Consider the following 230,686-nt stretch of genomic DNA (forward strand, 5'->3'; position numbering starts at 1 on the left):
CCAGGAAGCTGCTGCCTTGCCGCCGGGAATGCGCGACCATGTTCGTTGGCGCAACTATGCGATAGATGCGCAACACGCTGCGTGCGATGGCTTACATTAAGCCGTCTCCGCGAAATGGAAGCGGCCAACCTGCGTTACGCTCTGTTCGCGATCGGCAATCGCGACGTGCGAATCGGCATCGAAATCGCCGCCACGTCCCCGGCCGGGCATGCAAACGTCAATCCGTCATTGCCAATTTTTGACAATCGATTCCGGAAGCGACGTCGCCATGAAGAACGGATCGATTGCCGTGGATTTGAATGCCATCAAGGAGCGTCACGACGATGTGAAGAGCGAATCGGGCTCGCGACCGCCGGCCCGAATTCGATCCGGATACCGTATCAAATGAACGGCCGCCGAAGCGTTGCGGCGACGACTGCGCCGGGTAGTCGTTGTTTCGCAATTTGCAGGCAAGCAGCCCGATACGCCGACATCGACGTGACGACCCGAATTTCCTGATTCAACGATGCTGGATAAAAAAATGAACAACGATCGACCGTTCGATGCCGTGACGCCGGATCACCATCGCACTGCCATGCGCCGCGTGTGCACGGCCCTCTCCTTCGCGACCGTCGCGATGCTTTCCGCCTGCACGTTGGTGCCGGGGCAGCACATGAGCTCGACCGCGTTGCCGGTCACGACCGCCGACAACGGCGACGTGACCAGCGACATGCAGGTGCCGGTCAAGCAGATCGACCTGACGCAGATCGAGCGGATCCGGGCCGAACAGAAAAGCGCGCCCGCCACGTCCCTCCCGGCGAACTTGTTCGCGAAGCCGGACATCTACCGGATCGGCGCCGGCGACGTGCTGCAGATCACGGTATGGGATCACCCGGAATTCGCCACGGCCGCGGGGCAACCGGTGCAGAACACGAAGGCTGCCGACGCCGCGCCCGGTTTCGTCGTCGACAACAACGGCAACGTGCAGTTTCCGTACGTCCCGCGCCCGATCCGCGCGGTCGGGAAAACCGCCGCACAGATTCAGCGCGAGGTCACGACCGAACTCAGCAAGGTATTCGTCAAGCCGCAGGTCACCGTTCGCGTGGCGTCGTTCCGCGCCACGCAGGTCTATATCGACGGCGAGGTGCGCAACCCGGGCGCACAGGCGATCAACGACATTCCGATGACGCTGATCGAAGCCGTCAGTCGCGCGGGCGGCTTTGCGCCGACCGCGGATCAAAGCCGCGTCACGATCACCCGCAATGGCACGATCTATCCGCTGAACGTCGCGCGGATGATGAAGACGGGGAAGAATCCGGCCGACATCATGCTGAAGCCCGGCGACATGCTGCATGTCGGCGCGCGCGACGACAATCCCGTGTACGTGATGGGCGAAGTGGTCAGGCCGCAAGCCGTTGCACCGCTGCGCGATGGTTCGCTCACGCTGAGCGAGGCGCTCACGCAGGCCGGCCAGCTCAACCAGCAGACCTCGAATGCGAAGCAGGTGTTCGTGCTGCGCAAGGACGCGGACAGCGCGCCCGTCATCTATCACCTCGACATGGAGTCGCCGGTTTCGATGCTGCTCGCGAACCAGTTCCCGCTGGCGTCGAAGGACATCGTCTATGTCGACAACACCGGGCTCGTCCGCGCGAGCCGCGTGCTGAACCTGCTGTTGCCGGCGATCAGCGCGGGCTTGACCGGCGCACTCGTCACCAAGTAACGCTCCACATGCCGGCCGAGTCGCGCGGGTCTCCGCGCACCCGGCCCGGTTCGATGCGCACGCAACGAGCCGCACCGCCTTCATCGGCGCAATCCCCGCGCAAACGCCCGTCCGCAGGTACTTCTTACTCCGCACTGCCGCCGCAATCGGGAACGATGACCGTCTTTTCATCGCGTCTCGCGGCCGTGTCGAATAAAGATCGTACGTATCGGTAGAAACACCGATGCTGTAGTCAAACTACATTCATACCATTAGTCGCTGCAGAGAATCGCTACATCCGATTCGGCAGCGTCGGGCGGCCTGTGCGTCGCCGCCCGCGTTGACCGGTCGAGCCCAACCGGCCGTAACGATTCCCCGCCTGGCCTGGCATGCCGACGCGCAACCACCCTGCATCGCCAGCCGAATACGTCCGGTGCGAATCCACCGGACGTGCGCAGCTCCAGACATCATTCGAACAACCGGCAATACGATCATGGAGAGCAACATGCGGGACACACTCTGGCCGGCCGTCGTGCTGGCAGCGACCCTCTGCACCAATGCCTACGCAAGCAACGCCGATTTCAACTCGCAGGGCGACGCCACCGATGCGTTCGCGTCGGCCGCCGCGCAACAGCGCGCCGACCGGCTCGTGCGCAAGATGACGCTCGACGAGAAACTGCAGTTCATTCATTCGCAATACGAAATGTCCAAGGTGCCGGGCGGTGGCGCCGGCTACATCCAGGGCGTGCCGCGGCTCGGTATTCCCGATCTCAACATGGTCGACTCGGCGACCGGTTCCGGCAGCACGTCGCAGGCCAGCACGACGTTCCCCGCGACGATCGCCGTCGCCGCGAGCTGGGATCGCCGCCTGTCGTACGACTACGGCAAGCAGGTCGCGATCCAGTTGCGCGCGCAAGGGTTCGGCATGGGCCTCGGCGGCGGCACCAATCTCGCACGCGAGCCGCGTGGCGGCCGCCTGTTCGAGTATCTCGGCGAGGATCCGCTGCTCGCCGGCGACCTGCTCGCCGAACGCACGCTCGCCACGCAACGGCAGAAAGTCATCGCGACCATCAAGCACTACGCCGGCAACGAACAGGAGCACGGCCGGATGGGCGGCAATACGCAGATCGACGAACGCACGCTGCGCGAGCTGTACCTGCTGCCGTTCGAGATCGCCGCGAAGCGCGGGCGGCCCGGCAGCGTGATGTGCAGCTACAACCGCCTGAACGGCGCGTATGCGTGCGAGAACAACCATCTGCTGAACGACGTGCTGAAGAACGAATGGGGCTTCCAGGGCCAGGTGCAGTCCGACTGGGGCGCCACGCACAGCACCGCCGCGGCGATCAACGCGGGGCTCGACGAGGAAGAGGACGTCGGGACGACCGTGTACCTGACACCGACGGCCGTCAAGCAGGCGATTGCGAACGGCTCGGTATCGACTTCGCGCCTCGACGACATGGTGCGCCGCAAGCTCGCCGTGATGATCCGCGTCGGCGTGATGGACGATCCGGCCAAGGGCGGCAGCACGATCGATTTCGCGGCCGCGAACGGGTTCGCGCAGGCGGCCTCCGAGCAGTCGATCGTACTGCTGAAGAACGACGCCAACCAGTTGCCGCTGGCCGCGTCCGCACTGTCGCGTATCGCCGTGATCGGCGGCCATGCGGATGCGGCCGTACTGTCCGGCGGCGGCTCCGGCAACACGCGCGACCCGGTGTCGGGTTCGTTCGCGGGCTGCGGCGGCCTGACGTTCGGATCGTCGACGGGGTGCAGCTGGTGGCGCAATCCTTGGCTGAAGGTCGATGTGCCGATCGTCGCGGCGATCCGCGCGCTCGCGCCGGCGGCGCAGGTCACGTATGCGGGCAACAGCGACCAGCAGTCGCCGTTCCGCGCGTACACGCAGCAGGAGATCGACCAGGCCGCGGCGCTCGCGGGCCGCTCGGATGTCGCGATCGTCGTGGTCGCGCAGCCTGCCGGCGAGGATTTCGGCGACCTGCAGAGCCTGAGCCTCGCGAACCCGTCGAACCAGGATGCGCTCGTCGAAGCCGTCGCACGCGCGAATCCGCATACGATCGTCGTCGTCCAGAGCGGCAATCCGGTGCTGATGCCGTGGAAGGACCAGGTGTCCGCGATCGTCGAGGCGTGGTATCCGGGCGAAGCCGGCGGCAAGGCGATCGCCAACGTGCTGTTCGGTGCCGTCAATCCGTCCGGCAAGCTGCCCGTCACGTTCCCGGCGCGCGATCAGGATTCGCCGACCTGGGGGCAAAACGGCGCGTTCGACACCGATCCCGTCTACGCGGAGAAGCTGAACATGGGCTATCGCTGGTATGACGCGCGCAACATCAAGCCGATGTTCGAATTCGGCTACGGGCTGTCGTATACGCACTTCGCGTATTCGGGGCTGTCGGTGTCGCGGCAATGGGACGGCTCGCTGAGCGTTGCGTTCACCGTGCGCAACGACGGGCGTGTCGCCGGCGCGGAAACGCCGCAGGTCTATCTCGGCGTGCCGTACAAGGACGAGCCGCCGAAGCGGCTGGTCGGCTGGGAGAAGATCCGGCTGAATCCGGGCGAGGCGCGGCATGTGCGCGTCACCGTGTCGCCGCGGATGCAGAGCGTGTGGGATACGTCGCGCAACGGCTGGCGGTTCGTGTCGGGCGGGACGGTGTATGTCGGGGCGTCGTCGCGCGATATCCGGTTGCAGGGTAACTGAGCGTGACGTGAAACGGCCGGAGGCGCCGCACGTATCGGGTGCGGCACCTCCGGCCCTCTGATGGCACGACGGCCGCATCGCATCTCGTGCCATCGGCTTGTGCTGCTGCGTCAGCGGGCTTGCCCGCCCGCTGACGACCTTTACCGCAACATCAGCGCGAACACCGTCGTCAGCACGGCGATCGCCGCTATCGCCGCTGTTATGCCCGCCAGATGCGCGGCAACCGCCAGGCCGGCGGGCAATCGCGTCGATGGTGCACCGCCCGCGCTGCCGGACCATCGGCAGCGCGCCGCCGGCCGGACCCGCGCGCGCGACGCGAGCCCGGCCATCACGCGCCGCTCCCTTCCAGCGTGTCGAGCAACGGCCTGGCCAGATGCATGACCTGATACACGGTGCCCGCGCCACTGTCGTCCGGCTCGTGTTCCGATACGCGTATCCGCGTCAGCCGCCAGCGTTGCGGATCGAGGCTGACGGCCGCCGCGACCACGCCCTGCCGTGCGGCCGCTTCACGATTGCGCGCGACCTCCGTTGCAAGCGTCGCGTCGAGATCGGCATCCGCCGGAATATCCACGGTTTCCAGACGGGCGAAACGCGCCGTCGCCGCGCTGCCCTTGCGCGCATCGAGCGCGACCTGCACGTCGATCGGCGCGCGTCCGAAGCTGTCCGTCACGACCCGATAGCGGCCGTCCGTCACGAACTCCACAAACGCGCGGTCGTTGCGCCACAGGTAGAACGACGCATAGCCGTTTTCCGTCGCGCCGTAGCGGCCGGCCTCGCGCAGCAGGAACCCCTTGAACAGCAGCTCCGGCGTGTCGTCCCACAGCTTGCCGCGCTCGCGGACGCGATTGCGGACGATGTCGAGGTCGTAGTCCGCCGGCAGGCGGTGCACGTAGTACGCGGTCAGCATGGTCGACTCCTGGCGAAAGAAACGGGGAGATTTCGGACGGCTTGAAAACAGCGTAGAAGACCTTGAATCATTTGAAAAGACGATGGCAGAATATTTCAATGATTCAATTCTGAAATGGATGAGTGCGCGATGAAAACGCTCGACATCGAAGCCGTGCAGGCGTTCGTGCTGACCGCCGACCTCAAGAGCTTCACGCGGGCCGCCGAGGCGCTGGACACGACGCAGTCCGCGGTGAGCCTGAAGATCAAGCGGCTCGAGGACGGGCTCGGCCGCCGCCTGCTGGAGCGCACGCCGCGGCAGGTCCGCCTGTCGGCCGACGGCACCGCGTTTCTGGAACCGGCGCGCGAACTGGTGGCCGCTCACCAGGGGGCGGTCGGCGCATTCGGCATCGGCCAGCGGCGGCTGGTGATCGGCGTGAGCCACCATGTCGTCGGCGCCGATCTGCCGATGCTGCTGCGGCGCATGAGCGAGGCGGAGCCGGGGCTCGTGCTGGAGATCCGGGTCGCCGCGTCGCGAGACGTGCTCGATGCGTTCGACCGCGGGCAGCTCGACGCCGCCGTCGCGCTGCAGCACGACAGCCGGCGGCTCGACGGCGAAACCATCCTGTCGGAGTCGTTCGGCTGGATGGCGGCGGCCGATTTCGAGTACCATCCGCCGCAACCGCTGCGGCTCGCGACGCAGGCCGAACCCTGCAGCGTGCGCCGCATGGCGGTCGGCGCGCTCGACGAAGCCGGCGTCGCATGGACGGAAGTCTTCGTCGGCGGCGGCGTGGCGACGATCGGCGCGGCGGTGTCCGCGGGGCTGGCCGTCGCGGCGCTCGGGCATCGCGTGGCACCCGCCGGGACGGTCGACGTCGGCGCGCAATATGGATTGCCGCCGTTGCCGACGCGCGAGGTGGTGCTCTACTCGAGCCAGACCGATGCGCGGGCACGGCAGGCGCTGCGTACGCTGGGCGCGGCACTGCGGTCGTCGGTCGGTGTGCGGTGACGGCGCGCACGGCATCGACGAGCCGGCATGCGCGCCGGATGCCGAACGAAGACGCGTTCGCGGGACGTTTCGCCGCCCTCTCGCGTCGCACGCGGTATGCTTCGGCACGCGCCGTGCATCCGCCGCGGCCGAGACAGACAACACCCGGAATACCGGCAGGCGACGGCATCGATCGCGCCTGCCCCTGACGATCAACGTGACCTACACCCTATCCGCTCCCCGCACGACCGAACTCGAGATCCGCAAGAGCCGCTTCATCGCGTTCGCGATTCCCGTCGACGACCGCGACACCGCGATGCAGGTGCTGCAGCGCCTGCGCAACGAGCATCCGGCGGCCACCCACGTGTGCTGGGCGCTGCTGGCGGGCGGCCAGTCGGGCATGTCGGATGACGGCGAGCCGTCCGGCACAGCGGGCCGGCCGATCCTCGAAGTGCTGCGCCATCACGATCTCGACGGCGTGCTGGGCGCGGTCGTGCGTTACTACGGCGGCGTGAAGCTCGGTGCGGGCGGGCTGGTGCGGGCCTATACGGATGCGATCGCGTCGGCGCTGCTCGACGCCGAGCGCGTCGAACGCATCCGCCAGACGCGGCTCGCGATCGAGGTCGGCTACCCCGAGGAGGCGCGTGTGCGCCGCTGGGTCGAACAGGCCGGGTATGAACTGGTGGACAGCGCGTACGGGATGACGGTGAAGCTCGTGATCAAGCTGCCGGAGACCGCCGAGGCGAATGCGAGAACCGAACTGTTCGACCTGACGCAGGGGCGATCGGGGTTCCCGGCGCTGTGAAGCACGGGTAAAGCCTCTCCCCTTCACCGCCCTGCCGATCGCGAGCCGGCAAGCGCGCCGCCCATGCGACGCGCACACCGGATGAATGCCGGCGTCAGTACGTATCCGGCACGATCATGTTGTCCGGCACCGGACGACGACTGTAATCCTCGTGATGCTCGCGCTGCGGCAGATCGATCGTCGGGCGCGGCACGTCGTGATACGGCACCTGGCCCAGCAGATGGTGGATGCAGTTCAGCCGCGCGCGCTTCTTGTCGACGGCCTGCACGACCCACCACGGCGCCTCGGGAATATGCGTCCGCGCCAGCATCTCTTCCTTCGCGACCGTATACGCTTCCCAGCGGCGGCGGCTCTCGAGGTCCATCGGGCTCAGCTTCCACTGCTTGAGCGGATCCTCGATCCGGCTCTGGAAGCGCGCCTCCTGTTCATGATCCGTGATCGAGAACCAGTACTTGACGATCTGGATGCCGCTGCGCACCAGCATTTTCTCGAACTCCGGCGCGGACCGGAAAAACTCCTCGTACTCGTCGTCGGTACAGAAATTCATCACGCGCTCGACGCCCGCGCGGTTGTACCAGCTCCGGTCGAACAGCACGATCTCGCCGCCGGCCGGCAGATGCGCGACATAGCGCTGGAAGTACCATTGCGTGCGCTCGCGGTTATTTGGCGCCGGCAACGCGGCCACCCGGCACACGCGCGGGTTCAGGCGCTGCGTGATGCGCTTGATCGCGCCGCCCTTGCCTGCCGCGTCGCGCCCCTCGAAGATCACGACGAGCCGGTGCCCGGTGTTCACGACCCAGTCCTGCAGCTTCACGAGCTCGCCCTGCAGCCGGAACAGTTCGCGGAAATACTGCTTGCGCGCCTCGCGACGCTCCTGCGAGAACAGCAGGTCGTCGCTGTCGTCGAAACGGCGGTCGTCGAGCTCCATCTCGAGCTCTTCGTCATAAGCATCGACCAGGTCTTCCTCGAAGCGACGCTGACGCGTCTCCAGCGATGCCATATCGGTGAGGTTGTCGGTCTCGGTGCGGGTATCGTTTTCGCCCATGGGGCCTCCTTCCATCATTGACGCAGCCAAACTCGGCCATTATCTCAGTGTCACGCGTCAAAATCATGAAAACGGCCGGTTGCCCCCTCAGAATCGGAACGAGAACAGCACGCTGGCCAGCACGGGGTTCGCCGAAATGTCGAACGTGTTCGATGCGAGCTGCCGGTTCGGCTGGTCGATGTCCAGCGTAATCTTCGTACGTAACGGGACATACGTGACCATGCCGGTCACCCAGAAGCGGCGCGTGATCTGGTAGCTCGCGCCGACGGTGAAAACCGGCTCCCAGACGCTCTTCACCTTGGCCGACACATTGGTCTTGCCGGACAGCAGCAGGTCGCCGCCGGCATCCCAGATCCGCTGGAACAACGCGGGATCGAGCAGCAGCGACTGCAGGCTGCCGATGTCCGCGCCCGCCGCGAGCAACCCGCCGAGCGATGCGAGCTTGCGCTGGAACACCGGGTTCAGGTTCGTGTTCGTGAAACGCGTATAGCTGATGCCGATGCCCGCGAACGGACGGAAACGATCGTCGCGCTCGCCGAGGTAGTGCTTGAACACGACGGACCCGAGCCACGCGCGCGTGGTCGCGAGCGGGTTGCTCTGCGTATTCGCGAGATCGATCAGCGGCAGGCGCCCCTGGACGCCGGAAAAAATCCGGTCGAGCGGCAACCCGATGCTGCCGTGCCCGCGCAGCGTCAGCACCGGCGGAATGCCGCCGCCGACTTCGGCCGCCCAGTTCTCGGAGAAAAAGTGAGTGAACGTGAACGCCAGCGTGTTCGTATTGCTGAGCGACAGGCTGGAGCCCTGGTTCTCGAAGCTGTTCAGCCCGAGCGCATCGGTGTGCGTCGTCACGGGCGTCGATCGGCCGGTCGTCGCGATGAAGTGCCAGCCGAGGCCGACCATGTTGTGGTCGTCGCCCATCAGTTGCTCCAGCAACGGCGGCGCCTGCGCGGCCGGCAGATCGGGCAGGCGCGACGGATCGACCGGATGCAGTTCGTACGGCATCCGGTCGGCGTGCACCACGCCGCCGGCCGGTACGTTATCCGCCGTTGCATCTTGCGTCGCGGCCGGATTGCAGCCGCCGGCCGAGCCGTTGCCATCGAAGCCGATACCGTCCGCGCCATCGTCGCGCGCTGCCGCGCATGCGCGCCCCGCTCCGCCGGCACGCTGCCCGAGCGTGATCTTGCGGGCCGTCAGCGGAACGTCAGGCTGCGGCACCTCCGCCGAACCGTCGCGCCCGCCGCGCGCCGGCCCGGCCTCGGTCGCCCAGGCGCTCGCATCGAACCCGTCCGCATCGCCGCCCGGCCAGAAGCCGATCCCGTCGGCGCCGGCCTGCCAGCGGGCCTGCGTGTCGCCGTCCGGTTGCGGCGCGCCGTGTGCGGCGGCCGCGCATGCGAACAGCGTGGCGCCGAGCCAGCGCGACAGCGGACGCACGGATCCCGGCCGCGCGCGGCGGCATTCGTCGCGACGCGTCATCGGCTCAGGCCGGCACGCCGAACAGGCGCTGGCGAATCCGGTACAGCGGCTCGAACAGCCATTCGAGCAGGCTGCGCCGTTCGAGCACGATGTCGGCCTTCAGCATCATCCCGGCCCGCAGCGACAGCGGCCGCCCGTCGAACGACGGCGTGCGGTCGGCCAGTTCGACCCAGGTCTTGAAGTAGGTCTGCGGCGCAGCCGAATCGCCCGGCAGGTTCAGTTCCTTCGCCGAGAACGCGACGGGCGAGATCGACAGCACCTTGCCGCGATACGTGCCGAACTTCTCGACCGGATAACTTGCGTACGCAACCTTCACCTCCTGCCCCTTCTTCACGAAGCCGGCCTTCGACGACGGAATGTAGACCTCGGCGATCAGCCCGTCGGCCTTCGCGGGCAGGATCTCGACGACACGCGTGCCCGGCGGGTCGATCACGCCGCCCTGCACGACGTCGAGTCGCACGATCTGCCCGTCGGCCGGCGCGTACAACACCTGGTTCACGTTCTCGTCGATGTTGTATTCCTTCGCGTTCAGCTCCTCCTGCTTGATCTTCAGTTCCGCGTTCGCACCGTCGTACTTGCTCTGCATCGTGTCGAGGTCGCCGCGCAGCTTCATCGCGTTCTTCGCGAGCTCGGCGCGGCGCAGCAGCAGGTCCTGGTACGCCTGGCCGGCCTGTAGGTACTGCGTGTTGACCTGGTTGTACTGTTCGAGCGTCACGACCTGTTCGTCGAGCAGCTGCTTCACGCGCGCACGCCGTTCGCCGTACTCGTCGACGATGCGCTTCTGGTCCTGGATCTGCCGGTCGATCAGCCCGCGGCTCTCGCCCTGCGCGGCGATCTGCTGGTTGGTCTGCTGCACCGACGACCGGTATTCGAGGCGCGCGGCGTCGATCTGCTGCGTCACCTCGACGCGCTGCCGGTCGAGTGCGGCGCGCATCCCCTGCACGTTGTTCCCCTGGCTGACGAAGCTCGTGTCGCGCGTCACCGCCAGCAGCCGCTGGCCGGCCTTCACCTGCTGGTCCTTGCCGACGTAGATGTCGCGCACGGCCCAGCCCGGCGGCGCACTGACGCCGATCAACCCCGAGCGCGGCGTCAGCATCCCCGACACGCTCTCGGTATTCGCGTAGCTCAGTTCGACGAGCGCGGTCACGAACATCGCGAACATCGCCAGCGACAGGTAGCAGAAGAACCGCATCGATACCGGCACGTCGACGACGCCGTGGATCACGGTGCCGAAAGTCGTGCCACGCGCGAGCTTGCGCGACGGCTTCTGTTCTCGGAGAGCGGAGTTCCAGGTCGGCATGGGGCGGGCTCGTCAGGAGCGACGCCGCGCGGCCGCATCGAGCAGCGGCGTCGGCATCAGGTAAGGCGTGAAGTGTTCCCAGAAATGCCACTGCTCGGGCTGGCGCACGAGCGCCTGCTCGAGCCGGTCGACGATGCGCTGATGCGTCGCGCGCACCGGCGACGCGTCGTCGTCCGCGCCGAGCATCGGCGCGAGCGGGCTGGCCGCGAGTTCGGTGAAATGCACCGCGCAGCGATCGCGGAACGGCACGCCCGTCGCATAAGCGACGAGCAGCGGAATCCCCTGCTCGACCGCGAGCTTCACGCCGCCGCCGGCCATCCGCACCCAGCGCCCGCCGAGCCGGCAGCGGTTGGTCTTGCCGAACTTGCCGTGCAGGTCGGAGAACAGCAGGAACACCGGCGCCTCGCGCCGCAGGCTCGTGATCAGCCGCCGCAGGTGCACGCGCTCCTCGATGTCGATGAACTCGACTTCGCCGGCGCCGTATTCGGCGACGAGCCGCAGCGCGTCGTCGAAGAACGCGCCGGGCGCATCGCGGTGCAGGATCACCATCAGCTTGCGGTCGTCGGGGATCATGAAGCGCAGCTTCGTGACGAACAGCATCAGGTTGCCGAAGTGCAGCCCCGCGAGCATCAGCGGGCCGCCGCGCGCGAGTGCCGTGCGCAGTTGCGCGTCGCCTTCGCATGCCATCCCGTCGATCATCGCCTTCATCGATTCGAGACTGTGCGTGCGCAGCTTGAGCCCCGCGAACTCGGCCTCGAACAGCTCGCGCACGATGGCCGCCGACACGTCCCGCACGCGCTGCGGGTCGTCGTTCAGGTGCCCGCTCAGCATGTACGCGACCGCGCGTTCGATCGACTCGCGAATGCACGGAAAGCAGCGCAGGCACGCGCCCGAACACCAGCGCATCAGCCGCAGCCCGCGCTCGGGCGACGTGCGCAGCGCGACGGCGCGCACCGCGCGTCGCACCAGGAATGCGTACGAGAACGGATTGAGCAGAAAGAGTCGCCCGAGCATCACCGCGTCTCCTCGATCGTGCGCCACTCGTCGGTCGCGTCGGTCAAGACGCCGTCCTGCATCCGGTAGATCCGGTCGACCATCGACAGGATCGACGCATCGTGCGTGACGAGCACGATCGTGCACGGCAGCGTCAGCACGTTGCGGCAGATTTCGTGCGTCGTCGCCTGGTCGAGGTTCGACGAGAATTCGTCGAGGATCAGCAGGCGCGGCTCGCAATACAGCGCCCGTGCGATCAGCAGCCGCTGCATCTGGCCGGCCGACAGGAATTTCTGCGTGTCGCCAAGCGGCGTGTCGTAGCGATGATCGAGCCGCTCGATCTCGTCGTGGATGCACGCGAGCTTCGCCGCGTCGAACATCGCGCCGATCCGCGGCGCGGGCGCGAAGTTCGTGATGTTGTCGCGGATCGTCCCGCGAAACAGCTGATCGGACTGCGTGACGGCTGCGAGATGCTTGCGGTACTGCCGCAGGTTCACGTCGGCGAGATCGACGTCGCCGACGAACAGCGTGCCGCGCTCGGGCCGCACGAGCCCGCAGATCAGGTTCAGCAGCGTCGTCTTGCCGCTGCCGGTGCGGCCGACGATCGCGATCTTGCCGCCTGCCGGCACGTCGAGCGCGACGTCGCGCAGGATCGGGCGATTGCCGCCCCGTGGCGTGTACGACAGCGCGCGGATCGACAGCGCGCCGTCGAAACCGTCGACCGGCCGCACGACCGCGTCCGGCGCCGGCTCCTCGGTCTCGGTCTGCAGCACGTCCGCGACGCGATCCATATGCACCTGCAGCACCTTGCGGCGCACATAGAGCTGGATCGAATCGATGAACTTGTCCGCGAACAGGTTCTTGTACTGGATGAACGCGTAGATCACGCCGATCGTGCTCTGGCCGTGCATCACGAGCCACGCGCCATACGTGACGATCACGAGCTGCTCGACGTGCACAATCCCCTTCGACACCGCGTCGAACAGCAGTTGCAGTCGCTCCTGCTGGCGCATCGCCTGCAGCTTCTGCGTGAACGCGTTGATCCACAGGCTGCTGCGCGCGGTCTCGGCCGACAGCAGCTTGATCGAATGCGCGGAGCGGATGTTCTCGATCAGCAGCGCGTCGGCCTCGGCGCCGCGCGTGAGGATCTGCGACATCGCGTCCTGCAGCTGCGGCTGGATCGCGAGCCGGCTGAGCGCGAACAGCACCATCCCGGCGAGGCTGATGCCAGCCAGCACGGGGCTGTAGTACAGCATCAGCACGAGCGTCAGCGTGCAGGTGACGATATTGAGCAGCCCGCCGACCAGGCCGTCGACGAGAAACCGCCCGACCTCCGACACCGACGACACGCGCGAGATCGAATCGCCCGTGTTGTGGAACAGGAAATAGCCGATCGGCAGCCGCGCGAGATGCCCGACCATGTTCGCCGACAACTGCTGCGACACGATGTTGCGCAGGTAGCTCTTGATGTTGCCGACGAGGTTCGCGTACAGCGTGTCGAACAGGAACACGATCGCGAACAGGATCGTCAGCAGGTACAGGATGTCGACGTCGGTCTTCTTCAGCGCCTCGTCGATCGTCAGTTGCACGTACGACGGGCCGAGCAGCAGCAGGAGCTGCGCGGCGACGCCGCCCGCGATGCCGATCGCGAGGCTCTTGCGAATGCCCGTCAGCCCTTCGAGGTAATCGCGCAGCCGGATCCGGTCGGCCGGCCCCGCATGCGCGAAGCCGATGTCCGGATTCAGTTCGAGCGCATAACCGGTGATGTGCGTGAGCGCCTGCGCGAGCGGCAGCTTCGTCTCGCCGAGCGCGGGGTCGACGATATGCACGCTGCCGTAACCGACCTTCGTCAGCACGACATAGTGGTTCATCCCCCAGTGCAGGATGCACGGCGTCTTGAGCGCGTCGAGCTCGCCCGCGTCGAACTGCAGCCCGCGCGCGCGCAGGCCGAGATCGTTCGAGATCTCCATCAGGTCGAAGAACGACAGCCCGGAATCGATCCGCACCGGATAGCGGTTGCGCAGCGTGCGCAACGTCGTTTCGCGCCCGTGCCACGACGCGATCATCGCGAGGCAGGCCAGGCCGCACTCCGTCACCTCGTCCTGCAGGACCGGACGGACTTTACGCGTATTGAAAAGCATGGTCGGGCACCCGGGGCGCGACAACGCGCCGCCCGGGCCTGCCGATGCGGGCCCGTGGCGGGTCGTGCGCGATACGCATGGGCGCAGCCGGCACGCTGCCGGCTGCGACGGAAGATCGGTGTTGCCGGCCGCTCAGCGCGACGAGCCGAGCGACATCCGGAACTGTTCGACGGCGCGGGTCTGGTACTGGGTCATCAGGCCCTGCAGCGTGGATCCGATCGACTGATTGACGAGATCGACCGTATAGGCGGCCGAATTGGAGTAAAGCGACGCGCCGCCGCGAATCTGGCGGGCCTGGTCTTCCGTGATGTCTCGCATTTTTGTGGCCTTTATATTGTCGGAATGCCTGCAGCCGTCAGCCAATTGAAAATCAATAGCCGTTGACTTTATTACGGGGATAATCCGGCATTCCTGCCTCCTGATAATCGCCCGAACCGAAATGGTGCATTTCGGATTCGACTTACTGCGATTGCGGCGATCGATTCTTTTCCTTCTGTTTCGCAGCATTTCACGCGGGGGGCGCCTCCCCGCGCACGGCGGTTACTTGCCGGTGTTATTGAACGTCTTCGGGTTCTGCAGGTAATTGCCGAGGCTCGGCAGGAACTGGCCGAGCGCGGTCACCACCGGCGCGGCGTCAACGGCGAGGCTACCCAGCGAGCTGATCGCACCGCCGCCATGCACATTCCTGACCTGTTCCGTCGTCATGACCTTCATCATTCTCTCCTCGTAAAAAAATAAAGATGATGCAAAGAACCTTCATTGAAATACAAACGGCTTTTAATCCCTAGCGACTTGTTAATCTAATAATCACTGCGATTACGAGCCGAAATCAGGCTATCATGCGAGCGCATCGGAATTCAATGGAGGACACACTCTTACATGCGCGTTTTCCGATGCGCGGTGGATAGCAGTCATTCACGCTGTTTGAATTTCAATTTCAAAACGTTTAAATCCCGCCGCAATGCGTTGCGGCACGGGCAGGAGACGGAGACGGCCATGTTTGAAACGAGGCGTGCGAATCGCGGATCGGCGGAGCGAGATAAGGGTAATTCCCTATCAAGATTTTCGACTAGGTGGAATCCCCTACTTGCAACCGTAACACTGTTCACTGTAACGATAGTCGGCATGCCTGCGCACGCGCATGCGTTTTGTCTCGACACCGCTTACCAGTACGCGTCTGTGCACGATCCGCGCTACCTGCAGGCGCGCAGCGAATACGACGCGGCCCGGCAGAAATTTCCGGAGGCGCGCGCGCAGATGCTGCCGCAGGCCACCGCGCAGCTCGAATGGGGGCGCTACGGCACGCACGCGAACCTGTTCGGCATCGACGTCAGCGGCTCGAACAACGCCGCCTACGGTGCCGCGCAGGTCACGCAGGCGCTGTTCAACGTGCCCTACCTGTACGACATGCGGCGCGCGACCGAGTACGAGGAATCGTCGAAACAGAAGCTCGAGGTCGCGAAGCAGGACCTGATCCTGCGTGTTGCGAACGCGTGCTTCGACCTGCTGAGCGCGCGCGAGAAGCTGCAGTCGGCCGACGACGAGGTGAACGCGCTCACGCGGCTCGAAAGCGATACGCGACGCATGGCGCAGCTCGGGATGAAGACGATCGGCGACACAGCCGAGATCGAGGCGCGCCGCAGCCTCGCTCAATCCGACGAAGCGCTCGCGCAGACCGACGTCGACGCGCGCCGCGCGCGCTACGAGACGCTGCTCGGTTCGACGATCGATTTCTCGCGCTGGCCGCGGCTTGCGATGCGCGGGACGTCGCCGCGCATTCCGTCCGGCGACTACGCGCCGCAGGACAACCCCGCGTACCAGCAGGCGTACCGCGACGTCCAGGTCGCGCGGCTCGCCGCGAAGCGCGTCGGCGCGGAGCACCTGCCGACCGTCGACCTGTTCGCGTCGTATTCGCGCGGGCTCAATCCGAACCTGCGCGGGCTCACCGATCGTTCGGACTTCCATCAAAGTGCGTTCGGCGTGCAGGTGACGATCCCGATTTTTTCCGGCGGCAGCGTGTACTACCGGCAGGTGGAAGCCGAGCACGTGACCGAGCAATACCGCAACCGGCTGCGCGAGGTCGAGGAGCAACTGGGCACCGATCATCGCGAGGCGCTGTCCGCGCTCGAATCGGTCGGCACGCGCATCCGCGCGCTGCAGCAGTCGCTGCAGGCCGCACGGCTCGCGTATGACTCGTCGATGAAGGCGCATCAGGTCGGCTACAGCACGACGTACGAAACACTGAACCTGCGGCGCGACATCTCGGGCATCCGGCAGAAGCTGTTCGACAGCTACCTCGATGCGCTGAAGCTGCAACTGAAACTGAAAAGCGTGCTCGGCACGCTCGACGAGCAATCGCTGATCGCGGTGGACAGCTTCCTCGAAAGCAACGCGGCGAACGACCGGAGCTGAGTGCGATGCAACGCACAACGTGTGTACCCGCACGTGCCCCACCGGCTCGCGTAGCGGTCACGACGTGCAGGGGTATACGCGATGTTGCGTCCGAAAAAAACTTTGCATAGAGTGCATCCCATCGATCCGGCGGACAAAGACGTCCCACGATCGTGCGCAGCGCGAGCCCGATAGCCCGCGCTTCGCCGGCCGCACATCCGGCCACTTATCCGCATTCCCGTTATCCGACAGCGTTGTCGGATGAACGGACCGGCAAAGAAGCCCTTGCCTCGCTCGTCGAGGCAAGGGCTTTTTTTTGCGCTTCGAAAACGCACGTCTTCACCCGAACCAGGAGCACACCATGCGTCATGGCGATATTTCCAGCAGCAACGACGCCGTCGGCGTCGCCGTCGTCCAGTACAAGATGCCGCGCCTGCACACGCGCGCCGATGTGATCGCGAATGCACGCGAAATCGCGGAACGCGTGATCGGCATCAAGCGCGGCCTGCCCGGCATGGACCTCATCGTGTTTCCCGAATATTCGACGCACGGGATCATGTACGACGCGAAGGAGATGTATGACACGGCCTCGACGATTCCCGGCGAGGAAACCGACATCTTCGCGGCCGCGTGCCGCAAGGCGAACGTGTGGGGCGTGTTCTCGCTGACCGGCGAGCGCCACGAGGAACACCCGAACAAGGCGCCGTACAACACGCTCGTGCTGATCAACAACCAGGGCGAAATCGTGCAGAAGTACCGCAAGATCATGCCGTGGGTGCCGGTCGAAGGCTGGTATCCGGGCGATTGCACGTATGTCGCCGACGGGCCGAAGGGGCTCAAGATCAGCCTGATCATCTGCGACGACGGCAACTACCCGGAGATCTGGCGCGACTGCGCGATGCGCGGCGCCGAGCTCGTCGTGCGCTGCCAGGGCTACATGTACCCGGCGAAGGACCAGCAGGTGCTCGTGTCGAAGGCGATGGCGTTCATGAACAACTGCTACGTCGCGGTTGCGAACGCATCCGGGTTCGACGGCGTGTACTCGTATTTCGGCCACTCGGCGATCGTCGGCTTCGACGGCCGCACGCTCGGCGAATGCGGCGAGGAGGAGAACGGTGTGCAGTACGCGGAGCTGTCGGTGAGCCTGATCCGCGACGCGCGCCGCAACATGCAGTCGCAGAACCACCTGTACAAGCTGCTGCATCGCGGCTACACCGGCAAGATCGGTTCCGGCGAATCGCCGAACGGCGTCGCGCAATGCCCGTTCGAGTTCTACGCGAACTGGGTGAACGACCCGGACGGCACGCGCCAGGCCGTCGAACGCCTCACCCGCGCGACGCCCGGCACGCCCGAATGCCCGATCGAGGGCATTCCGTCCGAAGCGCCCGCGCACCGCTGAGCACGCGCCCCACCCGGCCGTTCGCGCCGCGTGCGCGAACGGCTCCGTCTCACTCTGGAGCCCTCATCATGCTCGGTGTCGCTCTCTTCTTCATCGGCGCGGTGCTGGTCGTCAACGGCGTCGCGCTCACCGGCCGCATCGAACCGCGCGACGCGGCCGGCCTGAACCTGCTCGTCGGCTTGCTCGCGTTGCTGATCAATCTCACCGGCCTCGTGCAGGCCTCGGCGCCGCCGCAGTATTTCTCGAGCGCGGGCGGCCTGCTGTTCGCGTTCACGTACCTGTATCTCGCCGCCGTCCAGTGGCGCGGCCTGCAAGGCGCGGGCCTCGGCTGGTACTGCCTGTTCGTCGCGATCAGCGCGCTCGTCTATGCGGGCACGTCGCACGACGTGCGCTTCGGTGCGATGTGGCTGCTGTGGTCGAGCCTGTGGTTCCTGTTCTTCGTCGCGCTCGGGCTGAAGCGGACCGTGCGCTTCCTGCCCGGCTACACGATCGCGATCGGCATCGGCACCTGCTGGCTGCCCGGCATGCTGATGATGACGGGGAGGTGGTAATGAGCGCACGCGATACGCCGCTTGCCGCCGATCCGCTCGCCGGACACCGCATCGCCGACGCGCCGTTCTACCAGCCGACCGGCGCCGAGGCCGACTGGTTCGAGACGGCCTGCCGCCATCACCTGCCGGTCCTGCTGAAAGGGCCGACCGGCTGCGGCAAGACGCGTTTCGTCGAATACATGGCGTGGCGCATGGGCCTGCCGCTGATCCAGGTCGCATGCAACGACGACACGTCGGCGGCCGACCTGACGGGCCGGCACCTGCTCGATGCCGACGGCACCTACTGGGCCGACGGGCCGCTCACGCTCGCGGCGCGGCATGGCGCGATCTGCTATCTCGACGAGATCGTCGAGGCGCGCCCCGACGCGACGGTCGTGATCCACCCGCTGACCGACTCGCGGCGCGTACTGCCGCTCGACCGGCTCGGCGAGGTCGTGCATGCGCATCCGGATTTCCATCTGGTGATCTCGTACAACCCCGGTTATCACGGCGAGCACCGGCGGCTGAAGCCGTCGACGCGGCAACGTTTCGTCGCGATCGACTTCGGTTATCCCGATGCCGCGCACGAGGCCGACGTCGTCGTGCGCGAAAGCGGCGCCGACCGGGAAACCGCGCACCGCCTCGTCGATCTCGCCCACCGCACGCGCGCGCTGGCCGGCAACGGGCTCGACGAAGGCGCATCGACGCGCCTGCTCGTGCACGCGGCCCGGCTGATCGTCGCGGGGCTCGCGCCGCTCGATGCGTGCCGGATCGCGATCAGCGACGCCGCAACCGACGACGCCGACACGCGCGCCGCGTTGCAGACGATGGCCGCCGCGCACTTCGCGACATGAGCGCGCTGAAGCTTGCCCGCTTCCTGCACGGGATGACCGCGCATGAAACCGACGTGCGGCTCGACGATGCGGCGCTGCGCGCGACGCTCGGCCACGCCGCGTTGCGCGTACCGCTCGCGTTGCCGCCCGATGCACGCATCGCGGCGGCCGCGCATGCGCTTGCGCACTGGCTGCATTCGCCGTCCGGCGAGCCGGTCGACACGCTGACGCCGCTCGGCATCGCCGTCGCCGGGTTGATCGAGGATGCGCGCGTCGAGGCGTTGCTAACACGCGAATGGCCGGGGCTCGCGACGTTCTGGGCCCCCGCGTTCGCGCCGATCGACCGTGAAGGCCTAACGTTCGGCCGCCTGTGCGCGCGGCTCGCGAAGGCGCTGTTCGATCCGTCGTATCGCGACGGCAACCCGTGGGTCGACAAGGGCGCGCAACTGTTCGCCGCGCAGCGCGACAGGCTCGGCGACTATCGCGCGTTTCGCACGATCGCATCGCGGCTCGCGAACGATCTCGGGCAGATGCGCGTGCGTTTCGAACCCGACGACGGCGCATGGCTGCGCTATCGCGACGACAACGCGTGGCTGTGGGCGCAACCGGCCGACGCGGCCGACCGCGCGGGCAACGCAGGCGTCGAGATGTCGGCCGCGACTGGTGGCCACAGCGACGAACCCGACGACCCACCGCCACCGGCGCCGGATACGCCGCGCTATCCCGAATGGAATTGCCACACGCAGCGCGAACGCCGCGACTGGACCACGATCGTCGAACGTGCGCCAGCCACGTCCGCGCCGCCACGTTCGCTTGCCGCGCTGATCGAAGCCGACCGCCGCGCGGCGAAGCGGATGCCGTCCGTGCGCGCGACAGAACCGATGCGGCGCGTCGGCCGCCAGCTTGACGGCGATGCGCTCGATGTCGATGCGGCGATCGCCGCACGCATCGCGCGGCGCGCCGGGCATGCGCCCGATCCGCGCGTGTTCCGGCGCCGCGTGCCGCACGATGCGCGCGGGCCCGTGCTGATCCTGCTCGATTTGTCCGCGTCGACGGCCGCGCACGTCGCCGCGCTCGAGAAGCGCGCCGCGTTCGTGCTCGGCGACCTGTTCGACCGGCAACGGCGGCGCTGGGCCGTGCACGGCTATACATCAGATGGCCGGCACCACGTGTACTACGCGCGCTTCAAGGATTTCGGCGACGCATTCGACGCCGGCCGCCGCTCGGCGCTGCTCGCGGCCGACGCCGGGATGAGCACGCGCACGGGCGCGGCACTGCGCCATGCGCTGGCGTTGCTGCGCCGCGAAGCCGCCTGCGCGCGGCCCGCCGTGCTGATGATCGGCGACGGTGAAGCCGCCGACATCGACGTGTTCGACCCGCGCTACCTCGTCGAGGATGCGCGCCACGCCGCACGCCAGGGCCGGCAGCGCGGCGTCGCGATCGCCGGCCTGTCGTTCGGCACGCCGCCCGGGTTGTCTACAATACTTGGCGTCGGCCCAGGCTGCGTTCACGCGGCGAACGGCGACGCGTTGCCGGCCGTCGTCGCGCACGCGGCCGGGCGGCTGACCGCGTAACGCCCTTACCCGGAACAAACAGGGCAGACTCAGGACAGACACGAATGAACAGTGTGAAGGTTGGCGTATTGTTCTCGCAGAGCGGATGCACGTCGCACCTGGGCCAGAGCCAGTTGCGCGGCACGCTGCAGGCGATCGCCGAGATCAACGAAGCGGGAGGCGCGAACGGCTGCGAGATCGTGCCCGTCGTGCGCGACGCGTGTTCGGACCCTGCCGTCTATGCGCGGCTCGCCGAAGAGCTGATCGCCACCGAACGCGTGAACGTGCTGTTCGGCGCGTATATGTCGAGCAGCCGCAAGGCGCTGATTCCGATCGTCGAGAAGTGGGACAAGCTGCTGTTCTACCCGACCCTCTACGAAGGCTTCGAGTTTTCGCCGAACGTGATCTACACGGGCGCCGCGCCGAACCAGAACAGCGTGCAGCTCGCCGCGTTCATGACCGCACAGTTCGGCGCGCGCGTGTATCTGGTCGGGTCCGACTACATCTACCCGTACGAGTCGAACCGCATCATGATCGACCTCGTCACGCAGCATCCGGAAGGCCAGATCCTCGGCGAGGTGTACATGCCGCTCGTCGCGTCCGAGCAGGATTTCGCGGCGGTCGTCGCGGACATCCGCGCAAAGGCACCCGACTTCGTGTTCAGCACGCTCGTCGGCGACAGCACGGCCGCGTTCTACCGCGCCTACGCGCAAGCCGGCCTCGATGCGCGCAAGATGCCGATCGCGAGCCTGACGACGTCCGAGATCGAGCTCGGCCAGATGGGCGCGGCCGCGGCCGGCCACTACACGTCGTCGCCCTATTTCCAGACCATCGATTCGGACGTGAACCGTCGCTGCATCGCGCAGCTCAAGGCGCGCTTCGGCGACGATGCGAGCGCGTCCGCGCCGTGGGAGGCCGCGTATTTCCAGGTCCACCTGTTCGCCAATGCGCTCGCGCGGGCCGGCACCGACCAGCGCGACCGGCTCGTCGAACATCTTGCGGATGCGGAGTTCGACGCGCCGCAGGGGCGCGTGAAAATCGACCGGCTCACGCAGCACACCTGCCTCTATCCACGCATCGGCTGCGCGACGGCCGACGGCAATTTCACGATCGTGCGCGAAGCGACGCGGCGCGTGCATCCCGATCCGTACCTCGTCACGCACTCGCTCGGCGATCGCGTGCACACGCCCGACGAACAGAAGGCGTAACCGACGATGCGCGCCCGCACCCCGATCCGCTCGACGCCTCGCCTGCTCGCCGAACTGCGTTCGCTCCGCGTGATGGTCTACTACCCGGATGACGACAACGGCCTGCTGATCGTCGAGCAGCTGTCGCGTATCGGCTGCCCGAGCGAGCAGCGCTGGCCGCCGCCCGCGACGCTGCCGGAAAGCGTCGATCTCGTGATTCTCGCGGTGCGGCCCGACCTGCTGCACCTGTCGATCCCGTGGCTGGAAGACGACGCACGGCCGCCGGTCATCGCCGTCACGACCTACGAAAGCCCGACCATTCTCGAACTGATGCTGCGCATCGACGCGCAGAGCGCGGTCACGACACCCGTGCGCTCGTTCGGCCTGTTGAGCGCGATGGCGCTCGCGTGCCACCAGAGCCGCCGGCACGAAGAATACCGGCGTCGCATCGCGCAGCTCGAACAGCGCGTGATGTCCGCGCGCACGCTGCAGGAAGCGAAGTCGCTGTTGATGCAGCACAACGCGATCAGCGAGGAAGAGGCGTACCAGCAAATCCGCTCGCAGGCGATGGAGCGGCGCATTTCGATCAACCAGCTCGCCGAGCAGATCGTGCACGCGCATGGGCTGCTGAAGCGGTGACGCACACCCTTTGTTCGCCGCGCGTCAGTCCGGCGGCGGCAGCACGACCGTATCTTCCGGCCCGAGCACGCGCCCGTCCTGCGAACGCAGCTCCAGTTTCCTGACGGGTAACCCACTCTTCCGGTCGACGAGCAGCACGTGCGCCTCGTCCGGCTCGAAGAAGAAATCCTCGCCCCACTGCCGCAGCGCGACGAGCAGCGGAAACAGGCCGCGCCCCTTCTCGGTCAGCACGTATTCGTGATGCGCGCCGCCATCCGCGGCCGGCACGATGTCCATGATCCCGTGCGCGACCAGGTTGCGCAGACGCGCCGCCAGGATGTTCTTCGCGAGGCCGAGGTTCTTCTGGAATTCGCCGAACCGGCGCAGCCCGTCGAATGCGTCGCGGACGATCAGCGATACCTGGATCGACGCGTACGGTGCGCCGTTCGCGCAACCGGCCGACTGTCTCGGCGCGATCGGATGGGCACGGGGGTTTGCCGACGGCGCGCACCGGTTCGAGGTACCCGATGCGGCGGCGCTGCGCGCGATACGCGCCAAACCCGCGCTCGCGCTCTGGGGAGACGCCGATCGAACGCTCGGCGCCGAACACTTCCTGCCGCTCTTCACCGCGCTGTTTCCGTCCGCGCCGGTCGAGCGGCTGGCAGGCGTCGGACACTACTGCTTCGAGGATGCGCCCGAAGCCATTGCGGCGCGGATCGCCGGATTCATCCGGACGACCGGTTGAGCGCGTTCCGCGGCCGGGCCAGTCCAAGTCCACCCGGCTGCGGAACGGCGTGCGCGGCCGCTATCGCGAACGCGCACGCGCACGCGTCGATGCGCGTCAGTGAATGATCCGCGTCACGCCACGCCCGCGCGGATCGGCCATCGCCTCCGGCGTCTTGCCGTCGATCTTGATGACCTGGATGTCGCCGCTGAAATCCTGCCCCTTCAGCGTATAACCGCGCGCCTCGATCTGCTTCGCGAGTTCGCCTTCGATCGGATGGTACGGCTCCCAGAAGATCGTGTTCGGCGGCAGCAGCTGGTGATGGAAACGCATCGCGCCGACCGCGTCCTTCAACGGCATCTTGAAGTCGTAGATGTTGTTGATCACCTGGAAGATCGACGTGAAGATACGCGAGCCGCCCGGCGTGCCGATCACGAGCGACACCTTGCCGTCCTTCGTCATGATCGTCGGCGACATCGACGACAGCGGCCGCTTCTTCGGCTCGATCGCGTTCGCGTCGCTGCCGACCACGCCGAACATGTTCGCGACACCCGGCTTCGCGGAGAAGTCGTCCATCTCGTCGTTCAGCACGATGCCCGTGCCGTCGGCGATCACGCCCGAACCGAAATAGCCGTTGATCGTGTACGTGTTCGACACCGCGTTGCCCCACTTGTCGACGACCGAGAAGTGCGTCGTTTCGGCCTTCTCCGGCATCGTCGTGCCGAGGCCCGGCTGCACGCTCTTCGTGTCCGACGGCTCCTTCGGGTTGACCTCGCCCGCGCGCTTCGCGATATACGCGTCGTCGGTCAGCTGCGCGATCGGCACCTTGTAGAAGTCGGGATCGCCGAGGTACTGCGCACGATCGGCGAACACGCGCTTCTCGATTTCGGCGACGAGGTGGATGTATTGCGGCGAGTTGAGCTTCACGCCCTCGAAGTCCTGCTTGAGGTCGGCCTTCATCTTCAGCAATTGCACGAGGCCGATGCCGCCCGAGCTCGGGGGCGGCGCGGTGATCACGTCATAACCGTTCCACTTCGCCTGCACCGGCTGGCGCCATACCGCGCGGTATTGCGCGAGATCCTCGGTGGTGATCAGCCCGTTGCCGTCGCCGGTCTTCATCGAAGCCGCGATCAGCTCGGCCGTCTTGCCCTTGTAGAACCCTTCCGCGCCGTCGTTCGAAATCCGCGTCAGTACGTCGGCGAGATCGGGCTGCTTGAAGTTCACGCCGGCCTTCAGCCCGGAGAAGTGCTTGTCGAAGTTGGTCTTGCCGCCGAACTCCTTCGACGCGTCGACGCCGCGCTGCGCCAGTTGTTCGTCGACGACGAAGCCGTCGCGCGCATAGTGGATCGCCGGCGCGAGCACCTGCTTCCACTTCAGCTTGCCGAAGCGCTTCTGCGCTTCCCACATGCCCGCGACCGTGCCCGGCACGCCGACCGCGCGCGGGCCGTACAGGCTCATGCCCTTGACGACGTTGCCGTCCTTGTCGAGGTACATGTCCTTGGTCGCGGCGAGCGGCGCGCGCTCGCGGTAGTCGATGAAGTACGGCTTGCCGTCCTTGTAGATCGTCATGAAGCCACCGCCGCCGATGTTGCCGGCTTCGGGATACGTGACAGCGAGCGTGAATGCGATGGCGACGGCCGCGTCGATCGCGTTGCCGCCTTCCTTGAAGATCCGCTCCGCGGCATCCGCGCTGTACTTGTCGGCCACCGCGACCGCGGAGCTCGTCAGGACCGCCGGCTGCGGCCCTTTCGCATAGGCAGGCGCGTTCGGCAGGAACCCGATGCCGGCCACCGTCGCGAGCACGACAGCGGATGATTTGAAGCGATTCAGCGTAGTCATTGCATGTCCCCCATGTGGATCTCGTTCAGGCAGGAAAAACACCTGATCCGCTTATAGCCGCTGGCGCGCCGACGGCCATACGTCGGTTTCGTAGTATAGGGGGACAAAAAGGGTCGAACACGCGGCGCGCCACGAAAGCACGTCGATTGTGTGCGCACGATCACACTGCGGTGCCGAAGCACGCATGCGGATCGGTCGAAATTGCACGCGATGCGCGTCATCGCGCAATGCACAAAACAGAAAGTTGCAAACCTCGCTGCGTGCGATGCAGCACACGCAAAAAATCTGCGAGCGAACCACCCGCTGCGCGAGCCGATCTGAGAAGATAGCGCCCCGCTTTCGCGCCGCATCATTTTCTTTCGTTCACGCGCCGCTTCACGTTTCTTCGTCTCGCTTCCTATGGCATCACACAATGCGCATCATGCGTCCGGCTTCGCGGCCGGCGTCGCCGCCGCCGTTCTCGTTGCACAAACCGGCGGGACCGGCCCGTGGCACATGGGCCTGCTCGCCGCGTTCGTAGCCGGCATCGCGGGCGGCACCGCGCCCGACTGGCTCGAAGTCGCATGGTGGAGCCGCAAGCGCCGCCTGTGGATCACGCACCGCACCGTCACGCACTGGGGCATCGGCTGGATCGCACTGCTCGCGCTCGGGTGGCACGGGCTCACCCATCATCCGCATCCGCTGTGGGCCGCGCCGCTGTTCGGCTTCGCGTGCGGCGGCGTGATGCACCTGCTCGCCGACTGGCCGAACCCGCTCGGCGTGCCGTGGATCTGGCGGCGTCACTCGCTCAATCTGTGGAACAGCGGGCATTGCGACCTGATCGTGGTGGCCGCCGCATGGGGCGGCACGCTGTGGCTCGCGCAGTCGCTGTGGACACGCGCGCCGTTGCTCGAACACTGGCTCGGCTGGCTGCATCGCGTGTAGTCGCGGTTCGGCGCGGGACCGAAGGCGGCCCGCGCATGTCCATCACGTCCGTTGAAAGCAGCGCGCAAGACCTCATCTGAAGGGTCGACCCACGTGCCCGGACGGCACGCGATGCCCGGCACGCACGCGCGACGTCTGGCACACTGACGATTCGATTCGCGTGCGATTCGTCCGCGCGCTCGCACCCCATTTCAACGCTTCGATGGACGTCACCGCTACCCGCCCTGCCGCCAGTGCGCTCGACGTGTTCCACCCGGCCGTCGCCGCGTGGTTCCGGCGCACGTTCGCCGCACCGACCGGCGCGCAGGCGCTCGCGTGGCCGCACATCAAGGCCGGCCGGTCGACGCTCGTCGCCGCGCCGACCGGCTCGGGCAAGACGCTCACCGCGTTCCTGTGCGCGATCGACGAGTTGGTGCGCGATGCGCTGTCGCACGACGGCACGCTTCCCGACGCGACGCTCGTCGTCTACGTGTCGCCGCTGAAGGCGCTGTCGAACGACATACACGTGAACCTCGACGCGCCGCTCGCCGGCATCGCCGAATCGCTCGCACAACTCGGCCTGCCGGTGCCGGCGATCCGCACCGCCGTGCGCACCGGCGACACGACGCAGGCCGAACGCGCCGCGCTGCGCAAGCGCGCGCCGCACATTCTCGTCACGACGCCCGAATCGCTGTACGTGCTGCTGTCGTCCGTTTCGGGGCGACAGATGCTGTCGAACGTGCGCTCGGTGATCGTCGACGAAATCCACGCGCTCGCGTCATCCAAGCGCGGCAGCCATCTCTCGCTGTCGCTCGAACGTCTCGATGCGCTGACCGGCCGCGCGCTGCCGCGCATCGGGCTGTCGGCGACGCAAAAGCCGATCGACGCCGTGGCGCGCTTCCTGGTCGGCGGCCCGGCCGACGCGCCGCGCGACTGCACGATCGTCGACACGGGCCACACGCGCGAGCGCGACCTCGCGCTCGAACTGCCGAACGTGCCGCTCGAACCCGTGATGGCGACCGAAGTGTGGGACCAGATCTACGACCGGATTGCCGGGCTCGCGGCCGCGCATCGCACGACGCTGGTGTTCGTCAACACGCGACGCACCGCCGAGCGCCTGGCGCGCCATCTTGCCGACCGGCTCGGCAAGGAAGCGATCGCCGCGCATCACGGCAGTCTCGCGAAGGAACACCGCTTCGACGCCGAGCAGCGCCTGAAGCGCGGCGAACTGAAGCTGCTCGTCGCGACCGCGTCGCTCGAACTCGGCATCGACATCGGCGACGTCGATCTCGTCTGCCAGGTCGGCTCGCCGCGCGGGATCGCGCCGTTCCTGCAGCGCGTCGGCCGCTCGGGACACCAGGTCGGCGGCGTGCCGAAGGGCCGCCTGTTCCCGCTGTCGCGCGACGAACTCGTCGAATGCGCGGCGCTGCTCGATTGCGTGCAACGCGGCGAACTCGACGCGTTGCGAATTCCCGAAGCACCGCTCGACGTGCTCGCGCAGCAGATCGTCGCCGAAGTCGCGTGCGCGGAATGGCAGGAGGACGCGCTGTACGCCAGCTTCACGCGCGCGGCGCCGTACGCGCGCCTGACGCGCGAGCGCTTCGACGAAGTGATGAAGATGCTCGCCGAAGGCTTCACGAGCCGCCGCGGCGTGCGCGGCGCGTACCTACATCGCGACGTGGTCGGCGGCACGGTGCGCGGGCGCCGCAACGCGATGATGACCGCGGCCACCTCGGGCGGCACGATCCCCGACATGGCCGACTACGCTGTGCTGCTCGAACCGCAGGGCATCCAGGTCGGCACCGTCAACGAGGATTTCGCGATCGAGAGCCTGGCCGGCGACGTGTTCCAGTTGGGCAACCAGTCGTACCGGATCATTCGCGTGGAAACGGGCCGCGTGCGTGTCGAGGACGCGCAGGGCCAGTCGCCTAACATCCCGTTCTGGCTCGGCGAGGCGCCGGGGCGCAGCGACGAGCTGTCGGCGGCGGTCGGCCGGCTGCGTGCGCGACTCGACGGGCTGTTCGCCGACGGCGACCGGCAAGCCGACACCGGCGGACGCAAGCGCGCGGGTGGTAACGCGGCGAGCGAGGCAGCAGCCCAAGCGGGAGCCGCAGCAAGCACCGCCGAAAGCCGCCTCGCACCGGCGTTGCGCTGGCTCGTCGACGATCTCCGCCTGTCGCCCGACGCCGCGCACCAGATCGCCGACTACCTGGCCCGTACGCGTGCCGCGCTCGGCGCGCTGCCGACGCAGGACACGCTCGTGATGGAGCGTTTCTTCGACGAATCGGGCGGCACACAGTTGGTCATTCATTCGCCGTTCGGCAGCCGCATCAACCGTGCGTGGGGGCTCGCACTGCGCAAGCGCTTCTGCCGCAGTTTCAACTTCGAGTTGCAGGCCGCCGCGACCGACGACGCGATCATCCTGTCGCTGTCGCTCGCGCACAGCTTCGCGCTCGACGAAGTGTGGCGCTACCTGCGTTCGGCCAGCGCCGAGCACGTGCTGGTGCAAGCGCTGCTCGACGCGCCGATGTTCGGCGTGCGCTGGCGCTGGAACGCGACGACCGCGCTCGCGCTGCCGCGCTTCACGGGCGGCAAGCGCACCGCGCCGCAACTGCAGCGGATGAAGAGCGAGGATCTGCTCGCGACCGTGTTCCCGGATCAGGTTGCGTGCCTCGAGAACATCGTCGGCGAGCGCGAGATTCCGCATCATCCGCTCGTCGACCAGACGCTCGACGACTGCCTGCACGACGCGATGGACACCGACGGCTGGCTCGCGCTGCTGCGCCGGATCGAAAGCGGCGCGATCGAACTCGTCGCGCGCGACTTGCCCGCGCCGTCGCCGCTCGCGGCCGAGATCCTGAATGCGAAACCCTATGCGTTCCTCGACGATGCGCCGCTCGAGGAGCGCCGCACGCAGGCCGTGCAGTCGCGCCGCTGGAGCGATCCCGAATCGGCCGACGATCTCGGCGCGCTCGACGCCGACGCGATCGACGCGGTGCGCGACGAGGCATGGCCGCTCGCGCGCGACGCCGACGAAATGCACGACGCGCTGCTCACGCTCGCGTGCGTCGCCGACAGCGAAGCGCAAGCCCACGATGGCTGGCCCGACCGGCTCGCGGAACTCGCCGAACGCCGCCGCGCGACGCAACTCGTCGCGCCAGGCGGCGCCGCGCTGTGGGTGGCGGTCGAACGGCTCGTGTGCGTACGCGCGCTGCATCCCGACGCGCGCACGGCGCCGGCGCTCAAGGTGCCGGCCGCCTGCGCGCAGCCGTGGGAAGCGGATGCCGCACTCGTGGACGTGATCCGCGCGCGGCTCACCGGCTTCGGGCCGCTTGCGCTCGACGCGATCGCAACACCGCTCGGCCTGCCGCCTGCGTCGATCGCGACGGCACTCGCGGCGCTGGAGCGCGAAGGTTATGTGATGCGCGGCCGGTTCACGCCGGGCGCGACCACGGACGAATGGTGCGAACGGCACCTGCTCGCCCGCATTCATCGCTACACGGTGAAGCGGCTGCGCCGCGAGATCGAACCGGTCGAACGCGCCGATTTCATGCGCTTCCTGTTCCACTGGCAACACCTGACGCCCGACACGCGCGGCACGGGCCGCGATGCACTCGCGGCCGTGGTCGAACAGCTCGAAGGCTTCGAGGCCGCGGCGAGCGCGTGGGAAGACGCGCTGCTGCCCGCGCGGCTCACCGACTACATGGCGGGCGGCCTCGACGAGCTGTGCCGCTCGGGCAAGCTCGTGTGGACGCGTATCGGCGCGCCGGCGCGCGCGGCCGGCACGCCCGTGAAGACGACACCGATCGTGCTGCTGCCGCGCCGCCACCTCGCCGCCTGGCACGCGCTGCGCGACCCGGACGCGCAACCGGCACTGTCCGCGCGAGCCTCGCAGGTGCGCGACGCACTCGCCGCGCACGGCGCGATGTTCTTCGATGCGCTGCTCGACGACCTGCACATACTGCCCGTCGAACTCGAACAGGCGCTCGGCGAACTCGTGTCGGCCGGCCTCGTGAATGCGGACAGCTACGCGGGCCTGCGCGCGCTGCTGAAGCCGGCCGTCAAGCGCAGCGCGACCTATGCGCCGCGCACACGGCGCGGCGGCGCGCTGATCGGCGGGATGGACGACGCCGGCCGCTGGGCGCTCGTGCAGCGCCACACGCCGCCGGACGATGCACCGGCGCCGAAACGCGGCCCGGCCGCGACCGACCCCGACGCGCTCGAACACATCGCGTGGACGCTGCTGCGCCGCTACGGCGTCGTGTTCTGGCGGCTGCTCGAACGCGAGGCCGACTGGCTGCCGAGCTGGCGCGAACTCGTGCGCATGCTACAGCGCCTCGAAGCGCGCGGCGAGATTCGCGGCGGGCGCTTCGTCGCCGGGCTCGCGGGCGAGCAGTTCGCGCTGCCCGAGGCGATCCCGATCCTGCGCGAACTGCGGCGGCAACCGGGCGACGGACAGTACGTCTGCGTGACGGGCGTCGACCCGCTGAATCTCGCCGGCACGCTGCTGCCCGGCGACAAGGTGCCGGCGCTGGCCGGCAATCGCGTGCTGTTCCGCGACGGCGTGCCCGTCGCGTCGCTCGTATCGGGTACTTTCCACTACGCGCCCGAACTGTCGCCCGCCGCGCGCGAGGATGCGCGCCTGCGGCTCGCGCGCCACTGCTGACACCGACTGACACGCGGCGCCGCGCAGACTACTGATCGCCGGGCCGCGCTGCCGTCATCGTTCGGGTAGCATCGAACGATTGACCGCGCGGGCTCCCGCGCCCGAACACAACAACACCTCCGGAGACTGCCGCCGATGCCTTCACACGCCGATTCGCCCACCGCCCATCACGCCGGCTCGCTGACGATTTTCCAGGGCGCCGCGCTGTATATCGGCGCGGTGCTCGGCACCGGCGTGATCGCATTGCCCGCGCTCGCCGCCGAGGTCGCGGGCCCCGCGTCGCTGCTCGCGTGGGCCGCACTCGTCGTGCTGTCCGGGCCGCTCGCGGCCACCTTCGCCGCACTCGGTGCGCGCTATCCCGACGCAGGCGGCGTATCGACCTACGCGCGGCGCGCATTCGGACCGAAAGCCGCGGCGATCGTCGGCTGGTGCTTCTACTTCGCGGTGCCGGCCGGCGCGCCGGCTGCCGCGATGTTCGGCGGCGCGTACGTCGCGGCCGTCACGGGCGGCGGGCATACGACGATCATCGTCACGGCCGCCGCGCTGATCGCGACCGTATCGGCCGCGAATGCATTCGGCGTCACCGTATCGGGCCGCATGCAACTCGTGTTGTCCGCGCTGCTCGTCACGCTGCTGGTCGCCGCGGTGTTCGCGTCCGCACCCCATGCGCGCACCGCGAACCTGCATCCGTTCGCGCCGCACGGCTGGCTCGCGGTCGGCCAGGCCGCCGCGCTGCTCGTATGGAGCTTCGCGGGCTGGGAGGCGATCACGCATCTCGCCGCCGAATTCCGCCGGCCCGCGCACGACATGCCGCGCTCGGCCGGCATCGCGGTCGTGGTCGTCGGATTCCTGTATCTGTCGGTCGCCGCCGCGAGCGTGATGGTGCTCGGGCCGTCCGCGGGCGCATCGGGCGCGCCGCTCGGCGAACTGATCGCGGGCGGCATCGGCGGTCACGCGCAGGCGCTGGCCGCCACGGCCGCGGTGCTGCTCACGCTCGGCACGATGAACGCGTATTTCGCGGGCGCCGCCAAGCTTGGCGCCGCGCTTGGACGCGACGGCGCGTTGCCTGCATGGCTCGCGCAAGGCAGCCAGGTCGGCGGCGTCCCGCGCCGCAGCCTCGGCGTGATCGCCGTGCTCGCGGCCGTCGCGCTGGCCGCGACGATCATCTCGGACGTCGGACCGAAACCGCTCGTGCTCGTCACGTCCGGATGCTTCGTGATGGTGTATGGGCTCGGCGCGGCTGCCGCGCTGAAATTGCTGCCGCGCGGCGGCATCGCTTACCGCTGCGCATGGATTTCGCTGGTCGCGGTCGCCGGGCTGTTCCTGACGACCGGATGGTATTTGCTGTGCCCGCTGCTGCTCGCGGGCGGTGCGCTGCTGTATCTGCAGGTGAGCGGATCGCGTAAATGACACGGCGCAGGTGACCCGGCGTATGCGCATGGGCTGATGCCAGCTCATGCGCGGCAACGCGCCGGTGAATCGCAAACAGAATCGCAGGCCGAATCAGCCGCCAATTCACCGCGCACATCGCGCGGACGGTCGCCGCAAACCGACCGCGCGCCGATTCGTCACGCCGTCAGGCCGGCACCAGCTCGAAGCTGAGCCGTTTGCCGAGCGCGGTGGCCGCGCTCGCGAGCGTCGCCAGCGTGAGGCTCGTGTCGGTTTCGTCGAGCAGCCGGTTGAGCGCGGCGCGGCTGGTTTTCATCCGCGCGGCCATCGCGGTTTTCGTGATGTGCTGCGCCTTCATTTCCTGCCCGATCTGCCACGCGATCACGCGCTTGATCGCGGTGGCGGTGGCCGCTTCGAGATTGCCGTCCTCCTCGAGGAAGGCATCGAAGTCGCTGCCGATATGCGGATTGTTCGTGCTCGTCATGTCGTACTCCAGTGCATGGCGTTGCCGGTTGCCCGACCGTCGAGGACGGTACGTTCCGGCCCAACCGGGAAATTCAGATGGCGTGCGTCAGCGCTTTCAGCCGCGCAACGGTGACGTCGAGATCGTCCGACGGCGTGGCCCGCGACTGCTTGAAGAAGCCGTGCAGCAGAACCATCGTGTCGCCGACGACCGTGAACATCACGCGCGCGCTCCGCCCCGGCAGCATCACGCGGATCTCCCACAGACCCTTCACCATCTTCCGGACCACCGGCATGCCGAGCGGCCAGCCGAGTTGAACGGTCTTGATCTCTTCGCCGATCAACCTTCGCTCCGCTTGCCCGAGCGCGTTGAGCCATTCGCGCACCGGCTCGTTGCCGCGGGCCGTGCGGAAGAACCGCACGCCGAGCGTGACCTGAATCTGCTGTCTCGCCATCGTCTTGTCACCAATCGTACCAAAAACGATACGATATGCCAAGCACTACGAGACCGGCTACTAGCCGGATGGCCGATCCGCCCACACGGAAAGGGAATGAGCCGGGCTTGCCGCCCGGCTCGGCGCGTCAACGATCGCGGCGAGCCGGCTTGCGCGCGGTGCGCTGCGTCCGGTCCCGGCGCGCATCGCCGAACCGCGACCGCGCGATGTCCCGCACGGCATCGATCAGCGTCCGCGCGACCGGCGACGGCTGCGCATCGGTGCGCAGGACGAGCCCGACCGGTTCGTCGGTGCCCGCGGACGGCAGCGGCAGGCGCGCCAGCGCACCGGCCGACAGATCGTATTCGGCCGCATAGAGCGGCACGAACCACACCGCGTCGTTCTCGAGCGCCAGCGCGCGCGCGACCGATACCGACAGCACCTCGATGAACGAATCCAGCGGCGGCACGCCGCATGCGCCGAGCAGTTGCTCGGCCGACTGGCGGATCAGCGTGCCGAACGGCGGCAGCACGACCGGATAACGCGCGAGCTCGGCGGCCGGCGCCACGCTCGACAGCAGCGGATGCCCGGCGCGCACGACCGCGACGAGCGGTTCGTTGTACAACTGCTCGAACGCGAGCCCGATCATCCGCTCCGGCTCCGACAGCCGCCCGATCGCGCATTCGATCGCGCCGGCCTTCAGCCGCTCGAGCAGATCGGCGTTCGCGGCCGTCGCGATCCGCACGACGATGCGCGGCCAGCGCTCCGCCAGCGCCTTCATCAGCGCCGGCGCGAGCGATGCCGCGACGGTCGGCAGCATGCCGATTTCCAGTGTCGCGGTGGCGGCCCCGCCCTCGCGCGCGAGCAGCCCGACGCCCTGCCGCAGCGCCAGCACGCACGCGTTCGCGTGCGGCATGAACAATTGCGCTTCGCGGGTCGGCTGCGCGCCGTGCCGGCCGCGCTCGAACAGCTTCACGCCGAGGATCGCCTCCAGTTCGGCGATCGTCTTCGAGACGGCTGGCTGCGTGATCGACAGGCTTTCCGCCGCCTTCTGCACGCCACCCAACTGCGCGACCGCGAGAAAGCACTGCAGGTGCCGGAACTTGACGCGGCCGTCGGCGATACGGTTATTCATAACGGGGAGTTATGCGAGTGGCAGTGAAATGCCATTTTGCATAACTTTCCGGATATCCCCAAGCAATCGGTGATGCGTCACGCGTCGCGCCGCAGCACCTGGAAACCGGTCGGCTCCCAGATCCGCTTCGCGATCAGCAAGCCCGTCCCGTGCTTCTGCCCGAGCGGCGCGGACGACGACTCCGCATGCAGCGCGGCCGCCTTGCTGCGCAGCCGGCGCAGTTCCAGCTCGAGTTCCGCGGCGGCGGCCTCGGTCAGCATCCCTTGCGAGAACGTCATCGTCTCGCCCGCGCCGTCGAAGCGGCTGTCGAGGAAATCGCCGAGCGCGTGCGCATGGAAATAACGGCGGATCGGCCCGCCCGGCAGCCAGTCGAAATCGCGCGCGACGCGCACGCGTATCCGGTCTCCCGGCAGCAGCGCGACCACGTTCATCCGGTCGAGCATCAGCAGGTACTTCACGCATTCGGCCTTCGTCACGCGATAGGCCGACACGATGTCCTGCACGGTCCAGTAGTTGATCGCGCACACGGCGACGAGCAGCAGTTTCTCGTCCGACACAAGCAGCGCCTCCTGCTGCTCGGTCAGCACGTGCAGCCTCGGCGCCGACGCAGACGCCTCCTGCACGAGTTCGGCCAGCGTATAACCGAGCAACTGCGCGATCTCCGCGACGCGCTCCAGCGTAAAGCGGCCGCTCGCGAACAGCCGCTTCACGCTGGTCTCGGATACGTCGAGCGCACGCGCGACGTCGCGGTAGGTCATTCCCTGCGCCTTCAACTGGCGCTTCAGCGTTTCGATGAGTTGGGCGGTTTCGGTCATTTTGGTATCGAAAAACGATGCTTGAGGTCAGATATTAGGCTACCTGCGCATGCGGATGAACACTTTTGGATACTTGTCTGCATAATCCGCTCCGTCCTGTCACTCAACGACGGAGCCGAAATGGCCACTCGAACCGAAACCGCCGCCTACGAACCGCAGCACACCGCACCGCGCGATGCACGCGATACGGATCGCACCATGCCGCTCGCCACCGTCCGCACGCTGGCCGCCGGCGCGCATGTCGGGGATCTCGTGTTCATCCGCGTGCCGGCCGGTACGCCGCGCGATGCGGCAGGCGCGACGGGCGCGTGGACCAACCGCTTCGGGATCGTCGTCGATACATCGGGCGACGAACCGGTGATCGCCGAGCCCGCGTTGGCGTGGACGAAACTCACGCCGCTGTCGCGCTTCGTCGCCCGTACCGACGGCGGACGCATCGCGCTGGCGCGCCGCGTCGCGGCATCGACCACCGACGCGCAGCGCCGGGCCCATGCAACGGCCGAACAGCGGATCGACGCGCTGCTCGGCAGCCGCTTCAACCTGCGGGCGCGGCGCGGGTTCTGCGCGCAGTACGTGAGCGACGTGATCGGTGCCGACTGGGCCGCGACGCCGGCCGCCCTGCTGCGCAGCGGCATGCTGTCGCTCGAATTCGACGGGATCGTGTTCGATCCCGGCCACCCATAACGACGGGCACGCTCGGGGAGACCGCATAACAACAACAAGAACGAAACACAAAAAAGCAGCGACGGGCTGGCTGGAGGGCCGTGCACGGGGTCGTCACCGACGACGCGAAGCCCGATCGCTTTTTTCCGCCGGACAGGGCATCCTGTCCGGCGGAATTTTCATTGGTGCATGGCCCGGTTGGTCGCACGACGCCGGCTTCGTTGCGACCGCAACCACCTGCGCGATGCGCATCGCACCAAAGATTGCGATCGCATGCACGCCGCGATGAAATCGTCGACCTTATCGTAATAAAATCGAACGCGGCGCCGTCTGTCCGGCGCTGCGACTTTTTTCCGATCGAGGTCTGCGTATGTTCAAGGTCCTGGTGGTGGACGACCACCCGGTGATGGTCATGGCGATCACGTTGGTGCTCGAGCAGGATCCGATGATCAAGGTCATCGGATCGTCGGGCGACGGCAACGATGCGCTCGCGCTCTATCGCCGTCATCGCGACGAGCTCGACCTGCTGATCGTTGATATCGAACTGGCCGGCCTCAACGGGCTCGACCTGATCGAGAGGATTCGCACGTCGGATCGCGACGTGAGGATTCTCGTGATGTCGTCGCAGCCCGGCGAACTGGTCGCGGCGCGCTGCCGCGCGCTCGGCGCGAACGGCTATGTCGAGAAATCGAATGACGCATCGCACATCCTGAACGGCGCCAAGGCCGTGCTGTCCGGATTCAGCTGCTTTCCCGAAGCCATCGCCAATACCGCACCGGACGACGCCGCCGGTTCGCCGCTCGCACAACTCAGCGAGCGGGAACAGGTGATCTTCCGGTATCTCGCGAAAGGCTGCAGCAACAAGGAAATCGCCGAAATCCTGTCGTTGAGCGGCAAGACCGTCAGTACGCACAAGACCAACATCCTCGGCAAGCTCGGCGTCAAAAGCGTCGTCGACCTGGCGGCGCTCGCTCGGTCCCACCGACTGATCTGATCGATGCGCGTGCTCCGGACCGGCTGGCCCAGACTGCTGACCTGCGTCGCATCGTTCGTCTGCGCGGTCGGTATCGCGTCGGCGCAGACCGAGTTGAAGCTCGTCGCGCACGACACCACCGCGCACGCCTCCATGCCGCTATCGACCACGGCACGCGCGTGGCTCACAGACCATCACGACGCGATTCGCGTCGGCACGGTGCCCGGCGCACTCGGCCCGCTCGACCTCGTCGACGCTAACGGCGGTTACGTCGGCATTTCCGCCGAGTATCTGGGCGCGCTCGCGGACAGCCTGCCCGCCCGCGTGTCGGTGATCGCGTTTCCCGACCGCGCGTCGCTCGACGCCGCACTGACCGCAGGGCAAGTCGATCTCGCGACGACTGCGCGGCGCAACCCTGCCGATCGCACGCGCATGACCAGCGCGCCCTATTTCGCCAACAAGCTGGTCCTGGCGACACGGATCGATCATCCGGCCTTTGCAATCCGCGAACACGCCGGCCCTGCCGCGATCGCGTACGTCCCGGGGGACGGCGACCCCGACGAATTGCGGCGCGCGTATCCGTCGATGACGCCGCGCGCCTACCCGACGCTCGAGCGCGCGCTCGCGGCCGTTGCATTCGGCGAGGCCGACGCATGCATCGGCAACGCAACGGCGCTCAACTACCTGATCGAGCGGCAGCAGTTGCAGAACGTCGCAATCACGCGCGATGCGTTGCTCGACGGCGACGATTTCCGGTTCGCTGCGCTCCCGCGCAATGCACCGCTCGTACAGATGATCGACGCGGCGCTGGCGACGATTTCCGCCACCGACCGCGCCGCCATTCGCACGCGCTGGGAAGGCCTCGGCACGCACTATGCGCTCGGCACACGCTTTGCGCCGTCGCAGCGCGAGCGCGACTGGATCGCGGCGCACCGTGATGTGCGGTTCGCGGCGCCCGCCGATGTACCGCCGTTCGCGGTGGCAACCGGTTCGGACACGGTCACCGGTTTCGCCGCTGACCTGCTCGACCTGATCGGCGCGCGGGCCGGATTCGATCCGGTGCGCGTGCCGATCGCGCCGGGCGCCGACGTGCCGACGGACATTCCGGCGATGATGGTCGACGAGGCCGGCCACGCGCCCGCCGGCTGGACGACCACCACGCCGTACGCATCGACGCCGGCCGTGATCGTCGCACGCGCCGGCCAGACCTTCGGCGATCTCGCGTCGCTGCACGGCCGCCGCATCGTGGTCGCGCCTGGATCGGGCGGCCGTTTCGATGCGCTGTCGGCAGACGGCGTCAACGTCGAGCGCGCCGACGACGCATGGGCCGCCGCCGAGCGGGTCGAACGCGGCAAGGCCGATGCGTTCGTCACGAACATCGTGACGGCGAGCTACGTGATCGACCAGCGCTTCCGGACGCGCCTCGCGATCGTCGGCCGGGCCGGCGACGCACCCGTGCAACTCGCGTTCGCGGTGCGCGCCCAGGATGCGCCGCTCGCGACGCTGCTGGACCGTGGGCTGGCGTCGATTCCCGCGCCGCGCATGGACGCGTTGCGCGAGCAATGGCGAGCCGACGTCCGGATTCCGTCGCGCTGGGACCAGCGCAGGCCCGAGGTGCTGGCATTCGTTGCAGGGATCGCCGTGCTCGCCGTCCTGTTCCTGGTCTGGAATCACCGGCTTCGCCGACAGATCGCACGACGCAAGCGCGCGGAGGCGCAGCTCGAAACGGCCAAGCTCGCAGCGGAAGATGCCAACCGCGCGAAATCGACGTTCCTCGCGACCATGAGCCATGAAATCCGCACGCCGATGAATGCGGTGCTGGGTGTGCTCGAACTGCTCGGCGAAACCGACGAGCCGGCCGAGCGCCGACAGGTGTCGCTCGACGCCGCGCAGGAAGCGGCGCGCAGCCTGCTTGCATTGATCGACGACATCCTCGACCTGTCCCGGATCGAGTCGGGCAAGCTCGAACTGCACGCCGAACCGACCGATTGCGCGGCGCTGATCCGGGGTGTCGCCGCGATCTTCGCGGGGGTCGCGCGTCAGCGTCAGGTCGGCTTTCGCGTCGACATCGACGGTGGCGACGCGGGTGGCGTGCTGATCGATCCGGTTCGCTTCCGCCAGATTCTCAGCAACCTGCTGTCGAACGCCGTGAAATTCACGCAGGAAGGCGAAGTCGCGCTGAGCGCCCGCCTGTCGCGGGACGGCGACACCGTCAGCATCGACGTCGACGTGACCGACACCGGCATTGGCATCGCGCTCGACCAGCAGGCGCGACTGTTCGAACCGTTCAGCCAGGCCGCCGCCGATATCGGCCCGCGCTACGGCGGCAGCGGGCTCGGCCTGTCGATCTGCCGCCGGCTCGCGGACTTGATGGGCGGCGAACTGTCGCTGACCAGTACGCCCGGCGTCGGCACCGCCGTTCGCTTCAGGCTGCGCGCCTATGCCACCGCCATCCCCGCGTCAACGCGCTTGCCTCGCGCATCATCCGACGCGCTGCGGCAGCGTTTTGCCGGGCGCACGGCGCTGATCGTCGACGATCATCCCGCGAATCGCTTCATCCTCGAACGGCAATTGACCCATCTCGGGTTCCGGGTCGCCTGCGCCGGTGACGGACCGTCCGCGTTGTCGCAATGGAAGAAGGATCGCCCGGACGTGGTCGTCACGGATTGCTACATGCCGGGCATGACCGGCTATACGCTTGCGCGTGCCATTCGCGACAAAGAAGCGCACGGGCATGGCACGCCGGTCGCAATCATCGGTTGCACCGCCGACATTCAGCCGGGGCTCGTCGACCGCGCACGTGCGGCCGGCATGGACGACTGTGTCCGCAAGCCGCTCGGGTTGCGCGACCTTGCCGAACACCTCGAGCGTCTGCTAGGTGTGACCGGAGCGGCTCCGATCGAGGCAGCCGACATCCCGGTGCGGGACGCGACCGCCGAAACCCTGCTCGACGCCGCCGCCATCGAACGCATCACCGCCGGCGACATCGATGCGGAACGGCAACTGCTGACGAAGATCGCCGAATCGAATCGCGATGACGGCCTGCGGCTCTCCGCCGCCGCCGCGTCGAACGACCGGTCCTCATTTCGCGCGATCCTGCATCGCCTGTGCGGCCCGCTGACGCTGATCGGCGCGCACTCGGCCGAACACACGTGCCGGCTCGCCGAGCAACGCGCACTCGACGAAGGCACACCGCTGTCCGAACTCGAGCCCGCCGTCCAAGCAGCCTTGGCGCAGCTCGGCGACGCGATCGACGCCCGGATCGTGCAACACGCGCGGCCGCAGGCAGACAGCGACGCGTGACCAGTCACGCATCGCGCGGCCACGTCACATGCGCAGCGTGTCGCGGATCATCATCAGGGCCGTCTCCGATGCGGGAGACAGCGTTCGATCGGCCAGATACGCGAGCCCGAATTCGAGCCCCATCTCAGGACTGTCGACCGGACGCAGCGGGACGAGCGTGCCGTCCGCATCCGGCGTCACCGTCGCAGCAGTGGCGAACATGATCGCGTCGGTGCGCCGCACCACGCCTTTCAGGACCGACACGTCGTTGCATTCGGACTGCAGGCGGAATTCCTCGTGCGGACGCAGCTTCAGCACACGCCTCACGGCCGCCAGCAGATAAGGCGGCACCGGCACGGATACGATCGGGTAGTCGCGCAGGTCGGTCATCACGATCCGGTCGCGCGCCAGCAGCGGATGCGTCTCCCGCACATACAGCGATGCTTCCTGGCGCGGCAGAAGATGAATCGAGAGCCTCGAATTCGCGAGCAGCCCGCGCTGGTCGGTCACGATCAGGTCGAGCTTTTCGTCGAGCAAGCCGCCGAGCAGCGCCGCGCCGTCGGATACATGAATTCGCACGCTGATGCGCGGGTAGCGCTTCGCGAATTCGACGAGGAGATCCGGCAACAGGATTTCGGCGACGTAGGGCCCCAGCCCGATCGAGAGATCGCCGATCTCGTTCGCCTTCAGCAGCTCGACGTCGCGCTCGAGGCGGCGTGCCTCGAACAGCACGCGCTTCGCACGGTCGACGACCATCACGCCGGCCGCCGTGGCCGTCACGCCACGCGCCGCGCGATCGAACAGCCTGACACCCAGTTCGTCCTCGAGCGACTGGATGCTCCGGCTGAGCGCCGGCTGGCTGAGATGCACGCGCGCGGCGGCCTTCGCGAAACTGCCCTCCTCGCTGAGCGCAACCAGATGATTCAAACGCCGTGGATTGAGATCGTGCATGTCCAGTGGGCCTGTATTTGTTGTTTGTTCGATCGGTTCTTATGTGCGCCGATCCTCTCAGAACACCATCCGGCTGGCAAGCCGTGGCACTCTAATTTCCGGAATTGGCCACGATTACATCGGCCGGTCACGATATCGCTCAACCGTTTCGCATTGCAGCAATATGCGCCGTTATTCCATAATGGTTGCGCCCGCAACCGTTCGGCCCCGCGCATCGCGCAGGGCCGTTTTGCCATGCCACACCCCGACACCGTGGCGATCAGCCGCGCATGAAGCGTCCGCGTGCCGCGAGCCCGTGAAACGCGCCGCGCTCGATCCTGCCGTAGGATTCGGCCCCATGTGCCAGCGTCGGATGATTGGCGGCCACCGTCATCGCGCGGCCGCTCACGCGCCCCGGCTCACCACGCCCGACCGCGTGCGATGTCATCCCTTCGTCGGCGCGACCGCGCTGCGCAACCGAGCGCGTGTCGTGCATACCCTGGACCCGCTGCATCGCGCTGCCTGAAACCGGTTCGCCCGTGCGGGCGCCGAGCACCTGCTGCGCCCGCGCACGGGCCGAATCGTTCGGCGCGAAGCCGGTCCGGCGCGCGGGTTCCACCGGCCCCGGGCCGCCCGGGTACGCAAGGCCACGCGACCAGCCGCCGCGATCGATGCCCGCGCTGCGGATCGAGTCGTGTCGCCACGTCGTCGAGCCGTGCGCGGTGATCTGGTGATTCACGTTGATGTGGTTGTAGTGGTTCACGTTGATATTGACGTTGTGGTTGTTCCAGTCGCAATTGCCCCACAACGCATCCGTTACCGCGATGCCGATGCCGAAACCGACGCCGGCGGCCACGCCGGACGCGAACGCATACCCCGGAGGCGGCGGTAGGTAGACGGGCGGCATGGCCGGATAGGCCCAGACGCCGTACACCACCGTCGGATCGTAGGTCGGCACGTAGACCACCTGCGGGTTGGTCGGCTTGATCACGATCGTTTCCGTGGGACCAGTTTGCTGGACCACGACCGTCTGTTGCGTCGTCGTGCTCAGGTGACCGGCGGCCCGCGCACTGGCGCGCAGGCGCTGCACCGAATCCATCACGCCGTTCGGATCAGCAAGGAACGCGCTGCCGAGCTGATGCACCCAGTCGGGCTTGCCGCCCATCATCGCGAGCACCGACGGCACGGCCATCAGCGACTGGACGCTCGGATCCCACGGCTGCGACGCGACCGCCTTCACCGCATCGTCGCCGCCCTTCGTCGGATGCGCATTCAGCCAGTGCGCCGCCTGCACGACTTCGGACGGATAGGTCGACGCCATCAGGATCTGCGACAGCAGCGCATCGGGATACAGCGCGATCGGTGCCGTCACCGAATCGAGCTGCTGGCGGGACCAGCTTGCGGACGTTGCGGTTGCGGTCGTCGTGGCGGCCACGGCAGACGGCGCGGCGGCAAGCATCGCGGTGCCGCCGGCGATCCCGATCATGCAGGCCGAGATCACGTTGCGGGCAATGCGCTTCATGTGTCGGGTATTCATCTCTTTCTCCTTTGCCGCGTGTCGGGCAATGTCACGGCACCGGTGTGCCGCGGAAACAGGACGCAGGACGAACGATCGCGCGACGCAAGCGCGTGCCGTCGGGCGACGCGGGCCGCGATTCAGTCCTGCTGCGAATCGGAACGGGATCGGGAGATCGTCGTCACGAGACGACGTCCGCTCGGGCCGACGCGTACGACACGGCCTGCAGGGCACGCGCGTCGTCGGGAACGGAAACGGAAAGGTGGGGTTGCGTCATCGTGCGTATCGCGCCGGACTTCGGCGCTGGCTCCATCGGTTGGGATGGATTCATTCTGGCGGACCGGCGGAGTCGCAGCGCTCGGAAAATTCCGAGACCGGGCCGGAATCGCCTGAATCCGGCCCAAACGACGCGCCCGCGAACGCGTTACGCCGCGTCGCCGGGCGTCGAGCGGTTGCGCGCGGGATCGGTCGATGCCGGCGCCCGATACCAGTCCGCTTGCGGCACGACGACAGACTGGTCCGGCTGTGCGCGGAAATGCGGCGACATGATCTGCACGCCGTGCTCGTTGAACACGTCGACGATATGCGCGTGCAGGTCCGACTGCACACGCGGATGCAGTTCCGGCCGATCGAGCGGCGCGACCAGCGAGTATTCGATGTAGTAGTCGGACAGGCTCGTCTGCAGCACCAGCGGCTCCGGCTCTGCGGGCACGTGCGGCGTGCGGCGCGCGGCCTCCTCGAGCATCGCGCGCACCTGCCGCCACGGCGCGTCATAGCCGATCGTGACCGACGCGGACACGCTGGCCTTGCGCCCCGACAGGCGCGTCGTGTAATTGACGACGACCGAGTTCACGACGACGGCATTCGGAATCGTCACTTCCTCGTTGCGCACGGTCGCGATCTTCACCGACAGCGCGTCGATCGCCAGCACGACGCCGGTGGTATCGGCGATCTTCACGAAATCGCCCTTGCGCAATGCACGCGCATAGACGACCACGATCCCGCCCATCAGCTGCGTGACGACCCCCGACGAACCAAGCGTGACCATGAAACCGAGTAGCACGCTCAAGCCCTTGAATACTTCGCTCTGCGAACCGGGGATGTACGGATACGCGAACGTGATGCCCAGCACCCAGATGCCGATCGACACGAGCCGGCGCGTCGCGCCGATCGTCTCCTGATGCACGCCCGGCACGGCCAGCCCACCGCCCTGGATCGCACGGAACAGATTCGCGACGAAGCTCTGCACCGCGCGCGTGAGCAGGAAGATCACGATGACGGTCACGATGCCCGGCACCGCGTCGACGACGGCCATGCCGATCCGGCCGGCCAGGTCGAGCAGGAACGCGCTCAGCCGCGCGCCTTCCTGTTCCGTCGCCGGAAAGCGATCGAGCACGAAGATCAGCCACGCATACACCGCGAGCCCGATCAGGAACGCGGCGATGAGCTGGACGAGCTGCCGCACGAGCTGGACCGCCGAGCCGGACCAGTCGAAGCGCGTCGAGGTCCGGCGCAGCAGGCCGTCCTCGAGCGTGCGCTGCAATCGCACCTGCAGCAGCGTGCGCATTTTCAGCACGACCCATACGATGGCAGCCAGCACGAACGTCGCGGCAATGCTGAACAGCACGCCGCGCAGCAGGTTGGGCCAATGCAGCGTCGCGCGCCGGGCCGCGAGTGCCGCGGCGAGATTCTCGCGCGTCGCCGCGACGAGCTGCTCCGTCGTTTCGGACGACGCCGCATCGGCGTCGTCGCGCGTGACGACGAACAGGAGGTGGTTGCCGAGCCGGAACACCGTGCCCGTCACACCGCCGAGGGTCGCGTCCGCCGTCTCGAGCGGCAGGGTGAGCGCCGCCTCGGGCAAGGTATCGAGCATGGCGCGCGCCCGTGCGGCACGCGCCTGCGGCGGCGCGCCGGCCACGTCGCCGCGAAACACGACGACCGTATGCCCGGAAAAGCGCAATTCGGCAGGCTCCGGCGCGGTGGCGCCGGCCGGGCCGGATACGGCGGCAGCGATGCCCGGCAACGCAAACGCAAGAGCGATGACGGCGCCGACGATCCGCACACAGGCCGCAAGCCATGCGGGCGCCGTCGCCAGGCGCCCACGCAGTCCCTTCAGGTTCAACATGCGTTCAATCCATGCGCCCGGCGGGCGCCCAAAAAACGATTGCCACCGCGCGCCTGCCCACGCACCTTCATGCCGCACATGGCGATCAGACGGCACCCTGCGGATGCGGCACGGCCGGCGCGGGCGCCGCGACTGACGGCTCGCCGGCACTGCGCACGTCGTCCGGCAGCGCGCCCCACCCGCCGCCCAGCGCCTTGTACAGTGTCACATAGCCGTTCAGCAAGTCAACGCGCCCCTGCACCGCGGCGAGTTGCGCGCTGAACAGTTTCTCCTGCGCGGTCGTCACCTCCAGGTAACTCGAGTAGCCGCTTTCGTAACGCGCACTCGACTGCTTCGAATAAACCGTCAGCGCGTCCTGTTGGTTGTCGAGACTCGCGAGCCGCGACTCGGCCTCGCGCGTCGTCGCATAAGCCGTGTCGACTTCCGCGAGCGCCGACAGCACGGCACCCTGATAGGCGAGCCGCGCCTGTTCGCTTTGCGAGCGTGCCGCACGCACCTGCCCCTGGATCGCACCGCCCTCGAAGATCGGCTGCGCGACGCCTGCCGACAGCCCCCAGATGCGCGACGCGCCGTGCCAGAGCCCGCCCATCGTGCCGGCTGCCTGCCCGATGAATGCGCCGATATCGAGCGACGGCAGGTAGAGCGCCTCGGCGGCGCCGACCAGCGCGTTGGCCGCGACCGCCGTCTGCTCGGCCTGCAGCAGGTCCGGCCGGCGGTTCACCAGCGCGACGGGCGTATCCGCGCCGAGCGGCGGCGGCGTCAGCGCGCCGATCGGCTGGCCGCGCGCGATCGGGCCCGGCGCTCGGCCGAGCAGCACCGACAGCGCGTTCTCCGTCTGCGCGATGCTCGCGCGCAGCGGCGGAATGGCGGCCTGCGTCGAATAGTAGTCGTCCTGTGCCTGGCTGAGCTCCACCTCCGAGATCACGCCGTGCGCGTAGCGCAGCTTGAAGATGTCGAGCGCGTGCGCGCGTGAATCGAGCGTCTGCTGCGCGATCGCGAGCTGTGCGTCGAGCCCGCGCAAGTTCAGGTATCCCTGTGCGACCGACGCAGCGAGCGACAAGGCCACGCCGCGCCGCGCATACTCGGCCGCCCACAGGTCCGCGCGGGCTGCCTCGGTCTGACGGCGGATCTTGCCCCACAGATCGATTTCCCAGCTCACGCTGCCGCGCAACTGGAACTGGTTGCCCGGCTCGTCGAAACCTGCGAGCGGCGTGCCGGCGAACACCGAGCGCCGTTCACGGCTCGCACCGAACGATGCGCCGAGCTGCGGAAACAGTCCGGCGCGCGCCGCTTCGAGCTGGCCGCGATATTGTTCGAGCCGCGCCACGGCGACGCGCGCGTCGTAGTTGTTGCGCACGGCCTCGTCGACGAGCGACGCAAGCACCGGATCGCCGAACGCACGCCACCACGCGATGTCGGGATCGACCTGCATCGACGGTGCGGGCGCATTGCGGTATGCGTCCGGTGCGGCGGTCGGCGCACGCGCGTAATCGGGGCCGATCGCGCAACCGGCGAGCGACAGGCATCCCGCCAGCGCCAACGTCAGGTAACGGGCCTTCATCGCGCGTCTCCTTCGCCGTGCTGCGCACCGGACAGCGTCGCGCCCGGCGGAACCGAGCCGCCCGCGTCCGCATCCGGCTCACGGGGCCCACGCGACAGACGCTCGGCCAACAGCGAAATCAGGTTGAAGAACAGCGGCACGAACAGCAGCGCGAGCGACGTCGCCGCGATCATCCCGCCGATGATGCCGGTGCCGATCGAATGACGCGCATTCGCGCCCGCACCGAACGCGATCGCGAGCGGAATCGCACCGAGGATGAACGCCAGCGACGTCATCACGATCGGGCGCAGCCGCAGCCGCGCCGCCTCGATCGCCGCCTCGAGCGCGCTCAGCCCCTCCTTGCGCTTCTCCACCGCGAACTCGACGATCAGGATCGCGTTCTTCGCGGCCAGCCCGACCAGCGTGACGAGGCCGATCTGGAAATACACGTCGTTTTCGAGCCCACGCAACCAGATCGCCACCAGCGCGCCGAAGATGCCGAACGGTACGGCGGTCAGGATCGACAGCGGCAGCGTCCACGATTCGTACTGTGCGGCCAGGATCAGGAACACCATCACGATGCCGAACGCGAACACGGCGACCGTCGTGTTCCCGGCCTTCTGCTCCTGGAACGCCTCGCCGCTCCATGCGAATGCATAACCGGGCGGCAACGTCGCGCGCGCGACCTCCTCCATCGCGGCGATCGCCTGCCCTGAGCTGTAGCCATCCGCCGCGTCGCCGGTAATCTTCGCCGCCGGAAAGCCGTTGAAGCGCGTCTGGAGATCGGGGCCGCTGATGTAGGACGCCTTCACGAGCCCGGCGATCGGCACCATCTTGTTGTCGCCCTGGCGCACGTAAAGGTTCTGCAGGTCCTGCACGCGATCGCGATACTGCGGCTCCGCCTGCAGGATCACCTGCCACACCCGGCTGTCGAGCGTGTACTGGCTCACGTAGGCTGAGCCGAACAACGTCTGCAGCGTTCCATACACCTGCGAGATCGGCACGCCGAGCGCGGCGGCCTTGTCGTTGTCGGCCTCCACGCGCAGCTGGCGCGACGACGACTTGATCGTCGTCATCAGCTTCGCGAGTTCCGGACGCTTCGACGCGGCCGCGATGAGCGCGCGCGTCGTCGCCTCGAGCTGCGCGGCCGTCCCGTCGCTGCGGTTCTGCACCCAGAACTCGAACCCGCCCTGCGTACCGAGCCCCGGAATCGACGGCGGCGCGACCGGCACGACGACTGCCTCCTGGATCTCGCGCAGTTGCGGCACGAGCGAGCGCATCATGCCGAGGATCGACAGTTCGAGGCTGCCCGAACGCTCCTTGAAGTCCTTCAGCGCGATGAACACGGTGCCGGCATTGGTCTTGTACTGCCCGTCAACGAAGCTGTAGCCCGACAGCGCGGACGCATCCGCGACGGCCGGATGCTTGCGGAACAGCGCCGCGACCTGCTCGGTGGTCTGCTGCGAACGATCGAGGCTGGCCGAATCGGGCATGAAGATCGCCGCGAGCGCGTAACCCTGGTCTTCGTTCGGCACGAAGCTGCTCGGTATGTGCGCGAACAGCCCCCACACGGCCACCAGCATCGCGCCGCACAGCACGACCGACAGCAGCGCACGCCGCATCACCGCGCGGACCATCGCCGTATAGCCGGCTGTCAGGCGCTCGAAGCGCGTGTTGAACCAGGTGAAGATGCGCCACGGCTTGCCGTGCGTCGGTTTCAGGATCATCGCGGCCATCGCGGGCGACAGCGTCAGCGCGACGAACCCCGAGATCACGACCGACACGACGAGCGTCAGCGCGAACTGCTTGTAGAGCATCCCCGTCGTGCCGCTGACGAACGCGACCGGGATGAACACCGCGGACAGCACGAGCACGATCGCGATGACAGGCCCCGTCACTTCCTCCATCGCCCGCAGCGTCGCATCACGCGGCGACAGGTTGAACTCGTGCATGTTGCGTTCGACGTTCTCGACGACGACGATCGCATCGTCGACGACGATGCCGATCGCGAGCACCAGCGCGAAAAGCGTCAGCAGGTTGATCGAGAAGCCAAGCGCGAGCAGCCCCGCGAACGTGCCGATCACCGAGACGAACACCGCGATCACCGGAATCACGGTCGTGCGCCAGCTCTGCAGGAACACGAACACGACGGCGACGACGAGCACGATCGCCTCGACGAGCGTTTTCACGACTTCGTCGATCGACGCCCGCACGAACTCGGTCGTATCGAGCGAAACCTTGGTCGCGATGCCTTGCGGCAGTGTCGAGTGCATCTTCTCCAGCGTGTCGCGCACGCCCTTCGAGACCTGCAGCGCGTTCGAACCCGGCTGCTGGTACACCGCGATGATGGTCGCGGGCTTGCCGTCGAGCGACGAGCGCAGCGCGTAGCTGTTGAGCCCGACCTCCGCGTGACCGATGTCGCGCACGCGCACCGCGGCAGCGTTCTGGCTCGCCGCGCGCACGATGATGTTGTCGAAGTCCGCCGGCTTCGCGAGGCGTCCGGGCGTCACGATCGGAAAGCTCAGCACCGTGCCTTTCGGGCTCGGCGCCTGCCCGATGCTGCCCGCACCGTATTGCTGGTTGTAGCTCGCGACCGCGTTCTGCACGTCGGTCGCCGTGATGCCGAGCGCGGCCATCCGGTCGGGCTTCAGCCAGATCCGCATCGCGAGATCCGCGTCGCCCATGATTTGCGCCTGGTTCGCGCCCGGCACGCGCTTGATCGCATCGAGCACGTACAGGTTCGCGTAGTTGCCGACGTACTGCTGGTCGTAACGGCCGTCCGGCGAATAGACCGCGATCAGCATCAGGAAGCTCGACGAGCGCTTCTGCACGTTGACGCCGTTCTGCTGCACGGCGGTCGGCAACTGCGCGAGCGCGAGACTCACGCGGTTCTGCACCTGGACCTGCGCGATGTCCGGATCGGTGCCCGTATCGAAATACACGTTCAGCGACATCTGCCCGGTCGGCGAGCTGGTCGACTGCATGTAGATCATGTTGTCGACGCCGTTGACCTGCGTCTCGATCGGCGCGGCGACCGTTTCGGCGACCGTCTGCGAATCGGCGCCCGGATAGGTCGCCGTGACGGTGACCTGCGGCGGCGTCAGCTCCGGATACTGCGCGATCGGAAGATTGAACATCGCGACGAGGCCACCGATCACGATGACGAGCGACAGGACGACCGCGAACACCGGCCGCTTCACGCAAAACGCGGATAGCATGGGCGGTCTCCTCAGCGGTTCGCGAGCGTGGCCGACGGCGCCGATGCGGCGGCGGCGGTGCCGGATGCCGGCGCGTCGGCCGCATCCGCCGGCAGCTGACGCGACACCGCGACGGGCGCACCCGCACTCAGCTTGAGCGCACCGTCGACGACGACGTTCTCGCCGTTCTGCAGGCCCTCGCTGATCAACCAGCGATCGCCGACCGTCTCGCCGACGGTCACCGGGCGCTGCTCGGCCTTGAAGGTCGCCTGGCCTGCCCCGCCCTTGTCGGCCGACTCGACCACGTACACGAAATCGCCCTTCGGGCCGTGCATCACCGCGCGCTGCGGCACGGTAATCGCCGCCGGGAACGTCGCACCCAGCACGCGCGCGCGGACGAACTGCCCGGGCCTGAGCACGGCCTTCGCATTCGGCATCTCCGCACGTACGAGGAACGTGCCGGTCTGCTGGCTATAGGTCGAATCGGCGAACGTGATGCGGCCGCGCTCCGGATAAACGGAGCCGTCGCTCAACGTGATCTCGACTTCGTAGCGGCCGTCCTGCGGCGCGACCAGGCGCCCTTCCTTGCGCGCGTTTTGCAGTTGCAGCATCTGGTTTTCCGACACACTGAAATTCACGCGCATCGGCGACAGCGCCGACACGCTCGTGAGCTGGCTGTTCTGCGCATTGACGTACGCGCCTTCCATCTGCGAAGCGAAACTGGAGACGCCGTTGATCGGCGAACGGACGTAGGTGTAGGACAGGTCGAGCTGCTTCGCCGCGAGGTTCGCGCGCGCCGCATCGACCGCGGCTGCCGCTTCATGCTCGCTCGCGACGGCGTCGTCGAGATCCTTCTTGCTGAGTGCGTTCTGCGCGGCAAGCGGCTGCACGCGCGCGAGATTGGCCCGCGCGCGCCCGAGCCGCGCCGTCTGCTGCGCAAGCTCGGCCTTGGCCGCATCGACCTGGACCTGGAATGGCTGGTGGTCGATCTCGAACAGCAGTTGCCCGGCCTTCACGTCCGAGCCTTCCACGTAGTTGCGCTTGACGAGGAAGCCCGACACTCGCGAGCGGATTTCAACCTCGTGATCGCTTTGCGTCTGGCCGACGAACTCCATCGTCGCGGGCGCCGCCTGCGCGCCGACGCGCTGCGCCGTCACCTGGGCCGGACCCGAGGCGGGCGGCACGCCGCCCGGCTTGCAGCCGTATAGCGCCGCGAGCGTCGCGGTCAGCGCGATCGCGCCACGCGCGGCGACGCCGACGGATGTCTGTGAATCGCGCTTCGACGCCAGGCCCGGTTTTCTCATGGTCAGTCCTCGTAGATCTGCACAGTCGGAAAATCGCCGTCGCCCGCCGTGCGGCCGGCGGCCGGCGCGGAGCAGAACGACTCCACGCCGATTCGCGGCTCGAATAACGCGCACGAAGAACGGACAATGCCTTTTACCTGTTCTATGAATACGAATTCCAGGAAACGTCATTAAGTCGAAAATCTAAATAGACCTGGCCATTACCAGCCGACATCGATTCCATTGAAATTCGACGGATGATTCTGCCCCAGAAAAACAGGCCTTACAAATGCATACAATGCATTGGACATCGCGTGATCGAAAACGCATCATCATCGCCTGTCAGCCCGGCCGGCCGGATCGGATCCTTTGTACATAGGCTTCTCCGGGGTGACCGAACGACGATCGGATAATCGAACGCCCTTCCCGCAGCGATGCATGAATGGCATTGCCGGCACCGGTCTCAAATAGGCGTTTCAATTCGACCGATTATCGTGAATCCGGGCCTCGCATCCATGGCTCACCATTTCAAACGATATTTCCGGAGTATTTTCGAGAACTTTTTTCCGATGCATGGAGCGTTTTCGGTAAATATTGAAGTGGTTTTCCGGACAATTATTGATAACGAGGGAAATGAGATGAAAATGTCCGTCATCGCGGCAACGTTGCTGGCCTCCGCGCTGAGCCTGAACGCCCATGCGCAAGATGCTCAAGACACGCAAGCCAAGCAGGACAAGCTCGCGACGGCCACGCAGGTGCTGATCGACAACGTCGCGCCGCTGGAGATGCAGGCCCGAATCGTCGAGATCGATCACGCGGCCCGCACGCTGGTGCTCGAAGGCAAGCGCGGCAACTCGGTGCTGATCGCGGTGCGCCCGGACGTCAACGGATTCGACGACCTGAAGGTCGGCGACACCGTCAAGGTGGCGTACAAGAGCGCATTCCTGCTGACCGCCGACAAGGTCAAGGGCGGCAACGGCGGCATCCGCGAACGCGTCGAGACGCAGACCTACGCACCGGGCGGCACCAGCTACGACTCGACGCGCAAGGTCGAGGTCGTCGCGACCGTGTCGAAGATCGATACGAAGAAGCGGCTGGTCACGCTGCGCGGCGCGACGCGCACGCAGACGCTCTATGCGAATCCGGCCATCGACCTGAAGACGCTGAAGCCGGGCGACACCGTGCACGCGGTGTTCCAGTCGGCCACCGCCGTCGAGATCGTGCCGGGCCAGACCGTCGCCCAGTAATACCCACGCTCGCGGTCCGGCGGTCGCGCCGGACCGCGGCACGCCCATGCCGGTGTGCGCTATCGCCCTCATCCGTCGAACAGGAGAATTCCATGACGACCACGCCATGGCTTCGCCGATCGCGCATTGCGCTCGTCTGCGCGATGCTCGCAGGCTCCGCCGCCTTCGTCCTCGCGCCGGTCGGGCAGGCCCATGCGCAGACGCAGGCCAAACTGTCGAGCCAGCAACTCGACTCGCTCACCGCGCCCGTCGCGCTTTATCCCGATGCGCTGCTCGCGCAAGTGCTGATGGCCGCGACCTTTCCGGATCAGATCAATGCCGCGGCGGCATGGGCACAGGCGCATTCGAACCTGAAGGGTGACGACGCCGTGAAGGCTGTCGCGTCCGAACCGTGGGACCCGAGCGTGCAGTCGCTCGTCGCGTTCCCGCAGGTGCTCGCCACGATGGCGTCGAAGCCCGACTGGACCGCGCAGCTCGGCAACGCGTTCCTCGCGCAGCCGAACGACGTGATGGATTCGGCGCAGCGGCTCAGGCGCGCCGCCCAGCAGGCCGGCCACCTGCAATCGAACAGCCAGCAGAAGATCGTCGTCGAACAGAACACGATCCAGATCCAGCCGGCCAATCCGCAGGTCGTCTACGTGCCGACCTACAACCCGACCGTCGTCTACGGCACGTGGCCCTATCCAGCCTACCCGCCCGTCTACGTCCCGCCGCCGCCCGGCTATGCGGCCGTGAACGGCCTCGTCGCGGGCCTCGCGTTCGGCACCGGCGTCGCGATCACGAACGCGCTCTGGGGCGGATTCGACTGGAATCGTCACAACGTCAACATCAACGTCAATCACTACAACAACATCAACGTGAATCACCGGATCAGTTCGACGACGAACGTGACGCACTGGAACCGCAGCTCCACGACGGTTTCGGACCGCCGCACCACCGTCGACCGCTCGACGCACGACGCGTATCGCGGCCGCGACGACTCGCGCACGCGCGCGGAGCAGACGCTCCAGACGCGCACCGGACAGCATGTGTCGGGCTCCGCGTCGGACCGCGTCGGCGCGATCCGTCAGGACGACGCGCACGACCGCACGCACGCATCGACGCGGCAGGGCAATGCCGACCTGCAGTCGCGCGCGCAGTCGGTCAACCGTGACGGCGCGCTGCGCGGCGCCGGCGACGGCAACGCGGCGCGCCAGGACGTGCAGCGCGGCCAGGCGAGCCGTCAGGCCGCGACGACACGCGCCGGCGGACTCCAGGCATCGCGCACGGAAACCACGACGACGCGCGGCAGCCGGCGCGAACGCGACAGCAGCCTGCGCGCAGAAGGCGGCCGCTTCGGCCGGCAACGCTAACCCGCTCGAGGAGCTCACGATGAACCGTTCCTTCCTCCGCGCGATGCGCAGCCATGCAGAATCTGCATCGAAGCGGCGCGCCCGAAGCCTGCTGGCGATCCCGGCACTGCTGGTCGGCATGCATGCCGCGCACGCGCAGACCGTCTTCCCGACCGCCGACGCGGCGGCGCAGGCGTTCGTCGACGCCGTCGCAACCAGCGACCCCGACGCGCTGCACCGCATCCTCGGGCCGGACGCCCGATCGATCGCGACGCCGGGCGGCTTCGATCCCAACGATATCGACCTGTTCCTGGCCGCCTGGTCGAAAGGCCACAAGATCGAGACGGCGCCCACGGCCGACGGCCGCTTGCCGACCGCCCACCTGCTCGTCGGCGACAGCGACTGGCCGTTGCCGGTGCCGATCGTCGAAACGAAAGCGGGCTGGCAATTCGACATCAAGGGCGCGCGCGACGAAATCCTGACGCGCCGCATCGGCCGCAACGAAAACGCGGCGATCCTGACGTCGCTCGCGTACGTCGACGCGCAACGCGACTATCACGACGGCACCGGGCGCTACGCGGCCCGCCTCGTCAGCACGTCGGGCCAGCGCGACGGGCTCTACTGGCCGACCGCGCCCGGCGAGCCGCCCAGCCCGCTCGGACCGCTCGCCCAGGTGATGGGCAACCAGACGACGGCGAACGAGGCCTATCACGGTTATCACTACCGGATCCTGACGGCTCAGGGTGCGCACGCGCCGGACGGCCCGCGCGACTACCGCTCGAAAGGCGGGCTGTCGGACGGCTTCGCCCTCGTCGCGTGGCCCGCCGCGTACGGGCAGACGGGCCTGACGACGTTCATCGTCGACGCCGACGGCCAGGTGTACGAGAAGAACCTCGGGCCGCGCACGGCGAAAGTCGTCGAGTCGATCCGGGCCTACGACCCCGATCCGTCGTGGCGCGCCGTGACGCCACCCTGACGCTCACCACGCAAGCTTCCGCGACCGCGGGCGGGACGGCCCAGCCGCCCCGCTTTCCCGCGCCCAGCGGCGGATGTTCGGCGGCGGCCGGTGGGCGCGGCCGCACATCAAACGCTCGATTACCGCAGAGCTTCGGACACGCTGCCATATGCGAACGCCGAGCATCCGCCGCTGGGCAGTCGTCGCCGCTCCCACGGCCCCTGCACCCCCGACCGGCCGGCATGCGGACCTGACCGAACAGGACAAGACCATGACTGCAACGAACCGTACACGCGGCCGCCGCCGCACGATCCTCGCCGTCTGCGCGCTGCTCGCGCTCGGCGGCTGCGCCGGCGGCGACATCCACGACATGAAGTCGTATTCGAACCGGCAACTGCCTCGCCCGGACGAGATTTACGTGTATCCGTTCGCGGCCGATTTCGGCGACACGAGCACCGATTCGGGCCTGCTGTCGCGGCTCGAATCGTCGGGCGATCCCGCGACGACCCGCCACGCGATCCAGCAGGAAGCGTTGCAGGTACGCGACGCGGTGACCGATGAAATCGTGAAACGCCTGCGCGACGGCGGCCTCCCCGCCGTGCGCGCGACCGCCAACCCGCCGGCCGGCCGCAACGTGCTGATCGTCAACGGCGCGTTCAGAAAGGTCAGCGCCGGCAACCGCACGCGCCGGCTCGTGATCGGGCTCGGTGCGGGCAAGAGCGACGTCGAAACCGATGTGCGGCTCTGGTACCGGCCGGCCGACGGCACGCCTGAACTGGTCCGCCGCTACGACGCGAGCGCCGAGGGCGGCAAGGAGCCCGGCATCGCCGAAACCGCCGGCATCGGCGCGGCGATCGGCCATCTTGGCACGTCGCTCGGGATCAGCGCAGGCGCGCATGCGGCGACCGAGACGCTGCGCGACTCGGTCAACGACGACGCGAAGCGCGTGGCCGACACGATCGCGAAGGAAATCGGCGACTTCGGACAGGCGCAGGGATGGACCGCATCGGGCACGCCGTAAGCCGGCCCGGCCCGGAGCGCGCGCGTCAAATATAACGAATCGTTATGCGTCTCGCGAAAAAAGGTCATTTTGCATAACTTTCCGGATTGGCTACAGTCCTGCCATCCACTTCGCGAAATACCTATCAGGAGACGCCCGATGGATTCCCCCACGATCCTCACGCCGCGCGACTGGCCGTCGCATCCGGCCTATGTCCACCCCGAGTACCGTTCGTCGGTGAAGCGCGGCCCGACCCGCCCGCTGATCCCGCTGAAGGACAAGCTGCGCGACCAGTACGCGCCCGTCTACGGCGCCGAAGATCTCGGCGCGCTCGACCACGATCTGACGAAGAACGCCGTGAAGAACGGCGAGCCGCTCGGCGAACGCATGGTCGTCACCGGCCGCGTGCTCGACGAAGGCGGCAAGCCCGTGCGCAACACGCTCGTCGAGGTATGGCAGGCGAACGCGGCCGGCCGCTACGTGCACAAGGTCGACCAGCACGACGCGCCGCTCGACCCGAACTTCCTCGGCGCGGGGCGCTGCCTGACCGACAACGAAGGCCGCTACCGCTTCCTGACGATCAAGCCCGGCGCGTATCCGTGGGGCAACCATCCGAACGCGTGGCGCCCGAATCACATCCACTTCTCGCTGTTCGGCGATTACTTCGGCTCGCGTCTCGTCACGCAGATGTACTTCCCCGGCGACCCGCTGCTCGCGTACGACCCGATCTTCCAGGGCACGCCCGAGGCCGCGCGCGATCGCCTGATCTCGCGCTTCTCGATGGACATCACTGAAGAAGGCTATGCGCTCGGCTACGAATTCGACATCGTGCTGCGCGGCCGCGACGCTACCCCGATGGAGCGCTGAACCATGACGACGCTGAAGCAAACCCCTTCGCAGACGGTCGGCCCGTACTTCGCCTACGGCCTGTGCCCGCAGCAATACGACTACGACCTGAAAAGCCTGTTCACGCCGACGATCGCCGCGACGCACGCCGACGGCGAGCACGTGCTGCTGGTCGGGCAGGTGTTCGACGGCGACGGCAACGTCGTCGGCGACGCGGTGCTCGAATTCACGCAGGTGGACAGCGCAGGCCGCTACCCGGCGTCGCGCGACGATATCGCGAAGTCCGGCTTCACGGGCTTCGCACGGGTCGGCACCGGCACCGATGCGCAGCAGCGCTTCGTCGTCGAGACGGTGAAGCCGGGCCGGATCACGGCCGACGACGCGCCACACGTCAACGTGACCGTGATGATGCGCGGGATCCTCACCCATGCGTTCACGCGCGTGTACTTCGACGACGAAGCCGCGGCGAACGCGGTCGACCCCGTGCTGAACGCGGTGCCGGCCGAGCGCCGCGCGACGCTCGTCGCGAAACGCGATGCGCAGCCGGGCCGACCGACCGTCTACCGCTTCGACATCCGCATGCAGGGGCCGAACGAAACGGTGTTCTTCGACGTGTGACGCACGCCGGCGCAAGCCGGTTTCGGATGCCGACGCACCGCCGCGTGGCGCGAACCCGACAGGGAGCGCGCCACGCGGCGTTTTTCGTGTTCCGCTGAAATCTTTCGATGCTGCACCGCATCGCGCCGACGCACGGTTGCCGATGTCCATTGGCCGGGGCTTCTGCCCCCACATCGAACGCGCGATTCAAACGCATGCTGCGAGAGCACATGAATCGTCGGAAAAGCACGATTACGTTTGCGCGTTATGCGGCGTATTCTTGGGTATCAAAGACGAGCCGTCAGGATTAAATCGGAAAAGGCAACAATCCCACAAGTCATGCGCGCAACGCCCTTGCTGGCTGTTCGCGCATTTTTTCTGACCGAGTGCCTTTAAACGCGTCTGACCGAAATTGGCAGGCGCGTATTTTTTTGCGTTGCCGCTGCGACCGGCGAACGGGCATGACCTGCACCGGCGCCGATCTCTTTCGGTCAGCGGCGAATCTCCAGATACCGGCTTGGCGTGTCGCCCAGAATGCGGCGAAACGCCGACGTGAACGCGCTGGCGCTCGCGTAGCCGAGATCGAGCGCGACGCGCGTCACCGGCTGCCCGTCGCTCAGGCGGGCAATCGCCGCGAGCATGCATACCTGCTGACGCCATGCGGCAAAACTCACGCCCGTCTGCGCGCGGAACTGCCGCGTGAACGTGCGCCGGCTCACGCCCGCGTCGGCGGCCACCTGGTCGAGATCGGCCGCGATCGACGGCGACGCGAACAGGTGCCGGCAGACCTTCGCCAGCCGTGCGTCGGCCGGCAGCGGCGCATGCAGCGACAGGCGCGGCATCGTCGCGATTTCCGCGACCAGCAGCGCCATCAGCTTGCCCGCGCGCCCGTCGACGTCGTACAGGGCCGGCAGGTCGATCGCATCGTCAATCAAATGCCGCAGCAGCGCAGACACGCCATACACGCCGCACTGCTCGGGCAGGCCGGCCGCCTGCGCGGCGTCGCCCGACACGAACGTGTTGAGCATCGTGACCGGCCCGGTCATCGTCATCTCGTGCCGCACGCCGGCCGGCACCCAGCACGCGCGCTGCGGCGGCACCAGCCAGCGCCCGTGCGGCGTCGACACGCTGATCGTGCCGCGCGACGCGAACGCGAATTGCCCGCGCCCGTGCGCATGGTCCGGAAACGTCGTGCCCGCCGCATAGTCGTTGGCGGTCACGACCACGCTCCGGGGAATGTGTTCGTAGGGATCTAACAGCGTATTTCTCACGGCCCGAATTCCATCATCAATGACCCGATATCGAAGGCGGGTCACCTTCGATCGATCTACGATCCGCTCCACCCTTGCGCGACCTGACGGCCGCAGGACCCGACGGCCTGATCGGCCGGATTTCAACACCCTCGGAGCGGACATGCCGAATACGTTTCATCGCGTGGGGAACGGCCCCCACCCTGTTCTCGTGCTGCACGGCTGGTTCGGCGACGCCCACGCATTCGAACCCATCGAAGCGTGGCTGTCGCGCGAGCACTTCAGCTATGTATTCATGGACTTCCGCGGCTACGGCCGCATGCGCGACGCACGCGGCGACTACACGATCGACGAGATCGCCGCCGACACGCTCGCGCTCGCCGACGCGCTCGGCTTCCCGACCTTCAGCCTCGTCGGCCATTCGATGGGCGGCATGGCGATCGAGAAAGTCGCCGCCATCGCACCTGATCGCGTACGCGCGCTGGTGCCGATCGCACCCGTGCCGTGCGGCGGCCTGCCGTTCGATGCCGAGCGGCGCGCGCTATTCGAGCGCGCCGCCGACCATGTCGCCGATCGCAGGACCATCATCGATCGCAGCACTGGCGGCCGGCTGCCCGCCGCCTGGGTCGAGTGGAAAGCCGCGTATTCGGCCGCCCATTCGTCGCCGCAGGCATTCGGCGCGTACTTCCGCGCGTGGGCCGATACGGATTTCAGCGACGAGATTACGGGCGTGCATCCGGTGAAAGTGCTGATCGGCGAGCACGATCAGGCATTCGATGCGGCGCTGATGGCGCGCACCTACCTGCGGCGCTACCCGCGCGCCAGCGTCGACGTGCTGCGCAATGCGGGCCACTATCCGATCAACGAGACGCCGCTCGCGCTGGTCGCGGCGATGGAAGCGTTCCTGCTCGCATCGACGGCGCATCCCGCCGTCAGCGGCTGACACGCCGCGCACAAGCGGCCTCGTTGCGGCACGCATCACCGCAGCATGAACGACATCGCCGACAGGCTGTTCAGCGTGCGCACCACGTGCTCGACCGAAGGCCCGTCGAAACGCAGCGTCACCGCGTCGACACGTTCGAGCGACGGCAGCACGCAGAACAGGTCGGCGAGCGCGGCCGTCTGCACGCGCAGCGTGCACGCAGCCGGCGCGGGCCGATGCGCGCCCGCGCGGCGACCGGACGACAGTGCCTGCGCAACCGTTTCGCGCGCGGCGGTTGCGATGCGGGCACACGACGCGGCGGGCGTGAGCGTATCGCCGCTCGATGCGCCGCCGGCCGTCTTGACCGTCTCGAAACGCGCATCCGGAAACAGCGGCTGCGTTTCCTCCGCGAACACGTCGTCGCCCGTTGCGAGCACGACGTGCGCACCATATTCACGCGCCAGCGCGCCGTACAGCCCGGCTTCGCCGAGCTCGACGCCGTTCAGCCACACCTGCGTGAACGCGAAGCTGTTGATCGTGTGCGCGAGCACGCCGCGCGTCTGCGACTTCGCGTGATAGCCGATCATGAACACGAGGTCGGGCTGCTGTTCGAGGCCCGCCATCATCCCGAGCGTGCGCGGCTTGCCGAGCACGACGCGCGTGCGCGCATCGAGCCCGTCGGGCAGCAGGTTGCGATAGCCGCCATGCGAATCGTTGATCCAGACGGCCTGCGCGCCGCCCGCGAACGCGCCTTCGATCGCCGCGTTCGCTTCCGCGGTCATCCAGCGGCGCGCGCGCTCGTATTCCGGATTGCCGGCGCGCGTCTGCTCGGTGGCGAACACGCCGGCGACGCCTTCGATGTCGGTCGAAATCAGGATCTTCATGAATAGTTGGGACGATGTACGTTGAGCAGAGGGTCGAGATCGGGCACCGCGTCGCGCAGCGATTGCCGCACGTGGCCGTCGCGGCCGGTCACGGTAACGGCCTGCAGCAGCGCGTCGACGATCGCGCGCTCGACGCTGTCGGCCGCTGCCGCGAACAGCGGATCGAGCATTGAATCGGCCAGCAACGCCGGTAGCGAAACGTAACGGGCGTCGTGCGCGATCGTGCCGGCGGTCGAGAACGCCAGCGCGATGTCACCGCTGCCGTGTCCGTAGACGGACCCGGTGCGCGCCAGCCCCGCTGCTGCGCGTCGCGCGAGCCGCGTCAGTTGCCGCGCGTCGAGCGGTGCGTCGGTCGCGAGCACCATGATGATCGAGCCCTGCTCGGGCGGCGGCGCCGCAACCGCGGCAGCGGCACGTGTAGCGCGCGCGGCAGCGATCCGCCCGACCGGCACGCCGTCGAGCGTCAGCATCGGCAGCCGGCCGAAATTCGCGAGCACGAGCGCGCCGACCGTATACATGTGGCCGGCCGCCACGGCAACTCGCGACGCCGAGCCGATCCCGCCCTTCAGGTCGAAACACGACATCCCGCGCCCGGCGCCCACCGCGCCGCGTGCGACGTCGCGCGACGCCGCGCGGCATGCGTCGTCGTAATGCGCGGCCGTCACCGCGAACGCCTGGATGTCGTTCAGGTAACCGTCGTTGCACTCGAACACGAGCGGATTGACGGTCGGCCAGTCGCGGCCGATGGCCGGATTTGCGGCGATCGCCGCGCGGATCTGCGCCTGTGCGACCGCGCCGACGCCGAACGTATTGGTCAGTGCGATCGGCGTCTCGAGCGTGCCGAGCTCGTCGACCTGCACGAGCCCGACGCTCTTGCCGAAGCCGTTGATCACGGCCGCGCCGGCCGGCACCTTGCTGCGGTACACGTCGCCCGGATGCGGCTTCACGACCGTGACGCCGGTCTGGACCGGACCGTCGGCGAGCGTGCAATGGCCGACCGTCACACCCGGCACGTCGGCGATCGTGTCACGCGCCCCGGTCGGCAGCACACCGCCGCGCGACGCGCCGTCGAATCTGCTGCCTGTCGCCATCAACGACGCTCCAGCTTCGGATCGAGTGCGTCGCGCAGCCCGTCGCCGAGCAGGTTGAACGCGAGCACGGTCAGGAAGATCGCGACGCTCGGGAAGATCGCAATATGCGGCGCCGTCACCATGTCGGCGCGCGCCTCGTTGAGCATCGCGCCCCACTCCGGCGTCGGCGGCTGCGCGCCGAGCCCGAGGAACGACAGGCTCGCGGCCGTGATGATCGACGTGCCGATCCGCATCGTGAAGTAGACGACGACCGACGACACGGTGCCCGGCAGGATGTGCCGCATGATGATCGTCCAGTCCGACGCGCCGATGCTGCGCGCGGCCTCGACATAGGTCATGTGCTTGAGCATCAGCGTGTTGCCGCGCACGAGCCGCGCGAACGCCGGGATGCTGAAGATCGCGACCGCGCAGATCACGTTGACCATCCCGTTGCCGAGGATCGCCACCACGCCGATCGCGAGCAGGATGCCCGGGAACGCGAACAGCACGTCGGCGACGCGCATCGTGATGCGGTCCCACCAGCCTTCGTAGTAGCCGGCGAGCAACCCGAAGAACGTGCCGATCAGCGCGCCCAGCGCGACCGAGAAGAAGCCGGCCGCGAGCGAGATGCGCGTGCCGGCGATGATCCGGCTGAAGATGTCGCGGCCGAGCGAATCGACGCCGAACCAGTGCACGACCGACGGCCCCGCGTTCAGCGCGTCGTAGTCGAAATAGTTCTCCGGATCGAACGGTGCGATGTGCGGGCCGACGAAGGCCAGCACGACGAGCGCCAGCACGAAACCGCCCGCTATGAGCGCGACGGTCTGCTTGCGGAACTTGCGCCAGAATTCGCGCCACGGCGTGCGGATCTCGGTCGCGGCGGCCGGCGCCGCGGTCTGGACAGTCGCGTTCATGCGCGCCTCACTTGAACCGGATGGTCGGGTTGATGACCGCGTACAGCACGTCGACGGTCAGGTTGATCAGGATGAATTCGAGCGAGAACAGCAGCACGATCGCCTGGATCACGGGGTAGTCGCGCATCGTCACCGCATCGACGAGCAGGCGCCCGAGGCCCGGCCAGTTGAACACGACCTCGACGACGATCGAGCCGCCGAGCAGGAACCCGAACTGCAGCCCCATCATCGTGACGACCGGAATCATCGCGTTGCGCAGGCAGTGCTTGAGCACGACCATCGGCTCGTGCACGCCCTTCGCACGCGCGGTGCGCACGAAATCCTCGTTCAGCACCTCGACGAACGACGCGCGCGTGAAGCGCGCCATCACGGCCGCGACCGCCGCGCCGAGCGTCAGCGACGGCAGCACGTAGCTCCGCCACGAGCCGTCCGGCACGACCGGCAGCCAGCCGAGCTTCACCGAGAAGATCTCCATCAGCAGCATGCCGAGCGCGAACGCGGGAAACGAAATGCCCGACACGGCGATCGTCATCCCGAGGCGGTCGGGCCAGCGATTGCGCCACACCGCCGACGCGATCCCGATCGCCATGCCGAACAGCGTCGCCCACACCATGCTGACGAGCGTCAGCAGCAGCGTCGGCATGAAGCGCTCGCCGATCTCGGTCGAGACCGGCCGCTTGCTGCGCGTCGACATGCCGAAATCGCCGTGCGCGATCTTCACGAAGAAGTTCGCGAACTGGGTCGGCATCGGTTTGTCGAGACCGAGATCCGCGCGCACGAGCGCGACCGTTGCATCGTCGGCTTCGGGCCCGGCCGCGAGCCGCGCCGGGTCGCCCGGCAGCAGGTGCACGAACAGGAACACCAGCACCGCGACGATCGCGAGCGTGGGCAGCAGGCCAAACAGGCGTTTGACGAGGAAATTCAGCATGGGGCACCGATCGAATCAGCGCGCCGGCAGCTTGCGCCGCCGGCGCCGCGTGGCGGGCAAACCGCCGTCATTTCAGCGAGATCTCGTCGAAGTTGAACGAGCCGTCCGGCATCACGTACGCGCCTTGCAGCCGCTTGCTGCGCGCATACACGATCTTCTCCTGCACGAGGAAGATCCACGGCGCATCGGCCCAGATCTGCTTCTGCGCGTCGCCGTAGAGTTCGGTCTTCTTCGTGCGGTCGACCGTCTCGAGTGCCTTCGCGAGATCGCCGTCGACCGCGTCGCTCTTGTAGTACGCGGTATTGACGAGCTTCGGCGGCGCCGACGCGCCGGCGAGCAGCGGCGTGATCGCCCAGTTCGCCTCGCCCGTCGACGACGACCAGCCGATGTAGTACATCCGCACCGGCGCCTTCGCCGGATCCGGCGCGCTCTCGACCTTCGCGACGCGCTCGCCGGCTTCCAGCGCCTGCACCTGCACCTTCACGCCGACCTGCGCGAGCTGCTGCTGCACGAACTGGATCGCCTTCTGCGACGTCGAGTTGTTATACGCGGACCACAGCGTCGTCTCGAAACCGTTCGGATAACCGGCCTCCTTCAGCAGCGCGCGCGCCTTCGCCGGGTCGTACGGCCAGGGGCCCAGCTTCGTCGCATAGTCGACGCCCTGCGGCACCACGCCGGTGGACGGCGTCGCGAAACCGGAGAACGCGACCTTCGCGAGCGCTTCCTTGTTCACCGCGTAGTTCAGCGCCTGGCGCACCTTCGGGTTGTCGAACGGCTTTTGCAGCGTATTCAGCGACACGAAGCGCTGCACGATCGACGCCCGCTCGACGACATCCACCTTCGGGTTGCCCTTCAGGTCGGCCGCCTGCTCGAACGGGATGCGGAACGCGAAATCGGCTTCGCCCGTCTTCATCAGCGCCGCGCGCGTGTTGTTGTCGACCACCGGCTTCCAGTCGATCGCGTCGATCTTCGGATAACCCTTCTTCCAGTAGCCGGCGAACTTCTTCACCTTCAGGTCGTCGGTCTGCTTCCACTCGACGAACTCGAACGGCCCGGTACCGACCGGATGCAGCGCGATGTCGCGCCCCCACTTCTTCATCGCGGCCGGCGAGATCATCACGGCCGACGGGTGCGCGAGCGTGTTGATGAACGCCGAGAACGGCTCGTGCAGCGTGACCTTCACCGTATACGGATCGACGACCTCGGTCTTCTCGATCACGCGGAACATGTTGTAGCGCTTCAGGTGGTTCGCGGGATCGGTCACGCGGTCGAAGTTCGCCTTCACGGCCGCCGCGTTGAAATCGGTGCCGTCATGGAACTTCACGCCCTGGCGCAGCTTGATCGTGTAGGTCTTCGCGTCGGTGCTCGCGTCGTAGCTCGTCGCCAGCACGTTGACGAGCTTCATGTCCTTGTCGAAGCCGAACAGCCCCTGGTAGAACGATTTGACGACGGCCTGCGACACCGTGTCGTTCGCGTCATACGGGTCCATCGTCGTGAACGTCGAATCCACCGCCATCACCGCGGTCTGCTGCGCGAACGCGGGTACCGCGGCCGACAGCGCGAACGCGCCTGCACCCGCAGCGAGCAGCGCGCGCGGTCGGAACATCGGGAACGAATACGACTTGCTCATCTTGTTGGGCTCCTGTGGATGATTCGGTAACGCGTGGTGGAAATCGCGGCGTGACTGCCCCAGTTCGGGATAAAGCCGCCGTTGTCTCGCTCGTGCGCAGCTGCGGTCCATATGCAACCTCCCGCACGTTCAATACGCGCCGCCGACGCGATGCGTCGCGACGTAATGATCGGGGCCGACCGCGACCAGCGGCGCAATCACCGGCTCGTCGCCGGCCGCGCGGATCGGGCTCGGGATTTCGTCCGCCGCGAGCTGGCGCGGCGCATGCCGACGCGCGGGGTCGGCCACGGGCACCGCGCTCATCAGCTTCTTCGTGTACGGGTGCTGCGGCGCTTCGAACACCGCGCGGCGCGGGCCGATCTCGACGATCTGGCCGAGATACATCACCGCGACGCGATGGCTGATGCGCTCGACGACGGCCATGTCGTGCGAGATGAACAGGTACGCGACGCCGAGCTCGCGCTGCAGGTCGAGCATCAGGTTGACGATCTGCGCCTGCACCGACACGTCGAGCGCCGACACCGACTCGTCGGCGATCACGACCTTCGGGTTCAGTGCGAGCGCGCGCGCGATCGCGATCCGCTGGCGCTGGCCGCCCGAGAATTCGTGCGGATAACGGCGCGCGGCCTCGGGCGGCAGGCCGACCTTGTCGAGCAGCCAGTCGACGCGCGCCTGCGCTTCGCGGCCGCTCGCGACGCCGTGCACGAGCAGCGGCTCCATGATCGAGAAGCCGACGGTCAGGCGCGGGTTCAGCGACGCGAACGGATCCTGGAAGATGAACTGGATGTTCCGGCGCAGCGCCTGCAGGTCATGGCCCTTCAGCGCGCTGATGTCGCGGCCGTCGAATTCAATCGAGCCGCTCTGCGATTCGACGAGGCGCAACAGCGAGCGGCCGGTGGTCGACTTGCCGCAGCCCGACTCGCCGACGAGCGCGAGCGTCTCACCCGCGCGCAGCTCGAAGCTCACGCGCTCGACCGCGTGCACGTATTGCGACACGCGGCCGAACACGCCGCTCTTCACCGGAAAGCGCGTCACGAGATCGCGCACGCGCAGGATCGGCGGTGCCGCGTGATCGACGGGCGGCTGCACGTCGGCATGCGCAACGTCGTTCGCCGCAGGCGCAGGCGCCGCGGCGCCCGCGCCATCCACCTTGAGCAGCGGGAATTTCTCGGGCGCATCGGTGCCCTGCATCGAGCCGAGCCGCGGCACGGCCGCGAGCAGCGCGCGCGTGTAGCGATGCGCGGGTGCCGCGAACAGGCGATCGGACTCGCCCTCCTCGACCTTCTCGCCGCGATACATCACGAGCACGCGGTCGGCCACTTCGGCCACCACGCCCATGTCGTGCGTGATGAAGATCACGCCCATGTTCATTTCGTCCTGCAGCCCGCGAACGAGTTGCAGGATCTGCGCCTGGATCGTCACGTCGAGCGCGGTCGTCGGTTCGTCGGCGATCAGCAGCGCGGGCCGGCACGACAGCGCCATCGCGATCATCACGCGCTGCCGCATCCCGCCCGACAACTGGTGCGGATAACGCGCGAACACGCGGCGCACTTCCGGGATACGCACGAGATCGAGCAGCCGCAGCGTTTCCGCGCGCGCCTCGGCCGCGCTTTTCGACTGGTGCAGCGCGATCGCCTCGCTGATCTGGTCGCCGACCGTGAACACCGGGTTCAGCGACGTCATCGGCTCCTGGAAGATCATCGCGATGTCCGAGCCGCGGATGCCGCGCATCGTCGAAGCGCTCGCCTGCGCCAGATCGACCAGCGCGCTGCCACGGCGCCGGAACGCGATGCTGCCGCTCGTGATCGCGCCGCCGCCGTGCTCGACGAGCCGCATCAGCGCGAGCGACGTGACCGACTTGCCGGAGCCCGATTCGCCGACAATCGCGAGCGTCTCGCCGCGATCGACGTGAAACGACACGTTGCGCACCGCGTCGAACGTCGCGCCTTCGCGGCGGAACGTGACCGACAGGTCGTCGACGGCCACCACGCGCTGCTCGGGCAGCGTCAGGCCGGACGGGTTACGGCTCGAAGTCATGCGTGTCTCCTCGTACGATCCGGAATCAGGCCGCGTCGTCGCGGTAAATGCCGACGACCGGCGCTTCGCCGACGCGCGCGTAGCCGCGGTACATCCCTTCGGTGTTGAACGGCATCGCGACGTTGCCCTGCGCATCGACCGCGATGAGCCCGCCGCGGCCCGCCAGGCGCGGCAGCTTGTTCATCACGACGTCGTGCGCGGCGTCGGCGAGCGACGTGCCGCGATACGCGATCTGCGCGGCAACATCATGCGCGGTCGCGAGCCGGATGAACATCTCGCCGGTGCCCGTCGACGACACCGCGCAGGTTGCATCGTCCGCATAGCAGCCCGCGCCGATGATCGGCGAATCGCCGACCCGCCCCGGCTGCTTGTTCGTGATGCCGCCCGTCGACGTCGCCGCCGCGATGTGGCCATGCAGGTCGCACGCGACCGCGCCGACCGTGCCGTGCTTGCGATCCGGATCGAGCGGTTCGGCCGGCTGCGGCTGCGAACTGCCGAACGCGAGCGTCGCCGCATCGTGGTCGAGCATCGGGCCGGCCGCCGCACGCGCCTTGATCCATTGCGCATGACGCGCTTCGGTATCGAAGTAGCCGGGCTCCGCCAATTCGAGCCCTTGCGCCTCCGCGAACGCATCGGCACCCGCGCCGGCGAACATCACGTGCTCGCTCGCTTCCATCACGCGCCGCGCGGCGAGCACAGGATTGCGCACGCGCGTCGCGCAGCAGATCGCGCCGGCGCCGAGCGTCGCGCCATCCATGACCGCCGCGTCGAGTTCGTGCGTGCCGTCGGCCGTATAGACGGCACCGTGCCCGGCGTTGAACAGCGGGCAATCCTCGAGCATCCGCACCGCGACGGTGACGGCGTCGAGCGCGCTGCCGCCGTCGGCCAGCACCTGCTGCGCGGCCTGCAGGATCGAGGTCAGCTCGGCACGGTACCGGCGTTCGGTGTCGGTATCCATCGCATTGCGCAGGATCGTGCCTGCGCCACCGTGAATCGCGACGATCGCGGATGAAGTCATGATTTTTTCGGACGAGAGGAAGAAGGGTTGGCGGCCGGCAGCGCCGCTTGCGGCTGCATCAGCCACGGCAGCAGGAATTCGGTCATTTCGGCAGCGGACTTCGCGGACCGGTGCGTGCGCAGCGCGACCGCATCGATCAGCGCCTCGATCATCGTGAGCACGGCCGCTTCCGACGTGGCCGCGAAGCGCCGTTCTGCCTTGACGTACAGGTTCAGCGACGCGATCGGCGCAAGCGGCGATTGCGGGCCGTCGGAAATGCCGAGCACTTGCGCACCGCGCGCCGCCGCGCGGCGGGCCAGCTCGATCGTGTCCTTCACGTAGCGCGGAAATGCGAGTGCGATCACGAGATCGCGCGAGTCGGCCGTATACAAGCGCCGCGCCGCATGCGACGGGCCGCCGAGCAGCGCGAGCGACTGCACGCTGTCGTGGCACACGGACAGCCCGTGCTCCATCAGCCCGGCAAGAAACGCGCTCGACCCCGCGCCGAGGATCAGCACGCGCCGTGCGCCGACGATCGCCTCGACCACGGCCTCGACATCGGCTGCATCCAGTTGCACGCGCGTGTTCTCGATGTTCGCGACGGCCTGGTCGAACACCGCGTCGATCCATGCGGCGCCGCGTACGCCGGGTTCCTGCTCCTGCGCGGAACGCAGCCGTTCGACCGGGCCGAGCGTCGCCTCGAAGCCGCGCACGAGCGCCGCGCGCATTGCCGGATAACCGTCGAAGCCCAGCGCCTTCGCGAAACGGTTCGCGGTCGCGATCGACGCATTCACGGCCTGCGCGAGTTCGTCGATGCGCATCGTCGCTGCACGAAACGGATTCGCGAGCACGAACTCGCCCATGCGCCGATGGATCGGCGTCATCAACGGCATCGCCGACGCGATCCGCTCGGCGATCGCGGGTTCGTCGTGACTGGCGTCGTGTGAAACGAGAGGCGTCATGCGAAGGGTCGTTGCAAGGTAAATGAAAATGAATTTACACAATAAGCGATCAAGAAAAAAATAAATTTTCACCGGGGTTGTCGCGCCTCATGCCGCGCCCGCAGATCGCCTGGGCGGCGCACAGCCCCGCCGCACGGGCATCCGGCGCGCGACCGCCGTGCGTCTCCGCGCGCCGCCACCACCCGGGCATCGGGAAAACCCCGACCATGTTCGTTCGAATGCAAATTCACGTTGACCGGATTCGAATTCGAACATAGGATGCTCGAAAATGATCAGTCGTCAGATAACATCCCCATCTGACGACCACGGAATGTTCGCTTGAACAGCGTAATTTCGATATAAACCGGTAAAGCCGGCGCCTATCAAGATCGGACATCGTATGAATAAGCCGATAAAGCCGGCCTGACCGGACGGCTTGCATGGATCAGGCGGGTGCGCATGCCCGCCCTGCCCAACAGGAGACAGCAGTGAAGACAGTCAAGGCGTTGCGCTGGTGGATCATCGTGCTCGTATGTCTCGGCACGATTCTCAACTACCTCGCACGGAACTCCCTCGCGGTGCTCGCCCCCGAGCTGAAGCAGGTATTCGCGATCTCGACGCAGCAGTACTCGTACATCGTCGGCGCATTCCAGATCGGCTACACGATCATGCAGCCCGTGTGCGGGTTCGTCGTCGACCTGATCGGGCTGCGGCTCGGGTTCGCGCTGTTCGCGATGCTGTGGTCCGTGGTGGGTGTCGCGCACGGCTTCGCGTCGGGCTGGCTGTCGCTCGGCATCCTGCGCGGTTTTCTCGGGCTGTTCGAGGCCGCCGCGATTCCGTCGGGCATGAAGGCCGTCGCCGAATGGTTTCCCGATCGCGAGAAATCCGTCGCGGTCGGCTACTTCAACGCGGGCACGTCGCTCGGCGCCGCGATCGCGCCGCCGCTCGTCGTGTTCCTGTCGATGCGGTTCGGCTGGCAGGCCGCGTTCATGGCGACCGGCGCACTCGGGTTCGTGTGGGCCGCGCTGTGGTACACGCAATACCGGTCGCCCGCCGATCATCCGCGCATCACGCCGCAGGAGCGCGCGCTGATCCGCGACGGCCAGGCGACGATGCCGCCCGTGTCGAAGCGCCGCATTCGCGACGTCGTCACCGCGCGGCGCTTCTGGGCCATCGCGCTGCCGCGCTTCTTCGCCGAACCCGCGTGGCAAACCTTCAGCTTCTGGATTCCGCTGTACCTCGCGACCGAGCGCCACATGCCGCTCACGCAGATCGCGATCTTCGCGTGGATGCCGTTTCTCGCGGCCGATGCCGGCGGCATCGCGGGCGGCTACCTGTCGCCGTATCTCGCGAAACGGTTCAGCCTGCCGCTCATCTGGTCGCGCGTCGCCGGCGTCGCGCTCGGCGCGGTGCTGATGCTCGGTCCGGCGCTGATCGGGCTCGTGTCGTCGCCGTACACGGCCATTGCGCTGTTCTGCGTCGGCGGCTTCGCGCACCAGATGATCTCCGCGCTCGTCAACACGCTGTCGGCCGACGTGTTCGATCCCGAGGAAGTCGGCACCGCGAGCGGCTTCGCCGGGATGGCCGCGTGGATCGGCGGGCTCGGTTTCTCGCTGCTGGTCGGTGCGCTCGCCGACAAGATCGGCTATGCGCCGCTGTTCGCGTGCCTCGGCCTGTTCGACATCATCGGCGTCACGCTGCTCGCGGTGCTGATCCGCGGGCAGTCGAAGCAGGAACGCCTGCTCGCACGGCACGCCTGACATTCGCTCTCACCAGGAATCGCATTCATGACCTCGCTTCTTCATCCGCCCGTGTTCCGCATCGCCGGCCGGCACGCGAACCGCGTGCTGCTCGCGTCCGATGCGGGCGCGACCCTCGAGATCTTCGTGCTCGAGGACGACATCGTGCGTGTGCGCGTGCTGCCCGATGCGACGGCACGCAACCCGCGCACTTGGACGATCGCGCCTGGCCTCGACGACGTGCCGCTCGACGGGCGCGACCGCCTCGACCTGGACGGCTTCGCGCTGCCCGCCTACGAATTCGCCGAAGACGACGACGGCCTGCGCATCGAAACCGCGCGGATCCGGCTCGCGGTGCGCTGGCAAGGCGGCCATTGCACGTGGTCGATGCGCGGCGCGGACGGCACGTGGCGCGTCGCGCTCGCCGACCGCTCGACGCAGGCGTACAACTTCGGCTGGTGGGACGATCGCGCGTATCACTACGTCGCTCGCGAGCGCGGCGACAAGGTGTTCGGTCTCGGCGAACGCGCGGGCGACCTGGACCACACCGGCGCGCGCTTCGAGATGCGCAACATCGACGCGATGGGCTACAGCGCGAAGCACACCGACCCGCTGTACAAGCACATCCCGTTCTACATCACGTGGTCGCCGGACGCGTGCCAGGGGTTCGGGCTGTTCTACGACACGCTGTCGGACTGCGCGTTCGACATGGGCCGCGAGCTCGACAACTATCACGGCCCGTACCGCTACTTTGTCGCCGAGCACGGCGATCTCGACTACTACTTCATTGCGTCGCCCGACACGCCGCTCGCGGCCGCGCGGCGCTTCACGTGGCTCACCGGGCGCCCCGCGCGCACGCCGAAATGGGGACTCGGCTACTCGGGCTCGACAATGAGCTACACCGATGCGCCGGACGCGCAGCAGCAGATGAACCAGTTCGTCGAGCAGTGCGACGCGCACGACATCCTGTGCGATTCGTTCCACCTGTCGTCGGGCTATACGTCGATCGGCGCGAAGCGCTACGTGTTCAACTGGAACCGCGACAAGTTTCCCGACGCGAAGGGTTTCGTGAAGCACTACCGCGACCACGGCATCCGCCTGTGCGCGAACATCAAGCCGTGCTTGCTGCGCGACCATCCCGCGTTCGACGATGCCGCCCGGCGCGGGCTGCTGATCCGCTCGGCGTCCGGCGAACCCGCGTGGGTGCAGTTCTGGGACGAGGTCGGCGCGTATCTCGACTTCACGCAGCCCGACGCGTACCACTGGTGGCGCGAGCAGGTCACGTCGGCCCTGCTCGAATACGGGATCGAGTCGACCTGGAACGACAACAACGAATACGAGATCTGGTCGCCCGACGCGATCGCGCACGGCTTCGGCCAGCCGTTCCCCGCGCGTGAGGCGAAGGTGCTGCAGACGATGCTGATGATGCGAGCGTCGCGCGAAGCGCAGCGCGCGCATGCGCCGGCACAGCGGCCGTTCCTCGTGTCACGCTCCGGCGGCGCCGGCATGCAGCGCTACGTGCAGACGTGGTCCGGCGACAACTACACGTCGTGGGAAACGCTGCGCTACAACCTGAAGATGGGCCTCGGGCTCGCGCTGTCGGGCGTATCGAACATCGGCCACGACATCGGCGGCTTCTCCGGGCCCGCGCCGTCGCCCGAACTCCTGCTGCGCTGGGTGCAGTTCGGCATCTTCATGCCGCGCTTCAGCATCCATTCGTGGAACGACGACGGCACCGTCAACGAACCGTGGATGTATCCGGAAGTCACCGCGCAGGTCGCGTCGCTGATCAAGCAGCGCTACCGGCTGCTGCCTTACCTCTATCACCTGCTGTGGCTGTCGACGACGCGCTACGAGCCCGTGCTGCGGCCGACCTTCGCCGATTTCCCCGGCGATGCGCGCTGCTACGACGAGTGCGACGACATGATGCTCGGCGACGCGCTGCTGGTCGCGCCGGTCGTCGAACCCGGCCACACGGAACGCACGGTCTACCTGCCGGCGGGCGCGCGCTGGATGTGCTGCGCGAGCGCGCGGTCGTTCGACGGCGGTACGAGCGTGACGTTGCCCGCGCCGCTCGACACGCCGGTGATGCTGCTGCGCGAAGGCCGCGTGCTGCCGCTGAACGTCGCGGAACAGCATTTCGGCGCACGCGCCGACACGCGCGGCTTCATCGTCGCGCCGCGTATCGAGGACGGCGTCGCGTACGGCGAATGCGTCGAGGACGACGGCGAGACGGAAGCGTGGCGCGACGGCGAATACGGACTGTGGCGGATCGAAACCGGCCGCGAGGCGTCGGGCACGCTCGGCGTGTCGGTGCGCTGGGACGGCCGCCCGGGCCGCCCGGCCGACCACGTCGAAATCCTGCTGCCCGCGTCGCTGCAAGGCCTGGTCGCCGTGCGCGGCGCACGCGTCGAGCAGGAAGCGCAGGACGGCGCATGGCGCCGCATCGTCGTCACGCTCGACGATTGATACGTCACACTGTACCGATCAGGCGGGCCGTTCGCGCGGCCCGCCGCCCGCCACAGAGGAGGTCGCCAAGCCTCCCGCCCCGTTGAACTGATGAAGAGATCTGGAGATCGATAATGAAAGTACCCGTCAACCGCTTTGCAATCCTTATTTTATCGGCCGCATCGCTCGGCTCGACTGCCGCCCGCGCACAGAGCAGCGTCACGCTGTACGGCGTCGTCGACGATTCGCTCGCGTACGTGAACAACCAGCAGGGCCATTCGAACATCTACATGCGCGACGGCAACCTGTATGCATCGAAGTTCGGGCTGCGCGGCGACGAGGATCTCGGCGGTGGCACCCATGCGATCTTCGACCTGCAGTCCGGCTTCAACCTGAACACCGGCGCGCAGGCCGCCGCCGGCACGATGTTCAATCGCCAGGCATTCGTCGGCCTGCGCAACGATCACTACGGCACGGTGACGGCCGGCCGCCAGTACACGCCCTACTTCCTGTTCGTCGGCCCGTACGCGTCGAGCAGCTGGCTGACCGGCGCGACGGGCGCACATCCGGGCGACATCGACGGCCTCGACACGACGATCCGCGTGAACAACTCGGTCACCTATACGTCGCCGATCTTCGGCGGGCTGAGCGCGAGCGCGATGTACGCTTTCGGCGGCATTGCCGGCGCGACCGGCAAGGGCAACACGTTCAGCGCCGCGCTGCGTTACGCGAACGGGCCGATCGGGATCGCGGCCGGCTACCTGCGCATCAACAGCTCGGGCTCGTCCGCCGGCTTCCTGAACCCGGCCACCGCGCCGTCGGGCAGCTTCGCGGTGTCCGTGCTGAACCAGGGCTACCTGACCGCGAAGGCTGTCGAGCAGGTCGCGGCAGCCGGCAACTACACGCTCGGCGACCTGACGATGGGCGTCAACTATTCGAACGTGAAGTACCTGCCCGGCAACGGCTCCGCGTTCACGGACACGGCCGTGTTCAACACCTACGGCGCACTCGCCGCGTACCGCTTCACGCCGGCGTTCTCGGTGGCCGGCGCGTTCGCGTACACGCTCGCGTCGAAAGCGAACGGCGTCCCGAACGCGGCCCGTTACCAGCAGTATTCGCTGAAGGAGTCGTACAGCCTGTCGAAGCGCACGACGCTCTACGCACTGCAGGCGTACACGCATTCGAGCGGGCAGACGCTCGGCGCGCAAGGCGCGGGCCACGTCATCGACGCGGCGCCGATCGTCGGCGATTCGCAGCAACTCACGCCGTCGACGACGCACGGCCAGTTCGTCGGCATGGCCGGGATCGCCGTCACTTTCTGAGCGCCCCCAGACCTGTCGCTTCGCGCCAGGCCCCCCGAGGGGGTCAAGAAAACTTGGGGCGGCCCGGCGTTTTCTTGAGAACCCGCACGACAGCGCCTTCCGCGCGCTGCCCCGCCCCGGACGATGCGCACTTCACGCGCGCCGTCCGGGCGCCCGCTGTACCCCCACCGCAGCGCTTTCCTCGTTCCGTCCGCTCGCCGCGCGAACCACGCGGGTTTTCTCGATCGTCCCGATACCTTACAATTCGTCAGGTTGATCCCTTCTGCATGCCCCTTCTTGCAGTCCTGACACCGCGGTACACTCGACGCACGCCGTACCAGGGTCCGACGCGCGACGCGCGCGCCGGGCGGCGTCGCGCCTCGTTGCGCCCACAACTGGATGCCCGCCATGCCAGATTCCCGTCCCTCGCCCCGCACGACATTCAAGCCGCAGGTCGTCCTGCCCGCGCTCGCGGTGATCGGTGCGCTGCTCGTCGTGTGCGCGCTGCAACCGAGCGAAGCCGGCGCGCTGTTCTCCGCCGGCCAGCAATGGGTCATCGCGCGCTTCGACTGGTTCTACGTGCTGGCCGTCACCGGCTTCCTCGTGTTTCTCGTGCTGGTCGCCGCGAGCGGCTTCGGCAACATCCGGCTCGGCCCCGACGACGCCGAACCCGAATTCAGCTTCGTGTCGTGGACAGCCATGCTATTCGCGGCCGGCATGGGCATCGGCCTCATGTACTTCGGCGTCGGCGAGCCGATGCAGCATTTCCTGAAACCGCCGACCGTCGACCCCGGCACGCCCGCCGCCGCGCGCGAAGCGATGCTGATGACCTTCTTCCACTGGGGCTTCCATGCGTGGGCGATCTACGGGCTGATGGGGCTCGTGCTCGCGTACTTCGGCTTTCGCTACAACCTGCCACTGACGTTGCGCTCGGGGCTGTATCCGGTGCTGCGCGAACGCATCAACGGCTGGATCGGCCATACCGTCGACGCGTTCGCGCTGGTCGGCACCGTCGCGGGCATCGCGACGACACTCGGCTACGGCGTGATGCAGTTGAGCGCCGGCCTGCATACGGTTGCCGGCTGGGACACGGGCAGCAACGTGTTTCGCATCGGGCTCGTCGCGGTCGTCGTGATCCTGGCGGGCGTGTCGGCCGCGACCGGCCTCGACAAGGGGGTGCGTCGGCTGTCCGAGCTGAACCTGCTGCTGGCGTTCCTGCTGCTCGCGTTCGTGGTCGTCGCGGGCCCGACGGCGTTCCTGCTGCGCGCGCTCGGCGACAACATCGGCCAGTACCTGTCGAGCCTCGTCGACCTGTCGTTCCGCACGTACGCGTATGCGCCGCCGCGCGAGGAAGGCTGGTTCGGCGGCTGGACGATCCTCTATTGGGCGTGGTGGATCTCGTGGTCGCCGTTCGTCGGCATGTTCATCGCGCGCATCTCGCGCGGCCGCACGATCCGCCAGTTCGTGATCGGCGTGCTGCTCGTGCCGACCGCGTTCAACCTCGTCTGGATGACCGTGTTCGGCAACAGCGCGATCTGGCTCGATACGCACGGCGCGGCCGGCGCGCTCGCGCAGACGGCCACCAACGTCGACGCGCTGCTGTTCCGCTTCTTCGATTTCCTGCCGCTGCCGCAACTGCTGTCGATCGTCGCGATCGTGCTGATCGCGGTGTTCTTTGTCACGTCCGCCGATTCGGGCGCGTTCGTGATCGACCAGATCGCGACGCGCGGCAATGCGCACTCCCCCGTCTGGCAGCGGCTGTTCTGGGCCGCGCTGCTCGGGGTGACCGCCGCGGTGCTGCTCGTCGCGGGTGGTCTCGGTGCGCTGCAGGCGATGACGCTGATCGCCGCGCTGCCGGTCGCCATCATCATGCTCGCGCTCTGCTACGGGCTGTGGCGCGGGCTCGCGGCCGACCGCGCGCACTATTCGCAGGACGTCGCGCCCGCGACGACCTTCTGGACCGGCCAGCACTGGCGCCACCGCCTGACGCACATCCTGCGGCAGACGACCGAGGCCGAGGCACGTCAGTTCGTCGCCGAGACGGTCGAGCCGGCGCTGCGCAAGGTCGCCGACGAACTGCGCGCGAGCGGCGTCGATGCGCACGTGCAGCGCGACAGCGACGACGCCGTGCGGCTCACCGTGCCGACCGCCGAACACCGCGATTTCGTGTACGGCGTGCGCGTGACGGTGAAATCCGCGGCCGCGTTCCTGATGCGCGAGGCGGCCGAGCCGGAAGCCGCGCGGGCGCACGTGTACGGGATCGTCACGTTCTTCGAGGACGGGCGGCTCGGCTACGACGTCGAATACCTGCGCGGCGACGAAGTGATCGCCGACGTGCTGCGCCAGTACGAACGTTACGTATCGCTCGCGGGCGACAAGCGCACGCATCTGCTGAGCCGCGCGCCGGGGCACGCGACGGAGGCCGAATGAACGCGCACGCTGCAGCCTTTACAACGCCGCGTCGGTCCGCCACGTTCGACGGAGCCACGCGATGAGCTGGCTCCTGCAAAGCCGCTCCGCCGACATCGTCGCGCTCGGCACGCTCGCCTTGCTTTATCTCGGCGGAGCCGGCATCGCGCTGTGGCGCATCCGGGCCGCGGCGCCGCGCGGCAAGGTTTACTGGATCGTCTGCATGACGCTGCTGGCAGGTGGCGCCATCGCGATGGGCGGCAACCTGTCGCCCGCGCCGAACAGCGGTGAAATGCCGCCCGGTTTCGCGCTCGGCGTCGAAGCCGTCCTGCTCGGCCTCGCGTTCGTTGCCGGCGGTTGTGCGTGGCTGATGCTGCGCAACCGGCGACGCTGACGCGCGCACGTCGCGCGGTTCGGCTTCATCACGCGAAAACGGCAACGCGCCGGGCGGACCGGCCACCGCCTCTTCCCTGGTCCGCTTTATCGCAACACGTTACGCACGCGCCGTCACGAGCCAGCACGCTGCGTCGAAGCGCACGTCCGCGCCGTGGATGTAACGCTCGAACGCCGCGCGCACCGTATCGACCACGCGCCGCCGGGTCGCGTCGTCCGTCTCCAGCAGCGCGAGCCCGACCGGGCCCAGCCGTGAGATGTAGTCGCCCAGCGCCGGCTCGGGCAGCACACATGCCATCTCGACCGGCTCGATCTCGACGTCGGCCCAGCCGCTGTCCGACAGCACCGATGCGATCCGCTGCCGGTCGCCGAACGCGAACTGCCCCGGCGCACCGGGCCGTCGCGCGGGCAGGTTCGGCAGCAACGGCGCGGCGGCCCGCTCGGCCGTCGTCATGAACGGGTTGTCTGCCGCGCTGCGCCACGCGACGAACCGCATCCGCGCGTTCGGCCGCGCCGCGTGCCGAAGGTTCGCGAACGCCCGCACCGGATCGTCGAAGAACATCACGCCCAGGCGCGACACGATCAGGTCGACGCTCGCGGGCGCGAACGCATGCGTCTGCACATCCGCGCGCACGAAGCTGGCGTGAAGGCCGCTACGTTCGGCGCGCGCCTGCGCGGCATCGATCATCCTGGCCGAGATATCGATACCCGTGCATTGCGCATGCGCGCCGAGCCGGCGCGCGATCGCGAGCGTGACCGCGCCCGTGCCGCAGCCGACGTCGAGCACGCTGCGCGCGGACGACGCGGCCGCCGCATCCGCGAGCAGCGTCTCGAACGGCGCGAACATCCGGTCGAGCGACGCCTGCGCATCGACCCAGGCGCGCCCCGACGGGCCGTTCCACAGTGCGGATTGTTCGTCGTTGGGCCGGTTGGTTTCCATCGTCGATTCCCCTTCTGGTTCATTGATCATGAACCGGACTGTGCCGCTTCAAGCCGGCTTGAGGTCAAGGCCCCGGCGGCAACCTGCCGCAGCGGTCCCGACCCGGCTACGCGCCCGGTCTTTTCATATTTCTTACATTTGCGCTGCGTATCGTTGACGACTTTCCTACGGTGCCTCCCATGCGACGACTCTTCCCGCGCGCACTGCTCGTGCGCTGCGCCCCTCTTGTTGTCCTCGCCGCGCTCTCCGCGTGTTCGAATCACATCGATACGCCGGCCGATCCGGCCAGCGCGTCGGTCAACGTCCAGGCCGCATGGGTCGAGATCGGCGACGCGAACCAGGCGATCGCGCGCGTCATCACGAACTACACGCCCGCGTCGGCCGGCGAGCCGCTGTGTCCGCAACTGACCGTCGACGGCAACCTGTCGCGCATGACGCTGCGCGCGGGCGCCGCGACCGTGGCCCAGCGGCCGACCGCCAGCGATCCGTCCGACTCGAAGCCGTCGAGCTTCCCGGTGTCCGTCTGCGAGGCGACGCTGCCGGCCGACGCGCAGGCGGCGAGCGTCGCGGGCCGCACATTGCCGCTGCCGAAAGCGCAGCCGCAACGCATCGCGATCATCGCCGACACGGGCTGCCGGATGAAGAAAGCCGACAACGCATGGCAGGCATGCAACGACGCGACGGTCTGGCCGCTCGACACGATCGCGGCCAGCGTCGCGAAGCTGTCGCCCGACCTGGTGCTGCACGTCGGCGACTACCACTATCGCGAGAACGCATGCCCGCCGGACATCGCCGGTTGCAAGGACAGCCCGTGGGGTTATGGCTGGGATACGTGGCAGGCCGACCTGTTCCGCCCGGCCGCACCGCTGCTCGCGAAGGCGCCGTGGGTCGTCGTGCGCGGCAACCACGAGGAATGCGCACGGGCCGGCCAGGGCTGGTTCCGTTTCCTCGATCCGCGCCCGTATTCGGCCGCCCGCTCGTGCGACGATCCGGCCAACGACAACGACGCGAACTACTCCGAGCCGTATGCGGTGTCGCTCGGCAGCGGCTCGCAGGTGATCGTGTTCGACACCGCGAAGGTCGGCCGTACGCCGCTCAAGACGACCGACGCGCAATTCCGCATCTACCAGAAGCAGTTCCAGACGGTGGCGTCGCTCGCGTCGAAGGCCGGCATGACCACGACGATCTTCACGAACCATCATCCGATCCTCGCATTCGCGCCGATTGCCGGCAGCACGCCCGCGCCGGGCAACCTCGCACTGCAGTCGGTGATGTCGAGCCTCAACGCGCAGGCGTACTACCCGCCCGGCGTGCACGTCGCGCTGCACGGACACGTGCACGACTTCCAGGCGATCAACTTCTCGTCGGGGCACCCGGCGACGATCGTGTCCGGCAACGGCGGCGACAACCTCGACGTCGCGCTGCCCGACCCGTTCCCGGCCGGCCTGACGCCCGCACCGGGCGCCGTGATCGAGCGGCTGTCGCACAACAACAGCTTCGGCTTCCTGATCATGGAGCGCAACGCCGCACCGGCGACGGGCTGGGTGTTCCGCGCGTATTCGGCCGCAGGCAAGCTGCTCGCGTCGTGCAACCAGTCGGGCACGACGCTCGCTTGCGACAAGACGGGGTTCATTGCGCCGTGAGTGACGAGGTTCGATGTGACGGCCGCGTTGCGCGCGCCGGCAAATGTTGAATGTGCTTGCCGCGGCCGTGCTCGCCGGCCTGGCGCTCGCGGCCCATGCCGCGCCGGCCGACACGGTCCTGCTCCTCGGCGCGCCGCCGTCGCGCGTCGTCGACACGATCGGCAACGGCACGCCGCAGGTGACGGGCAAGATCGATGCGGCCACCGCGCGCTTCGCGCCCGACCCGACACTCGTCGCGCTCGGCCGCCGGATCTTCTTCGACCCGCGGCTGTCCGAGCCGCGCGGCATGTCGTGTGCGGGCTGCCACGATCCGGGCCGCGCGTTCGCGCCGACGCTGTCGGCCGCCTCGCTCGCGGGACCCGGCGTGCCGGAAGGCAGCCGGCACGGGCATTTCAGCCAGCGCAATGCGCCGTCGCTGCTCTATGTGCGCTACGTGCCGCGCCGCCACTTCTACCAGGACGACGATGCGCCTGCGCCGTCGCCGTTCGGCGGCCTGTTCAGCGACGGCCGCGCGGATACGCTCGCCGAGCAGATCCGTGGGCCGCTGTTCGATTCGAACGAGATGAACAACCGGTCGCCGGCCGCGCTGCTGCGCAAGGTCAATGCGACCGAGCTCGCGCCCGATCTCGCCGCGCGTTTCGGTGCACCGGTGCGGCGCGATCCCGAACAACTGGTGCGCGCGCTGGGTTCGGCCGTCGAAGCCTATCTGCAGAGCGACGAGATGGCGCCGTTCACGTCGCGCTTCGACGCGTTCCTGCGCACGCGCAAGCCGCTTGCGCCTGCCGAGATGCGCGGCCTCGCGCTGTTCCGGAATCCGGACAAGGGCAACTGCATGACCTGCCATACGCTGTCGGAGACCTCGAGCCGCCCGGAGCGCTCGCTCTTCACCGATTTCGGTTATGACGCGATCGCGGTGCCGCGCAATCGCGCGCTGCCGGCGAACCGCGATCCGCGCCATTTCGACAACGGGCTGTGCGACACCGCGCGTCGGCTGCGCTGGCCCGAGCCGACGCAATGGTGCGGCTACTTGCGCACGCCGGGGCTGCGCAACGTCGCGGTCAAGCAGACGTTCATGCACAACGGCGTGTTCACGACGCTGCGCGATGCGGTCGCGTTCTACAACACGCGCTCGACCGACCCCGGTTTCTGGTACCACGGCGCCACGACGTTCGACGACGTGCCGGCCGCCTATCGCGGCAACATCAACGTCAATTCGACGCCGATGAATCGCCGGCCCGGTACGCCGCCCGCGCTGACCGAAGCGGAAATCGACGACATCGTCGCGTTCCTCGGCACGCTGACCGACGCGCGCTATTCCGGCATCGCCGCGCCTGCTGCTCCAGCCACGCGGATCACCGGAGCCGCCGTGCCGGCGCGCTGACCCTGGCCGAACGGCCAATCGCACGCGCCCGCTTGCAGTCGCCTCACATACTGGTTATATTTACAGTACTGTATTTATGAACAGTGAGGTGCGCGATGGAACATCTGGTCCGTATCGTCAACGACACCGATCGCCAAGTGCTGGCGTGGCTTCGCGCGCAGGCCGGCGATGCCCGCGTCGAGCGCGCGGCGCGCCAACTCGGGCATACGCGGAAGCCATTCCCGTCCGCCGTATGCCGGTACCTGGGCATGAGCGTGCCGGCTACGCTGCGCCCGGCTACCCAGCCGCGCGCCGCCCGCGATTTCTCGGTCGGCGATCGTTACCTGTCGCTGATCCGCCAGCACCTCGCCACGCACTCGGCCGGCCGCTGAAGTGGCGGCGTCCGCCCGCTACGGTGGCACGGCAGGCCGCGGCCGGGTGACCGCGAATGCACGAAGCCCGGCCGGCAGCCGCCGCGCTTACGCAGCAGCAGCCGCGTCGCGTATGAGGCGCCCGAGCGTTTCGAAAGCTGCCTCGTGCGCCGCATCGAACACGCGCGTGCAGGCGAGCCGGATATAGGCGTCGAAGCGGTCGGAATTCGAGAAGATCGAACCGGGCGCGATCTTGACACCGTGCGCCAGCGCGGCATCGAACAGCGCATCGGAACGCACACCGTCCGGCAACGCGATCCACAGCAGCATCCCGCCCGGCGGCTGGTTCATCCGGGTTCCGGCCGGGAAATGCCGTGCAATCGCGTCGATCGTCACGTCGCGCTGTACGCGCAACTGCTCGCGGAACCGGTGCAGATGGCGATCGAACGCGCCCGAGCCGACGAATTCGGCCGCAACGGCCTGCAGCAACGCGGCGTTGTGCCGGCTGTGCGCGAACTTCAGCATCTTCACGCGCGCGTGCCAGCGCCCCGCGCTCACCCAGCCGAGCCGCATCCCGGGGGCCAACACCTTGTTGAACGACGGGCAGTAAATCACCGTGCCGTCGCGGTCCCAAGCCTTGACCGGCTTGACCGTCTGCGGCGCTTCGACGAGCTCGCGATAAGGCTCGTCCTCGATCACGGCCACGCCGTGGCGCGAACACAGCGCGACGAGCGTGGCCTTGCGCTCGTCGGGCATCACGCAGCCGAGCGGGTTTTGCAGGTTCGGCACGACGACCACCGCACGAATATCCGGATACGCGGCCAGCGCCACTTCGAGCGCCTCGATCGACAGGCCGGTCGTCGGGCTGGCCGGGATTTCGAGCGCGCGCAGGCCGAGACTTTCGAGCAACTGGATCAAGCCGAAGAAGGCCGGCGATTCGATCGCGATCGTGTCGCCGGGGCGCGCGACCGCACGCAGTGCGAGATTCACGGCGTCGACGCCACCGCTCGTCGACATCACGTCGTCCGGCGACACGGTCACGCCGTACGACAGCGCGCGTTTGGCCATCGTCTGCCGAAATTCGGGCGAACCGCCGACGGGCCCAGCGTCGGTCAGCAATGTGGGCTTGCGACGTAACAACCGGATCGCCATCGCCTGCAGGCGCTCGGTCGGATACAGCGTGGCCAGTGCGGACGCGCCGCCGAGATTCAACGCATCGGTCGCCGCGTTAGCGCGGTCGATCACGCGCGACACGCGTTCGTGCAGACCCGCATACGGCGGCTCGACGCTCAGCGGCGGTCCGTCGCTTTCCGGCAGCGTGGCCAGCGCGGCTGACGCGCGACGCCGCACGAAGTACCCCGAGCGCGGCTTTGCCTCGCACCAGCCCGTATCCTCGAGCCGGCGGAACGCCTGAATCGCGGTCGACAGGCTCACGCCGTGCTGCGCCATGAACGCGCGCACCGACGGCATCCGGTCGCCGGGCGACAGCGTGCCGGCCGCGATGATGCGGCGGTAATGCTCGGCGAGCCGTTCGTAAAGCGGCTCGCCGTCCATCGGCAAGAGCGTGCGGGATGCATCGGTAAAAGGCGTCATGCGGGCCATCGTGCCCGCGCGGCCGAGGGCACGCCAGATACAGATTCGGGGCAAACCCACCGATACAGCGATGAAAAATCGTCGCCTGCACCGCAACAGATTCCCGTCCCCTGAATCTGTCGTGCCCGTGCCCGTTTCCCTAACCTGATTGCACGCTGTCGCCTCGCCGTCGCGGGGCCGCGCAACCGGGAAAAGGAATCGCCATGCGGACGCAACATCTCCGGCTCGACGCCGGGCAAAGCCACTTTGCGTGGTTCGACAAGGGCAGCCAGGTGATCGTGCTGGACGGCGCACTCGCGGTGACGCTACGTCACGGCGGGCTCGACTGGCTACCCGACGCGCCGCAGTACGTTCGCCGCGTGCTCGACGAAGGCGAATGCCTGACGTTCGAGACGGCCGGCCACGTGGCGTTATCGGCCGGCGGCGCGGGCGCGGTCAGCACGACGGTCGTGGAACCTGCCGGCCGGCCCGGCGCACTCGCGGCGTGGCGCGCGATCCTGCGCCGGCTGTCCGGGCGGGTGCGTGGCGGCCATCATGCGCGCGAGCAGTCCTGACATCGCCACTTGCTTCGTCACGACGGGCGTCACGCAGCCACCGCGTCATTCAGCGATGTGCGGGCGCGATCCGGTCCGGCCATCCCCATCCGCAGACCTCAACGGCTGCCGCTGTCTGCCCGGCAAGCGGCAGCGCCACGCTCACCGTGCGCTCCTGCGCCGCTCGGCCCATTCGAATACCGCCATCCCGGCCAGCATCGCGACGAAGAACACGATCCCCTTGGCCGATCCGAGGCCGATCGACACGATCGCGGGCCCCGGGCAGAACCCGGCAATCCCCCAGCCGATGCCGAACACGGCGCTCCCGGCGACAGGCGCACGGTGATCGCGCGCAGGGCCGGCAACTGCATCGGCAAGCCGAGCCACGACCGCGTCCGGCGCTTCGCCCACGCGAACGCGAACACGGCCACGCCCGTCGCGCCGGCCATCACGAACGCGAGCGACGGATCCCAGCGGCCCGCCAGGTCGAGAAAGCCAAGCACCTTCTGCGGATCGGCCATGCCCGACACGATAAGGCCGACGCCGAACAGCAGCCCCGCCAGAAACGCGAATCCTGCCTGCATGTCAACCTCCCAGCACGTGCCGCCGCACGAATACGGTCACGAAGCCCGCGACCATGAAGACTGCCGTCGCGACCACCGAGCGCAACGCACCACGCGACATCCCGCAAACACCGTGGCCGCTCGTGCATCCGCCTGCGTATCGCGTTCCGATTCCGACCAGCAGCCCGGCCGCCAGCAGGTCGAACCAGCCTGCATCGACCTGCGGCGTCAGGCCGGCTCCGGCGGCGCGCATCGCGAGCGGTGCGGCGATCAGCCCGGCGACGAATGCAACGCGCCAGTCGCGCTCTCCCGCGCCCGCCGTGAACAGGCCGCCGACGATGCCGCTGATGCCGGCAATCCGGCCGTTGAACGCGACGAGCCACGCGGCCGCCAGCCCGATCAGCACACCGCCGGCCAGCGACAGCCACGGCGTGAAATGAATCGCATCAAGCTGCATCGCGCGCCCCCTTCGCGGCCGGACCGCAGAACTGTTCGTACAGCACGCCCATCACCGCGATCGCGGCCGGGCTGTCGAGCGAATAGTGGATGTTCTTGCCTTCGCGGCGCGTACGGACCAGCGCGTTGTCCCGCAACACGCCGAGCTGCTGCGACAGAGTCGGCTGGCGGATGTCCAGCTTCGTCTCGAGATCGCTCACGCAGCGCTCGCCCTGCGACAGTTCGCACAGCAGCAGCAACCGGTCGGGATTCGACAGCACCTTGAGCAACGCGCAGGCCGATTCGGCGGCTGCGCGCATCTGGTCGGGCTCGGGCAGCCCGGCGGGAAGATCGTGGTTCATCAGCGCAGGAAGACAATTAAAGAACAAATATTATATCAATTTATATAATATTGGTTCCGACTGCTTGCCTGGCAGCGACCTTGTGCCCTCTTCGGGCCTGTCCAGGTTCGTTCGCCCGCGTCGCATCGGCGCGAACCACGCCGAGCGCCAGCCTCCTGCCGATGGAGTGCCAAAGTCAGCGCGCGGTGTCGATGGTCTGGCACCCCGAAAGCGCGAATCGCGCGGCCGTGGCCGCGACAATCGAGTGCCTGCGCGCCGGTGCGGCGCCTCAGGTGGGCGGATGGGAGAAAAAGAAGGTGGCGTGAATGGCGCGGCCCGGCGCGAACCGGGCCGCCTCGCCGCGACGCGTCACGCGCCGTCGCACGACGCCGCGCCGTCCAGCATCAGCGTGCCGATCCGCGCGGGCACGAGCGGCGTGCGCGGCACGGGCGGCGTCCAGCCGAACAGCGCCTGCGCGGCCGCGCCGCACACGCGGCCCTGGCAAGCGCCCATCCCGCAGCGCGACTGCAGCTTCGCGGCCGTCCAGCCCGACTCCCGTGCGACCGTATCGAAGCGCACATCCTCGCAGCGGCACAGCAGCGTATCGGGCCGCGCGAGCCGGCGGATCGGCTCGCGGATCGCGAAACGCTCGCGTACCGAATCTGCAAAAGCCTGCCAGTGCGCCCGCCGCGCGACGAGCGCAGCCAACGGCGCCGTCTGCCCGGTCGCCGCATAACCGGCAATTTCACCTTCGACCATCGCCAGCTCGCTGCCACCGACGCCCGTGCACTCGCCGGCTGCGAAGTGCCCGTCGCGGCTCGTGCGCTGGTGCGCGTCGACCGCCACGGCACCGTTCTCGATCCGGCAGCCGAGATGGCTCGGCAGCACCGTATTCGGCACGAGGCCGAAACCGCACGCGAGCCGGTCGCAATCGACATCGAACTCGCGATCGCCCTGACGGATCCGAACGCGTTCGAGTCGCTTGTCGCCGAACGCTTCGACAACGTGCGCATCCGGCCGATAGACGGCCGTCACGAGCTTCGCGGCCTGCGCGAGCTTCGACGGCCAGCGCCACAGCCCCGCGCCGAAGCCGGCCACGTCGCCCCAGGCGGCCTGTTCGAGCACATGCGACACGCGCGCGCCAGCCTGACGGGCCGTCGCCGCGCTCGCCAGCAGCAGCGGCCCGCTGCCCGCAATCACCGTGCGCTGCCCACGCACGTCGAGGCCGTACTTGATCAGCGCCTGCAGGCCGCCCGCGCCGGTGACGCCCGGCAGCGTCCAGCCCGGAAACGGCAACAGCAACTCGCGGGCGCCGCAGCAGAGAATCAGCGTCCGGTAGTCGAGCAGCAGCCCGCGTTCGTCGTCCTCGAGCAGCAGCGTGCCCGGCTGCGTTTCGGCGACGATGCGCGTCGCCGCGAGATGCGTAACGTTCGGTTGCCGCAAGACGGCGAGACGTTCGGCGGCGGCCGGCGTCGGCGCGGCAGTGGCCGCCTGCCGCCAGATCTGCCCGCCCGCCCGCGGGTTGTCGTCGACGATCGCGACCGTCGCGCCGCTCTTTGCGGCGGCCCGCGCGGCCGACAGCCCGGCCGGGCCCGCGCCGACGATCGCGACGTCGACACTCAGTCGTTCCTGGTTCATCGTGTGCGCTCCACCTGCATCCCGTCGCGGCACAGCGTCTGGCAAGCCAGCCGGCGCCGGCCGTCGATCGTCATCCTGCACTCCTGGCAGATGCCCATGCCGCAAAACGGCGCACGCGCCGCACCGGTGCACGACACGCGCGTCGTATCGTCGCCGCTCGCCGCGACCGCAGCCGCGACGGTCGCGCCGTCGGCCACCGTCAGCGCGCGGCCGTCCAGATGAATGATCATGTCAGCGCTCCGGCTACGGGGGACGCGGTCAGGAAGCGTCCCGGCAAATACGGTTCGATCTCGATGGCCGGCCGTTCGCCGGTCATCAGCGCGGCAACGAGCCGCGCGCTGCCCGGCGCCGTCGTCACGCCGAGCCCTTCGTGCCCGACCGCGAGCCACACGCCCGGCCGCGCCGGGTGCTCGCCGAGCAGCGGCAGGCCGTCCGGGCTTGCCGAACGGAATCCCGTCCATGCGCGAATCCCGTTCAGGTCGGCCAGATCCGGCAGATAACCGACCGCGCGGCGCAGCATGCGCGCGAGCACGGGCGGCTCGACGCGGGCATCCTCGGTGTCGAACTGGCGCGACGAGCCGATCAGCAGTTGTCCGGTCGGCCGCGGCTGCACGTTGAACGCGACCGACGTGCCGTCGCTCGCGTGCGCGCTCGCCGCATAACCGAGCTCGACGAGCTGGTGCGACACCTGGCCCGGATAGCGGTCGGTAATGAGCAAATGGCCCTTTTTCGGGCGCAGCGGCAGCTCGGGCAGCAACGTGCGTGCCGCGACGCCGTTCGCGACGACCACGCGTTCCGCACGCAGCGTGTCGCCGCTCGCGAGCGTCACGCTCGGGCCATCGACCGCAACGGCCCTGTCGCGGCGCAACGTGATGCGCGGCGCGCGCTGCAACAGCCAGTTCGCAGTGACGGGTGCATAGAGGATCGCGTCGCCGCGAATCTTCAGCGCGCCGCCGAGGCCCGCGCGCAGCATCGGCTCCAGTTGCGCGAGCGTCGCCGCGCCGATCAACTCGCCCGCCACGCCGTGCGCGGCAAGCGTCGCCTGCTTCGCGCGGGCCAGATCCATCTCGTGCGCATCGGCCGCGAGCCACAGCGTGCCGCAGTTGCGGTACGCGCAGCCTTCCGGCATCTCGCCGCTCAACGCGCGCCACAGCTCGATCGAGTAATGGCTCAGCGCGAGCTCGGCCGCGTTGTCGTCCATCGCGACGAGGTGGCCCATCCCCGCGCCGGTCGCGCCGCCGCTCGCGTCGTCGACGACGAGCACGCGCAGCCCGCGCTGCGCGAGTTCGTGCGCGCACGCCGCGCCGACGATGCCGGCGCCGATCACGACGACGTCGGTCCTTGTTTCGCTCACGACACGATGCCCCAGCCGAATGGATCGTCTTCCTCGATCAGCAGCGTCGCTTCCGCGCTCAGGTGCGCGCTGCCGCGGATCGTCGGCACGATGCCGCCGTCGGCCTGCTCGTAGCTCGCCTGGAACACGCTGCCGATCACGCTCGCCTGTCGCCACACCGCGCCCGGCGCAAGCTTGCCGTCGGCCGCGAGACACGCGAGCTTCGCGCTCGTGCCGGTGCCGCACGGCGAACGGTCGTACGCGAGACCCGGGCACAGCACGAAGCTGCGGCTGTCGTGCGCGGGATCGTCGGCGAACAGCTCGATGTGGTCGATCTCGCCGCCGTTCGCGCCAGTGATGCCCGCGCGTTCGAGCCCTTCGCGCACGGCCGACGCATATGCGGTGAGCGCCGCGACGTTGTCGCCGGCGACGCGCTGCCCGTGATCGCTGATCAGGAAGAACCAGTTGCCGCCCCACGCGATGTCGCCCTTCACGGGGCCGTAACCCGGCACGTCGACCGCGACGCCCTGCGCATGGCGATACGCGGGCACGTTGCGCACGCTGACCGACAGGTCGTCGTGCAGCGTCGCCTCGACGGTGCCGACGGGCGTTTCGATCCGGTGCATGCCGGGGCGGATGCGCCCCATGTGATGCAGCGTGCGCACGACGCCGATCGTGCCGTGCCCGCACATCCCGAGATAGCCGCTATTGTTGAAGAAGATCACGCCGGCCGCCGCGTCGGGCGACACGGGTTCGCACAGCAGCGCGCCAACCAGCACGTCGCTGCCGCGCGGCTCGAGGATGCACGCGGTGCGGTAACGGTCGTGCTCGCGCGCGAGCACGTCGCGGCGCTCGGCCATGGTGCCGCTGCCGAGCGACGGAAAGCCGGACACGACGAGCCGAGTGGGTTCGCCGCCCGTGTGCGAATCGATGATCTGGATGCGCTTCATCATGAGCCTTCCGAAGTGGGGAAAGGAGCATAGCTTCCTCTGTCGCGCGTCCGTCCGCTTGTGGCTTTTCGATGAGGACGACGACGAAATCGGCATAGTGCGAGGCGCCCTTCGCACGCCGCCCGGCCGCTGTGCCGATTTCGTCATTTTGCTCCGCGATACGACTCAAGCGTGATGGGCATTTGCGCGGCGATACTGGTTGCCACACCGACACACCTGTCGGCCGACCGATACGAACGTAGGAGATTTCAGTGAGCCGCAAAGCCATTCAGTGGACCGGGGTTTTCCCGGCCGTCAGCACCCAGTTCAAGCCGGACTTTTCCCTCGACATCGACGCCACGCACCGCGTGGTGAAGAACCTGGTGAACGACGGCGTGTCGGGCCTCGTGGTCTGCGGCACGGTCGGCGAAAACACGTCGCTGTCGACGAGCGAGAAACTCCAGGTGATCGAAGCCGCGCGCGACGCGGCGGGCGGCAAGATTCCGGTGATCGCCGGCATCGCCGAATTCACGACCGAATTCGCACGCAACACGGTGCGTGAAGCCCAGCGCGTCGGCGTCGACGGCGTGATGGTGATGCCCGCGCTCGTCTATTCGGCGAAGCCGCACGAAACCGCCGCGCACTTCCGCGCGGTCGCGACGAGCACCGACCTGCCGGTGATGGTCTACAACAACCCGCCGATCTACAAGAACGACGTGACGCCCGACGTGCTGATCGCGCTGCAGGACTGCGAGAACATCGTCTGCTTCAAGGATTCGTCGGGCGATACGCGTCGCTTCATCGACCTGCGCAACGCGGTCGGCGATCGCTTCGTGCTGTTCGCGGGCCTCGACGACGTCGTGGTCGAGAGCATTGCCGTGGGCGCCGAAGGCTGGGTGTCGGGCATGTCGAATGCGTTTCCGAAGGAAGGCGAGACGCTGTTCCGCCTCGCGAAGCAGAAGCGGTTCGACGAAGCGCTCGCGCTGTACCGCTGGTTCATGCCGCTGCTGCACCTCGACGCGCGCCCCGATCTCGTGCAGTGCATCAAGCTGTGCGAAGAGCTGGTCGGCCGCGGCAGCGCGATCACGCGTCCGCCGCGCCTCGCGCTGCAGGGCGACACGCTCGCGGAAGTGAAGGCGATCGTCGCGAAGGCGCTCGAAACGCGCCCGGCATTGCCCGACGTCGGTCTCTGATCGACTCTCCCCGGCGGCGGCGCAAGGTTTTCCCCCTCGCGCCGCCGTCTCCGGTCCGGCATGGCCCGCACGGGCCCGCCCCGGTCGTTCGAAACCGGGCGACGCCGGCCGGCAGGCGTGCGCCGCTGCTCCGTCGGAGCGCGGCGCACTCGACGCCTGCACCGCCCTTCCCCCAGGAGACAAGCCCATGCCAGGCCAAGGCAATGCTCATCCGTCCGTCCCGCTTTCCCGTTCCGCGCACCCCGACGCGGGTCACGGCAAGTTCAAGAAACAGCTGTCGCTGACCGATCTCACGTTCATCGGTCTCGGCGCCATTTTCGGTTCGGGGTGGCTGTTCGCCGCGAGTCACGTGTCGACGATCGCAGGCCCGGCCGGCATCTTCTCGTGGCTGCTGGGCGGCTTCGCGGTGCTGCTGCTCGGCATCGTCTATTGCGAACTCGGGGCCGCGCTGCCGCGCGCGGGCGGCGTGGTCCGCTACCCGGTGTTCTCGCACGGCCCGCTGCTCGGCTACCTGATGGGCTTCATCACGCTGATCGCCTTTTCGAGCCTGATCGCGATCGAAGTCGTTGCCGCGCGCCAGTACGCGGCCGCGTGGTTTCCGGGCCTCACCGTCGAAGGATCGAGCGACCCGACGACGATCGGCTGGCTCGTGCAAGCCGCGCTGCTGTGCTTCTTCTTTTACCTGAACTATTCGAGCGTGAAGACGTTCGCGAAGGCGAACAACATCATCAGCATCTTCAAGTTCATCGTGCCGCTCGCGGTGATCGGCGTGCTGTTCACGTTCTTCAAGCCCGCGAACCTGACCGTGCACGGCTTCGCGCCGTTCGGCATGCCGGGCATCGAGATGGCCGTGTCCGCGGGCGGCATCATCTTCGCGTACCTCGGGCTCACGCCGATCGTGTCGGTCGCGAGCGAGGTGCGCAATCCGCAGCGCACGATCCCTATCGCGCTGATCCTGTCGATCCTGCTGTCGACGCTGATCTACGTGCTGCTGCAGCTCGCGTTCATCGGCAGCATTCCGACCGCCATGCTCGCGGGCGGCTGGCATGACGTCAGCAAGGCATTTTCGCTGCCGTACCGCGACATCGCGCTTGCGCTCGGCGTCGGCTGGCTCGCGGTGATGGTCGTCGCCGACGCGATGATCTCGCCGAGCGGCTGCGGCAACATCTACATGAACGCGACGCCGCGCGTCGTCTACGGCTGGGCGAAGACGGGCACCTTCTTCAAGGTGTTCACGCGCGTCGACGAAGCGTCGGGCATCCCGCGTGCGGGCCTGTGGCTCACGTTCGGCCTCGCGATCTTCTGGACGATGCCGTTCCCGTCGTGGGAAGCGCTGATCAACATCGTGTCGGCCGCGCTGGTGCTCAGTTATGCGGTCGCGCCGGTATCGGTCGCGGCGCTGCGCCGCACCGCGCCCGACCTGCCGCGGCCGTTTCGCGCGAGCGCGTTCGGCATCACCGGGCCCGCGTCGTTCGTGATCGCCGCGCTGATCGTCTACTGGTCGGGCTGGAGCACGGTGTCCTGGCTGCTCGGCCTGCAGATCGTGATGTTCGTCATCTATCTCGCGTGCCGCCGCTGGGTGCCGACCGCGCACCTGAGCCTCGCCGAACAGGTGCGCTCGTCCGCGTGGCTGATCGCGTTCTATGCGGCAATGATCGTCCTCTCGTATCTCGGCGGCTTCGGCGGCACGGGCCAGCTCGCGCATCCGTACGACACGGTCGTCGTCGCGGCCGTCGCGCTCGTCATCTACTACTGGGGCGCCAACACGGGCGTTCGTTCCGACAAGCTGCAGCTCGACGACGACGAGGACTGACGCGCCCGTCTCCCCTTTCACACCATCCCTTCGGCCGGGCGCCCCACGCCCGGCCCCTGTTTTTTTCCGAGGAAAACCATGCAACTCACAGGTCAGCTCCTGATCGGCCCGTCCGCCGTCACCGGACAGAACGGCACCCTTCACGCGATCGCCGCCGCGACCGGCGAACGGCTCGAACCCGCTTTCGGCGGCGCGAGCCTGCACGACCTGGAGACGGCCTGCGCGCTCGCCGACGACGCGTTCGACACGTACCGCGAAACCCGTCTCGACGCGCGCGCCGCGTTTCTCGACGCGATCGGCCGCCACATCATGGCGCTCGGCGACGACCTGATCGAGCGCTGCGTCGCCGAAACCGGCCTGCCGCGCGCCCGCGTCGAAGGCGAGCGCGGCCGCACGGTCGGCCAGCTCGGGTTGTTCGCGTCGCTCGTGCGCGACGGCGGTTTTCTCGATGCGCGGATCGATCCGGCGCGCCCCGAGCGCAATCCGCTGCCGCGCGTCGACCTGCGCCTGCGCAACGTCGCGGTCGGGCCCGTCGCCGTGTTCGGCGCGTCGAACTTCCCGCTCGCGTTCTCGGTCGCCGGCGGCGATACGGCATCGGCCCTCGCGGCCGGCTGCCCGGTGATCGTCAAGGCGCATTCCGCACATCCCGGCACGTCGGAGCTGGTCGGCCGCGCGATCCAGCAGGCCGCCCGCGAATGCGGGATGCCGGCCGGCGTGTTCTCGCTGCTGTTCGACGCGTCGCGCGAGATCGGCCAGGCGCTCGTCGCCGATCCGCGCATCAAGGCCGTCGGCTTCACCGGCTCGCGCCGCGGCGGCGTCGCGCTGATGCACATCGCGGCCGCGCGCCCCGAGCCGATTCCCGTCTATGCGGAAATGAGCTCGATCAATCCGGTGCTGCTGTTGCCCGCCGCGCTCGATGCGCGCCACGCTACGATCGCGCCGCAGTTCGTCGCGTCGCTCACGCTCGGCGCCGGCCAGTTCTGCACGAACCCGGGCCTCGTGCTTGCCGTCGACGGCCCCGCGCTGCGCGCGTTCGAAGCCACGGCGGCCGACGCCGTGCGCGCGGCGGCCGCGCAGACGATGCTGACACCGCCCATCCACGCGAGCTACGTGCACGGCGTCGCGGCGCTGCGCGATCACGAGGCGGTCGAACTGCTGGCGGAAGGTGCCGAAGGCGGCCGCCATCAGGCCCGCGCGGCGCTGTTCGCGACGTCGGCCGACGCGTTCATCGCGCACCCCGAACTGCGCGAGGAAGTGTTCGGCCCCGCATCGCTGATCGTGCGCTGCCCGGATTCCGACACGCTGCATCGCGTGCTGAAGTCGCTCGAAGGCCAGTTGACGATCGCCGTGCATCTCGCCGACGGCGACGCGCCGCTGTTCGCCGCGCTACGTCCCACGCTCGAACGCAAGGCCGGCCGCATTCTCGTCAACGGTTTCGGCACCGGCGTCGAGGTCGGCCATGCGATGGTGCACGGCGGCCCGTTCCCGGCAACCTCCGACACGCGCACGACGTCCGTCGGCGCACGCGCGATCGAGCGCTTCCTGCGCCCGGTGTCGTACCAGGACCTGCCGGACGCGCTGCTGCCGGACGCGATCCGCGACGGCAATCCGCTGAACGTGCCGCAACGCATCGACGGCGTGCCCGCGCCGCGGGAGGTGAACCATGTCTGAGCACACCGCCGAAGTCGTCCTGTCGCTCGATGAAGTCCACGCGCTCGCGCTGCGCGTGCTGACGCACAACGGGATGTCCGATGCGCACGCGCAGGCCATCGCCAACGTGATCACGCAGGGCCAGCGCGACGAATGCCATTCGCACGGCGTGTACCGGTTGCTCGTGTGCGTGCGTTCGCTGCGCAAGGGCAAGGTCGATCCGCAGGCCGTGCCGACGCTGCGCCGGCTGTCGTCGTCGATCGTCGCGGTCGACGCGCATCGCGGCTTCTCGCTGCTGAGCTTCGAAACCGGGCTGCCCGTGCTGGTCGAGATGGCGAAGCAGCACGGGATCGCCGCGATGGCGATCAACCGCTGCTACCACTTCTCCGCGCTGTGGCCCGAGGTCGAGGCGATCGCGGCCGAGGGGCTGGTCGGCATCGCGATGAACCCGAGCCATAGCTGGGTCGCGCCGGAAGGCGGCCGCGAGCCCGTGTTCGGCACGAACCCGATCGCGTTCGCGTGGCCGCGCCCCAGCGGCGAGCCGTTCGTGTTCGATTTCGCGACGAGCGCGATCGCGCGCGGCGACATCGAGCTGCACGCGAAGCAAGGCAAGGCGATTCCGCCGCACTGGGCGATCGACGCCGACGGCCAGCCGACCACCGACCCGAAGGCGGCGCTGCAGGGCGCGATGCGCACGTTCGGCGGTCACAAGGGCTCGGCGCTCGCGGCGATGGTCGAACTGCTCGGCGGCGCGCTGATCGGCGACCTGACGAGCCGGGAGTCGATGGATTTCGACGAGGGCGTCGGCGCGACGCCGTGCCATGGCGAGCTCGTGATCGCGTTCGACCCGAAGGTGTTCCTCGGCGACGATCTCGACGCGGGGCTCGCGCGCGGCGAGCGGATGTTCGGCTCGATCGTCGCGCAAGGCGCGCGCCTGCCGTCGCAACGGCGCTTCGACGCCCGCGCGCGCAGCATCGCGAACGGCGTGCGGATTCCGAAGGCGCTGTACGACGAGATCCTGACGCTGCTCGACTGAAGCCAGCGGGCGGCGGCGCGCTTTCGTCGCCGATCAACGCGCGACCCGGCCGCCTCCGGGACGGGTCGCGCGGGCGTGCCTCGGCCGCCCGCGCGTTGCCCGCCGGGCACGCCGCACGCGCCGGTTGCCGGCCCCGCGGGCGCCACGCGCCCGGCGGCTGTGGGATAATCGTCCGGTTTGCCCAGGGCGCAGCTCAAGAGGTTGTTCGCACGGGCGCGAGAGAGGCCTTTATTCCCGTGCCTCCACCCTTTTCCCGCGATATTTCTTCAGCAACGACAATGCCCATTTACCGTTCCAAAACCTCCACCGCCGGCCGCAACATGGCAGGCGCGCGCTCGCTGTGGCGCGCCACCGGCATGAAAGACGACGATTTCTCGAAGCCGATCATCGCGGTCGTCAACTCGTTCACGCAGTTCGTGCCCGGCCACGTGCACCTGAAGGATCTCGGCCAACTGGTTGCGCGCGAGATCGAGGCTGCCGGCGGCGTCGCGAAGGAATTCAACACGATCGCGGTCGACGACGGCATCGCGATGGGCCACGACGGCATGCTCTATTCGCTGCCGAGCCGCGACATCATCGCCGACTCTGTCGAATACATGGTGAACGCGCACTGCGCGGACGCGATGGTGTGCATCTCGAACTGCGACAAGATCACGCCGGGGATGCTGATGGCCGCGATGCGCCTGAACATTCCGGTGATCTTCGTGTCGGGCGGCCCGATGGAAGCCGGCAAGACGCGCCTCGCGAACCCGGTCACCAAGACCGTCGAACTGAAGAAGCTCGACCTCGTCGACGCGATGGTGATCGCGGTCGACCCGTCGTATTCCGACGCCGAAGTCGCCGAAGTCGAACGCTCGGCCTGCCCGACCTGCGGTTCGTGCTCGGGCATGTTCACCGCGAACTCGATGAACTGCCTGACCGAAGCGCTCGGCCTGTCGCTGCCCGGCAACGGCACGGTGGTGGCCACGCACGCCGATCGCGAACAGCTGTTCAAGCGCGCCGGCCGCCGCATCGTCGAACTGACGCGCCAGCACTACGAGCAGGACGACATGCGCCTGCTGCCGCGCTCGGTCGGCTTCGCGGCGTTCGAGAACGCGATGACGCTCGACATCGCGATGGGCGGTTCGACCAACACGATCCTGCACCTGCTGGCGATCGCGCAGGAAGCCGGCATCGACTTCACGATGAAGGACATCGACCGCCTGTCGCGCACCGTGCCGCAGCTGTGCAAGGTCGCGCCGAACACGAACAAGTACCACATCGAGGACGTGCACCGCGCAGGCGGGATCATGGCGATCCTCGGCGAGCTCGAGCGCGCCGGCAAGCTGCACACCGACGTGCCGACCGTTCACGCACCGACGCTGAAGGACGCGCTCGACCAGTGGGACATCGTCCGCACGCAGGACGAAGCGGTCCGCACGTTCTACCTGGCCGGCCCGGCCGGCATCCCGACGCAGGTCGCGTTCAGCCAGGACACGCGCTGGCCGAGCCTCGACCTCGACCGCGCCGAAGGCTGCATCCGCTCGTACGAGCATGCGTTCTCGAAGGAAGGCGGCCTCGCCGTGCTGACGGGCAACATCGCGCTCGACGGCTGCGTGGTGAAGACGGCCGGCGTCGACGAGAGCATCCTCGTGTTCGAGGGCTCGGCTCACGTCACCGAATCGCAGGATGAAGCGGTCGAAAACATCCTGAACGACAAGGTCAAGGCTGGCGACGTGGTAATCGTGCGCTACGAAGGCCCGAAGGGCGGCCCCGGCATGCAGGAAATGCTCTACCCGACCAGCTACATCAAGTCGAAGGGGCTCGGCAAGGCTTGCGCGCTGCTGACGGACGGCCGCTTCTCGGGCGGTACGTCGGGTCTGTCGATCGGCCATTGCTCGCCGGAAGCGGCAGCGGGCGGCGCGATCGGCCTCGTGCGCGACGGCGACAAGATCCGCATCGACATCCCGAACCGCACGATCAACGTGCTGGTGTCGGACGAGGAACTGGCGCGCCGCCGCGAAGAGCAGAACGCAAAGGGCTGGAAGCCGGCGCAGCCGCGCCCGCGCAAGGTATCCGCGGCGCTGAAGGCGTACGCGAAGCTGGTCATGTCGGCCGACAAGGGCGCCGTGCGCGACCTGTCGCTGCTCGACGACTGACGGGGCGGGCTGCGGGCTGCACAGAGCCGCCCGCTCGCCTGATCCAGAAGCCGCTCTACGGAGCGGCTTTTTTTCGTCCGACGCCGGCAGAGGCCGCGGCGCTGCCGCCGTCAGTGACGGAACTCGTCGGTGCCACCACCGCCTCCGCCACCACCGCCGCTACCGCCACCGTGGCTGCCGCCGCCGTTTCCACCGCCTTGCGGCCGCGCACCGTAGCCACCACCGCCCCCTCCACCGCCCTGGCGCATCGGCGGAGGCATCGTGCGCGCCTCTCCGCCCGGCCCGGCCGGCGCATGCAGCACGGCCGGCGGCGGACCCGCAGGACGGGCATTACCGCCGGCGTTCGGCATCGGCGCGGGTGCCTGCGGCGGCGGCGTGCGGATCGCACCGTTCCAGCCGCCGCGTGCGGCCGACGGCCGCGCGTCATGCTGCGCGGGCGGGCCGCCCGGTGCGACCTGCATCGTCCCGCCCGGTTGCGGACGCCCCTGTCCCGGCGGCATCCCTCCGGGGCCAAGCCGCGGCTCCGGACGATGCGCCCAGCGATCGCGGTCGTGATACCACGGCCGGTTGCGGTAGTAGCGATCCCAGTACGCGGCGATCGCGAATCCGGTGATCGGGACACCGATGATCGCGCCATACTCCAGCATCGGCACGTAGCTGCCCTGGTACGGATATTCGAGCAGTTGCGCATCGATCCAGCCGCGCACGCCCGGCAGCGCGACATCGCACCACGAGTAGTCGCTCAGGCAGCCGAACACATCCAGCGCCGTGTCGGGCGGGATCTGCGCGACCACCGGATAATCGGGCGCCGGCCCCGCGTACAGTTCGGCCGGCGAATTCGTATAAGCGCTGCTTTGCGCATCGGCGACGCCCGGCGCGGCCGCGAGGCCAAGCAGGACGACGCACAGACTTCGGACAATCGTGTTGCTCATGATGCTCTCCCGCGCGGTGCCGCCGCGCGCCGGTCAGTGCCGATGGCCACCGCCACCCCAATGCCCACCGCCCCACGGGCGGTGCCAGTAGCCGCCGCGGCCACCCCAGTATCCGCCGCCCCAGCGGCCCCAGAAGCCGATCGTCACGGGCGGCCCGTACCAGCCCGGGTAGTATGCGGGGTAGTAGACCGGATACGGCGGCGGCACATAGGCCGGTGCGACATACACGGGTGCCTGCGCGTCGACGTCGGCCGACGTGCCGGGCACCGGTGAAAGGGCCGGACCGGATGGGGCCGGTGCCACCGGGATTTCGCGCTGCGTCACCGTGGCGGGCACCGGCGCGTAATAAGGCGCATAGCCGTACGGGCTTGTGTAGTAGCAGCCGCCGAGCGTCAGCGCGGCGAGCGCGATGACGGCAGGCCTCGCGGCGGGAATCGGGTTCATCTCATGCTCCGGCAGAATCCGCGCGTCGCCGCCGGGCGCGCGCTTGACTCTAGCTTACGTCCCCTGCAGATTTCCGCGGGTATGATCGGTTACTTTTTGTTTCCTGCACCGGACGGTCGTGCGAGCATGGCGCGTGCCGGCACGTCTGCCGCGCCCGCGTTGAAGTTGGCGGAAATGCCCTCAACTTGAACGATGTCAGGCTGACCGGCGCGAACGGGCGTTCGCGAGCACCCGGGTTGCCAGAACCAGGCGGACTTCGGCCCGCCCAGACAGGAACGCGGCTCACGCCGCCATCGACATGACTACGCCACGCCCCACTCTCCGGGCGGACACGCCGCTCGATCCGATCATCCAGTTGCTGGCGCTCGCCGGCGAACAGGGTTATCTGACGCACGCCGACCTCGTCGACGCGCTGCCGCCCGAAAGCGACAGCCCCGACGCGCTCGAGGTCGTGCGCGCCGCGCTCGCCGACATCGGCATCACCGTGCTCGACGAGCCGGCCGCGCCCGCGCCGTTCGCCGGCACGGCGCCTGTCGACGTCGATCGCGACGCGCTCGACGAAGGCCGGGCCGTGCTCGGCGACCTCGCTCGCGGCACGAGCGCGTCGACCGATCCGCTCGCGCTCTACATGCGGCGCATGCAGGCGGTACCGCTGCTCACGCGCGAAGGCGAAATCGTGCTCGCCCGCGAGATCGAGACGGGCCGCCACCAGGTGCTGCACGCGGTGGCCGGCTGTCCGGCGGCGGTCGACGCGCTGCTTGCGCGTCACCGCGCGACGGGTGCGGCCGCCGCAACCGGTCCGTCCGATGACGACACCGCCGACACGCCGTTGCCCGCCAGCTACGACGCACTGCAGGCAGCCGTCTCGGCGTTGCGCGGCGCACTGCTTGTGCATGACTGCCGTTCGGACGAATACCGCGACGCACGCAACCGCATGGCCGCCCTGCTCGGCTCGATCGCGTGGGTCGCGCCGGCCGTCGACGACGCGAGCCGCGTCGTGCGCGCGCTCGCGGCGGCGCCGCGTGACACAGCCACCGGTGAAAGCGCCCGCTTCGACGCGGTCGCGCGACGGGCACTCGCCGCCGCGCTGAGCGACGGCCAGCAGAAGGTGCACGACGCGACGCGCGCGATGCTCGAGGCGAACCTGCGGCTCGTGCTGTCGATCGCACGCAAGTATATGAACCGCGGTGTCGACCTGCCCGATCTCGTGCAGGACGGCTGCCTCGGCCTGATGCGCGCGATCGAGAAATTCGAGTACCGGCGCGGGTTCAAGTTCTCGACCTACGCGACCTGGTGGATCCGCCAGGCGATCACGCGCGCGGTCGCGGATCGCTCGCGCACGATCCGGGTACCCGTGCACGTCGGCGACCAGTACCAGCGCGTGCAGCGGCATGCGCTGCGCTTTCGCCAGCGCACGGGCCGCAAGGCGACGCCGGCCGAACTCGCGGCCGAAACCGGCCTCGCCGAGGACAAGCTGCGCGCGGTGCTCGCGCTGCCCGCCGAGCCGCTCTCGATCGACACGCCGCTGCCCGACGCGGACACCGGCCTCGTGGATCTGATCGAGGACCAGGCGTCGGCCAGCCCGTTCGAGCAACTGGCCGACACGCGCATGCGCGAATGCGTGACGTCGCTGCTGCGGTCGGTCACGCCGGCCGAGGCCGACGTGCTGCGCCGGCGCTTCGGGCTCGGCGGCACCGAGCCCGATACGTACGACGCGATCGCGCACGACGCGGGCATGTCGCGCGAGCGCGTGCGGCAGATCGAGAAACGCGCGCTCGCCACGCTGCGCACGGCCGCCGAGGCCGAGAACGCGCAGTCGTTTCTCGACGCGTGATCGGGTCAAGCGACGCACGGTCGTGCCATCTGCCGGCACGACCGTGCGCTTCGCGCATGTGCTACGTTTGCCATTGACGTGCGTCAAGTTTTGTTTATCGCGTACCGCGACAATGGTCAAAGGCCGACCGGCGCATCGCTCGCCGCGTCCATTTCGTTTGTGCTTCCCCAGGTCCCGCGCCATGCAGACGACCATCAGCCAAACGTACGAGGAAAACCGGCATATCGCGGCATGCCTGCGCGAGGCCGCTCAGCGGCTGGCCGACCAGGGTGCGAATCCGTATCGGGTCGCCGCGTACCGCGCGTCGGCCGATACGGTCGATGCGCTCGACCACGACATCCGCACGCTGTTCGAGGCCGGCGGCGTGGATACGCTCGGCGCGCTGCCCGAGATCGGCACGGGTGTTGCACAGGCCATCGCCGAGCTGCTGGTGACCGGGCGCTGGCGCCAGCTCGACCGTCTGTGCGGCGACGCCGAACGCGCCTCCGCGTTCGAAGCCGTGCCGGGCATCGGCCACGGGCTCGCGCTGCGCATTCACGACCTGCTGCATATCGATACGCTTGAGGAGCTCGAACGCGCGGCCCGCAACGGCCAGCTCGAGACGATCTCGGGTGTCGGCCCGCGGCGCGCGGCCGGCATCCGCAGCGCGCTCGACGACGTGCTGACCCGCCGCCGGCGCTGGCAGGGCCACGCACAAGACGCCGGCCCCGGCACGGAACCGCCGGTCGAACTGCTGCTCTACATCGACCGCCTGTACCGCAACAAGGCGGCCGCCGGCGTACTGCCGACGCTCGCGCACCGGCGCCTGAACGCGGACGGCTACGTGCCGCCGCCCGTGATGCACATGACCAAAGGCGGCTGGCATTTCACGGCGCTGTGCCTGCTGGCCGCCGCGCGCACGCCGGAAGCCGGCCGCCCGACGGACTGGGTGTCGCTCTATTTCTACGACGCCGTGCAGTGCGAGCATCAGCGCACCGTCTTCACCGAAACGTTCGGCTCGCTCGTCGGCAAGCGCATCGTGCGCGGGCGCGAGAGGGAATGCCGCGTGTATTACGCGGGATGAGTCATGCGTCGGAGGCTTCGCTGACGTCGAATGCCGCGTCGAGCACGGACGCGATCTCGCGACACGCATGAGTGAGCGCACGTGAACGACGATCGGAATGTTCCAGATCGAGATCGAACAACGTCGAATGCGACACGTATTCGGCAGCCCTTTCCCGGTTCGGCACGTCAAACCATAACGTCACCATGTAGCCGCCCACCCAGCGCAGCGGCATCACCAGCGTGAGTTGCAGTCTCGTGATCGCGCCGTGGCGGAACCGGAAGCCGTCGTCGCCGACGCGAAACCCCGACCACGCACCGTCGTTCGACACGAACACGGTCAGTGTGTCGTCCGCCGGCGCAAGCTCGGCCGCCGAGACCATCGCCGCGCCCGAACCGTCGCGACCTGCGTCGATCTCCACGAACGATTCGATCCCCCGCTTCAACTCGTCGTAGAAACGGCGCGTGACGTCGAGCCGCGTGTCGTCGGCCACCAGGACCAGTTGCTTGAATCGCGCATGCTCGCCGTATCGCAGCCGCACGTCCGGCTCGTCATCCGGCTCGGCCTCGAGGATGTCGGCCGGCACGATCGCCGCGGGCGGTGCCGCAGCCGCGCGCCGCCGTTTCACCCAGGCCGCACCCCACGTCAGCAGCGCGGTCTGCGTCGCCAGCACGGCGGCCAGCGTCGCGAACCCGGCGAGAAACCCGTAATGCGGCCCGACCTTCGATGCCGCGTACGCGGCCGGAAGCACGTAAAGCAGAAAGAAAAACCACACGCGGCAACCCCGTTGTTCCTGTTTGCGACGTCCGGGCTGGTGTAGCACGGCGCGCCACCCTGCCTCCGGACCTCCCCTGCATCCCGCCAATGACACGCATCGCGCGGGCCGACCGCCTAAGCGCTTTCCGCCTTCGTGCGGCGCACCGGATGACGATGCGCGGCGATGCGCAGCAGCTTCTGGAACGACGGGCATTCGAGATGGTTCGACGCCGGGCACACGGCCGCATGGCGAAGCGCATCGCGCACGGCGCCGAGGCGGCGGATCGTGCGATCGAGTTCGTCGGCCTTGCCGTCGAGCTTCGCGCGATCGATCGCGGGCCGGCCGTCGGTGCCAACCATCGCGAGGATGTCATCGAGCGAAAAACCGGCCTCGCGGCCGAGCGCGATCAGCGCCAGGCGCTCCAGCACCGACTCGTCGTATTGCCGCCGCAGCCCGTGCCGACCGATCGGGACGATCAGCCCCTTTTCCTCGTAGTAGCGCAGCGTCGATGCGGGCAATCCCGTGCGACGCGCGACCTCCGCAATGTCCAGACGGCTCATGCTTGACCTCAAGTGAACTTGAGGTAGCAAGATAGTCGCTCGACTCTGTAAAGACAAGCCCGGACCATCATGAAACCGCTGAACCCGACCCGCCTTCCGCTGCGCCGTGTCGCCGTCACCGTCCACTGCGGAGGCGCGCGATGAGCCCGACCGATATCCTGTTCGACCTGCTGCTGATCGGCGCGGGCGCCACGCTCATGATGGATCTGTGGGCGCTGTTCCGGCGGCGTGCGTTCGGCATTCCGTCGCTCGACTACGCGCTGGTCGGCCGCTGGATCGGCCACATGATGCGTGGACGGTTCCGGCATGTGTCGATCGTCGCCGCGCCGCCCGTGCCGGGCGAGCGCGCACTCGGCTGGATAGCGCATTACACGATCGGCATCGCGTTCGCGGCGCTGCCCGTCGCGATCGCGGGCACGGCGTGGATCGGCACGCCGACGCCGCTGCCCGCGCTCGTCGCCGGCCTCGCCAGCGTGGTCGTGCCATTCTTCGTGATGCAGCCCGCGTTCGGCTTCGGCATCGCGGCATCGCGCACGCCGCACCCGGGCGTCGCGCGCCGGCGCAGCATCGTCACGCATCTGTCGTACGGTGTGGGGCTCTATCTGGCGGCGTTCACGCTCGCGGCGCTGGGCCGTTGAACATGCGGCTTTGCGGGCGCCTTGCGAGCATCGCCGAAGCCTGCGATGCGTCGTGCCGGTGCCCCGTCTCCCGCCGTTCTCGTCGTTTTCGATCCCGCCACCCGGCGCGCCCGGATGGCCACGTGCGTCACTCCCCGCCGCAGTCGATCAGGTTGTGGCGCACGCGCCCGAGCAGCCGTACCAACGTATCGCGCTCGTCGGGCGTGAAGCCGCGCAGCCCGTCGTCGGTGACGGTATCGCCGACTTCGAGCATCTGCGGAAATATCTCGCGCGCCTTGTCGGTCAGCCGGATCACGAACGCACGACGGTCGTCGTCGTTCGCGATGCGTTCGATCCAGCCATAACTTTCCATCCGGTCGAGCAGCCGCGTGAGCGAGATCGGCGTGATCTCCAGCCATTCGGCGAGCCGCGCCTGATTCATCTCGCCCTTCCACGTCAGGTAGGCGAGCACACGGCTTTGCGCGCGCGTCAGCCCGATGCGCTTCGCGCGCCGGTCGAACAGGCGTCCTTGCAGGCGGGCCACGTCTGAAATCAGGTAGCCGATCCGGCTCTCGTAGGTCTTGTCCATCCGCCGATTATAGGGTCAAGCCGTCATCGGCCCGCGGCTCGCGCTCCAGCGATAAGCGCATATATGATAAGCATGCTTATAATTGGCGCCATGCCGGATCGCCGCCCACGGCGACCGCCCCACGGAGACACCCGCTTGAACCCCGCCGCCGACGCCCCCGCCTCGCCCGCCCTGAACCGGCCGATGCTGACCCTGTCGATCATGCTCGCCACGCTGATCCAGACCCTCGACAGCACGATCGCGAACGTCGCGCTGCCGCACATGCAGGGCACCCTGTCCGCGTCGCAGGACGAGATCACGTGGGTGCTGACCTCCTATATCGTCGCCGCGGCGATCGCGACGCCGCTCACCGGCTGGCTGTCCGACCGGCTCAGCGTCAAGCGGCTGCTGATCGTCTCGATCGCGGGCTTCACGGTCGCATCGGCGCTGTGCGGGCTGGCCGAGTCGCTCGTGCAGATCGTCGGCGCGCGCCTGCTGCAGGGCGTGTTCGGCGCCGCGCTGGTGCCGCTGTCGCAGTCGATCCTGCTCGACATCAACCCGCGCGAGAAACAAGGCCAGGCGATGGCGATCTGGGGGATGGGCGTGATGGTCGGCCCGATCCTCGGCCCGACGCTCGGCGGCTGGCTCACCGACAGCTACAACTGGCGCTGGGTGTTCTTCATCAACGTGCCGATCGGCGCGTTCGCGCTGGCCGGCGTGATGACCTTCCTGCCCGCGCGCGCGCCGCGCCCGCACGTGAAATTCGACGCGTTCGGCTTCGCGACGCTGGCGCTTGCGATCGGCGCGTTCCAGGCGATGCTCGACCGCGGCGAACAGCTCGACTGGTTCGGTTCGTACGAGATCCGCATCGAGGCGCTCGTCGCGGCGCTCAGCTTCGCGTTCTTCCTCGTGCATACGGCGACCGTCGGCAAGGCATCGTTCTTCAAGTCGGAATTGCTGCGCGACCCGAATTTCGCCACGGGCACGCTGTTCATCTTCGTGGTCGGCGCGGTGCTGTATGCGACGCGCGCGCTGCTGCCGCCGATGCTGCAGAACCTGATGGGCTACCCGGTCGCGACGACGGGCCTCGTCACCGCGCCGAGCGGCGCCGGCACGATGATCGCGATGCTGTTCGTCGGAAGGCTGCTGAAATACGTGGATGCGCGGGTGCTGCTGCTCGCGGGACTGTCGATTTCCGCGCTCGCGCTCTGGCAGATGATGCAGTACACGGTCGTGCTGTCCGAATCGGACATCGTGTGGCCGGGCGTGGTCCAGGGCTTCGGGCTGGGGCTCGTGTTCGTGCCGCTGAGCGCGCTGTCGTTCTCGACGCTGGCGCCCGACCTGCGCGCGGACGGCACGGCCACCTACAGCCTGATGCGCAATATCGGCAGCAGCATCGGCATCTCGATCGTGCAGACGCTGATGACGCGCAACACGCAGGTCTCGCACGCCGATCTCGCCGCCCACATCACGCCGTTCAACCCGGCCGTACAGGCAATGTCCGGCAGCCGCCTCGACCTCGCACTGCTCGACAGCACGATCAACCAGCAGGCGACGATGATCGCGTACCTGAACGACTTCAAGCTGATGTTCGTCGCGACGCTGCTGATGATTCCGCTGTTGCTGCTGATCCGCCCGCCGCAGAAAACGGCGAGCGTCGATGTCGCGCACGCGGCGATGGATTGACGATCACGGCGGGCGCACGCGACGCGCGCCCGCTGCGGGTGGTTGCATCAGACCTTCATCGTCCCGGTCCGCACGTAGCGCTCGTGCCACGACAGCTCCTCGGCGAGCAGGTGCGGCGTGTGCTTGCCGAAGCTGTCGTGCGACGCGCGCTCGAAGTAATCCTCGAGCATCGGCCGGTAATCCGGATGCGCGCAGGTCGCGATGACCTTGCGCGCGCGCTGCTTTGGCGACAGGCCGCGCAGGTCCGCGAGGCCCTGCTCGGTGACGACCACCGCGACGTCGTGCTCGGTATGGTCGACGTGGCTCGCCATCGGCACGATCCGCGAGATCGCGCCGCCCTTCGCGGTACTCGCCGACATGAAGCACGACAGGTAGCCGTTGCGCGCGAAGTCGCCCGAGCCGCCGATACCGTTCTGGATCTTCGTGCCCATCACGTGCGTCGAGTTCACGTTGCCGTAGATGTCGGCCTCGATCATCCCGTTCATCGCGATGCAGCCGAGGCGGCGCACGAGTTCCGGATGATTGCTGATCTCCTGCGGGCGCAGCACGATCTTCTCGCGGAACGTCGCGATCTCGTCGGCGAAGCGCTGCACGGCGGCCGGGCTCAGCGACAGCGCGGTGGCCGACGCAAAGCTCAGCGTGCCGTCGTCGAGCAGGTCGAGCATCGCGTCCTGGATCACTTCGGTGTACGCGGTCAGGTTCGAGAAACCGGCCGAGCTGAGTTCCGCGAGCACCGCGTTCGTGATGTTGCCGACGCCCGACTGTAGCGGCAGCAGGTTTTCCGGCAGGCGGCCGCGCTTCACTTCGTGGCGCAGGAAGTCGATCAGTTGCAGCGCGATCTGCTTCGACGTCTCGTCCGGCGCGGAGAACGCGTTGCTGCGATCCGGCGCGTCGGTCTCGACGATCGCGACGATCTTGTCGGCCGGGCAGCGCAGGTACGGCTCGCCGATCCGGTCGTCGCTCTTCGTCAGCGGAATCGGCTTGCGGTGCGGCGGCAGCGCGGTGCCGTAATAGACGTCGTGCATCCCGTCGAGGCCGAGCGGCTGGCGCGCATTGACCTCGAGGATCACGTGCTTCGCGCGTTCGAGCCACGTCTTGTTGTTGCCGATCGATGCGGACGGAATCAGCAGCCCGTCCTCGCGGATGCCCGCGACTTCGACGATCGCGACGTCGAGATCGCCGTACAGCCCGAACCACGCATATTGCGCGACGTGGCTCAGGTGGACGTCCTGGTAGTCGACTTCGCCGCTATTGATCTTGTCGCGCAGCGTCGGGTCGGACTGGTACGGCAACCGCATCGAGATGCCGTTGGTGCGGGCCAGCGCGCCGTCGAGTTCCGGCGCGGTCGACGCGCCCGTCAGCACGTTGATCCGGAAGTCCTCGTCGCGCGCGTGCGCCGCGTCGATGTGGGCGGCAAGCGCGGCCGGCACGGCTTTCGGATAACCGGAACCCGTGAAGCCGCTCATGGCGACGGTCATGCCGGGACGGATCAGCGCGGCGGCTTCGTCGGCGGTGCGGACGAGCGAACGCAGGGCGGGAGCGAGGATGCGTGATGAAGACATGGCTGGTTTCTGACGATTTGGTCTGTCGTTGACGTCGCGGGGGTGTCTCCGGAGCGACATGAAGCCCTTGGGGCCGCTCGGGGCGGCCGGCACCACAGGCACGGTCGGAGTATCGCAGAGGCGATCGCCGCGAAATGTCCGCTGAATGCAAAAGATCCTTACCGAATTTGCCGGGTATCGAACGACCGTTCTGTGACAGGCGATCCGCATGCGCCGAATGCACACGAAAGGTGCACGAAAGCCGCGATCGAATGGTCGGCCGACGATCGCCAACCCGTGCGCATTAATCGGCGGATTTCCATTGAAATTTATCGCCTGTCCATCAACAATCGACGACCCGCTGGCGGCGCGGCCAATTGTCGCCCGATGCGGCTGTTCCGGGCCCGACGCAGGTCAAGGTTGCACGCGCCGCGCGCCGCCCGCCGGCATGCGCGAAAATAACCGCCGCGCCGGCCTCGGAGGCCCGTCCGCCCTTGACACCCGCACGATGCGAACCACACTGGAATACGGGTGCGGCCGCCCCGTTTGCCTGCCCTTTCGCATGCGCGGTTTTCGACCGGCCGACACCCACAGGACGCGGTAACACTCTTGTATGTCAGGACATTGATTGAATAAAAAGCAACAAATTACAATTCCGTATATATTTCGCCGATGGACCAAAGAAAAACCGCCACACGCTCCGAGCCCCCCCTGCCACGCACCTGGGATGCGCGGCTCGCGCGCTCGCTTGTCCGACCGCTCGTCGATACGCCGGTCACCCCGAATCACCTCACTACACTGCGTCTGCTGATCGGCCTCGCCGGCGCCTGGTGCCTCGCGCACGGCGGTTTCGGCTGGAGCAACGCGGGCGCGTTCCTGATCGTGCTGTCGAACTTCGTCGACCACACCGATGGCGAGCTCGCACGTATCAGCGGTAAAACCAGCAAGATCGGCCATTTTTACGACCTCGCGGCGGACGCGCTCGTCACGATCGCGCTGTTCGTCAGCATGGGCCTCGGCATCGTCGCCCAGGGCGGCCAGATGGCCGCGTCGCCGGTGCTGCTCGGCGCGGTGGCCGGTGCGGCCGTCGCACTGATCTTCTTCCTGCGCATGCGGATCGAATCGATCGCTGGCAAGGCCGGCACCAAGCAGGCATTCGCAGGCGGCTTCGAGACCGAAGACGTGCTGTACCTGCTGCCGCTCGTGACGCTCGTCGACGGCGTCGAGCCGTTCCTGCTCGCGGCGTCGATCGGCGCACCGCTGTTCGCCGCCTGGGTCGTGATCGACTGGTGGCGCATCGTCCGCCGCGGCAACCTCCCGCAGAACCCTACTGAAATCCAGGCTTCCAAATGACTCCTAGCACGCGCGACGACTCCGTGCTGAGCCCGGCACGCCCCGCGCCTGCACGCGCGGCCGCGTCCGACCCCGATCGCACCGTGGCCGACCGCGTCGGCCATCTCGACCTCGACCGCCTGCGCGGCGACTACACGCGCCAGGGGTCGTTCCTGTATCTCGACACGTTCCTGCCGGCCGACGCGCACGCGAAGCTGGCGGCGGCCGCCCGCGCGATGCAGGCCGGCCTGAACCGCAATTACCTGCCCGGCCACAAGCAGGGCGGCAGCGTGAGCCGCCACACGATCGACGAGCAGGCGCCGTACATCGCCGAACTGTATCGATCGAAGGCGCTGATCAGCTTCCTCGAGAAGGTCACGGGCGACAAGCTGATGCTGTCGCCGAACGACGATCCGCACGCGTACGCGCTGTATTACTACACGAAGCCCGGCGACCACATCGGCTGGCACTACGACACGTCGTACTACGACGGCCGCCGCTACACGCTGCTGATCGGCGTGATCGACGAATCGTCGTGCCGGCTCGACTACGAGCTGCACACGCGCAACCCCGACGTGGCCGACGAACCGGGTTCGGTGCAGATCGCCGACGGCGGCATCGTGCTGTTCGACGGCGACAAGCTGCGCCACCGCATCACGCCGCTCGGCCAGAACGAGATGCGCGTGTCGCTCACGTTCGAATACGTGACGAACCCCGGCATGCGGCCGTGGAAGCGCTTCATCTCGAACATGAAGGACGCGATCGCGTATTTCGGTTTCCGCCAGGTGTTCAAGCAACTGGCCACGCGACGCACGACCGGGTCATGACACGCGCCGGCCTGATCCTGCTGTCCCTCGGGACGGCACTCTTCATCGCACTCCTCGCATGGCAAGGCGTCGGCGCGGTCGCGTCCACGTTTCTCGCGGCCGGCTGGGGGCTCGCGCTCGTCGCCGCGTTCCACGTCGTGCCGCTCGTGATCGACGCGATCGCGATCTCCGTGATGTTCCGCCGCGGCCAGCCGGGCGCCGAACTCGGCAACGCGCTGCGCGCGCGCTGGGTCGGCGAATCGGTCAACAGCCTGCTGCCTGCCGGGCAGATCGGCGGCCCCGTGCTGATGGTGCGCCACCTCGCGCAGCGCGGCACGCGGATGGCCGATGCGGCGGCGGCGGTCACCGTCAGCACGACGATGCAAGCACTCGCGCAAATGGCGTTCGCGCTGATCGGCATCTGCGCGTTCAGCCTGTATGCAACGCACGAGTCGGTCGCGCACCTGCGCACGCCCGCGCTGATCGCCACCGGCGTGCTCGGCACCCTCGCCGCGCTGTTCTATGTCGCGCAGCGGCGCGGGCTGTTCGGCCGCGGCATGCGTCTTGCGTCGAAGCTGCTCGGCCCGCGCGACTGGTCGTCGCTCGCGACCCGGGCCGATGCGATCGACGATGCGGTCGGTGCGCTGTACCGCGATCGTGCGAAGGTCGCGAAGACGTTCGCACTGAGTCTCGTCGGCTGGATCGTCGGCACCGCGGAAGTGTGGCTCGCGCTGCACTTCCTCGGGCACCCGGTCAGCTGGCTCGACGCGCTGCTGCTCGAGAGCGTCGGCCAGGCGATCCGCGGCGCGGCCTTCGCGATCCCGGGCTCGCTCGGCGCGCAGGAAGGCGGCTACCTGCTGCTCGCGCCGCTGGTCGGCCTGCCGCCCGACGCGGCGCTCGCGCTGTCGCTCGCGAAGCGCGCGCGCGAACTCGCGCTCGGCCTGCCCGGCCTGCTCTATCTGCATTTCAGTGAAAGAAACTGGCAGCGGCGCCGTGCGCCGCAGCCGCTCGCCGACTGATCGTTCAGATCCGCCGGCTTTTTGGTTGGAGAACCCATGCGAGCCATCATTCTTGCGGCAGGCCTCGGCTTGCGCCTGCAACAACCGCCCGAAGCGCAGTTCCCGAAGTGCCTGCTGCGCTTTGACGACGTTTCGCTGCTCGAGCGCCATTTGCGCGTGCTCGATGCCGCGGGCGTCGACGAGATCGTGCTCGGGCTCGGCTTCCAGTCCGAGAAGGTCGAGCAGGAATTGAAGCGCCTCGGCCGCCAGGCCGAAATCGTGCTGAACGAGCGCTACGACCTCGGCAGCGTGCTGACCGTGCATACCGTCGCCGATGCGATGACGCGCGGCGGCGACGTGCTGCTGATGGACGCGGACGTGCTGTACGACGAAAACATCCTGCATGCGCTGATGGCCGATCCCGACAAGGCGGTCGACCGCCTGCTGATCGACCGCGACTTCGAGGCCGGCGACGAGCCCGTCAAGCTGTGCGTGAAGAATGGCGTGCCGGTCGAGCTGCGCAAGCAGCTCGCGGTCGACCTCGACTACGACACGATCGGCGAATCGGTCGGCTTCTTCCGCTTCACCGAAGGCACCGCGCGCCGCCTCGCGACGATCGTCGCGGGCTACGTCGACAGCGGCCGCGCGAACATGCCGCACGAGGAAGCCGTGCGCGACCTGCTGCTCGAAGGCGGTCATTCGTTCGACATCGCCGACGTGACGGGCTCGCCGTGGATCGAGATCGACTTCCCGAACGACGTCGCACGCGCCACGCAAGAAATCCTCCCCCTGATTCAACGCACTACCGCTGGAGCCGCACGATGAACGCACGCGAACCCAATTTCACCGAATCGCGCAGCGCACGCCTGCGCCGCATGCTCGTCAGCAGCGACCTCGAATTCCTGATGGAAGCGCACAACGGCCTGTCCGCGCGAATCGTCCGCGAAGCCGGCTTCAAGGGGATCTGGGCGTCGGGCCTGGCGATCTCCGCGCAGTTCGGCGTGCGCGACAACAACGAGGCCAGCTGGACGCAGGTCGTCGACGTGCTCGAATTCATGGCCGACGCGAGCGACCTGCCGATCCTGCTCGACGGCGACACCGGCTACGGCAACTTCAACAACGTGCGCCGCCTCGTGAAGAAGCTCGAACAGCGCGGCATTGCCGGCGTCTGCATCGAGGACAAGCAGTTCCCGAAGACCAACAGCTTCATCGGCGGCGAGCGCCAGCCGCTCGCGGAAATCGACGAGTTCTGCGGCAAGATCAAGGCCGGCAAGGATTCGCAGACCGATCCCGACTTCTCGATCGTCGCGCGTGTCGAAGCGCTGATCGCCGGCTGGGGGATGGATGAGGCACTGCGCCGCGCGAACGCGTATGCGGAAGCCGGCGCCGACGCGATCCTGATCCACAGCAAGCTGTCGCGCCCGGACGAGATCCTGCAGTTCGCACGCGAATGGAGCGGCAAGGCGCCGCTCGTGATCGTGCCGACCAAGTACTACAGCACGCCGACCGACGTGTTCCGCCAGGCCGGCATCAGCACCGTGATCTGGGCGAACCACCTGATCCGCGCGTCGGCATCCGCGATGCAGGCGACCGCGCGCGAGATCCACGAGAGCGAAACGCTGATCAACGTCGAGGACCGCGTGGCATCGGTCAACGAGATCTTCCGCCTGCAGGACGCCGACGAGTACTCGGCCGCCGAGCGCATCTACCTGTCGTCGTCGTCGCGCGCGTCGAACGCCGCGATCGTGCTCGCCGCGAGCCGCGGCAAGGGCCTCGAAGCCGTGACCGAGGACAAGCCCAAGGTCATGCTGCCGGTCGCCGGCAAGCCCCTGCTGCGCTGGCTCGTCGACGGCTTCAAGACGCACGGCGTGAACGACATCACCGTGGTCGGCGGCTATCGCGCCGACGCGATCGATACGTCGGGCATCAAGCTCGTGGTCAACGAACGCCATGCGCAGACGGGCGAACTCGCGTCGCTCGCATGTGCGGCCGAACGCCTGACCGGCGACACCGTGATCTCGTACGGCGACCTGCTGTTCCGCAGCTACATCGTGCGCGATCTCGCGGAGAGCGAGGCCGAGTTCAGCGTGGTGGTCGATTCGTCGTTGACCGAACCGACCAACCAGAGCGTGCGCGATTTCGCGCTGTGCTCGGCGGCGGACGATCGCGGCCTGTTCGGCCAGAAGACCTATCTGCAACGCGTATCGAGCGACGTCGCCGCAGGCACGCCGCACGGCCGGTGGATCGGCCTCCTGAACGTGCGCGGCGCGGGTGTCGATCGCCTGAAGGCGATGCTCGCGACGCTGCAGGCGCGCGACGATTTCGACACGCTCGACATCCCGTCGCTGCTCAACGAACTGATCGCCGCCGGCGAGAAGATCGAGGTGCAATACGTGCACGGCCACTGGCGCGGCGTCAACGATCTGGAAGACTTCCGCCGCGCGGGCGACTTCGCGCACGGCCAGACGCCGCTGTCCGAACCGGGTGCCGGCAACGGGGGCGCGCAATGATCGAAGCGGCCCAGTTCGTCGAGGCCGCGCGCGAACGCGGCTTCGACTGGTACGCGGGCGTGCCCTGCTCGTACCTGACGCCGTTCATCAACTATGTGCTGCAGGACCCGACGCTGCACTACCTGTCGGCCGCGAACGAAGGCGACGCGGTCGCGCTGATCGCCGGCGCGACGCTCGGCGGCAAGCGCGGGATCGCGATGATGCAGAACTCGGGGCTCGGCAACGCGGTGAGCCCGCTGACGTCGCTGACCTGGACGTTCCGCCTGCCGCAACTGCTGATCGTCACGTGGCGCGGCCAGCCGGGCGTCGCCGACGAGCCGCAGCACGCGCTGATGGGTCCGATCACGCCCGCGATGCTCGACACGATGGAGATCCCGTGGGAGACGTTCCCGACCGACCCCGAACAGGTCGGCCCGGCACTCGACCGCGCGATCGCACACATGGACGCGACGGGCCGCCCGTACGCGCTCGTGATGCAGAAAGGCAGCGTCGCGCCGTATGAACTGAAGGTGAACCCGGCGGCGCAGCCGCGCGCGCATGTCGCCGCGCAATCGTCGTCGCGCGCCGCGTCGGCCGATGCGTGGCCGACCCGCCAGGACGCGCTGCAGCGCGTGATCGCGCACACGCCGGTCGATTCGACCGTGGTGCTCGCGTCGACCGGCTTCTGCGGCCGCGAACTCTACGCGATCGACGATCGCCCGAACCAGTTGTACATGGTCGGCTCGATGGGCTGCGTGACGCCGCTCGCGCTCGGCCTCGCGCTCGCGCGCCCCGACCTGCGCGTGGTCGCGGTCGACGGCGACGGCGCCGCGCTGATGCGGATGGGTGTGTTCGCCACGCTCGGCACCTACGGCCCGGCCAACCTCACGCACGTGCTGCTCGACAACGGCGCGCACGAATCGACGGGCGGCCAGGCAACGGTGTCGCGGCACGTGTCGTTCGCGGGCGTCGCGGCCGCATGCGGCTACGCGTCGGCGATCGAAGGCGACACGCTCGACGTGCTCGATACAGCGCTGGCCGGGTCTCACGACGGTGCCCAGTTCGTGCGCCTGGCGATCCGCACCGGCGTGCCCGACGGCCTGCCCCGCCCGACCGTCACGCCGGTCGAGGTCAAGACCCGTCTGATGCGGCACATCGGCGCCGCGCAGACCGAAGCCCACGCTGAAGGAGCCCTTTGATGCTGCTGCTGAACCCCGGCCCGGTAACGCTGACCGAACGCGTGCGCCGCAGCCTGCTGCAACCCGATCTGTGCCATCGCGAAAGCGAATTCTTCGACCTGCAGGATGAAGCGCGTGCGCGCCTCGTCGCCGCGTACGAACTCGATCCGGCCGAATGGGCCGCCGTGCTGATGACGGGCTCGGGCACCGCCGCCGTCGAGAGCATGATCGCGGCGCTCGTGCCGCAGGACGGCAAGCTGCTGGTGATCGAGAACGGCGTGTATGGTGAGCGGATCACGCAGATCGCGGCGCAATACGGCATCGCGCATGATGTGCTGAAGCATGAGTGGATGCAGGCGCCGGATCTTGCGCAGATCGCCGCGCGCCTCGACGCGGGCGGGTACTCGCATGTCGCCGTGATTCATCACGAAACGACGACGGGCCGGCTGAACGATCTCGGCGCGATTGCCGAGGTGTGTCGTTCGCGCGGCGTGAAAATGCTGGTCGATGGCGTCAGCAGCTTCGGCGCGGAAGCGCTCGATTTCGCCGGCGGCGACATCGATGCCGTTGCCGCGACCGCGAACAAATGCCTGCACGGCGTGCCGGGCGCGGCGTTCGTGATCGTGCGCCGCAGCGCGCTCGCGAAAGCCGCAAGCCGCACGTACTACCTCGACCTCGGCCGTCTCGCGAAGCTGCAGGATCAGCGGAATACACCGTTCACGCCGTCGGTGCACGCGTACTACGCGCTCGTCGAGGCGCTGCGTGAATTCGACGAAACCGGCGGCTGGCGCGCGCGCCATGCGCATTACAAGGCGCTCGCGGATCAGGCGCAAGCCGGGCTTGCCGCGCGCGGGATGCCGCTCGTGCTGCCGGAAGGTGCGTCGTCGGTCGTGCTGCGCGCGTACCGGCTGCCGCAGGGGGTCACGTACGAGACGCTGCACGACGGGTTGAAGGCGCGTGGCTTCGTGATCTACGCGGGGCAAGGCGGGTTGTCGAAGGAACTGTTCCGGATTTCGACGATGGGCGCGATTCAAGCGGCTGATGTCGATCGGTTGCTGGAGGGGTTTACGGCGCTGACGCGGTAAACGGTTGCCCTTTCTCGTCGACCTAAGGCCCGTAAGGGCCTTTTTTGTTCTTCGCGGATTTGGGTGGGTGTCGCTTGTCGACCCACAGCGGTCAGCCGTTTCCGTCTCAAGCGGCACTCCCTGCGGCCATTCAGGACCGTCCGTATGGCACCGCACACGCCTTAACGTTTACCGCCTTCCAGTTCGTGGACAACTTCGCGCCACTCCCGGACGCCGTCCAATTCGCTCACAATTGCGGCGACTTCCGGGTCGAACTTAGCGCGATGCAATAGTGGGCCCACGGCATATCGCTTTGCCTCATCGGAAACGTGTTCGAAGTTATGGTGGAAATCCGCCATCGTGAGTTCTCGACCAATGCCTTTGGCTGCCAGGCGAACCAATATCTCCAGTGCGTTACCTTGCGTCCAGTCATATTCTCCCCACGCGGTCTCGCGAAGAGCGTCGAGAGCCGAACCACGAAAATGGTAAAGAACCTCGAAAATGGCGAATTGCCAGGCGGCCAGCCACGCTCCTAAGCCTCGCTTGTCAGACTCGAACCTTTCTGGAGTGGGTTGGGCAGGCGCATGGAGCCGGGATACCAGCATGTCAATTGCGCCGGCTCCCAATTTTTCAGCGACATCGGCGGCTTGCGACTCAAATGCTACGCGGTCATCGACAAGCATTGCGACAGACCGGATCGCCGCATCCAGAGCGCTAGTCTCGACGGTTAAGGCCGCGTGACCGCTTCGGTGTCGGGCGGAAAGGATATTGAGAATTTTTCGCATGCGAAGATCGGTCGGCAAAACGACAGTCCGGCGCTCAACCCATTGAATAATGGAGGTGATGACATGGCCGATATTGTCAACGATCTTGCTACCCCAGTCGACGGCCTCTTCGTAGTCTGCTGCCGCCCCACGCGGTCAACTTTAGCCAACTCGGAGGGGACCCTTGCTTCGCCAACCAGAGGACATTCATGTGGCTTCGGCAGATGACATCATGGAAGGCGCGGAGTTGCCAGACTTCGCCAGTCAATTTCGCTGTGTTGACGGGATCATCGACAACACAGCTGCCGGACAGAACGCGCGTTGAATCCGGTTCTATATCGGTTTCCGTCGATTCTCGTAAGCGAGTCGCGCAGAGAATTCTGGAGTATCGTAGAAGAAATATTGAACGATAAAATCAATCGCAGCATCCTCGTCCACGAACTCCTTCACAAAGTCGCCAGGTCCTGGGCCGGGCACACAGTCCCGAACTGACACCCACCAACGATCAGAAGCATGCCAGACCACTGGAACGGGAGCGTCGATGTCGTCGCTGGCATACCCATTTTTAAAGTTATCACGGAGACTCGGAATCGAGTTTCCCTGGACACTGGTGGGCTTCCTAACCAGATAACCCGAAGGGTATGCACGGTGATCGGGCGAGAAGAACGGTTCCCCGGGCAACTCCAACCCTAGACTACGCAACCTATTGATGGAATTGATTGAAAGTAGCATGGGTAATGTGGTGAACAGGAACAGGAGCCGTAGCGTAGATCAAAATTGACCGTTCATTGTCAACGGTTTTGGCGATGAAGTCGATTGACTGCTTCTGGCCGGTACCCGTCAGCCACGATCGGCGCTTCCCGACCCTCCTCGGTCATACGGCACGGATGGCTTCGAGCGGCCGCTCAGTGTGGTATTACGGCCTTCGATCAACACCGACGACCCTCTCGGCCTTGAGCAGCCTCGCGAGTGAGTTATATTTGCGCGTCGCCCCGCTCGGGCATTACACGACGTAAACGATGACCCAATACCTCGCTGCCGCCTGGGCAACTTTAAAAGATGTGCCAAACATCGTCGGAATTCTGATCACCGGTCTTACCGCACTGATTGCCGCGTCAGTAGCGATGCTAGCCGCAGTCATCGCGGCTCTTGTCAGCCTGCGCAACACGCGCAAGACGCTCGACCACGCCAAGGAGACGCTTGACGTTACGCGGGCATCCAGCGCACGCACGGCCTCGACATTTATTGCTGACAAGCGCCAGAAATGGATTGATGAGCTTCGTTCGGATATGGCCGCTCATCTTGCTGAATCTCAGGAATATGTCTGGCGTTGGCTCGGCCTCCGAACTCACACGGAGGAGATTATGAGGGATTGCAGCATTGCTGAGGACCAACGCCTAGCGGCAGCAACACTGTATCGGCACGAGTTTTCGAAAAACAATGGCGCGCTTGACCGCTCACACCAAGAGCGCCACCATCGTTTGCGGTTTCGTCTCAACCCCGCGGAACCTGCACATTTGCAACTACGCGCTAACCTGGATGCCTTCCGAAAGCTCTTTACAGACGTAGCCAAGGGAGCCGACAGGGAGCCGGACAATGTGCTAATACAGCGCGCGGAAGATTTGGTGGCCCAAACGGATAAATTGACCAATGAGATTCTTAAAACGGAATGGGAGCGCGTTAAACAGGAAGTCGCGTATCCGGATAAAATGATTGCCAAAATTCCCCCACCCGCCTGAGTTTCTATTTTGGAGCTCGAGACCATAATGAGCTGGCACGCTACCGCATGGCAAATCTTCGGCACCTCAACGACCGCCATAATCGGCGTGCTTGCCAGCCTTTACATCGCCACTAAAAATCGCAAGCAGCTCACTGAGCACGGCGCCGCGACGCTAAGCGTGCAGAGGGTCGCAAACGCCCGGTCTGCGGCCACGTTCATCGCCGACAAACGCCAGAATTGGATAGACGACCTTCGGGTGGACGTGTCGCAATACGTGGCGCTGAGTGCAGAGCTGACGGAAGCCTGGAAACGCCTGTTTTCCAGACTCAACGATAACTGGACCCGGTTCCCGCCTGAGCACCAGGGTGATCTAGATGAATACAGCGACGATGTGACCCGTTTTTCTGCTTCCATCGCAGATCGAGACAGCCAGCACTACCAGCTCCTGACGCGCATGGTGCTGCGCTTAAATCACGACGAACTGGCGCATAACGGCTTGGTGATTGCCCTCACAAAGATTCGCAGCCTATTGGGAGATGTCGCGATTCGCGCCGCTGCTCACGAATATGCGAACCAACACCTTTACTCTGGCATCGAGCAGGAGTTGCGATTCGCCCAGCTCTACGCCAAGGTGATCCTCAGGGAAGAGTGGCAGAAACTAAAGCGTGAAGTCGCCGATCCAGAGGGTTTAATGAACAGCATCCTCGCTACCAGCGTTCCTGATGATGCAGCCGTGAAGGCGCTCGTTGAATCAAGCGCGGCCAGCGTTCCTTCGCCCCTTTCCGTCGAGCACGTCATCCCTCTTAGCATGAATAATGTCACTGTGACCAAGTTCAATGAGAACAAGGCACCAGTCCGAACTTACTGAGGTCCAAACTTCGGTATTTCGTAGCGGTCTATAAAGGACACTCTTCCATTGTCCGTCTGATTCACAGAGGCTACCTGTCCATGGTCAACGAACGTGAACACGTATCCATGAGCACGCAGGAGGAAGGCTTGCAGAGCCACTTGGTAGCCGGCTTGAAACGCGACGGACGGCGCAAATACGACAAGATTGCAACGCGCGAGCAGATGCAGACGTACCTCAACTCTCGCGTGTCGATAGGGCGTGTTGCGATGGATATGGTGTGCGGCTATTGCCACAGACATCATTCTCGTACCTGCGGGTGGAGTTGCCGACCAATGTCGCGGCGCTTTCGGCGAGCCCCGGCGGCTTCGGATTAGGGATCAGCGCTTCATAGAGCTAGGCAGGACGCACAAACTAGGTCTGACGCGGTCGGCTATGTACCCCCCCCTTCCCAGCCGAATGGCTGAAGAAGCTGTGAACAGCTGCATTCGAATCAGAAGCCGACGCCCGTGTGTCAGTTTTGTCGCCCGGCCAAGCGTCTCACACTGGCCGTGGGGAGCCCATCAGCGATGGGCAGCACCCGCCTCTGAACTGCCCTTCGGAATTGTCAAAGAGCATCACTCAACAGCGAGCGCGGTTGTCTTCGCTGGTAGTATGACCTTAAAAACTCAACGCGCTCGACCGGCATATGTACCCATCGCTAACCGAAGACAAGCCACTAGGTACCTATGCCGACCGTGACGGCTCTTTCAGGTCTGAATATCAAATCGGCGTCAGGCTGCTCTGGGTAAGATGCCGGCATTGTCGCGGATGCCTGGCGTGCGTTGGCCAGGTCGATAAGATGTTGTCCGGCATATGGGCCGCCATGCCCCGCGCTGTCGCGATTGCCGAGGATTACTCTCGAACAAGGATCCCCGAGTTCTGGAGCAAGCATGATACGTCTCAACGAGACGGGGCGCGCTTGGACGTATGGGGCATATCCATAACCCCGAGCCTTGGAGAAGCAAGATTTGATATTTCCAGAAATTTTCACTTTGACTTCTCGTCTCCGACATTTTCGAAAGACGATTACTGGAACGACAATCCCATCTTACTTCCCGATTTACCTGACCCGTACCATGTGTACGTAGTTCGCGACAGCGTTGGCGGACTCAGTGTGGCTTCGCCAGAGAGTCAATCGCCTTAGGCTACCGCTCCTGACCTGATGGCAAGGCCGCTTAGCGCCACCGCTCCCACATCAACGCATTCTGGCAGTCCGGGTAGTAAATCTGCCGTCTTTGTTTCATTTGCAACACGTCCACTGCTCGCGCAGCGTCACGTGTGTTGCATCGACGGGTTGAATCCGCAGCCGAACACCAACGCTCTACCACGCGTTCCCAGGAAATCTGCAAAGAATCCCTTTTCCCATCGAGACCATGAAAATCCGTCGCTTCGTTCCTTTGCTGGCGCTTGCCGCCGCACCCGCCGTTCACGCCGCCGACAGCCAGCCTTGCGGCGACGATACCGTCACGGCCATCGCCCGCTGGGCCGGTATCGCGAGCGCCCGCATCGCCACGCGCGACGCGGACCGGCTCGTCGTCGCGTCGGCGTGCAAGGTCATGCCGAACGCGCCGGACACGACGATCGCGGCCGTCGCGTTCGATTCGCTTCCGAAAAGCAAGAACCCGGACGATAGCGATAAGCTGCAGGTCGTCGCGCTCGTCGAGGGCGGCAAGGTCGTTGCGGCCGAGCGGTCGGTGGTCCAAGAAGATGCGATAACGGAAGTCGGCGAGAACAGCTATCGCATCGATACGGCACCTTACCGGTTGTCGCCGGACGTTCGTGCGTTCGGCGTCGTGTTCACGAGCAGCGCGCGGGGGCCGAGTTGCCCGGATGCCGCTGCCAGCGAAGAATTGACGTTGTGGGTACGCGAAGGCAAGCGCATCCGCCCGGTATTCGGCACTAACCTCTACGGCTGGGTCAGTAGCGAAGGCACGGCCTGTGGCCCTGCCACCGGCGACGCACGCAGCGAATCGGCGCGCATGACGATCGCCGTCGAGAAAACCGCGAGTCATGGTTTCGCGGACCTGTCGATCACTGCGCACATCACGAAGTCGCAACGCAAGGACGGCGACTACTCGGACACGGGCACGCGCACCGCACGCACGGTAGTCCGCTATGACGGAAAGACGTACGGAATCGATATGTTCCGGAGCTTCTGGTATCCGCCATCGGCGATGAAATAACGCAGCGACCTACTCCGCCACCTTTGGCCCGATCGCCTCGCTCGGCGCCGGCCTGCGCAACACGTCATCACGCACGCGTCGCGCCTCGCGCGCCGTATAGCGATTCTTCAGCCGCAGGAACGGTTTTTCGACGAGGAAATAACTCGCCGTCGCGGCAATCAGCGCCCACACGATCCCAAGCGGAAACGCGTGCGCGACCGGCAGGTCCGGGTTCGCGAACGGCTGCTGCCACAGATAGAGACTGAACGAGATCGTGCCGATGAACACGACCGGCCCGGCGCGCAGCCAGCGCGCGCACCAGAACTCGTTGCGGAAATTCAGCACGACGATCACGATCGCGATCAGCGCGGCTTCGAGCGTCACGCCGTACGTCGCATTCCAGAAGCCGCCGAGCCGATGTTCGGCGAGCGGCATCCCGAGAAGCACGACAACGATGATCGCCGTCACGATGTGCGTCTCGCCGCGCCACGAGCGGATCCACGCTTCGAGCCGTTCGCGGTTGAGCGACGCATAACAACCGATCAGGATCGGATCGACGCCGGTGTGCAGCATCATCCCGAGCTGCCCGCGCAGCGCCGGTGCAATGAAATACGTGACGGCGCGCACCAGCGGCACGATCAGGATCAGCGCGGCCAGCCAGCGCGTGCCGTCGCGGCGGATGCCGTACACGAACAGCAGCGGCCAGAACCAGTAGAACTGCTCCTCGAGCGCGAGCGACCAGAAATGGCCGAGATACCACGCGCCGTCGCGATGCACCAGGTTGTCGGCGGTCAGCCCGAACCACGCCGAGTAATTCCACAGGTGCAGCGCGGCATACAGCCACTGCCGGCGATCGACGTCGAACCAGCCGGCGAAAGCCACAATCGCGACGGCCGCGAGATAGACGTAGCAGGCCGGCCAGATCCGCAGCGCGCGGCGCACGTAGAACGACGTCAGCGCGATACCGCCGGTGCGCGAGAACTCGGCGCGCAGCACGTTGGTGATCAGGAAACCGCTGAGGACGAAAAAGATCAGCACGCCGAGCTTGCCGTCGGCGATCAGGCGCAACGGCGCGTACCAGCCCGTGTAGCCGCCGGGCAGCACGTGCTCGGCATGGCCGACGACGACCATCAACACCGCGACGGCGCGCAACCCGGTCAACTGCGTGACGCGATGGTTCATCGACTGATTCCCGTTGGCACGGTAAAGAAGCAGGAGATAGGCCGGCGCCCCCGATCCGGCGCACCGACATGCCGCCGGGATTTTGTATGAAAAATATCGGAATGAAATTGCTTCAAAAATCCGGGGCGGGCTAGACGCCCATTGGTAAGGGTCAATACACCACCCAAGTTGCCGCCGACCACATATACCAATTCACGCGAATGAACGCGGCCTACCGATTCGACGCCCCGGTTACCGCGACCGGTGCAACCAATTCGTCTATTCGGTACAACCAGAGCACGTTTGCCACGATTCAATACCAAAAAGGCTCCACCGGAGTCGCCCCGATGAAGCCCAAGCCACAACATGTACGCCTCAAGGAGTGTGGCGTAGCCGAAACACCCGCGTCGTCTTGCTCTCAAGCGACAAACACTTCGCTTTCGCTGTCTTCGTCGAGTCCGTCTGCATCGATGGGCATTTGAAGGTCCACTGCAATATGTTTTCCTATGGTCTTCTCAATCAACCTAAGCAACGCAACCTTTCTCGCAAGATAAAATGCCGAAAAATCGTCGGCACGGAGAGCAACCGCATCGATCAGGTGCGATTCCAGAATTGTATTCATCGCCGCATCGTCCAACTGAACCTGCTTATGGCCTTGAAGCTTTGACAAATACGTAGACGGCGCGTGTCCACCGATCATTCGATTGGCTTTATAGGAAATCGGGGTCTTGTTGACGATTGTGTTATACACAGATCGCTTTATGCCATGCACTTCGCACCAATCTTGCGGAAAGATGTGATGAATATCAAGGGCCAAGTCTTCGTCCTCAAGTTCCTGAACACTGGCCTTCCAGAAGAAGTCTTTAGCCCCTTCGCGCAATACCAAGACGTTCAAGCCTTTATATGCTGCCGAGAGACGCGACGACATCCGATCCAGGCGATCCGGATTGAACACGGCATCTGCCACGGTCCTTGGGACTGCGTCATCACTCTCGATCCATGCCAACAAATCTTCGACATCGTTGGCAATGCGTGTCTCGATAGCTCCGCCATAGAGTTCGCCCAAGACACCGCACCAGAACCAATTGGCCAGCTTGTCATAGATCCTGGGTTCGAGCCATCGCGTTCGCAGGTGCGACATGACTGCAGCCAACGGAGCGAGTTGTGAACGATAAGGTAGATCGCGCGGATGATTGATGCATTCCTTTCGCAGAAACTTCGCTGCCAGCACGAATCCCGTTTCGACTGCATCCGCCCATTTCAGGTAGGCACTTAGCGGCATCGAAAGAATCGATGCACGCTTCGCACTGACAGGTTGTACCGACTTCCCCGTCTTGCCCTCCGTAAAATCCGCACGCCGTGCCTCCAGCGTGTGCAGCATCGAGATCGCCTGCAGGAAATCCGTCGATTCAACCTGCGACAGTACCGCCTCCCTGCACAAGCGCGCATAGCGGCCGATCACCTTTCTAGGCGCACTTCCATGCCAGTCATCGCGCAAATTGAAACCGTCTGCTGCGTAAGTCGCAGTAACCAACTCGAACACATTCAACGGCACACCGCCCGTATTGACCTTCTCGAATACAAGACACACTGCCTCCTTAGTCGTCGTTCGTCCAAGTTGGATCACGGGAACCTGATAGCCGCTGAACTTCGCCAGAACTGACTGCTGGAACTCCAAGAACTGCGCCAGCGCGCCTGGATTGTATCTGTTCAAGCCTTGAAGCCAGTCTGCCCACTGCAAGGTCTGGTCGCATGGAAAATACAGGTTCATGTATTCGTTTTCCGGCGTACTTAGATCCAGTTCAATCTTGCGACCGAAATCCGTTTTGAGCAGTCGATCCGGCTCCACTGCAAGAATTGCTTCGTCTAGACGCGTGTCCCCTTCCAATGCCGTCGGAATATGCCAGTAATAATGCCGGTCTATTCGCTTGTTCTTTTCATTTCGCGTTGCTACCGGGGACTTGAGGGCAAGAACCTGAGTCAGCGTGGTCAACCGCTGTTGACCATCAAGAATCAATATTTCCGGCTCCGGCAGCCCTGTCGATGGCACACCTTCGACTGGTCGCACCTGAAACCTGACTTCCCCTCCTGTCTCCAGCAGCATAACCGCACCAACTGGAAAAGATCTGGCGACGCTCACCAGAAGACTCCGCACGTGTTGATCATCCCAGACCCAGCCCCGCTGGAAGTCTGGAAGCTGAATCTTGCCTTTGACAATATCCGACAAGAGATCGGACAAGAGGCGTTTCGTGCTGTCAAAAGTATTCATGTCCGGCCCCCCGAGAACGACGTTGTGATAGATGTAGGTCAGGTTATCGGCAGCGCACCGAAAAAATTGAGTCTTGTTTTATGCACGGTATCCACTTCATGGATGCCGTCAGTTGGACGGATGCCCCCGATCGCCGAGGTGTCTGGACAAAGCTGCAATCGACGAGGCAAATACATACTTGGGTGCCGACGCGAACAACTGTGCCTGAGACACCTCCACTTCTTGCGGTGTTACGGAACAGCCGTCTCTCCCCAGTAAAAGCATCCGATCCTTGGAAAACGGAAATATCTTTGTGCCCTCACCATTGAATACTTGCTCGATTGTGTCACCGATCAGGGGGCCATCCGAACAAATCAGATCGTGGCCGTATCCATCCGGTATTTTCGTTATATGAAACCTTTCTCCCGGTGCAAAGGGCGTCTGATAGGTGAGAAGCGGTAAGAGGAAATACTGAATGATTCGCGCAGCATCTTCCATGTCTCGTGCCTCAGCGATCTCTTCGATCGTGTGCAGATCCAGCACGGAAACAAGATCGTCATCGGCCATCCCCTCGAACAAGTCCGGCAATTTTTCAGCATACTCGATCGCCAGCTCTCGTCGTTCCGGGTGGCGCCAGAACTGACATGCGATGAACAACCGCAATATTTTCTCAATCTCAGGCACCTCGGACAATGCCGCGTCGATAGCATCTGCATCGGTATCAGTTTCAAGCATTCGAAAAATTTCGGCCCATTGCGTCTCGAAGAACGAAAACATCGTCTCAAGCACAACCAGCTGACTTTGAGCGACATCGAGGGTGTACAGATGTCGTATGTAACAAATGGCGCTCGCAGCTTTGGGCTCGTTAGAAAGCTTTCCGAACTCGCTATCGTAGACGTACACAAACGCGTCCGCCCGCGAGGAAAATCGCTTGATGAAGAACTCCGGCACAATGTGGTGCTTTGCTGGTAGATTTTGTTTTTTTCCGGCCATGTAATCCTCGTGTAAACCCGATTCGGCGTGTAAAAACCACCAGAATAAGGCAAGCCAGTCCATTCAGGGCTGTCATTGATCAATGGCTACTGCGACGATCTCCAATCTCGCCTATAGGTGTCGCGGCGTATACTCAAGCCAGCCGATACCAGTGGCTTGTACATACCCGATTGTCGAGCCTGGAGCCGCGGGGTTGCCGGAATGACGCGTAGCTCAATAGCCTTGGCATAATGTTGCAAATCCTTTCCGCTCATGCCCATGTACCCACCGATCGAACCCTACGCCCACGGCCACCTCGACACCGGCGACGGCCATCGCATCTATTGGGAGCGCTGCGGCAACCCGGCCGGCAAGCCCGCCGTGTTCCTGCACGGCGGCCCCGGCGCGGGCTGCAGCCCCGATCATCGCCGCCTGTTCGACCCGGAGCGCTACGACATCCTGCTGTTCGACCAGCGCGGCTGCGGGCGCTCGATGCCGCACGCGAGCCTCGAGAACAACACGACGTGGCATCTGGTCGCCGATATCGAACGCCTGCGCGAGATGGTCGGCGCCGAGCAATGGCTCGTATTCGGCGGCTCGTGGGGCAGCGCGCTGTCGATCGCGTACGCGGAAACGCACCCGGAACGCGTCAGCGCGCTGATCGTGCGCGGCATCTTCACGATGCGCCGCGCGGAATTGCTGTGGTACTACCAGGAAGGCGCGTCGTGGCTGTTCCCCGACCTCTGGGAAGCCTTCGTCGCGCCGATTCCGGAAGCCGAACGCGGCGACCTGATGGCCGCCTACCATCGCCGGCTGACGGGCGACGACGAAGCCGCGAAGCTCGAAGCCGCGCGCGCGTGGAGCATCTGGGAAGGCCGCACGATCACGCTGCTGCCCGATCCCGAACTCGCCGCGCACTTCGCGGACGGCCACTATGCGCTCGCGTTCGCTCGAATCGAAAACCACTACTTCGTCAACCACGGTTTCGTCGAGGAAGGCCAGTTGCTGCGCGACGCGCATCGCCTCGCCGGCATTCCCGGCGTGATCGTGCAAGGCCGCTACGACATCGCGACGCCAGCCCGCACTGCGTGGGATCTGTCGAAGGCGTGGCCGGAAGCGACGTTCGAGATCGTGCCCGGCGCCGGGCACGCGTATAACGAACCGGGGATCCTGGAAGCGCTGATCGCGGCAACGGACCGGTTCGCAGACTAGCCACGCAGCTTCAGGAGGTCGTTTCCCGGCGCGCGGCGCCCGCCCCGGTGGAAGCGTCGGGATTCGACCACTGCTCCCAGTCGCTCTGCTTCGGCGGCTTCGTTGCGCGTATCAGCACCAGCGCAATGCAGAACGTGACGATCGCGTAAACCGTGATCGGTTGCCACGGAATGGCGATGCGCCGGTATTCGTGCGGCAGGTAACGCACCAGCGCCGTCGCGACCGACACGTAGCTCAACAGCATCGCCAGCATCGCGACGGCGGACGTCATCAGCGACATCCCGCAGCACCACATACGTTGCCCGCGTGGCGCGACAGCGGTGCCGACGACCAGCGCGATCGCAGCGGCGATCAGCAGGTCCATCGGCCGGCCATTCGGCAGCAGGTAGCCGAACGTGCCGGTACGCATCGTCGCGAACGAGATCGCCCAGTAATGCAGCGCGGACGAACCGGCCAGCAGGCCGACGGATGCGAAGCGCCGTACCGTCGGTTCGATCGCGGCGTGCGGCAGGTTCAGATAGTCGTTGCTCAGCCGGTTGTACATCAGCGCGAGGCCGGCGACACCCAGCGGCAGCCCGATGAGCACCGTGATCCACGACGACAGCGTGAGCGACGCGGCGCTCAACACCACCCAGGTCGCCACATCCAGCGTCCGTCCCCATCGGCGACGAAATGCCAGCGCAATGTGACCGACGAGACCTGCGATCGCCGCCGCGAACGAAACACCCTGCAGCGCCCACATCTGCCCCGACCATGACGAGAATGCGGCCAGCGACCGTTCGTGCAGGAACAGCATGAACGGGACGAACGCCAGCAAGGCCGTGACGTTTTGCAGGATGCCGTGATACGCGATCACGCGAATCGTCGTATAGCGGCGGGAAACGGGAATGGCAGCGCCAGTTGCGGGCATCGGGCATGCGTGAATGAGCCGGTCGGACCGGCAGCATACTCCCTGATCCGCGCCGCCGCGCCGCGCTTATGCCGTCACAGTGCGGTTTCGACGATCGTCCTGTCGCTGATCGCCCGCTCGACGAGCTGCTCGTCGCCGACCTTGCGGATCGCGTCGTCGAGCAGCCCTTCCGGTTCTTCGGTTGCGACCTTCAAGAGACCCGACAGGCCGCGCGCGTCGAGCACCACCAGCGTCTCCATCGAATCCGCGCGGCTCACGAGCACACGGCGCAACGCCGGCCCCGCGCCGAAGCTCGCGCAGAGCGCAATCGTCTCGCTGCCGAGCGTGTAGTCGAAGTGCTTGATCATGGTCTGTCGTCGTTGCAAGGGAATAGCGACGCGCGACGGCGCGGCGCCGTGACGTCGACGCACCTGCGCGTGCCGCCGGCGCCGGATCGGGGTCCGATCCGCGCGCCGGCATCACCATGCTAGGCGTGCAGTATTAACGAAGACTTAAAACCATGATGACGGCAGCGAAACCCATCCGTCACTCGCCGTCAACGTTTGATGGACGCTAGCCCGAATCCGCCGAAGCGGCATTTGCTCAACGCGGACTGATCGAGAACAACAAGCCGGCGGTATCGCTCGCAATCGCGGAGTAATGCAGTTTTCCGACGCTACGTTCTATCAATTTGGATTCCTTGCGACTCTGCATGGCGAGCTGGATCATGCCCACGATGATCTCGGTATCGTCGTGGGTTTCAGTAGCAGTCGGATTGACGACTGCCGCGATCGTGGCAAGAGTGGCGACGGACTTCAGCATCACCCCCGGTTCGTTGACGCCGATGTGGATAGCGAGTTCGCGAAGCGTTCCATCGGCCTTGTTGACAATACCGGCCAGCTCGACGTTGCGACCGATCGTCTGCTGAAAACCATCGTAGACAGCATCGTGAACGATCTCGAGTTCTGCGAGCGCGTCGTTGTCGCTCGACCTGGAAGCCCGACGATTGTATTCACGGCGAAACTGTTGCGGCGTCAGATCAAGAGAGACGCGCGGCGCGGCCGCGGTAGTCTGGCTTGACGCCGACGACACAGCAGCGACAAGCGAAGCGACTTCACTTGCGTGGTGGTCGGCAGTCTTGGTCACGTCGCCCTGTTCCGGGAGAACGATAGCGGCCACGATCATCGTCAGCATCGACGCCAATATGCCGCCGAAGAATAAAAGCGCGCGCCTCGGCACTGTGCCCGTCTTCTTGTCTTTGAATAGCGACGGCCAGATCAAACCGATCACTGCCAAAACGATGAACAGCAGGCTAACGAAGCCCAATACCCCGGAAACAGCGCGCATTTTATTTTGGCCCTATTTTTATTAATAGGGCATGATACCAAAATGCGAAATCGCGCAGCGGGATATTACATTCCCCTTTCCGCCTCCAGCGGCTCGACCGTCACGCCGACCTTCAGCTCCTGATCCGCGCCGCCGCCGCGGATCACGCCGCGCAGCGGCGTCACGTCCGCGTAGTCGCGGCCGATCGACAGCATCACGTAGTCGTCGCCGGGCGCGCGGTCGTTGGTCGGGTCGAGCTGCAGCCAGCCGCCGTCCTCGGGCCACGCCGGGTCATACACCTCGACCCACGCATGCGACGCGTCGGCGCCGATCAGCCGCGGCTGCCCGGGCGGCGGCTGCGTGAGCAGATAGCCGCTCACGTAACGCGCGGCCAGCCCGAGCGAGCGCAATGCGCCGATCATCACGTGCGCGAAATCCTGGCAGACACCCTTGCGCAGCCGCAGCGCGTCGAGTGCCGACGTCGTGATGTCGGTACTGTTCGGCGTATACGCAAAGTCGGCGTGCACGCGCCGCATCAGGTCCCATGCGGCCTGCACGAGCGCCCGGTGCGGCGTGAAGCTCGCGGCCGCGTACGCGGCGAGTTCGGGATCGCACGCGACATGCGGCGACGCGAACACGAATTCGCTCGCCGCGTCGTAAGGCTGCCCCGCGCGAAACCGCAAGCGGTCGCGCACGGCTTCCCATTCGGTCGCCTGCTTTGCATCGGGACGCGCGATCGCGGGCGGTGGCGCGCCGCGCGCACCGAGCGACCACACGGGCGGCGTCACGCGCACCGTGCTGCGGCTGCGCACGAGCAACGCGTCGTGCGGCTGGTTCAGCGCGAACGACGCGCGTGCGTTGCCGAATGCGTCGATCTCCGTGCAGACGGATTCCGGCGCGGGCTCGATGTCGAGCGCGAACGACAGCACCTGCTGCCGCGGCGTCGCGAGCGGTTGCAGGCGGGCCTGGTGCTGGGCCGATTCGACGCGTGCCGCGTAACGGTATTCGGTATCGTGCGTGACGCGCAGCAAGCGGCCGGGCGCAACGGCGGCCGGCGCGGCCGATGCGGGTGGTACAGCCGGTGCCGCGGCCTGCCGTGCATGGCCGGAACCGGACGGCGTTTTCGCCGCGCCTTTCGTCGTCACCATAGCGTCCTGCCCGCCTCGCGCACGTGGCTGAAATAGCGTTCGCCGATCCGGTTCGACAGCTCCCAGACCGCCCTCACCGTCGCGTCGAGCGCATCGAGCAGCTTGTCGTGCCGGCCGCCGTCGGCGGTTTCGCACAGTTCATGCAGCGACCACGCGGGCACGTCCGGAATCGTCTCGGCCAGCTCCGACAACGCATAACCTTCACTGCGCTCGACCTTCGTCAAGCGGCCGCGCAGCGCCTGCACGACCCAGCCGAGCGAGCGCGGGTTGTCGGTATCGAGCACGACGAGCGACAGCAGCGGCGCGACATCGAAGCCGCGCTGGAAACGCGAGCGGAACGTGATCGTGCTGTCGAACAGCTCCAGCACGAGCTCGAAGCCGTCCTGTCGGTGCACGGCGCCCTCGTCGAACGCGAACTTCAACACGGCACACAGGAAGTCCAGCCGTTCGATCTGGCGGCCGATCGACAGCAATCGCCAGCCGTCGTCGCGCGTCATGTTGTCCGTCTGCGCGCCCGTGATCGCGCCGAGCAGCAGGCCGAGACGCTCCAGCAACTGCAGCGCGTCGTTGCCGATCTGCTCCTCGGCTTCCGGCAGGCCGGCGCTGTCCGCGAACAATTGCGTCGCGTCGTCGATCAGCCGCCATTGATCGCTCGACAGCCGCTCGCGGATAGCGGCGGCGGCGCCGCGCATCCCGAACAGGCACGATGCGATGCCCGACGTGCGATCCGCGCCGCGCGTCAGCGACGTCGCGAGCGTGTGCTGGAACGCTCGCGGCGCATCGACGGCGTTCGGCGCGTCGGCCGCGATCAGGCCGGTGTCGCGGCACAGCGTGTCGATCAGCTCCAGATGCGCGGGACTGTCGACGTCGTCTTCGCCGCGCAGCCGCTCGAGCGCGGCGCGCGCGAGGCGCATCAGGTTGGTCGCGCGCTCGGTGTAGCGGCCGAGCCAGAACAGGTTCTCGGCGGCGCGGCTCGCGATCGCGCGCGGCCGCTCGACGAGATCGTCGGGGCCGAGGTGCGTCTGCAGCAACGTCGTCGAATCGACGATGCCTTCGGTCATCACCCATGTATCGACGGTGCTGCCGCCGCGCGGCATCGGCGCGTTGAACAGCGTGTCGCGCGTACCGACCCGCGACAGCCCGCCTGGCAGCAGCCGCCAGCGCTGCGCGCCGTCGGCGAGCGCGAAGACGCGCAGCAGCACCGGCTTCGGCACGATGCGCGCGCTGTCGTTGCCGTCGGGCGCGTCGTGACGCGGCCAGGTCGGCGCCTGCGACAGCGGCAGATCGGCCTGCACCGTGTAGTGTTCGGGCTGTGCCAGGATCCGCGCGCGCCAGTCGGCGAGCTGCGCCTGCGTAAGCCGCGCGCCGATCACCGGGTCGAACGGGCCGCCGGCCTGCACGTCGGGCGGATACGACGCCTTCACGATGCCGCGCGCGAGCTGCGGCAACGCATCGTCACAGGCGGCCGCCTCGCCGCACCACCATGAATGCACGGCCGGCAGCGTCAGCGTTTCGCCCAGCAGCCCCTCCGCGAGACGCGGCATGAAACCGAGCATCGCCGGCGATTCGAGAAAGCCCGAGCCCGGCGCGTTCGCGAGCAGCACGTTGCCCGCGCGCACGGCCTGCAGCAGCCCCGGCACGCCGAGCATCGAATCGGGCCGCAGTTCGAGCGGATCGAGCCACGCGTCGTCGACGCGCCGCAGGATGCCGTGCACGGGTTCGAGCCCGCGCAGCGTTTTAAGGAAGACGCGGTTGTCGCGCGCGGTCAGGTCGCCGCCCTCGACGAGCGTGAGGCCGAGGTAACGCGCGAGATACGCATGCTCGAAATAGGTCGCGCTGTGCGGCCCGGGCGTCAGCAGCACGATCCGCGAATTCTTCGCGGTCGGGCTGAGCGCCTGCATGCTCTGCAGCAGCGCGCGGTACGCGGACGCGAGCCGCTGCACGCGCAGCCCGCGAAACCCGCGCGGAAACAGCCGCGACACGATCAGCCGGTTTTCCAGCAGATAACCGAGCCCGGCCGCGCCCTGCGTGTGCTGCGCGACGATCCGCCACTGCCCGTCCGGGCCGCGCGCGAGATCGAACGCGACGACGTGCAGCCACGTGTCGCCCGGTACGCGCGCGCCGCGCATCGCGCGCAGGTAGCCGGGATGCCCGGTGACGAGCGCGGGCGGCAGCAGCCCGCGCTGCAGGATCGTCTGCGGCCCGTACAGGTCGGCCATCGTCGCGTTGAGCAGCCGCACGCGCTGCAGCACGCCGCGCTCGATCGCGACCCAGTCCTCGGGCGTGACGATCAGCGGCAGCAGGTCGAGCGACCACGGGCCGACCGCGCCGGCGCCGGCGCGCTGCTCGTGCAACTGATAGAACAGGCCGTTCTCGCGCATGCGCCGCTGCAGCGCGTCGGCGCGGCGATCGAGGTCGGCCACGCCGTCGCTGCCGATCGACGTGAAAAAGCTGCGCCATGCAGGCGCGAGCGCAGGCGCGTTCAGGCCGGCCGCGCTGCCGCGCAGTTCGTCGTAACGGCCGGCGGCGGCCGGCGCCGCGAGCGCGGCGGCCAGTTCCGCGGCGTCCGGCTGCGCGCCGGTATCGAAAAGCGTGGGCATCGCGTCGAGGGCGGCGAGATGATCGGTTTGAATGGGCGACACAGTATCGTTTCGTCTTCAGGGTGCGGCCGCGCACGGGCACCGCCGCACAGGCGGCGGGCCGCTGCGCGCGGCCGCAATCTGCCCGCATCCTAGCACTCCGGCGGGGCCGCCATCGACCGGTGCGCCGAGAGAACGCGAGCCGTGCATCGTCGTGATGCCTGTCATCGGCCGGTCAGGGCCGCCGCAGGTCGAGCGTGAACGGGAATTCGCGGCTCGGCGCGGCGGCAGAGACGTCCATCCGCCCCGGCGTGTGCCCCATCTCGACGAAGCGCGCGAGCCGGCGGCTCTCGGCCTCGTACGCATTGACGGGGAACGTTGCGTAGTTGCGCCCGCCCGGATGCGCGACGTGATAACGGCAGCCGCCGAGCGAGCGCTGCAGCCACGTATCGACGATGTCGAACGTGAGCGGCGCATGCACGCCGATGGTCGGATGCAGCGCGGAGGGCGGCGCCCACGCCTTGTAGCGCACGCCCGCGACGTATTCGCCGACGGTGCCGGTCGGCTGCAGCGGCAGCGCACGGCCGTTGACGGTCACGACGTGCCGGTTGTCGTTCAGCCCCGTCACGCGCACTTCGAGCCGTTCGACCGACGAATCGACGTAGCGCACCGTGCCGCCGGGCGCGCCCTCCTCGCCCATCACGTGCCACGGCTCCAGCGCGCCGCGCAGCGACAGCTGCATCCCGTTCACCGCGATCTCGCCGAACAGCGGGAAGCGGAATTCGAAATGCGGCGCGAACCAGGCCGGATCGAACGCGAAACCGGCGTCGCGCAGTTCGGCCAGCACGTCGTCGAAATCCATCTGAAGAAACGCCGGCAGCATGAAGCGGTCGTGCAGCGCGGTGCCCCAGCGCGTCAGCGGCGTCGTGTACGGCGCTGCCCAGAAACGGGCGACCAGCGCGCGCAGCAGCAGTTGCTGCACGACGCTCATCCGCGCATGCGGCGGCATCTCGAACGCGCGCAGTTCGAGCAGGCCGAGCCGGCCGGTCGACGAATCGGGCGAATACAGCTTGTCGATGCAGAACTCGCTGCGATGCGTATTGCCCGTCACGTCGATCAGCAGGTTGCGCAGCACGCGGTCGACGAGCCACGGTGGCATGTCCTGCCCGTACAGCAGCTTGTTGCGCTGGATCTCCGCGAACGCGATGTCGAGTTCGTAGAGCTGGTCGTTGCGTGCCTCGTCGACGCGCGGCGCCTGGCTCGTCGGCCCGATGAAAAGCCCGGAGAACAGGTACGACAGCGACGGATGGTTGTGCCAGTACGCAACCAGGCTCGCGAGCAGGTCCGGGCGGCGCAGGAACGGGCTGTCGGCCGGCGTCGCGCCGCCGAGCACGAAGTGGTTGCCGCCGCCCGTGCCGACGTGGCGGCCGTCGACCATGAACTTCTCGCTGCACATCCGCGACTGCCATGCGGCGTCGTACAGGAATTCGGTGTGGTCGACGAGTTCGTCGAAGCTCGCGGCCGGATGGATGTTCACCTCGATCACGCCGGGATCGGGCGTCACCTGCAGCATCTTCAGCCGCGCATCGCGCGGCGGCGGGTAGCCTTCGAGCACGAGCTTCACGCCGAGCGCGTGCGCGGTCAGCTCGATCGCGCCGAGCAGTTCGAGATAATCCTCGAGCGCGGCGAGCGGCGGCATGAACAGGTACAGGATGCCGTTGCGCACTTCGACGCACAGCGCGGTGCGCGTGATCCACGCGGCCGATTCGAAGCGCTCGGGCCGGCGCTGCGGATCGTGCGCGACGGGCCGCCCGTCCGCGGCCGTGCCACCGTTGCGCCACTGCATCACGGTCTGCGCGGACGCTTCTCGATGCACGCCGGACAGGTAGCGCGGCGCGTCGGCCGGCCCCGCATAACGCGCGCGGATGGCGGCGGCTTCCGGCAGCGCGGCGCGCGGCGCGAACGGATCGCGCTCGACCAGGTGCGGATGGTCGGCACGCGCGGCCCATGGCAGCGAATCGAGCGGCAGCCGATAGCCCATTGGCGAATCGCCGGGCACGAGGTACATCCGCTCGTCGCGGAAGAACCACGGGCCCGTCTGCCAGCGCGGCCCGTCGAGGCCCGGCGCGTCTTCCGTACGCTGAACCGGCAACACGTAGCCGACCACGCTGTCGAGCTGCTGCTCGAACACCTTACGCAACCGCGCGCGTTCGAGCTCGTCGTCGAGGCGCGAGTCGAACGGGTCGACGTTGACCGGCAGCCGGCGTTCGCGCCACAGGTAGTACCAGACGTCCTCGTAGCCGGGCAGGATGAAGTCGCCGGTCAGGTTCAGCCGCGCGGCCAGCGCGTTGATGAAGCGCTTCGCGTCATCGGTCGTACAGGCGGACGGCTCGCGCTCGTCGGCGAACAGCGACGGGTCGTGCCACACGGGCTGGCCATCCGCGCGCCAGAAGATTGACAGCGCCCAGCGCGGCAATTGCTCGCCCGGATACCACTTGCCCTGCCCGAAATGCAGGAAGCCGCCATCGCCGTATTCGGCGCGCAGCCGCTGCACGAGTTCGGTCGCGTAGCCGCGCTTGGTCGGGCCAAGCGCATCGGTGTTCCACTCGGCGCCATCGCGATCGTCGATCGACACGAAGGTCGGCTCGCCGCCCTGCGTGAGCCGCACGTCGCCGGCCGCCAGCGCGCCGTCGACCTGCGTGCCGAGCGTGCGCACCGCGTCCCATTGCGACTCCGTATACGGCTTCGTCACGCGCGGCGATTCGTACACGCGCGTCACCGCCATCTCGTGCTCGAACGACACCTCGCATTCGTCGATCAGCCCTTCGACCGGCGCGGCGCTGGTCGGCTGCGGCGTGCACGCGAGCGGGATATGCCCTTCGCCGGCGAGCAGGCCCGAGGTCGGATCGAAGCCGATCCATCCGGCGCCCGGCAGATAGACCTCGCACCATGCGTGCAGGTCGGTGAAGTCGACCGACGTGCCGCTCGGGCCGTCGAGCGACTTCACGTCGGGCGTGAGCTGGATCAGGTAGCCCGACACGAAACGCGCGGCGATGCCGAGATGCCGGCACAGCTGCACGAGCAGCCACGCGCTGTCGCGGCACGAGCCGGACGCGAGTTCGAGCGTCTGTTCGGGCGTCTGCACGCCGGGCTCCAGCCGCACGAGATAGCCGATGTCGCGCTGCAGCTGCTGGTTCAGCGCGACGATGAAGTTCACGGTGCCGGCCGGCGTGAGGTCGACGCCGTCGAGATACGCGCGGAACAGCGGCGACGCGCTCGTCTTCGGATCGCAGGCGAGATACGGCGCGAGCTCGGTCTTCAGCGCGTCGTCATAGCTGAACGGGTATTGCTCCGCGCTGGCTTCCAGGAAGAAGTCGAACGGGTTGTACACCGACATTTCGGCGACGAGATCGATCGTGATCTCGAAGGATTCCGTGCGCTCCGGAAACACGAGCCGCGCGAGATAGTTCGAGAACGGGTCCTGCTGCCAGTTGATGAAGTGCTCCGCGGGCTCGACCGTCATCGAGTACGCGACGATCGGCGTCCGGCAGTGCGGCGCGGGCCGCAGCCGCACGACCTGCGGGCCGAGATTGACGAGCCGGTCGTAACGGTAGCGGGTGGTGTGATGCAGCGCGACGTGGATGGACATGGGAGCTCGGTTCGGGTTGGGCCGGCCGCACACGCCGCGTCGCCCTCGACGCGGCGGCCCGGCATGGCGGATTCGGCTAAAGCGCGCGTCAGGTCAGACGAATTCCGGCGACTGCACGACGCTGATCTCGACGCCGACGGCCGTCGCGCCAAGCCCCGTCACCGGCTGCGCGTCGCGATAGTCGAGGCCGACCGCGATACGCACGTAGCGCTCGTCCGGGCAGCGGTTCATGAACGGATCGAACCCGACCCAGCCGAGCCCTTCGACATAGGCCTCGGCCCACGCATGGCCGGCCGGCTGCTGCGTCAGCGCGGCGGCTTGCGGCTGCGCGCCGAGCGCCTGCTGCGGCAGCCCCTGCGACTGCGATTGCGACTGCCCTTGCGATTGCGACTGCCCCGCATGCGACGCGCCGAGCACCTGCTGCATGCCCTCGCCGCTCTGCAGCGCGAGCGCTTCCTCCTCTTCGTCGGCCACGTTCTGCTTCGCGTCGGCGATGCGCTGCATCGCGCTGTCGGCGAGCACGTAACCCGAGATATAGCGCGCGGGAATCTTCAGCACGCGCGCGGCCGCGATGAACGCATGCGCATGGTCGCGGCTCGTGCCCTCGCCGCTTTGCAGCGCGGTTTCCGCATCGACGGGCGCGTCGGCGGCCAGGTTCGGCGCGTATGCGATGCGGCCGTGCACTTCCGTCATCAGCCAGTGCAATGCGTCGAGGCCGTGCGGTTCGATCGGCAGCGCCTCCGCGAGCGCACGCACGGTGTCGCCCGCCTTCGTCAGCGCGGTCTCGCGCTCGAAGATCCACGGCGGCGCATAACCTTCCGGATTGCCGAGAATGCCCGCGCGGTCCTGCGTCTCGACGACGCCGGCCGCGATGACGACGATCTCGGCCTTCGCGCCGCGGTCGTGGCGCACGAGGTCGATCCGGTTGCCGAGCCCGTCGGCGTACGACAGCGTCGGCTCGACGCCGTCGATCGTGACCTGCCACGCGCGCACCGTCTGCCCGGGGCCCGACTGCGGGCGCAGCCGCAGCCGTTGCAGCGCATGGGTGGCTTGATCGTCGAACTGATAACGCGAGATGTGTCGAATGGCGAGTCGCATGGCAAGTCTCAGTCGAAGTTGTAGGCCTGGGCGATTTCGAGCCCGAGGCTGTTGTTGCGGCCGATGAAGTCGGTCAGGAACTCGTGCAGGCCGCTCTTGAAGATCCGCTCGACCGAGGTATCGGACAGCATTTGCAGGATCTTCGTGGCCGTGTCGTGACACGGATGTGTCACGCCGTAATCCTTCGCGAGCAGGTTCAGGCTCGATACGACGCGCCCGTAGCAATAGCGCAGCGAACGCGGCATGCGGCCGTTCAGGATCAGGTAGTCGGCGATGTTCAGCGGCTTGTACTGCACGTCGTACACCCAGCGGTACGAACGGTGCGCGGCCACGCAGCGCAGGATCGTCTCCCACTGGTAGTTGTCGAGGATCGTGCCGACGTGCGACACCGACGGCAGCAGCAGGTGGTATTTGACGTCGATGATCCGCGCGGTGTTGTCCGCGCGCTCGATGTACGCGCCGATCTGCGCGAAATCGAAGATCTCGTTGCGCAGCATGGTGCTGTAGAAGCTGCCGAGGATCAGCGCGGTTTCGCGCTTCACCTCGTCGAGCACGGCCGGCAGCCCGCTCTCCGGCACCGGCTCCGCAAGCGCGCGGCGCAGCGCGAGCCACGCGCCGTTCACGCTCTCCCACGCCTCGCGCGTCAGCGCGGTGCGCACCATCCGCGCGTTCGAGCGCGCGGCCTCGATGCACGCCAGCACGCTCGACGGGTTGTCGCGGTCGCGCAGCAGGTAGTCGGTCACGGTATCGGCCGCATACGCGTCGTATTTCTGCCGGTAACCGTCGTCGGTGCCCGAGCTGACGAGCACCGACGACCATTCGGCCGGCGCGTCGGACGTGCGCGTGAGCGCCATCCGCAGCCCGGCATCGACGATGCGCGCGATGTTCTCCGCGCGCTCGATATAGCGGTACATCCAGTAGAGACCGCTTGCAGTACGTCCCAGAAGCATCTCGTGTCCACTCCGTCTTCGTTCGGTTCGCGCGCCGGCTCCGGCGCGCGCGGTCGTGTCCGGCTCAGTCGGCCAGCACCCAGGTGTCCTTGGTGCCGCCGCCCTGGCTCGAGTTGACGACGAGCGATCCTTCCTTCAGCGCGACGCGGGTGAGCCCGCCCGGCGTGATGCGGATCCGGTCCGACACCAGCACGAACGGCCGCAGGTCGACGTGGCGCGGCGCGAGGCCGGCTTCGGTCAGGATCGGCGTCGTGGACAGCGCCAGCGTCGGTTGCGCGATGTAGTTCGCGGGCCGCGCACGCAGCTTCGCGGAGAACGCCTCGAGCTCGGCCTTCGACGCGCACGGCCCGACCAGCATCCCGTAGCCGCCCGAGCCGTGCACTTCCTTCACGACCAGTTCGTCTAGATGCTCAAGCACGTACTTCAGGCTGTCGGCCTCGCCGCAGCGCCAGGTCGGCACGTTCTCCAGCAGCGCCTTGCGGCCCGTGTAGAACTCGACGATCTCCGGCATGTACGAATAGATCGCCTTGTCGTCGGCGATGCCCGTGCCGGGCGCGTTCGTGATCGTGATGTTGCCCGCGCGGTAGACGTCCATGATGCCGGCGACGCCGAGCACCGAATCGGGGCGGAACGTGAGCGGGTCGAGGAACGCGTCGTCGACGCGCCGGTACAGCACGTCGATCGGGCGGAAACCCTCGGTCGTGCGCATCGCGACGCGGCCGTCGATCACCTGCAGGTCGCTGCCCTCGACGAGGTGCACGCCCATCTGGTCGGCGAGGAACGAATGCTCGTAGTAAGCGGAATTGTGGATGCCGGGTGTCAGCACGGCGATGGTCGGGTTGTCGGCGTTGCCGCCCGGCGGGCACACGGCCGCGAGCGACTGGCGCAGCATCTGCGGGTAGGTCTCGACCGGGCGCACCTTCACCTGCTGGAACAGCTCCGGGAAGAGCTGCATCATCGTCTCGCGGTTTTCCAGCATGTACGACACGCCGGACGGCGTGCGCGCGTTGTCCTCGAGCACGTAGAACTCGTTCTCGCCGGTGCGCACGATGTCGACACCGATGATGTGCGTGTAAACGTTCCCCGGCGGCCGGAAATCGATCATCTCCGGCACGAATGCCTCGTTGTGCGCGATCAGGTGCTTCGGCACGATGCCCGCGCGCACGATCTCCTGCCGATGATAGATGTCGTCGAGGAACGCGTTGAGCGCCATCACGCGCTGCTCGATGCCGAGCGACAGCCGGCTCCATTCCGCGCCCGAGATGATGCGCGGGACGATATCGAACGGGATCAGCCGCTCGGCGGCCTCCGCGTCGCCGTAAACGGCAAACGTGATGCCCGTCTTGCGGAACACACCTTCCGCGTCGTGGGCTTTCTGGGCGAGGCTCGCGGGATTCTGCGTGTCGAGCCAACGCTTCAGGCGCGCGTAAGGCGCCCTTACCATGTCGCCGGATTGCAGCATTTCATCGAATGGCTTCATCGATCTTTTCTCCATCGATCGTTTTCCCCGGCATTGCGCATGCCGGACCGGCGTAATGAATGCTTCGCAAGGAACGTGCCTTGCGATATCCCGTCGATATCCTCCCCCCTTTTTGTGCCGCGCCGGGCACGCCCGCGCGGCATTTCGCACCACAACGGTGCAGCACCCGGCGCGACGCGCGGCAACGGTGCGTCGCGAGCGCGCACGGCCGATGCTGCGCCGCGTCTTTCGAACATAGTTCTCCCGCGTGTCACGACTGTGCAATCTGCACTGCACAAAAAACGGCCCGTCTGGGGCGCCCTGGCACACCTGGAGCGCCGGCTCGGCGGCCGCCGGAACGTCGGGACGAAAAGGTGGGCCGGCACGCGTACAGCGCAGCCGGCCCTGGGGAAGTACCGTCTGCGGCAGCGCGGACAGCTCGACGCGATGAACTGTCCGGTTAGCCGGGTCCGGCACCTCAAACCTATGCAGCCGTAATCCCGCCGACAATGCCCATGCATATTTCGACTGACACCCATCGAAAAAAAACATCGGGCCGACCCACGCGAGGCGCGGTACGCTAGAAAGTTCGTGCAGCGAAGCGGCGCCGCGCCTTCTGACGCCCGACTATAAAAAGCGAAGATCGAAATGGAAGCAAAGTGGCTGGAAGATTTCCTGAGCCTTGCGGATACCAAGAGCTTTTCCCGGGCCGCGCGTAACCGGCACCTCACGCAGTCGGCATTCAGCAGACGAATCGCGTCGCTCGAAACCTGGATGGACGCGAAGCTGGTCGACCGGAGCATCAACCCGATCACGCTGACGCCGGCCGGACAAATGTTCCGCGGGCTCGCCGCGGACATCCTGCGCAGCATGTATGCGGCACGCAATCTCGTGAACGGCTACGACCAGTTCGCGGCCAGCGATCAGGTCGTGCGGTTCGCCGTCGCCCATACGCTCGTCTTCACGCTGTTTCCCGAATGGCTCAAGCAGCTCAACGGCGAGGTCGGCCACGTGACCGCGCGCGTGAACGCGGTGAACGTGCCGGAAGGCGTGCAGCAACTCGTCGAGGGCGAATGCGACCTGCTGCTCGGTTATCACCATCCGCAGTTGCCGATCGTGCTCGACCCGAACCACTTCCCGTTCGTGAACCTCGGCGTCGAGCGGATCCTGCCGGTGTCGACGCCGGACGCGCGCGGCAAGCCCGTGTTCCAGCTGCCGGGCACGCCCGACGCACCGCTGCCGCTGCTCGCGTATTCGTCGGGCGCGTTTCTCGGCAACATTGTCGAGATGCTGCTGCTGAATGCGACCGAGCCGTATGTGCTGCACCGGTGCTTCGAAACGCACATGTCCGAAGCCTTGAAGGGCATGGTCGTGGCCGGGCACGGGATCGGCTGGCTGCCGGAAAGCTGTGTCGCGAAGGAGCTCGCGGAAGGCACGCTCGTGTGCGCGGGTTCCGGCGACTGGATCACCGAACTCGAAATCCGCCTGTACCGGTCGGCGCGCAAGCGCGGGCTCGCGGCCGAGCAGTTGTGGACCTACATCATGAACCGGCCGCGCAAGGCGCTTGAAGGCGTGGTCGATGCCGCCGAGCAAACGGCCGCGCCGGCGATACGCATCGCACGGCGAAGCGCGGACGGCAGCCGCTAATATTCGCGTTCGGGTTTGCGTTCGCGTCCGGTCTGTTCACGGCGCGAACGCGGATGCGGTCTCGGGCAATCCGGCAGTGCCATACATTCGCGTCGCACTGCTTCGTATCGAACGCGACGCCTTTCCGGCCGTAATCGATCATCTCGCCGCAGCCCGTGAAATCACCGTACCCGCCCCGTAATCGACAGCAGAGAAACCGCAAACGTTTGCTTTCGAAAGTCGTACTTCTTACTCATCAATCGTAATGTCCGAATATTCGGCCTGATTTTCCGGGTAGAAATACCTCGTTACACAACAAATAGAAAGTTTCGATTTACCTGTAACAACCCGAATATCAAAAACGTCGCACCCTCATTTCAAATCGCGCGACCTGTATCCGGGCCTACATCAATGCGCATCGAACACAGACGCAAAAAATTCTTTTATCAGTCGTTATGTTTCGGCACGAATGTCGATACCTCCGACGTGATTCAATGCGTGCTCGATCATCGCTACCGAACAGCAATGATCATATTCGGCAATATCGACTTTCTTCAGCATCAAGCGAGTCAGACAAATTCGTCGTTATCCTATTTAAATAGGATTATTCACCCTCGTCCCATTCCAGCCACACGCGGTTGTTGGTTCAAAAACCATCGTGTATCAATAGCGTGTCGCAAAAAGAACGCTGGAAATCTGACTCGGAGTAAATGCGTTGCCATTGATTCCGGACGGGAGGTTGCAATGTCTACCTCGTTTCGACAGCATGCTCGCCCTCTCCTGAGCGTCGTCCTCTCCACGCTCTGCATGAATGCCATGGCCCAGACCCCTGCGTCCGGTCCAGGCACGGGCCGCTACGTGATTTCCTATATCTGCGGCGACGCACGGATCGACGGTACGGCGCCGCTTCCCCCCGACGGCCGCCCGTACAACCTGGGCGTGTCGTTCGAGTCGGCCCGGACCGGGCAACCGCTTGCCAACGTGCAGGTGCGCCTGAGGCGGCATGGCCGCGTGCTCGTCGAATTCAACGCATCGGGATCGCGCTGCCTGTTCAGCGTGCCCGAGGCGAGCTACCGGGTCGAAGGCACCTATCAGGGGGCCATGCAGTTCGCGATCGTCGAAACGGGCACCCTCACCACGCAGTTGCGATGGTGAGCGTCAGCTGACCCGCCCCGATCGCGTCACTCACCGCAGCGTATCGAATCGAGGAGCATTGAATGACTCGTGCAGAACGACCGGACAACCCGCCCGCCAGCCGGCCGAAACCCTCCTGGGGCCCCGGCAAGAACGCGGCACTCAGCTTCGTCACGTTCGCCGCGATCTTCGGCATCTTCGCGTATGCCGAGCGCGACACGGCGACCGGCCATGCCAGCGTGACGCACGACATCTCCGGCGTGATCCGTACCGCCGCCGGGAAATACCGCAACGCGATCGTGGCCACGACTTCCCGCTCGACCGGTGGGTCCGGAACCTCGGTCGCTCAAGGACCGGAGCCGGCGATCGCACCGGTCGCACCGCCCGTCACGCTCGCGGCCGAACCGGAACCCGCGCCGCGGGCAGCGACCCGCGCCGTCGCGAAACACCGGCAACCGGTGCATGCGCCACCCATGGCGCTCGCCGCCAACCCGCACGCCACGCCGGCTCACGGCCACCTCAACGCGCGCTTCGGCGACGCGCATCGCGCGCCGCGAACCGAGACGCTGGCGGGCACGAGAAAGCGCATGGACTTCGCGCCGATGCCACGGCCGTACAACACCGACACGGCGCGCATGCAGACGGCAAGCGTCACGCGCGCGGACCTGGCAGGTGCGCGTGCGCTGGCCAAGGCGCGCTCGTGCGCGCAGAACGACGAATGGAACTGTGTGGAGCAAAACGCGAGCCGGGCGCTCGCGATCGACCCGAAGAACAGCGAATCGCGTGCATTGCTTGGGCAGGCGATCCGCAATCGCCTGTGAACCGGCGCCGCATGGCCGGGCCCGCTGCCCGGCCGTGTGACGAACGGTGGCGTGGATCGTCGGGTGTGCAACCGTTGTGATCGTTTCGAAGCGAGGACACACCGTGGCCAACAATCGCAAACAACACCGCACTGCCGTCGCTCCGTCCAACCGGCGGATCTTCCTGCATGCGCCGCTGATGGTGCTGCTCGTCGCGTCCGGCCCCTGCTTCTCCGCCGAAAGCGATGCGGAAACCGGCGGCGTCAGCGAAATCGCCGGCACCCATGGTGTGCCGGATCCGAAACCGCCGGACGCGCCGACACCGGGTTCGCTCGCACCGGACGCCCCCCCGCCGAATGCGCCGACGCTGATCGCGCAAGCCTCGGGCGCCCAGATGCCGAATGCCGCGGCGCCCGCGGCTCAAACCCCGCCCCCTCAGACATCGGACACGCCGATGCCGAATGCCCAGCCGCCGGCCGCGCAGACACCCGAAGCGGAAACCCCGAATGCGCAGGCGCCCGACCTCCGTACCGCCGACCCGGCCACCGTCCGCAACGACGTGTTCGGCCTCGCGTCGAGCGGCGGCGCGATCAAGGCGCTGGAAGAAGCGAAAGCGCGCCCCGACGTGTTCTCCGCCGTCGATCTCGCGCGGCTCGAGGAACTGTCGATTCGCCAGCAAGTGCGCGGCGGGCGCGACAAGTCGCGCTCGATGACGAGCGCCGACCGCTTCGACGGGCTCGACACCGCCTTGCGCGCCGCCGACGACCTCGACAAGCGGATGCCGCCCACGCCCGAGTATTCGCCGGTCAGGACGGCGCTCGCCGGCGACCGGACGATCGCGTACGCGGCACGCGGCGACATGACGAAGGCCGTCGCGACGTTCGAGACGATTCCGCCCGACGCCGAGATCTCGATCGACGCGCTGGCGGCCGTCGGCGACGCGTACCTGTACCTGAGCGAACCGGGCAAGGCCAACGCCGTGTACCAGCGCGCGCTGAAGCAAGCGACCGCGTCGCCGACGGACAGCGCGACGCGCGGCTTCCAGTACGGCGCGCGCACGCGGCCGATCGAATTGCGCGAGGGGCTGTTCTGGTCGTACGTCGACCAGGGGCGCGCGGCCGATGCGAACCAGGTGCTCGACGACATGGGCAAGTCGCTGCCGCCCGCCAAGGAGGTACGCGTGTGGGGGCCGGAAAACGACGACTACCTGCGTTACTACCGGCTGCGCGCGCAGTACCTGATCTACACGGGCCGCGTGGATGAAGGGATCGCCGCGCTGGAAAAGCTCGAGAAGGAAGTGCCGTTCAACGCGGAGGTCCGTTCCGCGCATGCCGATGCCGTATCGGGCCAGTCGCATCCGCGCCAGGCGATCGCGATGTATCACGCGTCGCTGACCGACCACCCGGACAGCGTGGAAATGCTCGCGGGGCTCGGCCGTGCGGCACTGTCGGCCGACGACTACGCGACCGCGAAGAGCGTCGACCAGACCTTCGACAACACGTTCCCCGACAGCGGCTCCGTGCGCGCATTCAAGCGCGACTACAACGCGTACCGCAGCCCCGTGTTCACGACCGACCTGAGCTACGAGCACGGCAACAGCGCGCTGGCCGACAACAGCTTCACGTCGGACAGCTATGTGTATTCGCAACCGTTCGGTGACAACTGGCGTGTGTTTTCGCACACGTTCTTCGGTTATGCGCAAACCGACAGCGGCAACATCAGCCGCACGCGCACGGGCGTCGGCGGCGACTACCGGCACGGGCCGCTCACGGTCCAGGGCGAAGTCACACGCTCGCTCGGCACCGACGGGCGAACCGGCGGCCGCGGTTCCGTCACGTACAACCTCAACGACTACTGGACGGTCAGCGGCGCGCTCGACTCCAACGACAACACGCTGCCGTGGAAGGCCTATGTCGCGCACATCTGGGGCCGCTCCGCGAACGTCGAGGTCGTGTATCGCCAGAACGACCGCCGCGAAGTCAAGCTGAGCTACGGCGTGAGCCGCTACAGCGACGCGAACTTCCACCAGGAAATTTCAGCGACGGGCACGCAGCGCGTGTACACGTCCGCGAACCAGCTCGTCAACATCTCGCTGGATCTCGGCACCGACAGCAACACGCGGCAGGACGCGCCCTACTTCAACCCGGGCCGCGACTATGCGGCGGCGGCAACCGTCATGCACCAGCTGACGCTGTGGAAGAAGGGCGACATGTCGTTGCAGCAGCGCCTGTCGGCGTCCGGCGGCGTGTACAACGAGCGCGGCTTCGGCACCAGCCCGCTGTGGACCGCCCGCCTCGAGCACGCGTGGACGTTCAAGCACGACATCACGCTGACCTACGGCGTCGAAGTCAGCAGCCATGCGTACGACGGCCAGCGCGAGCGCTCCGAAACCGGCTTCCTGTCGGTCAACCTGCCGTTCTAGCAAGGAGATCGGACAATGCAATCCAGACGGACCTTCATGTGCGGATGCCTCGGCGCGTTTACGGCCTGCTCGTTGTTTCCGGGCGTGGCGAACGCGCGGATGATCGACCTGCTGCCGCCGTCCGATCCGGTCGACGGCAAGACGTTCCGCGTGATCTGCATGCACGACGTGCGCGACAACCTGCTGTCGACCTTCTCCACGTCGACGATGGTCGATCCGTACGCGGTGGATACCGGCACGCTGACGGCCATCTTCTCGTGGCTGCAGACCAACAACTACCACACGGTCACGGTCAAGCAGATCGAGGCGTCGCGGCACGGCGGCAAGCCGCTGCCGCCCCGCGCGGTGCTGATCACGTTCGACGACGGCTACCGCAGCCACTACACGAAAGTGCTGCCGCTCCTCGAGCGCTTCAAGTATCCGGCCGTGATGGGCATCGTCACCGCGTGGATCGATGCACCGCCGGATGTGCCGATCAAGATCAGCGACAAGATCGAGATGCCGCGCGACTACTTCATGTCGTGGGACGAGGTGCAGAAGGTCGGCCAGTCGAATCTCGTCGAGCTCGCGTGCCACACGCACAACCTCCATCACGGCGCGGTCGCGAATCCGCAGGGCAACGAATTGCCGGCCACCACGTCGCACCTGTACTTCGACAACGAGAAGCGCTATGAAACCGATGCGGAGTTCGAAGCCCGTGTGCATGACGACCTGCAGACATGCGTGCGGCAGATTCGCGACCGCACCGGCATCGTCGCACGCTCGATGGTCTGGCCATACGGCGCGGAAAACCAGCCGGTGCGCAAGATCTCGACGTCGCTCGGCATGGACATCCAGTTCAGCCTCGACGCCGGCCCGAATACGCCGGACGTGCCGCTCGACCGGCTGAGGCGGATCCTGATGATGTACGACGTCGACATCGGCGGGTTCGAGCGGTCGATGCGCGAGCCGGCCACCAACCGCGGCGACGTCGACGTGCCCGAGCGCGTCGTGCAGGTCGATCTCGACCAGGTCTACGATCCCGATCCGGCGCGGCAGGAAACGAATCTCGGCAAGCTCGTCGAGCGCATCTACCGGATGCAGCCGAAATCGGTGTACCTGCAGGCGTTCGCCGATCCGAAGGGCACCGGCGTCGCGGAATCGCTGTACTTCCCGAACCGGCACCTGCCGATGCGCGCCGACCTGTTCTCGCGCGCCGCATGGCAGCTCAACACACGCTCGAACGTGCAGGTGTATGCGTGGATGCCGGTGCTGGCGTTCCGGCCGCCGGCCGACAAGCATCACGGCCTCGAAGCCGTCAGCGCATACGGCGGCGCGCCCGCGCGCGAAAACGGCTCGCGCATGTACCGCCTGAGCCCGTTCGATCCCGAAGCACGGCTGTTCATCGAGCAGATCTACGAGGATCTCGGCAAGTACGCGTCGTTCAGCGGCATCCTGTTCAGCGACGACGCCGTGCTCGACGATTACGAGGATGCGGGCCGGCACGCGTTGAGCATTTACTCGCAGTGGGGGCTGCCGGCCGACATCGGCAAGATCCGCGCGACGCCCGACCTGATGAGCCGCTGGACGCGGCAGAAGACGCGCTACCTGATCGACCTGACGCGCCAGCTCGAACAGATCGTGCTCGCGAACCAGAACGCGGGCGACGTGCTGACCGCGCGCAACATCTTCGCGCTGCCGGTGCTGAAGCCGGAATCCGAAGCGTGGTACGCGCAGAACTACGACGACTTCCTCGCCACCTACGACTTCGTCGCGCTGATGGCGATGCCGTACATGGAACAGGCGCAGGACCCCGTGCGCTGGATGGACCAGCTCGTCGACGCGGTGCGCGCGAAACAGCGCGGCTTCGCGCGCACCGTGTTCGAACTGCAGTCGTACGACTGGCATGCGCGCAAGGACATTGGGGGCAGCGCGCTGCTCGCGCAGATGCGGCGGCTGCGCAGCAAGGGCGCGGTGAACTTCGGCTACTACCCGGACAACTTCCTGAACAACCAGCCGGATCTCGACACGATGCGCGACGTGATGTCGCTGAAGTCGCGCCTCGATCCGACGTCGATCAACGCGCTGATGCAGACGCAGCATCAGCAGGGGACGAAAACGCCATGACGACCCACGGCATCATCCAGCGCCTGCAGGATTTCGTTTTCTACTACCCGTTCTTCATGTCGTATCTGTGGATGATCGGCGGCGTCGTGCACTACTTCCTGCTCGAGGAAGGCCGCGTGCTGTCGACGCGGACGATCGCGTCGAGCGGCATCCCGAAGATCTCGATCGTCGTGCCCTGCTTCAACGAAGCCGCGAACGCGCGCAGCGTGATCGGTCACCTGAACGGGATGCAGTATCCGAACTACGACATCATCGCGGTCAACGACGGCAGCAAGGATCGCACCGGCGACATCCTCAACGAACTCGCCGTCGAGATCCCGCGGCTGCTCGTGATCCATCACGCGCACAACGAAGGCAAGGCGGTCGGGCTCACGACCGCGGCGGCCGTGTCGAACGCGGAATACCTGCTGTGCATCGACGGCGATTCGCTGCTTGCGCACGATGCGATCGGCTGGATGCTCGAACACTTCCTGACCGACCCGGGCGTCGGCGCCGTGACCGGCAACCCGCGCATCCGCACGCGCACGTCGCTGCTCGGCCGCATGCAGGTCGGCGAGTTCTCGTCGATCGTCGGGCTGATCAAGCGCACGCAGCAGGTGTACGGCCGCATCTTCACGGTGTCGGGCGTCGTCACGATGTTCCGCAAGACCGCGCTCGCCGACGTCGGCTACTGGAGCTCGGACATGCTGACCGAGGACATCGACATCAGCTGGAAGCTGCAGTGCCGCGACTGGCGCGTCGTGTACGAGCCGCACGCGCTGAGCTGGATCCTGATGCCCGAGACGCTCAAGGGGCTCTATCGGCAGCGGCTGCGCTGGGCGAAAGGCGGCATCCAGGTGCTGATGAAGTATGCGGGCACACTCGCGCGGCCGACGCAGATGATGATGTGGCCGCTGTTCATCGAATACCTGATCGGCATCGCGTGGGCCTACTCGATGTCGTTCATCCTGCTGCTCGCGCTCGTCGACGTCGTCCATCCGCTGCCGCTGAACTGGCACGTATCGGTCGTGCCGCACTGGCACGGGATGCTGCTGGTCGCAACCTGCATCCTGCAACTGATCGTCGGCAGCATGATCGATCGTCGTTACGACGAAAAACTCCTGATGTACTTCCTGGACACCGTCTGGTACCCCGTCGCCTTCTGGCTGATCAGCATGATCACCACCGTCGTCGCCCTGCCCGCCGTCGTGCTGCGGGGCCGCGGCAAGCGGGCCGTATGGGTCAGCCCCGACCGAGGCATTCAACATGAAGAACGCGCCGATTATTGACCTTTCCCTGCGCGCACCGCGCGAAATGATCGCCGAGCGCGGTCGCATCGTCGGGCTCGGGCTCGTCGTCTGGTTCCGCCTCGTGCGGCCCGCGCTGGTGGGCGCCGTGTGGGCATCGATCTGCATCTACACATACCGCTACCTGCTGCCGTTCAACCAGGCGGAGATGCCGATCGAGCAGATGGTGTTCTACGCGACGTGTATCGCGATCATCGGCGGCACGATCGTCACGTGGCTGATCGCGGGGCGCGTCGTGCATCCGCTCGCGTACCGGCTGCGCGTATCGAAGATGCTGCGGCGCTCGGCCAGCGCGAAGGTGCGCTCGGTGCCCGCGACCGCGTTGGCCGGCGCTCGCCGGCGTGGCGCGCGGCGCACGACGCGCATTCTGGTCGCGTCACACGATGCGAACGGCTCGATCTCCGGCATCGAATGGGTAGCCCACGCGGGGCCGCCGCCCCGCGAGTAGATCCGCGGAGACGCGCCGCCACGCACGGGACCGCATCCGTGCGGCGTGGCGCCGCTCCTGACGCCGCGCTGCCGTGCATCGCCGGCAGGCCGGCAACTTCTTGTGGACGAGGTGAATCATGTGCGGAATCGTCGGAGCAAGCGGCCTGAACAATCAGGTGCCGCAACTGGTCAATGCACTGAGCCGGCTCGAGTATCGCGGCTACGATTCATGCGGCATCGCCGTGCAGGACGCCGGCCGCCTGCGCAGCGAACGCACGCTGCGGCGCGTGACGGACCTGCAGGATCGCGTGATGACGCTCGGTCTCGAAGCGCGGACCTGCATCGCGCATACGCGCTGGGCGACGCACGGCGCGCCGTCGGAGATGAACGCGCACCCGATCATGTCGGGCGACACGATCGCGGTCGTGCACAACGGGATCATCGAGAACCACGACGCGCTGCGCACCGAGCTGCGGCAGCGCGGCTATGTGTTTCGCGGCGAAACCGACACCGAGGTGATCGCACACCTGATCCACAGCGTCTATCGCGACGACCTGTTCGACGCGGTCGTACACGCCGTCAAGCGGCTGCACGGCGCATACGCGATCGCGGTGCTGAGCGCGCGCGAGCCGCAGCGTCTCGTCGCCGCGCGCGCCGGGTCGCCGCTCGTGATCGGTATCGGCGCCGAACAGAATTACCTGGCGTCGGACTGCGCGGCGCTCGGCGACCTGACCGACCGTTTCATCTACCTGGAAGACGGCGACGTCGCGCTGATCACGCCGGAACGCATCGCCGTGGTCGACGCGGGCGGGCAGGAAGCGCAGCGCCCGTTGTGCCAGGTGAAGGCGCGCGACGGCGACGTTGCGCTCGGCCCTTACCAACACTTCATGCAGAAGGAGATCTTCGAGCAGCCGAACGCGATCGACAGCACGCTCGACGGCATCGACACGATCTCGCCGGCGCTGTTCGATGCGACCGACAGCACGCGCGCGCTGCTGTCGCGAGTGCGGAGCGTGCTGCTGCTCGGCTGCGGCACCAGCTACTACGCGGGCCTGACCGCGAAGTACTGGCTCGAGAGCATCGCGGGTATGCCGGCGCAGGTCGAGGTCGCCAGCGAATTCCGCTACCGCGATACCGTGGCCGATCCGCGCACGCTCGTGGTCGGCATCTCGCAGTCGGGCGAAACGGCCGACACGATCGGCGCGATCGAGCGCGCGCGCGAGATGGGCCAGGAACTGTCGATGGCGATCTGCAACGTCGCGACCAGCACGATCGCGCGCAACGCGCCGCTCCGGTTCCTCACGCGGGCCGGCATCGAGCTCGGCGTCGCGTCGACCAAGGCGTTCACGACGCAACTCGTCGCGCTGTTCGTGCTGACACTCACGCTCGCGCAGCTGCGCGGCCGGCTCGATGCGGCACAGGTCGCGATGCACCTGAAGCAGTTGCGCGCGCTGTCCGGCCGCATCAGCCATGCGCTCGCGCTGGAAACGCAGATCATGGGCTGGGCCGCGAAGTTCGCGCGCACCGAGAACGCGCTGTTCCTCGGGCGCGGCATCCATTTCCCGATCGCGATGGAAGGCGCGCTGAAGCTCAAGGAGGTGTCGTACATCCACGCGGAAGGTTATGCGGCCGGCGAGCTAAAGCACGGCCCGCTCGCGCTCGTCACGAGCGCGATGCCGGTCGTCACGATCGCGCCGGACGACCGCCTGTTCCAGAAGCTGAAGTCCAACATGGCCGAGGTGCGGGCGCGCGGCGGGCGGCTCTACGTGCTGGCCGGCAATCAGCTCGAAATCGACGCCGACCGCGACACGCACCTGATTCGCGTACGCGAATCGGGTGACCTGCTGTCGCCGATCGTCAACGTGATTCCGCTGCAACTGCTCGCGTATCACGTCGGCTGCGCGCGCGGCGCCGACGTCGACAAGCCGCGCAACCTCGCGAAATCGGTGACGGTCGAATGACGCGGCGCACGCGCCCGGCGCAGGCGGTCGCGCGGCGCGTCGCGGCTGCGCTGTGCGGCGCGTGCTGCGTCGTCGCGGCACCGCCGCCGGCCTTCGCCGGCGCACCGACCGTGCATACGGTCGCCGTGCAGAACTCCCCGCCGCCGCAGGAGACCGGCGACCCGCGGCGTTTCATGCACGGCATCGGCGTGGCCGACGCGGGCAACGGCAACCGCTGGGTGTTCTTCAGCAGCTCGGGCATCGTGCCGCGCGGCGCGCTGCGCAACGGCAACTGGCCGCATGACGTGTACGTCGGCGAGTGGCTGCCCGGCAAGCCGCACCTGCTGCACGTCCATACGTTCATCAGCCGCCCCGAGGCGCAGGAACCGGTGTCGATCGCGCAGAACGCGCGCGGCGACATCTTCGTCACGTTCGAGGACGGATGGAACGCGCCGCAGGAGGTCAGCCAGCGCTACGGCGTCTACCGCCGCGACCTGAAGCCGATCAAGCCCTACCCGAACGACGTCGAGTCGGGCGGTCACTCGGGGCATGTCGCCACGGTCGGCGAACGCTTCGTCGTGTTCTATTCCGCCGACTGGGTCGATGGCGGCGGCGTCGACAACCTCGGCACCGGCAACGGCGTCTATCTGAAAACCTACGACGCGGCCGGGCGCGTGCTGAACCACGTTGCGGTCGCGCCGCACCGCCGCGAGTGGTGGCCGGTGATCGCGGGCTCGCCGCGCAACGCGCTGCTCGTCTGGCAAAAATTCATCGAAGGCAGTACGGACGCGACGCTCGAATACGCGCTGTTCGATCCGGTCACGGCGAAGCTGGACATGCTGGGGCCGTTGAACGAGGCCATCCGGTACTACGTGTACGCGTCGGCCTACGTGCCGGCGATCGACCGCTTCATCGTCGTCACGACGGCGGCGGACGATCGCGGTGTCGCGATGCTGATCGACCCTAACGGGCGCCGCACGGCAACGCTCGGCTGCCTGCCGGCGTCGGTGCGCGAATCCGGCATCGGCATTTCCGACACGCATGCGTATGTGCCGACTCGCGATGGACGGCTGCTGACGCTGGCGCTTGCGCCGGCGGACATTGCGGTGAGCGGCGTGCAGCGTTCACCGATTCCGTGGGGCACGACGGGCATCGCCGGTTTCCCGGCGCGCGGCACGACAATGCATTTCGTGTCGCTGACGCCGTCGGGCACGCGCGAAGCCGATTTCGACCCGGGCCAGCAAACGCCGTTGCCGAAGAGCGAGGCGCCGTGTTCGAGTCATTGACGCCACGGCGAGCGCGGCGTCGCGTGAACCTCGCCAAATGAACGCGTTCAGTCCGCGATCGCGCTACCCTGCCCGAACCGCGCCACGCAATGCCACACCCATTTGGCCGTCTGATAGTCGAGTACACCGCCTCGCACGCGGCCAAGCGCGGCCGGCGTCACGATGCGATCGACGGCGATGCGCTCGATCGCATCGGCCGCCACCTGCCCACGAAACTGCACGCACTCGGCAAGCCTGTCCAGCGACAGCCGGAAACCGCCATGCCACTCGACCCGGCAGCCCGACCGCGCAGCCGCCGCCTCGACCGACGTATCGCGATAGCTCGGATCGAGCACGATCGCGTCGACATCGTCAACCAGACTGACCACGCCGTGCACCTGCGCTTCGATGTAGTTGTCGAGCAGCGGATCGAGGTCGTCGCGGTTTTCGGCCGCGAGCGCGATCAGCGCCGTGCAGTCGTGAATCGCGAAATGCTCGGGCCGGTAATGGCTGTCGGGGTAACAAAAGGTCGTTCGCCGATGCGCATCGCTTCGCAGGCGCAAATGACATGATCCGAAGCGGCGTGACCCGCCGACAGGATCGAGAAGATGGTTCAGTGCGCCGTACTTCGGCCGCAGCGCAGGATCGGCGGCGTCGTACGCCTGCCCGAACATCCTGCTTTCCCAGAGCCAGCGATCGCCGCCCGGATACGCGGTCAGGCCGCCATTACTCGTCGCCGTCTCGAACTGCGACCGGTAGAGGCCGTCGCGGACGATCCGCTCGAGCGTGCCGATGCCGTCGGCCAGTGTGTCCGGATGGAAATTGAGCGTGACGGGAAATGCCGGGCCCGGCCGTGCCGGCGGCCAGGATCGTCGGATATGGGCGATCGCCCGCTCTGCAGGAGTGTCCATGTGTGTTTGTCCGGTCGCGTCGAACGTCACCGGGCCGCGCATCGCCGACAGTATCGTGGCGCTCGCAGTCCGGCGCCGGGTGTTGCTGGCCGTGTCGGAGCACGATCTTACATCGCGTGTGCGCCGATCGCACAACCCGCGCCGCAGTCGCCAGCGCCGCGCGTACCGGATAGACTGTCGCCCGACTCCTTCCATCGGCCGCGGTTTCCGCCTCCTGCCGCCGCCGGAACGCCCTTTTCCGGAGAACGAATGCTGAAGCGCCAGTGGTTTTTGCTTGTGCTGCTGACGGTTTGCCTGATCGGACAACGCGCGTCGGCCCAGTCCGCGCTCGAACTCGAAACCGACGGCACGGCCCGCGCCCTCACCCGCCAGACGCTGCTCGCGCGCCCCGATGCGACGGACATCCACGTGCCGCGCGACATCGCCTACGGCCGGCCGATGACGTTCCGCGCCGTGCCATTCGCCGCACTACTCGGCGACACGCCGCTGCCGGCCGACGGCGTGCTCGAAACCCGAGCGGCCGACGGCTTCGCCGCGCAGTTGCCGATGGATCTCGTGCGCCACCGCGCGCCGGCCGGCGCCGTTGCATGGCTCGCGATCGAGGACCCGGCCCATCCATGGCCAAAACTGCCCGGCAAGCACGTCAGCGCCGGGCCGTTCTATCTCGTCTGGCTCGGGCCGGATGCGTCGTCGGTGCGCGGCGAGCAGTGGCCGTACCAGATCGTGCGCGTCACGATCGAATCGTCGCCGGTCACACGCTGGCCGTCGCTCGCCGTCGATTCCGCGCTGCCCGAAAACGATCCGGCCCGCGCGGGCCAGCACCTGTTCGTCACGCAATGCCTCGCGTGCCACCGCCTCGACGGCGCGGGCAGCAGCCATGCCGGCCCCGACCTGAACACGCCGATGAATCCGGTCGACTACTTCCAGCCCGCCGCGCTGCGCCGCTATATCCGCAACCCGGCGTCGGTGCGCGACTGGCCGGGCCGGAGCATGCCGGCGTTTCCGCCCGATCAGTTGAGCGACCGGGAACTCGACCAGATCGTCGCGTATCTCGCGTATATGGCGCGGCGCAAGGCCGCTCAGTAACGCGCGGTCGGATCACACAAGGAACGTTGATGACGCCAGGCGACACGCTGTTCACCATCGCATCGATCGAGGCCGTGCAGACCCACCCGCTCCGGGCAGCGATCCTGCTGAACGGCGATCTGAACGCGTGCGAACTGGCGGGCGACCATGCCGCGACGACGCTGCACGTCGGCGTGCGCGACGATCAGTCGGGCATCGTGGCGGTCGCGTCGCTTTGCGAGGAGCCGCGCGACGACGACCGTGCGCGGCCGGCGTGGCGACTTCGCGGAATGGCCGTCGACCCTGCCGTTCGCGGCATGGGCTTCGGGCCCGTGCTGGTGCAGGTGTGCGTGCGGCACGCGGAAGAACGCGGGGCCGCGCTCGTGTGGTGCACGGCGCGCGAATCGGCATACCGGTTCTATGAAAAGCTGGGTTTTGTGTCCGATGGTGCACCGGTAACGATGCCGGGGCGCACCGATACCGCGTTCCATGTGATGCGGCGCTACATCGATCGGCACGCGCCGCCTGTCTGAAGCGGACCGCGCGCCGGCGTCATCGGAAGAGAATCGGCGCGGCCCGGCGTACCACCTTGTGCCGGGCCGCCCTCATCACGCTCAGGCTTCCTGCGCGCTCCGCAGCACCGCACGCAACAGCACATCTGCGCCCGCCGCCGCCCATTCGGGCGTAATCGCTTCGGCCTCGTTGTGGCTCAGCCCGTCGACGCACGGCACGAAAATCATCCCGGTCGGCGCGACGCGCGCGACATAACACGCGTCATGTCCCGCGCCGGACACGATATCCATGTGCGTCAGCCCGAGCGCCTCGGCCGCGTCACGCACCGTGTCGATGCAACGCGGCGCGAACGGTATCGGCGGATACGTGAAGATCTGCTCGATCTGCGTGCCAAGACCGGTTTCGTCGGCCACGCGGGCGAGTTCCGCACGCAGCGCCGCGTCCAGTTCGTCGAGCACCGCGTCGTCGGGGTGACGGAATTCGACCGTGAAGAAGCAGCCGCCCGGCACCGTGTTGCGCGAATTCGGCCGCGCTTCGATCATGCCGACCGTTGCGCGCGCATACGGCGCGTAACGACGGCCGAGCACTTCGACGAACGAGATCATCCGCGCGGCGCCGACCAGCGCATCGCGACGGAACTCCATCGGCGTCGTGCCCGCATGCGCATCGACACCGGTGAGCGTCACCTCGTACCAACGCTGCCCCTGCCCGGCCGTCACGACGCCGATCGTCTTGCCGGCCCGTTCGAGAATCGCGCCCTGTTCGATATGCAGCTCGTACGCCGCGTGCACCGGATAACCGCCGACGGGCTCGGCGCCCGCGTAGCCGATCCGTTCCAGTTCCTCGCCGATCGTCTTGCCCGCGGTGTCCGTGCGCGACAGCCCGTATTCGAGCGTATAGACACCCGCGAACACGCCGGCCGAAATCATCGCCGGCGCGAAGCGCGAACCTTCCTCGTTGGTCCAGATCACGACGTCGACCGGACGCTCGGTCTCGATGCCCGCGTCGTTCAGTGCACGCACGACTTCAAGCCCGCCGAGCACGCCGTAGATGCCGTCATAGCGGCCGCCCGTCGGCTGCGAATCGGCGTGCGAGCCCGTCATCACCGGCGCGGCGTCGGGGTTGCGGCCCGCGCGGCGCGCGAACACGGTGCCCATCCGGTCCACCCGCACCGTGCAGCCGGCCTCCTGCGCCCACTGCACGAACAGGTCGCGCGACGCGCGATCGAGATCGGTCAGCGCGAGACGGCAGACGCCGCCTTTCGGCGTCGCGCCGATCTGCGCCATCCGCTCGAGCGATGCCCACAGGCGGTCGCCGTCGACGCGCGGCGCGCTCACGTTGCCGTCACGCATCGCCGTGCTCCGGCGCGGATTGCCGTGCGTAACGGAAATCGCAGCGCTTGCCGCCCTGCATGATCGTGCTCGTGCGCGTGAGTGTGATGTCCGGCGCATAGCCCTGGATGAAATGGCTGTCGCGCGCGCAGCTCAGCAGGTGCCCGATCTCGCCGAGCCCCATCGCGTGATACATCTCCGCGTAGCTGCAGCGATGCACGTCGTAGTCGTAGTGCGCGTCGTCCACGCGCCGCACCTCGACGTCAAGCGCATCGTCCTTCTCCCACAGCACCTGCAGCGCGATGAACGACTTCACGCTCGTGCCGTCCGGCTCCTGCGCGGCGAACGTGCGGCCCGCATCGACGGCCGCGCCGCGCACGGCTTCCGCGATCACGGCCTGCGCGCGCTCGGCGCCGAACTCGCGCTTCATGATCTCGTAGATCGGCTTGATGATTTCCGCTTCGATGCGGCGCCGCGCGAGGATCCCGAGGCGCGTGTCCTCGGGTGCGGCGGCGGATGTCTGGGTCGGTTCGGTCATGGGGATCGTCTTTGTCGTTGATTTACTTGGCCACGGTGCGCGAGCCGCCGAGCACGTCGACGACGGTCCACTTGCCGCCGCGCACCTGATAGATCGTGAACGCCGGATCCTTCAGGTTGCCTTCGCCATCGAACGCGATCCGCCCCGTCACGCCGGGCCGGTCGATCGCGCGGACCGCCGCGACCAGCTTCGCCGGCTGCGTCGTACCGGCCTTCTGCGCGGCCGCGATCAGCGTGGCGGCCGCGTCGTACGCGAACGGCGCATGCAGTTCGATCGGTGCACGATAGCGTGCCTGGTACTGCGTGTCGAACGTCTTGCCGCCCGGCATCCGGTCGAGCGGCAGGCCCGGTTCGAGCGCCGTCACGCCGTCGCCGTCCTTGCCCGCGAGCGACAGGAAGGTCTGGCTCACGAAGCCGCCCGCACCGAGCAGCGGCGCGTTCACGCCGAGCTGGCGCATCCGGCGCGCGATCGGCGCGGCCTGCGCATCGAGGCCGCCGAAGAACACGAGATCGGCGCGCTTGCCCTTGATCGCGGTCAGCACGCCGCTGAAGTCGGTCGTCTTGTCGTTCACGTACTGGCGATCGACGATCGCGCCGCCGTTCGCCTGCACGCCCTTGATGAACTGGTCGGCCAGCCCCGCGCCGAACGACGTGCGATCGTCGATCACCGCGATGCGCTTCGCCTTCAGCGTCTTCACCGCATACGCGCCGGTGAAGTTGCCGCCCGCATCGTCGTGACCCATGATGCGGAAGGCCGTCGCATAACCCTGCTGCGTGTATTGGTGGCCGGTGGACGCCGGCGCGATCTGCGGAATGCCCGCATCGCGATAGACGCGTGCCGCCGGCACGCTGCAGCCCGTGTTCCAGTGACCGACGACACCGATCACGTGCTGGTCGACGAGCTGCTGAGCGACCGCGACGGCCGTGCGCGGATCGGACTGATCGTCGGCCGCGACGAGCTTGTAGACGACCGGCTTGCCGCCGATGGTCGGATGCTTCGCGTTCGCGTCGTCGATCGCGAGTTGCGCACCATTCTGCAAGTCCTTGCCGATACGCGCGGACGGACCGGTGAGCGGCGCGGCGAGACCGATCGCGATCGTCTGCGGCGCGGACTGCGCGAACGCGGGAACGGATGCGGCCAGGGCGGCCGCCGAGAAAACGAGGCTTGCGTGAAGGAACGGGATTTTCATGTGTGGGGATCGGCGATTCGGATCAAAACATGAAAAATATTAAATATTCAGCACCCAAACCCCAAATACCCAATTGTTGGATGCTTATGCCGTTCCCTGCAGATTAAACCAAGCACATGTAAACACAAGATATTTTCAGATTGCCGCTCATCCTGACTTTTCGATAAAATTCGATACATGAAAAATATCGAACAATTACCGCACGATCCGCCGCTGCGCGCGGTGCGTGCGTTCGAAGCATTCGCGCGTCTCGGGTCGGTCACCGCGGCGGCGGGCGAGCTCGACATCACGCCGTCGGCGGTCAGCCATCAGCTGCAACTGCTCGAAGCGTTCATCCAGACGCCGCTGACGGTGCGCGAGGGCCGGCTGCTCGCGCTCACCGACGAAGGGCGCGACTACTACCGCTCGATCAGCGCCGCGTTCTCGGTGCTGCGCAGCGCGACGCGCTTCGTGCGCGACCGCTCGTCGCTGCGGCAGATCACGGTCAGCCTGATTCCGCTGCTCGGCATCGGCTGGTTCATTCCGCGGCTGCACGCATTCCTGGCCGACAACACGGACGTCGACGTGACCGTGCTGTATGCGCATCACCGCAACTACCGAAGCGACGCGTCGGATCTGTCGATCCGCTTCGGCACCGGCGACTGGCCCGGCTACCGCTGCGAGCGGCTGCTGCCGGGCGCGATGGTGCCGATGTGCAGCCCGTCGTTCCTGAAGCGCCACGGGCCGTTCCGCACGCCGGCCGATCTCGCGCGCGCGCCGCTCGTGCACGACGAGGATCGCAGCACGTGGGTCAACTGGCTGCAGGGCGCCGGCGTGCGGCACGTGTCGCATGCGGTGGGACCGATGTTCGAGGACGGCCAGCTCACGCTGAGCGCCGCGCGCGCGGATCTCGGTGCCGCGCTGCTGCGTGCGCCGCTGGTCGAACGCGAACTGGCGAACGGCGAACTCGTGAAGCTGTTCGATCATGCGCTGGACGACGGGCGCGACTACTACCTGTGCACGCGCGAGGACGCGGACATGCCGGATGGGGCACGGCGGCTGGCTGAGTGGTTGAGGAAGATGGCGGGGATTTGAGCGGCGCAGGCTGCTGCTGCGCCGTCGGTCGACCGATCCGGAACGCGACACGCGTATCGGACTTGCCGCGACCTTGCACTGGCGCGACCGGATCGCCATGATGGGCGTTTCACCTGACGGAGGTCGAGATGAACAGTATTCCGGTCGATCTGTCGGATGACCAGCTTGCCGCGTTGACCGCCATCGCCACAATCAAAAACCGCTCCCGAGCCGAGATCGTTCGCGACGCGATCGATGCGTATATCGCGCAGCACACGAAGACATCGGCCGACGACGCGTTCGGTCTATGGAAGGGCCGTCCGGTCGCCAGCCAAGAGAGCTTGCGCGCCGAGTGGTAAAGAAGCCCCGGCGCCGACTGCCCGATCAGCGGTCTGCGCAAACGAGCCGATTCATCCCGACGGACACAATCCCCTACGTTTCCCCCACGAGCGCCCGAGCCGCGCCCGCCCGACCGCGCACAGTGCGTCAACCGCATCGCCGCCCGCCCCCGCCCAATCAAGGGCCGGAAGCAGATAGAAATTCCCGATGCCCCGGATTGAAACAAGCAATTTCACAAGATCAGGGTGAACCCGGATACTGGCAACACTCCACTCACCACTGAAGCAAAGGAACTCACCAGATGCCGATCATCAACACCCAAATCAAGCCGTTCAAGGCAACCGCATACCACAACGGCGATTTCGTGCCCGTGTCGGAAGAGAACTTCAAGGGCAAGTGGTCCGTCGTCGTGTTCTACCCGGCCGACTTCACGTTCGTCTGCCCGACCGAGCTGGGCGACCTCGCCGACCGTTACGCGGAATTCCAGAAGCTGGGTGTCGAAATCTACGGCGTGTCGACCGACACGCACTTCACGCACAAGGCATGGCACGACACGTCGGACACGATCGGCAAGATCAAGTACCCGATGATCGGCGACCCGACGCTCACGCTGTCGCGCAACTTCGACGTGCTGATCGAGGAAGAAGGGATGGCGCTGCGCGGCACGTTCGTGATCAACCCGGAAGGCGAGATCAAGCTGTGCGAAATCCACGACAACGGCATCGGCCGTGACGCGGGCGAACTGCTGCGCAAGGTGCAGGCTGCGCAATACATCGCGGCGCACCCGGGTGAAGTGTGCCCGGCCAAGTGGACGCCGGGCGCGGAAACGCTGACCCCGTCGCTCGACCTGATCGGCAAGATCTGACGATCGCTCCGCGCGCCTCGCACGAGGCGCGCGAGACACACGAATACGGGCCGCCGCATCGCGCGGCCCGCGCCCTCCTCCGGCACGACGTGCCCGACCAGAATCATTAATACGGAATCCGAAACGCCATGCTCGACGCCAATCTCAAGAATCAACTGAAAGCGCACCTCGAAAAGATCACGCGCCCGATCGAACTCGTCGCCTCGCTCGACGACAGCGCGAAATCGCAGGAACTGCTGGCGCTGCTGAACGAGATTGCGTCGCTGACGGATCGCGTGACCGTGACCGAACGCCGCGACGACGCCGAGCGCAAGCCGTCGTTCTCGATCGGCGAGCCCGGCAAGCCGGCCGGCATCCGCTTCGCCGGCATCCCGATGGGCCATGAATTCACGTCGCTCGTGCTCGCGCTGCTGCAGACGGGCGGCCACCCGATCAAGCTCGACGACGACGTGGTCGAACAGATCCGCGCGCTCGACGGCGACTACGCGTTCGAAACGTATTTCTCGCTGTCGTGCCAGAACTGCCCGGAAGTCGTGCAGGCGCTGAACGTGATGTCGCTGATCAACCCGCGCATCCGTCACGTCGCGATCGACGGCGCGCTGTTCCAGAATGAAGTCGAGTCGCGCCAGATCATGGCCGTGCCGACGATGTTCCTGAACGGCACCTCGTTCGGCCAGGGCCGCAGCAGCGTGAAGGAAATCCTCGCGAAGCTCGATACGGGTGCAAGCGCCCGCGCTGCGAAGTCGCTCGAAAGCAAGCCGGTGTTCGACACGCTGATCGTCGGCGGCGGCCCGGCAGGCGCGGCCGCGGCGATTTACTCGGCACGCAAGGGCATCGCGACGGGCGTCGTCGCCGAGCGTTTCGGCGGCCAGGTGCTCGACACGATGGCGATCGAGAACTTCGTGTCGGTGCAGGAAACCGAAGGGCCGAAGTTCGCGACCGCGCTCGAACAGCACGTGAAGCAGTACGACGTCGACATCATGGACGTGCAGCGCGCCGACGCGCTGATTCCGGGCGACGTGCACCAGATCCGCCTCGCGAACGGCGCGGTGCTGAAGGCAAAGACGATCATCCTCGCGACCGGCGCGCGCTGGCGCGAAATCAACGTGCCGGGCGAGCGTGAATACCGCAATCGCGGTGTCGCGTACTGCCCGCACTGCGACGGCCCGCTGTTCAAGGGCAAGCGCGTCGCGGTGGTCGGCGGCGGCAACTCGGGCGTCGAAGCCGCGATCGACCTCGCCGGCATCGTGAAGGCCGTCACGCTGATCGAATACGGCGCGCAACTGCGCGCGGACGAAGTGCTGCAGCGCAAGCTGCGCAGCCTGCCGAACGTGACGATCGTCACGCAAGCGCAAACGACCGAGCTGACCGGCGACGGCAGCAAGCTGAACGGGCTCGTCTACAAGGATCTGCGTACGGGCGAAGCGCAGCGCATCGATCTCGAAGGCGTGTTCGTGCAGATCGGCCTCGTGCCGAACACCGAATGGTTGAAAGGCACGATCGAACTGTCGAAGCACGGCGAGATCGTCGTCGATGCACGCGGCGCGACGTCGGTGCCGGGCGTGTTCGCGGCCGGCGACGTAACGACGGTGCCGTTCAAGCAGATCGTGATCGCGGTCGGCGAAGGCGCGAAGGCATCGCTCGGCGCGTTCGACCACCTGATCCGGCAGGACGTGGCGCCGGTTGCAGCCGCTCAGCCGCAGGCCGAAGAAGCGGTCGCCGCTTAACGCACAACAGTTTGTCTCTCTTGGCCCCGCATGCTTTGGTCGGCGTGCGGGGTCCTTTTTTTGCATCTGCGTCGAGTGGTGGTGGCGCGCAGGTCAAAGCCCCCTTCGTCGCTACACCGTCGACATCAACCTGACGATTTCCCGCCGCAGATAATTCGCGGCCGGACCGAGCCGCCGCCCCGCACGCGTGACCACATAACGATCGAACGAGTGTGCGATCGGATGATCGAGCGGCACCGCGACGACCTGCCCCGCCGCGATCCGCTCCTGCGCCGCCCCGCGCGTCATGAACGCGACGGCGAGATTCTGCGCGGCAATCGCGACTGCCGTCGAAAACCGGTCGCATCGGAATGCAGGCACGACGATGCACCCGATATCGGCGAGGATCGCATCGACATGGGCCTGCAGCCCGAACTCGGCGGGCATGAAGACCACGCGCTCGTTGACGAGCGCTTCCATCTTCACGGATTTGCGCGACGCCATCGGATGATCGACCGAGAATATTGCGCAGATGGGCTCGCTCTGGAACAAGCGCGCGTTCAAGGTCGGATCTGTCGTCGCACCGATCGATACGCAGATATCGACCTGATCCTCCCGGGTCATCGACAACAGCTGCGGAAGCGAGCCGGTGCGCAACTCCACGGTGATACCCGGATATTTTTCCAGGAAAGGCTTGAGGACCATCGAGACCAGGCTCGCTACCGCCCCTTCGCCGGCGGCGATCGTGACCTGCCCGCGTTTGAGGCCGCGATATTCGTCGAGCTGCGCACGAAACCGGCGGGCGTTGCGTTCGCAATCGCGAAAATAATCGACCGCCATCTGCCCCGCTTCCGTCAACTCCATTTTTCGCCCGCGACGGGTGACCAGCGACAACCTGAGCTCGCGCTCGGCAACGGCAACCTGCCGGCTGATCGTCGACACGTTCACATCCAGACCGACCGCCGCCTGGCGCATTCCGCCATACGTTGCGATCGCGACCAGGTATTGCAGCGTGCGCTCCGAAAGACTCCGTTCGACCGTATCCAATGGGTGCTCCAGTGTTGCCTTCAATGCAACATTCTCGCAGCGACGGAGGCAACTTTCCAGACGGGATTTCGCCGATACTCCGCCCCGGAGCCGGCCCGGACAAACAGACAGCCCGCGCCGGACCGAAAACAGGGTGGCCGACCACTCGAGGACATCAACGGAGGAGCAACATGAACGACGTCAGCCAGTCAGTCGACGGCACGAGGCAACCGCGCCAGCCCGCCCGCGCGCGCGGCGGCAAGGAGCCGATCAGCCCCTATGTGCTGCTGTTCGTCATGCTGGTGGTGGCCGCCATCGCAACCTGGGTCGTGCCGTCCGGCGAGTTTGCGCGAACGGTCAGCAACGGCGTCAGCTTCGTCATTCCGAACAGCCTGACACCGGTTGCCCGCCACGGCGTGATGCCGGGCGAAATGTTCGTCGCGCTGGCCAAGGGAATGACCACGTCCGCGCCCATCATCTTTCTCATCCTGTTTACCGGCGGCGCACTGGCCGTACTCGAATCGACGGGCGCCGTGCGCAGCGCACTTGCGCTGGTCGCACCAGGCGAGCGCACGCGATCGCACGTCGCCGCCGTCGTCATCTGCTGCATTTTTTCGCTGCTCGGCACACTCGGCGTGGTGACGAATTCGGTCGTCGCGTTCGTCCCGCTCGGACTGCTGCTCGCAGAGTCGATGCAACTGCCGAAAGAAATCGGCGCCGGCATGATCTATCTGGGCACGTATGCCGGCTTCAACACGGGCATCCTCAATCCTGTAACGACCGGACTGTCGCAACGCCTGGCCGGCCTGCCGATGTTTTCCGGCATGACGTTCCGGGTGTGCATCTATGTCGCGTTTCTGGCGGCCACCGTTATTTTCCTCGTCGCACGAATCCGTGCCGGTCGAATCAATGACGCAACGGTTCCCGACTCGACGACCCGTGCGGCCGGCACCCGGTCGCAGTCTTCCGCGCAACGGTTCGACGCGCGGCAACTCGCCGTCGTCGGCATCGTGCTCGTCTGTCTGGCGGTTTTCGTCTACGGTTCGTCGACGCGCAATTGGGCCGAGATCGAAATGATCGCGATGTTTCTCGTCATGGCGATCGCCGCCGGGATCGTGAGCGGCATGCGCCCGGGTGCGATCGCGGACACGTTCCTCCACGGCTGCGGCGGGCTCGTCAAGGGCGCGCTCGTGGTCGGCATGGCGCGGGCCATCTCGATCGTGCTCGGCGACGGCAGAATCATGGACCCGATCGTCAACACGCTCGCCGGCATGCTCGCACCGCTGGATGCCACACTGGCCGCGATCTGCATGTTCCTGAGCGCCGCGTTGATCCATGTCGGCATCTCGTCCGGGTCCGGCGAATCGGCGGTGCTCGTGCCGATCTTCGCGCCGCTTGGCGACACGCTGCACCTGACCCGACAGGTCACGGTGCAGGCCGTGCTGCTCGGCGAAGGTTTCATCAACTGCTTCAACCCGACTTCCGGTGTCCTGATGGCTGTCCTCGCAACGTCCGGCATCCCCTACTTCAAGTGGGTGCGTTTCGTCACGCCGCTACTGATTGCGTGGTTCGCCATCTGCATCGCCGCCATTGCGACCGGCGTCGCGATGCATTGGGGCCCCTTCTAGTCAGCCGCATTTTTCCTGGACCGCACATGCTATTACCCGACCTCAGTTCCCTCTCCGATCTGCAGCCGCTTGCCGACGACATGCGCAAGCTCCGCTATGCGCTGCATTGCTGCCCCGAACTGGCATTCGAGGAAGTGCAGACCGCGGAAATCGTCGCAAGCCGCCTGCAGGAATATGGCTACACGGTCGCGACGGGCATTGCCGGCACCGGCGTGATCGGTACGCTGCGATCGGGTTCGAGCGAACGTCGTATCGGGATCCGCGCCGACATGGATGCGCTGCCGATCGACGAACGCAATACGTTCGGTCACAAGAGCCTGCACCCGGGACGGATGCATGCGTGCGGCCATGACGGCCATACCGCGATGTTGCTCGGCGCGGCCCGGCACCTCGCACAACGCGGGCGATTCGACGGCACCGTGCATCTGATCTTCCAGCCGGCCGAGGAACGCGGCTTCGACAGCGGGGCCAAGCGCATGGTCGAGCAAGGGCTCTTCACGCGCTTTCCGTGCGACGCGGTGTTCGCCATGCACAACCATCCGGGCGCGCCGGCCGGCACGTTCATGTTCCGCAAGGGGCATTTCATGGCCGCGGGCGACCGGGTCTTCGTGAAGATCATCGGCAAGGGCGGGCACGCCGCCCGCCCGCACCTGGCCAACGACCCGATCGTCGCGGCCGGCAGCATCGTGATGGCCTTGCAGACCATCGTGTCGCGCAACGTCGATCCGACGCAGTCCGCGGTCGTGACGATCGGCAAGATCGCCGGCGGATCGGCCCCGAACGTGATTCCGGGCGAAGTCGAGCTGAGCATCAGCGTCCGGTCGTTCGATGCGGATGTCCGCCGGATGCTGAAGGAAAGAATCACCGCGCTCGTGCACGCGCAGGCCGACAGTTACGGCCTCCGGGCCGTCGTCGATTATGTGGAAGGCTACCCGGTCGTGACGAACGCCGATGCCGAAACCGAGCTTGCGATCGAAGTTGCGAAGGAGCTAGTTGGCGAGGCGCGCGTGACGGAACAGATGGCGCCGTTGATGGGCAGCGAGGACTTTGCGTACATGCTGCAGGCCTGCCCCGGTACATTCCTGAGGATCGGCAATGGCCCGACCGACGGCGGGAACACGCTGCATAGCGCGACCTACGACTTCAACGACGAGAACCTGGTCGTCGGTTCCGCGTTCTGGGCCAGGCTGGTGGAACGTTATCTGCCCGTCGCCTGAGCGATCGATGGCCGCCGTGCTGCATCGCTCGCACGGCGGCCCGTCGTCAACACGCCGTTGCACGGCCAACCCGATCGGGCGTAGGCTTCGTCGAACCTGTCCGTCAACCAGAGAACACCGATGATGCTCGGCACGCCAATCAGATCGTTCGTCATGCTGGCCCTCGGCGCCGCTGTCGGCACGTGGGCACTTGCCGCCGAACCGCTCCCTGTCGGGCGGGACGCCGGCGTTCCAGCCTTCTATGCGTGGACCGACACCGTTCCGGCAACGCCCGGACAATTGCTGCGCGCCGAGCCGCTGACACCCGAGCAGAGCCTCGCCGAAGCCGGCAAGAACATCCGGATCCTCTACACATCGACCGACGGCGTCGACGGCCGCACGCCGATCGTCGTGTCCGGCGCCCTGTTTCTGCCGAAAGGAACGCCGCCGCCAGGCGGCTGGCCGACGATGGCGTGGGCACACGGCACCGTCGGCAGTGCCGGCGTGTGTGCGCCGTCGCTGGCGCGCCGCAGCGAACGCGACACGCGCTATCTGAATGACTGGCTCGCCCGCGGCTACGCGATCGTCGCAACCGACTATCAGGGCCTCGGTGCGCCCGGCGTGCATCCCTACGGACTGACGCGCCCGCTCGCGTACAGCGTGCTCGACAGCATCCGCGCGGTGCAGCACGGCGACTTCGACCTGACGTCCCGCGTCGTCGTGTTCGGGCAATCGCAAGGCGCACGCGCCGCGTTTGCAACGGCCGTCTTCGCGAAGTCGTATGCGCCCGAACTGGCGATCGCCGGTGTAGTGGCAACCGGCACGCCCTATGCGGCCGTTCACGTCCACGCGGCCGATGCCGAGCGCGCACATGCGCACCAGTCGGTCGTCCCGACCTTCGCGTACGACATGCTGCGCATCAGTACCGCGGCGCTGCTCGATCCCGCGTTCGTTCCTGCCGATTACCTGAACGACAAGGCGATGCCGGCGTTCGAACTGAGCCGGCACGCCTGCCTGCATGCGCTCGAAGACAGGATCGTCGCGGACGGGCTCACGTACGACAGCAGCTTCAAGCGCTCGCCCAAACCGGCATTCGAGGCGATCCAGCGGGAAGCCGCCTATCCGGCGCTGACGTCGGATATCCCGATCTTCATCGGCACGGGCGGCAAGGATCGCGACGTGTTCGTGCCGGACCAGATCGCACTCGCCACTGACGCCTGCCGGGCCGGTGACCGGATCGAGTGGCATTTTTATCCGGCACTCGACCACTCCGGAACCGTCAACGGCTCGCTGCCCGATTCCACTCGATTCGTCGCACGCGCGTTTGCGGGCGAACGCCTCGATGGAAATTGCGCGTCGTTATCGTCGAAACTTTGAACAGGCGCTGAAGCGCATGCGCCGACACGTTTCGCGAACGGCTCGTCGCACGCCCGGTCCACCCTCGACGACACGATCGCGACGCGCGTCCGTCATATGACAGACGCCCGCCGCCGACATCACTTCGACGTCGCAGGCGGGCTGCCGTTCGTCGTCCTGACGTTGCTCGATTCCCGGACCAGTTGCTCGGTCATCGCCGCAGCAACCGGATTCGCGCCCGACGACGAATCGCCCTGCCGAGTCGCCCCGCTGCTTGCCGACATCGACGACATCGGCGGCGGCGGCAACGACGGATCGAGCTTCGCCGATTGCCTGACGAGCGCGGCCGTCTCCGGCGTTTCGGATTTCGTTGCCGCAGGCGCTGCGGCCGCGTGGCGTTCGAGGCCATCGCGCTTGCGCGGTGCGCGTTGCGTGACCTGCGACGGCGCGGCCGACTGTGCGGGTTGCGCAGATTGTGCGGCTGGCGGGGTCGAATCCTGTGCATCGACCGTCACGACGTTGACCTTCGGCGGCGGTGCTTTCTCGCTGACGACCGGAACGGCGGGGACAGATGCAGGTGCGGCGCTCACGCGCGCGGTTACGGGTGCAGCCGGCGCAGGCGCCGGTGCGGGTGAAGGCGGCGGGACAGCCGCCTGTTTCGGCGCCGTATCGGCGGCAGCCGGTGCCGGCGGCGCGATGGCGCCCTGCACCGCGTGATCGTTGTTCGCGGGCGCCGTGGCAACCGGCGCGGCGGAATCGCCGATGCCTGAATCTTCGATCGCACGGTGGTCCGCGCGCAGCAGCATCACGTAGGCAGAGCCGGCCGCGGCTACCAGGAGCCCACCGGCAATCATCAAGGTCTTGCGGGTACTCGTCATGCTTGTTCACCGATCATGTCGACGTGAACAAGCCATCATACGCGGCCATCGGCCGTTGATCCCGCATGAATACATTTGGTTGCATTGATGCCGGCGGCGCGATCGTCAGACGTATCGCGCTCGCCGTTCCGGCACGATCAATGCACGGCGCTTACTCCGGAAACGGCAGATCGGTCTGCCCGTCCGCGTGCATGCCGAACGTGTTCAGCGTCATCGCGACGAGCGCGTAGTAGCCGAGCAGCGCAACGAGATTCACGACGGTTTCGTGGCCGAAGCGCGCTTCCGCGCGCACGAACGTCGCGTCGCTCACGCGCCGCGTGTCGTACAACTCGCTCGCGAACGCATGGATCAGCGCATCGTCGTCCGATTCGAATGCAGGTTCGACGCCGCGCCGGATCGCATCGGCCGTCGCGGCCGGCACGCCCGCATCGAGCGCGATCGGATGGTGGATGTGCCACTCGGCCTGCGAGCGCCAGCGCGCGGCCGTCACGAGAATCGCGAGTTCCGACAGCCGCAGCGGCAGACCCGTGCGATAACGGCAGAACGCACCGAGCTTCTGCGCGTGCTGCGCCAGCTCGGGGCTTGCGATCCAGCCGAGAAACGGCCCGTTCAGGTTGCCGCGCGGGCCGCTGAGAATGTCGGCCAGCACGGCCTTCTGTGCGTCGGTGGCCGACGCGGGATCGAAAAGTGGCAGTCTGTTCGTCATGGCGATGATCCGGTGAAGTTCAGTGTATCGACGCCGTCACACGCCGGCCGACGCAAGCGCCGCACCGATCGCGCCGGACAGCCGCTCGACGATCGTATCGATCTGCTGCGAGGTGCAGATGAACGGCGGCGCGATCAGGATGTGATCGCCGTTCACGCCGTCGATCGTCCCGCCCATCGGATACACCATCAACCCGCGCTGCATCGCTTCGCGCTTGACCGCCGCGTGCAGTTTCAATGCGGGGTCGAACGTCGCCTTGGTGTCGCGATCGCGCACGAGTTCGACGCCGACGAACAGCCCGCGGCCGCGCACGTCGCCGATATGCGGATGCGCGCCGTAATGCTCGCGCAGCGATGCACGCAGCTGTTCGCCGCGCGCCTTCACGTTGTCGAGCAGCTTCTCTTCCGCGATCACGCGCTGCACTTCGAGCGCGGCCGCGCACGCGGTCGCGTGGCCGAGGTAGGTGTGACCGTGCTGGAAGAAGCCGGAGCCGTCGACGATCGTCCGGTAGATGCGGTCGCTGACGAGCGTCGCGCCGATCGGCTGGTAACCCGCGCCGAGCCCTTTCGCGATCGTCAGCAGGTCGGGCGCGACGCCGTCTTCATCGCACGCATACAGGTAGCCCGTGCGCCCCATCCCCGACATGATCTCGTCGAGGATCAGCAGCACGCCGTACTTGTCGCACACCGCGCGAATCTTCTTCAGGTACGTGCGCACCGGCGGCACCGCGCCGACCGTTGCGCCCACCACCGTTTCCGCGACGAACGCCGCGACGTTGTCCGCGCCGAGCTCGACGATCTTCTGCTCGAGCTCGTCCGCCAGACGCTGCGCATACGCTTCGTCGGTTTCCCCCGCCAACTGGTCGCGGTACGCATAACACGGGCTCACGTGATGCGCTTCGATCAGCAGCGGCAGGAACGGCTCGCGCCGCCACGCGTTGCCGCCGATCGCGAGCGCGCCGAGCGTGTTGCCGTGATAGCTCTGGCGCCGCGCGATGAAATGGCTACGCTGCGGCTCGCCCTTCTCGACGAAATACTGGCGCGCGAGCTTCAGCGCGGCCTCGACCGCCTCGGAGCCGCCCGACACGAAATACACGTGTTCGAGGCCGGCCGGCGCGGCATCGACGAGCCGGTCGGCCAGTTCCTCGGCCACGTCGGTCGTGAAGAACGACGTATGCGCGTACGCCAGTTGCTGCGCCTGGCGCTTGATCGCATCGATCACGCGCTGGTTGCTGTGGCCGAGACACGAGACGGCCGCGCCGCCGCATGCGTCGATATAACGTTTGCCGGTCGAGTCGATGATCTCGATGCCGTCGCCTGCGACGGCGACGGGCAAGGTGGCGCGCGGGGCGCGATGAAAAACGGTCGTCATGCGTTGCCTCATGGATCAGGACGCGCCGTGTGCGCGTCCGGACGGCACGATGCGCGTCGCAAAGCGCTGCGTGCCGTGTTGATGAATGCTGAAATCGATCGCCGCCGCACCGATCGCGAACACCGCGGTCGCCAGCGTGTTCTCGTCGTCGGGGTCGGCCGGGTCGTCGCGATAGATCGGCAGCCCTTCCGGCGCGCGATCGCCGAGCACGCGCAGCAGCGCGGCTTCGTCGACCGCGTCGATGCCCGGTGTCAGCGCGTCGACGCGCCGCTGCCGGTCGGCCGACGATTGCGTGACGATCTGCGCTTCCGCGTCGCAACCGGGGTGCACGAGATGGTTCGCATGGCCGGCAAGCCGCGCCACGTCGACGACCGAGCAGCGCGCGACGCTCGCTTCGATACTGAGCAGCCGCGCATCGCCGGTCGCGCCGAGCGTATGGTGGAAGCCGCTCGCGCGGGCATGTGTGCGCAGCACGTCGGCTGCCGCGTCGAGCGACGTCGCATCGAGCACGGCGCGCGCGAGAATCATCCGCGGCACGCCCGGCGCGGGCGTCCGGATCCGCAGGTTGTTGATCGCCTGCGCGATGCCCGCGCGGTTCGCGGCAAAGGTATGCCCCGGCAGCGAGCCGGGGTAATAGAAACTGATGAAGCCCGGTTTGCCCGCAGGCTGCACGTCGACGAGCAGGCAGCGCTCGCGCAGGAACGGATCGCCGTCCTCGTTGTGCGCGATCCAGCGCGTGCCGTCCGCATCGCGCGCGGCCAGCGTCGTGCAGCCGTCCGGCGCGTTGTGGATCAGCTCGCCACGGCAGTTCCACAGAAAGATGTCCTCGGCCGGCCAGCCGATGCCCGCCGCGATTCCGTCGAGTTCCGCGACGAGATCGGGGTACGCGGCCAGCGCGGCCTGCCGCAGCGCATCGACGAACGGATGGCCGCGCCAGCGGCGCACGGCCTGCCACGCACCGCTCTGCTGCATGTACGCATCGAACACGGGACGGGCGAGCTCGCCGAGGCGCACGCCGATGTCGAACGGCGCACCGGCGATGACGGGAGAAAGGGAAAGCGGCATGTCAGATGATTCGGTTTCTTTCAGGACACATGTTTCAGGAACTCCTTCAGGCGCGGTGTCGGCGGCCGGTCGATCAAGTCGACCGGATGACCGTCCTCGGCGATACCGCCCTGATCCATGAACAGCAGGCGCGTGCCGACCCGCTTCGCGAAGCCGATCTCGTGCGTGACGACGATCATCGTCATCCCTTCGGTAGCAAGATCCTGCATCACTTTCAGCACTTCGTGGCGCAATTCCGGATCGAGCGCCGACGTCGGCTCGTCGAACAGCATCAGCCGCGGCCGGATCGCGAGCGCACGCGCGATCGCGACGCGCTGCTGCTGGCCGCCCGACAGCTCGGACGGGTAATGATTCGCCCGCGATTCGAGGCCGACCTTGTCGAGCAGCGCCATCGCCTGGTCGCGTGCGTCGGCACGCGACGCGCCGCGCACCTGGGTCGGCCCGAACATCACGTTCTCGAGCGCGGTCATTTGCGGAAACAGGTTGAATTGCTGGAACACCATGCCGGCTTCGAGCCGGATGTTGCGGATCGTCGTCGCGTTGCCACGCACGCTCTGGCCGTCGACGAGCAGCTCGCCGCCGGTGATTTTCTCGAGCGCGTTGATACAGCGCAACATCGTCGATTTACCCGACCCCGACGGGCCGATCACGACGACGACCTCGCCCGCGTCGATCTTCAGGTCGATATGCTTCAGCACCGGCACGTGGCCGAAGCTCTTCGACACGTTCTGGAATTCGATCATGCTCATAGGATGCGCATCCTCTTTTCGACGAGCCGAAGCGTCAGCGTCATTGCACCGGTAAGAACCAAATAGATCACAGCCACCGCGCTCCAGATCTCGACTGCCTGGAAATTGCCCGCGATGATTTCCTGCCCCTTGCGCGTCAGTTCGCCGACGCCGATCACGATGAACAGCGACGTGTCCTTCAGGCTCACGATGCACTGATTGCCGAGCGGCGGAATCAGCCGCCGGAACGCCAGCGGCCCGACCACCTTCAGCAGCACGCGCGGCATCGACAAGCCCATCGCGAGCCCCGCTTCCGTCAACCCCTTCGGGATCGACAGCAGCGCGCCACGCACGACTTCCGCGAGATACGCGCCGGAATTCACCGTGATCGCGATGATCGCGGCCGTCAGGCCGTCGATGCGGATGTGCGCGAGCAACGGCAGCGCGAAATACAGGAACATCACCTGCACGACGATCGGCGTGCCGCGGATCAATTCAATGTAGACCTGGACGAGCACGTTCATCGCCTTCGGTCCGTATGCGCGGAACATCCCCGCGACCATCCCGACGATGAAACCGCCCGCCAGCCCGAAAAATGCGATGAACACCGTCAACCGGACCCCGTCCATCAGGTCCGGCAACGCCGCCCAGATCGCCGACCAATCGAAATTCACTTGTCGCTCCCGTTCGATTCAAGACCGGCGCGGCCACACGGCCGCGCGCTGTTGCCGCGTCACGCTCACATCTTCGGCGGTTCGGCACCGAACCACTTCTTGTAGATCTGCGCGTAACGGCCGTCGGCCTTGATCTTCACGAGCGACGCGTTGACCTTCGGCACGAGCGGGCTGCCCTTCGGAAAACCCATCCCGTACTTGTCGCCGCTGACCGGCTGGCCCGCGACCTGCACCTTGCCCTTGCCTTCGTTGTTCACGAAGAACAGCACGTTCGGCGTGTCGTGCATCGCCGCGTCGACCCGGCCGGCTTCCAGCGCGAGGTAAGCCTGGTCGATGTTCGGGAACTGGCGGATCTCCTTCGGCTTCAGGTGCGCCTTGATCCAGTCGATCGTCGCCGTGCCCGTCTTCGCGGCGATCACCTTGCCGTTCAGGTCGTCGATCGACTTGATCGACGTGTTGCCGACTTGCACCATCGCCGCGAGGCCGCTGTCGTAGTACGGCGCGGAGAAGTCGATCGCCTTCTTCCGCTCCTCCTTGATCGTCATCCCCGACAGCGCGACGTCGATGTTCTGCGTCTGCAGCGCCGGGATCAGGCCCGCAAAATCCATCGGCTGGATCGTGTATTTCCAGCCCTGGTCCTTCGCGATCTCGGCCCACAGGTCGAGATCGAAGCCGACGTACTTGTCGCCTTGCTTGAACTCGAACGGCATGAACGACGTATCCGTCCCGACGACGAGCGTCTTGGTGTCCGCGTGCGCGATGCTTGCGCCGAGCGCGGCAGCAACCGCGACGGCTTTCAGGAAGGAACGGCGACTCATGGTTTCTCTCCGCATGATTGAGCGATGTGACCGGCCAGCCGGCCGGCGGTAACGACGACATCAAGCCGCACCGCAACATGCGATGTCGAATTAAACATTAGTGCAACAAGTGTTGTCAATGGCGATACTACGACAACAAAAAAGTGCGCAACGGGAAAATGCATCGAGACAAACCCGAGCCGCTCGGGCCGGATAGATCGGAGGAAAGGGGGAGATGGGCGGTGTGAAGCGCCGCGCAGGCGGATGGCGGTGCTTGAGGAGAGGATGGTGATTCCGGGTGCGAGCCGGCAGGTTGGCCATCCCGCGCGACAAGCGCGACGGGATGGCGACCGTTCAACCGCGAACGCATTCGCGTTGAACGGCCCGCTCGTTCATGTGGAACGTCGGCGATCCGCCGCGACGTGGCCGGGGTGGCCAGGGCAGCCGTGCGCGCGAAACCGGCAAGCGCCGGCGCGGCTCAACGAACGGGACGGGATTCCCGTAACAACGCCGGCCGGCGACGCGCTGATCCGGCGTCCGTCACGCCGCCACCCCGCTCGCCTGATGCGACACGAGCCGCGCATACGCGCCCTGCCGCGCCAGCAGTTCCGCATGACGCCCGGCCTCGATGACGCTGCCCTGCTCGATCACGAGGATCAGGTCGGCATTACGCACGGTCGACAACCGGTGCGCGATGATGATCGACGTGCGTTGCGTCATCAGGTCTTCCAGCGCCGCGCGGATCTGCTGCTCGCTGATCGTGTCGAGGTGGGACGTCGCCTCGTCGAGGATCAGCACCGGCGCATCCTTCAGGAACGCACGCGCGATCGCAACACGCTGGCGCTGGCCGCCCGACAGCTGCACGCCGCGCTCGCCGACGCGCGTCGCGAGCCCGTCCGGCAGACGCGCGACGAATTCGCCGAGCGCCGCCTGGTCGATCGCACGCTGCACGTCCGCGTCAGATGCGTCGTTCGCGGCGAGCCGGATGTTCGCTTCGAGCGTGTCGTTGAACAGGTAGGTATCCTGCGCGACCAGCGCGATGTGCTGCCGCAGGTCGTCGAGCCGCAGGTCGCGCAGGTCGACGCCGCCGAGCGTCACGCGGCCCTGCTGCGGATCCCAGAAGCGCAGCAACAGGCTCGCGACCGTCGACTTGCCGGCGCCCGACGCGCCGACCAGCGCGACCGTGCTGCCGGGCGGCACCTCGAAGCTCACGCGGTCGATCGCGGGCACGCTGCGGCCCGGATACGTAAAACGCGCGTTCTCGAAACGCACCGCCGGATTGCCGGGCATCGCCTGCGCGCCGTCCGTCACGGTCACGGGTTCCTTCTCCAGCGCGCGCAAGCGGCGCGTCGACGCGATCGTGTCGGCCAGCTGGCGCGCGACCTGGCCGATCTCCGCAACCGGCATGAACGCGGCGACGGCAACCAGCACCAGCAGCGGCAACGACTCGCGCGGAAACCAGCCGCGCGCACACAGCAGCGCGCCGAGTGCCGCCACCGCCAGCCCGCCGAGCCCGCTCGCGATTTCCAGCGCGGCGCTTTGCGCCGACAGGTCGTCGAGCAGCTTCGCGCGCTGCCTGCGGTACGCATCGGCCTCCGCGACGAACGCTTCGCGCCGGCGCGCGATCGCCTGGAACGCGGTCAGTTCCGCGAGCCCCTGGATCGTTTCGGTCAGGTGTGCGCCCAGCTGGCCGAGCGCTTCGCGCGCGCCGGTGCCGAGCCGGTCGACGTCGCGCCGGGCCAGCACGGGCGCCAGCCCGGCCCACAGCAGGAACGGCAGCAACACGAGCGCGAGCGGCCACGCGACCGCCGCCAGCAGCACCAGCACGGCGGCCGGCACGAGCACCGCGACGAACGCGGGTGCCAGCGTGTGCGCGTAGAAATACTCGACCGTCTCCACGTCCTGCGTCGCGAGCGACACGAGATCGCCGGAGCGGCGGCGCAGCAGCCCGGCCGGCGCGAGGCGTTCGAGCGTCGCGAACAGCGCGATGCGCATTTCCGCGAGCAGCCGGTACGCCATGTCGTGCGCGAGCCACGATTCGAGCCAGTGCAGCACGGCCGCCACCGGCGCGATGACGAGCAGCGCCGCGACGAGCGTGGGGCTCGGATGACCGGCCGACACCGCGCCGACCACCATCGCGCCGATCACGCCGACGCCGATGAACGCGAGCACGCGGCCGATCCCGAACAGCACGGTCAGCACGACCTTGCCCTTCCACGGACGCACGAAGCGCAGCAGCGTCTGCAAGGTTTCCGGCCAGCCGATCGTCGCCGCGTCGTCGTTCAGCGGCCGCACCTGCGGGCCCGACGACGCGCGCGCGGTGGCGCCGGCCGTCGCCGCCGCGCCGACGGATTCGGCGACCGCTTCCAGTTGCGGCCCCATCAGCCGCCGATACGGGCCGTCGCGCGCGATCATCGCCGCGTGCGTGCCCTCGTCGACCACCTGCCCCTGGTCGAGCACCAGGATACGATCGGCGCCGATCACGCTGGACAGCCGGTGCGCGAGCACGAGCGTCGTCCGCCCGCGTGTGAGCCGGTCGAGCGCCTGCTGGATCAGCGCTTCGTTCTCCGCGTCGACCGACGACAGCGCCTCGTCGAGCAGCAGGATCGGCGCATCGCGCAGCAGCGCGCGGGCAATCGCGATGCGCTGGCGCTGGCCGCCCGACAGCATCAGCCCGCGTTCGCCGATGCGCGTCGCGTAGCCGTCGGGCAGCGCCGAGATGAAATCGTGTGCGTTGGCGGCGCGCGCGGCCGCGATCATGTCCGCGTCGCTCGCGTCGGGGCGGCCGAGCCGCAGGTTGTCGGCGACGCTGCCGTCGAACAGCGTCGCATCCTGCGCGACAACCGCGATCATCTCGCGCACCTGGCCGGCGTCGAGCACGCGCACGTCGTGACCGCCAATGCGGATCGCGCCGCCCTGCGCATCGTGCTGGCGCAGCAGCAGGCGCACGATGGTCGACTTGCCCGCACCGCTCGGGCCGACGATCGCCACCGTCTCGCCTTCGCGAACCGAAAAGCTCAGCGCCGCGTGCGCATCCGCGCGACGCCCCGGATACGCAAAGCTGACGCCGTCGAATACGATCTCCGGCCGCAGGCCCGTCACGCGCGGCGCGTCGGCGGCCGGCGCGTGGCTGCCCGCGTCGAGCAGCGCGTGGATCGCATTCGCGGCCGACTGGCCGATCATCCCCTGGTGCAATACCGAGCGCAGGTCGCGCAGCGGCCGGAAGATTTCGCTGCCGGCCATCAGCACGATCAGCAGCGCCTCGAGGCTCATGTCGCCGTGCCGCACGCGCCACGCGCCGACCGCGATCGCCGCGGCCGCGCCGAGGCCGGTGCCGAGATCGGTGAAGAGCCGCGTCAGCAGCCCCAGCGCGAGCACCCAGAACGTGCTGTCGGACAGCGCGCGCGCCTTCGCCGCCAGCTTCGCGCCGAACGCGGTGCTCTGCCCGAACGCCTTCAGCGTCGGCAGGCCCTGCACCGCATCGAGAAACTCCTCGCCGAATGCCTTGAATGCGGCCGAGCGTGCGAGCGCCGCGCGCCGGTCGGCGCGATGCACGAGCTGCGGCAGCGCGAGCGTGACGAGTGCCGCGACCAGCAGGATCGCGGCCGTCGGCACGTCCCACCATGCGAGCACCGCGAAGATCATGACCGGCGCGCACGCGGCGATCACGAGCTGCGGCAGGTAGACGCCGAAGAAGGTTTGCAACTGCTCGACGCCGTCGACGACGGCCAGCATCACGCCGCCGGTGCGCTCGCCGCTGAACCATGCGGGGCCGAGCGCGGCGATCCGGTCGAACAGCCGTGCGCGCAGCGTGGTCTGCACACGGCCCGCCGTGTGTTGCGCGAGCACGGTGCGGCGATGGTCGAGCCACGCGCGCAACAGCACGCAGGCCGCCGTTGCAACGACGGCTTCGGCGATGCTGCGTGTCGGCGCGCCGGAAAAGACCAGCGCCAGCACGCGGCCGAGAAACACGAAACGGAGGATGCCGACACCCATCGCGAGCAGCCCGAGCGCGACGGCCGCGGCCACTCGCCAGCGTAGTCCCGCCATCATTGCCCATAGTCGTCGGTCGAAATACATGAAGCCCTCCAGTCGGTGTTTTAGTACGGTTTTTCTTGACCGGATCGAGGCTACCCGCGCCGCCCGTGCGCGGCAAAAGATGATTTTTCAACGGGTGTTGAGTCAACTACAATACCCCGCATGTCGCACCTTCCTCCCCTTAGCGCACTGCGAGCGTTCGAGGCGGCTGTCCGCCTCGGCGGGTTTGCGCGCGCGGCGGCCGAGCTGAACGTATCGACGAGCGCGGTCAGCCACCAGATCCGCGCGCTTGAGGAATCGCTCGGTGCGCGGCTGCTCGAACGCAGCACGGGGCTCGGCGGCATCAGTCTCACGCCGGCCGGCGCACGCCTGCTGCCGGCCGTCAGCGACGCACTGACGCGCCTGACCGACGCCTGCGGCGAGATTCGCGGCACCGCGCAACGCTTGACGGTGTCCGCCAACGCGCCGTTTTCGTCGATGTGGCTTGCGCGCCGTCTCGCGGAATTCTCGTCGCTTCATCCGGACACGCCGCTGCATGCCGTCGTGCTCGACGACGAACCGGATTTCGCGCGCAGCGGCGTCGATCTGGCGATCGTGCACGTGCCCGCGCATCGGCTGCGGGCCGACGACGACGTGCTGATGCGGGAGACGGTGTTTCCGGTATGCAGCCCCGAGCTGTATCCGTACGCGTCGGGGCACGTGTGCGTGTCGCGGCTGCTGCAGGAGATGCACGAGGACAGCCCCGAGATCGACTGGCGCAACTGGGCTTCGGAATTCGGGCTGCCGGACGACTTCGAGACGAAGATCGTCCGCTACAGCAGTTTCAGTCAGGTGATCGGCGCGGCGGTCGGCGGTGCGGGCATCGCGCTCGGCCGCGTGCCGCTCATCGAGCCCGAACTGCGCAGCGGCCGTCTGGTGCCGCTGATTCAGGGCCTCGAACGCGACGCTTCATGGCGTTTCGTGTTGCGCCGCCATCCTTCGACGCGGCACCGGCTGCTCGATCCGTTGATCGCGTTCCTGCGCCGCGAGGCGGATGCGCCGCCGTTCACCGCGAAGATCGTTGCGCCCGCATCCAACGACAGTCACGCGCGGGGCGCGGGCGGTGCTTAAGGGCACAGCTTAGAGCCGGCACGCAAAGCCGGCCTCGCCTGCTCACCGGCCCGTCACGGCGTGGCGAAGAACAGCGCGACGACGCACGCCATCCCGGCGAACCACACGAGCGAACGCAGCGACGCCCAGTTCAGCAGGTACATCAGCGTATAGACGACGCGAATCGCGACGAAACCCATCGCGAGCTGGTCGACGTGGTGCGCATTCGCGCCGTTGTGCCACGCGACGACCAGCGCGGCCGTGAACAGCGCGAGCGCTTCCCACGCGTTCTGGTGCGCGGCCTGCGCCCGTGCGCGCCAGCCTTCGAGTTTCGCCAGGTAGTCGCGCGGCGTACGGTTGTCGTAACCCTTGCGGGCCTTCGCCAGGAACGTCAGCGGGAACGGCAACAGCGCCACGATGAACAGGCACAGCTGGGACGTCGTCATCAAAGTCTCCTCCTTTATGATTACATTGTTCAATGACAAGATCGTCGAGAGCTTAGCATTGCGCCGCGCCGTTCGCGCACCGATTTTCTAGACGGGAGACTCGGCCGCGCATGCCGCCGACCGCCTTGGTCGGCCTGGTTCGCCACCTAAATTTCCACCAAATCGTCGACAAATACGTTAATTAAAACTGGCCGAACACCAATAAGATAGCGCTCAACACTGGCTTGGCGCGCTACCGCGCCGGCCTGCCGCCCCCTATCGCGCCGCCGCGCGCCGAACGACATCCGACCCGAGCCATCGCCATGCCCCGTCCCATCGTCGCCCACATCCGCCCCGACGCCGTCCGTCACAACCTCGACTTCATCCGCCGCACCGCCGCGCAATCGCGCGTGTGGGCCGTGATCAAGGCCAACGCCTACGGCCATGGCATCGAGCGAATCTACCCGGGCCTCGCGGCCGCTGACGGCATCGCGCTGCTCGATCTCGACGAAGCCGTGCGCGTGCGCGAACTCGGCTGGGACAAGCCCGTGCTGCTGCTCGAAGGGATCTTCGAACCGGCCGACATCGAGCTGGCCGATCACCACCGGCTGACGGTGGCCGTGCACTGCGACGAGCAGCTCGACCTGCTGATCGCCGCGAAGCCGCGGCAGCCGATCGACATCCAGCTCAAGATGAACTCCGGGATGAACCGGCTCGGCTATCGGCCTGCTGCCTTCCGCGCCGCGTGGGAACGCGCGGCGAGCGCGCCGTCGATCGGCAAGATCACGCTGATGATGCATTTCGCGAACGCCGACGAAGGCGAGGTCGACTGGCAGCTCGAACAGTTCGATGCGACCACGGCGGGGATTCCGGGCGAGCGCTCGGTGTCGAATTCGGCGGCCGTTCTGTGGCATCCGCGCGCGCACCGCGACTGGGTGCGGCCCGGCACGATCCTGTACGGCGCATCGCCGACGGGCGCGTCGCGGCATATCGCCGATACGCCGCTGATGGCCTCGATGACGCTGACGAGCAAGATCATCGGCGTGCAGACGCTGTCGCCGGAAGAAACCGTCGGCTACGGCCGCCGCTTCACGGCCGATCGGCCGATGCGGATCGGCGTCGTCGCATGCGGCTACGCGGACGGTTATCCGCGCCACGCGCCGACCGGTACGCCGATCGCGGTGGACGGCGTGATGACGCGCGTCGTCGGCCGCGTGTCGATGGACATGCTGACCGTCGACCTGACGCCGTGCCCGAACGCGGGCATCGGGTCGGCCGTCGAGCTGTGGGGCGACCGGGTGAAAGTGGACGACGTCGCGGAGGCCAGCGGCACGATCGGCTACGAGTTGATGTGTGCGCTCGCGCGCCGCGTGCCGGTCGTGATCGTGCCGCCCGGCGCATCGACCGCGCAGCCGGCGCTGCGGACCGGGAGCTACGGACGTTGAGGTGAATGCGGCGATGCGCTGCCGCATCGTTGCGCATCCCGCGCCACTTGCGGGCCGCCTCGGGCGGCCAGTTTGCGTTGCGGCGGACGGAAAATTCGAACTGAAGAAAACGCGTCGGCAACGGCCCGCCCGCTCCGCTCGACGCGCCCGTTCAGCGACGTGCTACGAGCGCCACGTCGGCTTGCGCTTCTCGAGAAACGCATCGATCCCTTCACCGGCATCCTCTTCCATCATGTTGCACGCCATCACGTCGCCCGCGTACGCATAGGCTTCGTCGAGCGGCAACTCGCGCTGGCGGTAGAACATCTGCTTGCCGACTCGCACCGCGGCCGGGCTCTTCGCGACGATCTCCGCGACCTTGCGCGCGACGGCCGCGTCGAGCGCGTCTTCGGGCACGGCCTCGTTGACGAGCCCCCACGCGGCGGCCGTCGCCGCATCGACGAAACGCCCGGTCACGAGCATGTCGAACGCGCGCTTCGCCGTGACGTTGCGGCTCAATGCGACGGCCGGCGTCGAACAGAACAGCCCGACGTTGATGCCCGATACCGCGAAGCGCGCGGTGTCGGCCGCGATGGCGAGATCGCACGCGGCGACGAGCTGGCAGCCGGCCGCCGTCGCGATGCCCTGCACACGCGCGATCACCGGCACCGGCAATGCGCGCATCGCCAGCATCACGCGGCTGCATTGCGCGAACAGCGTGCGGTAGTAATCGAGGTCCGGTTTGCCGCGCATCTGCCGCAGGTCGTGGCCCGCGCAGAACGCCTTGCCTTGCGCGGCCAGCACGACGCAGCGCACATGCGGATCGGCCGCCAGCGTATCGAACGCATCGTGCAGGCTCGCGAGCATCGCTTCGGACAATGCGTTGAACTGCTGCGGCCGGTTCAGCCGCAGCGTGACGACGCCGTCGTGCGACTCGCGCAACAGGATCGGCTCGGCAGTCTCTTGATCGGGTTCCATGATGTTCCGCTCGACGGGTTTCGATCGGGCGCACACGGGCGGCACGCGCCCGCGTTCGCGACTGACATGATCACGAATCGTCCTCCACATTGCGCGCGACGTCCAGCCGGGACGGCCAGCATGCCTGCGCACCGCCGCACGGCGGCGCCTCGGCTTGCGCGCGTTACGGGTGCCGCTGCGCAAGCTTCCCCATGCTCGCGCCTGCGATCAGCGCGACCAGCACCGCCGCTGCATACGTGGCAAAGCCGAGCACCGCGACCGCCCGCAGCGCCGCCATCAGATTCGGCAACAGCATCGTCGCGGCGCCAGCGATTGCGACGCCGAGCAGGCTCCCTGCCTGCCTTGCCGCATTGAGAAATCCCGATGCGACACCCGCCGCATCCGCCGGCACCTGTTCGAGCACGGTCGCGATCATCGGCGCCACGGACAACGCGGTCCCGGTGCCGAATGCCGCCATCGCCGCCCACGCCGCGGGCCACGGCGCGTGCATCGTCAGCGCGGCCGCGAGCGCCGGAACCGCACACGTCGCGAGGAAAAGGCCGCCGGCCATCAGCTGCGTCGCGCTTGCCCGCCCGAGCAGCTTGCCCGACAACAGGTTGCCGAGCGACAGGCTCAATGCGAGCGGCAACAGCATCAGCCCCGTCTGCCGCGCATTCAGCCCGAGGTTGCCGTGCAGGTACAGGCTCAGGATGAACAGCAACCCGAAATAGCCGACATAGACGAGGGTGCCCATCACGTTCATCGCAATGAACACGCGATTACGAAACCACACGAGCGGCACCATCGGATCGGCGGTGCGCCGCTCGACGACGATCAGCACGGCGGCGGCGAGCGCGGCAACCAGAAGTGCGGCGAGGACTTCAGCCGCGCCCGGACCACGCGTCGGCAGCTCGATTGCGGCAAAGCACAGCGCGCCGAGCGCCGTTGCGCTGGCGAACTGGCCGGCCCAGTCGAAGCGCCGCGCGTCACGCCTGGCCGACGCGCGAACCAGCGCCGCCGCCCCGGCCAGCGCCAGCGCGCCGGTCGGCACGTTGACGAGGAACGCGCTGCGCCAGCCGAAATCCTCCACCAGCACGCCGCCCAGCACCGGCCCCACCGACGCGGCGACGGATGCGATACCCGCCCAGACGGCGATCGCCCGCGCCCGCTCGGCCGGCACATCGAAGGTGTTGCGCACGATCGCCAGCGACGCGGGCAGAAAGAGCGCCGCGCCCACGCCCTGCACGAATCGCGCGGCGACGAGCACGGTCACGGACGACGCGAACCCGCATCCCGCCGACGCGCCGATGAAGAGCGCGAGGCCGGCGAGATAGGCGTGCTTCGCACCGAACCGGTCGGACAGGACGCCGCCCGCAAGGATCAACGCGGCGAAACTGAGCGTGTACGCATCGACGATCCATGCGAGCCCGGCGACCGTCGCGCCGAGGCTTGCGCGCATCGCCGGCAGCGCAACGTTGACGATCGTCGTATCGAGCACGGCCATGAACATGCCGATCGCGACGATCGCAAGCGTGAGGCGGCGTTCGCGGGCCGTCGAGCGGCACGCTGGCGTCACGGATACGGGAACGGGAACGGAAACGGGCGTGCAATCGGGCATGAAACCTCCGGGCAGATTTCGAGAGTCTAGAAACGGCGCACGATGCAGAAAAGTGATAATTTCGCTTTTGCCCGATGCAGATGTGCATCACCACGCCCGTCACCACCCTGCCCGATGACGCTGCCGACCCGCATGAACTGGGACAACGCCCGCTTCTTCCTGGCCCTTGCGCGCACCGGCACGCTGCGCGGCGCCGCGGCACAACTGAACGTCGATCAGGCGACGGTGGGGCGTCGAATCGCCGCGCTCGAGGACGAACTCTCGGCCCGCCTGTTTCTCCGAACGCCGGCCCTCTACGTGCTGACGACCGCCGGCGAAGCGCTGCTCGAACCCGCCGAAACGATGGAACGGGCGTCGCTTACCATCGAGCGACGCGTCATGGGGCTCGACGAGCAGCTTGCCGGGTCCGTGCGCATCGCGACGACCGACACGCTCGGCAAGCGTTTCGTCATTCCCGCGATCGCCCGCTTGCGGCGCAGGCATGCCGGTATCGACGTCGTGTGCGTGACGTCGGCGGAAATCGCCAATCTCACGCGCCGCGAAGCGGATCTCGCGATTCGCACGTTGCGGCCGGAATCGCCGGACCTGATCGTCCGGCGGCTCGGGCATCTCGAAACGGGCATCTACGCCTCGCGCCGCTACCTGGCCGAGCGTGGCGAACCTGCCGCGGGCAGTGCGTTCGAAGGACACGATCTGGTGATGTACCAGCAGCCGGTGGTGCCGACGATGTGGGATGCGCTGTGCGGCGAATCGACGTCGCGCGGCCGCGTGATGTTCCAGACATCGTCGACGATGATGCTGGTCGAGGCCGCGCTCGCGGGCCTCGGCATCGCGGAACTGCCGTGCTTCCGCGCCGAAGCCGAGCCGGAACTGGTGCGCCTCATGCCGCGACGATGCAATCATTTCGACGTGTGGCTCGTCGCGCATGCCGATCTCTACAAGACCGCACGCGTGCAGGCCGTGATCGAAGCCGTCGTCGACGAATTCGCGACCGCCGCGCCCTCGGGCCGGTAACGAACGGGCTACCGATTCAGCGCGCGACCGGGTTCCGCCCGCCGCGCCATGCGCGCACGCCCGACCACAGCTGCCCGATACCGCAGAGGAAAAACACGGCGCCCATCCCGCCGAGGGTCAGCACCGTGCCCCAGATCGCGCCGAACGTATTCATTCGCGCGCTCGTCCTGGGTGCGTCCGGCGCGTAGCGCACCTCGACCGTCGCGCCGTCCTGCACGCTGACGTCGCCGCCCTGCGGGTATTCGACCTGTTCGCCCGCGAGCGTCGTGAATGCGATCTCCGGATGATGCGGCCCCGCGTTCAGCTTGATGACGTGACCCGGCACGACCACCGATGTCCGCAGGAACTCGCGCGTCGACTGCGCGTACATGACGTCGCCGATCAGCATGCACGTGCCCACCACCGTGAACACGACGCCCTTCGCGATCAACAGCTCCATGCGCTGCGCGGCGGTGCGGGCGAGCGGTGCCTGATCGATTTTCACTGGCATCTGTCCCGTTCCTGATTGTGGTGGATGCCGGGCGTGATGCGCATGACGCGCACGCACGCCGCCCTCGGCATCCGGCAGGATACGAGCATCTCGGGGCACTGTAAATTGCGCCGCCTCCCCCGCTACCCGCCGCTACTCGCCGCTCGCGACGCGCGCGATCGTCTGCCGCAGCCACACATGCGCGGCATCGCCGTGCCGGCGTGCATGCCAGTGTTGCGCGAACTCGAACGAATCGATCGGGAACGGCGGTTCGAACACGCGCAGGCGCGGGTCGTCGCGCACACGGTCGAGGTTGCGGCGTGCGACGGTCAGCACGAGATCGGTGCCGGCAATCAGATCGTTCGCGACGCCCCAGAACGGCAGGATCACCGCGATATGCCGCTCGTGCCGCAACCGCGCGAGCGCGCGATCGACCTCGTTGTCCATGCCGTCGCGCATCGCGACCAGCGCATGCGGCCGCGCGAGCCACGCGTCGAGCGCGAGTTCGCCGCGGCGCGGCAAGCGGCTCGCGTCGGCCACGCATGCGAACGATTCGACGAACAGCGGCTGCGCATGCAGTTCGCGCTGCAGCGCGGGCAGCACGCCGAGCGCGAGATCGACCTCGCCGTCCATCAGCTGCATCCGCATCGCCTCGCGCGTGGCCTGCGACACGATCAGCTCGATGCCCGGCGCATCGGCGCGCAACGTCTTCACGAGCGCCGGCAGCACGATGCGCGCGCCGTAGTCGGACATCGCGATGCGAAACACGCGTGTGGTCGCGGACGGGTCGAACGCGGCCGGCTCGATCAGCGCGCCGAGCCGCACGAGCACGTCGTTCAGCGGTTCAATCAGTTCGTTCGCGCGCGCGGTCAGGTCGAGCCGCCCCGCGCGCCGCACCAGCAGCGGATCGCCGAAGATCTCGCGCAGCCGCGCGAGCGCGTGGCTCACGGCCGGCTGGCTCTTGTGCAGCCGGACCGCGGCGCGCGAGATGTGACGTTCGCTCAGCAACGCATGCAGCGTGACGAGCAGGTTCAGGTCGATACGAGCCAGATTATTCATGACACGAATATGAAGCATCCGAAAGACGAATTTCCATTCGCCATCTTAATGGATGACAATCATTTCGACACCCTTTCATGACCGACCCAGATGACGACTTCGCTTTCCCTCACCACCCTTTCGCTCGCCGCCGCGGCGTTCGTTGCCGGCGCGCTCGTGCCGCTGCAAGGCGGCAGCAATGCCGCGCTCGGGCGCGCGCTCGGCCACCCGCTGTGGGCGAGCGTCGCGTCGCTGACGGTCAGCCTGCTGGTGGTGCTGCCGGTGCTGCTGGCAATGCGCGCGAACGCACCGCTCGTCGGCGACGCGCTGCAGCGCCCGCTGTGGATATGGCTCGGCGGCCTCGCGGGCGTGATCTACATCACGCTCGCGCTGATCCTGACGCCGCGGCTCGGCACGACGACCTTCATCGTCTGCGTCGTCGCCGGGCAGATGCTCGCGTCGCTGCTGATCGACCATCACGGGCTGATGGGCCTGCCGCAGCGGCTCGCGACGCCTGGCCGCATCGCGGGCGTCGCGCTGATCTTCGCGGGGATGATCGTCGTTCAATGGCAGACGCCCGCGCCGGTTGCATCAGGCGACGCGGCGGCCGCGCAACCCGAGCCGCTGCGTTGAATGCGCAACCGGAATCCGGCCCGCACTCGCGAAGCGCGCGTCAGCCCGCGAGCTTCTTCAGCGCGTCGAGCACCGCATCGCCCTTGAACGGCTTCACGATCCAGCCCTTCACGCCGGCAGCCTTGCCGCGCTCCTTCATCGCCGGGCTGCTTTCGGTCGTCAGCATCACGACGTTGACCGCCGTGTTCGCGAGTTCGCCGCGGATCTTCTCGACCATCGTCAGGCCGTCCATGTTCGGCATGTTCACGTCGCTGATCACGAGGCGCACGCCGGGCGTCGCCTTGAGCTTCGCGAGCCCGTCCTTGCCGTCGACCGCCGTCGCGACGTCGAGCCCGTGATTGCGCAGGAAGCCCGCGACCTCGTCGCGCACCGTGCCCGAATCGTCGACCACCAGAATCTTTGCCATGCCGTATTCCCCTTTCCTTGTTGCTGACTTCAAAACAGTTCGAGTTCGCCCGATTCGACCATCGGCCCCACGTCCTGCACCGATTCGCGGAAATCCTCCGGCGACCAGCTGAGGCTGAACACGAAACGCTGGTCGAGACAGACGGAGCGCCCCGATGCCGGGTCGGTCATCCGGTACTTGAAACAGAGCTGCGGACAGTCTCCGCCGAACGAAATGAACTTCTGCTTGTGATTGACGACGAGCGGCACCTGCACCGGATGGCGCGCGAGTGCCTCGGCGTCGCCGAGATAGCGGTTCTTGAACGCGCCCCACACGAGGTTGGTCAGCTCGCCGAGCACGCTGTTCACGTCGCGGAAATCGGGCGCGCGTCCGTCGTCGCGCGTGCCGCCGAGCATGTCGAGCAGCGGCTGCTCGCTCGTCTGCAGCAGCATGTAGCCGCGGCACCACGCGCTTTCGAGCGCGATCAGGCTGAACACTTCGCCGAAGATGATCTGGTCGCGGACGATGCACGGCGTGTCGTGCTCGATCGCCATGCCCGGAAACAGGCTGTCGATACGCGCCTCGGTGATCTCCGAGATGCCGCGCACGAGCGCATTCGGGTAGTCGCGGCCGAACAGGTATTCGTCGATCGCGCGCTTGAGCGGCGTCATGTCGTCCGCGGCGTAGGCCGCGCACGCCACCCGCGCGAGCGCTTCGGGCAGCCCGTCGCGCGACGCGAGCGATTCGCGGCGCAGGATGATCGGCAGCTCGGGCCGCAGCGCGTCGATCTGCGTCGCGATGATCGCGCTCTCGGCTGGCGAGCCGCCGTAATCCTCGGCCAGCAGGATCGCACCGAGATCGATGTTCGAGCGCAGCACCTTCAGCAGCCGGTTGCGCCGCACGGTCAGGCAGACCAGGTTGTGCTCGTCGCAGAAGCGCTTGATCGCATCGGCGTGCGTGCGGCTGTCATCGAGCACGAGCACCTTGCTGACGGGTTGGTCGACGGTCATGTCAAGGGTTCCTAATGGTCGGTCAGAAGAGTTCGAGCTCGCCGCCGGTGTCCACGGTGGCCGTGTCCGGCATGTGGAAATCGACCGGCGCGTTCGCGCACACGCACAGCGTCGCGCCGACCCGCACGTCGCCGTCGAGCGTCAGGTCGTATGCGGCCACGTGATTGGGCGCGAGCGCGGGCAGGTAGTCGATGCTCGCGCCGCTCAGCAGGTAAGGCGTCGACATCCCGAGATCGGGAAACGGCACGGTCAGCGCCTGGTTGATCGCGCCGCAGCACAGGTTCGCGACTTCCATGAACGCTTCGGTCAGCGGCCGCTGGCCGCTCGTGCCCGCCGTCGCGCCGGCGAAATGGCGGCGCGTCGCATCGTCGTCGCTGAAGCGCAACGCGAGCAGCAAGCGGAAATGCAGCGCGGATATCGTCAGCACCGCAACGTGCTCCGGCACCTTCGGCCTCGATCGCGACGCGGCACGCGCAGGCTCGTGCTCGTGCGCGTCGGCCGCGGACGGCCGGATGTCGCACGTGCCGCCGGACGCGAGCCGCGTACGCGCCGCGTCGAAAAAGATCCGCTCGAAGCCGGCCCTGGCCTGCGCGCTGATCACGCCGCCTCTCCTTCGATTCGCGTGTGCAGCTGCCCGGCGAGCGTCTCGACGGTCGCGAGCGCGGCCGTGATCATCTTGCCGCCGGCCTGGATGTCCTGGAACGTCGCGGCCGTCACGAGATCGTTGCGGTTCAGGCTGTCGCGATAGCTGTTCGACAGTTGCTGCGAGCGCGCGGCCAGCCCGCGCACCTCGCTCGCGACGATCGAGAAGCCGCGCCCGGCCGTGCCGGCACGCGCGGCCTCGATCGACGCGTTCAGCGACACGATCGACACATGCGCGACGATCGCCGACAGTTCCTGGTTCTTCGCGCGCATGTCCTGGTTCTGCGTGGTCAGCGAGATCATCTGCTCGTGCCAGCGCTCGAACGTGCCGGCGAGCCCGCGCAGGCGCGCGGCTTCGTCGGCGATCTTCATCGCCTGCTGCGCGAGCGCGGCGCGGTCCGTCGACAGCGCCTGCAGCGCGTCGCGCTGCGCGCCGGTCGCGGACGCCTCACGCGCCAGCGCATCCTCGAGTTCGGCCTCGCGCTGCGTCCATGCATCGGCCGCTTCCGCATGCGCGGACGCCGCCTGGTCGGCGCGCGCGTCGGCTGCTTCGAGCGCGCCGCGCAATACATCCGTTTCGTGTTCCATCGCCGCGACGAGCCGCCCGCGCATCACGCGAAACACGACCGCCGCCACCACCGCGACGACAACGCCGCCCGCCAGCGCGGCGGCAACCTGAATCATCCACGCCTGCACGATCACTTCGTCACTCCGCCGTGCCGATATCCGCGATGCGTGCGCGCTCGTGCACGGCGTCGTGACCGGCGCCGTCCGCCGCGAAGCGCGCCGGCAGCGACACGATCGTCTCGAACGCGCGATACGGTGCGCCGACATGATCGTCGGTGAAGCGCAGCGCGATATCGCCGCCGTCGCGCTTCAGGAAGTTGCGCACCGCGTCCATGCCGACGCCGCGCCCCGACACTTCGGTCACCGTGTGCGCGGTCGAGAAGCCCGGCCGGAAGATCAGTTCGGCCACATCTTCGTCGGACAGCGCCGCGTCGTTGTCCGCATCGATCCACCCACGCTCGAGCGCGATGCCGCGAATCCGGTCGAGCGCGAGGCCGCGGCCGTCGTCGCTGAGCACGAACCACAGCTCGTCGCGGCCCACGCCGACCGCGATGTCGATCGTGCCGGACGCCGCCTTGCCGACCGCACGCCGCTCGTCGGACGATTCGATGCCGTGATCGATCGAATTGCGCAGCAGGTGCATGAACACGTTCTTCAGCGTCGCGCCGATTTCGCTGCGCACGCGATGGCCGTGGCTGTCGATATGCACGACGGGTGCCGGCTTGCCGAGTTCGGCCGCGAGCGACGGCAGCGACTCGATCACGCCGCCGAGCGCGTCGCCGATGCCCTGCGTGCCGAGCTGGCTCAGCATGCGGCGCACGGAATCACGCGCCGCGTGCCAGTCGGCCGCGTTCGCCGGATCGGCGCCGTCGAGCACGCGCAGGCTCTCGCTGATATGCGCGCGTTCGACCATCAGGTAATCGGCCCCGCCCTGCGCCGGTTCGCCGCTGCGGCCGAGCGTCACCGCGTTGATCGTCGCGTAATGTTCGACCGCCTCGCGCACGCGGGCCAGGTCGTCCATCAGCGCGTCGCGGTTCCACTCGGGGCCGCCGTCCGCGCGGCGCAGCGATTCGTACGCCTGCTCCGCTTCATGAACGATGTTGGTCAGATGCTGGAGGCTGTACGTGCGCGCGTTGCCCTTGATCGTGTGCATATTGCGGAACAGCGCCGCGACGATCGAGTGATCGACGCGCTCGTGCTGGCGGATCATCCGCTCGTTCTCGCTGAGGAAGCCCTTCGCGCTGTGCACGAAGTCGTGGAACTTGTCCTGGCTGATCGACAAAATCTCGCCGATCATCTCGAGGCGGCGCTGCTGCTCGCCGGCCTGTGCGGTCAGCTCGCGAATCTCCGTCACGTCGCGCACGCACAGCATCAGACGCACGACCGTGTCGGTCTCGTCGGTGATCGCCGACCAGCTCAGGTCGAGCCACTTCTCGCGGCCGTCCGGCATCCGCTTCGCGACTTCGTTGACGAGCAGGTGCGCATTGAACTCGAAGTTCATGCTGTCTTCGCCCAGGCATGCGTGCACGGCCGCATCGACCTGCGAACGCGCGTCGGAGCCGATCCCCGAATCGTCGAACACGAGCGCCATCAGGTCGCGGCCGGCGATGTCGCTCGTCTCGAAGATGGTTTCGAGGTACGCCGAATACTCCGCATGCACGACGCCGCCTTCGACGACGGTCAGGATCCCCTGCTGCATGTTCTGCAGCATCGCCTGGATGTCGGCCGTCTTCTGCTTGAGCTGCGCGGCGTTCTCCTGGATCTTCTCGATCATCCCGTTGAACGCGACGATCGAATGACCGATTTCGTCCATCCGGCCCACCGGCACGCGGCGCGTGAAATCCTGGCTCGTCGCGATCTCGCTCATCATCGTCTGCATCCGGATCAGCGGGCGCGTGATCTGGCGATACAGCACGAAGCCGAGCGCGGTCAGCAGCACGATCACCGTGCCGGCGACACCCGCGATCGCGGTCGCCGTCGTCGCGAGCATCCCGTTCAGCGCGCTGATCGCGTCGTCCTTCTGGCGGTTCTTCTCGACGCGCAGCGTATCGACGATGCTTTCGAGTTCGTCGCGATACTGCGCGACGTTCGCGAACAGGTAGGCCTGCGCCATTTCGGGCTTGCCGTCCGTCTTCATCTTCACGGTGTCGTCGATCGCCGCGAAATAGTTCGCGACGCTGTCCTTCGCCTGCGTGACGAGGCCCTCCTGCGCGCGGCCGACCGCCGATTTCGCCTGCACGTCGAGCGCGGCGCGCAGCGCGGCCTGCTTTGCCTTCAGCTCGTCGCGCGCCTGCGCGGCGGTGTTCGCGTCGGGCGCGTAGACGAGCGTCATCGTCGCGATCTGGATGTTCTTCACGTCGGCGACGAGATCCGCCGACGCGAGCGCGCTCGGCACGATTCCCTGGGTGACCTGACGCACCTCGGACGCGCTCTTGCGTGTCTGGTACACGGCATAGATGCCGATCGCGGACAGCGCGAAGAAGGTCAGGACGACTAGCAGCGTAATGCGATGACGGATGGTCATGAGTACAGCTCCCCGCAGCGATCCGGCTTCGATCGCCCTTTGGTCTATTGAAAGAATGTGAGCGCCGAATTATCGGGGATGGTGTATGACTGTCCGATGACCGTAATTCAATCGGTCATTGAGGAAATTGAAATGATTAATTGCGGCGGAAAAACCCTAAAGTTTTTCGCGGATCGGCCGTTAACTACCGGGCACCCGCGCCAAAACGGCTGCGGCGTGTGACGAATCGGCGGCATAGCGGATATTCATTGTTTTATTCGGATTCCGCCGATTCAATTTCATTGATGATCGGTAAAACGTTTGCGCATTATCGCGCGAGTCGATTCGTTTCCGTCCCTTGATTCGAAAAATATCGCATGCGGTGCGCGGGCCCGCGCCGGCCCGCGTCGTCGTTCACGGATCGAGCGCGCCGCCCGACCAGCCGGCCGACGGCCGCGAACCCGTCAGCTTCAGCGCGACGTCGCCCTGCGCGACCAGCCGCTCGCGGTTGCGCGTGACGATGCGCCCGGCCTGCGGCGCGACCAGCACATGCTCGCTGCCGGGCACACCCGGATGCGCGACGATCCGCGCGACGCGCTCGCCGGCCTCGACCGTCGCGCCGAGTTCGCGTTCGTAGACGAGCACGCCCGACACGGGCGCGATCAGCGTTTCCATGTGCGCGATCGGTACGGCTTCGCCGTGCCAGTCGGGCGCGCCGGGCGATTCCGCGATCACGCCGCGGCCGCGCAGGAACGCGAGCACGCCGTCGGCGTCGCGCTCGGCGAGTGCATCCGACACGTCGGACTGCCCGCGCAGCTCGACGGTCGCGACGAGCCGGTCGCTTAAGCCACCGCTGCGCGCCCAGTGCGCGGCGACGGCGCCTTCGAACGCACCGTCGTCGTCCTCGTCCCACAGGATCGCGACATCGGCGCCCAGCGCCGCGGCGAGATCGCGGCCGGCCGGCCACAGGTCGCGATGCAGGTACACGTACGGCAGCGCCTCGGAATCGGTATGGAGGTCGAGCACGATATCGGCGTCGCACGCGGCGGCAAGCAGCGTGCGCTGCCACGCGGCGAACGTCGTCGCGGGCCGGCGCGTGGCCGCCGATTCGTGGAAATGCCGGTTGAAATTGCGGTGCGTCGTTTCGTGGAAGCGGCCCAGCAGCCGCCCCTGCCGGAACTGTGCGAGCCCGAGCGGGTTGGCCTGCGGCACGACCGTCACCGCGCCGCGCAGCACGCCGCGATCGTGCGCCGCGCACAGTTGCGGCAGCAGCCGGTGCAGCACGAGCATGCCCGCGATCTCGTCCGCATGCACGCCGGCCTGCAGGTGCACACGCGGCCCGTCACCGGACGACAGGCGCCACGCGCGGATCGCGAGCGGCTGCCCGTTGTCGCCCGGCACCTGCCAGTTCAGCGTTTCGATCATCGTCTTTTCTCCTTCAGGACCGATGCATCATGCATGACGATTCACGACGACGCATGCGAACCAGCGCCAAGGCTTGCGACGAACGCTGCGATGCGCTCGCACGCGTCGGTCAGCCGCGCATCGTCGACGACGAAACCGAAGCGCACGAAACCCGACGCGGTGTCGCCGAACGCGCTCGCGTCGAGCAGCGCGACCTGCTTCGCGCGGAACAGCCCCCACGTGAACGCATGCGCATCCAGCCCGGTGCCGCGCACGTCGACCATCATGAACATCCCCGCTTCCGGCAGCAGGCAGCGCAGCCCCGGCACGTCGCGCAGGCGCGCGTACGCGAGATCGCGGCGGCGCCGGTAGAGTTCGCGCATGTCCGCGACGATCGCGGCCCGGTTGTCGAGCGCGGTAACGGCCGCCTGCTGGATGAAGCCCGGCAGCCCGTACAGCATGCACAGCGCGAGCCGCTCAGCATGCTCGATCAGCTCGGTCGGGCCGATCGCCCAGCCGACCCGCCAGCCCGGCATCGCATGCGATTTCGACAGGCTGCCGAGCGTCACCGTGCGCTCGGCCATCCCCGGCAGCGACGCGATGCTGACCATCTCGCGCTCGAACGTCAGCGCCGCATATACCTCGTCGGACACGACCCACAGATCGCGCTCGCAGGCGAGCCGCGCGATCCGTTCGAGGTCCGCGCGCGGCATCACGACGCCGGTCGGGTTGCAGGGCGTCGCAAAGAAAATCGCTTTGGTGCGCGGCGTCACGGCCGCTTCGAGCGCGGCGAAGTCGAGATGGAAACCGCGCGACGCATCGACCCGCACCGGCACGAGCGTCGCGCCCGACGCGCGCACGCTCGCCTCGTAGGTGAGATACATCGGCTCCGGCACGATCACCTCGTCGCCCGCCTCGCACAGGCACATCGCCATCGCGAACAGCGCGTTCTGCGCGCCGGCCGTCACGATCACATGCTCGGCACCGACCGCCTGCCCCGACGCTTTCGTGTGCTCGCGCGCGATCGCCGTGCGCAGTTCGGCGCGGCCGCGCACTTCGCTGTAGTGCGTGTCGCCGCCGCGCAGCGCGGCGACTGCACGCTCGACGATCACGTCGGGCGTCGCGAAATCGGGATCGCCGACGCTCAGGATGATCGCCGGCTCGCCGGCGGCAACCGCCTGCTGCGCCGCGTAGTGAATGTCCCATGCGGTCGTGCGCTTGCCCTGCAGGCGATCGACCAGCTTCGAATAGTTCATGCGTCCTCCATCGCGCGGCGTCCGTCCGGCTGCCGCGCCGTCAGTGGGTTCATTCAGCGCGGCATGCGCACGGGCACGCGCCGCTCGAGCCGGCCGAACGCGCGCTCGATCACGAACGCGAGCACGACGTAGATCACCGCGATCGCCAGCAGCGGCTCGTAGGTCCGCAGCGTCTGCGCGCGGATGTAGTTCGCGGCACCGAGCACGTCCATCACCGCGACCGTCGATGCGAGCGCCGTCGATTTCAGCAGCATCACGGTCTCGCCGGCCAGCGTCGGCAGCAGGATCTGGATCGCGCGCGGCAGCCAGACGCGGCGCGCGATCATCGACGGGCGCATCCCCATCGCGCGCGCGGCCTCGATCTCGCCCTTCGGCACGCCGCGCAGGCCGGCACGCAGCACCTCGCCGACATACGCGCCGACGCTGATCACGAGCGCGAACGCGACATACCAGAAGCCGTCGCGCAGGAACGGCCAGAACACGCTGTCGCGCAGCGCGGGCCAGCCCGCGAACAACGAGCCGACGCCATAGTAGATCAGGTAGATCTGCACGAGCAGCGGCGTGCCGCGTATCACCTCGGTGAAACCCTTGCTGACGCGCGCGATGATCGGGTTCGGCGACAGCCGCGCGAACGCGACGGCGATCGCGAGCCCGAAGCCGAATACGGCCGAGATGACGAGCAGCTTGACGGTGGTCAGCACGCCGAGCAGCAGCAGCGATCCGTAGGAAGACAGTACGCTCAGATCCATGACGTTGATCCGGTTCGATGGGAAAGCATGCGGGAAAGCGCGGCGCGGTTCACGATGCCGGCATCCAGCGGCCGAAGCGGCGCTCGATTTCGCGGAACAGCACACCGGACAGCGACGTGATCGCGAAATAGACGGCGGCCACCATCAGGTAGTAATGCATGTATTCGCGCGTCGAGCCGGCCGCCTGCTTCGCGGTGTAGAGCAGCTCGCTGTAGCCGACCACGCTGATCAGCGCGCTGTCCTTCACGAGGATCAGCCACAGGTTCGCGAAGCCCGCCAGCGCGTACGGCGCCATCGCCGGCAGCGTCACGCGCCGGAACACGAGCCCCGGCGGCGCGCCGAACGCGCGGCCGGCCTCGATCTGCCCGTACGGGATCGCGAGGATCGCGCCGCGGATGATCTCCGCCGCGTACGCGCCCTGCACGATGCCGAGCACGATCACCGCCGCCGCGAACCCGTTGACGGCGACCGGCCCGACGCCGATCGCCGTCATCAGCAGGTTGATCGCGTCGGTGCCCGCGTAGTAGAGCAGCAGGATCAGCAGCAGTTCGGGCACCGCGCGGCACACCGTCGTGTAGCCCTGCGCGATCCGTTCAAGCGCGCGCACGCCGGACAACTTCGCGGCCGCGCCCAGCAACCCGAGCACGATGCCGACGACGAACGCGCCGAGCGAAATCTCGAGCGTCACGCCCGCGCCCTGCAGCAGCGCGACGCCCCAGCCGTCCGGGTCCATGCCCAGGTAGCTCACCCATCCCCAACCGTCCATGCCGCCTCCTCGTCCGTGCGTGCGTGCGCCGGTGTATCCGTGTGCCGGTAGCGGCGCGATCAGTGCGGCCAGAGGTCGATCGGGAAATATTTCTTCGCGATCTGCGCGTACTTGCCCGATGCATGCAGCTGTTCGAGCGCCTGGTCCATCTGCTGCTTCAGCGGCGCATCGGCCTTGCGCATCCCCGCGCCGACGCCGTAGCCGAAGATCGCCGGATCCATCTTCACGCTGCCGGGGCCCTTCAGCTCGAACGTCGAGCCGTCCTTCGACTTCAGGAAATCGAGGATGCCGAGCTGGTCGAGATACATCGTGTCGATCCGGCCCGCGACGAGATCCGCGTTGCAGTCGTCCTGCGTGTTGTACAGGCGCACCGTCGCGCTCTTGCCGTACGCCATCTTGATGAACTCGGCGTTCGCGGTGGAACCCTGCACGCCGATCACCTTGCCCTTCAGGCCGTCGGGCGTCAGCGTGAGCTTCGTGTTCTTCGCGCCGACGAAGGTGCCCGGCGTTTCGTAGTACGGCCGCGAGAACGCGATCACCTTCTGGCGTTCCGGCGTGATCGACATCGAGTTGAAGATCACGTCGATCTTGTCGCTGAGCAGCGCCGGGATGATGCCGTCCCACGCGACTTCCTTGATCTCGCACTTCGCCTTCATCTGGTCGCACAGCGCGCGGATCAGGTCGGCCTCGAAGCCGCTCCACTGCCCGGTCGGGCTCTTCATCAGGAACGGCGGATACGGTTCGGCGGCGACGCCGAAGCGCAGCACGCCCGACGACGCATGCGCGGAACCGAGCGGCGCGAGCGCCGCGACGACGATACTGAACAGGCACAGCAGACTGCGTACGACACGTTTCATGGTCGGACTCCTTGCAGGAAAGATAGGGATCGGGCGGGCCGGCCCGCGCGTTCGCGGGCGGCTCCCGTGATTCAGTGGTGCTGCCGGTGCGCGTTGACGAACTGGCGGCAGCGCTCGCTCTGCGGCGCATCGAAGATTTCCGACGGCGTGCCGCTCTCCTCGACGCGCCCCTGGTGCAGGAACAGCACCTTGCTGGACACGTCGCGCGCGAACGCCATCTCGTGCGTGACAAGAATCATCGTGCGGCCTTCGCACGCGAGATCGCGGATCACCTTCAGCACTTCGCCGACACGCTCGGGGTCGAGCGCGGAGGTCGGCTCGTCGAACAGCATGACTTTCGGTCGCATCGCCAGCGCACGTGCGATCGCGACGCGCTGCTGCTGGCCGCCGGACAGGAAGGCCGGATAGACGTTGCGCTTGTCGGCCAGGCCGACGCGTTCGAGCAGTTGCTCGGCGCGCGCGATCGCTTCGGCGCGCGGCTCGCGCAGCACATGCACGGGCATCTCGATCACGTTCTCGAGCACCGTGCGGTGCGCCCACAGGTTGAAGCTCTGGAACACCATGCCGAGCCGCGTGCGGATCCGCTCGACCTGACGCGCATCGGTCGGCACGGTGCGACCCTTGCGGTCGACTTTCAGCCCGATCTCCTCACCGTCGACGACGATGCGCCCCCGGGTCGGCGTCTCGAGCAGGTTGATGCAGCGTAGCAGCGTGCTCTTGCCCGATCCGCTCGCACCGATCAGCGAGATCACCTCGCCTTCGCGCGCGCTCAGCGACACGCCCTTCAACACTTCCAGGTCGCCGAACCGCTTGTGCAGATCTTCCACCTGCACGCGTTCCTCGACGTCCGTTTTCACGCTCTCCACCCGCGCCAACATGCTGTCTCCTGTGTCGAATTCTCACGCCCGTCCCACGCGGGATCGTGGCGTCTTGTTGAATGGCCGACCAACCTCATGCGGAGTCGAGTATAGGTGCTGTTGAACAATGGTTCAACAGTTTTAAAATAATCCGGAGCAAGGGTTTTCGCGGGTTTCGCGACGCTTTCATCACCGTAATTGAACAAGCGTCCGGCACTCCCCTATAATCGGTGCCATGACGATTCCGTAAGGTCACCACGTGAAAAAGACTCCTGGCACGGCACCGGTTCAGGCACGCAGCCGCGGCATCCGAGAAACACCCGCGGTGCGTCAGCAATCGATCATCGACGCGACGATGCGCTGCATTGCGCGCTACAGCTATTCCGAGACCACGATCGACCGCATCTGCGCGGAAGCGAAGGTCTCGCGCGGGCTGATCAATCATCATTTCCAGTCGAAAGACGAACTGATGGCGCAGACCTACAAGCGGCTCGCGACCGACCTGCTCGACGTGTCGCGCGCGGCGGCCGCGAACGCGACGGGCCCCGAGGAAAAGCTCGATGCGATCATCAAGGTCTGCTTCGCCACGCCGGTGTTCGCGCCGAAGAACGTGAAGGTATGGCTCGGCTTCTGGAGCGTCGCGCACAGCGACCCGGTGATCCGCAAGGCGCACAAGGAGCTGTACAGCGGCTACCGGCAAGCGTTGAAGAAGCTGTTCGACCAGATCGCGGAAGTGCGCGGCGGCACCGTCGACAGCGATCTCGCCGCGCTGACGCTGACGGCCGTGATCGACGGCTTCTGGCTGGAGCTGGCGCGCGACCCGACATCGTTCACCGCGGAAGACGCGCTGACGAGCTGCCTGCGCGTCGTCGATACGTTCCTCCCGCCGCCGAAGACGGCCCGCAAGCGGGCGTAACGCATCACGCGCGCACACGCCGCCGGGCAACCGGCGGCGGCAACGACGGCCTCGCACGGTGCGAGGCCGTTCGCGTTTTCAGGCCGCTCGGATCTCGATCAGGTACGGCGCGTCGTGGGCGGCCGCTTCGCTCAGCGCACCGGCCAGCGAGGCGCCCTCTTCGACCCGCTGCGCACCCCATCCGTACGCACGCGCGATCGCGACGAAATCCGGCGTGTGCAGATCCACGCCGACCGGCTCGACGCCAACGTCGACCATCGCGCGCTTGATCTCCCCGTATCCGCCGTTGTTCAGCAGCACGACGATCACGCGGGCGCGGTGCTGCACCGCGGTGCCGAGCTCCGCGAGAGTGTACTGGAGCCCGCCGTCGCCGGCCACGCAGACGACCGGGCGCGACGCGTCGCCGAGGCTCGCCCCCACGGCGGCCGGCAGCCCGTAGCCGAGCGAGCCGAATCCCACCGACGCGTTGAACCAGCTGCGCGGGCGCGGCGCCGCGAACCCGACGTTGCCCGCGTAGACGATGCGCGTCGAATCGCCGACGATCGCCGCATCGGGCAGCGCGTCGCGCACGCTGTCGAGCAGCGCGAGGTCGCGCCGCATCTCGTCGTTCAGTTCCTGCCGCGCCGCCGCTCGGCACGTCGCCGCGCGTTCAATGCCGTCGCCGTCCGGGCGCACGGACGCATCGGCCGGCCAGCTGCGCCGGAGTGCGCGCACGGTTTCGCCGACGTCGCCGAGCAGCGGCAGCGCAGGCACCGCGTTGCGGCACAGCTGTTGCGGGTCGATGTCGATCCGCACGAGCGGCGCGGGTATCGCGAAGCTGCGCGTCGCGTACAGATCGTAGTCGGTCGGCCCCAGCTCGGTGCCGAGCGCAATGATCAGGTCGCTGTCGCGCATCAGCGCGCGCACCGCGTCGCTCGACGCCGACCACGCGATGCCGAGCGGATGCGCGGGCGGCAGCACGCCGCGCCCGTTGATCGTCATCACGACCGGTGCGTCGAGCGTTTCCGCGAGCCAGCGCACGTCGTCGGCCGCGTCGAGCGCGCCGCCGCCCGCGAGGATCAGCGGCGCGCGCGCGGCGGCCGCCTTCGCACGGAATGCGTCGATGCCCTGGGCCGATGCGGGCCCCGGCGCGATGCGCGGCGGCGCGTCCGGCACGGGCGGCAACGCATCGGCAAGCGCCGCGAGCACGTCGAGCGGAATCTGGATATGCACGGGGCGCGGCCGGCCACCCGAAAACACCGCGAATGCGCGCGCGATCGCCTGCGGCAGCGCGTCGGCGCGCGGCACCGTGTAGCTGAACGCGGCGACGTTCTCCGCGAACGCATGCTGGTCCGGCAATTCGTGCAGATGGCCGTTGCCCGAACCGAGGTCGCCGGATGCGTTGACGCTCGAGATCACCAGCATCGGAATCGAATCCGCATACGCCTGTGCCATCGACGTCGCGATGTTCGTCATGCCGGGCCCGGTGATCACGAAACACACGCCGGGCTTGCCGGTCGCGCGCGCATAACCGTCCGCCATGAAACCCAGGCCCTGCTCGTGGCGCGCGCTCACGTGACGCAGCGCGCTGCCGGCCAGGCCGCGATACAGCTCGATCGTATGCACGCCGGGAATGCCGAACACCGTGTCGACGCCGTAGGCGGCGAGCAGATCGACGAGGTACATGCCTACAGTTTTCATAAGGTTTCCATCGTTCAGGACAGGTTTGAAGATCGTACGCCGGCCACGGCCGTCAATGCGCGAGCCCCGGCAGCAGTTCGCGCACACCCTGCGCGAGCATCTGGAACGCGATCGCGGTCAGCACGATGCCGGACAGCCGCTCGACCAGCGTCCTGCCGATCTCGCCGAGCCGGCGGCACCACGACGCCGAGCACGCATACGTGAGCCCGATCACGCCCGCATGCAGCACGCAGGCGGCGCTCAATGCCAGCAGGTCGGCGGGCGTATGGAAGCGCGTCGCGGTCGTGATCACGAGCGACATCACCGCGCTGCCGATCGACAGCGGGAAGATCAGCGGCACCGCGATGTAGTTGCGCCATTGCGCATACTCGAGCCGCGTGTCGCTGCCGCTGCGTTCGTCGTTCGCCGTGCCGCGCATCATCGGGATCGACCACAGGCACAGCACGAGGCCGCCCGTCAGCGTCAATGCGCCGAGCGTCAGGCCCAGCATGCGTAGCAGGAACTGCCCGCCCCATACCGCGCCGACCATCAGCGTCGCGATCCACGCGAACAGCCGGAACGCGATCTGCCGCTGCGTCGCGTCCGGGAAATGCCCGGTGACCGCCGCGTACATCGGGATCGCGACGGGCGGACAGAACAGCGTCAGCAGGCCCGTCAGGAACAGCAGCACGTCGCTCGACGTCAGGGTCATCGTTCGCACTCGGATGCGGTCGGGTGGATAAGGAATGCAATGGCATCGCGGCCGGGGCTGGGTCAGCCGAGTTCGGCGTGGAGTTCGGGGACCGTCGAGAACAGGTCGCCGACGAGGCCGTAGTCGGCCACGCTGAAGATCGGCGCTTCCGGATCCTTGTTGATCGCGACGATCACCTTCGAATCCTTCATGCCGGCCAGATGCTGGATCGCACCCGAGATGCCCACCGCGATGTACAGCTGCGGTGCGACAATCTTGCCGGTCTGGCCAACCTGATAGTCGTTCGGCACGTAGCCTGCGTCGACTGCCGCGCGCGATGCGCCGAGTGCCGCCGACAACTTGTCGGCCAGCGGCTCCAGCACCTTCGTGTAGTTCTCGCCGCTACCCAGACCGCGGCCGCCCGACACGATGATGCTTGCGCTGGTGAGTTCCGGACGATCCAGCTTCGTCACTTCACGGCTCACGAACTGCGACTTGCCGGCGTCGGCCGCTGCCGCGATCTTCTCGACCGCTGCGCTGCCGCCTTCGGCCGCGACCGGATCGAAACCCGTCGCACGCACCGTGATGACCTTGACCGGATCGCTCGACTGCACCGTCGCGATTGCGTTGCCCGCGTAGATCGGGCGCTCGAACGTATCGGCCGAATCGACCGCCGTGATGTCCGAGATCTGCGCGACGTCCAGCTTCGCTGCGATACGCGGTGCAATGTTCTTGCCGTAGGCGGTAGCCGGCGCGAGGATGTGCGAGTAGTCCTTCGCGATGTTCAGCGCGGTCGCTTCGACGTTTTCAGCCAGGCCCGCTTCGAGCTGCGGCGCGTCGGCCAGCAGCACCTTCGACACACCTGCGATCTTCGCCGCTGCGTCCGCAGCCGCTTGCGCGTTGTGGCCCGCGACCAGCACGTGAATGTCGCCGCCGACGAATTGGCCAACCTCGGCTGCCGCCGCCACCGTGTTCAACGTCGCGGCCTTGACCGACGCGTTGTCGTGTTCTGCAATCACCAGTATCGTCATTTCCTTGCGCTCCCTCTTACAGCACCTTGGCTTCGGTCTTCAGCTTCTCGACCAGCGTCTTCACGTCCGGCACCTTCACGCCGGCCGCGCGCTTCGGCGGCTCGTTCACCTTGAGCACTTTCAAACGCGGCGTCACGTCCACGCCCAGGTCGTCGGACTTCACGATTTCCAGCGGCTTCTTCTTCGCCTTCATGATGTTCGGCAACGTCACATAGCGCGGCTCGTTCAAACGCAGGTCCGTGGTCACCACGGCCGGCAGTTGAAGCGACAGCGTTTCCGCGCCGCCGTCGACTTCGCGTGCGACCGTTGCCTTACCATCCGCCACCGTCACCTTCGACGCGAACGTCGCTTGCGGCAGGTTGGCCAGCGCAGCCAGCATCTGGCCCGTCTGGTTCGAATCGTCGTCGATCGCCTGCTTGCCGAGGATCACCAGTTGCGGCTGTTCCTTGTCGACCAGCGCCTTCAGGATCTTCGCGACGGCCAGCGGCTCGACGCTGTCGGTCGATTCGACGAGGATCGCGCGATCCGCGCCGATCGCCAGCGCCGTGCGCAGCGTTTCCTGCGCCTGCGTGACGCCCACCGACACGGCGATCACTTCGGTCGCGACGCCCGCTTCCCTCAGGCGCACGGCTTCTTCAACGGCGATTTCGTCGAACGGGTTCATCGACATCTTCACGTTCGCGAGGTCGACACCCGTGTTGTCCGACTTCACGCGGACCTTCACGTTGTAATCGGCTACCCGCTTCACTGCCACCAGTACCTTGATGCTCATTCATTCCCCCGGAATCGGATCGTTCAGTCCTGCGCGGCTTCCTGCGGCGCGCGTTCGCGCGGCCGCATGTCGCCATCGAAATCGTCGAGCGTCGGGAACGCCATCGGTTCCAGCCGATCGAGCTGCGCCAGGTACGCGTCGTAGCGCTCTAGAACGGCCGCGCGCTCGGCGTCGCCGATATACGGCACGTGATAACCGACGAACGACGGCAGCACGTCGAACCCCGCATAACCGAGCGTGCCGCGCAGCACGTGGCGCAGCATCAGGTCCATCTCGCCGTGCACGCCGTCCGCGCCGAACATGTAGTCGCGGCCGCCGCACGTATAGGCGAGCAGCGCGCGCTTGCCGCGCATTCCGCCGCGATCGTAGAAACGCACGCCGCCATATACCTTGCCCGACACGAGCACGCGGTCGACCCAGCCCTTCATGATCGCCGGCATCGAGCACCAGAACAGCGGGAAGCTCAGGATCAGCAGGTCGCAGGCGACCAGCTTGTCGAGTTCGGCGGCGATGTCGGGGGCGATCGCGTGCGCGGCGACGTTCTCGCGCTGCTCCAGCGCATAGACGAGATAGTCTGGATTCTTCCGCACGCCGAAATCGGCCGCGCTCGCGACCGGGTTCCACTGCATCGCGTACAGGTCGGACACCGTCACGGTATGCCCCTGCGCTTCGAGCGTGCTCACCGCGCGGTGCAGCATCGACGTGGTGAACGACTGCGGTTCGGGATGGGCGTGAACGATCAGGACTTTCATGGTGCTGTTTTTCTCCGCAACGTAACGTTGATTCGGTTGATATCAGACGGACCCGGCCGCGCGCTTGCGCAGCAGCGACAGGCCGATCGCGATACAGGTGGCCGCCAGCAGCAGCGTGGAGACCGACGCGATCGCCGGATCGACGTTCTCGCGCATCCCGTCCCACATGCGGCGCGGCAGCGTGTAGACGCCCCGGCTCGAAATGAACAGCGTGACGACCAGTTCGTCCCACGACAGGATGAACGCGAACACGGCCGCCGACAGCACGCCGGGCCGGATCGACGGCAGGATCACGTAACGCAGCGTCTGCGACAGGTTCGCCCCGAGGCTGCGCGATGCCTGCTCGATCCGCAGGCCGACCGTCGCGAGCGACGCGGATACCGCAACGACCACGTAAGGCACCGACAGCACGACATGCGACAGGATCACCGCCGGATAGCTGTCGAGCATCCCGAGTTCGCCCCACAGCCGGTAGAACGCGAGCGCCGACACGATCGGCGGCACGATCAGCGGAAACAGGATCACGCCGCGCACCAGCTCGCCGCGCCGCGATGCCACCTTCCACAAGCCGATCGCACACAAGGTGCCGAGCGTCACCGAGATCGCCGACGAAACGAGCGCGATCAGCCCGCTCTGCAGGAAGCTCGACACCCAGCCGTCGTCGTCGAGCAGCACGCTGTAATGCCGCAGCGACAGCGCGCCGTCCGGCATCGACAGGTAGTCGCTCGGCGTCAGCGACACAGGCACCGACACGAGCAGCGGCAGCATCAGGAACAGGATCGCGGCCCATGCGACGCCGATCACCAGCGCGCGGCCGGCCGTCAGTCTGGTCTTCATCTTCAATTCCTCCGGTCGGATTCAGCGCGCGCCGAACAGCTCGCGCAGGTCGACGAAGCGTGCGAGCAGCGCGAGCGCGGCCAGGATCGACGCCAGCAGCAGCGACGCGAGCGCCGCCCCGCTGCCCCAGTTCATGAGCTGCAGGATCTGCGTGCTGATGTATTCGGCGATCATCACCGTGCGGCCGCCGCCGAGAATCACCGGCGTCACGTAGAAACCGAGCGAGAAGATGAACACGAGGATCGCCGCGCCGACGATGCCCGGCCGCGTCTGCGGGAAATACACCTTGCGGAACGTGACGAGCGCGCCCGCGCCGAGCCCCTGCGACGCGCGCACCAGCTGCGGGTCGATGCCTTTCATGTTCGCGTACAGCGGCAGCACCGCGTACGGGATCATGAAGTGGATCATCCCGATCACGACGCCGATCTCGTTGCGCATCAGCGGCAGCGGCGCATCGATCAACCCGATGCGCATCAGCAGCGTGTTGACGAGCCCCTGCTCGCCGAGCAGGAACAGCCACGAGAACGCGCGCACCAGCACCGATGCCCAGAACGGCACGAGCAGCCCGAACATCAGCGCCATCCGCTGGCGCGGCCCGACGTGCGCCATCGCATACGCGATCGCATAACCGAGCGCGACCGAGCACACGGTCGTGACCGCGCATACACGCAGCGTCGTCCACAGCACGCGGTGCACACCACGGTTGTCCAGCAGCCGCGCATAGTTGTGCAGGCCGGGCTCCGGCACCGCGAAGCCGAGCCACAGCACGCGCACGAGCGGATACACGTACAGCACGATCAGCACCGCGAGCAGCGGCCCGACCAGCAGCCAGTAGCGGTCGGCTTTCGCGCGGCCGAGCGGGGCGGCGCCCGCGACAGGGGTAGTCAGGGTATTCATCGCATCACGCTCACGAGGCAGCGGCTCAGGACGACATCAGGTCGGTGTACTGCGCGAGCGTCGCTTCGTAATGCTGCGCCCACCACTCGGGATTCACCTTGCACTGTTTGGCCCAGTTCTCCGGCGTACCGGGATTGTCCGCGCGCAGCGCCTGCGGCACGGCGGCCGTCGCGGCCGGCGTCACCGGCCCGTTGCCGAGCAGCGACAGCAGGCGCACCTGCGGCTCGACGCCCTGCACGAACTTGATGAACTGCCACACGGCGTCGCCCGACGGATTGTTCTTCGGCACGCCCCACACGTCGCACGACGCGAGCCCCTGCTCCCACGTATAGCGGAACCGTCCGCTGCTCTCGCGCTGCAGCACGTTCGCGCGCGTATGCCAGATGCACGCCATGCTGACTTCGCCGTTGCGCAGCAGTTGCAGGCTGTCCGCGCCGGAATCCCACAGCAGCACGTTCGAGCGCAGCTCCTTGAGCTTCTTCATCGCGCGCGGCACATCGATCGGGTAGACCTTGTCCTTGTCGACGCCGTCGGCCATCAGCGCGGCTTCCAGTGCGCCGCCCATCCACTTCCACAACCCGCGCTTGCCCGGAAACTTGCCGACATTCCAGAAATCGGCCCAGTTCTTCGGCGGATTCGCACCGAACTTGCGCGCGTCGTAGACGAGCACGTAGCTCAGCAGGTACGACGGCACGCCGAAATCCGATGCGAGCCCCGGCAACGCGTTGCGGCCGACGACCGAATAATCGATCGGCCGCAGGAACCCCTGCTTGCCGAGCTTGATCGCCGCGAAACCGTCGAGATCCATCACGTCCCAGATCACGTTCCTGTTCTCGACCATCGCCTTGATCTTGCCGTCCTCCGGCGACGAGTCGTAGCCCATCCTGATCCCGCTCGCCTTCGTGAACGGGTCCATGTACGCGGAGCGGAACGCGGCGCGCGCCTCGCCGCCCCACGCGCTGAGCACGATTTCCTTCGGGTTCGCGGCCAGCGCATCCTTCGCGCCCGTCGCCAGCAGCGTCGGCGCGAGGCCGGCGGCCGCGCACAGCCGCAGGAAGTCGCGGCGGCGCTGCGACGTCGCGGGTTGAAGATCGCGTGCTTGGTCGAGCAGGTCCTGCAGATAGCGGTTCGTCATGGTGTCTCCTCCAGGCTGGGCAGCGCCCGCACGCATCTCGTCGTTTCCGGGCACCGTTGAATCGGCCGGCGACGACGGCGCTCGCCGCGTCGCGCGGGATGCATCGTTCGTCGCGTCAGTCCGACGCGATCTGGCAGGTCGCGTCGCGCTCCCACTGCACGAACACGTCCATGCCGGTGCGCGGCGACGCGAGTCCGCGCCAGGCCGGCACGTCGGCGGTCACGCAGCCAAGCGCCGCAGTCTCGATCTCGAAGCGGTACGACGAACCGAAATAGCTCCAGTGGCGAATCCGGCCAGCCACTTCGTTGTGCGCGCCACCACACGATGTGGCCGAGACGCCGACCTTCTCCGGCCGCAGCGCGAACAGCAGCGTGTCGTCCGGCCGCGCACCGCAGGCGGGCGCGACGAACCGCGCGTCGCCGACGCGATAGTGCGTCGCCGCGCCATCGCCGCCGAGCGCGACCGCTTCGATGAAGTTGCTCTTGCCGAGGAAATCGGCGACGAAGCGGTTGGCCGGCTGTTCGTACAGCCCGTCCGGCGTCCCGATCTGTTCGAGCCGGCCGTCGCGCATGATCGCGATGCGGTCCGACATCGACAGCGCCTCCTCCTGATCGTGCGTGACGAACAGGAACGTTGCGCCGAGCCGTTCGTGCAGTGCCTTCAGTTCGACCTGCACCTCGCCGCGCAGCTTGCGGTCGAGCGCGCCGAGCGGCTCGTCGAGCAGCACGAGATCGGGATCGAACACCAGCGCGCGCGCAATCGCAACGCGCTGCTGCTGGCCGCCGGACAACTGGCGCGGCAAACGGTCCGCGAGCTGGCCGAGCCGCACGAGATCGAGCGCGGCCTTCACGCGCTTCACCGCGTCGGGCCCCTTCTGCTTGCGCACCATCAGCGGATACGCGACGTTCTGCTCGACCGTCATGTGCGGAAACAGCGCATAACCCTGGAACACCATCCCGAAGTTGCGCTTCTCGGGCGGCAACGCGACGATGCTGCGGCCGCCGACGCGCAGGTCGCCGGTCGTCGGATGCTCGAACCCCGCGACGATCGTCAGCAACGTCGTCTTGCCGGAACCCGACGGCCCGAGGATCGTCAGGAATTCGCCGCGCGGAATGTCGATCGTCGTTTCCCGCAGCGCATGCACATTGCCGTAGCGCTTCGACACGCGGTCGATCTGCAGACCCGCGCCGCTCGCTGTGCGCCCCGCCGATTCCGCGCGAACCGCGTGCGCACCGGGCCCACCCTGCTCCACACCTGCCGTCGTCTCCATCACCGCGCTCATCGCGTGTCTCCTGGTCAACTCACATTTGGGTTGAACGTTCATTTAACAGAACTTATACTATGCCGAAATGCGGTTCGCAAGTAGCGGCGACCCTTGCCGGCTCTGACACAACACGACACCCAACACCAAGGAGACAGTGGCAACATGAGCAACGAGGACATCCGAATCGAACGGCACGACGGGGTCGTGACGCTTCGCCTGAACCGCCCGGCGAAGCGCAATTCGCTCGCGCGGCCGCATCTCGATTTTCTTCGCGACACGCTGGATACGCTCGCGAACGACCCGGCCGTGCGCTGCCTCGTGCTGACCGGCACCGGCAGCGCATTCTGTGCGGGCGCGGACGTCGACGAATGGGCCGAGGCCGAGCGCAACGGCGAGCTCGACACCTACGGCTGGAGCGAGCGCGCGCACCGCTTCGTCGAGGCGCTGGCGTCCTTTCCGCGCCCGACCGTCGCGGCGCTGAACGGCTCGACGGTCGGCGCGGGCACCGACATCGGCTTCGCGTGCGACTTCCGCATCGCCAGCACGGCCGCGACGCTGCGCTGCGGCTACACGGGCATGGGCTACAGCCCCGACATGGGCGGCAGCTGGTTCCTGCCGCGTCTCGCGCGGCCCGACGTCGTACGCCGCTTCATCTTCCTGAACGAACGCTGGAACGCGCAGGACGCGCTCGCGGCCGGCTTCGTGTCCGAAGTCGTCGATACCGACGCGTTCGCACAGCACGTCGCCGCCTTCGCCGCGCGTCTCGCACAAGGGCCGAGCGTCGCGTTCGGCCATGCGAAGGCGCTGCTCGCGCAGTCGCTCACACACACCCTCGCCGAGCAATTGCGCGGCGAGCTGGCGGCCTGCGTCGCGTGCGGTCACAGCGAGGACGGCCAGGAAGCGCTTCGCGCGTCGGTCGAGGGGCGCGCACCTAATTTTGTCGGGAGATGATTCATGGATTTTTCGCTGACTCAAGAGCAGGAAATGCTGGTGTCGTCGCTGCGTCAGTTCGTCGAGAAGGAACTGCAGCCCCATGAATTCGCGGTCGACCGTGCGGACGACGTGCCGCCCGAACTCGCCGATTCGATCCGCCGCAAGGCGCTCGAACTGGGTTTCTACGCGTTCAACATGCCCGAAAGCGCCGGCGGCCCGGGCCTCGACTACGTGACGCAGGCGCTCGTCGAGCGCGAGCTCGGCCGCACGAGCTGGGCGCTGCACGTGTTCGTCGCGCGGCCGAGCAAGATCCTGATGGCGTGCAAGGGCGACCAGATCGAGCGTTACCTGAAGCCGACCGTGCGCGGCGAGCGCGTGGACTGCTTCGCGCTGACCGAGCCGGGCGCCGGTTCCGACGCGATGGGCATCCGCACGCGTGCGGTGCGCGACGGCGACGACTACGTGATCAACGGCAGCAAGCACTTCATCAGCCACGCGGATACGGCCGATTTCGTGATCCTGTTTGCCGTCACCGGCGAGGAGGAAGTGCGCGGCCAGAAGCGCAAGCGCGTGACCTGCTTCCTGATCGACAAGGACACGCCGGGCATGACCGTGCGGCGCGGCCCGCACTGCACGAGCCTGCGCGGCTACCACCAGTCGGAAATCTTCCTGTCCGACTGCCGCGTCAGCACCGCGCAGATCCTCGGCGAGGAACATCGCGGCTTCGATCTCGCGAACGACTGGCTCACCGCCGGCCGCGTGATGGTCGCGGCCAACAACATCGGCCGTGCGCAGCGCGCGTTCGAGATGGCGGCCGAATGGGCGGCGACACGCCAGCAGTTCGGCAAGCGCATCGGCGAATTCCAGGGCACGTCGTTCAAGCTCGCCGACATGCAGACCGAGATCCGCGCGGCGGAACTCGTCACGCTCTACACCGCGCAGAAGCTCGACCTGGGCACGATGACCGACGGCGATGCCGCGCTCGCGAAGCTGCTGGCGACCGAAACGCTCGGCCGCGTGACCGATCATGCGGTGCAGATCTACGGCGGCATGGGGCTGATGGACGAACTGCCGATCGAGCGCTTCTGGCGCGATGCGCGCATCGAGCGCATCTGGGAAGGCACGTCCGAGATCCAGCGGCACATCCTGTCCAAGGAAATCCTCCGACGCTACAGCTGACGCGAACCGTCGCGCCGGCCCGTCCGGCGCGACTTCCGAAAGGACTTTTCATGACTTCCACTCCCGCAGTCAGGAATCGCCGCACCACCGCCGCGGCCAACCTGCGCCGGCTGCTCGAGCCGGCCAGCATCGCGTTCGTCGGCGGACGCGGCATCGCGGGCGCCGTGCAGCGCTGTCGCGACTACGGTTACGCCGGCGATATCTGGCTCGTCAACCCGAACCACGCCGAGATCGACGGCGTGCGCTGCCATGCGAGCGTCGCCGACCTGCCCGCCGCGCCGGATGCCGTGTTCGTCGCGGTGCCCGCGCGGCAGGCGATCGACGTCGTGCGCGCGCTCGCCGAACGCGGCGCGGGCGGCGCGATCGTCTACGCGTCGGGTTTCTCCGAGACCGGCGCCGACGGCGCCGCGCTGCAGCAGGCGCTCGTCGACGCGGCCGGCGACCTGGCCGTGCTCGGGCCGAACTGCTACGGGCTGATCAACGGCCTGAACGGCAGCGCGCTGTGGCCCGTCGCGCACGGCGCGCCGCGCGTCGAGTCGGGTGTCGCCGTGATCACGCAGAGCGGCAACCTCGCGTACAACCTGTCGATGAGCGCCCGCTCGGTGCCGTTCGCGTACCTCGCGAGCGTCGGCAACCAGGCCTCGGTCGACATCGCCCGCCTCGTCGACGCGTTCGTCAACGATCCGCGTATCCGCGCGATCGGCGTGCATCTCGAAGGCCTGAAGGACGTGCGCGGGTTCAGCGAAGCCGCCGCACGCGCGCTCGCGCGCGGCGTGCCGATCGTCGCGCTGAAGAGCGGCACGTCGACGCTCGGCGCGCAGCTCGCGATGAGCCACACGAGTTCGCTCGCGGGCTCGGACGCGCTGTACGACGCGCTGTTCCGGCGGCTCGGCGTGATCCGCGTGAAGGATCCGGTCGGCCTCGTCGAGACGCTGAAGCTGCTCGCGATCGCCGGCGTGCCCGAGCGCCGCACGCTGGCCGCGCTCGCAACGTCCGGCGGCGATGCGGGGCTCGTCGCCGATCTCGGCGAAGCGCACGGCATCGCGTTCCCGCCGGTCGGCGACGCGGGCCGCGACACGCTCGGCAACGTGCTGCCCGCCTACGCGACGATCGCGAACCCGCTCGACTTCACGACGACCCCGTGGGGCGATCCCGACAAGATGCGCGCGTGCTGCGACGCGCTGCTGGCCGATCGCCCGGGCGCGGCCGCGATGATCCTCGACTATCCGCAGGAAGCGACCGGCGAACGGCCGCTGTGCGACATCGCGGCCAACGCGTTCGCGGCGTCCGCGCGCCAGCACGGCGTGGTCGGCGCGGTCATCTCGGTGTTTCCGGACCTGACGCCGCCCGATCACGCGGCGCGCATGGCCGCGGCCGGCATCGCGCCGCTGCAGGGGCTCGCCGACGGGATCGACGCGATCGGCGCGGCGATGACCTACGGCGACACGCGCCGCCGCATCCTCGACGCCGATGCGCTGAACGCACTGCCCGTGTTGCGGGCCGGCCATGGTGACGACGGCGCGGCCACGCTGCACGACGAATGGGCGAGCAAGCGGATGCTGGCCGCGCACGGGCTCGACGTGCCGCCCGCCGAATGCGTCGCCCCCGCCGATGCGCCGGCCGCCGCGCAGCGGCTCGGTTTTCCGGTGTGCGTGAAGGTCGTCAGCGATCGCCTGCCGCACAAGACCGAGGCCGGTGCGGTCGCGCTGAAGCTCGCGTCGCCCGAGGCCGTCGCCGCCGCGGTCGAGCGGATGACCGAGCAAGTCGCGCGTCATGCACCCGACGTGCGCGTCGAGCGCATCCTCGTCGAGAAGATGGCCGACGCGCCGCTGCTCGAACTGATCGTCGGCGTGAAGCGCGAGCCGAACTTCGGTCTCGCGCTCGTGCTCGGCGCCGGCGGCGTGCTGGTCGAGCTGATCCGCGACACCGCGACGCTGCTGCTGCCGGTGCGGGAAAGCGACGTGCGCGACGCGCTGCTCGGGTTGAAGCTCGGGCCGCTGCTGACCGGCTATCGCGGGCGGCCGAAGGCCGATCTCGATGCCGTCGTCGCGAACGTGATGGCGATCGCGCGCTTCGCGCAGGCGCACGCGGATACGCTCGTTGAGCTCGACGTCAATCCGCTGCTGGCGATGGAACACGGCGCGGTCGCGGTCGATGCGCTGGTGAGGCTCGACGCATGACGCCGACGTGAAGCGCACCGGCCAGCTCGCGCGATGCGCGGGCGGGCCGGACCTTGCGCGATGAGCGCCCGCCGGACAGGCTTACCGTGACAGCGCGGTGGCGGAGAAGGTCGGCGCGCGCCAGTTCAACCCGATGATGATGCCGAGCACGCAAAGCGCTGCCGTGTAGTAGCCCGGAGCCGCGGTCATGCCCAGCTTGCCGACGAAATACGAAGCGACCGCGGGCGCCGTTCCGCCGAATACCGCATACGCCGTGTTGTACGCCAGTGCGAACCCGGTGAACCGGACTTCAGGCGGGAAGCTGCGCACGATGATGTACGGCCCGAGCGTGATGGTCCCGACCAGGAATCCGCCGGTCACATAGAGCGGCCACGATACGGCCCCGCCCGACGAGAGCATCCAATAGAACGCACCGCACGTAACGAGCATACCGGCGCAGCCGATTGCGTACGCCCGCCCGCCTCCGATCGCGTCGGCCGCCCAGCCGGCGACGACGCTACCCAGAATCAGCATCAGGATCGACCACGAATTCATCGTGAATACCGTCTTGGCGTCGATATGAAACTGCGACTGCAGAAACGTCGGCGTGAACAGGAAATAGAGTACGAAGACGCCCGAAAACACCCACGTGGCCAACATCGACACGGTGATCGCGCCGCGATGATTCCTGAGCACGATCGACAGCGGCAGCCGCGTGTCGGCCATTCGCTGCGCGCGCAGCGCCTCGAACACGGGCGTCTCGTGCAGATAGCGGCGCAAGTAGACGGACACGAGCCCGAACGCGCCACCGGCAATAAACGGCACGCGCCAGCCCCACGCATGCAGGCTCTCGGAATCGAGGTTCGCGGACAGGTATTTGGCACTCAGCGCCCCGAGCAGGATCCCGGTACACAATCCCGCCATCAGCAATCCGCATGCAAGGCCGACGCGATCGCGGCGCACATGCTCCGAGCAGAAGATCCAGGCGCCCGGCACTTCGCCGCCCACCGACAGGCCCTGCAACACGCGGCACAGCAGGAACAGCAGCGGCGCGACGATCCCGAGCGTCGCATAGCCCGGCAGCAGGCCGATCAGCAGCGTCGGAAACGCCATCAGGAACAGGCTCAGCGCGAACATCTTCTTGCGTCCAATCCGGTCGCCGAAGTGCGCGAAGAAGATGCCGCCGATCGGGCGAACGAGATACCCGGCCGCGAAAACGCAGAACACCTCGAGCTGGGCGAGCCATTCAGGCGTATGCGGCGGAAAGAACACGGTCGCGAGCAGCTTCGTGAAAAACACGGCGACGATGAAATCGTAATACTCGAGCGCACCGCCCAACGACGCCAAGAACAACGTCTTGACGTCGTTGCGCGACAGCGAACGCACATCCGTCGACAGTTCGCCGGGTTGCACGGGGGTTGAATTCATTGCAATCTCCAAACACTTGAAAGGTTCTATTCCGTTCGTTATCTTTATAATCAGTACACTGACATATTGTGTTTTATATCGATAAATTTCTCCGTGCAACCATGGTTTCCCTGACGTCAGCCAAGCGGCGATCCCCGGCCGCGCAATGCCCGGTGGTGGCCGGGCTACAATGTCCCCATCGAACGACCCATCTGGATGTTCCGTCATGACTTCCGCTACGAACAAGAACACGCCCAAACCCGAACCGGACCTGGAGACGGGCCATCTGTGGCAGCGCCCCGGCTTCCTGATCCGGCGGCTGAACCAGATTCACATCGCGCTGTTCTTCGAATGCTGCAAGGGGTTCGACATCACGCCTGTCCAGTACGGCCTGCTGACGACGCTGAACGAGCGTCCCGGTCTCGACCAGACCTCCCTGTGCGCCGAGGTCGGCGTCGATCGCACCACGATGGCCGACGTGCTGCGACGCCTGGAAGAGCGCGGGCTCGTCAAGCGCGAGCCGAGCCCGGTAGACGGCCGGCAGAAGCTCGCGCACATCTCCGCGAAAGGCACGCGAATCATGAACGACATGTACGACAGCATGCGCGAGGCGCAGGTCAGGTTCATGGAGCCGCTGACGTCGAAGGAGCGCACCGAGTTCGTCCGGATGATGATGGCGCTCGTCGAAGGCAACAACCAGCACGGGCGAACCTCGCTCAAGCATTTCGACTGACCCGCACACCTGTCGCGCGGTCAGAACCGGTGCAATATCCCGACGCGCGCGAGCATCTGGCGGTTGTTGTCCGACGGGCTCGACACCGCCATGATCCATGCCTTCGGCTGATCGTCTCCCGACACTTGCTGGTACACGGCTTCCACATAGGCAACCGTCCGCTTCGACAGTGCATAGCGCGCACCGAGAGAGAACTGGTTCGCCCGATCGTCGTGAAGCACACTGTTGCCGCGCATCAGTTCGTAATCGCCGCCGACCGATAGCGCCGCATCGACCTGGTAGCGCACACCGGCCTGATACACGTCGATTCGCGCGTCATTTGCGGTGTTCATCGTATTCGTGTAAAGCACGTTGAACGTCAGCGCCCCAAGCGCATACGTCGCGCCGGCGCCGAAATTCCGGATGCCGCGCATGCCGCTGCCGAGCTGCGGATACCGCTGGTACGTGTAGGCCGCGCCGAGCGACAGCGCACCGATTGCATAGTTGACGCCCGCGCTTTGCCCACTCTGCTGCGCAATCGAACCCGGGACGCCGCCGAACCCGGCCATCACGCCTGCCGACAGGCCGTTCCAGGTCGGCGTCACATACTTCGCGGCATTGGGCATCGCGGTTCCCGACATCCGGTCGAAGTTCGAGCTGCCCGTCACGTTGTTCGGGATGCCGAGGCCCGCAAACGGACCCTGCCGAAAACCGTACAGCCCGGCAATCGCCACCGAATTGTCGTACCGAAGCAGGCTGTCGATCATGAAGTCGTACTGCTCGCCGAACGTCAGCTTGCCGAGACGATCGCTGGCGAGCCCGACATAGGCGGTGCGGCCGAACAGCCCGCCGCCATTGGTCGGAAAGATCGCCCCGGTGCCGAGATTGAACTGGTCGGTCAGCTCGAACACCGCGCGATAACCGCCGCCCAGATCTTCCTGGCCGCGCAACCCCCATAAATTGGGTGACGCGATACCGGTATCCATCACTGTGTTGTGCTGCCCTTTCTGGTTGTTCACCATCGTCAGGCCCGCGTCGAGCACGCCCCACAACTGGACGCTCGACGCATCCGCCCACGCCGACGCCGACGCGGACCACCCGAGTGCACCCATTCCGATCGCCGCCACTTGCCATGCGCGCATTGTCGTTTTCCTTGAAAAGATCTCAACCGTGGCGGCCCGTCTTTGCGCGGGCCGCGTAATTTTCATGAAGTAACTGCGTCAGTGCGACACGTCGCGCCGGAACGTCTCCGGAACGAATGCAGCGCCGATCACGACCGAGACGATCGCAACCGTGACCGGATACCAGAGGCCGAAATAGACGTTTCCATGCGCGACCGCCATCGCCGACACGACGAACGGCAGCATGCCGCCGAACCAGCCGGAGCCGAGGTGAAACGGCAGCGACAGCGATGTGTAGCGGATGCGCGCGGGAAACAGCTCGACCATGAACGCGGCCATCGGGCCATACACCATCGTCAGGTAGAAGATCAGCAGCCACATCAGCAGCACGACCGCGACGCCGTCGATCCGTGCCGGATCGGCGCGATCGGTCCAGCCGGCCGCGAGCAATGTGTGCCGCAGTGCGGCCGGATCGGCACCTTCGATCCTGGCGCCGCCGATCGTCGTGTACGGCGCACCCGATGTGCGCGCCTGTTCGTACGACACGCCGGACGCGCTCAGGAACGCGCGAATCCGGTCGCATTCGGTACGCGGCGCACCGAACAGCGAGAAATGGCAATCGTCCGCATGCACGACCACGGCCGTACGCGCCTGAAACGCCTCGAGCTGCGGGTTCGCATAGTGCGTAAGCGCATGGAAGATCGGTACGGTCGTCGTGGCCAGCAGTGCGCATGCGGTCACCATGATCCACTTGCGCCCGATCCGGTCGGACAGCCAGCCGAAGAACAGGTAGAACGGAAACGCGCCGACCAGCGCGATCGCGAGATACAGGTTGACCGTCTCGGGCACGACCTTGAGCGTGTTCTGCAGGAAGTACATCGAATAGAAATGCCCGGTGCCGAACACCACTCCGACACCCGAAGCCGTGCTGAACAGCATCACCAGCACGTACTTCAGGTTCGCCCACGTGCCGAAACTTTCGCCGATCGGCGACTTCGACAGCTTGCCGGTTTCCTTCATCCGCTGGAACGTCGGCGATTCGGCGAGACGCGTGCGCAGGCAGACGGAAATCACAAGCAGGACCAGCGAGACCAGGAACGGAATGCGCCATCCCCACACCTGGAACGCATCGTGTCCGACCAGCGCGTGCGTCGCGCCCACCACCGCGATCGACGACAGCAGGCCGAGCGTCGCGGTGGTCTGCAATGCGCTCGTATAGAGCCCGCGGCGCCCGTCCGGCGCATGCTCGGCCAGATAGGTCGCGGCGCCGCCCGTCTCGCCGCCCAGCGCGAAGCCCTGCAGCAACCGGAGCACCACCAGCAACACGGGCGCGGCAACGCCGACGTGCGCGTACGGCGGCAACAGGCCGACACCGACCGTCGCGACGCCCATCAACACGATGGTGGCCATGAACGTGTACTTCCGGCCGATGCGGTCGCCGAGACGACCGAAGAACAGCGCGCCGAGCGGACGCACGAGGAAGCCCGCGCCGAATGTCGCGAGGCTGGCCAGGAAGGCGGCGGTTGCGTTTCCGCTTGGAAAGAACAGCGTGCTGAACGTCGCGGCGAGCGCCGCGTAAATGTAGAAGTCGTACCACTCGAGCAAGGCGCCGAACGATGATGCGACGATCAGCGTGAATTCGCTGCGCGTGACCGTGCGCGTCGCCGGGGTGGGCGTCGCTGTCAACATGTTGTCTCCTTCGCCCGGGTCGCGCCGGGCCGATCGTGTTATCCGGCCGATCGCGGGAGCGGCGGCCTGCGTTTCGCGTTCGATCCGGTGGGGCGTCCGTCAGGTACGGGCCGGATGCCCCGCGCGGTCATTTCGCGCGATCCAGAATCTCGAGCGCCTCATCCCGCGCGAGTACCGCCGCGTACTTCTGCGCCATGTCGAAGAGATTGGCGTCGTGCGGAGCGATGGCCCGATCGCCGACACAGTCGGACAGCACGAACGGGCGAAAGCCGTACTGCATCGCGTCCACCACGCTCGCCCGCACGCATCCGCTCGTGACAGCGCCGGCGATCGCGAGCGTGCGCACACCATGCTGCGCGAGCCATGCCGCAAGCGGCGTACCGAAGAAAGCCGACGGGCCCGTCTTGCGCACGACGAGTTCGCCCGCCCACGGCGTCAGCTCCGGCACGATCGCGCTGTCGTGCGCGTGCTCCTTCAACGCGAGCAGCCCGGGCACCTTCGCGGTGAAAATGTTCCCGTCGGCGTCGTCGTCCGCAAACACGATGCGCGTATGGGCAACCGGCCACCCGCGCGAACGCGCGGCCGCAAGCAGCGGCACCGTGCGTTCGATCGCCGGGGCGATGTTGCCGCCGCCGAACACGTCCGGATCGGCGAAGCCGTTCACGAAGTCGACGATCAGCAGGCCGACCGGCGCAACCGGTTCGAGCGCCGCACCGAAGCTCTGGCGGCGATAGGTATCGAGATCATGTGACATCGCGGTTTCCTCAAACGACCTTGCCGTTGCGCACGACCGCTTCCCCGTCGAGGAAAACGTCGCAGTGCCGCAACGGAATGTCGATGTGACAGGTGGTGGTTCGCTGGCCGCCGCCTTCGTTGTTCGGCCCGAGCGAGAACAGGAAATTGCCTTCGAATGCGCGGGCGTCCATGCCGATGGTGGCCTCGCGGTCGTACAGGCCGAGCGTCGACCAGTGGGCCCGCGGTTGCAGCCCCCAGCCGATATGCGAGATCGCATACGCCTCGCGATCGTCGAACGACGCCATGTACTCGGACAGCAACTGCGCGTCGATTCCGCCGTCGATGCGCGTCGCGAAGCCGTTTTCGACCGTGAGCACGATCGGCTCGTGGACGTAGCGCTTCTGCGGAAGCAGGATGTCGCCGCGATCGATCACGATGCGGCCGGACGCACGACCTTCGTCCGGGAACGTCAGCGCGAAGCCGCTCGGCCAGTGATCCCAGCGCCCCGGTTCGTCGACGAAACCGTATTCGGCGATCGCGTCGAACTCGCCGATCGGGCAACGCAGATCGGTTCCCGCCGCCGACACCACATGCATCTCCTTCGCGCGCGCAATGCGCCCGCGGGCCGCCAGTACGCGTTCGCGGTCTTCCAGCGTCGGCACGAGACGCATCAGCACTTCGGGCGGCTCGACCGCGAGCAGGATCTTCGTGCCGCCCTTCAGGATGTCGAGCTGCTCGGGCGAAAACAGCAGCGTCATCAGGTCGAGCACGAGATCGCTCGCCTTGAGCGCGGCAATCGCCGCGCGGTTGCCGGTCAGCGGCGTCGTGCCGAGATACGCGAGCGAATCGCGGCTCAGCGACTTCTCGCCGTTGACGGGCGGCAGGTCCAACCGGTTCACCACCGCACCCATCGACTGGGTCGCGATCAACGCGGTGTTCAGGGTTTGCGGATGGGTGGCCGAACTCGTCAGGATCGTGACGGTTTGGCCTGGTTCGAGGCGAGACAGCGTCAGTACCTGCTTCCACGCGTCGACCATCTGGAAGTCGCTTACGGGCATGATGGGTTCCTTTGAACGGGTATCGTGGATCAGCGCCCGGCCGCGATTTCGAACGGCAGCGGTGCGCCGAGAAATCCGCCGAAGGCCCGATAGAATCCGGCTTCGTCGTCCCATGGGATCATGTGGCCGGCATTCGCGACGTGCGCATGAACGAGATGCGGCACGAGGCGCTGGATTTCGTCAACGTCGGACTGCAGCACGACGTCACCGCGCCCGGCTGTCATCAGCATCACCGGGACGTCGATGGCCGGCAGGTCGCGATGAATGTCGTCGGTGTGAAAGCCGTCGAAGCTCGCGCGCACTGCCCGCTCGTCGCACGTGTGCAGCCATTCGGCGCGAAGCTGCAACTGTTCGTCGGTCCAGGTCGGGCAGAACGCACGCATCGCCTCGTAGCCGGCGCCGTCGCGCGCGATGCGCATCGAGTCGACGTACCATGGGAGCTTCGACGGATACGGCCGCCGCCCCGGCCCCGACACCGGTGGATCGACCAGCACGATGCGCGCCATGCCGGCGGGCTTCGCCGCCGCAGCGCGCACCGCGATCCGCGCGCCCATCGAATGCCCGACGACGCTGTAGCGCTCGAGGCCGAGCGTTTCGGCAAACGCGACGACGTCGCGCGCCTGCGCGTCGAGGCCATAGTCGAGCGTGTCGGATGCCGACGACAGGCCGCGGCCGCGCACGTCGAGAACATAAGTGTCGTAGGTCGTGCCGAAATGCTCGCCGACAAAACCCCAGGTCGCCGCCGGACTCGTGATGCCCGGCACGACCACGACCGGATCCCGCCCGGCACGCAGCCCGTGCCGGCCGCCATAGCGCAGGTAGTGCTGTCGGATACCGTTCGCATGAACGTTGCCGCCATGCATGAAAGTGGAATGCTCGCGCATGAAGACTCCCGTATCGTCAGTACGCGCCGGACAGCAATGCGCCGGCGCCCGGCACGACGGCCTCGAGCCCCAACTGCGTGAGCATCGCGTAGGTCGTCGCGATCGCGGCCGTGATGACCGGCTTGCCCGTCATCGCCTCGACCTTCGCGACGGCCGGCAACGACGGCATCTGCACGCACGCGGACAGCACGATCGCATCGGCGTCCTGGTACGGTAGCGTCTTCACGATGTCGGGCAGGCGCGCCGGATCGTGCCGGCCGACGTCGAGGTTGTCGGGAATTTCCAGCGCGCGATAGGCGAGCACTTCATAGCCTTCGTTGCGGATGTAGTCGACCACGAGTTCGGTGAGCGGCTTCATATACGGCGCGACGACGACGATGCGCTTCGCGCCGATCACCTTCAGCGCGTCGACGAGTGCGCCGGCGCTCGTGATGACGGGCGCATCGCCGCCGTTCTCCTGCGTGCGCTCGCGTAGCCGCGCCTGCGATACGCGGTGATAGCCGTGTCCCATCGCCATGATCGCGACCAGGCACGCATAGCCGAGCACGTCGACGCGCGCGTCGCTCAATTCCACCGCGCAGCGATCGGATTCCGCATCCATCGCTGCGAGTTCCTCCTTCACCACCTTCTTCATCCGCATCCGGCTCGAATGAAATGTGAACCGCTCCGGACGAATCGTCTGACGCGCCTGCAACATGACCGGGATCTCGGTTTCCATCGTCGTGTTGGAACTCGGCACGATCTGGCCGATACGAATTTGCTTGCTCATTACGGATTCCTGTTTCAACGGAGAAGGGTTTCTTGACGTCGGGGCTCGGCGTCAAAGCTTGAAAATGCGCGCCGCATTGCCGTGACAGACGAGTTGCCGCGTCGCGTCGTCGAGCGGCGCCTGTTCGATGAAGTCGGCTGCAATGGCCGTCGACTCGTACGGGTAATCGACCGAAAACATCACCGCGTCGGCGCCCATTTCGCCGATCGCGCCGACCAACGCGGGCGCCGAGCACAAGCCCGACGTCGTGATCAGGATGTTTCGGCCGAAATAGTCGGAAGGCTGGCGTTCGAGCGTCACGCCATGCGAATAAACGGCGAACCGGCTGTCGAAACGCCAGCGCAGGAACGGCAGCCCCTCGCCCATATGGCCGAGGATCAGCTTGACGCCCGGGAAACGGTCGAACACGCCGCCGAACAGCAACCGCAGCGCATGAGTGCCCGTTTCGACACCCCACCCCCACGCCGCGCCCGCCAGTTCCGGATGTCCGTCGAACACGCGTGGCATGATGTATGCGTCGGTCGGATGCAGGTAGAGCGGCACGTCGAGTGCCTGCAGGCAGGCCCAGAACGGGTCGTACGCGCGCTCGTCGTAGTACGTGCCGAACGTGTGCCCGTTCACCAGCGCGCCCTTGAAGCCGAGCGTGCCGACGGTGCGCGTCAACTCGTCGATCGCGGCGTCCGGCGATTGCATCGCGAGCGTCGCGAACCCGCCGAAGCGCGACGGGTGCCGTACGATCTGTGCGGCAAGAAAGTCGTTGCTCTCCCGCGCACGAGCCACCGCGACTGCCGCATCGCGCTCGCCCTGCACGCTGGGGCCGGTCTGGGACAGGATCGTGTAGTCGATGCCCGCGCGGTCCATCTCGGCAAGCCGAAGCTCGTCGAAATCGGCCAGGCGCGCGCCGAGATCGGCCAGCACCGCCGGCGCGATGTGCTGCGTAAAACTCTTTGAGTACGCGTGGAACCCGGGCGTCGAAAAATGTTCTTCCAGCGCGATCTTGCGGATACGGTCGGTCACTTCATGCTCCATTTATTCAGCATACTGACAATTAGGGCGGTATGTCGCGGACACATGCATGCCCGCGGAATCGTCTTCTCAGCGTCCTCCGAACAGGCGCCTGATACGCCCCCAGACGACGCTCCAGATCATCGCGCCGACATTGAACTTCGACGACGCCGGCTCCGCCGCCGGCGCAGCATCGCCGCCAAGCCGCGCGGTGATTCGCGCACCGAAATCGGCGATCATCCGCCGCACGAAATCCTTGACGAGCCCCGATCGCGAAAATTGCGCAAGCGGCCCCTGCAGCATGTATTCAAGCGTGACCGCGACGCGCGTGTGCGTGCCGCCCTGCTCCGGCATGAGTGCATACGTGACGTCGCCGTTCGCGCGCGACCGGCTGATGTTGTCCTGGCCTGCGCCCCGCATCACCGCGCGATGATTCGCGTCGTCGCGCTCGAGCCGGGCGGAGCCCGCAAAATTCGCGGACATCGGGCCAAACTTGATCGCGATGCGGCCCCTGACCTTCTCCACGTCGTGCTCGACGAGTTCCGCGCCCGGCAGACACGCCGTCACCGAGGGCAGATCCCCCATGAACGCCCATACCCGATCGAGCGGGAACGGAACGACGAAGCTGTCGTCGATCGCGGTCCATCCTTTGCGGTCGGAGGCTGTCGCCGCGATGCCGGACGGGCCGGCGTCCTGGATCGGCCGGCCGCGTGGCGCGTCCGGCGCACCGGCTCCCGGATCGGGTCCGGTCCGCTTCGCGTCGAACGTCGCAAAGCCGGTCGTAGCGCGAGTGTTGCCGGCAGACGTCGCCGCCGCGGGCAGCACCGATGGAACCGGTCGGGCAAGCGGGTTGAGTTTCAGGTCGTCGAGTACCCAGCGGATCGCCGCGACGATACCCATGTAACCGGTGCAGCGGCACAAATTGCCCGACAGTTCGAGCCGGATGCGCGCTTCGTCCGCATCCGGAAAGCGCTGCGCGATGTCACGCGCCGTGATGAGCATCCCGGGCGTACAGTAGCCGCACTGCAACGCATGATGCTGCGAGAACGCGCGGCGCAGCCGCGTCATCAGCTCGTCGTCGTCGAAACCCTCGATGGTCCGGATGTCGCGTCGGTCGCATGCGACCGCGAACGTGATGCACGAGCGCACCGGTTCGCCATCGCACAGCACCGTGCACGCGCCACATACGCCATGCTCGCAGCCGAGGTGCGTGCCAGTCAGGTGGTGGGTATCGCGCAGGAAATCGCCGAGATGCACACGTGGTGCGACGTCATTTCGTACGGGTTTGTCGTTGATCGTCAGATCGATGGCAGACATGAAATCTTCCTGTCAAAACGGCCTATCGGCCGAACGCGGCGGCAAGACAGCGCTCGACCGCCGCCTCGTGCATGCCGCGGTCGATTGCATCGGCGTTGGGCATCACGCTCGCGACCGCTTCGGCGATCGCCGCTTGTGTCGCCGCCGCCGGCCCCTGGCGCGCAATCGCGACCGCCAGCGCGTCGAGCGCGGCCGGCGGGCCGTCGAGCGCACCGGCCACGACCCGCGCCAAGCCGCTTTCCGGATCGAATACAGCCGCCGCGCTCGCGTGCGCGAATTCGCCGGTCTTACGGCATAGCTTGTAGTAGCCCCAGCGCGCGGCTTCGCTCGTTTTCGGCACGAGCACCGCGGAGATCAGCTCGCCGTCCGCCAGTTGAGTCGTGAATGCGCCGAGCATGAACGCCGCCGCGCGGACTTGTCGGACGCCCGACGGTCCGGTCAGTTCGAGCCGCGCATCGAGCGCGCTCAGCGCAAGCGGCCAGTCGGCCGCCGGATCGGCATGCGCAAGACTGCCGCCGATCGTGCCGCGATTGCGGATCGCCCGGTACGCGATACCCGATGCGACGGTCTGCAGCATGCCGCCGCGCAGCAACAGATGCTTGCCATCCTCGATTTCCGCATGCGTGACGGCTGCACCGATCCGGATGTCCTTGCCTGCATCGGCGACCTGGCGCAACGCGTCGACGCGCGACACGTCGATCACGCGTGCCGGCCGCGCCAGCCTCAGATTCAGCATCGGCCCCATCGACTGGCTGCCGGCCATCGGCTTGGCGCTTCCATTCCCCTGTTGCAGCTCGTCCAGCGCATCAGCAATCGACGCGCATGCCACGTATTCGAACGCTGCGGCCTTCATCGAATCGTCTCCTCAGCCGCAACCGCGGGATGCACGCCAGATGCGCGGCCGCCCTTCGCCGCATCGATCGCCTGGAGCAGCCGGCGCGGTGTCAGCGGCGTTTCCGACACCAGCGCACCCAGCGGCCGAAGCGCGTCGTTGACCGCATTGAAGAGCGCGGCCGGCGGTGCGATCGCACCGCCCTCGCCCACACCTTTCGCGCCGAATTCCGTGTACGGCGACGGCGTTTCCATATGATGGATGCGCAGCGCCGGCAATTCCGTCGGCCCCGGCAGCATGTAGTCGGCGAGCGTCGACGTCAGCGGCTGTGCATTGTCGTCGTACAGCGTCTCCTCGTAGAACGCGGTGCCGATCCCCTGCGCCGTCCCACCGATCGTCTGCCCTTCGACCACCATCGGATTGATCATCCTGCCGCAGTCTTCGACGATCACGTAGTCGAGAATCTCGACGTGCCCCGTTTGCGTATCGACCGCGACCACCGCCGCATGGGTCGCATAGCTGAATGCGCCCGTATCGACCGCCGGCTTGAAGCCCTGGGTCGTTTCCAGCCCGGCCAGGTCGACGCCTTTCGGCAACGTGTCGGGCCGCAGATACCAGGCGGCCGCGACGTCCGCCAGCGTGACGCTGCCGCCCGCGCCCACGACGCGTCCCGCGTCGAATCGCACCGCGCTCTCCGCTTCATTCAGCAGATGCGCGCCGATCCGGATCAGCCGCGGGATCAGTTCGCGACAGGCCGCCGCGACGGCACCGCCCGCCATCACGATGCTGCGCGACGCATAGGTACCGGTCGAATACGGAGTGAGCGCCGTATCGCCGTGCACCAGCCTGATCTTCTGCACCGGCACGCCAAGCACTTCGTTCGCGATCTGCGCGAGCGTCGTCTCCATGCCCTGCCCGTGCGAATGGATACCCGCGCGCAGTTCGATCCCACCGTCGGCCGTGATGCGCGCTGTGGCCAGATCGTAGCCCGGTACGACAGGCAGGCCCCACGACGCGAACACCGACGTGCCATGCGCCGACTGCTCGGTGAAAGTTGCGAAGCCGACGCCGATCAACCGCCCGTCAGGCTCGCCCTGTGCCTGACGCTGCCGCCAGCGCGGCACGTCGATCTGTTCGACGGCCCGCCTGAGGCTCTCCTGGAAATCCCCGCTGTCGTAGTGCTTCTTCACGACGTTCGTGTACGGCATGTCGGCGCCACGCACCAGGTTGTCGTGACGCACCTCCCACGCTTCGCGCCCGACTGCGCGCGCGATCGCATCCATCGTCAGCTCAATCGCGAAGCACACGCCCGTGCGCGCGACACCACGATACGGCAGGAAGCCAGGCTTGTTAGTCGCCGCGCATTGCGTCCGGCACCGGTAGCCGCGGAAATCGTAAGGCCCGGGCAGGTTGCCGAGCGCCTGCCCGGTCTCGAGCCCGATCGTGAACGGCCACGCCGAGTAAGCGCCGCCATCGATCAACAGATGCGCATCGAGTGCCAGCAAGCGGCCGCGATCGTCCGCGTACGCCGTCAGCTCGTAATGGTGCTGTCGCGTATTCGCGCCCGCGATCAGGTGTTCGCGCCGGTCCTCGATGAACCGGAACGGCCGCTTGTACGTCAGCGCGAGCCACGCGATACACAGCTCCTCCTGCTGCAGCACGCACTTGTAGCCGAATGCGCCGCCGACGTCGGGCGAGATGACGCGCACCTGCGCCTGGTCGAGCCCGAGGCACTGCGCGAGGATCGTGCGGATCATGTGCGGCACCTGCGTCGACGTGATCACGACGAGCTGCGCCTGCGTGTGGTCCCAGTACGCGAGCACGGCCTTGCCTTCCATCGGCACCATGCACTGACGGGCCAGATCTACCCTCTGCTTCACCACGACGCTCGCACGCTGCGCGTGTGCATCGAAATCGATGTCGGCCTTCAGATCGAGAAACAGGTTGTCGGGCCAGTGGTCGTGCACGCGCGTGTCGCTGCGCTCCCGCGCGGCAAACGCATTCGCGAACGCCGGCAGTTCGTCGAGGTCCAGCTCGATCTCCTCGGCGATGTCCTCCGCCTCCGCTCGCGTTCCCGCGAAGCACATCGCGACCGGCTCGCCGACGAAGCGGACCTTGCCCGACGCAAGCGGTGGATGCGCGGACGACTTGTAGCTCGGCAGACTGGAATCGGCGACGATGTCCGTCGCCCCCGTCATGTCTTCCCGTACGATCACCTGATCCACGTACCGGTCAGGCTTGCCGATGCGGCGAACGATCGCGTGCGCGAGCGGACTGCGCAGGAACGCCACTTCCTGCAGGTCTGGAAACGCGTAGTCCGCGACGAATCGCCCTTTCCCGTGCAGGTGCCGCTCGTCCTCACGGCGTCGCACGCGCGCGCCGACGCCGCCGGAATCGACCGGCACCTCCGTCTTCGGTGCCTCGTTCATATGTTTTCCTCCCCGGCCGTCCGCATCGAACGCCCGCCCATTTGCGTGCCCGTCATCAGACGGGGTATACGAGATCATTGGCGATCAGCGCCGTGTCGTACACGGCCTGCCGCTCCTTCAACAGCAGGCTGCTGCCGTTGCGCGCGAACCGGTCGTACAACCGGCCGGCCTGATGAACGGACGTCACGCCTTCGACCAGCGTCTGCAGCAGCACGTAGTTGCTCTGCGCGACGATCTCCTCGTCGGTCGCGTCGAGAATCCGCACGTTCGTGACGAGATGCAGCACCCGGCGTGGCGCGAACATCTGCGTGCGCGAGATCGCGACCGCGCGATCGCGCAACATGTCGCGGCCTTCCGCGTAGACGAGCCCGACCGGCAATCCGCGTTCCGCATTCTCGTACTCGGTCACGCGATACACGCACTGCTCCGCGAAGAACTCGGGCCAGCGCTCGAGTTCGCCGCCGTCCAGCGCCGCGCAGTACTCGGCGTGGAATGCCTCGACAGCCATGCGGGCCGCGATCGCGTCGTCGCGCGCGACCGGTTTTTTATCGAATCCGTTCAGCATCAGAACCCCATCACTTCCCGATAGTGTTTGTACATGGCGCGAATCGCCGCCTCCGAGATCAGGTTGTCCGCGGTGCCGATCTTGTCACCGTCCAGCCGGATCACGCTGCGATCGGTCACGGAACGGCGCACGCCTTCCTGAACGAACTTCATCGCCTCGTTGTCCTCCAGCCCGAGAAATCCCGCCGGCCCCATCAGGTTGCCCTGGCGCAGACGATGACGAACCATCTCGTCACTGTCGTCCTCGTACCCGAACATCGTCCAGAGCATGATCATGCTGTTCGGCCCGTTCGGCACGATGTGGCGTACGCCGAGCGTGTTCATTTCGCGCTGCACGACCAGATTCGGCCAGATCGTCTGCATCGTCACCGACCACTCGGAGTCGAATTCCTTGACGAACTCGAGGAAGCGCTCGTCACGCAGCATCATGCCCTCGTGGAACGACCGCATCTCCTTCTTCTTGTCTTCGTCAACTTGCGCGTAAAGATCGTCGCTCTTGGCCGACGCCATCGTGCCGTGAATGCCGTACTTGCCGTCGGCGATCATCGCGGAACGGTTTCCGGCCACCAGCAGGCCGAACACCACCAGGAACGAATGCAGCAGCGTCGCGTGATACGGGTCTTTCAGGTTCTCGTGATACATCTTCCAGTTGCACGGCAGCTCGTTCTTGTAGAAACCGAGAATACGCAATCGCTTGCCGTTGAACACCGTATCGAAATCGGCGAGGATCTCCGGCGTCAAGTAATCCTCGAGCGGCTCCATGTCGTGCACGAACGACGCGAACACGACGCCGTTTCGCGTCGCGACCGCGAGCTTGCGCAGCCCATGTGCGTCATTGCGGAAATCCTTCGGCATGCCACCCAGCTTGTTCACGCCGCGCTTGAACGGAATGCCTTGCAGGTTGCCTTTCAGATCGTACGACCATTGGTGGTACGGACAGACGAATTCCGTGTTGTTGCCGCGGCTATGCCGGCAGAATTCCGCGCCTCGATGCGCGCACCGGTTTTCGAACACGTTGATCGAGCCGTCCTCTGCACGCGACACGACCACCGGCGTCGGCCCAACGTACGAACGCTTGTAGTCGCCGGCATTCGGCACCTCGGCTTCGAGCGCGACGAAATTCCAGGTGCGACCGTGAAAGATTCGCTCGACCTCGCGCGCATAAACGGCGTCGCTCGTATAAACCCAGTCGGGAATCGCCTGCAGGCCCTCGTCGGGCCACGCGACGGATTCGATCGGAAGGTTTTTTGCTTGCGGCGTTCCGCCGCCGATAATGGTGTCGCACGAATACACGTTGTTCTCCGCTGGGCGCGGCTCGCGCGCCCGAATTGATGTCTATGCCGTCCGCTGGCCCAGTTGCCGCAATTTGATCGCGGGGTCCGCCAGCACCACCGGGTCGACCTGCGTCCCGCGCTCGACCAGCCCACGCAGCGCGCGCAGTTCGCCGCCCTGGTTGAGCGCCAGCGCGTATGCGATCGCGTCGCCACGTAGCCCGATCAACATCGCCTTCCCGTCCGCCGACGGACGTTCGACCCAACGCTCGATCGTGCCGTCCGGCATGCCGAGCATCTGGATGTTCCAGTCGTACTGATCGGTCCAGAACCACGGCGTGGGTCGATAGGCCAGGCGCTCCCCCGTCATGTTCGACGCCGCGACGATCGCCTGTTCCTGCGCGTTCTGCCAGGACTCGAGACGCAGTCGCCGCCCGGGCTCGCCGAACGGAAAGTTCGCGCAGTCGCCCGCGGCATAAATGCCCGGTGCAGAGGTCCGGCAGTATTCGTCGACCAGGATGCCGTTGTCGGTCTCGATGCCCGACAGGCGAGCGAGATCGTCGTTCGGTGTCTGCCCGATGGCGACGACGCAGAAATCGAAATCAGCGCTGCCGCGTGCCGTGTCGAGCCGAACGCCGTGCCCGGTGTCGTCGACGCACAATGCCCCTGCGTCGAAGATGAACTGCACGCCGTGGGACTCATGCTTTTCGCGCAGCCGCTCGGCAAATGCCGCCGGCATCGAGCGCACCAGCAACCGCTGAGCCGATTCGAAGATCGTCACGTCGAGACCTCGCGAGCGCGCACTCGCCGCAAACTCGAGACCGAGGAACCCGCCGCCAATCACGGCAACCGATTTCGCGCGAGCGAGCCGTTCTCGCAGGCGCATCGCATCCGCAAGCGTCCGCAGCGAATACGTGTGCGGGCCGTCGTGCAAGCCTGGCAAGTGCCGAGCGCGGCCTCCTGTCGTCAACAGGCATTGGTCGAAGCGGATCGGCGGCCCGTCCCGGAACTCGGCGCGGCGATTCGCAATGTCGATCCGCTCGACACAATCGCCGAGCCATTCGATGCGGGATGCCTCATAGAACGATGCCTGATGCACCCAGCCGGCGAAGCAATCCTCGTCGTCGCGGGCGAGCAGCACCGTCTTCGACAACGGCGGCCGCTCATAGGGCCGCTCGGGTTCGTTTCCTGCCAGCACGATGCGGCCGCCGAAGCCCCGCGCGCGCAACGCTTCGGCGGCCCGCCCGCCCGCCTGCCCAGCACCGACAATCAGGATCGTCCGCGCCGCCGCCTGTTCGCCGGCCATCGACGTGCTCATAGGTCCACCATGATCGAATCGCCGTCGAGCCGGACGTCATACACGCGCACCGGCGCCGTCGCCGGCGCGCACAGTGCGGCGCCGGTTCGGATGTCGAAGCGCCCCTGGTGCAGCGGACATTCGATGCAGCCGTCGTCCATGTAGCCGTCGCTCAGCAGCGCGAACTGATGCGTGCACACGTTGTGCGTCGCGTGAACGTTTCCGTCGAGCAGGTACAACGCGATCCGCTCGTCGCCAATCGTCACCGGGAGCGGCTCGTCTTCGACCAGATCGGCCAGCTTCGCCGCGAATCTGTAGCTCATCTGCTTGCCTCATTTAATCAGTATGCTGACGAAATAAGACTACCAGCATGCCAAGCGAAGTCAAGAAGACGAAAATGAGCGTTTACCCGCGGGTAGGCAGGGACCCCGCCACGCGCCGATCGGCAGCTACCGGAATGACTGCCGGCTTTGTCGGGAGCCCGTTGCCCTTGGGGGAAACTGCCCTGCGACACTGCCAGCATGCGGACACGCGAATGGAAGATTCGAGCGCATCGCGGCGGTTCGCGCACGCACTACCCGATACCGATCGCGGGACAAACCGATGCAGGCGTCAGGCCCCCGCACCGGCAGCAGACACGGCCCGGGCACCCAAACGACGCGTGTCGCGCGACGCGGCCTCGACGTCACCGTTCGAGGATGACTCGAGGAAAACCAGCAGGGCCGGCCATGGCCGGCCCATGAAGCAAACCGGTTCAGAAGTTGTGCCGCATGCCGACGCGTGCGGCGGCCTGCGTGCGGCTCGTCGACGGCGCGAAGCTGTAGCCGATCACCGCGTCGACGCCGTTCGACGCGCGCATCCAGTCGACGGCCGCATATACGTCGGTGCGTTTCGACAGCGCGTAGTGCGTACCGAGCGCGACCTCGTGCCAATGATGGCCTTCGAACGTCGTGTACTGGTAGCCCGCGACGAGCGACAGCGGCGCGGTCGCCTGGTACAAACCGCCCGCTTCGTACACGCGCATCGTCGACGATTGCCCGTAGCCCTTGAACGTCGTGTTGCTGAAGTCCGCGTTGAGCGTCAGCTTGCCGAGCGTGTACGATGCGCCGATCCCGAAGATCGACTGCGAATTGACCGCAAACGGCGTCGAGTCGTGCAGGTCCGTGACGGCACCCGTCGCCGGATCGATCGTCGCGACCGTCTGCCCGAGCATCGTCGTCACGCCCATCTGCGCATACGGGTCGAGCGCCGCGAGCCCGCGCGGCGAATTGAGCCGCGTATAGTTGCCGCCCGCCGAGAAATTGCCTTGCGTATAGGTCGCACCGACGCTCCACGCGCTGCCGTCGTGGAAACTGCCCGCGTCGTTGCTGAACGAATACATGCCGCCGACCACGAGCCCGTGGAAGCTGTTGCTGACGAACTTCACCGCGTTCTGCAGCCGGTCGCCGCTCTGGCGGTCGAAATCGCCGAGGTGCACGCCGTAGCCGCTGCCGAACGCGCTGACGTTGAACGCCGCCGTGAAGTCGAACGCGAAGTCGTACTGGTTGCCGAACGTCAGCGTGCCCCAGTCGTTGCCGAGCCCCACGTAAGCCTGGCGCCCGAACATCGCGCCGCCCTGGTTCAGCTTGCCCGTGCCGAGCCGGAAGCCGTTCTCGAGCTTGAACACGGCCTTGTTGCCGCCGCCGAGATCCTCGGTGCCCATCAGGCCGACGCGGTTGCCGTACGACACGCCGTCGTCGAACAGATACGCATGCGCGCCGCCCGTATTGTTCACGTAGGTGATGCCGCCGTCGATGATCCCGTACAGCGAGACGCTGCTCTGCGCGTGCGCATAACCGTGGGCCATCACCGACATCAAGCCGGCCAGCAGGAAGCGTTTCTTCATTTCCGGTGTCTCCAGTTTCCGCGCGACGCGGATCGATTGTCGTTGTTCGTGAAAGACCGCCCGCCTGCTTCGCTTCGGCATCGCGGCGCTGGCGAGTATAGGTTTAGTTGAATGAATGTTCAATCGATAGAGGCACCGGTCGGCACCGGTGTTTACACGCATCGGCGATATCTTTATTGAAAAAACGTTCAACCCGTCATAACATCGACCGGCAGCCCCGCGGACGACGCGCGGGCCCGTTCCGAACCTCGGAGTGCACCGGATGACGACCCACCTCAGCCCCGCCGCCGAGCCGCGCCTGCGCTCGGCCTACGAAGGACAGAAGTCTCGCCCGTACGACCCGGGCGCGCCGATCGCGACGCCGCTCGAACTGCACCGCTGCACCGTGCAGCCCGAATGGGTCGACTACAACGGCCACATGAGCGAATCGTGCTACCTGCTCGTGTTCGGCGACAGCAGCGACGCGTTCTTCCGCTACTTCGGCATCGACGACGACTATCGCGAAGCCGGCTGCTCGATCTATTCGTCGGAAACCCACATCCGCCACCTGCGTGAAGCGATGCTCGGCGAACCGCTACGGCTCACGTTGCGGCTGCTCGATGCGGACGACCGGCGCCTGCACGTGTTCCATTCGATGCATCACGCGACGACCGGCGCGCAGCTCGCGACCGGCGAGCAACTGCTGACCCACGTCGACATGCGCGCGAAGCGCTCCGCGCCGTTTCCCGACACGATGCGCCGGCATCTCGACGCGATTCACGCCGAACATGCGCGCGCGCCGCGCGAACCTCATGCGGGCCGTGCGATCGCGATCCGCCGCCCCGCCCCCGCTTCACGCTGAACCATGACGGAGCCTTCCATGCAGACGAACGACGCCTGGCGCACGCGCGCCGGCCAACTCGAAATCGAATCGCGCGCCTTCGTGGATGGCGCGTTCCGCGACGCGCACGATGGCGCGACCTTCGCATGCACGAGCCCGATCGACGGCCGTGTGCTCGCCCAGGTCGCGCATTGCCGGCAGGCCGACGCCGACCTCGCGGTTGCGGCCGCGCGGCGTGCGTTCGAGCACGGCGCATGGCGCGGTGCGACGCCGCGCGAACGCAAGCGCGTGCTGCTGCGCTGGGCCGCGCTGATCCGCGAGCACGCGGACGATCTCGCGCTGCTCGAAACGCTCGACACCGGCAAGCCGATCGCCGATACAACTGCGGTCGACATTCCGTCCACCGCGTATTGCGCCGAATGGTTCGCGGAAGCGATCGACAAGACCGGCGGCGAAGTCGTGCCGGCCGATGCGCATCTCGTCGGGCTCGTCACGCGCGAGCCGATCGGCGTGGTCGCCGCGGTCGTGCCGTGGAATTTCCCCGCGATGATCGCGATGTGGAAATGCGCGCCCGCGCTCGCGGCCGGCAACAGCGTCGTGCTGAAACCGTCGGAGAAATCGCCGCTGAGTGCGCTGCGGCTCGCCGCGCTCGCGGCGCAGGCCGGGCTGCCGGCCGGCGTGCTCAACGTGCTGCCGGGCTTCGGCGACGCGGGCGAAGCGCTCGCGCGCCATCCGGACGTGGACTGCATCGCGTTTACCGGCTCGACCGCGGTCGGCCACAAGGTCGCGCGCTGCGCGGCCGATTCGAACCTGAAGCGCGTGTGGCTCGAACTCGGCGGCAAGTCGCCGCAGATCGTGCTGCCCGACTGCCCCGACCTCGACCGCGCGGCACGCACCGTCGCGCATGCGGTGTTCTACAACACCGGGCAGATGTGCACGGCCGGCTCGCGGCTGCTGGTCCATCGCGAGATCCGCGACGCGCTGGTTGCGCGCGTACTCGCGATCGCGCCCGACTACGCGCCCGGCGATCCGCTGTCGCCCGACACGCGGATGGGCAGCCTGATCGACGCGGCGCAGGTCGAGCGCGTGCTCGGCTACGTCGATGTCGGCCGCGACGAGGCGACGCTGCTGGCGGGCGGCAAGCGCGCGCGTACCGCGAGCGGCGGCCAGTACGTCGAGCCGACCGTGTTCGACTGCC

General features: G+C 67.1%; 195 protein-coding genes and 3 pseudogenes (1 of these 198 only partly in view). 85 read left to right on the top strand and 113 right to left on the bottom strand.

Features of this window, described 5'->3' with window-relative positions:
- Window positions 1-114 precede the first annotated feature (114 nt).
- From H3H55_RS25455 to H3H55_RS25465, 3 genes are all read left to right on the top strand, one after another.
- The gene (locus H3H55_RS25455) at window positions 115-498 is read left to right on the top strand and encodes a hypothetical protein (protein ID WP_193100711.1); all 384 of its coding nucleotides are present in this window, start codon (window positions 115-117) and stop codon (window positions 496-498) included.
- A gap of 22 nt (window positions 499-520) precedes the next feature.
- Window positions 521-1,699, top strand: a complete 1,179-nt coding sequence (locus tag H3H55_RS25460; RefSeq protein ID WP_193100712.1) for a polysaccharide biosynthesis/export family protein — start codon at window positions 521-523, stop codon at window positions 1,697-1,699.
- A 484-nt stretch (window positions 1,700-2,183) separates the two neighbouring features.
- On the top strand, window positions 2,184-4,385 hold the full coding sequence (locus tag H3H55_RS25465) for a glycoside hydrolase family 3 C-terminal domain-containing protein (RefSeq protein WP_193100713.1): 2,202 nt from the start codon (window positions 2,184-2,186) through the stop codon (window positions 4,383-4,385).
- Window positions 4,386-4,525: 140 nt separating this feature from the next.
- Here H3H55_RS25465 and H3H55_RS25470 read toward each other — a convergent pair whose 3' ends face one another.
- Window positions 4,526-4,717: a hypothetical protein gene (locus tag H3H55_RS25470; protein WP_193100714.1), complete on the bottom strand. Its 192-nt coding sequence runs from the start codon at window positions 4,715-4,717 to the stop codon at window positions 4,526-4,528.
- Window positions 4,714-5,292 (bottom strand): DUF4865 family protein, encoded by a 579-nt coding sequence (locus H3H55_RS25475; RefSeq protein WP_193100715.1) that lies wholly within the window; start codon window positions 5,290-5,292, stop codon window positions 4,714-4,716. The genes H3H55_RS25470 and H3H55_RS25475 overlap by 4 nt, the downstream gene beginning before the upstream one ends.
- A 129-nt stretch (window positions 5,293-5,421) precedes the next feature.
- On the opposite strand from H3H55_RS25475, the gene H3H55_RS25480 reads away from it, so the two are divergent.
- Both H3H55_RS25480 and H3H55_RS25485 read left to right on the top strand, forming a co-directional pair.
- Window positions 5,422-6,279 (top strand): LysR family transcriptional regulator, encoded by an 858-nt coding sequence (locus H3H55_RS25480; RefSeq protein ID WP_193100716.1) that lies wholly within the window; start codon window positions 5,422-5,424, stop codon window positions 6,277-6,279.
- 196 nt (window positions 6,280-6,475) lie between these two features.
- On the top strand, window positions 6,476-7,063 hold the full coding sequence (locus tag H3H55_RS25485) for an IMPACT family protein (RefSeq protein ID WP_193100717.1): 588 nt from the start codon (window positions 6,476-6,478) through the stop codon (window positions 7,061-7,063).
- Window positions 7,064-7,157: 94 nt separating this feature from the next.
- Here the strand turns inward: H3H55_RS25485 and ppk2 are convergent, their stop codons facing one another.
- The 7 genes from ppk2 to H3H55_RS25520 form a co-directional block, all read right to left on the bottom strand.
- Complete coding sequence (ppk2, locus tag H3H55_RS25490; protein WP_193100718.1) at window positions 7,158-8,108, bottom strand: polyphosphate kinase 2; 951 nt, start codon at window positions 8,106-8,108, stop codon at window positions 7,158-7,160.
- Between the two features lie 87 nt (window positions 8,109-8,195).
- Complete coding sequence (locus tag H3H55_RS25495; RefSeq protein ID WP_193100719.1) at window positions 8,196-9,581, bottom strand: OmpW/AlkL family protein; 1,386 nt, start codon at window positions 9,579-9,581, stop codon at window positions 8,196-8,198.
- Window positions 9,582-9,585: 4 nt separating this feature from the next.
- A complete protein-coding gene (locus H3H55_RS25500; protein ID WP_193100720.1) occupies window positions 9,586-10,881 on the bottom strand; it encodes an HlyD family efflux transporter periplasmic adaptor subunit in 1,296 nt (431 codons plus the stop codon).
- A 12-nt stretch (window positions 10,882-10,893) separates the two neighbouring features.
- Complete coding sequence (locus tag H3H55_RS25505) at window positions 10,894-11,898, bottom strand: hypothetical protein (RefSeq protein ID WP_193100721.1); 1,005 nt, start codon at window positions 11,896-11,898, stop codon at window positions 10,894-10,896.
- On the bottom strand, window positions 11,895-14,015 hold the full coding sequence (locus tag H3H55_RS25510) for a peptidase domain-containing ABC transporter (protein WP_193100722.1): 2,121 nt from the start codon (window positions 14,013-14,015) through the stop codon (window positions 11,895-11,897). The genes H3H55_RS25505 and H3H55_RS25510 overlap by 4 nt, the downstream gene beginning before the upstream one ends.
- A 132-nt stretch (window positions 14,016-14,147) precedes the next feature.
- Window positions 14,148-14,333 (bottom strand): hypothetical protein, encoded by a 186-nt coding sequence (locus tag H3H55_RS25515; RefSeq protein WP_048245454.1) that lies wholly within the window; start codon window positions 14,331-14,333, stop codon window positions 14,148-14,150.
- A 222-nt stretch (window positions 14,334-14,555) separates the two neighbouring features.
- Window positions 14,556-14,729, bottom strand: a complete 174-nt coding sequence (locus H3H55_RS25520) for a hypothetical protein (protein ID WP_006495012.1) — start codon at window positions 14,727-14,729, stop codon at window positions 14,556-14,558.
- Window positions 14,730-15,011: 282 nt separating this feature from the next.
- Here H3H55_RS25520 and H3H55_RS25525 point away from each other — a divergent pair, with 282 nt between their 5' ends.
- From H3H55_RS25525 to H3H55_RS25555, 7 genes are all read left to right on the top strand, one after another.
- Window positions 15,012-16,427, top strand: coding sequence for a TolC family protein (locus H3H55_RS25525; RefSeq protein ID WP_413463972.1), 1,416 nt, complete (start codon window positions 15,012-15,014; stop codon window positions 16,425-16,427).
- A 340-nt stretch (window positions 16,428-16,767) separates the two neighbouring features.
- Window positions 16,768-17,805 (top strand): aliphatic amidase, encoded by a 1,038-nt coding sequence (locus H3H55_RS25530; protein WP_193100724.1) that lies wholly within the window; start codon window positions 16,768-16,770, stop codon window positions 17,803-17,805.
- 68 nt (window positions 17,806-17,873) lie between these two features.
- A complete protein-coding gene (locus H3H55_RS25535) occupies window positions 17,874-18,356 on the top strand; it encodes an AmiS/UreI family transporter (RefSeq protein ID WP_193100725.1) in 483 nt (160 codons plus the stop codon).
- On the top strand, window positions 18,356-19,189 hold the full coding sequence (locus H3H55_RS25540) for a CbbQ/NirQ/NorQ/GpvN family protein (protein WP_193100726.1): 834 nt from the start codon (window positions 18,356-18,358) through the stop codon (window positions 19,187-19,189). Before H3H55_RS25535 ends, H3H55_RS25540 begins: the two co-directional genes overlap by 1 nt.
- Window positions 19,186-20,742, top strand: coding sequence for a nitric oxide reductase activation protein (locus H3H55_RS25545; protein WP_193100727.1), 1,557 nt, complete (start codon window positions 19,186-19,188; stop codon window positions 20,740-20,742). Before H3H55_RS25540 ends, H3H55_RS25545 begins: the two co-directional genes overlap by 4 nt.
- Window positions 20,743-20,786: 44 nt before the next feature.
- Window positions 20,787-21,929, top strand: coding sequence for a transporter substrate-binding domain-containing protein (locus tag H3H55_RS25550; RefSeq protein ID WP_193100728.1), 1,143 nt, complete (start codon window positions 20,787-20,789; stop codon window positions 21,927-21,929).
- A gap of 6 nt (window positions 21,930-21,935) precedes the next feature.
- Complete coding sequence (locus tag H3H55_RS25555) at window positions 21,936-22,547, top strand: ANTAR domain-containing response regulator (protein ID WP_129517192.1); 612 nt, start codon at window positions 21,936-21,938, stop codon at window positions 22,545-22,547.
- A gap of 24 nt (window positions 22,548-22,571) precedes the next feature.
- On the opposite strand, the pseudogene H3H55_RS25560 reads toward H3H55_RS25555, so the two are convergent.
- Window positions 22,572-22,940 (bottom strand): annotated as a pseudogene (locus H3H55_RS25560) (winged helix-turn-helix transcriptional regulator); the annotation flags it as partial.
- Here H3H55_RS25560 and H3H55_RS25565 point away from each other — a divergent pair.
- Window positions 22,936-23,271 (top strand): annotated as a pseudogene (locus tag H3H55_RS25565) (alpha/beta fold hydrolase); the annotation flags it as partial. The pseudogenes H3H55_RS25560 and H3H55_RS25565 sit on opposite strands and share 5 nt — an antisense overlap.
- Window positions 23,272-23,367: 96 nt before the next feature.
- On the opposite strand, the gene ggt reads toward H3H55_RS25565, so the two are convergent.
- A complete protein-coding gene (gene ggt, locus H3H55_RS25570) occupies window positions 23,368-25,089 on the bottom strand; it encodes a gamma-glutamyltransferase (protein WP_193100729.1) in 1,722 nt (573 codons plus the stop codon).
- A 399-nt stretch (window positions 25,090-25,488) separates the two neighbouring features.
- On the opposite strand from ggt, the gene H3H55_RS25575 reads away from it, so the two are divergent.
- The 3 genes from H3H55_RS25575 (at window position 25,489) to H3H55_RS25585 (ending at window position 32,068) form a co-directional block, all read left to right on the top strand.
- Window positions 25,489-26,013: a metal-dependent hydrolase gene (locus H3H55_RS25575; protein WP_129517190.1), complete on the top strand. Its 525-nt coding sequence runs from the start codon at window positions 25,489-25,491 to the stop codon at window positions 26,011-26,013.
- Between the two features lie 202 nt (window positions 26,014-26,215).
- Window positions 26,216-30,658 (top strand): DEAD/DEAH box helicase, encoded by a 4,443-nt coding sequence (locus H3H55_RS25580; RefSeq protein WP_193102144.1) that lies wholly within the window; start codon window positions 26,216-26,218, stop codon window positions 30,656-30,658.
- A gap of 135 nt (window positions 30,659-30,793) precedes the next feature.
- Window positions 30,794-32,068 (top strand): APC family permease, encoded by a 1,275-nt coding sequence (locus tag H3H55_RS25585; RefSeq protein WP_193100730.1) that lies wholly within the window; start codon window positions 30,794-30,796, stop codon window positions 32,066-32,068.
- A 166-nt stretch (window positions 32,069-32,234) separates the two neighbouring features.
- On the opposite strand, the gene H3H55_RS25590 is transcribed toward H3H55_RS25585, so the two are convergent.
- From H3H55_RS25590 to H3H55_RS25605, 4 genes are all read right to left on the bottom strand, one after another.
- Window positions 32,235-32,531 (bottom strand): XRE family transcriptional regulator, encoded by a 297-nt coding sequence (locus H3H55_RS25590; protein ID WP_129517182.1) that lies wholly within the window; start codon window positions 32,529-32,531, stop codon window positions 32,235-32,237.
- Between the two features lie 73 nt (window positions 32,532-32,604).
- A complete protein-coding gene (locus H3H55_RS25595) occupies window positions 32,605-32,964 on the bottom strand; it encodes a type II toxin-antitoxin system RelE/ParE family toxin (RefSeq protein ID WP_193100731.1) in 360 nt (119 codons plus the stop codon).
- A gap of 127 nt (window positions 32,965-33,091) precedes the next feature.
- Complete coding sequence (gene pcaQ / locus H3H55_RS25600) at window positions 33,092-34,078, bottom strand: pca operon transcription factor PcaQ (RefSeq protein WP_193100732.1); 987 nt, start codon at window positions 34,076-34,078, stop codon at window positions 33,092-33,094.
- A 77-nt stretch (window positions 34,079-34,155) separates the two neighbouring features.
- Window positions 34,156-34,893 carry a helix-turn-helix domain-containing protein gene (locus tag H3H55_RS25605; RefSeq protein WP_193100733.1) on the bottom strand — a complete coding sequence of 246 codons (738 nt, stop codon included), beginning with the start codon at window positions 34,891-34,893 and terminating at the stop codon, window positions 34,156-34,158.
- A 120-nt stretch (window positions 34,894-35,013) separates the two neighbouring features.
- Between H3H55_RS25605 and H3H55_RS25610 the strand changes: the two genes are divergently transcribed.
- The 3 genes from H3H55_RS25610 (at window position 35,014) to H3H55_RS25620 (ending at window position 39,832) form a co-directional block, all read left to right on the top strand.
- On the top strand, window positions 35,014-35,577 hold the full coding sequence (locus tag H3H55_RS25610; RefSeq protein ID WP_193100734.1) for a YiiX/YebB-like N1pC/P60 family cysteine hydrolase: 564 nt from the start codon (window positions 35,014-35,016) through the stop codon (window positions 35,575-35,577).
- Between the two features lie 349 nt (window positions 35,578-35,926).
- On the top strand, window positions 35,927-36,550 hold the full coding sequence (locus H3H55_RS25615; RefSeq protein WP_193100735.1) for a response regulator transcription factor: 624 nt from the start codon (window positions 35,927-35,929) through the stop codon (window positions 36,548-36,550).
- A 3-nt stretch (window positions 36,551-36,553) separates the two neighbouring features.
- The gene (locus H3H55_RS25620) at window positions 36,554-39,832 is read left to right on the top strand and encodes an ATP-binding protein (RefSeq protein WP_193100736.1); all 3,279 of its coding nucleotides are present in this window, start codon (window positions 36,554-36,556) and stop codon (window positions 39,830-39,832) included.
- Between the two features lie 24 nt (window positions 39,833-39,856).
- On the opposite strand, the gene H3H55_RS25625 is transcribed toward H3H55_RS25620, so the two are convergent.
- Window positions 39,857-40,738 (bottom strand): LysR family transcriptional regulator, encoded by an 882-nt coding sequence (locus H3H55_RS25625; protein WP_193100737.1) that lies wholly within the window; start codon window positions 40,736-40,738, stop codon window positions 39,857-39,859.
- On the opposite strand from H3H55_RS25625, the gene H3H55_RS25630 reads away from it, so the two are divergent.
- Complete coding sequence (locus H3H55_RS25630) at window positions 40,730-41,035, top strand: hypothetical protein (protein WP_193100738.1); 306 nt, start codon at window positions 40,730-40,732, stop codon at window positions 41,033-41,035. The two genes, H3H55_RS25625 and H3H55_RS25630, sit on opposite strands and share 9 nt — an antisense overlap.
- Here H3H55_RS25630 and H3H55_RS25635 read toward each other — a convergent pair.
- The 5 genes from H3H55_RS25635 to H3H55_RS25655 all read right to left on the bottom strand — a co-directional run bounded on the left by H3H55_RS25635 (window position 41,022) and on the right by H3H55_RS25655 (window position 50,423).
- Window positions 41,022-42,278 carry a DUF3300 domain-containing protein gene (locus tag H3H55_RS25635; RefSeq protein ID WP_226800367.1) on the bottom strand — a complete coding sequence of 419 codons (1,257 nt, stop codon included), beginning with the start codon at window positions 42,276-42,278 and terminating at the stop codon, window positions 41,022-41,024. The genes H3H55_RS25630 and H3H55_RS25635 overlap by 14 nt on opposite strands.
- Window positions 42,279-42,681: 403 nt before the next feature.
- Window positions 42,682-44,382, bottom strand: a complete 1,701-nt coding sequence (locus H3H55_RS25640) for a mechanosensitive ion channel family protein (RefSeq protein ID WP_193100739.1) — start codon at window positions 44,380-44,382, stop codon at window positions 42,682-42,684.
- A gap of 85 nt (window positions 44,383-44,467) precedes the next feature.
- Entirely contained in the window at window positions 44,468-45,943 is a 1,476-nt protein-coding gene (locus tag H3H55_RS25645) for an efflux transporter outer membrane subunit (RefSeq protein ID WP_193100740.1), read from the bottom strand.
- The gene (locus H3H55_RS25650) at window positions 45,940-49,140 is read right to left on the bottom strand and encodes an efflux RND transporter permease subunit (RefSeq protein ID WP_193100741.1); all 3,201 of its coding nucleotides are present in this window, start codon (window positions 49,138-49,140) and stop codon (window positions 45,940-45,942) included. The genes H3H55_RS25645 and H3H55_RS25650 overlap by 4 nt, the downstream gene beginning before the upstream one ends.
- An 11-nt stretch (window positions 49,141-49,151) precedes the next feature.
- On the bottom strand, window positions 49,152-50,423 hold the full coding sequence (locus H3H55_RS25655) for an efflux RND transporter periplasmic adaptor subunit (RefSeq protein ID WP_193100742.1): 1,272 nt from the start codon (window positions 50,421-50,423) through the stop codon (window positions 49,152-49,154).
- A gap of 617 nt (window positions 50,424-51,040) precedes the next feature.
- Here H3H55_RS25655 and H3H55_RS25660 point away from each other — a divergent pair.
- The 6 genes from H3H55_RS25660 to pcaG all read left to right on the top strand — a co-directional run bounded on the left by H3H55_RS25660 (window position 51,041) and on the right by pcaG (window position 56,399).
- Entirely contained in the window at window positions 51,041-51,649 is a 609-nt protein-coding gene (locus H3H55_RS25660; RefSeq protein WP_193100743.1) for a hypothetical protein, read from the top strand.
- Window positions 51,650-51,741: 92 nt separating this feature from the next.
- Window positions 51,742-53,001 carry a DUF3300 domain-containing protein gene (locus H3H55_RS25665; protein ID WP_193100744.1) on the top strand — a complete coding sequence of 420 codons (1,260 nt, stop codon included), beginning with the start codon at window positions 51,742-51,744 and terminating at the stop codon, window positions 52,999-53,001.
- 19 nt (window positions 53,002-53,020) lie between these two features.
- Entirely contained in the window at window positions 53,021-53,956 is a 936-nt protein-coding gene (locus tag H3H55_RS25670; protein ID WP_193100745.1) for a DUF2950 domain-containing protein, read from the top strand.
- Between the two features lie 250 nt (window positions 53,957-54,206).
- On the top strand, window positions 54,207-54,956 hold the full coding sequence (locus H3H55_RS25675) for a DUF4410 domain-containing protein (RefSeq protein ID WP_193100746.1): 750 nt from the start codon (window positions 54,207-54,209) through the stop codon (window positions 54,954-54,956).
- Window positions 54,957-55,094: 138 nt separating this feature from the next.
- Window positions 55,095-55,802 (top strand): protocatechuate 3,4-dioxygenase subunit beta, encoded by a 708-nt coding sequence (gene pcaH / locus H3H55_RS25680; RefSeq protein WP_072436602.1) that lies wholly within the window; start codon window positions 55,095-55,097, stop codon window positions 55,800-55,802.
- Between the two features lie 3 nt (window positions 55,803-55,805).
- Entirely contained in the window at window positions 55,806-56,399 is a 594-nt protein-coding gene (gene pcaG / locus H3H55_RS25685; protein WP_129517178.1) for a protocatechuate 3,4-dioxygenase subunit alpha, read from the top strand.
- Between the two features lie 470 nt (window positions 56,400-56,869).
- On the opposite strand, the gene H3H55_RS25690 is transcribed toward pcaG, so the two are convergent.
- Window positions 56,870-57,649, bottom strand: coding sequence for an AraC family transcriptional regulator (locus tag H3H55_RS25690; RefSeq protein ID WP_129517177.1), 780 nt, complete (start codon window positions 57,647-57,649; stop codon window positions 56,870-56,872).
- Window positions 57,650-57,791: 142 nt separating this feature from the next.
- Here H3H55_RS25690 and H3H55_RS25695 point away from each other — a divergent pair, with 142 nt between their 5' ends.
- Window positions 57,792-58,571, top strand: a complete 780-nt coding sequence (locus tag H3H55_RS25695; protein ID WP_193100747.1) for an alpha/beta fold hydrolase — start codon at window positions 57,792-57,794, stop codon at window positions 58,569-58,571.
- A gap of 35 nt (window positions 58,572-58,606) precedes the next feature.
- Here H3H55_RS25695 and H3H55_RS25700 read toward each other — a convergent pair whose 3' ends face one another.
- The 8 genes from H3H55_RS25700 to H3H55_RS25735 form a co-directional block, all read right to left on the bottom strand.
- A complete protein-coding gene (locus H3H55_RS25700; protein WP_193100748.1) occupies window positions 58,607-59,434 on the bottom strand; it encodes a M55 family metallopeptidase in 828 nt (275 codons plus the stop codon).
- Complete coding sequence (locus H3H55_RS25705; protein WP_193100749.1) at window positions 59,431-60,525, bottom strand: P1 family peptidase; 1,095 nt, start codon at window positions 60,523-60,525, stop codon at window positions 59,431-59,433. Before H3H55_RS25705 ends, H3H55_RS25700 begins: the two co-directional genes overlap by 4 nt.
- The gene (gsiD, locus tag H3H55_RS25710; RefSeq protein WP_193100750.1) at window positions 60,525-61,418 is read right to left on the bottom strand and encodes a glutathione ABC transporter permease GsiD; all 894 of its coding nucleotides are present in this window, start codon (window positions 61,416-61,418) and stop codon (window positions 60,525-60,527) included. Before gsiD ends, H3H55_RS25705 begins: the two co-directional genes overlap by 1 nt.
- A gap of 7 nt (window positions 61,419-61,425) precedes the next feature.
- Window positions 61,426-62,346, bottom strand: a complete 921-nt coding sequence (gene gsiC / locus H3H55_RS25715) for a glutathione ABC transporter permease GsiC (RefSeq protein ID WP_048245480.1) — start codon at window positions 62,344-62,346, stop codon at window positions 61,426-61,428.
- Between the two features lie 67 nt (window positions 62,347-62,413).
- Window positions 62,414-63,976, bottom strand: a complete 1,563-nt coding sequence (gene gsiB, locus H3H55_RS25720; RefSeq protein WP_193100751.1) for a glutathione ABC transporter substrate-binding protein GsiB — start codon at window positions 63,974-63,976, stop codon at window positions 62,414-62,416.
- A 129-nt stretch (window positions 63,977-64,105) separates the two neighbouring features.
- A complete protein-coding gene (locus H3H55_RS25725; protein ID WP_193100752.1) occupies window positions 64,106-66,013 on the bottom strand; it encodes a dipeptide ABC transporter ATP-binding protein in 1,908 nt (635 codons plus the stop codon).
- 25 nt (window positions 66,014-66,038) lie between these two features.
- Window positions 66,039-67,031 (bottom strand): isoaspartyl peptidase/L-asparaginase family protein, encoded by a 993-nt coding sequence (locus H3H55_RS25730; protein WP_193100753.1) that lies wholly within the window; start codon window positions 67,029-67,031, stop codon window positions 66,039-66,041.
- On the bottom strand, window positions 67,028-67,972 hold the full coding sequence (locus H3H55_RS25735; protein WP_129517169.1) for a MurR/RpiR family transcriptional regulator: 945 nt from the start codon (window positions 67,970-67,972) through the stop codon (window positions 67,028-67,030). Before H3H55_RS25735 ends, H3H55_RS25730 begins: the two co-directional genes overlap by 4 nt.
- Before the next feature lie 467 nt (window positions 67,973-68,439).
- Here H3H55_RS25735 and H3H55_RS25740 point away from each other — a divergent pair, with 467 nt between their 5' ends.
- The 5 genes from H3H55_RS25740 to H3H55_RS25760 all read left to right on the top strand — a co-directional run bounded on the left by H3H55_RS25740 (window position 68,440) and on the right by H3H55_RS25760 (window position 76,242).
- A complete protein-coding gene (locus H3H55_RS25740) occupies window positions 68,440-69,711 on the top strand; it encodes an MFS transporter (protein ID WP_129517168.1) in 1,272 nt (423 codons plus the stop codon).
- A 27-nt stretch (window positions 69,712-69,738) separates the two neighbouring features.
- Window positions 69,739-72,159: a glycoside hydrolase family 31 protein gene (locus tag H3H55_RS25745; protein WP_193100754.1), complete on the top strand. Its 2,421-nt coding sequence runs from the start codon at window positions 69,739-69,741 to the stop codon at window positions 72,157-72,159.
- A 113-nt stretch (window positions 72,160-72,272) separates the two neighbouring features.
- A complete protein-coding gene (locus H3H55_RS25750; protein WP_193100755.1) occupies window positions 72,273-73,460 on the top strand; it encodes a porin in 1,188 nt (395 codons plus the stop codon).
- Window positions 73,461-73,847: 387 nt separating this feature from the next.
- Window positions 73,848-75,869, top strand: a complete 2,022-nt coding sequence (locus tag H3H55_RS25755) for a BCCT family transporter (RefSeq protein WP_193100756.1) — start codon at window positions 73,848-73,850, stop codon at window positions 75,867-75,869.
- Window positions 75,870-75,930: 61 nt separating this feature from the next.
- Window positions 75,931-76,242, top strand: a complete 312-nt coding sequence (locus H3H55_RS25760; RefSeq protein ID WP_193100757.1) for a hypothetical protein — start codon at window positions 75,931-75,933, stop codon at window positions 76,240-76,242.
- Window positions 76,243-76,341: 99 nt separating this feature from the next.
- Here the strand turns inward: H3H55_RS25760 and H3H55_RS25765 are convergent, their stop codons facing one another.
- Window positions 76,342-77,181 (bottom strand): class I SAM-dependent methyltransferase, encoded by an 840-nt coding sequence (locus H3H55_RS25765; RefSeq protein ID WP_193100758.1) that lies wholly within the window; start codon window positions 77,179-77,181, stop codon window positions 76,342-76,344.
- A gap of 179 nt (window positions 77,182-77,360) precedes the next feature.
- Here H3H55_RS25765 and H3H55_RS25770 point away from each other — a divergent pair, with 179 nt between their 5' ends.
- The 3 genes from H3H55_RS25770 (at window position 77,361) to H3H55_RS25780 (ending at window position 80,576) form a co-directional block, all read left to right on the top strand.
- Window positions 77,361-78,824 (top strand): metallophosphoesterase, encoded by a 1,464-nt coding sequence (locus H3H55_RS25770; protein WP_193100759.1) that lies wholly within the window; start codon window positions 77,361-77,363, stop codon window positions 78,822-78,824.
- A gap of 43 nt (window positions 78,825-78,867) precedes the next feature.
- A complete protein-coding gene (locus H3H55_RS25775) occupies window positions 78,868-80,205 on the top strand; it encodes a cytochrome-c peroxidase (protein ID WP_193100760.1) in 1,338 nt (445 codons plus the stop codon).
- A gap of 95 nt (window positions 80,206-80,300) precedes the next feature.
- Window positions 80,301-80,576: a hypothetical protein gene (locus tag H3H55_RS25780; RefSeq protein WP_048245493.1), complete on the top strand. Its 276-nt coding sequence runs from the start codon at window positions 80,301-80,303 to the stop codon at window positions 80,574-80,576.
- 87 nt (window positions 80,577-80,663) lie between these two features.
- Here the strand turns inward: H3H55_RS25780 and H3H55_RS25785 are convergent, their stop codons facing one another.
- Window positions 80,664-82,148 (bottom strand): PLP-dependent aminotransferase family protein, encoded by a 1,485-nt coding sequence (locus tag H3H55_RS25785; RefSeq protein ID WP_413463973.1) that lies wholly within the window; start codon window positions 82,146-82,148, stop codon window positions 80,664-80,666.
- Window positions 82,149-82,351: 203 nt separating this feature from the next.
- Between H3H55_RS25785 and H3H55_RS25790 the strand changes: the two genes are divergently transcribed.
- The gene (locus H3H55_RS25790) at window positions 82,352-82,702 is read left to right on the top strand and encodes a hypothetical protein (RefSeq protein WP_048245495.1); all 351 of its coding nucleotides are present in this window, start codon (window positions 82,352-82,354) and stop codon (window positions 82,700-82,702) included.
- Window positions 82,703-82,843: 141 nt separating this feature from the next.
- Here the strand turns inward: H3H55_RS25790 and H3H55_RS25795 are convergent.
- From H3H55_RS25795 to H3H55_RS25825, 7 genes and pseudogenes are all read right to left on the bottom strand, one after another.
- A pseudogene (locus H3H55_RS25795) lies at window positions 82,844-83,202 on the bottom strand (DUF6691 family protein).
- Window positions 83,203-83,266: 64 nt separating this feature from the next.
- Complete coding sequence (locus H3H55_RS25800; RefSeq protein WP_193100762.1) at window positions 83,267-83,701, bottom strand: YeeE/YedE family protein; 435 nt, start codon at window positions 83,699-83,701, stop codon at window positions 83,267-83,269.
- Window positions 83,691-84,041 carry an ArsR/SmtB family transcription factor gene (locus tag H3H55_RS25805; protein ID WP_193100763.1) on the bottom strand — a complete coding sequence of 117 codons (351 nt, stop codon included), beginning with the start codon at window positions 84,039-84,041 and terminating at the stop codon, window positions 83,691-83,693. The genes H3H55_RS25800 and H3H55_RS25805 overlap by 11 nt, the downstream gene beginning before the upstream one ends.
- Window positions 84,042-84,389: 348 nt before the next feature.
- Window positions 84,390-85,658 (bottom strand): FAD/NAD(P)-binding oxidoreductase, encoded by a 1,269-nt coding sequence (locus H3H55_RS25810; protein ID WP_193100764.1) that lies wholly within the window; start codon window positions 85,656-85,658, stop codon window positions 84,390-84,392.
- A complete protein-coding gene (locus H3H55_RS25815) occupies window positions 85,655-85,888 on the bottom strand; it encodes a 2Fe-2S iron-sulfur cluster-binding protein (RefSeq protein WP_012338331.1) in 234 nt (77 codons plus the stop codon). The genes H3H55_RS25810 and H3H55_RS25815 overlap by 4 nt, the downstream gene beginning before the upstream one ends.
- A complete protein-coding gene (locus H3H55_RS25820) occupies window positions 85,885-87,012 on the bottom strand; it encodes an NAD(P)/FAD-dependent oxidoreductase (RefSeq protein WP_193100765.1) in 1,128 nt (375 codons plus the stop codon). Before H3H55_RS25820 ends, H3H55_RS25815 begins: the two co-directional genes overlap by 4 nt.
- Window positions 87,009-87,941 (bottom strand): 4-hydroxyproline epimerase, encoded by a 933-nt coding sequence (locus H3H55_RS25825; RefSeq protein ID WP_193102148.1) that lies wholly within the window; start codon window positions 87,939-87,941, stop codon window positions 87,009-87,011. Before H3H55_RS25825 ends, H3H55_RS25820 begins: the two co-directional genes overlap by 4 nt.
- Before the next feature lie 251 nt (window positions 87,942-88,192).
- Between H3H55_RS25825 and H3H55_RS25830 the strand changes: the two genes are divergently transcribed.
- From H3H55_RS25830 to ilvD, 5 genes are all read left to right on the top strand, one after another.
- Window positions 88,193-89,113: a dihydrodipicolinate synthase family protein gene (locus H3H55_RS25830; protein ID WP_011547925.1), complete on the top strand. Its 921-nt coding sequence runs from the start codon at window positions 88,193-88,195 to the stop codon at window positions 89,111-89,113.
- Window positions 89,114-89,300: 187 nt separating this feature from the next.
- Window positions 89,301-90,926 (top strand): APC family permease, encoded by a 1,626-nt coding sequence (locus H3H55_RS25835; RefSeq protein WP_193100766.1) that lies wholly within the window; start codon window positions 89,301-89,303, stop codon window positions 90,924-90,926.
- A 78-nt stretch (window positions 90,927-91,004) separates the two neighbouring features.
- Window positions 91,005-92,597 (top strand): aldehyde dehydrogenase (NADP(+)), encoded by a 1,593-nt coding sequence (locus tag H3H55_RS25840; RefSeq protein ID WP_193100767.1) that lies wholly within the window; start codon window positions 91,005-91,007, stop codon window positions 92,595-92,597.
- Window positions 92,590-93,612, top strand: coding sequence for an Ldh family oxidoreductase (locus tag H3H55_RS25845; RefSeq protein ID WP_193100768.1), 1,023 nt, complete (start codon window positions 92,590-92,592; stop codon window positions 93,610-93,612). Before H3H55_RS25840 ends, H3H55_RS25845 begins: the two co-directional genes overlap by 8 nt.
- A 278-nt stretch (window positions 93,613-93,890) precedes the next feature.
- Window positions 93,891-95,750, top strand: a complete 1,860-nt coding sequence (gene ilvD / locus H3H55_RS25850; RefSeq protein ID WP_193100769.1) for a dihydroxy-acid dehydratase — start codon at window positions 93,891-93,893, stop codon at window positions 95,748-95,750.
- A 110-nt stretch (window positions 95,751-95,860) separates the two neighbouring features.
- On the opposite strand, the gene H3H55_RS25855 is transcribed toward ilvD, so the two are convergent.
- The gene (locus H3H55_RS25855) at window positions 95,861-96,682 is read right to left on the bottom strand and encodes an SH3 domain-containing protein (RefSeq protein WP_193100770.1); all 822 of its coding nucleotides are present in this window, start codon (window positions 96,680-96,682) and stop codon (window positions 95,861-95,863) included.
- 33 nt (window positions 96,683-96,715) lie between these two features.
- Entirely contained in the window at window positions 96,716-97,126 is a 411-nt protein-coding gene (locus H3H55_RS25860; protein ID WP_193100771.1) for a hypothetical protein, read from the bottom strand.
- 298 nt (window positions 97,127-97,424) lie between these two features.
- On the opposite strand from H3H55_RS25860, the gene H3H55_RS25865 reads away from it, so the two are divergent.
- A complete protein-coding gene (locus tag H3H55_RS25865) occupies window positions 97,425-98,960 on the top strand; it encodes a sigma-70 family RNA polymerase sigma factor (RefSeq protein WP_193100772.1) in 1,536 nt (511 codons plus the stop codon).
- Between the two features lie 181 nt (window positions 98,961-99,141).
- Complete coding sequence (locus H3H55_RS25870) at window positions 99,142-100,023, top strand: helix-hairpin-helix domain-containing protein (RefSeq protein ID WP_193100773.1); 882 nt, start codon at window positions 99,142-99,144, stop codon at window positions 100,021-100,023.
- 1 nt (window position 100,024) lies between these two features.
- Here H3H55_RS25870 and H3H55_RS25875 read toward each other — a convergent pair whose 3' ends face one another.
- The gene (locus H3H55_RS25875; protein WP_193100774.1) at window positions 100,025-100,777 is read right to left on the bottom strand and encodes a hypothetical protein; all 753 of its coding nucleotides are present in this window, start codon (window positions 100,775-100,777) and stop codon (window positions 100,025-100,027) included.
- A gap of 116 nt (window positions 100,778-100,893) precedes the next feature.
- Window positions 100,894-101,319 carry a helix-turn-helix domain-containing protein gene (locus tag H3H55_RS25880; RefSeq protein ID WP_193100775.1) on the bottom strand — a complete coding sequence of 142 codons (426 nt, stop codon included), beginning with the start codon at window positions 101,317-101,319 and terminating at the stop codon, window positions 100,894-100,896.
- Window positions 101,320-101,459: 140 nt separating this feature from the next.
- On the opposite strand from H3H55_RS25880, the gene H3H55_RS25885 reads away from it, so the two are divergent.
- On the top strand, window positions 101,460-101,957 hold the full coding sequence (locus H3H55_RS25885; RefSeq protein WP_193100776.1) for a DUF2938 domain-containing protein: 498 nt from the start codon (window positions 101,460-101,462) through the stop codon (window positions 101,955-101,957).
- A gap of 127 nt (window positions 101,958-102,084) precedes the next feature.
- Here the strand turns inward: H3H55_RS25885 and H3H55_RS25890 are convergent, their stop codons facing one another.
- Window positions 102,085-102,525 (bottom strand): MarR family winged helix-turn-helix transcriptional regulator, encoded by a 441-nt coding sequence (locus H3H55_RS25890; RefSeq protein ID WP_193100777.1) that lies wholly within the window; start codon window positions 102,523-102,525, stop codon window positions 102,085-102,087.
- Window positions 102,526-102,660: 135 nt separating this feature from the next.
- Between H3H55_RS25890 and H3H55_RS25895 the strand changes: the two genes are divergently transcribed.
- Entirely contained in the window at window positions 102,661-104,190 is a 1,530-nt protein-coding gene (locus H3H55_RS25895; RefSeq protein ID WP_193100778.1) for a DHA2 family efflux MFS transporter permease subunit, read from the top strand.
- A gap of 47 nt (window positions 104,191-104,237) precedes the next feature.
- On the opposite strand, the gene H3H55_RS25900 is transcribed toward H3H55_RS25895, so the two are convergent.
- Complete coding sequence (locus H3H55_RS25900) at window positions 104,238-105,752, bottom strand: acetyl-CoA hydrolase/transferase family protein (RefSeq protein ID WP_193100779.1); 1,515 nt, start codon at window positions 105,750-105,752, stop codon at window positions 104,238-104,240.
- 651 nt (window positions 105,753-106,403) lie between these two features.
- On the opposite strand from H3H55_RS25900, the gene H3H55_RS25905 reads away from it, so the two are divergent.
- Genes H3H55_RS25905 through H3H55_RS25935 form a run of 7 tightly spaced genes read left to right on the top strand, consistent with a single transcriptional unit; the run spans window position 106,404 to window position 113,619 of the window.
- Entirely contained in the window at window positions 106,404-107,084 is a 681-nt protein-coding gene (locus H3H55_RS25905) for a CDP-alcohol phosphatidyltransferase family protein (RefSeq protein ID WP_129517139.1), read from the top strand.
- The gene (locus H3H55_RS25910) at window positions 107,081-107,890 is read left to right on the top strand and encodes a 2OG-Fe(II) oxygenase (RefSeq protein WP_129517138.1); all 810 of its coding nucleotides are present in this window, start codon (window positions 107,081-107,083) and stop codon (window positions 107,888-107,890) included. Before H3H55_RS25905 ends, H3H55_RS25910 begins: the two co-directional genes overlap by 4 nt.
- Window positions 107,887-108,888 (top strand): HpnL family protein, encoded by a 1,002-nt coding sequence (locus H3H55_RS25915; RefSeq protein WP_193100780.1) that lies wholly within the window; start codon window positions 107,887-107,889, stop codon window positions 108,886-108,888. The genes H3H55_RS25910 and H3H55_RS25915 overlap by 4 nt, the downstream gene beginning before the upstream one ends.
- A 36-nt stretch (window positions 108,889-108,924) precedes the next feature.
- Window positions 108,925-109,692, top strand: a complete 768-nt coding sequence (locus H3H55_RS25920; RefSeq protein WP_129517136.1) for an NTP transferase domain-containing protein — start codon at window positions 108,925-108,927, stop codon at window positions 109,690-109,692.
- Window positions 109,689-111,377, top strand: coding sequence for a phosphoenolpyruvate mutase (aepX, locus tag H3H55_RS25925; protein ID WP_193100781.1), 1,689 nt, complete (start codon window positions 109,689-109,691; stop codon window positions 111,375-111,377). Before H3H55_RS25920 ends, aepX begins: the two co-directional genes overlap by 4 nt.
- Window positions 111,374-112,555, top strand: coding sequence for a phosphonopyruvate decarboxylase (gene aepY / locus H3H55_RS25930; protein ID WP_193100782.1), 1,182 nt, complete (start codon window positions 111,374-111,376; stop codon window positions 112,553-112,555). Before aepX ends, aepY begins: the two co-directional genes overlap by 4 nt.
- The gene (locus tag H3H55_RS25935) at window positions 112,555-113,619 is read left to right on the top strand and encodes a 2-aminoethylphosphonate aminotransferase (protein ID WP_193100783.1); all 1,065 of its coding nucleotides are present in this window, start codon (window positions 112,555-112,557) and stop codon (window positions 113,617-113,619) included. Before aepY ends, H3H55_RS25935 begins: the two co-directional genes overlap by 1 nt.
- A 161-nt stretch (window positions 113,620-113,780) precedes the next feature.
- Here the strand turns inward: H3H55_RS25935 and H3H55_RS25940 are convergent, their stop codons facing one another.
- Window positions 113,781-114,383: a hypothetical protein gene (locus H3H55_RS25940; protein WP_193100784.1), complete on the bottom strand. Its 603-nt coding sequence runs from the start codon at window positions 114,381-114,383 to the stop codon at window positions 113,781-113,783.
- 998 nt (window positions 114,384-115,381) lie between these two features.
- On the opposite strand from H3H55_RS25940, the gene H3H55_RS25945 reads away from it, so the two are divergent.
- The 3 genes from H3H55_RS25945 (at window position 115,382) to H3H55_RS25955 (ending at window position 119,154) form a co-directional block, all read left to right on the top strand.
- Window positions 115,382-116,101, top strand: coding sequence for a hypothetical protein (locus H3H55_RS25945; RefSeq protein WP_193100785.1), 720 nt, complete (start codon window positions 115,382-115,384; stop codon window positions 116,099-116,101).
- 27 nt (window positions 116,102-116,128) lie between these two features.
- On the top strand, window positions 116,129-116,950 hold the full coding sequence (locus H3H55_RS25950) for a hypothetical protein (RefSeq protein ID WP_193100786.1): 822 nt from the start codon (window positions 116,129-116,131) through the stop codon (window positions 116,948-116,950).
- Between the two features lie 1,394 nt (window positions 116,951-118,344).
- The gene (locus H3H55_RS25955) at window positions 118,345-119,154 is read left to right on the top strand and encodes a multidrug ABC transporter ATPase (protein ID WP_193100787.1); all 810 of its coding nucleotides are present in this window, start codon (window positions 118,345-118,347) and stop codon (window positions 119,152-119,154) included.
- Window positions 119,155-119,163: 9 nt separating this feature from the next.
- On the opposite strand, the gene H3H55_RS25960 is transcribed toward H3H55_RS25955, so the two are convergent.
- From H3H55_RS25960 to H3H55_RS25970, 3 genes are all read right to left on the bottom strand, one after another.
- Window positions 119,164-120,315 (bottom strand): acyltransferase family protein, encoded by a 1,152-nt coding sequence (locus tag H3H55_RS25960; protein ID WP_193100788.1) that lies wholly within the window; start codon window positions 120,313-120,315, stop codon window positions 119,164-119,166.
- A gap of 397 nt (window positions 120,316-120,712) precedes the next feature.
- Window positions 120,713-122,563, bottom strand: coding sequence for a DUF262 domain-containing protein (locus H3H55_RS25965; RefSeq protein ID WP_193100789.1), 1,851 nt, complete (start codon window positions 122,561-122,563; stop codon window positions 120,713-120,715).
- 108 nt (window positions 122,564-122,671) lie between these two features.
- On the bottom strand, window positions 122,672-123,598 hold the full coding sequence (locus tag H3H55_RS25970) for a DUF4238 domain-containing protein (protein ID WP_193100790.1): 927 nt from the start codon (window positions 123,596-123,598) through the stop codon (window positions 122,672-122,674).
- Between the two features lie 195 nt (window positions 123,599-123,793).
- Between H3H55_RS25970 and pip the strand changes: the two genes are divergently transcribed.
- Window positions 123,794-124,726, top strand: a complete 933-nt coding sequence (pip, locus tag H3H55_RS25975) for a prolyl aminopeptidase (RefSeq protein ID WP_193100791.1) — start codon at window positions 123,794-123,796, stop codon at window positions 124,724-124,726.
- Window positions 124,727-124,736: 10 nt separating this feature from the next.
- Here the strand turns inward: pip and H3H55_RS25980 are convergent, their stop codons facing one another.
- The 9 genes from H3H55_RS25980 to H3H55_RS26020 all read right to left on the bottom strand — a co-directional run bounded on the left by H3H55_RS25980 (window position 124,737) and on the right by H3H55_RS26020 (window position 137,845).
- Entirely contained in the window at window positions 124,737-125,636 is a 900-nt protein-coding gene (locus H3H55_RS25980; protein ID WP_226800369.1) for a hypothetical protein, read from the bottom strand.
- 74 nt (window positions 125,637-125,710) lie between these two features.
- Complete coding sequence (locus tag H3H55_RS25985; RefSeq protein ID WP_193100792.1) at window positions 125,711-125,983, bottom strand: hypothetical protein; 273 nt, start codon at window positions 125,981-125,983, stop codon at window positions 125,711-125,713.
- Between the two features lie 235 nt (window positions 125,984-126,218).
- Window positions 126,219-126,962, bottom strand: coding sequence for a hypothetical protein (locus tag H3H55_RS25990; protein ID WP_193100793.1), 744 nt, complete (start codon window positions 126,960-126,962; stop codon window positions 126,219-126,221).
- A gap of 65 nt (window positions 126,963-127,027) precedes the next feature.
- Complete coding sequence (locus H3H55_RS25995) at window positions 127,028-128,089, bottom strand: transglutaminase family protein (protein ID WP_193100794.1); 1,062 nt, start codon at window positions 128,087-128,089, stop codon at window positions 127,028-127,030.
- On the bottom strand, window positions 128,083-130,689 hold the full coding sequence (locus H3H55_RS26000; RefSeq protein WP_193102151.1) for a circularly permuted type 2 ATP-grasp protein: 2,607 nt from the start codon (window positions 130,687-130,689) through the stop codon (window positions 128,083-128,085). The genes H3H55_RS25995 and H3H55_RS26000 overlap by 7 nt, the downstream gene beginning before the upstream one ends.
- A gap of 214 nt (window positions 130,690-130,903) precedes the next feature.
- Entirely contained in the window at window positions 130,904-134,317 is a 3,414-nt protein-coding gene (locus H3H55_RS26005; RefSeq protein WP_193100795.1) for a DUF2126 domain-containing protein, read from the bottom strand.
- A gap of 93 nt (window positions 134,318-134,410) precedes the next feature.
- The gene (locus H3H55_RS26010; protein ID WP_193100796.1) at window positions 134,411-135,415 is read right to left on the bottom strand and encodes a transglutaminase family protein; all 1,005 of its coding nucleotides are present in this window, start codon (window positions 135,413-135,415) and stop codon (window positions 134,411-134,413) included.
- An 8-nt stretch (window positions 135,416-135,423) separates the two neighbouring features.
- On the bottom strand, window positions 135,424-136,365 hold the full coding sequence (locus H3H55_RS26015; protein WP_129517122.1) for an alpha-E domain-containing protein: 942 nt from the start codon (window positions 136,363-136,365) through the stop codon (window positions 135,424-135,426).
- Between the two features lie 64 nt (window positions 136,366-136,429).
- On the bottom strand, window positions 136,430-137,845 hold the full coding sequence (locus tag H3H55_RS26020; protein ID WP_164992104.1) for a circularly permuted type 2 ATP-grasp protein: 1,416 nt from the start codon (window positions 137,843-137,845) through the stop codon (window positions 136,430-136,432).
- Window positions 137,846-138,472: 627 nt separating this feature from the next.
- On the opposite strand from H3H55_RS26020, the gene H3H55_RS26025 reads away from it, so the two are divergent.
- The 9 genes from H3H55_RS26025 to H3H55_RS26065 all read left to right on the top strand — a co-directional run bounded on the left by H3H55_RS26025 (window position 138,473) and on the right by H3H55_RS26065 (window position 150,853).
- Entirely contained in the window at window positions 138,473-139,471 is a 999-nt protein-coding gene (locus H3H55_RS26025; RefSeq protein ID WP_129517120.1) for a LysR substrate-binding domain-containing protein, read from the top strand.
- A gap of 723 nt (window positions 139,472-140,194) precedes the next feature.
- Window positions 140,195-140,605: a hypothetical protein gene (locus H3H55_RS26030; protein WP_129517412.1), complete on the top strand. Its 411-nt coding sequence runs from the start codon at window positions 140,195-140,197 to the stop codon at window positions 140,603-140,605.
- A 62-nt stretch (window positions 140,606-140,667) separates the two neighbouring features.
- Window positions 140,668-141,405: a hypothetical protein gene (locus H3H55_RS26035; protein ID WP_193100797.1), complete on the top strand. Its 738-nt coding sequence runs from the start codon at window positions 140,668-140,670 to the stop codon at window positions 141,403-141,405.
- Window positions 141,406-141,508: 103 nt separating this feature from the next.
- A complete protein-coding gene (pgaA, locus tag H3H55_RS26040; protein WP_193100798.1) occupies window positions 141,509-143,806 on the top strand; it encodes a poly-beta-1,6 N-acetyl-D-glucosamine export porin PgaA in 2,298 nt (765 codons plus the stop codon).
- Between the two features lie 15 nt (window positions 143,807-143,821).
- Window positions 143,822-145,912 carry a poly-beta-1,6-N-acetyl-D-glucosamine N-deacetylase PgaB gene (pgaB, locus tag H3H55_RS26045; RefSeq protein WP_193100799.1) on the top strand — a complete coding sequence of 697 codons (2,091 nt, stop codon included), beginning with the start codon at window positions 143,822-143,824 and terminating at the stop codon, window positions 145,910-145,912.
- Window positions 145,909-147,180 (top strand): poly-beta-1,6-N-acetyl-D-glucosamine synthase, encoded by a 1,272-nt coding sequence (gene pgaC / locus H3H55_RS26050; RefSeq protein ID WP_048251336.1) that lies wholly within the window; start codon window positions 145,909-145,911, stop codon window positions 147,178-147,180. The genes pgaB and pgaC overlap by 4 nt, the downstream gene beginning before the upstream one ends.
- Window positions 147,158-147,646, top strand: coding sequence for a Biofilm PGA synthesis auxiliary protein PgaD (locus tag H3H55_RS26055; protein ID WP_193100800.1), 489 nt, complete (start codon window positions 147,158-147,160; stop codon window positions 147,644-147,646). Before pgaC ends, H3H55_RS26055 begins: the two co-directional genes overlap by 23 nt.
- Window positions 147,647-147,764: 118 nt before the next feature.
- Window positions 147,765-149,588, top strand: coding sequence for a glutamine--fructose-6-phosphate transaminase (isomerizing) (glmS, locus tag H3H55_RS26060; RefSeq protein WP_193100801.1), 1,824 nt, complete (start codon window positions 147,765-147,767; stop codon window positions 149,586-149,588).
- Window positions 149,585-150,853, top strand: a complete 1,269-nt coding sequence (locus H3H55_RS26065; protein WP_193100802.1) for a hypothetical protein — start codon at window positions 149,585-149,587, stop codon at window positions 150,851-150,853. Before glmS ends, H3H55_RS26065 begins: the two co-directional genes overlap by 4 nt.
- Before the next feature lie 47 nt (window positions 150,854-150,900).
- On the opposite strand, the gene H3H55_RS26070 is transcribed toward H3H55_RS26065, so the two are convergent.
- Complete coding sequence (locus tag H3H55_RS26070) at window positions 150,901-151,938, bottom strand: DUF3626 domain-containing protein (protein ID WP_226800370.1); 1,038 nt, start codon at window positions 151,936-151,938, stop codon at window positions 150,901-150,903.
- A gap of 54 nt (window positions 151,939-151,992) precedes the next feature.
- Between H3H55_RS26070 and H3H55_RS26075 the strand changes: the two genes are divergently transcribed.
- Together H3H55_RS26075 and H3H55_RS26080 are read left to right on the top strand one after the other, a co-directional pair.
- Entirely contained in the window at window positions 151,993-152,829 is an 837-nt protein-coding gene (locus H3H55_RS26075; protein WP_193100803.1) for a c-type cytochrome, read from the top strand.
- 29 nt (window positions 152,830-152,858) lie between these two features.
- Window positions 152,859-153,341, top strand: a complete 483-nt coding sequence (locus H3H55_RS26080; RefSeq protein ID WP_193100804.1) for a GNAT family N-acetyltransferase — start codon at window positions 152,859-152,861, stop codon at window positions 153,339-153,341.
- A gap of 81 nt (window positions 153,342-153,422) precedes the next feature.
- Here the strand turns inward: H3H55_RS26080 and H3H55_RS26085 are convergent, their stop codons facing one another.
- From H3H55_RS26085 to H3H55_RS26095, 3 genes are read right to left on the bottom strand one after another with little or no spacing between them, the layout of a single operon-like run.
- Window positions 153,423-154,673, bottom strand: a complete 1,251-nt coding sequence (locus tag H3H55_RS26085; protein ID WP_193100805.1) for a Zn-dependent hydrolase — start codon at window positions 154,671-154,673, stop codon at window positions 153,423-153,425.
- A complete protein-coding gene (locus H3H55_RS26090; RefSeq protein ID WP_193100806.1) occupies window positions 154,666-155,190 on the bottom strand; it encodes an L-2-amino-thiazoline-4-carboxylic acid hydrolase in 525 nt (174 codons plus the stop codon). The genes H3H55_RS26085 and H3H55_RS26090 overlap by 8 nt, the downstream gene beginning before the upstream one ends.
- Before the next feature lie 22 nt (window positions 155,191-155,212).
- Window positions 155,213-156,379: a branched-chain amino acid ABC transporter substrate-binding protein gene (locus H3H55_RS26095; protein ID WP_193100807.1), complete on the bottom strand. Its 1,167-nt coding sequence runs from the start codon at window positions 156,377-156,379 to the stop codon at window positions 155,213-155,215.
- A 177-nt stretch (window positions 156,380-156,556) separates the two neighbouring features.
- On the opposite strand from H3H55_RS26095, the gene H3H55_RS26100 reads away from it, so the two are divergent.
- The 4 genes from H3H55_RS26100 to ahpF all read left to right on the top strand — a co-directional run bounded on the left by H3H55_RS26100 (window position 156,557) and on the right by ahpF (window position 160,363).
- Window positions 156,557-157,453, top strand: coding sequence for a LysR substrate-binding domain-containing protein (locus H3H55_RS26100; RefSeq protein ID WP_021160899.1), 897 nt, complete (start codon window positions 156,557-156,559; stop codon window positions 157,451-157,453).
- 128 nt (window positions 157,454-157,581) lie between these two features.
- A complete protein-coding gene (locus H3H55_RS26105; protein WP_193100808.1) occupies window positions 157,582-157,791 on the top strand; it encodes a CopG family transcriptional regulator in 210 nt (69 codons plus the stop codon).
- A 281-nt stretch (window positions 157,792-158,072) separates the two neighbouring features.
- Complete coding sequence (gene ahpC, locus H3H55_RS26110; RefSeq protein WP_006488685.1) at window positions 158,073-158,636, top strand: alkyl hydroperoxide reductase subunit C; 564 nt, start codon at window positions 158,073-158,075, stop codon at window positions 158,634-158,636.
- Window positions 158,637-158,764: 128 nt separating this feature from the next.
- Window positions 158,765-160,363, top strand: a complete 1,599-nt coding sequence (gene ahpF, locus H3H55_RS26115) for an alkyl hydroperoxide reductase subunit F (protein ID WP_193100809.1) — start codon at window positions 158,765-158,767, stop codon at window positions 160,361-160,363.
- 111 nt (window positions 160,364-160,474) lie between these two features.
- On the opposite strand, the gene H3H55_RS26120 is transcribed toward ahpF, so the two are convergent.
- Entirely contained in the window at window positions 160,475-161,413 is a 939-nt protein-coding gene (locus H3H55_RS26120; RefSeq protein WP_226800371.1) for a LysR family transcriptional regulator, read from the bottom strand.
- On the opposite strand from H3H55_RS26120, the gene H3H55_RS26125 reads away from it, so the two are divergent.
- Both H3H55_RS26125 and H3H55_RS26130 read left to right on the top strand, forming a co-directional pair.
- Window positions 161,413-162,996, top strand: coding sequence for a YfcC family protein (locus H3H55_RS26125; RefSeq protein WP_226800372.1), 1,584 nt, complete (start codon window positions 161,413-161,415; stop codon window positions 162,994-162,996). The genes H3H55_RS26120 and H3H55_RS26125 overlap by 1 nt on opposite strands.
- A 26-nt stretch (window positions 162,997-163,022) precedes the next feature.
- The gene (locus H3H55_RS26130) at window positions 163,023-164,213 is read left to right on the top strand and encodes a M20 aminoacylase family protein (RefSeq protein WP_193100810.1); all 1,191 of its coding nucleotides are present in this window, start codon (window positions 163,023-163,025) and stop codon (window positions 164,211-164,213) included.
- On the opposite strand, the gene H3H55_RS26135 is transcribed toward H3H55_RS26130, so the two are convergent.
- A complete protein-coding gene (locus tag H3H55_RS26135) occupies window positions 164,195-164,368 on the bottom strand; it encodes a hypothetical protein (RefSeq protein WP_193102281.1) in 174 nt (57 codons plus the stop codon). The genes H3H55_RS26130 and H3H55_RS26135 overlap by 19 nt on opposite strands.
- On the opposite strand from H3H55_RS26135, the gene H3H55_RS26140 reads away from it, so the two are divergent.
- Window positions 164,334-165,569, top strand: coding sequence for a lipase family protein (locus H3H55_RS26140; protein ID WP_413463974.1), 1,236 nt, complete (start codon window positions 164,334-164,336; stop codon window positions 165,567-165,569). The genes H3H55_RS26135 and H3H55_RS26140 overlap by 35 nt on opposite strands.
- Before the next feature lie 119 nt (window positions 165,570-165,688).
- Here H3H55_RS26140 and H3H55_RS26145 read toward each other — a convergent pair whose 3' ends face one another.
- The 8 genes from H3H55_RS26145 to H3H55_RS26180 all read right to left on the bottom strand — a co-directional run bounded on the left by H3H55_RS26145 (window position 165,689) and on the right by H3H55_RS26180 (window position 175,847).
- Window positions 165,689-166,426, bottom strand: a complete 738-nt coding sequence (locus H3H55_RS26145) for an extensin (protein ID WP_193100812.1) — start codon at window positions 166,424-166,426, stop codon at window positions 165,689-165,691.
- 151 nt (window positions 166,427-166,577) lie between these two features.
- Window positions 166,578-167,132, bottom strand: a complete 555-nt coding sequence (locus tag H3H55_RS26150) for a carboxymuconolactone decarboxylase family protein (RefSeq protein ID WP_193100813.1) — start codon at window positions 167,130-167,132, stop codon at window positions 166,578-166,580.
- 36 nt (window positions 167,133-167,168) lie between these two features.
- Window positions 167,169-168,503 (bottom strand): aspartate aminotransferase family protein, encoded by a 1,335-nt coding sequence (locus H3H55_RS26155; protein WP_193100814.1) that lies wholly within the window; start codon window positions 168,501-168,503, stop codon window positions 167,169-167,171.
- Window positions 168,504-168,518: 15 nt separating this feature from the next.
- Window positions 168,519-169,568, bottom strand: a complete 1,050-nt coding sequence (locus H3H55_RS26160; RefSeq protein ID WP_193100815.1) for a C45 family autoproteolytic acyltransferase/hydolase — start codon at window positions 169,566-169,568, stop codon at window positions 168,519-168,521.
- 20 nt (window positions 169,569-169,588) lie between these two features.
- Complete coding sequence (gene glnQ, locus H3H55_RS26165; protein ID WP_048246371.1) at window positions 169,589-170,317, bottom strand: glutamine ABC transporter ATP-binding protein GlnQ; 729 nt, start codon at window positions 170,315-170,317, stop codon at window positions 169,589-169,591.
- The gene (glnP, locus tag H3H55_RS26170; protein WP_193100816.1) at window positions 170,314-170,970 is read right to left on the bottom strand and encodes a glutamine ABC transporter permease GlnP; all 657 of its coding nucleotides are present in this window, start codon (window positions 170,968-170,970) and stop codon (window positions 170,314-170,316) included. The genes glnQ and glnP overlap by 4 nt, the downstream gene beginning before the upstream one ends.
- Before the next feature lie 65 nt (window positions 170,971-171,035).
- Window positions 171,036-171,788, bottom strand: a complete 753-nt coding sequence (gene glnH, locus H3H55_RS26175; protein WP_048246369.1) for a glutamine ABC transporter substrate-binding protein GlnH — start codon at window positions 171,786-171,788, stop codon at window positions 171,036-171,038.
- A gap of 519 nt (window positions 171,789-172,307) precedes the next feature.
- A complete protein-coding gene (locus H3H55_RS26180) occupies window positions 172,308-175,847 on the bottom strand; it encodes an ATP-binding cassette domain-containing protein (RefSeq protein ID WP_193100817.1) in 3,540 nt (1,179 codons plus the stop codon).
- Window positions 175,848-175,967: 120 nt separating this feature from the next.
- On the opposite strand from H3H55_RS26180, the gene H3H55_RS26185 reads away from it, so the two are divergent.
- Window positions 175,968-176,915: a LysR family transcriptional regulator gene (locus H3H55_RS26185; RefSeq protein ID WP_193100818.1), complete on the top strand. Its 948-nt coding sequence runs from the start codon at window positions 175,968-175,970 to the stop codon at window positions 176,913-176,915.
- 53 nt (window positions 176,916-176,968) lie between these two features.
- Here the strand turns inward: H3H55_RS26185 and H3H55_RS26190 are convergent, their stop codons facing one another.
- The gene (locus tag H3H55_RS26190) at window positions 176,969-177,340 is read right to left on the bottom strand and encodes an MAPEG family protein (RefSeq protein WP_048246366.1); all 372 of its coding nucleotides are present in this window, start codon (window positions 177,338-177,340) and stop codon (window positions 176,969-176,971) included.
- A 302-nt stretch (window positions 177,341-177,642) separates the two neighbouring features.
- On the opposite strand from H3H55_RS26190, the gene alr reads away from it, so the two are divergent.
- Window positions 177,643-178,764 (top strand): alanine racemase, encoded by a 1,122-nt coding sequence (gene alr, locus H3H55_RS26195; RefSeq protein WP_193100819.1) that lies wholly within the window; start codon window positions 177,643-177,645, stop codon window positions 178,762-178,764.
- Window positions 178,765-178,926: 162 nt separating this feature from the next.
- Here alr and H3H55_RS26200 read toward each other — a convergent pair whose 3' ends face one another.
- Both H3H55_RS26200 and H3H55_RS26205 read right to left on the bottom strand, forming a co-directional pair.
- Entirely contained in the window at window positions 178,927-179,721 is a 795-nt protein-coding gene (locus tag H3H55_RS26200; protein WP_193100820.1) for an enoyl-CoA hydratase, read from the bottom strand.
- 163 nt (window positions 179,722-179,884) lie between these two features.
- The gene (locus tag H3H55_RS26205; protein ID WP_193100821.1) at window positions 179,885-181,318 is read right to left on the bottom strand and encodes an MFS transporter; all 1,434 of its coding nucleotides are present in this window, start codon (window positions 181,316-181,318) and stop codon (window positions 179,885-179,887) included.
- 132 nt (window positions 181,319-181,450) lie between these two features.
- On the opposite strand from H3H55_RS26205, the gene H3H55_RS26210 reads away from it, so the two are divergent.
- Window positions 181,451-182,332 carry a LysR family transcriptional regulator gene (locus H3H55_RS26210; protein WP_193102159.1) on the top strand — a complete coding sequence of 294 codons (882 nt, stop codon included), beginning with the start codon at window positions 181,451-181,453 and terminating at the stop codon, window positions 182,330-182,332.
- Between the two features lie 16 nt (window positions 182,333-182,348).
- Here the strand turns inward: H3H55_RS26210 and H3H55_RS26215 are convergent, their stop codons facing one another.
- Together H3H55_RS26215 and H3H55_RS26220 are read right to left on the bottom strand one after the other, a co-directional pair.
- A complete protein-coding gene (locus H3H55_RS26215) occupies window positions 182,349-182,822 on the bottom strand; it encodes a DUF3592 domain-containing protein (RefSeq protein ID WP_193100822.1) in 474 nt (157 codons plus the stop codon).
- A gap of 132 nt (window positions 182,823-182,954) precedes the next feature.
- Window positions 182,955-183,860 carry a LysR family transcriptional regulator gene (locus H3H55_RS26220; protein WP_193100823.1) on the bottom strand — a complete coding sequence of 302 codons (906 nt, stop codon included), beginning with the start codon at window positions 183,858-183,860 and terminating at the stop codon, window positions 182,955-182,957.
- 90 nt (window positions 183,861-183,950) lie between these two features.
- On the opposite strand from H3H55_RS26220, the gene H3H55_RS26225 reads away from it, so the two are divergent.
- Window positions 183,951-184,472: a DMT family transporter gene (locus H3H55_RS26225; RefSeq protein ID WP_193100824.1), complete on the top strand. Its 522-nt coding sequence runs from the start codon at window positions 183,951-183,953 to the stop codon at window positions 184,470-184,472.
- Window positions 184,473-184,512: 40 nt separating this feature from the next.
- Here the strand turns inward: H3H55_RS26225 and H3H55_RS26230 are convergent, their stop codons facing one another.
- From H3H55_RS26230 to H3H55_RS26280, 11 genes are all read right to left on the bottom strand, one after another.
- The gene (locus H3H55_RS26230) at window positions 184,513-184,878 is read right to left on the bottom strand and encodes a response regulator (protein WP_006486240.1); all 366 of its coding nucleotides are present in this window, start codon (window positions 184,876-184,878) and stop codon (window positions 184,513-184,515) included.
- A 29-nt stretch (window positions 184,879-184,907) separates the two neighbouring features.
- Entirely contained in the window at window positions 184,908-185,867 is a 960-nt protein-coding gene (locus tag H3H55_RS26235; protein WP_129517088.1) for a chemotaxis protein CheX, read from the bottom strand.
- Between the two features lie 22 nt (window positions 185,868-185,889).
- Complete coding sequence (locus tag H3H55_RS26240) at window positions 185,890-186,468, bottom strand: hypothetical protein (RefSeq protein ID WP_193100825.1); 579 nt, start codon at window positions 186,466-186,468, stop codon at window positions 185,890-185,892.
- Window positions 186,465-187,205: a methyl-accepting chemotaxis protein gene (locus tag H3H55_RS26245; RefSeq protein ID WP_413463992.1), complete on the bottom strand. Its 741-nt coding sequence runs from the start codon at window positions 187,203-187,205 to the stop codon at window positions 186,465-186,467. The genes H3H55_RS26240 and H3H55_RS26245 overlap by 4 nt, the downstream gene beginning before the upstream one ends.
- 10 nt (window positions 187,206-187,215) lie before the next feature.
- Window positions 187,216-189,600: an MCP four helix bundle domain-containing protein gene (locus tag H3H55_RS26250; protein ID WP_193100827.1), complete on the bottom strand. Its 2,385-nt coding sequence runs from the start codon at window positions 189,598-189,600 to the stop codon at window positions 187,216-187,218.
- 393 nt (window positions 189,601-189,993) lie between these two features.
- Entirely contained in the window at window positions 189,994-191,004 is a 1,011-nt protein-coding gene (locus H3H55_RS26255) for a succinylglutamate desuccinylase/aspartoacylase family protein (RefSeq protein ID WP_193100828.1), read from the bottom strand.
- Window positions 191,005-191,045: 41 nt separating this feature from the next.
- Window positions 191,046-192,239, bottom strand: coding sequence for a pyridoxal phosphate-dependent aminotransferase (locus H3H55_RS26260; RefSeq protein ID WP_193100829.1), 1,194 nt, complete (start codon window positions 192,237-192,239; stop codon window positions 191,046-191,048).
- 53 nt (window positions 192,240-192,292) lie between these two features.
- A complete protein-coding gene (locus tag H3H55_RS26265) occupies window positions 192,293-192,988 on the bottom strand; it encodes an ABC transporter permease (protein ID WP_129517082.1) in 696 nt (231 codons plus the stop codon).
- A gap of 49 nt (window positions 192,989-193,037) precedes the next feature.
- On the bottom strand, window positions 193,038-193,754 hold the full coding sequence (locus H3H55_RS26270; RefSeq protein WP_048246355.1) for an ABC transporter permease: 717 nt from the start codon (window positions 193,752-193,754) through the stop codon (window positions 193,038-193,040).
- A gap of 59 nt (window positions 193,755-193,813) precedes the next feature.
- Window positions 193,814-194,611, bottom strand: a complete 798-nt coding sequence (locus H3H55_RS26275; RefSeq protein WP_193100830.1) for a transporter substrate-binding domain-containing protein — start codon at window positions 194,609-194,611, stop codon at window positions 193,814-193,816.
- A gap of 71 nt (window positions 194,612-194,682) precedes the next feature.
- Window positions 194,683-195,489, bottom strand: coding sequence for an ABC transporter ATP-binding protein (locus H3H55_RS26280; protein ID WP_129517080.1), 807 nt, complete (start codon window positions 195,487-195,489; stop codon window positions 194,683-194,685).
- Window positions 195,490-195,727: 238 nt separating this feature from the next.
- Here H3H55_RS26280 and H3H55_RS26285 point away from each other — a divergent pair, with 238 nt between their 5' ends.
- The gene (locus H3H55_RS26285) at window positions 195,728-196,384 is read left to right on the top strand and encodes a TetR family transcriptional regulator C-terminal domain-containing protein (RefSeq protein ID WP_240674511.1); all 657 of its coding nucleotides are present in this window, start codon (window positions 195,728-195,730) and stop codon (window positions 196,382-196,384) included.
- Between the two features lie 78 nt (window positions 196,385-196,462).
- Here the strand turns inward: H3H55_RS26285 and H3H55_RS26290 are convergent, their stop codons facing one another.
- The 9 genes from H3H55_RS26290 to H3H55_RS26330 form a co-directional block, all read right to left on the bottom strand.
- Complete coding sequence (locus H3H55_RS26290) at window positions 196,463-198,064, bottom strand: 5-guanidino-2-oxopentanoate decarboxylase (protein ID WP_193100831.1); 1,602 nt, start codon at window positions 198,062-198,064, stop codon at window positions 196,463-196,465.
- Between the two features lie 52 nt (window positions 198,065-198,116).
- Complete coding sequence (locus tag H3H55_RS26295) at window positions 198,117-198,755, bottom strand: MarC family protein (RefSeq protein ID WP_193100832.1); 639 nt, start codon at window positions 198,753-198,755, stop codon at window positions 198,117-198,119.
- Between the two features lie 62 nt (window positions 198,756-198,817).
- Window positions 198,818-199,765: an electron transfer flavoprotein subunit alpha/FixB family protein gene (locus tag H3H55_RS26300; RefSeq protein WP_193100833.1), complete on the bottom strand. Its 948-nt coding sequence runs from the start codon at window positions 199,763-199,765 to the stop codon at window positions 198,818-198,820.
- Window positions 199,766-199,781: 16 nt separating this feature from the next.
- The gene (locus tag H3H55_RS26305) at window positions 199,782-200,531 is read right to left on the bottom strand and encodes an electron transfer flavoprotein subunit beta/FixA family protein (RefSeq protein WP_193102161.1); all 750 of its coding nucleotides are present in this window, start codon (window positions 200,529-200,531) and stop codon (window positions 199,782-199,784) included.
- 29 nt (window positions 200,532-200,560) lie between these two features.
- Window positions 200,561-201,289: an NAD(P)H-dependent oxidoreductase gene (locus H3H55_RS26310; protein WP_174383918.1), complete on the bottom strand. Its 729-nt coding sequence runs from the start codon at window positions 201,287-201,289 to the stop codon at window positions 200,561-200,563.
- A 42-nt stretch (window positions 201,290-201,331) separates the two neighbouring features.
- Window positions 201,332-202,126 carry an ABC transporter permease gene (locus tag H3H55_RS26315; RefSeq protein WP_129517075.1) on the bottom strand — a complete coding sequence of 265 codons (795 nt, stop codon included), beginning with the start codon at window positions 202,124-202,126 and terminating at the stop codon, window positions 201,332-201,334.
- Between the two features lie 21 nt (window positions 202,127-202,147).
- A complete protein-coding gene (locus H3H55_RS26320; protein ID WP_193100834.1) occupies window positions 202,148-203,023 on the bottom strand; it encodes an ABC transporter permease in 876 nt (291 codons plus the stop codon).
- 25 nt (window positions 203,024-203,048) lie between these two features.
- Complete coding sequence (locus H3H55_RS26325) at window positions 203,049-204,158, bottom strand: ABC transporter substrate-binding protein (protein ID WP_193100835.1); 1,110 nt, start codon at window positions 204,156-204,158, stop codon at window positions 203,049-203,051.
- A gap of 115 nt (window positions 204,159-204,273) precedes the next feature.
- The gene (locus H3H55_RS26330; RefSeq protein ID WP_193100836.1) at window positions 204,274-205,440 is read right to left on the bottom strand and encodes an ABC transporter ATP-binding protein; all 1,167 of its coding nucleotides are present in this window, start codon (window positions 205,438-205,440) and stop codon (window positions 204,274-204,276) included.
- 144 nt (window positions 205,441-205,584) lie between these two features.
- Between H3H55_RS26330 and H3H55_RS26335 the strand changes: the two genes are divergently transcribed.
- The 3 genes from H3H55_RS26335 to H3H55_RS26345 are packed head-to-tail and all read left to right on the top strand — an operon-like array spanning window position 205,585 to window position 209,714.
- Window positions 205,585-206,373, top strand: coding sequence for an enoyl-CoA hydratase/isomerase family protein (locus H3H55_RS26335; RefSeq protein WP_193100837.1), 789 nt, complete (start codon window positions 205,585-205,587; stop codon window positions 206,371-206,373).
- A gap of 3 nt (window positions 206,374-206,376) precedes the next feature.
- Window positions 206,377-207,534 carry an acyl-CoA dehydrogenase family protein gene (locus tag H3H55_RS26340; protein ID WP_193100838.1) on the top strand — a complete coding sequence of 386 codons (1,158 nt, stop codon included), beginning with the start codon at window positions 206,377-206,379 and terminating at the stop codon, window positions 207,532-207,534.
- A gap of 50 nt (window positions 207,535-207,584) precedes the next feature.
- Window positions 207,585-209,714: an acetate--CoA ligase family protein gene (locus H3H55_RS26345; RefSeq protein WP_193100839.1), complete on the top strand. Its 2,130-nt coding sequence runs from the start codon at window positions 207,585-207,587 to the stop codon at window positions 209,712-209,714.
- An 81-nt stretch (window positions 209,715-209,795) separates the two neighbouring features.
- Here H3H55_RS26345 and H3H55_RS26350 read toward each other — a convergent pair whose 3' ends face one another.
- Complete coding sequence (locus H3H55_RS26350) at window positions 209,796-211,121, bottom strand: MFS transporter (protein WP_193100840.1); 1,326 nt, start codon at window positions 211,119-211,121, stop codon at window positions 209,796-209,798.
- Between the two features lie 205 nt (window positions 211,122-211,326).
- Between H3H55_RS26350 and H3H55_RS26355 the strand changes: the two genes are divergently transcribed.
- A complete protein-coding gene (locus H3H55_RS26355) occupies window positions 211,327-211,833 on the top strand; it encodes a MarR family winged helix-turn-helix transcriptional regulator (protein WP_205704422.1) in 507 nt (168 codons plus the stop codon).
- Window positions 211,834-211,853: 20 nt separating this feature from the next.
- Here H3H55_RS26355 and H3H55_RS26360 read toward each other — a convergent pair whose 3' ends face one another.
- The 15 genes from H3H55_RS26360 to H3H55_RS26430 form a co-directional block, all read right to left on the bottom strand.
- On the bottom strand, window positions 211,854-212,954 hold the full coding sequence (locus H3H55_RS26360; RefSeq protein WP_193100841.1) for a porin: 1,101 nt from the start codon (window positions 212,952-212,954) through the stop codon (window positions 211,854-211,856).
- Window positions 212,955-213,032: 78 nt separating this feature from the next.
- On the bottom strand, window positions 213,033-214,622 hold the full coding sequence (locus H3H55_RS26365) for an MFS transporter (protein WP_193100842.1): 1,590 nt from the start codon (window positions 214,620-214,622) through the stop codon (window positions 213,033-213,035).
- 127 nt (window positions 214,623-214,749) lie between these two features.
- The gene (locus H3H55_RS26370) at window positions 214,750-215,376 is read right to left on the bottom strand and encodes an isochorismatase family protein (RefSeq protein ID WP_193100843.1); all 627 of its coding nucleotides are present in this window, start codon (window positions 215,374-215,376) and stop codon (window positions 214,750-214,752) included.
- A 10-nt stretch (window positions 215,377-215,386) separates the two neighbouring features.
- Window positions 215,387-216,415 carry a 2,5-dihydroxypyridine 5,6-dioxygenase gene (locus tag H3H55_RS26375; RefSeq protein ID WP_193100844.1) on the bottom strand — a complete coding sequence of 343 codons (1,029 nt, stop codon included), beginning with the start codon at window positions 216,413-216,415 and terminating at the stop codon, window positions 215,387-215,389.
- 29 nt (window positions 216,416-216,444) lie between these two features.
- Entirely contained in the window at window positions 216,445-217,299 is an 855-nt protein-coding gene (locus H3H55_RS26380) for an alpha/beta fold hydrolase (RefSeq protein WP_129517063.1), read from the bottom strand.
- 16 nt (window positions 217,300-217,315) lie between these two features.
- Window positions 217,316-218,068, bottom strand: coding sequence for an Asp/Glu racemase (locus tag H3H55_RS26385; protein WP_193100845.1), 753 nt, complete (start codon window positions 218,066-218,068; stop codon window positions 217,316-217,318).
- Between the two features lie 51 nt (window positions 218,069-218,119).
- Window positions 218,120-219,085, bottom strand: coding sequence for an amidohydrolase family protein (locus H3H55_RS26390; protein ID WP_319022332.1), 966 nt, complete (start codon window positions 219,083-219,085; stop codon window positions 218,120-218,122).
- Between the two features lie 78 nt (window positions 219,086-219,163).
- Entirely contained in the window at window positions 219,164-220,390 is a 1,227-nt protein-coding gene (locus H3H55_RS26395) for a xanthine dehydrogenase family Fe-S subunit (RefSeq protein WP_193100847.1), read from the bottom strand.
- Window positions 220,391-220,412: 22 nt separating this feature from the next.
- Complete coding sequence (locus H3H55_RS26400) at window positions 220,413-221,243, bottom strand: FAD binding domain-containing protein (RefSeq protein ID WP_129517059.1); 831 nt, start codon at window positions 221,241-221,243, stop codon at window positions 220,413-220,415.
- Window positions 221,240-223,651 carry a xanthine dehydrogenase family protein molybdopterin-binding subunit gene (locus H3H55_RS26405; RefSeq protein WP_193100848.1) on the bottom strand — a complete coding sequence of 804 codons (2,412 nt, stop codon included), beginning with the start codon at window positions 223,649-223,651 and terminating at the stop codon, window positions 221,240-221,242. Before H3H55_RS26405 ends, H3H55_RS26400 begins: the two co-directional genes overlap by 4 nt.
- Before the next feature lie 55 nt (window positions 223,652-223,706).
- Window positions 223,707-224,216 (bottom strand): aromatic-ring-hydroxylating dioxygenase subunit beta, encoded by a 510-nt coding sequence (locus H3H55_RS26410; RefSeq protein ID WP_193100849.1) that lies wholly within the window; start codon window positions 224,214-224,216, stop codon window positions 223,707-223,709.
- Window positions 224,216-225,508 carry an aromatic ring-hydroxylating dioxygenase subunit alpha gene (locus H3H55_RS26415; protein WP_193100850.1) on the bottom strand — a complete coding sequence of 431 codons (1,293 nt, stop codon included), beginning with the start codon at window positions 225,506-225,508 and terminating at the stop codon, window positions 224,216-224,218. The genes H3H55_RS26410 and H3H55_RS26415 overlap by 1 nt, the downstream gene beginning before the upstream one ends.
- 42 nt (window positions 225,509-225,550) lie before the next feature.
- The gene (locus H3H55_RS26420) at window positions 225,551-226,804 is read right to left on the bottom strand and encodes an NAD(P)/FAD-dependent oxidoreductase (protein WP_226800375.1); all 1,254 of its coding nucleotides are present in this window, start codon (window positions 226,802-226,804) and stop codon (window positions 225,551-225,553) included.
- Complete coding sequence (locus H3H55_RS26425; RefSeq protein ID WP_129517055.1) at window positions 226,801-227,106, bottom strand: non-heme iron oxygenase ferredoxin subunit; 306 nt, start codon at window positions 227,104-227,106, stop codon at window positions 226,801-226,803. The genes H3H55_RS26420 and H3H55_RS26425 overlap by 4 nt, the downstream gene beginning before the upstream one ends.
- A 431-nt stretch (window positions 227,107-227,537) precedes the next feature.
- Complete coding sequence (locus H3H55_RS26430) at window positions 227,538-228,668, bottom strand: porin (protein WP_193100851.1); 1,131 nt, start codon at window positions 228,666-228,668, stop codon at window positions 227,538-227,540.
- Window positions 228,669-228,930: 262 nt separating this feature from the next.
- Here H3H55_RS26430 and H3H55_RS26435 point away from each other — a divergent pair, with 262 nt between their 5' ends.
- The gene (locus H3H55_RS26435; protein ID WP_193100852.1) at window positions 228,931-229,509 is read left to right on the top strand and encodes a thioesterase family protein; all 579 of its coding nucleotides are present in this window, start codon (window positions 228,931-228,933) and stop codon (window positions 229,507-229,509) included.
- 18 nt (window positions 229,510-229,527) lie between these two features.
- Window positions 229,528-230,686, top strand: the 5' portion of a protein-coding gene (locus tag H3H55_RS26440) for an aldehyde dehydrogenase (RefSeq protein WP_193100853.1). The gene runs 329 nt beyond the window's last position; 1,159 of the gene's 1,488 nt are visible here — the first part of the coding sequence; the start codon lies at window positions 229,528-229,530; its stop codon lies off the right edge, out of view.

The sequence above is a fragment of the Burkholderia sp. Z1 genome, assembly GCF_014893795.1.
GTDB classification, from domain to species: domain Bacteria; phylum Pseudomonadota; class Gammaproteobacteria; order Burkholderiales; family Burkholderiaceae; genus Burkholderia; species Burkholderia theae.

Coding starts and splice junctions, on each gene's coding strand:
- H3H55_RS25455 (WP_193100711.1), top strand. CDS start 115: ATGGAAGCGGCCAACCTGCGTTACGCTCTGTTCGCGATCGGCAATCGC.
- H3H55_RS25460 (WP_193100712.1), top strand. CDS start 521: ATGAACAACGATCGACCGTTCGATGCCGTGACGCCGGATCACCATCGC.
- H3H55_RS25465 (WP_193100713.1), top strand. CDS start 2,184: ATGCGGGACACACTCTGGCCGGCCGTCGTGCTGGCAGCGACCCTCTGC.
- H3H55_RS25475 (WP_193100715.1), bottom strand. CDS start 5,292: ATGCTGACCGCGTACTACGTGCACCGCCTGCCGGCGGACTACGACCTC.
- H3H55_RS25480 (WP_193100716.1), top strand. CDS start 5,422: ATGAAAACGCTCGACATCGAAGCCGTGCAGGCGTTCGTGCTGACCGCC.
- ppk2 (WP_193100718.1), bottom strand. CDS start 8,108: ATGGGCGAAAACGATACCCGCACCGAGACCGACAACCTCACCGATATG.
- H3H55_RS25495 (WP_193100719.1), bottom strand. CDS start 9,581: ATGACGCGTCGCGACGAATGCCGCCGCGCGCGGCCGGGATCCGTGCGT.
- H3H55_RS25500 (WP_193100720.1), bottom strand. CDS start 10,881: ATGCCGACCTGGAACTCCGCTCTCCGAGAACAGAAGCCGTCGCGCAAG.
- H3H55_RS25510 (WP_193100722.1), bottom strand. CDS start 14,015: ATGCTTTTCAATACGCGTAAAGTCCGTCCGGTCCTGCAGGACGAGGTG.
- H3H55_RS25515 (WP_048245454.1), bottom strand. CDS start 14,333: ATGCGAGACATCACGGAAGACCAGGCCCGCCAGATTCGCGGCGGCGCG.
- H3H55_RS25520 (WP_006495012.1), bottom strand. CDS start 14,729: ATGAAGGTCATGACGACGGAACAGGTCAGGAATGTGCATGGCGGCGGT.
- H3H55_RS25525 (WP_413463972.1), top strand. CDS start 15,012: ATGTTTGAAACGAGGCGTGCGAATCGCGGATCGGCGGAGCGAGATAAG.
- H3H55_RS25530 (WP_193100724.1), top strand. CDS start 16,768: ATGCGTCATGGCGATATTTCCAGCAGCAACGACGCCGTCGGCGTCGCC.
- H3H55_RS25535 (WP_193100725.1), top strand. CDS start 17,874: ATGCTCGGTGTCGCTCTCTTCTTCATCGGCGCGGTGCTGGTCGTCAAC.
- H3H55_RS25540 (WP_193100726.1), top strand. CDS start 18,356: ATGAGCGCACGCGATACGCCGCTTGCCGCCGATCCGCTCGCCGGACAC.
- H3H55_RS25545 (WP_193100727.1), top strand. CDS start 19,186: ATGAGCGCGCTGAAGCTTGCCCGCTTCCTGCACGGGATGACCGCGCAT.
- H3H55_RS25550 (WP_193100728.1), top strand. CDS start 20,787: ATGAACAGTGTGAAGGTTGGCGTATTGTTCTCGCAGAGCGGATGCACG.
- H3H55_RS25555 (WP_129517192.1), top strand. CDS start 21,936: ATGCGCGCCCGCACCCCGATCCGCTCGACGCCTCGCCTGCTCGCCGAA.
- ggt (WP_193100729.1), bottom strand. CDS start 25,089: ATGACTACGCTGAATCGCTTCAAATCATCCGCTGTCGTGCTCGCGACG.
- H3H55_RS25575 (WP_129517190.1), top strand. CDS start 25,489: ATGGCATCACACAATGCGCATCATGCGTCCGGCTTCGCGGCCGGCGTC.
- H3H55_RS25580 (WP_193102144.1), top strand. CDS start 26,216: ATGGACGTCACCGCTACCCGCCCTGCCGCCAGTGCGCTCGACGTGTTC.
- H3H55_RS25585 (WP_193100730.1), top strand. CDS start 30,794: ATGCCTTCACACGCCGATTCGCCCACCGCCCATCACGCCGGCTCGCTG.
- H3H55_RS25590 (WP_129517182.1), bottom strand. CDS start 32,531: ATGACGAGCACGAACAATCCGCATATCGGCAGCGACTTCGATGCCTTC.
- H3H55_RS25595 (WP_193100731.1), bottom strand. CDS start 32,964: ATGGCGAGACAGCAGATTCAGGTCACGCTCGGCGTGCGGTTCTTCCGC.
- pcaQ (WP_193100732.1), bottom strand. CDS start 34,078: ATGAATAACCGTATCGCCGACGGCCGCGTCAAGTTCCGGCACCTGCAG.
- H3H55_RS25605 (WP_193100733.1), bottom strand. CDS start 34,893: ATGACCGAAACCGCCCAACTCATCGAAACGCTGAAGCGCCAGTTGAAG.
- H3H55_RS25610 (WP_193100734.1), top strand. CDS start 35,014: ATGGCCACTCGAACCGAAACCGCCGCCTACGAACCGCAGCACACCGCA.
- H3H55_RS25615 (WP_193100735.1), top strand. CDS start 35,927: ATGTTCAAGGTCCTGGTGGTGGACGACCACCCGGTGATGGTCATGGCG.
- H3H55_RS25620 (WP_193100736.1), top strand. CDS start 36,554: ATGCGCGTGCTCCGGACCGGCTGGCCCAGACTGCTGACCTGCGTCGCA.
- H3H55_RS25630 (WP_193100738.1), top strand. CDS start 40,730: ATGATTCAAACGCCGTGGATTGAGATCGTGCATGTCCAGTGGGCCTGT.
- H3H55_RS25635 (WP_226800367.1), bottom strand. CDS start 42,278: ATGAATACCCGACACATGAAGCGCATTGCCCGCAACGTGATCTCGGCC.
- H3H55_RS25640 (WP_193100739.1), bottom strand. CDS start 44,382: ATGTTGAACCTGAAGGGACTGCGTGGGCGCCTGGCGACGGCGCCCGCA.
- H3H55_RS25645 (WP_193100740.1), bottom strand. CDS start 45,943: ATGAAGGCCCGTTACCTGACGTTGGCGCTGGCGGGATGCCTGTCGCTC.
- H3H55_RS25650 (WP_193100741.1), bottom strand. CDS start 49,140: ATGCTATCCGCGTTTTGCGTGAAGCGGCCGGTGTTCGCGGTCGTCCTG.
- H3H55_RS25655 (WP_193100742.1), bottom strand. CDS start 50,423: ATGAGAAAACCGGGCCTGGCGTCGAAGCGCGATTCACAGACATCCGTC.
- H3H55_RS25660 (WP_193100743.1), top strand. CDS start 51,041: ATGAAAATGTCCGTCATCGCGGCAACGTTGCTGGCCTCCGCGCTGAGC.
- H3H55_RS25665 (WP_193100744.1), top strand. CDS start 51,742: ATGACGACCACGCCATGGCTTCGCCGATCGCGCATTGCGCTCGTCTGC.
- H3H55_RS25670 (WP_193100745.1), top strand. CDS start 53,021: ATGAACCGTTCCTTCCTCCGCGCGATGCGCAGCCATGCAGAATCTGCA.
- H3H55_RS25675 (WP_193100746.1), top strand. CDS start 54,207: ATGACTGCAACGAACCGTACACGCGGCCGCCGCCGCACGATCCTCGCC.
- pcaH (WP_072436602.1), top strand. CDS start 55,095: ATGGATTCCCCCACGATCCTCACGCCGCGCGACTGGCCGTCGCATCCG.
- pcaG (WP_129517178.1), top strand. CDS start 55,806: ATGACGACGCTGAAGCAAACCCCTTCGCAGACGGTCGGCCCGTACTTC.
- H3H55_RS25695 (WP_193100747.1), top strand. CDS start 57,792: ATGCCGAATACGTTTCATCGCGTGGGGAACGGCCCCCACCCTGTTCTC.
- H3H55_RS25700 (WP_193100748.1), bottom strand. CDS start 59,434: ATGAAGATCCTGATTTCGACCGACATCGAAGGCGTCGCCGGCGTGTTC.
- H3H55_RS25705 (WP_193100749.1), bottom strand. CDS start 60,525: ATGGCGACAGGCAGCAGATTCGACGGCGCGTCGCGCGGCGGTGTGCTG.
- gsiD (WP_193100750.1), bottom strand. CDS start 61,418: ATGAACGCGACTGTCCAGACCGCGGCGCCGGCCGCCGCGACCGAGATC.
- gsiC (WP_048245480.1), bottom strand. CDS start 62,346: ATGCTGAATTTCCTCGTCAAACGCCTGTTTGGCCTGCTGCCCACGCTC.
- gsiB (WP_193100751.1), bottom strand. CDS start 63,976: ATGAGCAAGTCGTATTCGTTCCCGATGTTCCGACCGCGCGCGCTGCTC.
- H3H55_RS25725 (WP_193100752.1), bottom strand. CDS start 66,013: ATGACTTCGAGCCGTAACCCGTCCGGCCTGACGCTGCCCGAGCAGCGC.
- H3H55_RS25730 (WP_193100753.1), bottom strand. CDS start 67,031: ATGACTTCATCCGCGATCGTCGCGATTCACGGTGGCGCAGGCACGATC.
- H3H55_RS25735 (WP_129517169.1), bottom strand. CDS start 67,972: ATGACGCCTCTCGTTTCACACGACGCCAGTCACGACGAACCCGCGATC.
- H3H55_RS25745 (WP_193100754.1), top strand. CDS start 69,739: ATGACCTCGCTTCTTCATCCGCCCGTGTTCCGCATCGCCGGCCGGCAC.
- H3H55_RS25750 (WP_193100755.1), top strand. CDS start 72,273: ATGAAAGTACCCGTCAACCGCTTTGCAATCCTTATTTTATCGGCCGCA.
- H3H55_RS25755 (WP_193100756.1), top strand. CDS start 73,848: ATGCCAGATTCCCGTCCCTCGCCCCGCACGACATTCAAGCCGCAGGTC.
- H3H55_RS25760 (WP_193100757.1), top strand. CDS start 75,931: ATGAGCTGGCTCCTGCAAAGCCGCTCCGCCGACATCGTCGCGCTCGGC.
- H3H55_RS25765 (WP_193100758.1), bottom strand. CDS start 77,181: ATGGAAACCAACCGGCCCAACGACGAACAATCCGCACTGTGGAACGGC.
- H3H55_RS25770 (WP_193100759.1), top strand. CDS start 77,361: ATGCGACGACTCTTCCCGCGCGCACTGCTCGTGCGCTGCGCCCCTCTT.
- H3H55_RS25775 (WP_193100760.1), top strand. CDS start 78,868: ATGTTGAATGTGCTTGCCGCGGCCGTGCTCGCCGGCCTGGCGCTCGCG.
- H3H55_RS25780 (WP_048245493.1), top strand. CDS start 80,301: ATGGAACATCTGGTCCGTATCGTCAACGACACCGATCGCCAAGTGCTG.
- H3H55_RS25785 (WP_413463973.1), bottom strand. CDS start 82,148: ATGACGCCTTTTACCGATGCATCCCGCACGCTCTTGCCGATGGACGGC.
- H3H55_RS25790 (WP_048245495.1), top strand. CDS start 82,352: ATGCGGACGCAACATCTCCGGCTCGACGCCGGGCAAAGCCACTTTGCG.
- H3H55_RS25800 (WP_193100762.1), bottom strand. CDS start 83,701: ATGCAGCTTGATGCGATTCATTTCACGCCGTGGCTGTCGCTGGCCGGC.
- H3H55_RS25805 (WP_193100763.1), bottom strand. CDS start 84,041: ATGAACCACGATCTTCCCGCCGGGCTGCCCGAGCCCGACCAGATGCGC.
- H3H55_RS25810 (WP_193100764.1), bottom strand. CDS start 85,658: ATGAACCAGGAACGACTGAGTGTCGACGTCGCGATCGTCGGCGCGGGC.
- H3H55_RS25815 (WP_012338331.1), bottom strand. CDS start 85,888: ATGATCATTCATCTGGACGGCCGCGCGCTGACGGTGGCCGACGGCGCG.
- H3H55_RS25825 (WP_193102148.1), bottom strand. CDS start 87,941: ATGAAGCGCATCCAGATCATCGATTCGCACACGGGCGGCGAACCCACT.
- H3H55_RS25835 (WP_193100766.1), top strand. CDS start 89,301: ATGCCAGGCCAAGGCAATGCTCATCCGTCCGTCCCGCTTTCCCGTTCC.
- H3H55_RS25840 (WP_193100767.1), top strand. CDS start 91,005: ATGCAACTCACAGGTCAGCTCCTGATCGGCCCGTCCGCCGTCACCGGA.
- H3H55_RS25845 (WP_193100768.1), top strand. CDS start 92,590: ATGTCTGAGCACACCGCCGAAGTCGTCCTGTCGCTCGATGAAGTCCAC.
- ilvD (WP_193100769.1), top strand. CDS start 93,891: ATGCCCATTTACCGTTCCAAAACCTCCACCGCCGGCCGCAACATGGCA.
- H3H55_RS25855 (WP_193100770.1), bottom strand. CDS start 96,682: ATGAGCAACACGATTGTCCGAAGTCTGTGCGTCGTCCTGCTTGGCCTC.
- H3H55_RS25860 (WP_193100771.1), bottom strand. CDS start 97,126: ATGAACCCGATTCCCGCCGCGAGGCCTGCCGTCATCGCGCTCGCCGCG.
- H3H55_RS25865 (WP_193100772.1), top strand. CDS start 97,425: ATGACTACGCCACGCCCCACTCTCCGGGCGGACACGCCGCTCGATCCG.
- H3H55_RS25870 (WP_193100773.1), top strand. CDS start 99,142: ATGCAGACGACCATCAGCCAAACGTACGAGGAAAACCGGCATATCGCG.
- H3H55_RS25880 (WP_193100775.1), bottom strand. CDS start 101,319: ATGAGCCGTCTGGACATTGCGGAGGTCGCGCGTCGCACGGGATTGCCC.
- H3H55_RS25885 (WP_193100776.1), top strand. CDS start 101,460: ATGAGCCCGACCGATATCCTGTTCGACCTGCTGCTGATCGGCGCGGGC.
- H3H55_RS25890 (WP_193100777.1), bottom strand. CDS start 102,525: ATGGACAAGACCTACGAGAGCCGGATCGGCTACCTGATTTCAGACGTG.
- H3H55_RS25900 (WP_193100779.1), bottom strand. CDS start 105,752: ATGTCTTCATCACGCATCCTCGCTCCCGCCCTGCGTTCGCTCGTCCGC.
- H3H55_RS25905 (WP_129517139.1), top strand. CDS start 106,404: ATGGACCAAAGAAAAACCGCCACACGCTCCGAGCCCCCCCTGCCACGC.
- H3H55_RS25910 (WP_129517138.1), top strand. CDS start 107,081: ATGACTCCTAGCACGCGCGACGACTCCGTGCTGAGCCCGGCACGCCCC.
- H3H55_RS25915 (WP_193100780.1), top strand. CDS start 107,887: ATGACACGCGCCGGCCTGATCCTGCTGTCCCTCGGGACGGCACTCTTC.
- H3H55_RS25920 (WP_129517136.1), top strand. CDS start 108,925: ATGCGAGCCATCATTCTTGCGGCAGGCCTCGGCTTGCGCCTGCAACAA.
- aepX (WP_193100781.1), top strand. CDS start 109,689: ATGAACGCACGCGAACCCAATTTCACCGAATCGCGCAGCGCACGCCTG.
- aepY (WP_193100782.1), top strand. CDS start 111,374: ATGATCGAAGCGGCCCAGTTCGTCGAGGCCGCGCGCGAACGCGGCTTC.
- H3H55_RS25935 (WP_193100783.1), top strand. CDS start 112,555: ATGCTGCTGCTGAACCCCGGCCCGGTAACGCTGACCGAACGCGTGCGC.
- H3H55_RS25940 (WP_193100784.1), bottom strand. CDS start 114,383: ATGCGAAAAATTCTCAATATCCTTTCCGCCCGACACCGAAGCGGTCAC.
- H3H55_RS25945 (WP_193100785.1), top strand. CDS start 115,382: ATGACCCAATACCTCGCTGCCGCCTGGGCAACTTTAAAAGATGTGCCA.
- H3H55_RS25950 (WP_193100786.1), top strand. CDS start 116,129: ATGAGCTGGCACGCTACCGCATGGCAAATCTTCGGCACCTCAACGACC.
- H3H55_RS25955 (WP_193100787.1), top strand. CDS start 118,345: ATGAAAATCCGTCGCTTCGTTCCTTTGCTGGCGCTTGCCGCCGCACCC.
- H3H55_RS25960 (WP_193100788.1), bottom strand. CDS start 120,315: ATGAACCATCGCGTCACGCAGTTGACCGGGTTGCGCGCCGTCGCGGTG.
- H3H55_RS25965 (WP_193100789.1), bottom strand. CDS start 122,563: ATGAATACTTTTGACAGCACGAAACGCCTCTTGTCCGATCTCTTGTCG.
- H3H55_RS25970 (WP_193100790.1), bottom strand. CDS start 123,598: ATGGACTGGCTTGCCTTATTCTGGTGGTTTTTACACGCCGAATCGGGT.
- pip (WP_193100791.1), top strand. CDS start 123,794: ATGTACCCACCGATCGAACCCTACGCCCACGGCCACCTCGACACCGGC.
- H3H55_RS25980 (WP_226800369.1), bottom strand. CDS start 125,636: ATGCCCGCAACTGGCGCTGCCATTCCCGTTTCCCGCCGCTATACGACG.
- H3H55_RS25985 (WP_193100792.1), bottom strand. CDS start 125,983: ATGATCAAGCACTTCGACTACACGCTCGGCAGCGAGACGATTGCGCTC.
- H3H55_RS25990 (WP_193100793.1), bottom strand. CDS start 126,962: ATGCGCGCTGTTTCCGGGGTATTGGGCTTCGTTAGCCTGCTGTTCATC.
- H3H55_RS25995 (WP_193100794.1), bottom strand. CDS start 128,089: ATGGTGACGACGAAAGGCGCGGCGAAAACGCCGTCCGGTTCCGGCCAT.
- H3H55_RS26000 (WP_193102151.1), bottom strand. CDS start 130,689: ATGCCCACGCTTTTCGATACCGGCGCGCAGCCGGACGCCGCGGAACTG.
- H3H55_RS26005 (WP_193100795.1), bottom strand. CDS start 134,317: ATGTCCATCCACGTCGCGCTGCATCACACCACCCGCTACCGTTACGAC.
- H3H55_RS26010 (WP_193100796.1), bottom strand. CDS start 135,415: ATGCGACTCGCCATTCGACACATCTCGCGTTATCAGTTCGACGATCAA.
- H3H55_RS26015 (WP_129517122.1), bottom strand. CDS start 136,365: ATGCTTCTGGGACGTACTGCAAGCGGTCTCTACTGGATGTACCGCTAT.
- H3H55_RS26020 (WP_164992104.1), bottom strand. CDS start 137,845: ATGAAGCCATTCGATGAAATGCTGCAATCCGGCGACATGGTAAGGGCG.
- H3H55_RS26025 (WP_129517120.1), top strand. CDS start 138,473: ATGGAAGCAAAGTGGCTGGAAGATTTCCTGAGCCTTGCGGATACCAAG.
- H3H55_RS26030 (WP_129517412.1), top strand. CDS start 140,195: ATGTCTACCTCGTTTCGACAGCATGCTCGCCCTCTCCTGAGCGTCGTC.
- H3H55_RS26035 (WP_193100797.1), top strand. CDS start 140,668: ATGACTCGTGCAGAACGACCGGACAACCCGCCCGCCAGCCGGCCGAAA.
- pgaB (WP_193100799.1), top strand. CDS start 143,822: ATGCAATCCAGACGGACCTTCATGTGCGGATGCCTCGGCGCGTTTACG.
- pgaC (WP_048251336.1), top strand. CDS start 145,909: ATGACGACCCACGGCATCATCCAGCGCCTGCAGGATTTCGTTTTCTAC.
- H3H55_RS26055 (WP_193100800.1), top strand. CDS start 147,158: ATGAAGAACGCGCCGATTATTGACCTTTCCCTGCGCGCACCGCGCGAA.
- glmS (WP_193100801.1), top strand. CDS start 147,765: ATGTGCGGAATCGTCGGAGCAAGCGGCCTGAACAATCAGGTGCCGCAA.
- H3H55_RS26065 (WP_193100802.1), top strand. CDS start 149,585: ATGACGCGGCGCACGCGCCCGGCGCAGGCGGTCGCGCGGCGCGTCGCG.
- H3H55_RS26070 (WP_226800370.1), bottom strand. CDS start 151,938: ATGGAAGGAGTCGGGCGACAGTCTATCCGGTACGCGCGGCGCTGGCGA.
- H3H55_RS26075 (WP_193100803.1), top strand. CDS start 151,993: ATGCTGAAGCGCCAGTGGTTTTTGCTTGTGCTGCTGACGGTTTGCCTG.
- H3H55_RS26080 (WP_193100804.1), top strand. CDS start 152,859: ATGACGCCAGGCGACACGCTGTTCACCATCGCATCGATCGAGGCCGTG.
- H3H55_RS26085 (WP_193100805.1), bottom strand. CDS start 154,673: ATGCGTGACGGCAACGTGAGCGCGCCGCGCGTCGACGGCGACCGCCTG.
- H3H55_RS26090 (WP_193100806.1), bottom strand. CDS start 155,190: ATGACCGAACCGACCCAGACATCCGCCGCCGCACCCGAGGACACGCGC.
- H3H55_RS26095 (WP_193100807.1), bottom strand. CDS start 156,379: ATGAAAATCCCGTTCCTTCACGCAAGCCTCGTTTTCTCGGCGGCCGCC.
- H3H55_RS26100 (WP_021160899.1), top strand. CDS start 156,557: ATGAAAAATATCGAACAATTACCGCACGATCCGCCGCTGCGCGCGGTG.
- H3H55_RS26105 (WP_193100808.1), top strand. CDS start 157,582: ATGAACAGTATTCCGGTCGATCTGTCGGATGACCAGCTTGCCGCGTTG.
- ahpC (WP_006488685.1), top strand. CDS start 158,073: ATGCCGATCATCAACACCCAAATCAAGCCGTTCAAGGCAACCGCATAC.
- ahpF (WP_193100809.1), top strand. CDS start 158,765: ATGCTCGACGCCAATCTCAAGAATCAACTGAAAGCGCACCTCGAAAAG.
- H3H55_RS26125 (WP_226800372.1), top strand. CDS start 161,413: ATGCAACATTCTCGCAGCGACGGAGGCAACTTTCCAGACGGGATTTCG.
- H3H55_RS26130 (WP_193100810.1), top strand. CDS start 163,023: ATGCTATTACCCGACCTCAGTTCCCTCTCCGATCTGCAGCCGCTTGCC.
- H3H55_RS26140 (WP_413463974.1), top strand. CDS start 164,334: ATGATGCTCGGCACGCCAATCAGATCGTTCGTCATGCTGGCCCTCGGC.
- H3H55_RS26135 (WP_193102281.1), bottom strand. CDS start 164,368: ATGACGAACGATCTGATTGGCGTGCCGAGCATCATCGGTGTTCTCTGG.
- H3H55_RS26145 (WP_193100812.1), bottom strand. CDS start 166,426: ATGACGAGTACCCGCAAGACCTTGATGATTGCCGGTGGGCTCCTGGTA.
- H3H55_RS26150 (WP_193100813.1), bottom strand. CDS start 167,132: ATGACGAACAGACTGCCACTTTTCGATCCCGCGTCGGCCACCGACGCA.
- H3H55_RS26155 (WP_193100814.1), bottom strand. CDS start 168,503: ATGACGACCGTTTTTCATCGCGCCCCGCGCGCCACCTTGCCCGTCGCC.
- H3H55_RS26160 (WP_193100815.1), bottom strand. CDS start 169,568: ATGCCGCTTTCCCTTTCTCCCGTCATCGCCGGTGCGCCGTTCGACATC.
- glnQ (WP_048246371.1), bottom strand. CDS start 170,317: ATGAGCATGATCGAATTCCAGAACGTGTCGAAGAGCTTCGGCCACGTG.
- glnH (WP_048246369.1), bottom strand. CDS start 171,788: ATGAGTCGCCGTTCCTTCCTGAAAGCCGTCGCGGTTGCTGCCGCGCTC.
- H3H55_RS26180 (WP_193100817.1), bottom strand. CDS start 175,847: ATGTATTTCGACCGACGACTATGGGCAATGATGGCGGGACTACGCTGG.
- H3H55_RS26185 (WP_193100818.1), top strand. CDS start 175,968: ATGTCGCACCTTCCTCCCCTTAGCGCACTGCGAGCGTTCGAGGCGGCT.
- H3H55_RS26190 (WP_048246366.1), bottom strand. CDS start 177,340: ATGACGACGTCCCAGCTGTGCCTGTTCATCGTGGCGCTGTTGCCGTTC.
- alr (WP_193100819.1), top strand. CDS start 177,643: ATGCCCCGTCCCATCGTCGCCCACATCCGCCCCGACGCCGTCCGTCAC.
- H3H55_RS26200 (WP_193100820.1), bottom strand. CDS start 179,721: ATGGAACCCGATCAAGAGACTGCCGAGCCGATCCTGTTGCGCGAGTCG.
- H3H55_RS26205 (WP_193100821.1), bottom strand. CDS start 181,318: ATGCCCGATTGCACGCCCGTTTCCGTTCCCGTTCCCGTATCCGTGACG.
- H3H55_RS26210 (WP_193102159.1), top strand. CDS start 181,451: ATGAACTGGGACAACGCCCGCTTCTTCCTGGCCCTTGCGCGCACCGGC.
- H3H55_RS26215 (WP_193100822.1), bottom strand. CDS start 182,822: ATGCCAGTGAAAATCGATCAGGCACCGCTCGCCCGCACCGCCGCGCAG.
- H3H55_RS26220 (WP_193100823.1), bottom strand. CDS start 183,860: ATGAATAATCTGGCTCGTATCGACCTGAACCTGCTCGTCACGCTGCAT.
- H3H55_RS26225 (WP_193100824.1), top strand. CDS start 183,951: ATGACGACTTCGCTTTCCCTCACCACCCTTTCGCTCGCCGCCGCGGCG.
- H3H55_RS26230 (WP_006486240.1), bottom strand. CDS start 184,878: ATGGCAAAGATTCTGGTGGTCGACGATTCGGGCACGGTGCGCGACGAG.
- H3H55_RS26235 (WP_129517088.1), bottom strand. CDS start 185,867: ATGACCGTCGACCAACCCGTCAGCAAGGTGCTCGTGCTCGATGACAGC.
- H3H55_RS26250 (WP_193100827.1), bottom strand. CDS start 189,600: ATGACCATCCGTCATCGCATTACGCTGCTAGTCGTCCTGACCTTCTTC.
- H3H55_RS26255 (WP_193100828.1), bottom strand. CDS start 191,004: ATGATCGAAACGCTGAACTGGCAGGTGCCGGGCGACAACGGGCAGCCG.
- H3H55_RS26260 (WP_193100829.1), bottom strand. CDS start 192,239: ATGAACTATTCGAAGCTGGTCGATCGCCTGCAGGGCAAGCGCACGACC.
- H3H55_RS26265 (WP_129517082.1), bottom strand. CDS start 192,988: ATGGATCTGAGCGTACTGTCTTCCTACGGATCGCTGCTGCTGCTCGGC.
- H3H55_RS26270 (WP_048246355.1), bottom strand. CDS start 193,754: ATGGACGGTTGGGGATGGGTGAGCTACCTGGGCATGGACCCGGACGGC.
- H3H55_RS26275 (WP_193100830.1), bottom strand. CDS start 194,611: ATGAAACGTGTCGTACGCAGTCTGCTGTGCCTGTTCAGTATCGTCGTC.
- H3H55_RS26280 (WP_129517080.1), bottom strand. CDS start 195,489: ATGTTGGCGCGGGTGGAGAGCGTGAAAACGGACGTCGAGGAACGCGTG.
- H3H55_RS26290 (WP_193100831.1), bottom strand. CDS start 198,064: ATGAAAACTGTAGGCATGTACCTCGTCGATCTGCTCGCCGCCTACGGC.
- H3H55_RS26295 (WP_193100832.1), bottom strand. CDS start 198,755: ATGACCCTGACGTCGAGCGACGTGCTGCTGTTCCTGACGGGCCTGCTG.
- H3H55_RS26300 (WP_193100833.1), bottom strand. CDS start 199,765: ATGACGATACTGGTGATTGCAGAACACGACAACGCGTCGGTCAAGGCC.
- H3H55_RS26310 (WP_174383918.1), bottom strand. CDS start 201,289: ATGAAAGTCCTGATCGTTCACGCCCATCCCGAACCGCAGTCGTTCACC.
- H3H55_RS26315 (WP_129517075.1), bottom strand. CDS start 202,126: ATGAAGACCAGACTGACGGCCGGCCGCGCGCTGGTGATCGGCGTCGCA.
- H3H55_RS26320 (WP_193100834.1), bottom strand. CDS start 203,023: ATGAATACCCTGACTACCCCTGTCGCGGGCGCCGCCCCGCTCGGCCGC.
- H3H55_RS26325 (WP_193100835.1), bottom strand. CDS start 204,158: ATGACGAACCGCTATCTGCAGGACCTGCTCGACCAAGCACGCGATCTT.
- H3H55_RS26330 (WP_193100836.1), bottom strand. CDS start 205,440: ATGAGCGCGGTGATGGAGACGACGGCAGGTGTGGAGCAGGGTGGGCCC.
- H3H55_RS26335 (WP_193100837.1), top strand. CDS start 205,585: ATGAGCAACGAGGACATCCGAATCGAACGGCACGACGGGGTCGTGACG.
- H3H55_RS26340 (WP_193100838.1), top strand. CDS start 206,377: ATGGATTTTTCGCTGACTCAAGAGCAGGAAATGCTGGTGTCGTCGCTG.
- H3H55_RS26345 (WP_193100839.1), top strand. CDS start 207,585: ATGACTTCCACTCCCGCAGTCAGGAATCGCCGCACCACCGCCGCGGCC.
- H3H55_RS26350 (WP_193100840.1), bottom strand. CDS start 211,121: ATGAATTCAACCCCCGTGCAACCCGGCGAACTGTCGACGGATGTGCGT.
- H3H55_RS26355 (WP_205704422.1), top strand. CDS start 211,327: ATGACTTCCGCTACGAACAAGAACACGCCCAAACCCGAACCGGACCTG.
- H3H55_RS26360 (WP_193100841.1), bottom strand. CDS start 212,954: ATGCGCGCATGGCAAGTGGCGGCGATCGGAATGGGTGCACTCGGGTGG.
- H3H55_RS26365 (WP_193100842.1), bottom strand. CDS start 214,622: ATGTTGACAGCGACGCCCACCCCGGCGACGCGCACGGTCACGCGCAGC.
- H3H55_RS26370 (WP_193100843.1), bottom strand. CDS start 215,376: ATGTCACATGATCTCGATACCTATCGCCGCCAGAGCTTCGGTGCGGCG.
- H3H55_RS26375 (WP_193100844.1), bottom strand. CDS start 216,415: ATGCCCGTAAGCGACTTCCAGATGGTCGACGCGTGGAAGCAGGTACTG.
- H3H55_RS26380 (WP_129517063.1), bottom strand. CDS start 217,299: ATGCGCGAGCATTCCACTTTCATGCATGGCGGCAACGTTCATGCGAAC.
- H3H55_RS26385 (WP_193100845.1), bottom strand. CDS start 218,068: ATGAGCAAGCAAATTCGTATCGGCCAGATCGTGCCGAGTTCCAACACG.
- H3H55_RS26395 (WP_193100847.1), bottom strand. CDS start 220,390: ATGTCTGCCATCGATCTGACGATCAACGACAAACCCGTACGAAATGAC.
- H3H55_RS26400 (WP_129517059.1), bottom strand. CDS start 221,243: ATGAAGGCCGCAGCGTTCGAATACGTGGCATGCGCGTCGATTGCTGAT.
- H3H55_RS26405 (WP_193100848.1), bottom strand. CDS start 223,651: ATGAACGAGGCACCGAAGACGGAGGTGCCGGTCGATTCCGGCGGCGTC.
- H3H55_RS26410 (WP_193100849.1), bottom strand. CDS start 224,216: ATGCTGAACGGATTCGATAAAAAACCGGTCGCGCGCGACGACGCGATC.
- H3H55_RS26420 (WP_226800375.1), bottom strand. CDS start 226,804: ATGAGCACGTCGATGGCCGGCGAACAGGCGGCGGCGCGGACGATCCTG.
- H3H55_RS26425 (WP_129517055.1), bottom strand. CDS start 227,106: ATGAGCTACAGATTCGCGGCGAAGCTGGCCGATCTGGTCGAAGACGAG.
- H3H55_RS26430 (WP_193100851.1), bottom strand. CDS start 228,668: ATGAAGAAACGCTTCCTGCTGGCCGGCTTGATGTCGGTGATGGCCCAC.
- H3H55_RS26435 (WP_193100852.1), top strand. CDS start 228,931: ATGACGACCCACCTCAGCCCCGCCGCCGAGCCGCGCCTGCGCTCGGCC.